We start from the raw sequence: 230686 nt of genomic DNA on the forward strand, positions 1-230686 counted from the left end.
TCTGCTCGGTCCAAAAATTATAGATGCCCATCGTCGGTTTGCAAGAATTCGCGCAGAACGTATGGCAGCGAATCTTTGATGTTTGGATGCCGATAGCGCTGTCTTCAGTGAGTAACAAGCGGTTGATCGATTGCTTCACCGGTTACAGGTATGTCATGTTCAGACGAACAGCTGACGTGCCGCCCATGCGGGATTTCGAGCCGTCAGACGAACTACCGGTAGGTCTGGTGCATTGATGAACTTATCGTTTGCGGTGACCTACCAGGACAGCTCTCTTCAGCACAGCACCCAGTAAAAGATGGCATAAGCCATTTTGTGAGGACTCCGTGTGGCTTGTATTCCGATCCCCTTAAGTCAGATCTATGAACGACGATGGTGGCAGCGCAAACCGATTGCGGTACCAAGAGGGACCGCCGCCAGAAGAGGATTTCGCATTGGACTGCCAGCTAACAATATGATGATATCGACAAAAACACGTACCGATTCCGATGGATGATGGCGCGACGGGTATAGCTGGTATAACTGAACACTTCCCTCTCCCCATGTGCGCCCACCACCATAGGGGTGGCCGGACAAACAACTCCGTTGATTTCCGCGTAGACGAAAGGAGGGCGCTCACGCTCATGCCGCTCAGATACGAAACATCGCTCAGCGTCGCAATCGTGCTGCCGAAATCCTGCTGCAGTTGCGCCAGAGATGACGAGCCCGCGCTCGAACCTCGGTTCACCACAAGCATTGGCGTCGTGGTCGTCACCTCCATTGCGTAGCGGATCGAGCCGGCGGACGTCGCGGAGGTGTCCCCCGTAAGCGTATGCCCAACGCCGCCAATGACATCATTGGCAACGCTACCGACTGGCTGTCCGGAAATGTCGGTCGAAGTCAATGTAGCCTGCAGCACTCCCGGTGATCCACCAAGGCCGAACATGAAACCGTTCACGCTTTGTGCCGCTAACTGCATGTCGTTGCCTGGATACAGCGTTCTGAAGGCCGCGGAACTCGTCACCAACGACATCTGTGTCAAGGTTGCGACGTACTGACCAATAGCCGCGCTGGTCTGTTCGTTGAATACCGTTCTGCTAACACTGGCGAGGGACAGTTAACTTCGCTAAAGCGCCCGAGAATAGCCGTTGCAGCTACACAGTGTTGCTCGAGGACAGCCTCTGGTTCGCACTCCTTGTGAGTCTGGAGACGGACCGGTCACCAGCCAATGACGACGCTTTCGTCGCCTTCACGCAAGCCCTCCAGACAAGCACTACTTAATATCTCATCAACCGGGGTAAGCGACGAGGCGAACTCTCGCGATACAGTTTCCCCGAAAGCCGCCGTCGGCATTTCAAACGCTTGACCGCTTTCCCACGCGGGCTTGTTCCCCCCGGCGAGTCGGTGTGTAGGTTGTACCGGGTCTTACCCACGGCATGACGGTCGCGGCCAAGGAGGCGGCTGTGTTGCGCGAGGTGCTCAAGGCGCACGCTTCGAATTACGACCCACTCGACGGCGTCATCGTGGATACAAGGTGTCCATCATGCTTGAAGAATTGGGCGTACCTTACGATCTCGCCGCAAGCGTCGAACCTTATGATGCGCTAAACCTTTGACCTGCGAGATGTCGATCAAAACCTGCTTGCGCGCAGACGGAAAATGAGGTCATCGAACGAATGCTCTCCCGATAATGCGGCCTGCGAAGGTCTCTTTGGTCTGCTCAAGACGCAACTGTTCTATCCTCGTGACTGACGGCTACGACCGTTGATCAATTCATCGAAGGTAGTTGGCTCTTATCCAGTAGTACGACGCAAAGTGTATCGAGATCTAACTCGGTTCTCTCAGCCCACTTGAATACCGCGAGAGTCTTGAAATCACGGCGTAAGCCACTCCAGGATTTTAGCCGTCCTGCGTCACGATTCCTTGCAAATCAACAAGTTACGCTCTGCCTGGGCAGGAGCAACCGAGACACCGGCCAGCCGATGGATTAGCTATTTTCGCGAACGATTTGAGCCGTCAGCAAAACGTGTTGCTGGATAAGGCGAACAGCCTCTTCAACGTTTCTCGCGAGCGCCGCGTCCACCATGAGCTTGTGTTCATTTTCGCGCGGCAATACCACGGCATGCCGTGACAAATTACGGTATCGTTCGGCGTGGTCGAAAAGATGCATGCACGCGTCGATCATCCATTCTGACCCACATCCGGAAAACAGCGCCTTGTGAAATTCGCGGTGGGGACGGTCATATAGCGGGTTTACGACTCGAGGGTTCTCTGAACTATACCGATGGACTTTGGAAAGTCGATGATAGCTGAGAAGGACGCGCTCTTCCCATTCGTCGTCACCCCGCAGCACGGCTTCGCGCATGGCAACTTCCGATGTCCAGGCTCGCGCCTGCGCCAGATCCATAAGGCTTTTGGTACTGACGGGTGCTACCGCGAACCCCTTCTGATTTGAATAAACCACCAGCGCTTCGGCTGCCAGTCGACTAAGCGCCTCGCGGATAGGAATGGGGCCGCAGCCATATCGCTTGCTGATATCGTTCAGGCGCAGCTTGAATCCGGGAGGCAGTCCACAGGAAATAATGTCCACGCGAAGCCGCTCATATATGGCTCCAGCGGCGGTCTGCAGACCGAGACTTCCCGGTGTCCTAGCTTCGGCGTCGGCATTTTTGGAGCGATGGTTTTCGACAACTTCCTTCATATGTAACGTAGAACCCAGCGAGCGTCAGCTGACTATTTTTACACAGCAGCTCTTTATATACAAATTGATTTGTGAAGTCAGATATATATACTTTGTGGCGCAAGCTGTTTCCAAGAACCATGTAGAAACCGGACGGCCTGTTGGTCCCCATCGTCCCGAGTCGCTCGGACCAGAAAACTGCGACCTGGGGGCTAGTTCGGCGTAGCTGACGGCGAAAGCGTGAAGACTAAAGATCATCGCCTCCGTCGAGTCGCCCATGGGCTACCTGGTCAGCAAGTGCGTTGTAAGGAAACGGCAGATGTGCTGGATACGGTGTAGTACGTGCCAGCTACTTCAAACTCTCGTGCAGGTTCTGAACGGTGACTTGCTCGACATGTTCGAACGATGGTTTGCGAGGAACACGGCACCGGCGCAGGCGAACCCGAGGGAGGTCGCATAAAACTCCCCCTACGTCCTCCTGCTCTCCCAACAAGGGCGCCTGTAGTGGCCGTTCCTGACGAGGAGATTGAAGGAAAGAGTTAGAGGCGAATCGGGACTGCTGATCGACCACGTAAGGAGCACCGGGTCGAACAAGTCCAACATTCCATTTGCGAAAAAAGCGGATAAAGCGAAGCCTGTAGGCCCATGTTGAGAGTTCACTATCGCCTGTTGAAAAACTGATCATGACTACAATCTCTAAACATAACCAGCTTATTACGTTGATCAACGTATTCACCGTCGAGCCGTCCCGGCAACAGGAACTCCTCGATTTGCTTGACCGTGCAACCCAGATCGTGCGCCTGGAGCCCGGATTCATCTCATCAAGCCTTCACCGGGGCATAGATGGCAACAAGGTCACCATGTACGCGCAGTGGCGAAGTGTTGAGGCCTATCGGGCGATGCGTGAGAATCCCACCCCTTTAAGCTACTTTGAGCAGGCAGCAGCATTCACGGAATTCGAGACCGCAGTGTACGAGGTCGTCGAAACATATTCCCCCCCAGCCGGAGAGGCGTAGGGCGATCGGCGCACGAACGTGGGTAGAGAGAAGCTTCGTCGCCATAGCGTGTAGAAGTGACTTACAGAAATAGGCCCAATGCCCCTTCGGGGACGCGCGAAGCGGACCGGGGCGAAACTCGTTGTCGTCCGCGGGGGCCAGCTGACGAGCTTTGTTCTCATTTATTTGTCGCTGTGGTAAGTCTGCGATAAGTGCACCCCGTCACCGCACCGCGTTCGCACTACTGCTCCTGCGCCACGCGCAACACCGAGTGCGGATCGTTCACCATCTCCTCGAAACAGTCGGCAGTCAACCAGCGTTGCGTCTTCTGATAGACCCGTTCCCACGGCGCAAAGCTGATAGACAGCATTTGCGCGCCGGCTCGCACCCTCCAGCGCAGCGCGTCGAACACCACGCACAATTCGTATCGGCGTGGCGGCGCGTCTTCGTTCATCTGTGTCGGGCACGGAGCAACAAAACTCCATTTCTCATTCGAAACATGCGTTGGGTATCGCTTGCGACCTGGCATCCCGCCAGGTTACCAGGTCTGGCCAAGAATGTTCAACCCGCTTCAGGTATCCCGGTGTAAGGGCCGAGATGGCCTGCGCCTCTGCATTAACGCCGAAAGCAGGCGTATACGACCATACGTAACTCGTATCGCTGAACCGTGTGAGGTTCGCATAGCCGATATTGTTCAGCAGTGGCGCCCATCCGCCGCCGAGCCACTAAAAAAAGTGACGCATCCCGATATTTACACCGTACGTAGTCCCCGGTATTTCGGTAAGAATATCTTTGTACGTCAACGACAGGCCGGTGTCCATTGCTCCGTGGTTGTCGACACGTCCGAATTGCAAATAGACGGACGTGCGTCTCGAGAGGAAGTAGGTTGTACCCACCGCTGCCAATAGTGAGTGATTGGCGGTATCGTTGCGGTCACTAGTTACCCAAACGCCGCCGTTCAATTCAAGATCCGATCGGGCAAAGTAATCGACTCCCCCACCATAAACGTTCGAGTTAAATGCACCGGCCACCTTGTAATTGGTGAACGACACCTTGGTGGTCAGTGCCCCAAACCTGTACGCTACGCCTAGCATGCGACCCGTGAATTCTATATCGGTGGGAATAGGCGTGACCGCACCACCTGCATTGCTATCGTAGATCGCGGCGTCAACCATGAACGAGCCGTTGTCATATTTGAGGCCGCCCGACCACTGCCGTCCCGCTGAAAAATCACCGGCGACGCCGCCCGGAGCAAACATCACAGTGCCTGTGAGGCCAGCCAGGTTTGGGGTGGTGTACAACACAGCATTAGAGCTGATCATGCTTGTAAAGCGGACGTTGTTGTCATACGGCAAAATGGAGCTGCCAAACGTCGAGTGCCGTGGATCCAGATCGACCGCGGCTTGAAAGAATGGCGAGTGTTGTACGCCGAGCCTGATTTTGCCGAAATTGCCCTCGAGTCCGATCCATGCCTGGCGCCCCAGGAAATAGCCGTTCGAACTGACAATGCCTCCAGTGACCGTGCTGATCCCGCTTTCAAGATCAAATTCGGCCTTCATGCCGCCACCAAGATCCTCGCTCCCTCTCAGTCCGAAAACCGAAGGACCGAGGCCTCCATTATCAATCGCGAACGTAGGGCCGGCATTTTTCCCTGTCGAACCTGGGGTCCTGTTTGCATACAGGAACCCTGCGTCGAGCATGCCATAGAGCGTGACGCTACTTTGCGCGTGCGCGACACCAATTGGCACAAGAATCGCATTGACCACAACACACTTCCACATCGAGCGAAAAGATGATCTCACCCTGTCTCCTGCATAGTTAGTACTATTAATTTATTAAATTTATATTTTTTTCATTGCACTCAACACTTCATTCGGGCAAGTCGCTGCGCCGGTTAAGTTCATGCCGATCTGGTATGGCGGTCGCTTGATACGGGTAAGAACAACGTCATTTTCGTAACGCTTTACGCCGCTATGCTGCCTGGCCGGCGAACGTACGCCTGTAGCTCAGGTGCAGGCTGCCGGCGCCAGCAGGAGCACCTCCCCAACCTGTTCGGAAGAATCAGGCTTTCCGGATTCGAAGCATGACAAGGGCGCCCATGAAGGACGCGATTGCGAGCAGAAATAACCCATACTCTGGCCGCCCGCTTATCTCGCGCAGCCAGCCAATGCCAAAAGGGAAAACGTATCCACCCGCATTTCCTATCATCGAAATCATGCCGATACCGGCGGCGGCAGCCGTGCCCGACAGGATGCTCCCAGGCACGACGAACAGCACCGCATTCGCGCTGATCAAGCCAGCCGCAGCAAGCGTCAGACCGATCAGCGACAGCACCGGAATATGTGCAAACGCGCCGCTGAGCAGGAGGCCACTCGATCCGATTATGGCCGTGCAGGCTACGTGCCATCGTCGCTCGTTTACGCGGTCTGAATGCCGGCCGACAAAGATCATCGTCAACGCCGCGAAACCGAATGGGATGGCAGTTATCAGACCTGTGTGGAGCAAGCTGGCAACTCCGAGTTCGCGAATAATTTGCGGCAACCAGAAAGCAAGTCCGTAGATGCCGCCGATCTGAGTAAAATTCACGCAAGCCAGAGCCCAAACATCTAGATCCCTAAAGGCGTGCCCAAGTTTGTGGCCCATGCCAAGAGCATCCCGCGCAGCGCGCTCCTGAACTAGCGTGTCGATGACACGTTCTCGTTCGTTAGCCGTCAGCCATCGCGCTTTCGCCGGACCGTCATCAAGAAAGAAAATCGTTGCGATGCCAGCCATGACAGCTGGGATTCCCTCGATCAGAAACAACCATTGCCAGCCATGCAGGCCACCCTGTCTGTCTAATGTCTGCATCAACCATCCGGAGAAAGGACCTCCGATTACGCCAGCGAGTGCGATGCCCAGGAGAAAATAACTGATCGCCTGAGAGCGCTGACGAGTGGGAAACCAATATGTCAGGTACAGAATGATCCCTGGGAAAAAGCCTGCCTCCGCAACGCCAAGCAACACTCGCATCACATAAAATTCCACTGGCGATGTAACGAACATCATGCCTGCGGACACCAGCCCCCAGAGGAGCATGATTCGTGCAATCCATATTCGCGCGCCCACACGCGCGAGAATAAGATTACTCGGGATTTCACAGATACAGTAAGCGACAAAGAAAACGCCAGCGCCAAAACCGTAGGCAGCATCGCTTAGTCCAATGTCGGAGGCCATACGCAGTTTTGCAAAACCGATGTTGACCCGATCCAGAAACGAGATCACGTATAGCAGGATCATGAATGGCAGTAACCGGCTGGCTATCTTGTTATATAGTCGCCACTCTGATTCATCGCCGAACCCTGCACGCGCTAAAAGATTCACTGTCTCCTCCACTGCTTCTTATAATCGCGTGCGCAAGCACGCGCTGACTTTGCACGCCGCGAGCGGCGCCAAGAGTCACAGGATCATGCTGTCATCCAATGGCATTGAGCGATTTCGCGCCGACGCTGTACGGCTCGGCATCAATCAGTACAAAAGCGATCACGCACGGCTCGGTACCCCGGTTTATCCAATCGTGAATCGTGCCGCGTTGAACCAGCACATCGCCGGCCTTCAGGTGAACCTCGACGCCATCCACATCCATATCGATCTCTCCAGATATCACCACGGCGTAGTCGATCGAGTCCGTACGATGGTTTCGCGGTTTGACACCCGGTGCATATTCGATGACGCGGAACACCGTACCGTTGGAATGACTGGTTGCTACCTTGCGTTTGGCACCGTCGAAGTCGTCGTTGTTATCGATCGGGAAGCCTTCGGTAGTCCAGATGACGGTAGCCTGTGCCCCTTCGCGCAACGAAGCGACATTTTTCACAAGCTCGTCGATGGCGACAACTGCTTTTCCGTTGGCATCGTGACCGGTCACAACGCGGCGCACAGAGAGTGTCATAGCTGCTCTTCTCGTATATTAGGTAAGGTGATTTTCACATTCGCGACTGCAACGACGATGGGGCACACGTGTTGTGGGCGACCAGATCGTGGACCGTCAAGCGGCGGTGGCGATGAGATTACGCAACAGCCCCAGCCCCGCAACCTCTGTTTCCAGAACATCTCCAGGCTTCATAAATTCCGGAGGCGTACGGGCATGTCCCACGCCCGGTGGCGTACCGGTAGCAATCACATCGCCCGGTTCAAGCGTAAGTCCATGAGATAGCTCCGCAATGATCCTCGGAATCTTGAAGTACATGTGACGTGTGTTCGACGTCTGCTTGCTCTCACCGTTCACTCGACTGGAGAGATCGAGACTCTCAGGATCGATCTCATCTGCGCTGGTAATCCAGGGGCCCATGGGGCAGGTTCCATCGATGCTCTTTCCCTTGAACCATTGCTGCCCATGCCGACGTTGAACGTCGCGCCACGTCACGTCATTGAGTACCGTATAGCCGAAGACATACTCCATCGCGTTAGCTTCCGGGATGTCGCGGCCCGCGCGACCAACGACTACAGCGAGCTCGACTTCCCAGTCCAACTGGGCCGACAAACCGCCGAAGAAGGGTATCGGGTCAAACGGCCCAATCACCGTTGTCGGAGCCTTGGTAAAAAATGTCGGAAACGCAGGCATTTCTTTCACGTGCGGACGGATCTTTGCGCCTTCCTCGAAATGATCCTGGTAGTTCCAGCCGACACAAAAGATGTTCTTACGAGGCCGTGGAATAGGCGCGTTCACCTGCACGTCGGCAAGCAAAAAATCCGTCGAGGCATGGTTGACAATAGTCCGGATCACATCCAATCCTGGTTGACCCGCTGAGATGACCGAAATCATGTCCCTCGAGTCGAAAGGCGTCTCGAGACCCAATTCAGCGGCCGACCTTCCGATGTCGACCACGCGCCTGTCGGCGTCTCGTAGTGCTCCGACGCGGCTCGCCTGGTCTCCGGTGGTCGCAAAAGTAAGGAGTCGCATTGATATCTCTGTAAAAGTAAAATTTGAACCTATTTAGCTATGATACATATCTTTTCAACAAATCATATATTTTTTTGGTCGGCACATTGCCTGCATGTCGGAAAACGGTCACCTTGATGCCAGACCATGCGGCGACAATCGCCGACATGAAGCACATCCGGTTTCCGCCTGATACGATCAGCCGCGCGGTGCGGCCGTACTACCGCTTGCTGCCGAGCCTGCACATGGTCGAAGAACTGCTGGCCGCGCGGCATCCCACCCATGTACGAGACCAAGCGAAGTCGGTCGGTAAAGTTTGACCTGGACATTGCTCGACGTATCCGGCCCGCCGCACCGACACGAGGAGACGAAGTGGCACCTGGATGGAAGTCGTCACGATCAATGTCAGGAGGCACCGGTTGTGGCGCACGGTGGACCTGCATGGCGCCATGTTCGACGTGCTGATGCCGAGGTGGAGCGACCAACTCGGCCAGGCGCCTTATGCGCGAGCTGCTCAGGAAGCACGGGCGCACATCGCGGGTGTTGATCCCGCTTCAGATCAACGCGTCGCCAGCAACGTTTTCGCTTCGGTGCATGATCAGGTCACCAACCTCTTTCGGCATTGCATTGCCATTACCACACCGACGCAAAGCAAAAGCAGACGCTCCGAGGCGAGGTCTTCGAGGCGAAGGAAAGCTTGACGGGAGCGCCGATGCTGGGGCAATTGGCTCATTAAATAGGCATCCTCAAGCGCGGCGTGCCAAGGGCGTGCCGTTCGACAACTTGACACCACCTCTCTGCCTCATCGACAAAAATCGCGCTCAATCCGATGGAGCGCCCCTGAGAGGCTAGCTAGGATTTGCGCAGTGCGGCCGCGGCTGCGTGAATAGCCTCTCGAATCTGAATGTAGGTTCCACACCGACAAATGTTGCCGTTCATCGCATGGTCGATATCCTGATCAGAAGGTCGGGTGTTTTTCATTAGCAATGCCATCGCGCTCATCATTTGTCCCGACTGGCAGTATCCGCATTGCGGTACTTCATGCTCGAGCCATGCCTTCTGAATTTCCCTGCCGATAACGCTCGCGCCCATCGCCTCCACCGTTGTGATCTCGTTGTCCTCAACTGCCGAAACGGGAATGCAGCAGGAACGAACTGCCTCTCCGTTCAGATGTATGGTGCAAGCTCCGCATAACCCAAGTCCGCAGCCAAAACGCGTTCCCGTCATGTCGAGCTCGTCACGAAGCACCCAAAGAACCGGGGTTTCAGGCGAGGCCGTTACCGGTTGTGTTCGTCCGTTGATCCTAAGCTTGTGCATAAAATTTTTGCCACGCTATCTGGTGAAAACGACGGGATGGTTGAATGCTCAGCTTCAAACCCGTGGAACCGACGATGCGCAAACACGGTTTGCGAACAGTCGATCAGTCAAGCACTCATTCAGGCTAAGACGTAGCCTGCTCCTTCTCCTTAGCCCATCCATCCGACTCGTCGCAAGGAACCTGCGACTGCGACTTCGTTTCATGCGCCTACAAACCGCAACTGAACGGTGTTGCGAGCCAAGCGGACCAGAACGGCAGGGCGCAAAGCTCCTTGTGGGCGGAGTCCTTCTCTCATGACCAGCGGAACATCAGAGCTACCGCGCGCGTCGCATTTACAGCAATCTTAGGCAAATAATATATATTTTTCAATAAAACAAAATTTGATATATGATTGGCACATTGCGCGGGGGAACTTGATGGAGTTCGAATGGCGGCCGGGCAGAGTGGCGAAGTTGTGCAGCGACATGAGGGACGCCGGCAAAGGGACCGATATGAACAACAAGGGCGAAGGCATTTCGCGGCGGGGCTTTATCTTTGGAATCAGTGCTGCGGTTGGCGGTCTTGTCCTTACAGGCTTGCCTTCGCTCGCGGAGAGTACAGGGGTGGTGCAATCGCCATTGCTCACAAATGCCCCTGGCTCAGAGGTAGGGATCTGGGTTGTGATAGACGGTGAGACCACGACGATTCGTGTTGCGCGATCGGAGATGGGTCAAGGGAATTTCACGGCGTTACCGATGCTGGTAGCTGAAGAACTCGACTGTGACTGGAGTCATGTGACGGCCGAATATGTGTTGCCCGAAGCAAACCTTGCGGATGGTCACGCATGGGGCGACATGATGACTGCATCAAGCGCGTCCATCCGTATGTCTCACCTCTATCTGCGTAAGGCGGGTGCTCAGGCGCGTCATATGTTAGTGGACGAAGCCGCGGCGCGTTGGAAAGTCAGCGCGTTGGAGTGCACGGCACGCGACAGTGTCGTAACTCACGCTGCTAGTGGGCGTTCATTGACCTACGGGGAACTCGCGGAAAACGCAGCGCGGCGTCCTGTTCCACAAGAAGTGACGCTAAAAGACCCGAACCTATGGCGACTGATCGGGACACCGGTGAAACGGCTGGACCTCGAAGACAAAGTATTGGCGAAACCGATCTTCGCGACCGACGTGCGTCTTCCCGACATGCTTTACGCAACGGTTACCGCATGCCCAACTCTCGGCGGACGACTCAAAGATTTCGACGCGTCAAAGACGTTGGTCATGCCTGGCGTACGTCATGTGGTGCCGGTTGGGGATACAGCCGTCGCCATAGTCGCCGACTCGTGGTGGCAGGCCCACCATGCGCTTGATACGCTGTTGGTCCGATGGGACGCTGGCCCTGCTGCGGCGCTATCCAACGAATCCATCCGTGAGATTTTCCTGAAGGGTCTTGACGATCCGCATCCTGCAGTTGCCCAAAGGATCGGCAACGTGGACGAAGTCCTCGCAAATGCTACCAATGTAATACACGCCGATTATGAGGTTCCATATCTCGCACACACCACGATGGAGCCCCAAACCTGCACTGCTCACGTAACTCCCGAATTCGCCGAAGTTTGGGCGCCTACCCAGAATGGCGATGGGACGCTGCAAGTCGTAGCACACACACTCAAGATTGATCCGTCCCGCGTCAAGATTCACAAATGCCATCTTGGCGGCGGATTCGGGCGCCGCGGAGTATCTCAAGATTGGGCTCAACAGGCAGTCTTGATTGCCAGGGCTGTAGGTAAACCGGTGAAAATGCTATGGACCCGGGAAGAAGATGTCAGGCATGACTACTACCGCCCCATGTCCATTGCCCGACATGTAGCAGGATTCGACAGGAATGGGAAACTTCTCGCATGGAAAGTGCGGCTGTCGTGTACGTCTATTCTGGCCAACCTTATGCCCTCTCGGCTGAGGCATGGACAGGACTTCGACATGATGGGGGCATTTCTACCGGGTGACATGAGCTACCACATCCCCAATTTTGAAGTCGGCTACGCAATGCGGCAGTTGCCGATCCCAGTGGGCTTTTGGCGAGGTGTCAATCATAGTCAGAACGGATTTTTTAGAGAGTCATTCGTTGATGAGATGGCGCATGCAAGTGGCCAGGATCCCTACGCTTTCCGGCGTGAGTTACTCGCGCATAGCCCGCGCTCGCTTGCCGTTGTGGATGAGGTAGCGACTCGCGCTCAGTGGGGGCACACTAAAGCCGGCACATACCAGGGAATGGCACTCGTCGAATGCTACGACTCAGTCTGCGCTCACGTCGTCGACCTATCGATCGATGACGAAGGACAGGTGAAAGTACATCGCGTCGTATGTGCGCTTGATTGCGGATATGTCGTGAACCCAAGCATCGTCAAAAAGCAACTACAGGGCGCCGTCGCATATGCGCTTAGTGCTGTGCTTTGGGGTCAGGTAACGATCAAAAATGGCGAGGTACAGCAGTCTAACTTCCACGACTATCCGGCGCTTCGGATCAGCGAGATGCCCGCGGTCGAAACCTATCTCATCCCAAGTGGCAACAAGTACATTGATCGCTGGGGAGGTGTTGGCGAGCCGGGTACGCCACCCGTCGCACCTGCCGTCGTTAATGCGATTTTCGCCGCAACCGGTAAGCGTATTCGACTGTTGCCGCTTGCCGGCCAAAAGCTGGTGTAGACGCTGCTCTCCTGGCTTCCTTTCGAAGCGAAATTCATCGATGAAGACTGCAATCTCAAGCAACCCGACGCGCATACGTAGATGGTTCGCGCTTGCGTCAATCCTGGCGATGGTGCTAACGGCAAGTCTACCAAGCCGGGCGGCTACGCCTGCGGATCGTTTGGTCGCTCGGGGCGGCTATCTGGCAAAAATCGGCGATTGCGCAGCATGCCACACGGTTCGAGGCGGTGCGGATTTTGTCGGCGGGCTGCCCATGCAAATGCCCGTCGGCACGATCTACACGACCAATATCACGCCCGACCCCGACACGGGAATCGGCCGATACACGCGGGACGATTTCGAGCGTGCGTTACGACACGGAGTCGCTCGAGATCATAACTTGTATCCGGCAATGCCGTATCCATCCTTTTCCAAGATCAGCGATGAGGATGTGGACGCGCTGTATGCCTATTTTATGAAGGGTGTGAAACCCATAAAACAGCGCAATCGACAATCGGATATTCCTTGGCCGTTTGATATGCGCTGGCCACTCAAGCTGTGGAACCTCTTTTTTCTTGACGATACGGTCTATCGGGCAAAGCCGAACAAAGACCCCATCTGGAACCGGGGTGCTTATCTTGTTCAGGGCCTCGCGCATTGCGGCGCTTGTCATACGCCGCGAGGCATGGCGATGCAAGAACTAGCGCTCGACGAGAAGAGTCAGACTTTCCTTTCCGGCGCATCTCTCGACGGATGGTTTGCATCGAATCTGACCGGTGATAACAATGCGGGACTCGGTAGATGGACGGAAAATGATCTGCACATGTTTCTGAAAACTGGAGCGAACGTTCATGCTTCCGCGTATGGTCCAATGACGGATGTCGTCAACAATAGTACTCAGTATTTGTCCGACGAAGACCAAATCGCGATAGCACGGTATCTCCGTTCGTTGGTTCCGTCACACGCGGGTGACGTCAACGAGAGAGAGCCGTATCGATACGACGGTCAGATAACCTCCACCTTGGTCGCAGGAACGCCGTTACCGAACGGCGCACACGTCTACTTGACCTATTGTGCCAACTGCCACGGGGTTGATGGCCGAGGACGTGCACCCTTCATCGCTCCCCTAGCAGGAAACCCGGATGTGTTGGGCACTAATCCATTGTCGCTTATTAACGTGACGATCAATGGCGCCGCGAATCTTGTAGTCGGCGGCGTGCCCGCGGCCTATCCCATGCCCAGGTTCAGGCTAGGCCTCACGAACCAGGATATCGCCGACGTGTTGAGTTTTGTACGAAGCGGCTGGAATAACCGCGCTCCAGAAATCAAAGCACAGGATGTTGCGAAGGTGAGAGCCAGTACGAGCGGCAAGTGATAGGTGGATACACATTTTTTGAGCAAGCATCAAATACAACTAGATCTACTTTCTTGACGACCAAAGAGGGAATCATGCGCCACCCTGTCGATCACACTTTTTCTTCGAAGACGCGGCAGACTTTGCGGAACGATAGCAACAGAAAACATCGTCGCGTACATGGAGGCGGCACATTAATCGTGGTGTTGACCGCTCTAGCACTGTCGCATAACGCCGTGGCTCAAGAGTCACAGGACAAATGGCAAACGCGTTCCTGGCCTGAGCTTGCCGCCGAAACGCAGGCGCGTGCGGATCGAGGTGCCTATCCTTTGACTGGACTCAAGCCAGATGATGTTCGCGAAGCGCTCTCGCATATCCACTCCCTCGATCGCGACGAATGGGCTTCGGCCTGGATGGCGATTGGCGATCAATACGAACTGCGTGCAAAATCGGAGGAACCGACAGACTCTGGCGCCGCACGTGATGACTATCGGGCAGCATGGCTCAACTATTCGTTCGGTCGTTGGCCCTCCCCTAATTCGCCAGGCAAAGCGCAGTCGTATGCAAAAGCACAGGAAGCTTTCGCCAACTATGGGCGGCTTCTCAATCCACCGATCGAAACGATCAGCATTCCATTCGAAGGCAAGCAGATCGTTGCCTATCTGCAAAAACCGCCCGGTGTCACAAAGCCACCGATTGTCCTTGACCTCGGCGGCATGGATGAATGGAAGGACTCCGTCGCTGACCAGGGGCGCGGATTCCTTCAGGACGGCATTGCCGACGTCGCAGTCGACATGCCCGGCACTGGCGATGCACCTATGGCCCGCCCGGGAGCCGAGAGGGTCTATTCACGTCTGATCGACTATCTACTCACGCGAACCGACGTCGACGGTAGCCGCATCGTCGTACGCGGCACAAGTTGGGGCAGTTATTGGTCCGCGCGGCTCGCATTTGTTGAGGCGAATCGTCTAAAAGGTGCGGTGTATCAGAGTGGTCCGGTGGACAGTTATTTTCAGCGTGCATGGCAAGATAACTCTCTGCACACGAAGGAATACCTGTTTGATTTCGTTGCATCACGCTTATATGTTCTTGGGCAACCCTCGGTAGAAGCGCTCTTGAACTATATGCCGTCGATGTCGCTGAAGGCAGCCGGACTCCTGGGACAGCCGACGTCACCTATGCTTCTGATCGGTGGTGTACAGGACAGCCAAACGCCGTTCACCGATCTAATCGAGCTACTGCAGACCGGGACACCAAAGGACGCATGGGTCAACCCAGAAGGCCGACACATGGGAGACTCTGGCAGTTGGACGCATAAAGCTATCTTCGACAAGGTTATCCGACCGTGGATACGGGCGCGTTTGATCGTTGGGCAATGATCCATTTCGCGCGTCTCGTGATTCAAAACTGATCAAACTATGGAGCCACCACTTGCCACTAGCGGAGATGCGTTTCGGCAGTGGCATGACGTGTTGGCGTCGACCGCGTGAATGGCAGGACAACGGCGTGTGGGCAGACCCGCATCGGGCGTTCCTTGTGCGCCTGCGTGGATATGACGCGATTGACTGGAGTCGTGTGAGCATTTATAGGGCGAGCCGACCGGGCCGAACACGACCGACCGGAGCAAGCTAGGCAGCAAGCGGCATATTGCAGTAGACGCCCACGGTATCCCGCTGGCCCCGGTGGTCACAGGCGCCAACCGGCACGACTCGACGGTGTTCGAAGCTGTACTCGATGCAATACCGCCCGTGTCGGACGTGCCTGAGCGACCACGGCGGCGGCCGGACAAGGTCCATGCTGACCAGGGATACGACTATGCGCTCTGCCGGGAATCACTGCAACAACGAGGCATCACGGCACGCATTGCGCGTCGTGGTATCGAGAGCAGCGAAAGGCTCGGCCGTCATCGCTGGGTGGTCGAACGCACACATGCCTGGTTTGCCGGTTTCGGCAAACTGTGCATCCGTTTCGAACGGGCTCTCGATACTCATGTCGCGTTGCTCAATCTGGCTTGTGATGTCGTCTGCTCAAGGTTGGTTGATCAGTTTTGTTGGCAACTCTTAGCCAGATTACCAGAACACCTCATTGCGCCCCCCTCGATCACATGCTCAATCTCTTCGGAGAATCATAATGTCTCAAGAAAAAGAACCGCGCAGACGATTCTTGCGACAGATGTTCGCAATCGTACCGGCATCCGGCCTGGCCACAGGCGTCGCACTAACACAAACGGCCTGTTCCAAACCCCCACAGACGGGGAGTGCCAATGAACTGGGCGCTACCAGTCTCGGACTCTACGAACCAACCTATTTCACGAAAGAGGAATACACGTTCATTGAAGCGGCTGTCGATCACCTCATTCCATCGGATAAATTTGGTGCCGGCGCGCTTGAGTGTGACGTACCGGTCTTCATTGACCGCCAGATGGAAACGCCTTACGGGCACGGCAAGCTCTGGTATATGCAGGGACCGTTTCATCCGGATGAAAGCCCTGACATGGGCTACCAGATGAACCTGAACCCGCGCCAGATTTATCGCCACGGTGTTGCCGAGACCAACACGTACTGCGTGAAGCATCATGACAAGGTGTTTGTCGATTTGTCGAAGGGTCTTCAAGTCGAAGTCCTGAAAGCACTCGACGCCGGCACGCCGCAATTCGAATCTCTTCCCTCCAGGACCTTCTTTTCATATCTGTTGGCAAACACCAAGGAAGCTTATCTGGCCGATCCGATTTACGGTGGCAACAAGAACATGGGCGGTTGGAAAATGATCGGATTCCCGGGTGCCCGTGCGGATTTCATAGACTGGATCGACAAGCCAAACGTGAACTATCCGTACGGCCCGGTCTCGATCTCGGGAATGCGGGGATAACATGGCAATCCGAAAAGACAAGGTAGACGTCGTCCTGATCGGCTTTGGATGGACCGGGGCAATCATGGGAATCGAGTTGACGGCGGCCGGCCTTAACGTGCTGGCGCTCGAGCGCGGGGAGTTCCGCGATACACCGACGGACGCGGAATATCCGAAGGTCGCGGACGAACTGAAGTACTCCACACGCGGCGAGCTATTGCAGCACCTTGCCGACGAAACGGTGACCATTCGTCACGATATGACGAGGACAGCGGTGCCGTATCGTCAGCATGGCGCATTTCTGCTGGGAAATGGTGTCGGCGGTGCCGGCTTTCACTGGAACGGCATGATGTACCGCAACCTGCCGGAAGAACTCGAGATGCGCACGCGCTATACCGAGCGCTATGGCAAGAAATTCATTCCCGACAATATGTTGCTGCAAGATCATGGCGTGACTTACAAGGATCTCGAGCCGTTCTATGACTTTTCGGAAAAAGTCATGGCTGTTTCGGGTAGGGCCGGCAATATCAATGGCAAGCTAACTGGCGCCGAAGAAGGTAATCCGCTGGAGGGTCCACGAACCAACGAATTCCCGACAGCGCCGCTGCAAAAGCAATATAGCGGCATGTTGTTTGAAAAAGCCGCACGGGAAGTGGGTCTGCATCCGTACTCGGCACCGGCAGCGAATGCGTCCGCGCCATACACGAACCCCTATGGTGTACGCATCGGACCGTGTAACTTTTGTGGTTTCTGCGATGGCTATGGCTGCTACATGTATTCGAAGGCATCGCCACAGACGACGATCATGCCGGTTCTGCTCAAGCGTGAGAACTTCGAGCTTCGGACCGAATCGCAGGTGATCAAGGTCAATATGGACTCCACGGGCACGAAGGCAACCGGGGTGACATATGTCGACCGGCAGGGGCGTGAGGTCGAGCAACCGGCGGACATGGTCATCCTGACAGCCTTTCAGATGCACAACGTGCGTCTGCTGCTGTTGTCCGGCATTGGTAAGCCGTATAACCCGTTGACGGGTGAAGGTGTGGTCGGCAAAAACTTCGCCTACCAGATGAACGGAAGCATTGGCATCCTGATGCCCAAGGGCACACATTTTAATCGCTTCGCGGCCGCGGGCGCAGGCGCTGTCGGCCTGGACGACTTCAATGGCGACCAGTTCGACCACGGGCCGCTCGGCTTCATAGGGGGGGCGAGCATTCGAAGTTTGAGCTCGGGCGGCCGACCGATCGGCCAGGCCCCGACGGTACCGGGGACGCCGTCATGGGGCTCGGGTTGGAAAGAGGGTGTCCAGGATGCATATCAGCGGTATATGAATATCGCGATCGCTGGCTCGGTCATGTCTTACAAGGACGCTTATCTCGATCTGGATCCGACCTATCGCGACAAGTTCGGTAAGCCATTGCTGCGCATGACGTTCGATTGGCATGACAACGAGTATGACATGCTGGGTTTCATGGGCGACCAGATGGAAAAGCTGGCCAATGTGATGGGCGGTGACAGGGTAGTTCGTGGCATCCGCAAGAAGGGAAAGCATTTCGATGTGCGCGAGTATCAAAGCACACACCTGACTGGCGGCGCCATCATGGGTACCAATCCGAAGGACAGCGTGGTCAACACGTATGGCCAAACCTGGGGGGTGTCGAACGTTTTCGTGATGGGCGCCTGTCTGTTTCCGCAGAACATGGGGTACAACCCGACAGGGCTGGTAACGGCAATCGCTTACCGTTCCGTGAAAGCGATCCGCGAACAGTACCTGAAGAACCCCGGCCCGCTGGTGCAGGCTTAGGCACGCACGATGACTAAATATACGAAGCGCGTGCTGCCGGCGCTGGCGTCGGTTGTCATGTCATCGCTCGCGCTTGGACTAGCGGCATTATCCACGACTGTGCGCGCGCAGGATGCAACTAGCGCGGATATGACCCAATTGATAAGGCAGGGGGCCTACCTCGCGCAAATCGGTGACTGTGTCGCCTGCCATACCGCGAAGGATGGAAAGCCGTTCGCTGGTGGCCTGCCGATGAGCATATCGATCGGCACGATCTGGTCGTCGAACATCACGCCCGACAAAGACACCGGGATTGGCAGTTACACCCTTGACGACTTTGATCGAGCGGTTCGCCACGGGATAGCGAAGAATGGCGAGACACTGTATCCGGCGATGCCTTATCCGTCGTATGCGAAGGTCAAGCCATCAAACATCAAGGCGCTCTATGCGTACTTTATGCACGGCGTGCAACCGGTCTCGCAGGCGAACAAGACCACGGACATCATGTGGCCGATGTCAATGCGATGGCCGCTGTCGGTCTGGCGTAAGCTGTATGCACCAGACGTGGTAACTGACGACACACCTGTAAGCGCTACTGATCCGGTGCTCCGTGGCCGGTATCTGGTGGAAGGTCTGGCGCATTGCTCCGCGTGTCACACGCCCCGTAAGGTGACGATGCAGGAAGCATCGCTGAGCGACGATGGATCGACGTTCCTGTCAGGTACGGTGATCGACGGTTATCTCGCAGAGAATCTGCGCGGAGACGTGAAGGACGGCCTCGGCAATTGGAGCGAGGGGGATATTGTCGCGTTCCTGAAGAGTGGCCGTAACGAGCACTCCGCTGCCTTTGGCGGCATGGCCGAGGTCGTACAGGACAGTACCCAATTCATGATGGACAGCGATCTCATGTCGATCGCCACGTATCTGAAAACGTTGGGACCGGCGCATCCGGACCAGACGTCGCTCACGTACGATAGCGCCACGGAGAAGATGTTCCACGACGGGAGCGCCAGCAGTAACGGCGCGATCCAGTTCCTGAATAATTGCGCAGCCTGCCACCGGACTACTGGCAACGGTTGGAATGGGACTTTCCCGCGACTGGCGTTGAGCACCACGGTCAACACGAAAGATCCGTCGTCGCTGATTCGTATCGTGTTGTCCGGGGCCCAGATGCCTTGGACGGCATCCGCGCCGACGCACTATGCGATGCCTGGCTTCGCTGATCGGCTAAGCGATCAGGATCTGGCGGATGTGTTGACGTTTGTGCGTAGTAGCTGGGGGAACACGGCACCTGCCGTTACATCGGAAATGGTGGCCGCCGTGCGCAAGAGCCTTCCCGAGAAGGCGCCGGCCACGGATCTTCAGACACATCTCATCAACGGGATTTGTCGCAGTAAGACTCGATGAGTAGAGTCGAATCGATATGCAAAGTATTGCTTACGTTGCGAGTTCGTAGAATCGATCGGCGACGGGCGGATGATAAGCTCGAGCATGTTTCATCTGTCCTTTGCCGAACATATGCATCAGTTCGATGCCACTGTGATCGTCGATTAGCGCAACCCGTCAAGACGGGTTCCCGAGCCGCTTATGGTTCGTCTGCCATCATGCACAAGGATCGCTTCTACCAACGCGCCTTCCTGTCCTAGCACCGAGCTTACGGCTCATGGTTATGGACGCGATCGTTAAAGGTCGGAATCACGCAACTGATATCTGGTGACGACACGGCGCGCCTCCTCATCGCCACCATCGACGGACGTAAGCGGAGCCGGAACGACACCAACACAAGCATCTAGATCGAACGGAACATCCGTCGCCAAAGTGCTCAACAAGGTCCGTATCTTATGGCGTTGTGTCGAATAGTGCTCCTCGGCAATTTCTGCGAAGCTGGCGTAGAGCGTCGAACAGATGTCCAACCGACAGGGCATAACGGCAAGAAAACTAGCTTTCAGGCGCGGGGATTCCTACTTGACCGAGAAACTGATTCGCCTGCGCAAAATCTCTGCACGAAGACGAGGCCTAACTCGGAGGGAATTCGGGCGCCGCGGGAAGACGGCGCACGGGTACTGGGGCCGCCGCAAACTAGTTCGAGTCAGCGCAGGAGTCGGACGCCCTTTCTTATGACGAATCTGCTATCGGTGACACGCCGACTTGAGGGACTGCTAAGCGGGGCGGTGGTGCTGTCGGTAAATTTGTCTCGCGCCCCCCAATTTAAGGTATGCGCAAGAGGCACTACAGCGATCGAAATACGCTCCAACTGACTGCTCGCGAACCGATTACTCCTGCTGATGCTGCATGGCAACACAGTTTTGAGACGTGCAGTAGGCTCTGCTGTATCTGAAATATCCAGAAGCGTTTGCTGCAGACTTTGTTGTGCTCCAATATCTGCATCAAAGAAAAAGCGATTCGACAGCTTTTCCTTAGAAGTTTCTATCCAATCTCGGACCGCGCTTGAGACTCGCTCCGCTCCCTACCTTCAGCCTTTTACGGAAATATCCAACCCGCTCTGTGGACCCTCTTGGGTACACCACATTTTGATTAATAATCTGTTGGGCGGTTACCGTAGGCACGTGACGACCACGAAACGCTCAACATATGCTTCACCCCGCAATTCATTGACAAGAAATAATATTTAAAATCAATGCATTACATAAAAAATCAAACAATTTCAGCTTTTGCTTTATTTCTGCAAATAGTTGCGGGCTTTTGATTTATTCAGCGTCTGCTGCACCGATCCGCGTGCCCGATCTGACGTTCAACTTTTGGTTTATTTTTGATCAACTTTTGCTTAATTTGTCAGGGTGAAGGCAATAGACACCTTCTCCAGCACACAACCCCTTCAAGGGATAGTGACCGCATGCGCGGAGCGCTTTCACACCGAACGCGCTGACAGCCGGTAGCTGACCGTGCGCGACACACCGGCACGAAACGCGAGACCCGTTCGGCCCGCCAGCGGATGGTCGGCCGGAGGCATCACTACACGGCCAAGGTCGAAAAAGCTTTGGGCCGGTTCAACGCCCAATGCAACGTTTCGTCCGGACCATGGTTCGTATGCACGTCCGCCATTGCTAATCCAGAGCAACGCGTCCGGAAGTTCCTCGGGATTCCAGTCGAGCAGGACATCGGCCTGCTGAGTGGAATATCGCAAGACAAACGGCGGCCGACACCCTGCGATCTGTAACAGCTCCTCGGTCTTGTCCAGCAGTGGCAATCGCGTCACGTCCATAGGGCCGGTTGCTGTCGCGATCTCTTTCAGAGAAGCGAAGGCGTGGTTCGGCAAGCTCCGCGAAATGCCCGACTCCGGCGAGACCGGGTAGCTGTGAACCATTTGATACGGACATGCGAGTACCTCGACTCCCTCGTCCGGTATGGCGAATGTAGGGTGGAGAGCGAACGGCAAGACGACGTCTCTACGCGCGTGGACAGTAAGTGAGACGATAAGCGCCGGCGCTTCAGGGTCAACTTCAATGGTGCGCTCGAGGCTTTCGATTGCTTCCTCGGATGGGTAATCAATCCGCAGCGTGAGCCTGTCTGCAGTCTTCTCGACAAGGCGCCACATGTGATTCGCGCCGTATCCATGGTTCCACGTGTCAGTGGCATTCCGTGTCTCGAAGCCTGGAGGCAGACCGGGTGGTGCCGCAACCGTCCCAAACGGCAGGCACGGCCATTCGCCGCGCAATGCGCGCAGGAGACCTGGCCAGCGAGCGTCGTCACCCCATGGAGCCACGTACAGCGGCGAAACGCTGCGGCCCCCGCCCAGTTCAAATCGCACAGGAGCAAGCATTCCGCCAAGCGACTGCGCAGTCGCTTCGCCATGGGCCCATTTCAACGTCCAACGTTCCATTGAATCCATCGTCCCGTCTTTCCAGGTTAGCTAGCAGTCGGATTCCGCTGGCCTTCTACGACGGCCACCGAAACACCAGGTCGGCACGATCTCGCGTCGAATCGATCAATACTGCATTGGGCTCGTCGGTCTGCTGGACCCACTTTCGAGCAGCGTCTTCATCGCGACCAAACCTGATGTGGCGATCGACAAGCCGTTGCCTGCGCAACTCCGGATCGACGTCGACATACCAGGCCTCGTCGAGAAGTGGGCGAACCGCCTTCCAGTGCCCGCGCTCCAGTAGCAGATAGTTTCCCTCGGTGACAACGAGCGGCACGTTGGGGCTGACAGGAATGGCCCCGGCGATGGGCTCTTCGATCTCCCGCCGAAAAGCCGGCGCATAGACCGTCTCGCCATGGCGCGGTGCCCGCAGACGGCTCAGCAGCGCGACGTAACCCGCACTGTCGAAGGTATCTTCGGCGCCCTTGCGGGACGCGCGCCCTAGCCGTTCGAGTTCGACGTTCGCAAGGTGAAAACCATCCATCGGCACAACCACGGCCCGGCCAGGCAGCGCTTCAAGGATCTGCTCCGCCAGCGTTGATTTGCCGGCTCCGGGCGCGCCCACCAGGCCGAGGATACGGCGCTGACCATCGGCGACAAGCTGCTCCAGCCGGGCGAGAAAGGGGTTTTCGATCATCGATACAATCCAGAGTTATTCGGGCAGGTAGATACTGTCAACGGGCCCAAAATACCGCATGCCATGCAATATGACAACGGGAAACCGCATGACGGCACCAATCCATACGGCATCCTAATTGTATCTGCCGCTCCTCTTTGCAACAGAACAGCACGGCACTCTCAGTGATGCGCCTTCGCTTTGGCCGCAGCATTGATCCCGCCGGCAATGAAACTTCTTGCGTGTGTGGCCAGATCCATGCCGTCGTCCCACATGTTTCGCCAGATTGCCAGTGCGTTGGACAACTGTTCGTTCACGACCGCGGAAGAGAAACTCTCGAACGTGACCACCCCCTTATAGTCGATCATGGCGAGTGCGTGGAAAAACTGCGCGAAGTCGATGGTTCCAGAACCCAGATAACCGCGATTGCTTTCGCCGATATGGACGTAACCGAGCCTTTTTCCGCACTCCAGTACCGGCTGCATGAAGTCCGATTCCTCGATGTTCATGTGATAGGTGTCGAGGTGCACAACCACATTGGGCGCATCGACATCGTTCAGTATTCTGAGCGCCTGCGATGCCGTGTTAAGCAGGTTGCTCTCGTAACGATTCACCACTTCAAGCCCTAGGGTCACGTTTTTCTTCAAGGCGAAGTCTGCAATCCGCTTGAGCGAGTCGACCGCGTTCCTGCGTCCCTGCACGGTGACGGGCGCTGAATACTTGGCCATCGCGCCGTACAGGATGCCGCCGAAGTAGTTGCCCCCGAGCTCGGCGGTAATAGTGATGCCTTCTTCCAGCAGCGCCACGCCACGCGCAACCGTGGCCGGATCGTCGCTGGACACGTCCGCGTCGAAGGTCAGGCCACGCGAACAGCCGATTTGCAGCCCGTGCTCCTGCAACAGGTCGCGAGTGAGCGCCAGGTCCATTACCTTTGGCCCATGTAACGACAGTTCAACGAGATCGAAGCCTGCGGCCCTGGTCTGGCTGATTACCTTGCGCGTCGACTCCGGCGTCAGATCGCCAGCCCATACCAATGCGTGAACACCAAGCGTATTCATTGTGCAACTCCTCCCGATGCGGTCGCGCGTCTGCGGACCAAGGACTGAAAAAAGCCGTTTGCCCACGCCCAACGGAGCAGCATCACGGCAAGCAAAAACACACCCCATAAGGCGGTGGCGAGATGTTGGTTCGCACCGAGCAGATTGAGGCCAGAGGCAATCACCTGCAGGATGACCAGCGCAATCACCACCGGCACGACACGCCCGAAGCCGCCGAACGGGTCGACTCGACCGAGGAAGCAGGCGAGTACGGAAATCAGCAGGAAAGCCTCGCCATGACCGACGCGCACCGAGTTGAAACTGGCCAGCATGACGATGCCGGCAACGCCGCACATGAGACCCGACAGCATGTAAATCCGCGTGACCGCGCGTGTGGTGGCAATGCCCGAGTAGCGCGTCGCCTCGAGATTCGAGCCGATCATGCGTGTGGCAAAGCCAAGTCGCGAGCGCGTCATGACGACGTGCCAGACGGCCGCGCAACCGGCGAAGATCCATAGCGGCACCGGCACGCCAAGCAGCAGACCGTTGCCCATCACCAGCACGGCGGGCGGGAAGCCGGAGATATCGCCGCCGTGGGTCAGGAATTCGCCGAGGCCGCGCAGGAAGATCATCATCGAGAGGGAGACGAGGATCGGGCTTGCGCCGGTGCGCGCGATGATGGCGCCCATCACCCATCCGGAAGCGGCACCTGTGGCGAGTGCCGCGGCAATGCCCAGCACGATGACGCCAGCGCCGGCATCTGCCCCGCCATAGGCGTGCAACACCCAGGCCATGGCCAGTCCGGAAATATTGGCGGTGAAGGTTACGGCGAGATTGAAGCCGCCGGAGATCAGCGGCATCAGCATCGCCAGCGTGAACAGCCCCAGTTCCGGCAGCTGAAAGGCCACGGAGACAAACGTATCCGCAGAAAAAAAGCGGCTGGACGCAAGGCTCATTGCCAGGATCACGACAGCCAGAAAGCCGAGCAGACCGACGACGTCAGCAGGCACGAACCGAAGCCGCCGCTCGACAAGGTAATCGCGATCAGAATGACGGCGCCGATGATCATCTTGAACGCGTACGGAGAGACCCCTAGCAGGTTGAGTCCGTTCGCGGTGATGGCGGTGAGCAGAATGCCAAGGATCGCACCGAGGATCGTGCCGCGTCCGCCGCCCAGTCGCGCGCCGCCGAGCACCACGGCGGCGAGCACGTCCAGTTCGCGGCCGTACAGCGCGTTGGGCACCACCTCCTGAACGTAGTGCGCCTGCATCAGCCCCGCGATCCCGGCCATCATGCCAAGCCAGCCAAAGGCGATGTAGTGCATGGCGCCGATATTGATGCCGACGCGCCGCGCCGCTTCCGGGTTGTCGCCCATGGCATAGAGCTGCCTGCCGGTAGTCGTGCGCCGCAGCAGGAACCAGGTGGCCACGACCGTGCAGAACATGACGGCGACAGGCAGCCCGAGGTCGGCAACGCCGCTTGATGTCTTCAGCGCGATCAGTGAAATGCGGTTCATCCACCAGTCCGGCAGATCGTAGAGGGATACGCCTCCGGTCAGAAACATCAGGCCGCCAAAGAACACGTTAAAGGTCGCGATGGTCACCACGATGGAGACGATGCGGAACCGGTAGATGAACGTGGCATTGATGGCGCCCAGCAGAAACCCGAACGCGGCCGACGCGAGGACGCCTAGCGCCCAGTTGCCTCCGCCCAGGTGCATGACCGTCAAGGCGGTCAGGTACTGCACCACGGAAGCGCCCACCGCAAACGAGATGTCGATGCCGCCAGCGATAAGTACAACTAGCAGTCCGACCGCAAAGATGATGTTGACCGAACTCTGGTTTAGGAGGTCGAACAGATTGGGCAAGGTCAGGAAAGTCGAGGTCGTCGCGCCAAGGCCGATCACCATGACGGCGATGACGAGGATCAGCAGCGCCTCGATCGAACCGATTCCGAGTTTGCGCAGATCAGGCATGGACGTCTCGCTCGATTTGGTCGATGGATGTGGCACCCGGCACGTATTCCTTCACCATGCGGCCATTGCGCATATGCAGGATACGGTCGGCGTTGAAGTAGACCTCAGGGATCTCGTCGGAGATCAGCAGGATGGCCATGCCCTGGGCAGCCAGCTTATGGATGATGGCGAAGATGCCGGCTCGGGCGCCGACGTCCACGCCTACCGTGGGTGAATCGAGAATCAGCAGCTTCGGGTTCGTGGCGAGCCACTTGGCGAGCACGATGCGCTGCTGGTTGCCGCCGGACAGCGTGGAGACCGCATCCTCGGGCTTGCCGATCTTGACCGCCAGTTGCTGGATCCAGTCCTTGATCAGGCCGTCGCGCTTCCTGAGACTGATCAGCCGCGTGGCGTCGAGAAGATCGTCGAGCACCGCGGCCACGGTGTTGTCGCCGATCGATTGCGGCTGCACGAGGCCGAGCTGAAGGCGATCTTCGGAAACATAGGCGATACCCGCCCGTATCGCGTCGCGGTTCGAGCCCAGCGATAATTTCTTGCCGTCGAGGCTGATCGCGCCGGCGTCCGGACGCGTCATGCCGAACAGCGACAACGCGAGTTCCGTTCGCCCCGCGCCAAGGCGACCCGTGACGCCGAGGATCTCGCCTTTCCTGACGGAGAACGAAACTGCGTCATATTCGCCCCGTCGGGTCAGGCCGTCTACCTCCAGCACAGCAGGTGCAGCGGACAGGTCCGTCGTGCGCACGGCATAGTCGAAGGTGCGGCCCGTCATCAGTTCCGTGAGGCGGGTTTGCGTCATGCCGGCCGTGGGAAAAGTGCCGACGTACTGGCCGTCGCGCAACACCGTCACGCGCGTACAGACGTTGAGCACTTCGGCAAGCCGGTGACTGACGAACACCACGGCAATGCCGTCGGCCGATAGACGGCGCACGATCGTAAGGAGTGCCTCGGTTTCAGCATGACTGAGCGAGGCCGTCGGCTCGTCCATGAAAACGAGGCGCGCGTCGGCAACGAGCGCCCGGGCGATGGCGACGATCTGGCGCTGAGCGATCGACAACGAACGCACCGAACGGCCCAGATCGATTGAAACGCCGAGCCGATCGAGGATGCGACGCGCCGCCACTTTCATCTGGCGATAGTTGACGAGGCGCGGACGCGGCCCGAGGTTCTGTTCGAAAGCAATGTTCTCTGCGACCGTCATCTCGGGAAACAGCGCGAGATCCTGCCAGATCACCTGGATGCCCAGCTCCCGCGCCTTCGCCGGATCCAACCCCTCGATCGACTGACCGTCCATTAGCATGGCGGCACCAGGCTCCGGCTGATAGACCCCGCTGATCACCTTGATCAACGTGCTCTTGCCGCAGCCGTTTTCGCCGGCGAGGCACAGCACCTCGCCGGGCAGCACGTCGAACCTGATAGCCTGCAGCGCTTTCACACCGCCGAATATCTTGGAGATATTGTCGAGCTTGAGCAGCGGCGTACGAGAGGTGTCGACGACCACGCCCGCTTCGCTCGTGTGTCCCCGCTCAGGCACAGGACGATCCTTTGAGGCCGCTGAAATCATGGGAATGCTCCAATGCGACTGACAGGCAACCAAGGTCGCTTCAGAGACCTAACTTCGCGAGATCGTCAACGGTACTGGCATTGAGATCCACCAGCTGGTCGACGATCAGATCATGACCCTGCGGATGCACGACGCCCAGACCCGGGATGTTCGTGCCGTCCTTGATCGGTTCACCCTTCGCGACCATCGTGCCGAGTGTGACGAATACCTCACCCGCCTGCTCCGGATTCCACATGTAGCCGCCGGTCAGGATGCCGTCATGCACGAGACGCTTGCCTTGTCCCGGCGAGAACGGTCCAAGCACCACAACCTGGCCTTTCTTATGCGTTTCGTCGACAGCGCGAGCCGCTCCGATCGGCCCCTGGCTGCCGAATGCCAGAATGCCCTTGAGATCGGGATGAGCCCGCATCAGATCAAGCGCCGTCTGGCGCGATGCGTCGACATTCTCGGCCACGCCATAGCGGTCGCCGACCAGCTTCATGTCCGGATCATTGGCCTTCAGATAAGCAATCGCGGCGTCGGCCCATGCGTTGTGCAACGGCACGGTGAGCGAACCGACGAAGACCGCGTACTCTCCTTTGCCGCCCATGGCGGTCGCGAGGCGCTTGCCATACGCTTCGCCGAAGCCTTTGACCGAGGCCAGTTCGAAGTCCCAATCCGTATTCTCCTGGTTCGGAGATTCATGCGTAATGACCTTGATGCCCGCGGCTCTCGCCCGCTGCAGGACGGGCTCCAGTACCTTCGCATCGTTCGGCACCACGCCGATCACGTCGACGTGCTGCGCAATCAGATCCTCGATCGCCCGGACCTGCAACGCCGGGTCCGCGCTGGTCGGGCCAACCATAAACGCCTTGACGCCCAGTTGATCCGCGCGTTTCTTGATCCCCGCCTCCATGGCGTTGAACCATGGGATGCCGCCAATCTTCACGACGATGCCGATGACTGGCTTGTCGGGCGACGCCGAAGCCAGGCTTGTCGCGAGTGCAAACGCGGCGATGCCTGCGCACAGTGTGCGCACGAAGTTCTTTGACATGTCTCCTCCGTTGGACCTCGGCAAGCTTCGCCAAACGCCCGGATAGGTAATGGAAATGAGCCGATCCGCTAACCTCAGCAAAGTTTGCTGAATCCATTCAGCAAATCGGTGAGCAAATGCTGAATCCATTCAGCGAGGGGGTCAATCGGGTAGATACCCTAATATGGCTTCCGGTGGCAGAAGGTCTACCGTCTGCACAACATGAACGATGGTGCTTTGGGAGTAAAAGGCAGATGGCCCGCAGCAGTTCAGGACGCAAGTCGACTATTTATGACATCGCCAAAGCGACGGGTTCTTCGACGTCAGCGGTGAGCATGGTGCTGAACGGCACCTGGGCTCGCTATCGCATCAAGGAAGAAACCGCCAACCGGATCCTCGCGAGCGCCGCGCAACTTGGCTACAACGTGAACATGAAAGCGCGCGGACTGCGCCTGTCTCGCTCGGGACTGGCCGGCATGATCCTTCCGCACTATCGCAACCGCTTTTTTGCGGGGCTCGCGGAGAACTTCGAGGAGCATGCGAGGAGTCGCGGTTTGTGTCCAATCGTGGTCAGTACCCAACGCGACCCGGCGGTAGAAATGAGCGTGACGGAGACGCTCATCTCGCAGCAGGTGGAGTTGCTGTTCATCGTCGGCGTGCGCAATCCCACGCCTCTCGACGCACTGTGCTCGGCGGCAGGTATCCCATGCATCAACGTCGACCTGCCCGGCCCAGGTGCACCATCGGTGGTGTCGGACAATCGCGGCGGCGCGCGGGCGCTGACCGAGGCCCTGATGGAGAAGATGATCGCCGCCGGCAGTTCGCCCGGCGAACTACTTTTTCTGGGTGGCATCGTGGACGAATATGCGACCGAAATGCGCATTGCCGGCTACCGCGACGCGTTCGAGGCTCGCGGGATCAGCCCCGCGGCAGATGCCGTGGAATGCTTCGGATACGGCGCATCGTCTTCGCGGCGCGCGCTGGCGAGCCGTTATGAAAGTCTCGGCAGACTTCCCACAGGATTACTGATGAATTCGATCACCGCGTTCGAGGGCCTGGTTCAATTCGCGTCGAAATTGCCGCGCGAGGCCTGGCAATCCACGGTGGTCGGTTGCTTCGACTGGGATCCTTTTGCTGTGCATCTGCCGTTTGAAGTAACCATGATGCGCCAGGACGTGCAGAAGATAATCCTCGAAGCCTTCGCGCTGGCGGACAGGCACGACGCAATCGACCATCCTCTCGTCATGGTGCCGACGGGCTTCGGAGAAATGGTCGAGGAAGACGAACTGACGATCAAGATCGGGCGCGAATGCTGACGCGTGCGTTCATCTGATCGCCTCATCAACGTATCTGGGAGATGCGAATCGCCCGTAAGTCACTTCAAGCGCAGAGGTATCGAGGGCACGCCTAATCAGCCGCTTGTTCTGTCCCACTTTGGCGCAAGCCCAGGTGGATTGACGATCCGGCTGTCCGCCGTCGCCAACGAATGTATTGCCGTCATATCCTCGCTCTCCAGTTCGAAGTCGAATACCGCGAGGTTCTGCGCCAGCCGCTCAAGCTTGGCGGTCCTCGAAAGCGCGACAACTCCGCGCTGTTGTACAAGCCACCGCAAGACTATCTGAGCGATGGTTTTGTCGTAACGGGCCGCGATCTCCTCAAGCGTTGGCTCCAAGAACACACGGCCAATCGCCATGCCGCAGTATCCCGTCACGGCAAGCCCCGCCTGCAACGTGCTTTCAATGAGCACGGACTGGTTCAGATACGGGTGATATTCGAACTGGTTCGTCACGAGAGGAACCGCAGAGAGCCGCACAGATTCCGCCATCAATGCGCGATTGAAATTGCTCACGCCGATGTGTCGAACCTTGCCGGCGCGCGCGACTGCGTTGAGGCCGGCGATCTGTTCCGCCAGCGGCACGTTCGATCCCGGCCAGTGCAGCAAGAGCAGATCGATATAGTCTGTCTTGAGCTTTCGGAGGCTCTCGTCCACTGACGCTTCGAAGTTTCTCTCTGCATAATTGCTCACCCAGACCTTGGTCGTCAGAAAGATTTCGCTTCTTGGGATGCCGGACGCTGCGACGCAGTCGCCGATTTCGCCTTCGTTACCGTAGATTTGCGCGGTATCGATATGGCGAAAGCCGGCACGAAGCGCTGCGGGAATCAGTCGATAGATCTCCGCAGCGCTCATTCCGTAAGTGCCGAAGCCGATCGCCGGAATGGCGGCGTTACCAACATGGACGTTTTGCATGAGGTGTTCCCGATAGAGTCTTCGCACACTGCCTGAACCGCAAACCGCTTTAAGCGGACTATCCGATGCGCCCGCTGCGACGCAGTTGTACCCCGATCTCCCTGATCCTGGCTTCACCCGCACGCAACGTTTCCGACGACGTATGAACCGAGTAATAGCCAAGCACGAGATCGTGCGGATGAGGGATCGCGGAGCCGAGGACGAACTCTGAATCTTCATCGGCAGTGAATGCCAGGACGTCTTCGGACTCGTCAAACACAACGAGCTCGTCGGCAATGGATTCATCTGCAATGCGCAGTGCGCCACGCTGAACACAAACCCAGGCGACCTCGTGACCGGCCGGTGGTGTGTATTCCCAACGCTCTCCAGCCGCCAGCCGCACGAACAGATAGTTGATGCCTGGCGGTGCGGCTACCGGGCTTTCGGCGTTTCCATAACGACCCAGGACAACGCGCGCCGGACCGATGCGAGGCACTTCGCTCACCGCCAAATACTGGCTACGGGGCTCGCCTAGTTCGATCTCGGGCGGCAACGCGACCCACAGTTGAAAGCCGCGCACCGGTCCATCGCCTCGGGCGCGACCATCGTGCCACACGCCTCGCCCCGCGTTCATCCACTCGACGCTGCCAGCCGGCATGATCCCCGACGCGCCCGTCGTGTCTTCATACTCAACTTCACCTTCCAGCAGCACGGTCGTCGTGGCGAGGCCCGAATGGGGATGCATGGAAAAGCGCATGTTGGCTTCCACCGAGCTATCGAAATAGTCGAGAAAGACAAACGGCTTCAACACTTCTCCAAGGTCGGACGGACTGACCAGCCGCTTGACGGCACCGTGTTGCCGGCCGGCTGTCCGTGTGACTATCGCTCTTCCGGCCCTCAGCGGGCCGGAGGTATGGGCAGTAGTTTGCATGGCAGGCTTAGCTTGCGTTCAGAGGCGAAAGACGTGAAGCGATGCGTCCGAGCCGGGCATCCAGGCTGAACGCGCCCGCACCGAAGTACGTGATCTGCAGGAGGCCGCCAGCCATCATCACGTTCTTGAGGAAGTGAATCATCTGGTTTTGGTCTGCCCAGTTGTGATGGAAGAAAAGCGCCGTGACCACACAGAACACCGCCATCGCCACTGACACAACACGGGCGCGGTAGCCCGACAGCAGCAGCAAACCGCCACCCAGCTCGGTCAGCACGGCAAGAACGAACGCGAGAGGCGGCACAGGCAGACCCATGGCTGCGATATAACCAACTGTCGCACCGTACGCCGCAAGCTTGCCGAGACCACTCATGACAAACGGCCCACCGATCAGGATGCGGCCCAACAGCGGAAGAAATTTAAAGCGTTCCATTACGATCTCCTAAATGAAATTACGGAGGTGGATGACAAGAAAGGAAATCAGCCGGCGTCCACCATCACCAGTTCTGAATCTTCAAGTGCTGAAATCTGCGCCGTGGCGACCGTCGTAATCGCCACACCGTCTAGCGGTCCAACCGGCTCGCCGTTCACTTCGATGCGCCCCGACGCCACCACGAGATAAGCGCGACGCGCTGGCGCCAATTCGTATCGAACGCTTTCGCCTGCCTTAAGTAGTGCGCCAAGTACACGCGCATCGGCTCGAACGGGAAGCGCACCTTCGTCGCCGGCAAACCCGCTGGCAAGGACTACGAAGCGCCCGGATCGGTCGCCTTTTGGGAAAGGCTTCGTATCCCACGCTGGTTCGCCACCGCTTTCACGAGGTCGCAGCCAGATCTGATAGAGCTTGAGCGGCACCTCGCCCCGATTGAACTCGGCGTGGCGTATTCCCTTGCCTGCGCTCATGACCTGGACATCGCCTGCGTTGATCACTCCCTCGGATCCCAACGTGTCCCGATGCCCGAGCAGCCCCTGACGCACGTAGGTGATGATCTCCATGTCACGATGTCCGTGCATCGGAAACCCGCTGCCAGCGGCGATCTCGTCGTCGTTCCAGACAATCAGGGATCCCAGGGGAGCATGCGCAGGATTGCCGTCGGCGCTGACCGCGAAATGGTGTTTCGCGCGCAGCCAGCCGTGGTCCGCCCTGTCCAATGATTCCCAACGCCTGTGTGTGAGCATGTCCGCCTCCGTTTCCCGCCACCGCGAATGCGGTGCAGGCCGCCTGTATGACCGGCCGGTTTCGGCGCGGGTACAGTTGATGAGGCACATGCTATATTTGCAACGAACCCGTGCATATCTCCTATATTGGAATGCATCGTTGCCCAGGATAGAACGATAAAAGCGAGCTTGTGCCTATGAATGCGATCACCGACCTCAACGATCTTCGGCTCTTCGCAGAGGTGGTCGAGCACGGCAGCTACACGGCGGCCGCGCGCAGCCTCGGCCTGCAGACGTCGAAGCTCAGCCGGCGCATTCGTGCTCTGGAAGAAGAACTTGGCGTCCGCCTGCTTAATCGCACCAGCCGGAGCCTGTCTTTGACGGAAACGGGGCGGCAGTTCCACCAGCATTGCCTCGCGCTGGTAGCGGAAGCCAACGCTGCCAAAGATATCGTGGACCGCACGCGCGCCAGGCCGCAGGGCACCGTCCGCATTGCCTGCCCCGTCGCCTTGCTGGAGTCCGGCATCTCCACGATCATCGCGCGATACGTCGAGGAGAATCCTGATGTCCAGGTTCTGCTGGATGCAACCAACCGCCGCGTAGATGTCGTCGAGGAAGGCCTGGACTTTGCGATCCGGGTCAGGCTTCCGCCGTTGGAGAACACCGATCTCGCGGTGCGCCAGTTGGGACTGTCGATCCGCATTCTGGTTGCCAGTCCGGCCTTGGCGGCGCGCTATCCGGCGCCCAGTTCGATCGAATCGGTGAAGGAATGGCCCACCGTTTCCATGGCCAGCAGCGGCGGCCGGTTTGTCTGGGACCTCGTCGACGCCGAGGGACACGCGACATCATGGGCGCATCGACCGCGCCTCGCCACCGACGACCTGGCCAGCCTCCGGGTCGCGGCGATATCAGGTGTCGGGGTGGCCATGCTGCCGAGGGAGCAGGTCGAGGCCGATATTCAGGCAGGCCGCCTGCAGCACCTGCTGCCAGGTCTGGCCAGCACACCGGGTCTCGTGCATGCGATCTTCCCCACGCGCCGAGGCATGGTTCCGGCGGTGCGTCACCTGCTCGACGCACTCGTTTCGGGGTGCGAAGGTTTGAACCCGGCGCACTAGAGTGGCAAGTCAGCCTCCTGCGCCACGACTCAGTTGCCGGCCTCCCGGCGCCCCTGTTCCTCAACCGTATAGATCGCCTCCGGCATCACCTCTAGCCGGCCTTTTGGAATCGGGTCACCGCTTTTGTCCGAAAAGCCGTAGGTGCCCTCATCGATCTTCTGCAGGGCACGCTCGATATCGCCGATGCGCAGGTCATTCGTGTTACGCAGCGACTGGTTGATTTCATCCTGCGCCATTCCTTGCGCGTCGTCCTCGAATTCCTCGGCCTCGTCGCCGTGCTCCTCCTGGGACGCACGCTCATCGGCAATCGTGCCCTCTTCTGTACCGAGCAATTGCCGACGCAGCGCCTCGAGACGCGTGCGTTGTTGCGCGATAAACGCCTCACTCAAGCCACCTGATTGATCCGGCATGGTGTTCTCCCTTACGGCAATAGACGGAACGCAGCGTGATCCGCGTTTCGCGATTTCGTCACATGAACGACCATCATCGCGCCGAACGCATGCGGCCGCAATGCCTATACCGGCGACGAATGCCATGAGCATGTCACGAACACGCGGAAGTGGCATGATTGGGCTCGGTCAGCGAGAAGCAACCGCGCAACCGCAAACGGGTTTCGATCAGCAACGTAAAAGGAGAACACGATGGCAGAGAGCACCGTTTCTTACGGCGGATATGAAATCGTTATATCCCCTGAGACCAACAAGTTCGGCGCCTGGGTCACAAGCGTGAGCCTGAAAGATAGCGCGGGAAAAGTTGTCGAACATCGTCCCATGACCGTTCAACCCGAATGGCGGACTGAAGCGGAAGCGATTAGAGACGCAGTCGAGTGGGGGAGCCGGTTCATCGAGCGTGAACTCAACACGCCGCGGTCGCACTCATGGGTGGTCGACCGGTCCCGTGCGGAAATCTGGTTTCGCGATGTGCAGGAAAAATCGCGTGGCCCTGAAATCGACGCGTAAAGCCAGAAGGCCGAGGAGTGCAACAGAACCCGGCGAAGCGGGTTCTGTTCGCGTTCAGAGGATTTTTGCGGGATTTTCATCCTGCAAAAATCCTCAAACGATAGGTCCTCGACGGTACCACAATGCCCTATCAGAACTGGTGATTGATACCGATAGTCGCGCCGAACTGGCTACGGGACGACGCAGCAGATTGCTCGGCAATGGCCGCCGTTGCGGTAACAACCTTGCCGTTATCGATCGTCTGGCCGTTAGCCCGCTGGAACGCCTCCAGCACATAGATGCGAGTTCTCTTGGAAAGGTTATAGAGCTCGGTCAGGTTGATCTGCTGATAACTCGCCGCATCCTGGACACCGTTGGCCTGGGTAGCACGCGTGTAGCTATAGCCAACGGCCAGATCCCACGACACCACCGGCCGGTAATGGAGAACCGCGCCGCCCGTGTTGAAGATCGCGGTCGTCGAGAAGCCTGAGTTCGGACCCGCGATATATTGCACATTCGAATAGGATGCCGAAACATCCCATTGCGGATTGAACTGATAGCCGCCGGTCACAGCGAAGCGTTGCTGCGCTGCCGCGTTCTGATAACCATTCGTGATGCTCGATTCACCCTGTTCGCCCGTGCCGGAATAGGCGGTCGAACTCGAGCTCCAGGCGCCGCCGCCACTCGTTGCATTGTCAAAGCGCGCAAAGCCGACGCCTATGCCCGCGCCGCCAGCCACGTATTGCGCACCGACGCTCCACGATGCGCCCGAATTGAAGGCGCCCGCTACTCCGCCCAACGCGTACATGCCGCTTATCTTCAACCCGGCGAATGACGGCGACGTGTAGACGAGGGCATTGTTGACGCGATAATCGGTATCGAGCGCGTCGAGGTCGCCCGGATGGGCACCGAAGGCACCCGTCAGCCACGGCGTCGGACCGTATTGCGCGAGCATGTTGTAGTAAGGCGTGTACTGGCGCCCTGCCGTGAACGTACCGTAGGTATCGTTGGTCAGGCCCACCCAGGAAGCGCGGCTAAACATCAGGCCGGCCTTGCTCAATGCGCCGGTGTCGGCATTGAAACCCTCTTCGAGCTGAAAGATCGCCCTGGTGCCGCCGCCCAGGTCCTCAACGCCCTTGAAGCCGAAGCGCTCGCCACCCCACACCCCTTCAACCAGCTTGACCACCGATTGTCCACCCTTGGTCGCGCCAGTCGACGGAGCCTGGCTGCTCAGGTAACCCACCCCCGTGTCCACAATCCCGTACAGCGTGACGCTGCTTTGCGCAAACACCGTCCCTGTCGCAAGCATGGCCGTCATGCCAGCGAGTACAAACCCGGCTTCCTTGTAGCGTTTCATCTGATCATCCTTTGTTGTCGTTGGAGTTATGGCGGCATGTCATGCCGCACGAAATTGTCCGGCTGCCATCCCGGCACCCAGTTATCGCTCTCGTCGTCACGCATCTCCAGAAATGCCGTTCATGACGATAAGTTATCCTTATCACGTGCTTCGAACCCTGGTCTCCTGTCGGAAAGCGCGTTCGGATGTCGCAAGCTGGGGCCGATGAAGCTTTCTTTGCTTGTGAGCTTGTGTTCGTGCGGACGGGCGCTAGCGTTCAAAGCGTGGGTTGAAGTCGCACTGAGCCGGTGGCCGGGTCGTCGCTTCGAGCGACGTCCACGGCGCGACATTTGACTGACAACCGCACCAAATTGAACGCATTAATTCACTAAAATCCTGTTATTTGGGATATTTGGCCGATCTGCGCTCTGACAACTTTACTGTCCCAGAAACAATCCGTAAGCGAACATACCGAACCACAGGCAATGATGTCAAGCAACTTGAGATGAGCAGCAGATGTCGCCGCTTAGGGAGAAATGACGTAACTATTTGTTTTAATTTTAATATTTTATAAACGTAAGGAAAACCCGAATGTGGCGATTCCGCATACGCTTAACATCATAAAGAAAAACATCGACTCGTAATACAACTATATTCTTACATCGATCAGTGAGCCCACGTAGCCAGCAGCGCCGTTGTCCGGCCTTCTGCTGGCCCCGCGATCTCACTCCACCGCCGACCTTACCGGCTGATGCACGAGATCAGCGCCAACGCCTTCCTCCACAACCTGGCCGTAATCGAGCTTGATATAGCGATCCGCGAGTCCAAAGTAGCGATCGTCATGGGTGATCACCAGAACGGTTTTGCCTTTGGCCTTGAGATCCGGCAGCAGGCGGCGATAAAACACATCCTTGAAGGTCGGATCCTGATCTGCGGCCCACTCGTCGAACACATAGAACGGACGGTCCTCGAGATACGCAACCATTAGCGCGAGACGTTTGCGCTGCCCCTGCGACAGATTGATCGTCGACAGCTTGCCGTCGCGAATCGTCACCTTATGCTCCAGATGCAGCAGTTCGAGCAGCTCCTGTGCATGAGCGTCCAGCCCCTCCAGATGCAGGCCATGCAACTGGTCGAACAGGAAGAAGTCGTTGAAAACGACCGAAAAATGCTGACGGTAGATATCGCGCTCGGACTCGCCGACCGCCTGGCCATTCAGCAAGATTTCACCGCCTTCCGGCGCATAGAGGCCCACCAGCATCTTCGCAAGCGTCGTCTTGCCGCTGCCGTTGCCGCCAATCAGGTACACCAGCTCGCCCGGTTTGAACGCCAGGCTAACCGGCCCAAGCGTGAACACCTCGTTTTCTTTCTCGCGGAAATAGCGGTGCGTGACACCCTTCAGCGCGATGCTATCGAACACGTGAGCCGATTCTGCGGGCAGCACGTTCTCACGAGGAAGGTCGCGGTTCACCTTGTCGACACGTTCTAGCGCCACCTTCGCCGAACCCAGCGAGGGAATCGACGACAGCAGGCTCTCGATTGCCGTGCTCATGTAGAGGAAGATCACCACGTAGCCCGACAGCACATGTCCTTGCACCGGATAGATGCGTGTCAGCAGAAACAGCACGCAGCCGATGAAGGCGAGGAAAATCATGCTGCCCCAGCTCGCGGCAGCCGTGTACAGCACATAGCCGCGCGTGCGCTGCACGCGCACCGCCTCGACACTCGTAGCGAGCGAGTCGTCGACGAACGCTTGTCTGCGGCGGCGATGTAGTTTGAGTTCTTTTGCCCCATCGAAGAGCGACCGGAAGTCGCCCACCAGATCATCTTCCCGCTGACGCGAACTGCGCAGATGAAACATGGCACGTGTATTGGCCAGATGAAATCCCAGCGATCCGATCAGGATCGTAACCAGCGCAAACAGCAGGATTTGCCACGACAGATAGCCCAGATACGCGAGACAGCCCAGCACGATCGAAGTGTTCATCGCGAGTGTCGGCACGCTCAGGAAGAACACGACGATAGTGTCGAGATCCTGCGTCAGTACCGTCAACGCCTTTGCGCCGCCCTGGCGTTCGAGGTTCTGATAGGAAGCCTCAGTAACGCTGCGGATCGTCCTCATGCGTAGCGCCGCTTTGGTTGCCTGGCCGAGCCGCACGAAGAAGGTCTGCGACAGCGTTCGCGTGACGAGCACGGCGAGCGCCAGCAGCAGAAAGCGCCAGCCAAGCTCCGACAACTGGTCGGCCGAAGCGCCGAGCGCCTGATTGATGATCGCGATGAGCGCGGCATTGCTCAGACCGCCAACAATACTCGTTATCAGCGCGAGCAGCAGAATCCAGCGGGATTGCCGGACCAGGGTCAGTAGCAGGGACATGAAAACCTTGTTTTGAAGTAGTTGAAAACGTCCAGCGTATCGGTCAATGCGTTGCCAGTCAGATGCGAGGCCACCGTCATAGCTCCGCGAGAATGTCCTGCATTTCAGCCGCCATTGCATCATCGTCCTGCGCCACCCGGTTCGCGGACGCGAGCGTCTGCGCGAGGTGATACAGCGGCTGATTGTTCATCAGATCCGCCAATTGCGCTTCGATGCCTAACGTACGCCGGATTGCCGACTGCACCTGCATCGCCGCCAGCGAGTGGCCGCCGAGTTCGAAGAAGCGATCGCTACGGCGTACCTGCTGTACCTCGAGGACACTGGCCCAGATCGCGGCAAGCGCCTCTTCAAGCTGGCCTTGTGGCGGGTCGGCCGGTTCCGCGTCTGCCTGCATCAGCTCATGCGAACCGGGCATGGGCAGCGCGAGCCGGTCGATCTTGCCATTCGGGTTCAGCGGCAACGCGTCGAGCACGATCACCGCTGACGGCACCATGTAGTCCGGCAGCGTAGCAGCGAGGCCAGCGCGTAACGCGCGAACATCGAGTTGCGCGCCCGGCACCGCTGCGACATAGGCCAGCACGCGCGCGCCGCCCGCGCCTTCGCGCACCACCGCCACTGCCTCGCGCACTTCACGCTGACACAATAGCGCCGATTCGATCTCGCCGAGTTCGATACGGAAGCCGCGCACCTTCACCTGATGATCGATACGGCCCAGATAGTCGAGCGTGCCACGAGCGTTCCAGCGCACCACATCGCCAGTTCGATACAACCGGCCACCAGGGGACGCCGCATGAGGATCGGCGATGAAACGTTCCGCCGTCAAGCCTGGGCGTCCATGGTAGCCACGCGCCAGCAGCGTGCCGCCGATGCACAACTCGCCGGCCACGCCGACCGGCACGGGATTAAGCTGTACATCAAGGACCTGCAGCGAACGGCCGTCGAGCGGACCCCCAATCGAAATATGCGGCGGGATCTCAACGCCTGTGCGCAGATAGGGCGAGCAATCGAATGCGCTCGCCGTGACCGTAGCCTCACTCGGCCCATAGGTGTTCGCGAGCTCAACGTGTGCGAGGCCCGACGTGCGCCAGGCGAGCACGCCGTCAGCCGGCATCGCCTCGCCCCCGGCATGCACCCTGCGCAGGCTCGCACAAGCGACACGCGCACGCGGATTACCGGTGAAGTCCTGGGCCAGTGCGTTCCAGTAGGCAGTGGTGAGATCGGCAACCGTGATGCATTGTTGTTCGACCTCATCGAGAAAGCGCTCGCCGCTCCATAGCTGCGGTCCACGCAGGACCAATGCAGCGCCTGCGCTCAGCGTCGCAAACACCTGTTCGACAAAGCCATCGAAATTGAACGTAGAGAACTGCAGGACGCGGTCGCTCGAAGTGACACCGAACAGATCGATCGATACCTGGGTATGCTGAGCAAGCGCACCATGCGTAATCCCGACGCCTTTCGGGCGGCCGGTCGAGCCTGAGGTATAGATCACGTAGGCAAGGTTGTCGCGTGAGACGGTGCACGCAGGAGCGCGATCCATCTCCTCATCCTCAAGACCAGCGCCCGCCAGCGCCGACGCCTGCTGCACGTCGATGCTGGCTACGCCAAGCTCTGCGGGAGCGTCAGTGGACGCCCCGCCAGTCAGTGCCAGCTTGATCCCGCTATCCTCGATCATGAACGCGAGCCGCTCGGCCGGGTAGGACGGATCGAGCGGCACATAAGCGCCGCTCGCCTTCAGCACGGCAAGCACCGCGATGATCATCTCGAACGAGCGCTCAATCGCAATGCCGACACGCGATTCCGCCCCGACGCCGGCCGCGCGCAGACGATGCGCGAGACGGTTGGCTCGGCGTTCGAGCGTCGCATAGTCGAGCGATTCGCCGTCGAGCATAAGCGCCTGCCCGGCGCCCCGCATGGCTGCCTGACGGCTGATGCGTTCGTGCACCAGCGGCGCCTGCTCAAGCCCGCTGCCCGCTCCCCATTGCCGCAATTGCGCGAATTCGGCATCAGGCAACATTGCCAGCGCACCGAGCGGAGCCGCCGGATTCGCAACGAACGCGTCGATTAGCGCTACCAGGTGCGACGCCAGATGTTCGACGTGCGACGCATCGAAAGCGCTACAAGTGTAGGCGAATTCGATCCGCAAAGTCTCGCCGTCCCGTTGCGCGCCGCTATGTTGTGCGTGTCGTCCATGGGTAACCGACAGTGTCAGCGGATAACTCGTGCGATCCTCGCTACGCAGCCCGGAGAACTGCAACTCACGCGGTGTCGCCGCTTCAAGGATCTCGTCGACCGGATAGTTCTCGAACACGACGATGCTGTCGAACAACGCTTGCCCGCCTTCCAGTTTCGCCCAGCGCTGGATGTCGTACAGCGCGACGTGCTCGTGTTCGCGCGCCGCTACGCCGTGCTGCTGAATCTGTTCGAGCCATGCACCGACGCTCACCGAAGGTTGCGGCGCGGCGATCACTGGGATCGTATTGATGAACAGACCTAGGGTGCGGTGCGCACTGGCCAACGCTTCGGGGCGGCCGGCGACGGTCGCCCCGAAGCTTACCGTGCGCTGCCCCGTGTAACGCTGAAGCAACAGAAGCCAGGCCGCCTGCACCAAAGTGTTCAGCGTTACGTGCTGTGCTTTCGCGAAAGCGCTTAGCTGCGCGGTGCGCTCGGCATCCCAGATCCGCAACGTTGAAGCATGTGACTCCGCGCGTATGGTGCTGGTCGACTCGGGTGAATCGGCCCGGCTGGACGCTGCGGCCGCAGCGTCCACGGCCTCTGGCTTCGGCAACGCGCTAGCCAGCAACGTCGAACCGTCTAGGCGGCCGGTCTGCGCTCGCCACCACGCCTCACTTGCATCCTGATCGCGGGACTGCAGCCAGGCGATGAACTCGCGATAACGTCCGGGCGGCCCAACCTGCTTGCGGCCTTCATACTCACCCAGAACTTCCGCGAGCAATTGCGCGGCACTCCAGCCATCGAGCAGCGCGTGATGAAAGGTCCAGACGAAGTGATAACGCGATGCGGCCGTACGGATCAGCGTCACGCGCCACAACGGTGGACGGCCCAGATCGAAACCGCTCTCGACCTGCGCGACCGCATAGGCATCCAGCCGCGTTGCAAGCTCCGGCTCTTGCGCATCGCGCCAGTCTTCGATGAAGAACGGTAGCTCGATGTGGCGCGCCACCCACTGGCGAGGCGCATCCTCAAACGAAAGAAAGCCAGTGCGCAGAATGTCATGGCGCGCAGCAGCCGATTCCCACGCTCCCTGAAAGCGCACGCAGTCAAGTCGTTCGATGTCGACACGCAACTGGTTCACATACGCGCCGGACTGCTGCCCCAGCAGACTGTGAAACACAATGCCCGTCTGCATGGGCGCCAGCGGATACAGGTCCGCGATTTCGCCGGCGGGCACCGGTAAGTTGTCAAGCTGCGCCTGATCGAGCATGGCGATCGGAACGTCCGATGGCGTCAAGCCGCACGCACCGCTTTCACAATGCGCGAGCACCGCCAGCAGTTCACGACGAATATCTTCCGCGAGCGTGTCGAGCGTGCTCGCATCGTAACGGTCACCACGTGCGTGCAGTAGCGTCAACGACAACTCGCCACCGTGCACCTGGCCTGTGATTTCGAGCGCGTGCGTACTGCCACTGCGTTCGTCGTGCGTATGGCCGGTGCCTTCGCTCGCCAGTTGCCAGTCACCGTCGCCAGCGAGCGTGCCGTCGAACTGGCCGAGGTAGTTGAACAGCACCTCTGCATGACCGACTTCCGATAGCGCCGCACGTTGTTCTGGAGTTCCCAGATATTTAAGCATACCGAAGCTCATTCCGCCGTGCGGTACTTCACGCCGCGCTTCCTTCACGCGCTTTAACGCAGCGCCGATCTCGCCACTAGGCTCGAGCCGGAATGGATAGACCGCCGTGAACCAGCCCGTGGTGCGGCTCAGGTCTGCCGCGCCGAAATGCGTCTCGCGGCCATGTCCTTCGAGATCGATACGCAACACGTCCCGTTTGGCGAAGCGACACAAGGCACGACCGCTTGCCAGTAGCAACAGATCGGCGAGCTGGGTTCGATAGGCCACTGACGCATCGCGCAGCAGGCGGCCCGTCGTGGCAGCGTCGAAGCCCACGGTGGAGCTGACTGGAGCAAAGGATTGTGGCCCGACGCCGCCACTATCGCTTATCGAACCCGCGGGCAGCGCGGCCGGAACATCGTCCAGCGCCTGCCACCAGGCGCTGTATCGTTCAATCTCCGGCTGACGTGCAGCGTGCTGCAACTGGCGGGCGAACGCCTGATACGAGGTGGTACGCGCAGGCAACGACACTGCCTCGCCCGCAACCAGTTGCGTGTAAGCGCGCCGCAGATCATCGAGCAGGATGCGCCACGACACGGTATCGATGACGAGGTGATGGATCGCGATGAACAGACGCCAACTGCCGTCCTCGATACGCATGGCAATTGCTCGCAACAGCGGCCCGCGTGTCAGATCAAGCGTGCGCTGTGCGGCGTCGCAGAGTGTCTCGATGGCGGATGTACGCACGCTGCTCTCAACCTGCAGCATGGGCGCTGACTCCACGGGCGCGTATTGCTGACGCCAGCTAAAGCCGTCCGATTGCGCCGGCTCGCACGGCACGAAGCGCAGACGCAACGAATCATGATGTGCGACGACAGCGTGCAATGCCTGTTCGAGACGATCGGTGTCGACGGCCTCATCGAGGCGCAGCAACACCGCCTGGTTCCAATGATGACGTTCCGGCAGCGGCTCCGCAAAAAAACGCGCCTGGATCGGTAGCAACGGAGCCGGTGCTTGCGGATCTATTGTGGTGGATGCATTGCGGTCGTCCGGCAGCGCTTCGTCTGGAGCGACTGCGCAGGCCGCGAGTTGCGCAATCGTCTGCTGTTCGAAGATCTGCCGGGCGGTCAAAAGAAGTCCGGCCTGACGCGCACGCGCAACGATCTGCAGTCCCATGATCGAATCGCCGCCCAGCTCGAAGAAATTCTCATGACGCCCGATCCGCTCACGCCGCAGAAACTGTGCCCAGATATCCGCCAGGCGCTCTTCGACAGTGCCCTGCGGAGCGTCGTCGTTCGCCGGCACACATGCTTGCGTGGGGGTAGGCAATGCGTGCCGGTCCACCTTGCCGTTCGCGTTGAGCGGCAACGCGTCGAGCACCATCACGACGCTGGGCACCATGTAGTCGGGCAGCGTCGCGGCCAGTCCCGCGCGCAGCGTGGCCGTATCCAGCGAGTAGCCCGGTAGCCCGCTCACATAGCCCACCAGCCGCGTGCCGCCCGGCCCCTCCTGCGCGTCCACCACGGCGTCGCGCACACCAGGCTGGGCGCGCAATTGCGCTTCCACTTCCCCCAACTCGATACGAAAACCGCGCACCTTGACCTGATGATCGATGCGTCCGATGTACTCCAGCTCGCCGTCGCTGCGCCAGCGCACCAGATCGCCGGTCCTGTAGAGCCGCGCGCCCGGCTCGGCGGAAAACGGATCGGGCACGAAGCGTTCGGCCGTCAGTCCCGGCCGGCCCAGATAGCCGCGCGCTATACCGGTGCCACCCAGATATAACTCGCCTGGCAGACCTGACGGTACCCGGTTCATCTGCGCGTCGAGAACCCAGGCGCTGCGCTCGCCGACTGGCCGGCCAATCGGTGCGTACGCGCTGTCGAACCGGGCGTCGGCGTCAGGCTGCCAGAGCGTCGGTGTCACCACGGTTTCCGATGGCCCGTAGGCGTTGTAAATCCGCTGCGGATTCAGGTGCGTGCGCACTGCCTCGAAGCCCGCTCTCGACCATGCTTCGCCGCCCGCGATGCAGGCCCGCAGGCTCACCGCGCCGGTCTCCGTGACCCGGGCAAACGCGTCGAGATACGCAGGCGGCAGATAGAGCACTGAGACGTTCTTCGAGCGAATCTCGTTGACGAGCCGCTGCGCCGACCACACCTCGTCGTCGCGTAGCACGATTGCCGCGCCGTTCATCAAGGGCACGAGGAACTGCTCTGCGGCAGCGTCGAAACTGACCGAAGCGAAATGCAGAAGGCGGTCCGCGGCACTCATGCCGTAGCATTTCCCGATGGCATGGCAATGCGCCGCAAGTGCTCCGTGTGCAACCGCGACGCCCTTCGGCCGCCCGGTCGAGCCGGATGTGTAGACGACGTACGCGAGATTGTCGGCATGCGGCGTGAGCAGCGGATTCCCCGCAGGTTCGTTCGAGACATCGAGGGTATCGAGATCGAGCATCCGTCCCGCGCCGGATACAGGCAGGTGCGCGACGGACGCCCGATGCGTCTGCACGAGCAGCAGCTCGATACCGCTATGGTCGATCATGTAGGCGAGGCGCTCTGCCGGATACGCCAGATCGAGCGGCACATAGACGCCGCGCGCTTTCAGGATCGCGAGCTGCGCAACCAGCATCTCAGGCGAACGTGCTATTGCAAAGCCGACCCGAACCTCCGGTCCAACACCCTCGTGGATCAGACGTGCGGCGAGCCGGTTGGCGCGCTCGTTCAATTCGCTGTAGCTGAGTTGCACGTCGCCACACAGCAAGGCCACTGCATCGGGCTGCGCCTCTACATGCATTTCGAATGACCGGTGCACTAGCGGCATGCCAGCGGCCACGTCAACCCGGAGCGCCAGGAATTGCGATGGCTGGCACTCCGCGGGATCTGATAACTCAATGTCTATGAGCGCCTGGGCGGGATCCTCTGCCAACCCGCTCAGCACCTTCACATAGTGACGGCCGAAACGTTCGATCGTCTCTTTATTGAACAGATCTCTCGCATAAATCAGTTGTGCCGATAGATTTCCGTCGGAGGCCTCGACGATATTGAGCGTTAGTTCGAAAGCCGCAGCGCCGTCGGTCAGTTCGTACCATTCGACAGTCAGCCCAGGCAGCGCGTCGAGCACCCGGTAGTCACTGTGCAGATGACTGAACATCACCTGAAACAGCGGGTTATGGCTCAGACTGCGCTCCGGCTGCAGCGCATCCACCAGTACATCGAACGGTAAATCCTGGTGCGCCTGTGCGCCAACCGTCGCCTGCCGGGTACGCTCGAGCAGTTCACCTAGCGTGTCGCGGCCGGCGATCTCGGCGCGCAGCACCTGCGTATTGACGAAGAAGCCGATCAGCGGCTCCGTTTCGACGCGGTTGCGGTTCGCGACCGGAACGCCTACACGGATGTCGCGCTCGCCTGTGTAGCGGTGCAGCAGCGCCTGGAACGCGGCTAGCAACACCATGAACGGTGTCGTCGAACTGCGCTGCGCGCGCTCGCGGACGGCCTGCGCCAGTTCGGGCGGCAGCGTCACGCCATGGCGGCCTGCCGTGTACGACGCGTGCGCCTGGCGCGGTGCGTCCGTCGGTAATGCCAGCACGGGATGCGTCGGGCCCAGCGTATCGCGCCAGTAAGCGAGCTGCTTTTCCTGCTCGCCTGCTTCGAGCCACTCGCGTTGCCAAGCCGCGTAGTCTGCGTATTGCACGGGCAACGCGTGTGCGGTCAACGGTTCGCTCAGTACTGCTGCGCGGTAATGCGCCACCAGTTCTTCCAGCAGAACCTGTATCGACCAGCCGTCCGAGACGATGTGATGCAGCGACAGAACCAGCAGGCTGCGGCCTGCTTCGCCTTCGCTGCGGTACAGGGCGGCACGCAACAATGGACCTGCTGCCAGATCGAACGGCTCGCTCGCCAGTGCGTGCGCTGCCGTATCGATCTGTGTGGCCGGCAAAGCAACTTCGCGCCAGTCGAGCTGAGCATGCGCATCTATCTGTTGTTCGACCCGGCCTGCTTCGTCTGCTACGAAGCGTGTGCGCAGCACTTCATGACGCGCCACGATTGCCTCAAAACTCGCGCGCAACGCAACCGCATCGACCTCGCCGGCCAGCCACAGCCCACCTGCCACGTGATACGCACTGCTCTCAGGATCAAGCTGCCACAAGAACCATTGCCGCTGCTGCGCGTATGAAACCGGCAGTTTTTGTTCGGACACCCGCGCCCGCGCAAGAATCGGTAACTGCGCTGGCGTTACGCCCTGCTCGTTCATCCTCTGCCAGAACAGACGACGCTTGTCCGGCGACAACTCGATGAAGCGCTCGGCAATGCGTCGCGCGGTGTCTTTTTCCATGAATCTGCTCAAAGGGTGTCGATAAAGAGATCGAGACCACGCAGCGCCTCGTCATTGTTCTCACCTTGACGCGTACGATCGATAGCCGCCGCCTGCTCATGCAGCGTCGCCGCTTCGAACAACGTGGCGAGCGGCAGGTTCGCGTTCAGTTCGAGCGCGATCCGCGCGTTCAAACGCACCGCGAACAGCGAATGGCCGCCCAGCGTGAAGAAATCATCGTGACGTCCGACGCGTGCAGCGCCTAACAATGTCGACCAGATTGCCGCGAGTTGCGCCTCGACGCCCTCACGCGGCGCCTCCCAGGTCAGCTCGTTCGCGGCCTCCGAAGAAGGCTGCGGCAAAGCGCGCCGGTCCACCTTGCCGTTCGCATTCAGCGGCATCGCCGCGAGCGGTATGATCCGCCAGGGCACCATATAGTCAGGCAGGCGCTGCGCGAGTTGTGTACGCAACGCGGCGGCGTCAAACGACTCGCCCACGGCGTACGCAATCAGTCGGCTATCGTGCGCAACAACCACGGCTTCGCGAACACCGGTCTGTGCAGTCAACGCCGCCTCGATCTCGCCCAACTCGATGCGAAAGCCACGGATCTTTACCTGGTGATCGAGCCGCCCCAGATAGTCGAGCGCGCCATCGGCACGCCAGCGTACCAGGTCTCCGGTACGGTAGAGGCGCGCGCCGGGCGTACCGCCAAGCGGGTCCGGCACGAAGCGTTCCGCCGTCAGCCCCGGCCGGCCCAGATAACCACGCGCCAGTCCGGCGCCGCCAAGGTATAACTCACCGGGCACGCCCTGCGGCACAGGCTGCATCCGCGCATCCAGCACCCAGGTTTGCGTAGCCGCAATTGGCCGGCCGATCGGCACCGGACGCCCGGCTTCTGCGATGCAAGTCCACGCGGTGACATCGATCGCTGCTTCGGTTGGCCCATACAGGTTGTGCAAAACCACCTGTGGCATTGTTTCGGAGACCTTTGCTTGCAGATCGGCCGGGAGCGCTTCGCCGCTGCATACGATTCTCGCAAGCGTCTCGCCGCAGCGTGATGCCTCTCCGCTCGCGATGAACGCCTGCAGCATCGACGGTACGAAATGCAGTGTGCTCACCCGGTAATCGCGGATGGCTGCCGCCAGCCGTTGAGGATCGCGATGCGCGTCCGGCGCCGCGATAGCGAGTCGTGCCCCCACCATCAGCGGCCAGAAGAATTCCCAAACGGAGACGTCGAAGCTGAACGGTGTCTTTTGCAGCACCGTTTCACCACGTTTCAGGCCGTAGGTCTGCTGCATCCAGACCAGACGGTTCCATAACGCGTCGTGACGGTTGCCCACACCCTTCGGACGGCCGGTCGAACCCGACGTATAGATCACGTAGGCGAGATTCGCGCCGTGCAACGGGATGTCGTTGAGATCGGATGTTGCGTACGCAGCGGCGTCGATCGATTCCAGTTCGACGCGGCGCACGCCGTCTACCTCTGGCAACTTTATGCCACCGTGGGTCAGCAGCAGGTGAATGCCGCTATCGTCGATCATGTACGCGAGGCGCTCGGCCGGGCACGAAGGATCGAGCGGCACGTAGGCCGCGCCAGCCTTCATGATGGCGTAGAGCGCGACGACCATCTCCAGCGAGCGATGCGCTGCCACACCGACACGCGATTCGACGCCAACGCGCTGCGCACGCAGCCAGCGCGCAAGCTGGTTAGCTTGCGCGTTCAGTTCGCCATAACTCAGGACCTGCTCGCCAAAGAGCAAAGCGGCCGCGTCCGGATGTACGGTGGCATGATGTTCGAAGGCACGGAACACCGGCTCGTAGCCCACGTAACGAGTCGAATTGCGGCTCCAGTCTGCGAGGATGGAACGTTCCGTGTCGTCGGCCAGCACGATCGCGTCGACCGTTTCGTTTAGCCCGTCGGTGTGTCGCGAGAACGCTTCGAGCAGCCGCTGGTAATGGCGAGTCAGACGCTGCACAGTCGACTCGTGGAACAACTCCTGCGCGTAGGTGAATTCGAGCGTCAGCGTGCCGTCTTCCTCTTCGCGCGTATCGAGCATCAACTCGAACTGCGCCATCGTGCCCGGAAGCCGGTAAGGCTCGATGGTTAGATCAGGCAGTTGCTGCAGCACACGCCAGTCGCGTCGCTGATGATTGAACATCACCTGGAACAACGGGCTGTGGCTCAGACTGCGCTCGGGGCGCAGCGCGTCCACCAGGACATCGAACGGGAGTTCCTGATGGGCTTGCGCGCCTTCGGCTGCGTTGCGCACCTGGGTCAGCAGAGTCCCTAATGTGGTCGCTCCGTCGATCTGGCTGCGCAGCACCTGCGTGTTCGCGAAGAAACCGATCAGCGGCTCCGTTTCGACGCGGTTGCGGTTCGCGACCGGAACGCCTATGCGGATGTCGCGCTCGCCTGTGTAGCGGTGCAGCAGCGCCTGGAACGCGGCTAGCAACACCATGAACGGTGTCGTCGAACTGCGCTGCGCGCATTCGCGGACCGCCTGCGCCAGTTCGGGCGGCAGCGTCACGCCATGGCGGCCTGCCGTGTACGACGCGTGCGCCTGGCGCGGTGCGTCCGTCGGTAATGCCAGCACGGGATGCGTCGTGCCCAGCGTATCGCGCCAGTAAGCGAGCTGCTTTTCCTGCTCGCCTGCTTCGAGCCACTCGCGTTGCCATGCCGCGTAGTCCGCGTATTGCACGGGCAACGCGTGTACGGTCAACGGTTCGCTCAGTACTGCTGCGCGATAATGCGCCACCAGTTCTTCCAGCAGCACCTGTATCGACCAACCGTCCGAGACGATGTGATGCAGCGTCAGCACTAGCAGGCTGCGGCCCGCTTCGCCTTCGCTACGGTACAGGGCAGCACGCAACAATGGACCTGCTGCCAGATCGAACGGCTCGCTCGCCAGTGCGCGCGCTGCCGTATCGATCTGTGCGGCCGGCAAAGTAGCTTCGCGCCAGTCGAGTTGAGCGTGCGCATCTATCTGTTGTTCAACCCTGCCTGCTTCGTCTGCTACGAAGCGCGTACGCAGCACTTCATGACGCGTCACGATCGCTTCAAGACTCTTGCGCAACGCAACCGCGCTGAGTTCGCCCCCCAGCCACAGCCCACCTGCCACGTGATACGCACTGCTCTCAGGATCAAGCTGCCATAAGAACCACTGTCGCCGCTGCGCAAAGGACGCTTCCGTGCGCGCCCTCACTGTATCGGGCAGACGCTTGATCGAAGGCGGTCGATAAGCATCCTGCTTAGCCGCTCCACCCTTCGACTCCGTGTGAAGCGCAAGTTCGGCCAGAGTCCGCCGCTCGAACAACTGCTTCGGCGTGAGCCACAATCCAGCCTTACGCGCTTTCGCAACGACCTTGAGGCCAAGAATCGAATCGCCGCCGACTTCGAAGAAATTCTGTCCCCGGCCGATCCGGCCCGGTTCGATACCGAGCGCTTCCGCCCAGATCTGCGCGAGTGTGAGTTCGGTTGCCGTGCGAGGTGCATCGACGTTAGTGGTATCAAGGCCCACGGTCAGCTCAGACTGCACTTGCCGATGTTCGTCGAGCACCGCCTGCAGCGCGGCGCGGTCGAGCTTGCCGTTGGCGTTCAGCGGCAGCGCATCGCGCACGATGGTATCTGCCGGCATCATGTAGTCGGGCAGCGCGCGGGCAGCGTCGACCATCACGGCATCGAGTGCGCGGCTCGTCACGACAAACGCCGCCAGGCGTTTTCCCGACGACGCGTCGTATGTCAGCACCGCGGCATCTTGCACGCCATCCACGCGAAGGATCTCTCGCTCGACCTCGCGCGGTTCGACGCGATAGCCGCGAATCTTCACCTGATCGTCCACTCGACCGAGGTATTCGAGCAGGCCGTCGGCGCCGCGACGTCCTCGATCGCCGGAGCGATAGAGGCGAGCACCGGGCACAAGCGGATCGGGCACGAAGCGTTCAGCCGTGAGGCCAGCGCGGCCATAATAGCCGCGCGCGACACCCGGCCCACCGAGGTACAACTCACCCTCAGCGCCTCGCGCCACTGGCTCCATCCGATCATCGAGCAGGTAGATGTGGGCGTTGGGCAGCGGCGCACCCAAGGGCAAATCGCGGCCTGATTGCGACGCTTTCGGGAGAGCGTGCATCGCGATGCCAATCGTCGTTTCCGTTGGCCCGTAGTGATTGAAGATTCGGCAGGTCGGCTGGAGCGCACTGAGACGTTCGAGCAACGCGGCGGGCGTCGCCTCGCCGCCGACAATCAGCGCTTGTGTCGGCAGAACATCGCGAGGACGCGCTGCGGACAGCAATGCGGCCAGGTGGCTCGGCACGATCTTCAGTACACCGATCCGGTGCTCGGCCATATAGTGCGCGAATCCATCGGGGTTGAATGCGAGGTCCTGTGCAAGCAGATGCAGCGTGCGTCCTGAGCACAGCGCGCCAAATAGCACCGTATGGCCGAGATCGGCGGCAGGGGTAGACACCATCGCAAACGACGCGTCCGCGTCGACCTGCAATGTCGTGAGCATCCCGTTCACGTAGTTTGCGAGACCACCATGGGTGACGACGACGCCCTTCGGTTCACCCGTCGAACCTGAGGTGTAGATCATGTACGCCGCTCGGTCTGCGTGTGGCGCGCGGCGTGAACGTGATGCCGGTTCGGTCGAAGCGATTCGGTACGCTGACGAAGCCGTTAGGTCGTGTTGCAGCGCGAGCGTTGAGATGCTCGACGCGATACTAGTCAGGGCCGCCGGCAAGGCGCCGGCATGGAGCAACGCAACTGCGCCGCTGTCCGCGATCTGCGTGGCGATCCGTGCGGGCGGCATCTGCGGATCGAATGGCACCCAGGTTGCACCGGCCTTCAACGCCGCCAGCATGCCAAGCACCTGTTCGATCGAGCGGCTGGCCAGCACGCCAACGCGCGCTTCATCGCCTACACCGAGAACGTCAAGTTGGGCCGCGAGCGCTTCTGCTGCGGCGTCCAGTGCACCGAATGTCACACTGCGCTTGCCGTCGTAAAGAGCGATGCGTTCGGGGTGACGTGCGACGCTGGCATCCCACAGCGCCAGCACGTCTTGCGTAGTGTACGCGTCCTGTGGATTGGTGATGTTCTGAACGTTGCTTGCGCGTCGCCCGGTAGTCGCGCCGCAATGCATCAGCTCCGTAACTGAGCTCGCTACATGTCGCTCCAAAGGCGTATCGGGCGCCCCGCCGAGTCGCTCCGCCAACTCAGTAAACAAGCCCGCAAAGCGTTCAGCAAACGCGGTGTCGAACACCGTATCGTCATACGCGAGCAAGCAGTCAATCGCTTCACCGGTGCGGGTGAAATCAAGTGCAAGGTCGAAATGAGGTGCGTCATTCAACAACACATGAAGCCGCGCGTCGAGTGGCGCGAACGCGGCTTCGGCGAATGGCTGCTGTTCGGTCAGCTTGACCTGGAACAGCGCGGCCCCGCTTGCGCGGTTCGGCAGCAGCGCGCTGACGAGCCGATCGAATGGCACATCCTGATGTTCCTGCGCAGCCAGCACGGTTTCGCGTACGGCATCGACGAGCGCGCCGAAATCGCGATGCGCGTTCATGCGCGTGCGCATTACCTGCAGATTGACGAAGTAGCCAATCATCGACTGCGCTTCGGGATGCTTGCGCAGTGACATCGGCGCGCCAACGCGAATGTCGTCCCGGCCGCTCAGACGTTGCAGGGTGACATTCAGGACTGCGAGCATCGTCATGAAGAGCGACGCGTGCCGGGTTGCGGCAACGCCTTTTAGCGTCGCTGCGGTGCGGGCAGGAAGCGAGAAGGTCAAACTGCGTTGACGCCCGGCAAGGCTCGTAACATCTGCGACTGAAATCGCAGCACTTGAAGCCGGTCGTGCAAAGAGTTGCGCTGCGGCAGCGGGATCCCCGTCCGCAGCGAGTTGAGTACGCCAGTACTCGAGCTGGCGCGCAAGCGCAGCGGAATCGAGCGTGGCACGCTCCCACGCGACATAATCCACGTGCTGTAGTTGAGGCTCGATGCTCGACACCGCTGAAACCGGCCCGGCCCGTTGTGCACGATAGGCGTCCGCCAGCGACGTCAGCAACACGTTCACCGACCCGCCATCTGCGATGATGTGGTGGAGTGCAAGCAACAGGCGATGCTCGCGTCCACCGATGCTGACCAGGTGAGCGCGCAATAGCGGCCCGTGTTCGAGATCGAAGGGCTGTCGGGCCACCTGCTCGACCAGTGCATCGAGCGTAGCCTCACGTTGTGCGGCAGGCCAGCCGGTTTCAAGCCGCGTCACGGGTAACAGCACGCGCATGTCGCCCTCGATGACCTGCACGGGCTCACCGTCGTCGCCAAGCGTGAAATGGGCGCGCAGGATTTCATGGCGTCGTACCACGTCGTCAAACGCACGCTGCAGGGCGCCCAGATCCAGTTCACCTGTTAAATGCAACTCGCCGCTCATGTTGTAAGCGGCACTCGCGGGGTCATGGTGCCACGTCAACCAGAGGCCTCGTTGGGCATCGGAGGCGCGCGTCTGCGTCCGCTGGTCGTCAGAGAGACGCGCTACCACCAACTCCGGCGACACCGCTCCTTGCGCGCTCCTCTGCTCGATTAGTGCAGCAGCGTCCCTGAAAACGGGCGCACCAAAGACATCGCGCGGCGTGTAATCGATCGCCCAGCGCGCCCGCGCAGAAGCAGCCAGTTGCACCGCCGCGAGCGAGCTGCCGCCGAGTGCAAAGAAGCTGTCTTCGCGAGCAGGGCGCTCCTGCGACAAGCTCAATGCATCACGCCACAGCGCGGCAAGCTCCTGTTCAAATCCGGCCAGCGGCGCTAACAATGCAGACTCGGCCACAGTAGCGCCACCATCACGCAAGGCATTCGCTTCAACCCGACGTCCCTGCTCAAAATAAGCATAGGCGTCGAGCGAACGCTGCTGCCAACCGCGCACACAGGCCGCTCGCTGTACCTTACCGCTCGACGTCTTCGGCAACCCACCTGGATTCAGCAACACAACGACACCCGCCGGTTCACCGCAAGCAAGTGCGACTGCTTCGCTCAGCGCAGCCGAAATCGCCTCCGCCGGCGCGAGCTTCTGCATGTTGCGCGAGACTTCCGCAGCGATGCCAATGCCTTCCTGACCATCGATCTCAACTGCAAACGCCGCGACGCGACCACGACGCACCAGTTCGACCTCGCGCTCGATCGCGAGCTCAAGATCGTGTGGATACACATTGCGACCACGCACGATCAGCAGATCCTTGATCCGCCCGGCGACGTAGAGTTCGCCCTCGTGCAGAAAGCCCAGGTCGCCAGTGTGCAGCCAACGTGCGCCGTCGCGCTCGACGAACGTACGAGCGCTGTCCTCGGGCCGACGCCAATAGCCAGCCGCCACGCTCGGACCTCGCACGAGAATCTCGCCAATCTGCCCCGCACCCAGCTCAAGGCCACTCTCGCTATCGACGATCGCCAACGCGTGGCCGCTCACAGGCTTGCCGCATGAAACGATGGGTATGCCATCGCCATCCTCGTCACCTTCGCCTTCGGCACGACCGGCTGCGAATCCAGTCGCAGAAAATGACGGCGCACGAGCACCACTCCCCGGCGCGATGCCGCTGACATAGAGGGTAGCCTCAGCCAGTCCATAACACGGAAACAACGCATGCGGATCGAACCCGACACCAGCGAAGCGTTCAGCAAAAACCCCCAGAGTGGCCTTTCGAACCGGCTCCGAGCCAGAGAATGCGAGCCGCCACGAGGACAGATCTAAAGCAGCACGCTGCTCTTCGCTGACGCGATCGGCGCACAACCGGTACGCGAAGTCAGGACCACCCGAGATCGTGCCGCGATGACGCGCGATTGCTTCGAGCCATCTCACCGGCCGCTCGAGAAAATACTGCGGCGACATCAGCACCAGTGGAATCCCGCTAAACACAGGCTGCGACAGCGTTCCAATCAGACCCATGTCGTGATACAGCGGCAGCCAACTCACAAAGACGTCGTTCTCGCGAACACCAAGGCCTTCTCGGATGGCCAGTTCATTGGCCCACAAACTGCCATGTGTAACCATCACACCCTTGGGTGCCGATGTCGAACCTGAGGTGTACTGCAGAAATGCAACGTCGGACGACACGGCGCGATGCGGCTCGAAGGAACTCGATGCGTCGCTGCCCAGATCGAGCGTGTCCACCATTATGATTTCAGCGCGTGGTGCGATCTTCTCAAACGCATCGCGAAGTTTGCCGGCAAGCGCAGCAGTCGTCAGGATGAAGCTAGCTCCCGCATCTGCGGCGATCGACTCGAGGCGCGAGAGATGTTGTCCGCGCAACGACTCGGGCGGATAAGCCGGCACTGCGATAACGCCTGCGTAGAGGCAGCCGAAAAACGCTGCTACGTAATCGACACCGCTATCCATCAACAGAAGCGCACGCGGTGACATATGGGCTGCTTCCGCATCCGCCTCGCCATCCACCCCGTGCAAGACTGCGCCAATTGCCCGTGCGCGCCGGTCCAGCCCCGCATAGTCATAGCGCTTCTCACCGCTGGCATCCAGCGTCACCAGCGCGGTGCCGGTCGCGCGCGATACGCTCAATGCGCGCAAGCGTTCGATCATGTTCTCAGTCATTTCACCATCTCGTGTGGCAGGCCGCGCCCGTTGCGGCGATTCGGGCAATGCGTCACCCACTCGCTCAATCTTCGCCGCGTTCACGACGCTCACGGCGTTCGCGTTCGTGCTCGGTCTCAGTCGGGCGCCGATGTTCGGCGCCATGCCGCATCGACAAGCGCGTGGGCTGCAGCCTTCTCGCGTTGACGCTTGAGAAATGGACAACGATCGTCGGCGGGCAGGTTGGTGTCGTCGAGGAAGTACTGCTTCCATTCCAGATTGCCTGGGTCGCCGTAAAAGCCGAGGTCGGGGTGTGCGGGAATCGTGTCCCAAGTTTCGATGCGTTTGCGCACCTGATTGCGCGCCTCACGCCCGATCACCTTGTTGGTAATGGTGTCGACGAACACGCTGCGTGGCTGAAACAGCAGCACCATGCCGGGTCCAAGATTGCGACTATGTCTCTGCCGGAACGACGGGCACGCGCAAACCACGAAGGTCTCCACGCCGGCAAACGAAAACTCCCAGTCTTCGTGCGACGGGTCCGGCTGGGCATCGGCATGCGGATGGGGGTCAACGTCGTGCAGGTGCTGCAGAATGCTCCAGAACAAGTCGTGATACGCCGCGTGCGTAAGCGGCTCGCGATCGGGTTCGAAGAACACTGCAATGTTGTTCTTGCGATATTGCGGCAGCGAGACGAGCTCGGCGAACGTTTGCATCGTTGCGGGCAAATCGCGAATGTCCTTGCCGTTCACATACGAATAGAACATTTCGCCGCGTTTCTCGGCCATCGTGCCGAAGAAGCACGGATACGCTGGGTCCATCACATGCCCGCACATCGTGCCATACGACGCATCCAGCCATGCGGGCGGATTCGCTGCCGCGCCAGTCGCGCGTCCTGCGATGATCCGGCTTTTCCAGTCGCCGGGATCGAATCCTTCGCTGGGCAGCGCGTCTTCGTGTGGGTTTGGCGCAGGCGGTTCGGCGAACTGCACGGCATCCATCACGGTTCCCTCGTTTGAGCGCATCTTCAATGTCCTTTGTCGTCACACATCTGCATCGCGCAGTGGCGAGCGGGCCGGCACACGCCCTCGCGGACGTGCGTCAACTGCGATATCGGTTTGCGGGGGAACCGGCGCCCTTGTCCCAGGCTTTCCGGTGTTCACGGCGCTCGGCAACGATACGGCCACAAAAGAACCGCAAGTGCCCGCGCGCGATGCTCAGGCCTCGGCCTTCGCGTCCAGTTCGGCGACCAGCGCTTGCACCCAATCGTCGGGGATGATCGGCTGGTGATAGGTGCACTCGCCGGAGACGACGGTCGAGCCATGCAGGCGTCCATCGGGGATCAGCACCATGTCGCCCTCGTTCATCTTGAGCTGCATGCCGACGTTGCCCCAGAAAAGCATTTCGCCATCCTGAATGGTCACGAGACGATGGTCGTTGTGAACGTGCGTGGTCGAACACATCTCATGCGGCTCGACGAAGGTCTCACGGTCGATGCCAGGGCATTCCGCATCGATACGCGTGCTGATGCGATGCGCGAAATCGACGTAACGGCGAATCGACGAAAGCCACAGCAGTTGTTCGCCAAGATCCCAACGGGCCCGCTCGGCGAGACGCTCGGCAGCCGCGACGCCTTGCACAGCCTGCGTGAAGGCAGCGGCGCCGAACTGGCGCTCGATGCCCTGCAACGCCTGTGTGAAGCACGCCACCAGTTCGGTCTTGCGCTCAGCTGCGTCGCTGCGACGGCGTCCGGCAGGCTGCAGATGCGCACAAGCGCGCTCGAGTGCGAGACCGAAAGCGAGCCACTCGGCTTGCGCCGCGAAGGCGGCGCCGACGAGTGCGAACGCGCGATCCGGCCGGCGTCCCAGCGCGTACAGCAGATTGCACTTCGCCATGCTGGTGGGCAGGTAGAACTGCCAGTACGCATGTTGCTGGCGCGTGACGGCACACGCACCGGCTACACGTTGCAACAAAGCGTCGTCAGGAGGATCGCCTTCGAGCGTCGGACGAAACTCGGCAGGGAGCATATCGAACAGGCCGCTTGCGGCAGCCTTCGCCAACGCGCGGCGCTTCGACGGCGCCAGCGCCCAGCGCTGGACCATGATGAAGCGCAGCCCTTCCTCGAGATAATCGTTGCGCATCAGGCGCTCGACGGACGCGCTCCAGAATGCGGTTTCGTCGTCGACAATCCGCGCAAGGCGTCCCGCCGCCGCGGCGGCATCCATTTCGATGCCCTGGTCCTGAGCGAGGTATTCGAATGCATACGACTCGAGGAACGGCGCGAGTTGTGCGCCACGCACCTGGACATCGTCACGATAGAACTCGCTGAAATGTTGCCACTCCGCTGCCTCGGCGCTGCGCGGCAGGCGCGCGATGCCCAGTTCATAGATCGACAGCAGCGTACGGTTTGCAGCCAGCGACGGCAGACGGCTCACGTTATGTTGACGGACCGGCTTGGCGAACTTGAGGAACTCGAAGTCTTCGGGGCGCAACGGACGCCGGTGGTAGTCGTCATCGAGTAGCAACTCATCGACGGTGGCGCTGCGAAACGATTGGGCGGCGGCGAACTGCTTGATCAGCTCTACGTACTGTTCGCTTTTGCCGGCGAACGGCGCAAAGTCGAATAGCAACGGCGTAGCTTGCGTCATGGCGATATTTCCTGTGAGTGACTCGGGAGTGCGCTGCACGAGAGCGTCGGCATAGCATGCACAGCACACCTCACGAATGGCTGGCGGATAACAAATGCGGCAAACGCGACAAACCCGGCAGACACACCGCCGGCTCGACATGCTAAATACAAATACGAATGATTATCATTTATACAAAATTAGACATGATGCCCAGTCTTGTCAAGTTCTTTCAGGTCAAGCTGGCTCCGAGGCGGCACGTTTCCACAAGTGCTACGAACGCGCGGCGCTGTGCGTGAGGTCCAGAGACCAGCACGCGGCCGCGCCGTAAAGCGGAGCCGCGCATTTCATGCAGCCGCATGCGCGAAGGAATTCCCGCGCATGCCTCGATTTGCCACGTTAGAAATCCGTGCGCACCGTCAACATCAGGTTGCGCCGGTCCCCGAACTGGCTAAAGTACGTTCCGGGCGGACGCACGTAGTACTCGCGATTGAACATGTTGTTCAGCGTCAGCGAGGTATCCACGTGCTTGTTGATGCGATAGCCCACCTGCGCATTGAAGATCGCATAGCCGCCCTGCTCTACACCACGGGTAATCTCGCTTTGAGCCAGCATCCCGCCGCCCACCGTCACGCCATTCAGGAGTCCTTGCGAGAGGCGGTAGCTCGTCCACAGCTTGAACAGATGTTTCGGGTCCGTGCCGTCCGAGTAATTGGCCGTCTGGTTCGTAAAGCTTTCGTTCAGCAGGGTGTAGCCCGCATACACATTCCAGTTCGGCAGCGGCTCCCCGGTGACTTCGAACTCGAAGCCCTGGTCACGCGCCGCGCCGCCGGCGATCGAACCCGTCGGATTGTCGGGGTCCGTGATCGCGACGTTGTTGGTGTTGATGCGGAACAGAGCGGCCGTCGCACCAAGGCGTCCGTTCAGGAACGTGCCTTTCAGGCCGGTTTCGTACTGGTCACCTGTTGCTGGAGGCAACGCCGCACCCGTATAAGTGGTCGCCGTCTGCGGCTCGAAAATCTTCGAATAGCTGACGTATGCGCTCAACCACGGAACGATGTCATAGACGAGCGCCGCCGACGGCAGGAACTTGCCATTCATCCGCGCTTCCGTGCTCCAGTCGGATACGCTCGGCAAGATGGTCTGCGACTCTTCATTGAAGAACGTTTCGCGCGCACCGAGCACGAGTGTCAGCGGCTTGGCGAGATGAATCCTGGCCTGTGCGTAGACCCCGTATTCCTCGGTCCGGATGTTGGAACCATACGTGAACGGCACGTTGACGCTCGGCACCGAGTCCGCATCGAAGACGTTGTAATCGCCGTCAGCGAATGGCCCCGTGAGGGAGACAAAGCCGGACTTCGTAGTCTCGTTCTGCAGCGAGTAGTTTGCCCCGACGGTCAGCGTATGAGTCTGGCCGAACAGATTGATCGGGCCCGACACATGGGTATCGGCGCCGAACCAGTCGTAGGTAATGCGCTGCCGCTGATCGCCGTAGGCCGAGAGGCCGTCGTCGGTGACGCCCGGGCCGGAATAGGCGTAATTTGTCGACTGCAGTTCATGGCGATAGAAGACCGTGGTCGACGACTGCCAGTCGTTCTCGAAGCGGTGCGTCAGGTTGAGATTGGTTTCCGCCAGCGACGTATAGCTGTAATTCCAGCTCGGGCTGAAGTTTTGCGAGTACGAACTCGGCAGCCGCGTGCCGGAGGCCGTTTCGCCGATACCATAGTCGAAGCCCGACACCGGATTGACCTCATAGGCCGCCGACAACGACAGCGTCGTGCGCGGATTGAAGTCGTAGTCGAGCGCGCCGTACACCATGAACTTTTTTTCGCGCACGCCGTCGACCGATTGCAGTCCATCGCTGCCCACAATCACCGCGCGGCCACGCAACGAGCCGTCCTTGTTGAGCGGCCCGGTCACGTCGACCATCTGGCGCACAGCGCCGAACGAGTCGATCTGCGTCTCGGTTTCCAGATGGAACGTGTTCTGCGGACGTTTGCGCACGAGGTTGACCGTACCGCCGGCATCGGTCGGATCGGCTGCACCCGTCATCACACCTTCCGGACCGCGGAACACTTCGATGCGGTCGTACATGGCCAGATCGAACTGGGTCTGATACTGCAACCCGCTGACAACCGACACGCCGTCGAACTCGACACCAAGGTAATTGCCGCGCGACCTGTAATAGGCCGTGCCATCGCCGTAATTCAACGCTTCGACGCCCGTAACATAGAGCAGCGCGTCCTGAATCTGCGTCATGTTCTGGTCGTCCATGCGCTGACGCGTTACCACCGAGACCGAAGCCGGAATTTCCTGAAGCGGTTGTGCTACACCGCCCGCGACCGTCGCGTTGCGGGCCCGGTAGGAGCCGCTGTCCTCGGTGGTGGCATCGCTGTCGCTCGTCACCGTAACGGCCGGCAGCACACTGCTGTCGCCTGTCGTGCTTGCTGGCGTCGATTGCGCCCGGGCGTGCCCGGCCCACATCGCAATCAGCGAAATCGCCACCGGCGTCAGCCGGGACTGGAACAAGCGAGCTTTGGCTCGCCGCTTACTACGGCTATGGTCCATGGTTGTTTTCATCGTGGCTGGCAAATTCTCGGCGTGAAGACACACACCCGTCTGGTCCTTTGAAAAGGACAACTAACGAGGCATGTCAGGATGATGTATTCGTAGCGAAAGTGAATCGCGGCTTTGCACTTTCCCCAGCACCGCGAACAGCAATAGACCACTCTCGCGCAGCGGATGCCTCACGCGGACGCGCTATGCGCCAGACATCTCGTTATCGCGAATAAGATGTTAATCGATAACGATTCTCATTTGCAAATACATTTTGAGTTTTGTCTGTCGTTTGTGACCTGTGGTCCGTATAGAGGGCGAAAGTCCGGCGCGAAGCACCGGACTTTCGGAGCTCTCAGGTGGAAGCAACCGTCTTCCGCAGAGTCAGCGCAATCAGATAAGGACCGCCTATTAACGTCGCGACAAGGCCGGCCGGCATCTCCTGAGGGAACATGACCTGGCGACCAAGCCAATCCGCGAAGCCCATCAGCAACGCGCCGACGATCGACGCCACGAACATCTGCACTGCAGGCCGGCGCGCGCCCGAATAGCGGGCGATATGCGGCGCGATCAGCCCGACAAACGAAAGCGGGCCGACCAGCAACGTGGCCGTGGCGGTGAGCAACGCAGCTAGCAGCAGGATCGCCAGACGTGCTCGCGCGACGGGCACGCCGAGGCTGCCTGCCATCGGCGCGCCCAGGCTCAGCGTTTCGATCCAGCGTGCCATCAACGGACCAAGCACCAGTCCCGCTAGCGCGACGGCAGCGGCCGCATAAGAAGCCACGGGTTCGATGTAATAAGTCGAGCCGACCACAAGATCCATTAGCAGACCTGCACGTGGATCGCCGCTAGCCAGCGTCGCGCTTACGATAGCCTCGAACAGCGCGCTGATCCCGACACCGATCAGCAGCAGCCGGTCCGGCGCGAACGAGGCGCGGCCGCCCAACCACAATAGCAGCGCAAGCGTCGTCATAGCGCCGGCGAGGCAGCCCGCGAACAGGATCCCAGGTGTTGGATCGAGTCCTGCGAACAGGATGATGACGATGCCGAGGGCGCCACCAGAACTCACGCCGAGCAGATCGGGGCTCGCCATCGGATTGGCGGTGACGCGCTGGATCAGCGTGCCGGCGACCGCCAGCAGCACACCTGCCGACATCGCCGCGATGGCGTGCGGCAGCCGCCAGAACAGCAGCGCGCCGATCTGCGCAGGACTGGCAACGTGCCAGCCGTGGACACCGCGCGATATGCCGAAGGTCAGCATCAGCACCACGACAAGGCCGACCACTGCCCACGGCAAGCGTCTACCAAGACTGGCCTCCGGTGCATGCGCGATGGCGCTCGCATGCAGATCAGGCTGGCTGCGCAAACGCGGCAGCAACAGCATCAGCAAGGGAACGCCGAGCAACGAGGTGACCGTTCCGGTGGGCACCAGATGCGCCGAGAACAGTTCCGTTGAAGACACCATCTGGACGATTTCATCAGTTGCCCACAACAACGCCGCGCCAAGCAAAGGCGCCCAGATCAGGCGCTGTCTGAGTCGCCTTGCGCCAGCGAGGCGCGCCAGCGTGGGTGCAGCAAGGCCGACAAAGCCGATCACGCCGACCGTCGACACGACGCAGGCCGTCAGGACTACCGAGATCAGCAGCGCGGCAAAGCGCGTGCGTTGCAACGAGATGCCGAGGCTCTGCACGGTCGAATCGCCGGCCTCGAATACGCCCAATGGACGGCGCAGCAGCACAGTCGCGACGACACAAGCGAGCACACCCCACAGAAGTTGCCGGCTCTCTTGCCAGCCGCTCTGATCGAGCGCCCCGCCGCCCCAGATCATCAGCCCGCGCAGCAGGTCGAAATGGGACATGCAGATGGCGAGACTGATGGCGCCGCAGTAGAGGTTGACGATCATCCCTGAAAGGATCACCGAAAGCGAAGACATCCGTTGCCGCCACGCGAGCCCGAACACGAGCAGCATCGCCAGGCCGCCGCCGGCGAGCGCCACTACGGTACGGCCACCGGCGACCCAGGATGGCGCCCACAACTCGGCGATCATCAACGCGAGGTACGAACCGGGGAAAATGCCAAGCGTCATCGGCTCGGCGAGCGGATTGCGCAGCACCTGTTGCGCCAGCGTGCCCGCCAGTGCCAGTGCCGCGCCGCACAGCAAGGTCATGGCGATACGCGGCAGTAGGCCGTCGCGCACGAGCACCTGATGCAAGTCAGTGCGGTTCGGTGCAAACAGCGTCGTCCAGAACGAAGCGCCGTTCAGTTGGACATGGATACCGACGATCGCGAGAATCAGGGCAACCGCCCCAAGCACCCCGACGAGCGCCGCCCGAAAATCGCGCGGTGCAGCAGGAACGGATGCAGCAGCAAGGTTACGCAACGCCGCCTCCGCCGTTATCGATTGTGGCGAGCGCCGTCGCCACAGCTTGCGCGAAACGCTGCATCGAAACCAGTCCTCCATACGGGGCGATCACAGGCAGGACGGCAATGCGGCGCTCGCGCACCATGGGCAGCGCCTGCCAGATCGCATTCTTCCTGACGCCGGCACGTGCGGAGGCCTCCAGCGGACCCACCAGCAGCAGGCTTGCCTGCTGGACATCGGCAAGGCGCTGCACCGGCACCATCGCGAAGCCCTGTTCCGTACGCCATGGCTTGCTTCCCGCGCCGGGATTGGCAGCATTCTGGACTCCTAGCTTCCACAACATCTCGTCGAACAGGCTGCCTTGCGCATAAACGCGCAGATGGCGGTCGTCGACCAGATCCGCGACGAGAACCGGCGCGCGCAGCAGCGCAGGACGCACGCCGAGTTGCGCCCGCACGTTAGCGGTGTCGCGATCCGTCGCGGCGATCAGGTCGGTTGCGCGCTGCGGTCTCTGCAGTTTTGCGGCGAGTTCGCCCGTCTCGTTCAGCAGCGCTGGATAAGGCGTATCGCTCGACATGTAAGCGCCGAGCGTGAGCGTCGGCGCGATACGCTCGAGCCAGCGTTTGGCGGGGGCATGTCCCGGCGTAATGATCATCAGATCCGGCGCCAGCGCCTGCAGCATCTCGAAGCTCGGCTGATACAGTAGCCCCACATCGGCCACACTCGCGGGCAGCGGCGGCTCGACAATCGTATTGCGATACCAGTCGGGCAACGGTGTGCCGACCGGTGCAACGCCCAGTGCGAGCAGCGTCTCGGTCAATTCCCAGTTCAGGGTGACGATGCGGTGAGGCGCGGGCTCGGACGAAGTGCTCTGTGTCTGCGTAGCAGCCCAGGCGCTCGCCGAACCAAACGCGTCAAGCATGCTGAACGCACCGAGCGCGCCGAATCCTGCAAGCAGCCTGCGGCGTAGCGGGTCCGTGCGCGGAATCCTGCTCGCAGGTCGAATGACGGGTTTGGTCATCGCGGAAATCCAATCGCATAGCCGCTCTGCGGATCGGTGAGCACACCCATCGGCACCCCGTAGATGGCTTCGAGGCTATCCGGACGCATGATCTCCGCAGGACTCGCCTGCATCAGCACCTTGCCGCCGCGCAGCGAAATCAGCTCATTGCAGAAGCGCGTCGCCATGTTCACGTCGTGCAGCACGACGATAGCGGTCATGCCGCGCTTTTCGCACAGCGAACGGATCAGCCCGAGCACTTCGATCTGGTGACTGATATCGAGCGCCGAGGTCGGTTCATCGAGCAGCACGCAGCGACTGTTCTGCGCGATTAGCATGGCCAGCCAGACACGCTGACGCTCGCCTCCCGAGAGACTGTCGACGGCGCGGTCCGCGTAACGCGCGACGTCGGTCCATGCCATTGCTTCCTCGACGCGCGCGTCATCATCTGCCGTGACGCGGCCCAGCGCGCCATGCCATGGATAGCGGCCCAGTGCGACCAGTTCGCGCACCTGCAGACCATCCGTAGATGGCGTGTACTGCGGCAAATGCGCTACTTGCTGCGCGAAGCGACGGTGCGGCCAATTCTCGAGCGGGGCACCGTCGAAGTAAATCGTGCCGCGCGTCGGCTGATGCAGGCGCGCCAGCAGCCGCATCAGCGAGGTCTTGCCCGAACCGTTGTGGCCGATCAGACCCACCACCTGGCCCGGTGCGATATGGAGCGAAATGGATTGCAGCAGCGGCCGGTCGCCGATTGAAAAATCGACGTCGGAGAGCTGGTAAAGCGAGGAACCGCCTGATGACTGCATGACGAAAGCTGTGGTCCGGTTTTAGGTTGTCAGGATGAGGTGTCTGTGTCGCTTGTACTTGTGCGTGTCCGCGCCTCTTGCATGCTCAGCAGCTTTTGCAGTTGGGCTTTTACGCTGGCATGCAGCGCCGGATGATGCACGATTCCGGTGTGGCTCGCTTCGATTTGGATTTCTTCGACTGCCGCGGTTGTATACGGACGCCAGTCGCGCTCGCGGCCCGGTACTTTGTCGCGGGCGGCGTGCCAGAAAGTAATCGGTACGTCCAGGGTCGGCAATGTGTGGGCGAGGCGCAAGCGGTAGTGCAATGCGTCCAGTTCGGCTGCCCGTGTGAAGAGCGCTTGCAGTTGTGCGCCATCCGTCTGCTGTTCCAGCCATGCGGACAGATCGCCCTGTGCATGCTCCTCGTCCGGTGCTGCGTCAGCGGTACGCGTCGCCGTGTCGAGCAGTCCGAGGAAATCGACCTGATGGCCGCGTGCGCGCAACTGCCCGGCAACCGCCACCGCCAGGCGCCCGCCGAATGACCAGCCAAGCAGCCGGAATGGTCCTTCGGCTTGCGCCTTCAGCACGCGCTCGACGCATGCTTGTGCAAGTGCCTCGAAACTGGCGGGTTGATCGTGACGTGCGAGTGCTGTTGCATCGAGCGCCTTACTCGTTGAATCCCCCGCATCAATCGCGAAACCCGGCGAACGCAACGCGAGTACGCTGGCGGTCCCTTGTAGCGCAGCGGCAAGAAAGCGGTATTCGCCGACAAGTCCAAAGCCTGGGTAAAAGCAGAACAGCGTGAGCGGCGCACCGGTGGCGTTCAGCGGCTGCATGTCGATATCGTTTGCCGTGCCGTAAGGCGGGCACAGCAACGCCTCGGTGTAAAAGCGCTGACGCCACAGTTCGAACGCATCGAGTTGCCCGGGTTCGGTTGTGGCGGATACGGACGTTTGCGAAGCCACCGTCAGGCCATTGAACAGATGCCGCTTAGGTGTTACAAGTCCCGGTTCATCGATCGCCGTGGCGGCCGTGTGCGATGAGTCCGCGCTTTGTGATGCACCGGCCAACGGATCCACCGGTTGAGCCAATGCCCGCACATGTGTTTCGAACGCGTCGATCAGCCTGCCAAGCTGGGCCAAATCAAGCGCATCTGAAGCGACGCTCCACTCGAGTTTCAGGCAACCGCCTGCGATCAGGCCATTCAGGTCCAGCACGTGACGTGGCCCGTTGGCGATGTTCGTGCCGATGCCGTTGCCGCTGTCTTCGGGAGCAAACGTAAAGTAGCCTTCGCTGAGCCGTTCTTCGAAACGTCCGAGGTAGTTGAAGCCAATCGTCGTGGGAGGCAAAGCCGCCAGCGCGGCGCGCATCGACGCCGAGCCACCGTAGCGGAACAGGTTGAAATGCATGCCTTCCGCGGGCACCGTCTGCAGCAGGTTAGCAATTTCGCGGCGCGTCGACTCGAGTTGCGGTGCGGCACTAAGGCGTAGTGGATACTGCGTGGTAAACCAGCCCACCGTGCGGCTCAAATCGAGCCCAGGGATGCAATCGCGGCGACCATGCCCCTCCAGTTCGACGATCACGGGCAGCTGCGGCAAATGCTCGGCACATGCCTGGGTTAGCGCAGTCAGCAGCACTTCGTCGATACGCCTGCCAGAGTCGGTGAGCTGACGCGTTGTCTGCGCATCGAGTGTCCAGTTGCGATGCTGCGTGTGGCCTTGGGTGGTGGATGAAGCGATCGCGCGTTGGCGTGACGGAGCGGCATCCGTGGTCGTCCCCAGTTGTTTCTGCCACCATGCTAGTTCGCTCAGATGCTCGGGCAAACTGGCGTATTCGGCGAGACGTCGAGTCCATTCGCTCCATGCGGTACTCGCTCGCGGCAGCAGCGTCTGCGTGCCGGACAAACGTGCCGCCTCGTACGCATTCAGCAGATCGTCGAGCAGGATGCGCCACGACACGCCATCGACCACCAGATGATGGACGATGACCAGCAGTCGTGCGCCATCCGCTGTGCTCATATAAGCCGCGTGGAGTAGCTTGCCGGCAGCGAGGTCGACACTGTCGTGCACTTTGTCTGCGACTGCTTCGATTGCCACCACTTGGTCAACGGAGGCTCGCAGATCTACGATGCGCAATACGTCGTTGGAAGACTTCGGCGGCAAAATGGTCTGCGACCACTCACCCGTCTGCGGATCGCGCCGAAAGCTCGCACGCAGCGCGTCATGCGTGCCAAGCACGGCATCGAACGCCGCTCGCAGTGCTTCGACGTCGAGCGCCTCGGCACTACGCAGCAGTACCGCCTGATTCCAGCGTGCAGGGGCGTCCGGATAGTGCTCGAAGAACCAATGCTGCATCGACGCGAGTGGTGCCTCGAACGGGACGTTCACAAGCGGTTCATCCGCTGCTGGCGCGACACTCGCCCGCGCAACACGCGCCAGACCACGCACCGTGGGATGCTCGAATACCTGGCGGGGTGAGACGACCCAACCCGCGGCGCGCGCCTGCGCAATCACCCGCAGGCTGGAAATCGAATCCCCGCCGAGCGTAAAGAAGTTATCGGTTACGCCGAAGTCAGTGCGGCCGAGCACAGTCTGCCAGACTGCCAGCAGCGCCGTTTCGATCGGCCCTGCCGACGGTATCGCGGCACCCTGCACCGCATCGTCCGGCTCGGGCAACGCACGCCGGTCGAGCTTGCCGTTAGGCAGCGTCGGCAACGTATCGAGCGCGATGCAAATCGAGGGCACATGCGAGGCTGGCAGCGTCCGCGTCAGCTCTTCGCGCACGGCATCTGGATTGGCGGACCCGGTGAAGTAGGCGACAAGGCGTTTGCGCTCTCCTTCCCCCTTCAATTCGACGATAGCCTCGCGGACCTGAGCGACGCGCCGCAGTGCGACTTCGATTTCGCCAAGCTCGATGCGGTGCCCGCGCAGTTTCACCTGCTGATCGATCCGCCCGAGGAAATCGATGATACCGTCGGCACGCGCACGGCACAGATCACCGCTGCGATAGACGCGCGAACCCGGTGCCCCATGCGGATCCGGCACGAAGCGTTCGGCAGTAAGCGCAGGCCGCGCCAGATAGCCCCGCGCGAGGGTCGCACCGCCGATGCACAACTCGCCCAGCGCGCCGTCCGGCGCGCGATTACCGTCGAGATCGGCGACATACGCATGACGCGCCGGATAGCAGCGGCCAATTGCGACAATGGCGTGCTGCGCATCGTCGCGCGAGACCGGATGATGCAATGCCGCCACGGTGGTCTCCGTCGGACCATACAGATTGTCGATCGCGACGTGCGCTAGCGGGCCTTCGTACCATCGCTGCAATGCGTCGCCAGGCAACGCTTCGCCGCCTACTGTGATCTGTCGCAGCGCGATATCCTCCGCCGGCGGCAACGCGATGCGCCATTGTTGCCAGAGCGCAGTCGGAATCCGCGCGAACGTCACGTGCTCGTCGCAAAGCGTGCGGTTCAGCGAGGCGAGGTCCCAGGCCTGCGGCCCGCGCATCACGACGCGACCACCCACCATGAGCGCCGGCAAGAGCTCATGCAGGGCCACGTCGAAATTGATGGTCGACGACTGCAGCACGATGTCGGACTCGACGATCCGATGGTCGTGCAGGAAGTCTTCCAGATGCAGCGCGAGCGCGCGGTGCGTGATTGCCACGCCCTTCGGCGTGCCTGTTGAGCCAGAGGTGTAGATGACATAGGCGAGCGCATCGGGGTGCACGGACCATACGGCATCATCGCAATTCGCGGTGCTATCGGAGGCATCAGGCCGTACCGCGGATGCAAGCACCGTACGCAGCGGAGCGAGCAATGCGCGGCAATTGCTCCGAGTCGTTTCGTCGACGATCACACGTGTCACGCCTGCATCGGCGATCATCGCCTGCAGTCGCGCTGGTGGGTAATCAGGATCGAGCGGCACAAACGCGCCACCCACCTTGAACACGCCGAGCAACGCTGCAGGCAGAGCCAGCGAGCGCTCCAGCAGCAAGCCAACGCGTTCGCCCGTGGCGATGCCGTCCGCGCGCAACGCAAGCGCGACGCGCTCCGCCCACGCGTCGAGCGCAGCGTACGTTAGCGCCTCGCCCTCGCAACGCAGGGCGACACGCGTCGGGCATTGGCGCGTACGTTGAGCTATCCGCTGGTGTGCCGCGATAAACGAGCCGCGAGGGATGTCCGGTGCGGTTCCATCCCCTGTCTCTCGTTCGATATCGGTCGGAGTGCTGACTTCACCGCTGCGCGCATCGTACCGCACATGCTCGCCAATTCCCCGGCGCACAGCCAGATCCCCAACGTTGCGCTGCGGTTCCGCCGCGACCTGTTCAAGCAGTTCGACATAGTCGTCGAGCATGCGCTGCGCGGTCGCTTCGACAAAGCGGTCGCGTGAATAGGTCAATGCAAGCTGTAACGTGCCACCCGCTCCGCGATCCTGAGCATTCAACGCGAGATCGAAGCGTGCGGTCGGCGCAACGTCGAGTATCGATTCGACCGCAAGAGGGCTGCTCCCAGCGGTCCTGGCGGACTGCGCCTGCGTCGTATCAGCGGCATTAGCAGCATTAGCGGCATCGGTCGCAAGATCGAACATCACCTGAAACAGCGGTGAGCTATCGAGGTTGCGCTCGATTGCAAGCGCCTCGACCAGCCGCGCGAACGGCACATCCTGATGAGCCTGCGCTTCTAGCACGCGCTCATGGACGGTGCGTAACAGCGTATCGAACGGCTGTCCGCCAGCGAGGTCCGCGCGGACGATCAACGTGTTGACGAAAAAGCCCACCAGCCCTTCCAGTTCGGTACGTCCACGCCCTGCAGTGGGCACGCCGACCACAATCGTGCGCTGCCCCGAATAGCGGTACAACAGCACGTCGAACACGGCCAGCATCACCGTAAAGAGCGTCGTACGCCGGCTACGCGCGATCTCACGCAGCGGCTCGGCCAGCGCGGCGGCAATCGACAGCCGAACAAGGCCGCCGTCGTGGGAACGGGTCGCGCGCGGCGGCACGTCGCGCGGCAGCGTGAGCGCAGCAGGAACACCGTCGAGCCGTTCGCGCCAATAGCCGATCTGCCGCTCGAGCAGATCGTTGGCCGACCACTCCCGCTGCCACACTGCGACGTCTGCCAGTTGCACCGGCAACGGCGACAGGTTATCCGCACCGCGATAAAACGCCAGCAGATCGCGGAACAGCACATTCATCGACCACGCATCGGCGACGATGTGATGCACTACGAACTGCAGAACACACCCCTGTCCACCCGTCTCGAACAAAGCAACCCGCAGCACCGGACCATTGACGAGATCGAACGGTTCGCAGGCGAAATCGCGTAGCGCCTCGGCGAGCGTCGCCTCGTCATCCGCGAGGGTATGCTGTACGAAACCGTAGCTGGCATCAGGTGCCGGATATTGTGTCGGCACGCCCTCGTCCGCATCGAAACGCAGCGTCAGCGCTTCGTGCCGGCGCACCAGTTGGCGCAATGCACGATGCAACGCGCCAACATCGAGAGCATTTGTCAGCCGCAGCGTGTGCGTGATGTGATAACCCGCGTGATGCGGATCGAGACACCACAGAAACCACAACCGCTCCTGTGCAAACAGCAGCGGAAAGCGAGCGGGTCTCGGCGAAAGCGGAACAACCGGCAGCGTGTCTACGTCAAGCCCTTGAGCCCTCGCGCGGGCGCGAAACAGTGCTCGCTTGTCCTCAGGAAGTGCCGCGTACTGCTGAGCGAGGCGTAACGCGCCGGACGGCCGGCGAACCGCGTCCGGCGATGTATCGGACGTTACGGATGCGTCTTTTACACCGGACGCAGAGAAAGAGTGATCCGTCACGTTCATCGTTTCCTGTCTGTCTGCGAATGCGGCGAGTTCTGTAAATCCTGCGCTTCCCGCATTTCGTGCCAGGCGAGTTGCGCGACGATGCCGACTATTGCGCTCGTGATCAATCGGTTCATAAGGAATCCATCAGATCTTGCAATGCATCGAGCGTGCCTGCTCCATCGCCATTCGCGGCGGCACTGTGATCCAGTTGTGCGGCCATCTCGACGAGCGATGGATGCGCAAACAGCAATCCGAGTTCGATCTTCCGGCCGAGCGCCTCGCCGACACGCGATGCCACCCGCACAGCGAGCAGCGAATGTCCGCCTAGCGCAAAAAAATCGTCGTCAAGCCCGACCTGTGCCGCGCCCAGCACCTCGCTCCAGATCCGGCATAAGAGAACCTCGGTAGGTGTGACAGGCGGGCGATATGCGTCAGACGTCGCTGATGTCAGCAACGGCAGCGCCTTGCGGTTCAGCTTCCCGTTCGATGTCAGCGGCAACAGCTCTAGCCGAGCAATTTGCGCAGGTACCTGCTGCGCGGGCAGACGCCTTGCCAGCAGCGGACGCAATGCTGCTGGATCGGCGTCGCCCGTTATGAATGCAACGAGGCGCCGCGACGTGCCATCGCCCTGGATCCGGCATACCGCGTCGGCGACACCGTCAAGCGCGCGCAATGCCGCTTCGGTTTCTCCCAGTTCGATCCGGAAGCCGCGCAGCTTCACCTGCTGATCGGCACGGCCCAGGTACTCCAGTTGTCCGTCGCCGCGTACCCGGCACAAATCGCCGGTTCGGTATAGACGTGCACCCGGCGCGCCATGCGGATCTGGCAAGAAGCGTTCGGCGGTCAGTCCGGCGCGCCGCGTATAACCGCGTGCGAGATTGGCACCTCCGATGTATAACTCGCCTATGCCGTTGTCCGGTACCGGATTGCCGTCGGCGTCGAGCACCATCAGCGTCGTATGTTCGAGTGGTTCGCCGAGCGTAATCGGTGCGCCAACGGCATCGAGCCGCGCGGCGCTCGACCAGATCGTCGTCTCGGTCGGGCCGTACATATTCCATAGCTGGACGCCACGCGTCTGCAACGCGTCGGCGAGGTCCACCGGTAGCGCCTCGCCGCCGCACAAGGCGCGCATCGGTGCGCCCGTTTCCCGTCGACCCTGCCAGCCACCATCAAGCAGAACGCGCCAGCCCATCGGCGTCGCCTGCATGACGCTCGCACGCGACGCGTCGACGAGCGCTGCAAGGCGGCGACCATCGGCGACGGTCTCGCGCGTCGCAAGTTCGATCGTGGCACCTGCAAGTAACGGGAGATACAGCTCAAGCGCCGCGATATCGAAAGACAGTGTGGTGACAGCGAGCCAGACGTCATCGGTATTGAGGGCGAGGCGAGCCTGCATGCTGTGAAGGAAACGCATCAGCGCGCCGTGTGTGACTGCAACGCCCTTGGGTTTGCCTGTCGATCCCGAGGTGTAGATCACGTAGGCGAGCTGATCGGCTCGAACCGGTGCAAACGACAGGGAGCAAGCGCGTTGTCCGTTTGCATCCGCGTCTGCAAACGCGGCATCATCTTCCGCTTCGGTTTGATCCTGGCGGTCTGCACCGCCGTCGACCTCCACGAAGACATGATCTCCGGCGATATCCGCCAGACGCTCGCGTCCCACCACATCGACAAGTGTGCATGTCAGCAGCGCGTCGTCGATCATGCCGGCGAGATGCGCCGCTGGATAGGCCGGATCGAGCGGCACATAGGCGGCACCGGTCTTCAGCACAGCGAGTATCGCCACGACCATCTGAGGCGAACGGGAAACGCACACACCTACGCGCGCTTCCGTCATAACGCCACAACGAAGAAGCCGCTGCGCGAGTCGTGTTGCGCGCTGGTCGAGTTGCTGATAGCTGAGCGTGGCACCGTCGCAGCGCAGCGCGATAGCATCGGGAGAGTCCAGCGCCTGCTCGGCAATGCGAGCGTGCACCGGCAAAAATGGCACCGTCAAAGCAGACGATTCGCTCGCGCCGCGTTGCGCGACGGGCCGCGCCTCGAGCGTAAAATCTCGCACCCGTGCCACGCTTGCCTTGTCCTCGCGCACCAGCTGCGTCAACATGCCCACGTAATCGCGCATCAAACGCTCGACTGTGGCGTGCTCGAACAGATCTTTTGCATAGCTGAAGGACAGGCTGAGCTGATCCGCAATCGTTACATTGAGCGTCAGATCGAATTGCGCAGCCGTGCGTTGATCACTGAGCGGCCGCAACTGCAGCGCCGTTCCTGCGTGCTGATCGAGCCGAGCCGCCGGAACGTCCAGATTGAACATCGCCTGGAAGAGCGGCGTGTGATTTGCCGCGCGTACCGGTTGCAGCGCATCGACGATCTGTGCGAATGGAACATCCTGATTAACCTGCGCCTCCAGTACCCGCTGCTTCACTTGCGCGAGCAACGCGTCAAACGGCAATGAGCCCGTGAGGTCCGCACGGATCACCGCCGTGTTGACGAAGAAACCGATCAGCGGTTCGATCTCCAGCTGCTCGCGTCCCGAAAGCGGGATCCCGACGCGGATGTCGCGCTGGCCGCTATAGCGATGCAGCAACGCATGGAACGTCGCGAGCAGCGTCATAAACACCGTCGCGTCGTGCCGGCGGGCAAAGCCATGCAATGCATCGGCGAGTGGCCGATCAAGCACGCCTCCGACCTGTCCGCCGTCCGAACTGCGCAGCGCGGGACGCGCGCGATCTGTCGGCAATTCGAGCACCGGCTGCTCGTCACCGAGGCGCATGCGCCAATAGTCGAGCTGCTGTTCGAGCGCGGTGGCGCCGAGCGTCTCGCGCTGCCAGACGGCGAAGTCCGCGTACTGCACCGGCAGCGGCGCAAACGCCGGTGCGCGACCGGCGCGATGCGCCGCATAGGCGCTCAGCAATTCATCGATCAACAGATTCATCGACCAACCGTCGGCGGCAATGTGATGCACCACCAAGCCGAACACGTGCGAGCCACCGGCGAGACGTGCTAGTTGTGCGCGCAGCACCGGGCCACGCGCGAGATCAAATGCTCTGGAGGCACCATTGCGCAACCACGCAGCGACGACTGGACCGGCTGCGCCGTTCGCGTCCGCGAAGACCGTCTCGGACCACTCGCAGCCCAGATGCTCGTCGACGATCAGCCACGGCGCGCCGTCGCGTTCCTCAAAGCGGCTATGCAGTATCTCGTGACGCTGCACCACGGAGTCAAGCGCCTTACGCAATGCTGGAACGTCGAGTTCACCGTTAATCTGCACAGCCAAAGAAAGGTGATAAGCCGGGTTGTCGGGCGCCAGACGCCAGAGGAACCATAAGCGCTCCTGTCCATGCGTCGGCAGCGTCTCGCGTCGACCCAGACGTCGCACGGCCTGCAGTCCGCGTGCATGACGGGTTTCACTTGCTCCCTCGTCAAGGGCGGCCGCAAGTGATCGCAACACCGGATTTTCAAACAACGTCCGCAGCGCGATCTCACGGTCGAGCGCACGTTGCAAACGTGCCGCCACCTGCAACGCAAGCAGGGAATGTCCGCCAAGGGTGAAGAAATCATCGAGTGCGCCGACCCGGTCAATACCAAGCACCGCCTGCCAGATATCCGCAAACATCATTTCGAGCGGGGTTTCAGGCGCTATGTAATCCGTATTATCTCCATCCGCGTCGGGCAACGCCTTGCGGTCGAGCTTGCCGTTCGGCAGAGTCGGCAGCACGTCGAGCGTCACGATTGACGCCGGCACCATATACGGCGGCAACGTGCGCGTCAGCGCCTCGCGGAGTGCACTTCCAGTGACTGCGGCCACGTTGTCCGCGAGAACGACATAACCCAGCAGGCGTTTCGCCTCATGATCGCCACGTGCGATCACCACCGCCTCCTTCACGCCTGCCTGCGCGCACAGGGCGCGCTCTATTTCGCCGAGTTCAATCCGATAGCCGCGCACCTTCACCTGATCGTCGAGCCGGCCCAGATACGCGACGCTACCGTCCGCGAGCCAGCGGCACAAATCGCCAGTTCGATAAACGCGCGAGCCGCGGGGACCCAACGGGTCGGGCACGAAACGTTCGGCGGTCTGCGCAGCGCGGCCAAGATAGCCGCGCGCCAGGGTCGCACCGCCGATGCACAATTCGCCCAGGCCGCCTTCGGGCACCGGCTCGCCGTCTGAATCGAGGATGCGGTAGATGCGCGACGCCCACGGCGACCCCACCGGCACCGCGATATTTTCAGCATGCCCGGCTACGACGAGTTGACCCGACGCGGTGACGGTTGCTTCGGTCGGACCATAGGTATTCACGAGGACGATATCCTCAAGCGGACCATCGAACCATTGCGCGACCGCGTTACCGGGCAAAACTTCGCCTCCTACCGTGACACGACGCAACGCGAGCCCGGCGGTATCGTCAGGCAGTTGCTGCGCCCACTGCTTCCAATATCCGGTCGGCAAGTCCGCGACCGTGACGTGGCGCTCTTGCAGAACACGGGTGAATTCAGCAGCGCTCCACAGCACTGGCCCACGCAATTCAAGTGATGCGCCCACCGCGAGCGAAGCAAAAATGTGCTCCACCGCCGAGTCGAAATTGACGGTGGAAAATTGCAGCACGCGATCTGCCGCGCACAAACCGTTCTCTGCGATGAAGTCGTCAAGATGCAAGCTCAGCGCGCCGTGAGGGATAGCGACGCCCTTGGGCTTGCCGGTCGAACCGGATGTATAGATCACGTATGCAAGTTGCTCAGCGTGCAGCGCATGCTCAGGATCGTGGTCTAGTTCCGCCGTGGTCTCATCTACCCGGACCTCTGCGCAGACAGTCGAAGCAAACAGTTCGGCATGGGTTGCACGAGTGACCGCGTCGGTCAGCAGCGTCGTCAATTGCGCATCGTCGATCATGTCGCGCAACCGTTCGCGCGGATAGGCGGGATCGAGAGGCACGTACGCACCACCTGCCTTCATCACGCCCAGCAACGCTGCGATCAAGGCAGGCGAACGCTCGACGCAAACGCCGACGCGGGCCTCCCGCGCTACGCCCACGGCGACCAGACGGCGAGCAATCCGGTTCGCCCACTGGCTCAGTTCGAAGTAGCTCAGCGTCACGCCGTCGCAATGCACTGCGAGCGCATCCGGCTGCTGCCGCACCACGGTATCAAAACGCGCGACAAACGGACGATAGGCGTGCGCCGCAGCACCGGTCGCCGCGCCGCTCAACGCGCTCGGCCCGGCCACGCGTAACGCGGCCAGCGAGACGTTCTGAGTCTGAACTCGCGCCAACTGCGCGAGCAGGTCCACATAAGCGCTCTGCAATGCAGAGAGTGTCGTCTCCGGAATACGTTCCGCGTCCCAACTCCACTCCAGCGCAATGCGCTCGCCCGGCACGATACCCAGCGTCAACGGATAGTGCGTGCGCTCGAACGACTCGGAAGACGCGACGCTCAAACCCAGCGAACCATCGTTCAACGCAGGATCGACCGGGAAGTTTTCGAACACCAGCAGCGAATCGAACAGCGTGCCGAAGCTCGGTCCCGCCCATTGCTGGATCGACGAAAGCGGTGCATGACCGGCCTGGCGCAACTCGACGTTGTAAGTCTGCAGTTCGCGTAACCACTCGGCGACGGGCTGCTGCGCCGGCACATCGACCCACAGCGGCAGGCTATTGATAAACAGTCCCTGGATGGAAGCTGATCCCGGAAGGTCCGCGGGACGCCCCGCCACCGTCACGCCGAAGCCGACCTGACGGCGATTGCCGAAACGCGCCAGTACTAACGCCCAGGCGCCCTGAATCAGCGTATTGAGCGTCACGCCGTAACTTTTCGCGGCCTGCGCGAGCGCAGCGCCGAGTGCGACGTCGAGCGTCTGTGCACGATGGCCGAATGGGGCGCGTGCGTGTACGCCGCGCGACGTACGCGTCGCCGGCAGCGACGGCACGCTATCGAGCAGCAGCGCGGGACGGTCGACGCGTGCCAGTCGGGTGCGCCACCACGTGCTTGCGTCCGGTTGCTCGCGCAGCCATTCGAGGTACGAACGATACGGTACGACGGGATCGAGTAGCGGCGCTTCACCGCGGCTGGCAGCGTGGTAGACGCGACTCAGTTCGCCAAGCAACTGTGCACTGCTCCAGCCGTCGGAGAGCGCGTGGTGATTGATCCATGCCAGATCGTGCGCACCGTCGGGCCGTTTGATCAGCGCGACATGCATCAAGGGCGCCGCGTCGAGATCGATCAGATGCGGCGCTTCGAACTCGAACCAGCGCGCAAACGCTTCTTCGTAGTCGTCGCGGTCGCTCCAATCGTGCACGACAAATGGTTCCGGTACCTCGGCATACACGGCCTGCAGCATCGCGCCACCGTGGGCGCGCACGAAACGCGTACGCAAGACCGCGTGACGCGCGACAACCGTGCGCCACGCAGAACGCATTGCGTCGACGTCGAGCGCGCCGCGCAACGTCATGCGCTTACGGTTCAGATACGCCCCCGGCTCCATCAGACTGTGGAAAATCAGGCCCTGCTGTAGCGGCGTGGCGGGATAGAGGTCTTCGATCGTCGCAAGCGGCAAGCCGAACGCGTCGAGTTCACTCTGCGTGAGCGCTGCGAGCGGGACGTCCGAAGCGCTCACACGCGGCGTCGCCGTGGCGCAATGTGCAACAAGGTTCGCGACTTCGCTATCGAACGTGGCCAACAATGCTTCGACGTCCGCTTGCGCGAGCACCTCTGGATCGTAGCGCCAGCTAAACGACAGGCAGTCGCCGACAATCATCCCGTTCAGATCGAGCGCGTAGCCGAGCGGCTCGTCGTCAGGTTGCGGGTTGCCCGCTGCTTCGCTCGCAAAACCGAACGGGCCATCGGCGCCGAGACTTTGGTCGAACTGGCCCAGGTAGTTGAAACTGATGCGCGGCGTGGGCAAACCGGCGAGGGCATCACGTACGGCTGCCGTTCCATAGGCGTGCAGCCAGCCCCAAGAAACGCCATCGTCCGGCAGCGAACGTAGTTGTTCCTTGGTGGAGATGAGCGCGGTCTGGTTGTCCGCTTCGGGTTGCGCGGACAACCAGACCGGATAGCGCGTCGTGAACCAGCCGACTGTACGGCTCAGGTCCGTGCTTGCTACACCGCGCTCGCTTGTGCCCAATACAATCTGCGATTCGCGGCCATGACCCTCCAGCGCGAGCAGCACGCCGCTGCTACCCAACGCGTGAGCCAGCGTGCGAGTGAGCGCAGTCAACAACAGTTCGTCGATGCCAAGCCGGTAAGCGCGCGGTGCGGCATGGCGCAACGCTGCGGTCGCATTGGCGTCAAGGCGCCAATCGATCTGACGACTTGACGCGGATGTGCCACGGGGTGCTGGCAGCCCCGGCGTGGCGTTGGCCAAAACGTTTTGCCATGCTTGCAATGCAGCGGTCACCCGGCTATCGCCAACTGCTTTGCGCTGGGCGTCCGCCCAGACACTCCATGGCGTACTCGGACCGAGCACCGGCAGCTCGCGCGCGAGTGTCGCCGCATAGGCCTCCTGAAGATCGGCTAACAGGATGCGCCACGACACCCCGTCGACGACGAGGTGGTGAATGACCAGCAGCAAACGGCCTGATGCCGTGGTTCGCGGCGCGTCCTTCGCCGTCGGGGGCACCTTGAAGTACACCGCTTTCAAAAGACGCCCAGCCTGCGGATCGAGGCTCTGTTGCGCAATCTGACCTTGCTTGGCCAATGCCGCTTGCCAAGCTCCCGGCGTGTGGGACGCGTCACGCAGATCATTGACGCTCAGCAGCCCCGGTGGCGCATCGGCCAGCACCCGCTGGCTCCAGCCGTCCGGATGCCGCTCAAAACGTAGACGCAGCGCATCGTGACGCGCCACCACGGCGCTCAGCGCACGTTCCAGCGCGTCCGCCTCCAGTTCGCCGCGCACTTCCAGCAGAACTGACTGATTCCAATGCGGTTCGCCGTCCGGATAGCGGCTGAAAAGCCATGCCTGTACCGGCGTCAGCGGCAACGCGTCGCGTATCTCAACCGGCGCTTCACCGCCAACATCTTCGAGTGGACGCATCACCATCGCAAGACGCGCGATGGTGGGATGCTCGAATACCTGACGCGGCGTCAACAGCCAGCCCTGCGCGCGAGCCCGGGCAATCAGTTGCAGACTCAGAATGGAGTCACCGCCGGCGGCGAAGAAATCGTCCTCGACACTCAGGCCATCGCGTCCCAACACGGCCTCCCAAAGCGTCAGCAACAGGTGCTCGGCATCGTTGCGCGGCGCGATCTGTTGTTCGTTCTCCTCTGCGCCAATTGCCGGCAGCGCCGCGCGATCGACCTTGCCATTGCGCATCAGCGGCAACGCCTCGAGCAGTGCAATCGCCGAGGGCACCATGTGGGCCGGCAACTGCTGCGCGAGTGCATGCTGCAACGCGGCGCTCTGTACGGACTCGCCGTGTTTCGCGACCACGTAAGCAACGAGGCGCGGCGCACCCAGGTCCTTTGCGAGGACGACCACTGCATCGGCGACGCCCGATTGACGACGCAGCGCCGCCTCGATTTCCCCTGGTTCAATGCGCAGGCCACGCAGCTTGACCTGTTGATCAAGACGGCCGAGGAAGTCGATCGCGCCGTCGGCGCGGCGGCGACACAGATCGCCAGTGCGATACAGACGCGCACCTGGATGCGATGGATCGGGGACGAAGCGGTCGGCTGTCAGCGATGGCCGGTCCAGATAGCCGCGCGCGAGCGTGTGACCGCCAATGCAGAGTTCGCCTAACGCACCGACCGGTGCTTCGTTGCCATCGCTGTCGAGCACGCGGGCGGTGCGCGACGCGTAGGGCTTGCCGATGGAGACGATCGGTTGCGAGGCGTCGTCGGCGGTGGTTGCGCGATACATGCAGGCCACCGTCGTTTCCGTCGGGCCATATAGATTCGCAAGGCCAATATGGCCGAGCGGTCCATTGCGCCATTGCGCAAGCGCGTCGCCCGGCAAGCCTTCACCGCCGACTGTGATCTGCCGCAGCGCCGCGAGGGCCTCCGCCGGCGGCGGCGTGCGCAGCCACTGTTGCCAATAGGCCGTAGGCAGGCGCGAAAAGGTCACGCGTGCGTCGATCAGATGCCGGCTCGTCGTCTCGATGTCCCATGGCTCCGGACCACGCATTTCGACCTTTCCGCCGCGCAACAGCGCCGGCAGAAGTTCGTGCAACGCGACGTCGAAGTTGATCGTTGAGGACTGCAGGACGGTGTCGTTTGCAGTGATCTGATGAGCAGCGATGAAGTCGCCGAGGTGGGAGGCAAACGCTGCATGCGTTATCGCGACGCCCTTGGGCCGTCCGGTCGACCCCGAGGTGTAGATCACATAAGCGAGCTGCTCGGGATGCGGCGCGTACACGGGCGCTGCGGCTGCGGTTGCCCTTGCGCTTACGGCTTCGTTAGAGATTGCATCTGCCGCTTCAAACGAATCATCATCGAACGCGTGAACATCAATCACCGTACGGCCGGCGAACAACTCACCGCATTGCTCCCGCGTCGCACGATCGCCCAACAGCACGCGCACGCCCGCATCGTCCATCATCAGCGCGAGACGCTCGGCCGGATACGTGGGATCAAGCGGCACAAATGCACCCGGCGATCTGAGCGTCCCGAGCAGCGACGCCACCATGCCGATGGAACGCGTCATGCAGATGCCGACTCGCTCGTCAGCGCGTACACCGGCCGCGACGAGACACATTGCAATCCGCTCGGCCCATGCATCGAGCGCACCATAAGTCACGCGCTCCCCTTCGCAATGCACGGCAAGGGCCTGCGGCTGCCGTGCAGCGCTCGCCACAAAGCGCGCCGGCACTGACTCGAAAGCCTTTTGCGCAGGCATGGCCGGAATTTCTCGCACCAGTTCGAAGCTGACAAGCGGCGCGGCGGCGTTGCGTGCGATCTGCTCCAGCAGAACAACGTAGTGATCGAGCATCTGTTCGATTACCGAAGCATCGAACAGATCTTCGGCGTAGGTCAGGGCAACTTCGAGGCCGTTCGTACGGTCACGCGCAGCGAGCACCAGATCGAAACGCGCGGTCTGCGTGCCGACCTCATGATTGGACACTTCGAGGCCAGGCAGATGCGGCATATCGCGATCCGCGCCGAGATAGTTGAACATCGCCTGGAAAAGCGGCGTGTGCCCCAGGCTGCGTTGCGACTGCAGGGCGTCCACCACCTTCGTGAACGGCAGGTCGGCGCAATCGTGTGCTTCGAGCACGCGTTCACGCACCTGAGCCAGCAGATCCACGAAGGTCGTAAGGCCCGCGAATTCGGCGCGCACCACCAGCGTGTTGACGAAAAAGCCGATTGCGCGCACCACTTCATGCCGGTCGCGGCCGGCGACCGGCACGCCGACGCGGATGTCGCGTTGGCCGCTATAACGGGCGAGCAACAGGTCGAAGGCCGCGAGTAGCACCATGAATAAGGTAGCGTCGTGAGCCTCTCCAAGCTGCGCAAGTGCCGTGCGCAACGTGGCTGGCAGCAACCGCACCACGCTTGCTCCGGCGCCGCTGCGCAAACCAGAGCGTGAACGCACGTGCGGTAGTTCCAGAACCGGATGCTCCGTGCCGAGACGGTTGCGCCAGTAGTCGAGTTGTCGTTCCAACGCGGACTCGTCGAACCATTCGCGCTGCCATTGCGCGTAGTCGCCGTACTGGATCTGCGGCGCGAGCACAGACACACGTGCCGCGTCAGGCGCGCCCACCGCCATCGCGCCGGGAGCCGCAACGCAGGCACGGTAAGCCGCCGCAAACTCGGCAACGAACACCTCAATCGACAAGCCATCTGCGACGATGTGATGCACAGAGATGTGCAGCAGATGATCGTCCGCTGCTCGCCGGATCAGCGCCACGCGCAGCAGCGGCCCGCGTTCGAGATCGAAGGGCAGCGCGGACCGGCTAGCCAGCAGCGCTTCGAGTGCCGCGTCCGTATCGCGAGCACCGTCGAGTTCGAATTCATCCCAGCCATACTGTGTCGATCCGGCGATCTGGAACGGCACGCCGTCGACCTCGTTGAAACGCTGCCGCAAGCTCTCATGCGCATCGACGACCTGATCGAGCGCCGCGCGCAGCGCCCGTACATCAAGGCTGCCGCGCAAGCGCACCGCGCCGGTCACGTTGTACGCGGCGCTCGCGGGATCGAGGCGCCAGAGGAACCATAAGCGCTCCTGAGCATGCGATAACGCAAAGCGTCGTTCGCTGCCGGGGAACGGGACGATCGGCAAGCGCGATGGATCGATGCCGCGCTGTTTTACACGGGCGCGGAATGCTGCACGTTTCTCGGGCGATAACGCGACATAGGCCGTCGAAATCGACAGCAGTTCCTTCGACACTTCGCTCGCAGTTTCACTCATGGATGGTCTTGATTCGAGAGGGGTTCGGCGGCCAGCGGAGCCAGGCGCGCTGCGGCCGAAGATCAGATCGTTCAGGCGGTCATCGCAACCAGCACGCGGCGCTTGCCGGCGAACGGCGCGCGGCCATGCGACATCAGCAGGTTGTCGAGGATCAGGGTGTCGGCGGCTTGCCAGTCGAACGAGAGCATGGTGTCGCGGTACACCGCGCGGATTTCGTCGAGCATCGCGGCGTCGATCGGCGTGCCGTCGCCGAAGAAGGTGTTACGCGGCAGGCGGTCGTCATCGACGACTTCAAGCAACGCTTCCTGTACCGCGAGCGGCAGATTCGAAACATGAAAAAGGTGCGCCTGGTTGAACCACACGGTCTCGCCCGTCACCGGATGACGCAGCTCCGACTGGCAAACCTGGCGCGTGCGCAGCGCCTCGCCATCGTCGAGCCATTCGTAGTCGATCCGGTTGGCGCGGCAGTACTGCTCGACCTCGTCTCGCTCTTCCGTGCCGAACACCTGCTGCCACGGCAGATCGAGACCGTTGCCGTAGTTACGCACGTACATCACCTGCTTGTCGGCAAACTGTCGGCGCAGCGCAGGGTCGAGCCGTTCGTAGACGCGGCGGCTGTCGGCGATCGGTGTCGCGCCACCCTGCTCCGCGGCGATGTCGCAGTAGAACCAGATCGACGCCGGCCAGCTGAGCGTGTAGGACTGCTCGTTATGTTGATCGATCCATTGATCGGCCGGATACTCGGTCGAGGAGTAGACGCCTTTTTCGATTTTGCTGCGAGGCGTCGAGCCGAATTCGTAGGTCAACGTCGGTCGGCCAAAGCTTGTGACGAGACGGTCGAAACCCGACGCACCGAGAGCGTCGAAACCGCGCAGCAGCACGCCGCCGTAGATTGGCCTTGCACGCGCTACTAGAGTCTGCAACTGCGGCAGAAGTGCCTCGATATTTGTTGCGTCATTTGGGCTCAACGCCAGCACGCGGGTGCCGTTTCGCTCGATCACCTGTTCATTGAGTGCCGCGTCGATACCGCTGATCAGTGTGTCCATGCTTCGCCTTTCGTCGCGACCGGCTTAGGTGCGACCGGCTTAGGTGCGGCCGGCTTAGGTGCGGCCGGCCGCGCAAGTGCATCCGCGAGAGATGTGGCGACGCACGCCATCACGGAATCGGGCGTGCCGTCGAGATAGAAATGACCGCCGTCGAAACGATGCAGCGTGCACGTCCCGCGAGTTTCGTCACGCCAGGCCGCGACGTCTTCAGCGCACGCAGTGGCGCGATCGTCACAGCCGGTGAAAACGCCGACTGGGCAAACAAGCGGCTCGCGCACGGTGCTCTCCTCAGCCGTTGCAAGCGGCGCATAAGTGCCACACAGATGAAAGTCAGCCCGTAGCACCGGCAGCACGAAATCGATAAAGTCCCGATCGTCGAGCAATGCAGCAGGTGTGCCGCCGAGCTCGCGCAACCTCGCGACCATCGCCTCATGTGTGCAATTGAGCCAATGCGTCTCCCGGTTGCGGCGCGACGGTGCGACCGACGCCGAAGCGCCAAACCAGACTGGCTCGAGCCCATGACGCGCACGGAGCGCGTGGATCAGTTCGAAGCCGACGAGCGCGCCCATGCTGTGACCGAACACCGCGAACGGCACGTCGTCATCGAGCTGTTCGGCGAGTTCGACTATCAGCATCTCGATCAGCGCCGGCCACTCGGTATGGGCGCGCAGCCTGCAACGTGAACCGTGCCCCGGCAACTCCAGCGGCATCACCTGCACGCCGTGTGGCAGACGCTGCGCCCAGCGGCGGTACAGCATCGCGCTTCCGCCCGCATGCGCCAGACAAACCAGACGCACGGGCGGCAGCGCTCCAGGCACCGCGACGAATCCACTCATCGGTCAGGTCGCCGAACCCGCGCGCGCCGCGGTCTCTTTCGCCGCATCCTCCGCCATCGCCTTACGGAGGCTGAGCGGTCGCATATCGGTCCAGACCTCGTCGACCCAAGCAAGGCATTCCGCCCGCTTGCCCGACTTGCCGGCCTGACGCCACCCTGCCGGAATCGCCTTGTAGTCCGGCCAGATCGAGTACTGCTCCTCATCGTTGACCACTACGTGGAAGTTCGTGTCTTCATCGCCCCAGCTCATTGAACGCTCCGGTGTAGATTGTTGAGTGCTTAAATACGGATCATTCCCATTTACGTCGACCATGCGGCGTTTGATGCTGCCTGGCACGGCCGCCATGATCCAGGCATCGCGGCATCCTCTTCATCGGAAGAGAGCAGCGTCAACGAACTTCGCAAATGAGAATCATTTCTGTTTAGAGGCGTAAATTAGAGGGCACGCTACCCTTTGTCAAGCAATTTTGGCGGAGCTGAGACGCGCCCGGAGCTTGGCGAAACCGCGGCTAATCCCGCCAATTGGCACATGCAGGCGAACTTGTGGCAGTTATCGCGCCACTCCGAGATCAATTTATCAAATGAGAATCATTTGCATTTGAGGCCAAACTGTCTCATCATAGGCGCCATCGAACACGTCAATTCTCTGCGCCCATGGACTCACTTCTCGCCGTTGAACCTCTCGATGTCACAACCGCCCCGGACCCGCAAGATCGCGCGGAAACCGTATTGCAAGCGCTACTGTCGCGCCAGTCGCACTGGCCGTTGACGAGTCCCGGTCCCGGCGACAAGGAACTGGCGTCAATTTTCGACGCCGCTTTGCGCGCACCGGATCACGGCAATCTGCGGCCGTGGCGCTTCGTGGTCGTGCGCGGTGCGGCGCGCGCCGCGTTGGGTGAGGTGCTGGTCGATATCGCCTGCGCACGTTCACCGGGCGAGCCGCGCTCCGCGCATGCGCATCGCGCCCAGAAGGCGCAGGCCGCACCGGTGATCATCGCGCTAGGCGCCGCCGTGGATCCGCGTTCGACGGTGCCTGAGGTCGAGCAGTTACTCGCTGTCGGCGCGGCAACGATGAATATGCTCAACGCCATCCACGTGCTCGGCTACGGCGGGTTCTGGGCCACCGGCGCGGACTCGTACGAGCCTGCGATGCATTCGGCACTCGGCTTCGAGCCATCGGAACGGCTGCTTGGCTTCCTGTTCGTCGGCACGCCGCCCGCGAATCAACGTCCCGCTAAACGGCCCGCAAGCGCCGCTTTCGTGCGCGAATGGACCGGTCCGTCGTCGCAACGAACACCGGCCAATTGAGCGGATGCGCGGCGCTTGGGCCCGACGGCCCAAACGCTACGCAACACACGATCCAGGCGCAGCGCTGTACGCCAACCCGGCCAGCGGCAGGCAGCATTGGGCGCAGCGCGTCTCCCATTTCCGGTTGGAGGTCCCATGTATTTTCATAGCCCATCCGTGCAGCCGTACACGCTGCTCGACGAATCGCTCGCGCAGCATCCCGACGTGGCGGAGCAGACGCTCCTCTCTGCACTTCGGACATGGATGCGTCCGCAGTGCGATTCCGTGCGCAAGAATGAGAGCTGGCGTGCGGTGCTATCCGAGGCCGGCCTGTCCGCCGACTGCATGACCTGTTTCAATCTGCTGATGCATGCGCTCACCGACCCGTCGTGCCGGCCGCTCGATACACGCTGCCGCTGCGCGAGCGAACTCGCCAGAGATGAAGCCGCTCTGCTGCAAGCCATCGCACTGCTGCAGCGGATGCGCAGCGATGCTGCGGTCGAATTGCTCGACGGCTGGTTACCACGGCCGGCCTTGGGTGTCGTACTGAAGCTTGGCCGCTGGTTTGCATTCTCGCTGCTCGAGGCGGGACTCGAGATCCCGGTGCGCGAGCGCCGCGTCACGTACATGCATTAATGGCGTTGATGGCGCTTTATGATGCCCTTCCTTCTGGGCACCACAAGGCGTTAAAGACCCGCAACGCCCAGCATTTACTGCGCGCCGAGCTTCTTGATCAGCACATCCAGTTGCGCCATCTCGTCAGCAGTCAAATCGGTGAGCGGAGCGCGCACCGGACCTGCGTCGCGGCCCACCAGTTTTGCACCCGCTTTCACGATGCTCACCGCGTAGCCCTGGCGGCGATTGCGAATCGCCAGATACGGCAGGAAAAACTCGTCGAGCAGCTTGCCGACCGTCACGTGATCGTCAGCGGCAATCGCCCGGTAAAACTGCATCGCCGTCTTCGGAATGAAGTTGAACACCGCCGACGAGTACACGGGAACGCCCAGCGCCTTATAGGCAGCGGCGTAAACTTCCGCCGTCGGCAGGCCGCCGAGATACGAAAAGCGGTCGCCCAGACGGCGGCGAATCGTTACCATTGCTTCGATTTCGCCCACGCCGTCCTTGAAACCGATCAGGTTCGGACAACTATCCGCCAGACGTTCGAGCATGTCCGCATTGAGCTTCGAATTGGCGCGGTTATAGACGATCACGCCCATATTCTTCACTGACTTGCACACCTGCTCGACATGCGCGGCAATACCTTCCTGCGACGCTTCGGTCAGATAGTGCGGCATCAGCAGCACGCCCTTTGCGCCCAGGCGCTCCGCTTCCTGCGCATATTCGATCGCCACGCGCGTCGGACCGCCGGCGCCAGCCAGAATCGGCACTTTGCCCTTGCAGGTTTCCGTGGCAGTGCGAATCACATTCGAGTAATCGTCCTTGGTCAACGAAAAGAATTCGCCGGTGCCGCCTGCAGCGAACAACGCCGTCGCGCCGTAAGGCGCGAGCCATTCGAGGCGCGCCGCGTAGGTGTCGGCGCGGAAATCGCCGTTCGCGTCGAAGTCGGTCACGGGAAAGGACAGCAGTCCTTCGGAAACAATCGCTTTGAGTTCTTGAGGGGTCGTCATGGTCGGATGAGGTTCAAGTTTTGGGTAAAAGTGAACGGCCGCGACGGCCGCTGTCGAGTTGAGATCGGGTTGAAGTCAGGCTCAGCGCACCAGGCACGGGCGCTTGTTGTCGAACTTCCAGTTCGGAATCAGGTACTGCATCGCGACGCCGTCGTCGCGCGCGCCCAGGCCGTGCTGCTGATATAGCGCGTGCGCCTTCTCCAGCGCATCCATATCGAGCTCGATGCCCAGACCCGCTGCTTCCGGAACCTTAACCTTGCCGCCGACGATCTGCAGCGGATCGCGCGTCAGGTGCTGGCCGTCCTGCCAGATCCAGTGCGTGTCGATGGCGGTGATCTTGCCGGGGGCCGCCGCGGCGACGTGCGTGAACATCGCGAGCGAGATATCGAAGTGATTGTTCGAATGCGAGCCCCACGTCAGGCCCCAATCGTTGCACATCTGCGCGACGCGCACCGAGCCCTGCATGGTCCAGAAGTGCGGATCGGCAAGCGGGATGTCGACGGACTGCAACTGGATAGCATGGCCCATCTGACGCCAGTCGGTAGCAATCATGTTGGTCGCCGTCGGCAGACCGGTCGCGCGGCGGAATTCAGCCATCACCTCGCGGCCCGAATAACCGTTCTCCGCGCCGCAGGGATCTTCGGCATAGGCCAGCACATCGTGCTGGTCGCGGCACAGACGCACAGCTTCCGCCAACGACCACGCTCCGTTCGGATCGAGCGTGACGCGTGCATTCGGAAAACGCTCTGCCAGCGCGGTAACCGCTTCGATCTCAGCGTCGCCAGCCAATACGCCACCCTTGAGCTTGAAGTCATTGAAGCCGTAGCGTGCCTGAGCAGCCTCGGCCAGTCGCACCACGGCCTCCGGCGTCATCGCCTCTTCGGTGCGCACGCGCTCCCAGGCGTCGCGACCCTCGGCGCCGCTCGCGTATGGCAGGTCAGTCTTCTTGCGATCGCCGATGTAAAACAGGTAACCGAGCATCTCGACCTCGTCGCGCTGCTGGCCTTCGCCCAGCAACGCGGCAACCGGCACGCCCAGATGTTGTCCGAGCAGATCGAGCAACGCTGCTTCGAGTGCGGTCACCGCATGAATCGTGGTGCGCAGGTCGAAGGTCTGCAAGCCGCGTCCGCCCGCGTCGCGGTCGGCAAACTGCGTGCGCGCCCGGTTCAGCACGGCCTGCAGGTTGCCGATCGACTGACCGACGACGAGCGGCCGCGCGTCGTCGATGGTCTTGCGGATGTTTTCGCCGCCCGGCACTTCGCCGACGCCGGTATTGCCTGCGCTATCGCGCAGAATCACGACGTTGCGGGTAAAGAACGGCCCATGCGCGCCGCTCAGGTTCAATAGCATGCTGTCACGGCCGGCAACCGGCACGACGCGCAACTCGGTGACGATCGGTGTGGCATTCGTCTGGATGGGTTTCGTAGACATTAAAGTAGGACCCTAGAAGTGATGGAGCCAACGGGCAGAGTGGGTTCGAGTATGGTTCAGATGCTTAGTTGGCCTTGCTATGCAGCGGCTGCACCAGGCCGTCGGTAGGCGGCGCGCGGCGATTGCGCGTCAGGAACGCCGCAGCAGCAGCGATGAGCGACGCGACACCCAGCCCATACAACCCACCGCTAATCGAACCGGTATGTTGCTGCAGATAGCCAAACGTCGCGGGCGCGAAAAATCCGCCGAGGTTGCCCACCGAATTGATCAGCGCGATCACGGCAGCGGCCACCCGCGCATCCAGATAGCCCTGCGGAATCGGCCAGAACAGCGACGAGGCAGCCTTGAAGCCGATCGCGGAGAAGCAGATTGCGACGAACGAGAACACCGGATCGGCAGAGGTCGAGGCGAACAATCCACACGCAGCAATCACCAACGCACCAGCCAGCCACGCTTGCTGAAAACGCCACCTGGCCGATAGCACGGCGAAACAGTACATGGCGACCATCGCGATGAGCCAGGGGATGGTGTTAAACATGCCAACCTGGAAATCCGAGAGTGCGCCCATCTTGCGAATGATGGTGGGCAACCAGAACGTGGCAGCGTAAATGGTCAATTGAATCGCGAAGTACAGGAAGCAGAACAGCGCGATTTGCGGGTCTTTCAGCAGCTTCAAGGCCGGCAAGTGGGCGCCGCCGAGTGCGTCGCGCTCGGCCTGTTCTTTCGCAATGGACGTTTGCAGCACCCGCTGCTCTTCAGCCGTCAGCCAGGTAGCGTCACGGATATGCGATTTCAGCAGGACCCAGCTCACGCCACACAACACGATTGAAAACCCGCCTTCGATCAGAAACATCCACTGCCAGCTCTGCAGGCCAAGCCCGTGCACGGATAGCAAACTGCCGGTAATCGGACCAGACAGCACCGACGCGAGCGCCGAGCCCGAGAGAAACACCGCCACCGCCTTACCCCGCTCTTTCTGCGGCAGCCACTGTGTGAAATAAAACACCACGCCCGGGAAAAAACCCGCCTCTGCAACACCGAGCAGAAAACGCAGCACGTAGAAAGAGGTGTCGTTCCAGACAAACGCCATCGCCCCGGCGACCAGACCCCACGTCCCCATGATGCGCGTGAGCCATGCGCGCGCCCCGTACTTTTGCATCAGGACGTTCGACGGTACTTCGAACAGCGCGTATCCGACGAAGAACAGGCCGCTGCCCAAACCGTAGGCCGCCGCACCGATCCCCAGATCCGCCTGCATGTGCGAATTGACGAAACCGATGTTCACGCGGTCGATGTAATTCGCGATGAACATGATCAGGAAGAGCGGCAGGATGTGCCGCTTCACCTTCGAAACCGCTGACTCGAGCGGGTCGATCGCCGCGGTGGGAACAGATGTCAAGGTTTGTCTCCTGGCTCCAGACGCAACGCGGGCTGATTTGCGACGAGCGCGGTCGCGCTCGCTTCCCAGTCCCGGCTATGTTGTCTGACGACAGTCTACTTTTTATAGAATTAAATTCCCATTAGGTGTTTACCCTTTGAGTCAGGCTCACAACCTTGATGGACAAGGGATTATTACTACCGCAAGTCCTTAAGATGAGGACTCTCGCAGCAAGACTCGATGCCTAAGTGACTGTTTTTTAGGCATAACATCGTTTGTTATACGATGACTGATATTGGAACCCTGAGCAGGGCAGATGCAACAAAAAAGCGGCCCGCAGGCCGCTTTCTGACTTCGCGCGGGGCCGTCTCAGGCCGTGCGCTCGACACCCTCTTCCGACGCCCCCACACTCAAGCGTCGCAGCCGTTCGCGGCTACTCGACAAATGCATCCGCATGGCCGCACGCGCACCCTCCGGGTCGCGCCGGGCAATGGCGTCGAGAATGCTCTCGTGCTCGACATTGACCCGCGCCATGTATGCGGCGGGATCGCTGTGGGCAAGACTCGGCGAATCGACACGATGCCGGGGAATCAACGCGGTGCCCATCTGCGTGAGAATGTCCACGAAATAGCGGTTGCCCGTGGCGCTCGCCACCGCGACGTGAAACCGCAGATCTGCGGCTGCGCTGTCACCGCCGGCGCGGCTGGTGGCTCCGATAGCGTCCAGCGCGGCGCGAATATTAGCCAGGTCGCGCTCGCTCGCGCGCTGCGCGGCGAGCCCTGCACACTCGGTTTCGAGGCTGATACGCAGTTCCATGACCGAGAGCAGATCCGCTAACGTCGTGGCGGGCACCATCTCGAGACCCAACGGCTCACGGCGCGGCTCAAGCACAAAGCTGCCGATGCCATGACGCGTCTCGATCACCGCATTGGCCTGCAGTCGCGAGATAGCCTCGCGCACCACCGTCCGGCTGACGCCAAGCAGCGACATCAAGGTCGTCTCGGTGGGAAGCTTGTCGCCCGGCTTCAGCGTATGCGCCGCGACCTGTTCGTTGATGTAGTTCACCACCCGGTCAGCAAGACTTCCGCGCGCGCGCGCAGGCGGCGCAGTGAGGGCTGGGGACGCGGTCATCAAGGACCTCCTGTTGGTTTGCTGACCCGCTCATTATACGTTGTCCTACAACGCGGGACGGCTGATTTCAGCAATGGACGCAACCGGAGGGATTAGGCGCAAATCCTTGTCGGACGGTGCAGAGGAGCGGATTTGCCGGAGACTTGAAGCAGCGTTATCGACGACGTCAGATGACCATCGATAACGCGCGTTGAGCGCTGGGTCCGGGACGCCGCGCACACCTCACACAGAAGCCCCCGAATCCCGCGACACCCAGCCTCAAACTTCCCGGTTCGCGTCGATCACCGTCAACGCCGCCATATTGATGATCCGGCGCACCGTCGAGCTCGACGTCAGCACATGCACCGGCGCATTGGCGCCCAACAGGAAGGGCCCCACCGCCACATTGCTGCCTGCCGCGGTCTTCAACAGGTTGTAGGCAATGTTCCCCGAGTCCACGTTCGGGCACACCAGCAGGTTCGCCGCGCCCTTCAGGCGCGACATCGGCAGGATGCGTGAGCGCAGCGCTTCGTCGAGCGCGCAATCGCCGTGCATTTCACCGTCGACTTCCAGCGTCGGCGCCTGCTGCATCACCAGTTCGAGCGCACGCCGCATCTTCGCGCCGGACGCCGAACTGCCAGAGCCAAAGTTCGAGCGCGACAACAACGCCACCTTCGGCACCAGATTCAACCCAGCCATGCTCTTCGCAGCGGCAATCGTGAATTCGGCAATCTGCTCGGCGGTCGGGTCGTCGTTGACGTGCGTATCGACCAGCGCGATGGTGCGATCGTCGAGCAGCAGAATATTCATCGCCGCATAGGTCTGCGCTCCGGCCTTCTTGCCGATCACCTGATCCACGAAACGCAGATGGTCGTGATACGCGCCAACCGTCCCGCACACCATGCCGTCGGCGTCACCGAGCTTCACCATCATCGCGCCGATCAGCGTCAAACGGCGGCGCATTTCCACGCGCGCCATTTCCTTGGTGATGCCGTCGCGGCACATCAATTCCCAATACGTCGTCCAGTATTGATGGAATCGTTCGTCATACTCAGGATTTGTCACTTCGACGTCCTGACCGAGGCGCAGACGCAGGCCGTACTTTTCGATCCGCGCCATCAGCACTTCAGGACGGCCGACCAGAATCGGACGCGCGAGCTTTTCATCGACAATCACCTGGACCGCGCGCAGCACGCGCTCTTCCTCGCCTTCGGTAAACACGATGCGCGACTTGCCGCCTTCACGGACGATCTGCCGCGCCGCTGCGAACAGCGGCTTCATGAAGGCGCCCGACCGGTAGACGAACTGCTGCAGTTGCTCCGTGTACGCGTCCAGGTCCTGCAACGGACGCGTGGCAACGCCACTGTCCATCGCGGCCTTCGCAACAGCCGGCGCGATACGCACGATCAGGCGCGGATCGAACGGCTTCGGGATGATGTAGTCAGGACCGAAGTCGACGCCATATGCCCCGTACGCAGCGGCGACCACTTCGTTCTGCTCTTCCTCGGCGAGAGCGGCAATCGCATAGACCGCGGCTTTTTCCATTTCCGGCGTGATGGTGGTCGCGCCCACGTCCAGCGCCCCGCGGAAAATATAGGGGAAACACAGGACGTTGTTGACCTGGTTCGGATAATCGGAGCGGCCCGTCGCGATGACCGCGTCGTCGCGCACGGCCTTCACTTCGGCCGGTGAGATTTCCGGCGTGGGATTGGCCAAGGCGAGAATCAGCGGGCGCGCCGCCATGCGTTTCACCATCTCGGGCTTTAGCACGCCGCCGGCGGACAGTCCGAGAAACACGTCGGCATCCTCGATGACTTCGGCCAGCGTACGGGCCGAGGTGTCCTTCGCGAAGCGCGCCTTCTGCGGGTCCATCAACGTGGTGCGGCCTTCGTACACCACGCCTTCGATGTCGGTTGCCCAGACGTTCTCGATAGGCAAGCCGAGGTCCACCATCAGTTCGAGGCAAGCCAGCGCCGCCGCGCCCGCGCCGGACGTGACGACCTTGACCTCCTTGATGCTCTTGCCCACCACCTTCAGACCATTGATAAAGGCCGCGGACACGGTGATGGCGGTGCCATGCTGATCATCGTGGAAGACCGGAATCTTCATCCGCTCGCGCAGTTTGCGCTCTACGGTGAAGCATTCCGGCGCCTTGATGTCCTCGAGGTTGATACCGCCGAAGGTCGCTTCCAGGCCCGCGATGATATCGACCAGTTTGTCGGGATCGGTCTCGTTGATCTCGATGTCGAACACGTCGATGCCGGCAAACTTCTTGAACAGCACCGCCTTGCCTTCCATCACCGGCTTCGAGGCCAGCGCGCCGATATTGCCCAGTCCCAGCACGGCGGTGCCATTCGTGATGACGCCGACCAGATTGCCACGGCCGGTAAAGCGGAACGCGTTGAGCGGATCGGCGGCGATCTCTTCGCACGCTGCGGCAACGCCCGGCGTGTACGCCAAGGCAAGGTCGCGCTGCGTCACGAGCGGCTTGGTGGCGGTAACCGCCGTTTTTCCCGGGACCGGGAATTCGTGATAGTCGAGAGCGGCCTGGCGATCCGTCGTGTTCATTCTTGTTGAGCCCTATGGTTGGGCGCCTTGCGCGGCGCAAATCAAAAGTGATGGGCTCATTCTAGGCACGCGCCATAAGGATAATATTTAGAGTTAATATGCCCCCATCATATTTTTCTAATGGCTCGCGGCATTTATGGCGGCATTCGATCCCAACGCGGTGGTCCGCAAGCTGTCATCGCGCCTAAAAATGCGGCACCTCACCTTGCTGCTGCAAATCCAGCAACACGGCTCCCTGACGCGCGCCGCCGAGCGCATGGCAAGCAGCCAGCCCGCAGTCACCAATATGCTGGCGGAACTGGAGGACATGTTCGGGGCGCCGCTGTTCGACCGCTCCGCGCGCGGCATGGCGCCGACGGCGTTGGGCCAGGTGGTCCTGGCGCGAGCGCGGGCCATGACCGAGGATCTCGATCATCTCGTCAGGGAAATGGAGTCGGTGGCGTCGGGGCATGCGGCGCATCTGCATATCGGCGTGATCCCGTTCATCCCGGGCCAGATGGTGTCGACGGCGATTCAGCGTACTCGCCCCGAAGGCAACCGGCGTCTGACCGTTACAATTCACGAGGGTACGAGCGAGCAGTTGCTCGCCCAGTTACGCGACCATACCGTCGACATCGTGCTCGGCCGTGCATCCGCCTCGCTCGATTTGCAGCAGGTCAGCGTCGAGGTGTTATATCGTCAGCCGCCGCGGTTGATCGCGAGCCGCCGCCTCGCGGCGCACCTCGCGCGCGGACAGATCGACTGGCAGAAACTCGCGGAACTGGACTGGATTCTCGGCGCCCCGAACACGCCGATGCGCGAACAGGTCGCCGATATCTTCCTCGGCGCGGGTCTGACGCCGCCGACGCCGATCGTCGAGAGCTATTCGTCCAAGCTGATTGGCGAGATGATCGTCGCCGGCGAGCAGTCGGTGTCCATCGTCCCCGCGGATATCGCCGAGGAGCTGGTGCGCATTGCTGGTGTCGCGATCGTGCCTTATTCGTTCGAATGGACGTTGTCGCCGATCGCGCTGTTCACGCGTTTGAACGAACCTGAGAGGATGTCCAATCGACTGTTCGCAGAGTCGCTCCGTCAGGTCTGCCAGGAAACCTATAAACGAGTCGCTTCTTGAGAAAACCTTATGTCGTCATCCTGCGCGATGGGCAATTGGGGGGATCTTTTGCACGCCATTAATTCGCCCGCTTGCTCACGATCACTACGCCGCGTGAAATCCCGCTAACGTTATCAACCGATTGCGAAGCTGCGTACAGTTGCGCTATTGGAACCCAAACGGCGGGGTACTTGTACCGCGCAACGTCGAGAAGCAGCGCGCTATCTGTGTCTGCGTCATATGCCGCAAGCGGCGACCAATGGCCCCCGCCCGTCTCGCCGATCTCCGGACGCCTGAAATTCAGCAGCGCAAAGCGGTCGGATTGCGCCGTGGTATCGCGAATCAGATCGCGAAACTGCGCGAGCGTCAGGTCACTGGAATGGAATTTCTTCACGTCCACCGGGAATTCGCTCAAGACCGAACTGAGCTGGTCAAGCGTCATGCCCTCTCTCGATACCCGCGCCGCGTTGGCGACCTGCGGATCGACGCTACGGAAAAAGTCCTCTTGCGAAAAGTACGGGAAGTCGGGGTATTGCGTCGACTCCGGACGCTTGATGCCCAACGCATTCAGTGTCATGACGGAACTCGCCACTGAACAGTAGGCCTCGTTCCTCTGCGTTTCGAAGTACTGGGAAAGCGGCCAATACGACTGTTTGTCCACGCTGGACAGGAGCCGTTTCTGTCCTTCGGGCTGCATCAATGCAACGAGGTTGGGCGGGACGGGCAAGGGACCGTCGGCGGAATGGATCGCCGGAGGCGGAGCGGATTGAGCTTCCGCAGATGGCGAGGCCGCACAGCCCGACAACGAAAAAGCAACACCAGCGGCTATCAGCACGCCGAGGCTCTTGAATCGACCGGAGCACAGAAATGAATTAGTGGGCATCGAATCCTTCTCACGCAGATGATTGCGGGCGATAACTGCCAGGCCGCTATGCATGCACCCGATAAGCGACTTCGTTTTTTAACACGAAACAAAGCCGCGCGTGAGAATGGTGCTTGCGCCGGCCGGATGAACGTCCGGGGCGGCGCGAGGCACTGGTTCGTTGGGAAGACTGCAGACCATCACGATCGATCGGCGCCGCTGACGAGCGCCGATCGATCGCTTCCAGGTTGACTGTAATCAATCCGCCTTATACAGCTTGATGACGGCCGAAAAGTCCAGACGCCCCGCGCCTTTGGTGCTCATCGTCTGATACAACTGCTGCGCCAGCGCGCCGAGATAGACGGGCTGACGCACCTGCTTCGCCGCATCCGTAGCGAGACCGAGATCCTTCAGCATCAGATCCGTGCCGAAGCCGCCGGTGTAGCCCCGCGACGAAGGCGCCGTCTCGATCACACCAGGGAACGGATTGTACGTATCCGAACTCCAGCAGCGTCCCGTAGACGTATTGATGATCGTCCCCAGCACCTTCGGATCGATACCGAGCGCTGCGCCCAGCGACATCGCTTCCGCAACGCCGGCCATCGTGATACCGAGCACCAGGTTATTGCAGATCTTCGCGACCTGCCCCGTGCCAGTGTCCCCGCAATGGACGATGTTCTTGCCCATTCCCGAAAGCACCGGCTTGACCTGCTCATAGACGGCCGCGCTGCCGCCCACCATAAACGTCAACGTACCCGCCGCCGCGCCGCCCGTGCCACCCGACACGGGCGCATCCACGAACGTGTTGCCGTGCTGGGCCGCGAGTTCGGCGAACGCCTTGACGCTCGCCGGATCGATCGTGCTCGAATCGATTATCGTCACGCCGCGCGCAATCCCCGCCAGCACGCCGTCCTCCGCCGTCAGCACACTGCGCACGTGAGCGGCCGCCGGCAGCATCGTAATGACGCATTCGACATCCGTCACCGCAGCCTTCGGCGAAGCCGCTGCTTTCGCCCCCGCATCGACCAATGCCTGCACCGCCTGCGCACTTAGGTCAAACACGTTCACCGTATGGCCAGCTTTCAGCAGGTTCTGCGCCATCGGCGCACCCATATTGCCGAGTCCGATAAAACCGATCTTCATGATTGCGTCTCCACTTCGTGATCCATAGGTCTCGGCGCTAAACGACTAGCGCAGGCTGATCGTCGTATTGACGCCATCGTTGACGGTTGCGTCGTCGAACCAGCGCGCCGTCACTGTCTTGGTCTGCGTGTAAAACTGCACGACCTGCTTGCCGTACGGCCCGAGATCGCCCAGCTTCGAACCGCGCGAACCCGTGAAGCTGAAAAACGGCACTGGCACCGGAATCGGAATGTTGATCCCCACCTGACCCACGTCGATGTCGCTCTGGAATTTGCGTGCCGCAGCGCCGCTTTGCGTGAAAAGCCCCACGCCGTTGCCCATCGGATTGCGGTTGACGAGTGCAATCGCTTCATCGAGCGTCGGCACGCTCAGCACCACCAACACCGGCCCGAAAATTTCGGTGCGGTAGATTTCCATTTCGGTTGTCACGTCGGTGAAAATCGTCGGGCCGATGAAGTTGCCTTCCTCGTAGCCCGCCACCTTGACGTCGCGGCCGTCCAGCGCAAGCGTTGCGCCCTCTTTCACACCCGCTTCGATCAAGCCAAGGATACGCTGCTTCGCGGCGCGTGAGACCACCGGACCGATGTCCGTGCCAGCCTCGTTGCCTGCGTTAACCTTCAACGTCTTCGCTTTCTCAACCAGATCCGGCAACCACTGCTGCGACGCGCCCACCAGCACCACTACCGAGGTCGCCATGCAACGCTGGCCCGCTGCGCCGAAGCCGGCGCCCGCAAGCGCATTCAAGGTCTGCTCGCGGTTCGCATCCGGCAGCACCACTGCATGATTCTTCGCACCCATCATCGACTGCACGCGCTTGCCGTGTTCGCTGCCGAGGCGATACACATGCGTCCCCACCGCCGTCGAGCCGACGAACGAAATCGCTTTCACCAGTTCATGCGTGCACAGCGCATCCACGACTTCCTTGCCGCCATGCACGACATTCAGCACGCCCTTAGGCACGCCGGCTTCGATCGCCAGTTCGACCAGTTGCATCGTCGAGAGCGGATCCTGCTCCGACGGCTTCAGCACGAAAGTGTTGCCGCAGACAATCGCCATCGGGAACATCCACAACGGAATCATGGCGGGGAAGTTGAACGGCGTGATGCCGGCGCACACGCCGATCGGTTGACGTAACGTGTACGTGTCGACGCTGCCCGCAACGTTCTCAGCGAACTCGCCCTGCTGCAACGTGCCGATCGAGCACGCATGTTCGACCACTTCAAGTCCGCGGAAGATATCGCCTTCCGCATCGGGAATCGTCTTGCCCTGTTCGGCTGACAGCGTCTTTGCAATGCGCGGCATGTGTTCACGGACGAGCGCCTGATACTTCAGCATGATGCGCATCCGTGCGCCGATCGGCGTGTTCTTCCACGTGGCGAACGCGGCGTGCGCAGAACGAATGGCCTGATCGACTTCAGCGGCGGTTGCAAACGGCACGCGTGCAAGCACTTCCTGGGTCGCCGGATTGACGATATCGCGCCATTCGCGCGTGCCCGATTCGACGAACTCGCCGTTGATCAGCAGTTTCACCGTGCTGACATTTGCGTTGGACGCCTGAGTAACAGCATTCATGATCGACTCTCTTGGTTAGGTTCGGATAGCTAAGTTCAGTGGTTTATTGGTGGGCGAGCGATGGGCTTTCGGCCGACTGAGACTCGTCAGCATGCGGTCGCATCAACACCGTGCAGAACAACGCGACAATGCCCATTGCCACCATATAAGCGACCACGTATTTCGGACGGCCGGCACCCAAGGCAAGCAGCGCGGTAGCGATGATCGGCGCGATACCGCCGCCGATCACGCCGGCAATCTGCACGGACAACGAGATGCCGCTATAGCGAATCTCAGCCGGAAACTGCGAGGCGAACAATTGCGACTCGGGGGCGTACAGAATCGGAAATACGACGCCCACGCCAAGCACCATCGCCCACCACACGGTGACCGGATCGCGCGTGCCGAGCATTGCAAAGAACGGCGCAGCGAACAGGCACATGATGACGAGGCCGATCAGGAACAGACGCCGTTGGCCGATGCGATCGCTGAGGTGGCCGCAAAACGGCATCGTGACCAGCGACAGCACGGCGCCAGCGGTGATCGCATGCAGGATGGAGGCCTTGGGAATCTTCAACTGATTGGCGGCATAAGCGAGCGCAAAAGCAACGACCAGATAGAACCAGGTGTTTTCCGCAGCCCGTGCGCCGATGATGATGAGCAGTTCGCGCGGATGCCGGCGCATGGCCTCGAGGATCGGCGCCTTGACCGGCTCGCCCTGCGCTTTCACCCGTTCGAAGTCCGGCGATTCAGGCACGCGTACCCGGATCACCCAGCCAATCACCACCAGCGCGATGCTGGCGAGAAACGGAACGCGCCAGCCCCATGCAAGCAGATCGGCTTCCGGCAGTGCGGTGACAGCGGCCATCGCCAGCGAAGAGAGAATCAGCCCGAAGCCCACGCCAGTTTGCGGCAGGCTGCCGAAGAAACCCTTGCGGCCAGGCGGCGCATGTTCCACCGCCATCAGAACAGCCCCGCCCCACTCGCCGCCTACAGCCATCCCCTGCAGAAAGCGCATCGCCACCAGCAGCGCCGCGGCCCAGTAACCGATGCTCTGGTAAGAAGGAATCAGGCCGATCACCATGCTCGGAATGCCCATCATCAGCAGCGTGACCAGCAGCATCGCCTTGCGGCCGATGCGGTCGCCGAAGTGGCCAAACACGATGCCGCCCATCGGACGCCCGATAAAGCCAACGCCGTACGTTGCGAACGCGGCAAGCGTGCCGAGAATCGGGTCGAGCGTCGGAAAGAAGATCTTGTTGAATACCAGCGCGGCGGCCGTGCCGTAGAGGAAGAAGTCGTACCACTCGATCGTGGTGCCGGCCATGCTGGCCCAACCGGCGATCAGGTAATCCCGGGCGCGCCTGGGAACCGGTGCGGCAACTGCCGCCCGGTCGGGGGTCGATTGCATCTGCATCCTGTTTGTCTCCGATATCTTTATAGGCTCGCCAGTCGCGCGGATGGCGCAGGCGTCCATGCCGTGGTTGTTCCAGCGGCTTGCATCCGAGTATAGTTATTCGAATATCCACGGCATAGAGATGAAAAAGCCCATCTGATATGCAAAAAAACACAACGCAAGCCAGCTGGCATGGGCTCGGAGTAGCGCACTGAAGCGCTAACTCCGAATCGACGGGAGACTAGATGCAAAGCGTGAACTGGGATGATCTGCGCTACTTCCTCGAGGTAGCGCGGACCCAACGGGCCAGCGGTGCGGCAAAGCGGCTGGGCGTCGACCACACCACCGTGGCACGCCGGGTGAGAGAACTGGAGGCGTCGCTGGGCACCGTGTTGTTCGATAAATCACGGGCCGACGGCTTCGTGCTGACCGCCGACGGCCAGCGCCTGCTCGCCTACGCCGACGCCGTGGAAACCACCGTGCAATCCGCCGCCGAGCAGTTCACGGGTGGTGCGCACTCGCTGTCGGGGCACGTGCGGGTCGGCTCCACCGAGGGCTTCGGATGCTTTTTTCTCGCGCCGCAGCTGGCGCGCTTCGCGGGTAAACATCCGGATATTTCGATCGACCTGCTACCCGTTCCGCATTTCGTCAGCCTGTCCAAACGCGAGGCGGATCTCGCCATCATGCTGGAGCGGCCGGAGCGCGGCCAATACGTCTATACCAAACTGTGCGACTACCGGCTCAAGCTGTATGGCACGCGCGAGTATCTGCATCGTCATGCACCGGTGAACACCGTTGCCGATTTGCGCGACCACGCCTTTATCAGCTACGTCGGCGAACTCGCCTTCAGCCGCGAACTGCTCTATCTCGACCGGACCATCCCTAACGCCGCGGCCAATCTATGCAGCACGAGTGTGATCGCCCAGTATCATGCTGCGCTGCAAGGCAACGCGCTCGCGATCCTCCCATGCTTTATGGCGGAGCCGAATCCCCTGCTCGAAGCCGTCTTGCCGCATGAAGTCGTCGTGACGCGGCATTTCTGGCTCTGCTGCCGGGAGGACCTGCGCAAACTGCGACGCATCACTTCGTTGTGGGACTATCTGCGCGCCGCGGCCGATGCAAACCGGGAACTGCTAATGGGGGAATCGGCTGACACGATGTATGTGGAAGCCTAAGGGTCGCGACGAAGTCGAGGGGCTTAAGCTTTTGGCGGAGAGGCCGTTATTGCAACTGCCACCTTCTAACGACCCGCTCATGGCCAAGACAATTCCGTTTTCCGGCAACACCCAGGCAGCCCGCGCGCGGGCAGCAAAGGCCATGCTGTTGCCACTTCCGAGGGACACCGCGGATGAACTCGCCCTCCAGGTCCACCTGGCGCTCGACAGCCTGCGGCGTGGGGACGGGAACGTCGAAGCGGCCCAGACGGTGACGCAGGCGATGTTGCTCGTCGCCTTCATCGTCGAAGCAGGTTACGGCAAGCTGACACCCGAAGCGCTGCGGACGGCAGACGCTTTGAGCGCCGCCTGCTTCGAGCGCGGTCGCGCCAGCGGCGAATGGATGCTCGATCGGGCCGGCTACGACATCTTCGCGTCGATTGTGACGATTTACGACCAGCAATTGCAGAAAGCCCCTTTATGGGCGATTACCGAAGCCAGCGACCGGCTGACCCGGTTCAAAGCCGGCGAACCGTATCAGGCAGTGCAGCGGAAACGCGCGTAAGCACAGAGTATTTCATTACCGAAACTTACATCAGACACCCCTCGTAATGATCCGTAAGCCTTCGGGCTCGAAGTTCAAATCGGCGCAAGTATTGCGCTGCTATTCTCCAACGGTTCGTCTCCTCTGATTGCGTTTCATCCGCGCAACCGGATGTGAGACCCGCTGAACCATCGCTCTACCCGCCGCGCGCGTCGCCTCACGTGCCACGCCTGGCGGCGCTCTTCAACCATGTCCATCGACTCTCATCTTTCCCTCGCCTCCTCCTATCAGCAGGAGGGACGCCTTGACCTCGCCGAAAGCCATTTTCGTCAGGCGACCGGTATCGAGCCCGGTCATTGGGACGCCTGCTTTGGACTCGCCCAGGTATTGATCCGAAGGGATCGATTCGAAGAAGCGATTGGCCTGCTCGCTCAACTACTGGCGCGGCCCGGTGACCATGCCGCCGTGCACCGGCAGCTTGGCCTTGCCGAAGCCTGCACGGGACGACGGCAACGTGCGCTGAGTCATTTCAAGCGCGCCCTCGAACACGAACCGGATGACGCCGCGACGCTGCACATCGTCGCCAATTTTCAGCAGGCACTCGGTCTCGACGACGAGGCCGACGCCAGCTATCGCCGCGCGCTGAAACTGAAGCCGTTGATCACCATCCCGGCCAGCGTCGCACCGCCTGCATTCCGCGTGCTGTTTGTATTTGGACCGAATGCGGGCAATACCCCGATCGAATATCTGATCGAGCGGGCCCGCTTCGAGACCAACATCATCACCCTGTTGCCGGACGTGGAGTACGACATCGACCGCCTGCGGATCTATGCTGATGTAGTCGTGAATCTCATTTCCGATGTCGATCGCGGTCACGCCTTTCTCGCACCGGCGCAAGCATTGGTGGACGGCGTGGGCAGCCCGGTTATCAACCCGCCACAACTGATTGCGGGAACGGGCCGGGATGCGGTTGCGAAGCGGCTCGCGCAACTACCGGGTTGCTGTGTCCCGCAGACACGGCTTTATTCAGCGGCCGAACTGGCTGCGATGGTTAAAGGAACGTCACAGGAGTCCTTAACTTTTCCGGTTCTGGTAAGGCCTGCTGGCGCACACGGTGGTGATAACTTCGAGAAATTCGAGGATCCAGCGCAGCTAGAGGCATTCCTGAGCCGACTCAATGCCAGCAGCTACTATCTGACATCGTTCGTCGACTACCGGTCCAACGACGGCTATTTCCGCAAATACCGCTTCGTCTGCGTGGGCGACGAGATCCTGCCGTACCATCTCGCGATTGACGACAAGTGGAAGGTCCATCACGTGACCACCAGCATGGCGACCCACGCATGGATGCAGAACGAGGAACAAGCGTTCCTCGAAGATCCGTCGCGCGTCTTCGGAGCCACTCAGCGCGCCGCATTGCAATCGATTCGTGACGCTATCGGTCTGGATTACTTCGGCATCGACTGCGGACTTGCGCGCGATGGCGCCATCGTCGTGTTCGAAGTCAATGCGAGCATGCTCGTACATGGGAATAATCAGCGCTTCCCGTACAAGACAAAGGCCGTTGAGCGCATCAAGCAGGCATTTCAGGCTTTACTCGAACGACGGGCGCGTCCCCCGGGCAAAGCCTCTGTGCAAGAGTACGGCACCTGATACCAGGCCGGCGCGACTTCGATCGTCGGCTCGCAAACGATCGGGAAATTGACCGAGTTTGCGACGTAACATTTTTCATGCGCCGCATGATGCAGATGCTTCGCGAGATCACGATCGCCGCCCGCGCGAATCGTTACATGCGGGCGCAAAACGATCTGCGTAAACTGGCCACGCTGGGCGCTATCGACCATCGTCCCTTCTGCGTGATCCAGATATTCGAGCACCGCAATGCCCGCATCAGAGCAAAGATGCAGATACCAAAGCTTGTGACACGCCGAAGCAGAGGCGACCAGCAGATCTTCGGGATTCCAGCGCGCTGCGTCACCGAGAAACGCCGCATCCGACGACCCTGGAATATCGGGCTTGCTGCCAGCGCGAATAGTATGGTCGCGGCCATATTCGCGGTAGCCAGACGTTCCAGTGCCACGGTTACCGGTCCATTCCACCGAGACCCGATATTTATGCTCGCCATGTGCCACGCCAATCTCCTTCAAGTTGAACATGCTGGGCCCGCGAGGCTGTCAGCAGCTACGCGGGCCGCTCACTTGCGCAATGCCATCACCACGTAGCGGAACGCCTCATCGCCGGGAGCGACAATCAGCGCGGCCAGTTTCGCGGCGCTCAAACGGACCTCGAGGGTATCGGCCCGAAGCGTTGCCAGTGCATCCATCCAATAACGGATGTTAAAGCTGAGGTCTACGGGCGTTCCCGCGTAGTCTATCTCAACCTCCTCCACCGATTCCTCGTCTTCAGGGTTGCTGACGCTCACCTGCAGCCGGCCCTCTCCTGCAACCCATTGGACACTTTTGAATTTCTCGGTTGTGAGCACGGCCGCACGCTGCAAGCAGGCGTAAAACGATTTCCGGTCAATCGTGAATTCCGCCTCGAATCCGGAAGGGATCACGCGCTTGAAGTCGGGATAACGGCCCGCAATCAGCTTGCAGGTGAAGAATATCTTCCCAAAGGCGAAACTCGCGTATCCCGCGGCAGTGGTTAGCATGACCGTCGAATCGTCTTCCGGAAGCAGGCGTATCAGTTCGATGATCGCCTTTCTTGGCACAATGATCTCGCGCACTTCGTGCTCGCTTTGCGACGCAATGCGCGCGGTCGCCAATCGGTGTCCGTCGGTGGCCACCGCAGTCAGCTCACGTCCGGTGATCAGCAACGCCCTGTTGAGGAAGTAGCGAATGTCGTTGTCCCCCATGGCGAAATGCACCATGTGCAAAAGCCGCTTCAGGCTCCCGGCGTTGACGCAAAGCGACAGCTCCGGCTCTGAGCTTTGCCTGATCTGAGGAAAATCCTCAGCGCTTCCCGCATGCAGGGATATCCGGCTGCCTGGTCCCTGAATGATGAGACGGTGGCCTGAAGACGAAAGGCTGATGGGTGCATCGGGCATGGCCCGCACGACATCCAGAAGTTTGCGGGCGTTGACCGTCAGGGACGTACTGGACTCGCAGGATTCGATCGTTTCCGTCGCCCTCAGATCCAGTTCCAGGTCGGTACTACGGAAACTCAATTCGTTTCCTGCGGTGGACACAAGCACGCTGGAAAGAACAGGCAGGGTACTGCGCCGCTCCACGATGCCGCAAACAATTTGCAAGGGCTGAATCAGGGCATCACGCGGCGCTTTGAGAAACTTCATGGTGTTTCCTTATGGTTTGACGATGACGCGATTTGTCGATTCGTTCTAACATCATCATTTAATTCGCCATCCTAAATGCATACAGGCGAGCGATGCATTCCTGTCAGTGGCTCACGACGTCGCATTTGCGCGGACGAAATCCCCCGACACCTGCCCGCGATGGGCGAGGTTTAGTCTTGCAATGGATGCACGATAGCTGCCCAATCGGCTTTCGTCAACTGACAAGCTTCACTTGTCAGTCACCTGATTCGCGCAAGTGGAGGCATGAACCGCCTCTCGCAAGAACGATCAAATGCGGCTCCCGGCAATGCCCTATATTTGCTCGAAACCCTCGTCAGGAAACCCATGGATGTAGTTGCAAAAGCGCTGTGGTTCATTGAAATTGAACTGGGCCGGGAGCTGACCCTCGACCGGATCGCCAGCATCTGCGAAGTCTCACGCTTCGGTCTTGCTCGCAGCTTCGCAATCAGCACAGGATGGCCGGTGATGCGCTACGTCCGGGCTCGACGGCTCAGCCGTGCGGCACGCGAGCTTGCGCAGGGCGCACCGGACATTCTCAGCGTGGCGCTGGACACGGGATATGGGTCGCACGAGGCGTTTACGCGCGCCTTCCACGATCTGTTCGGCATCACGCCCGAACGGGTGCGAGCCGGGCGCAATCTTGATGGCATGTCTCTTGTGGAGCCACTACGCATGAAAGAAACCAGAATTGTCGATCTCGCCGGGCCACGCTTCGAGGCGGGCGGGACGCTTTTGATCGGCGGCATGGGCGGCCGGTTTACGTTCGACACCAACGAAGGCATCCCTACGCTCTGGCAAGCCTTCATTCCGTACATCGGCAATCTCGCCGATCAGGTCGGCGGTGTGACCTATGGAGTTTGCTGCAACCCGGATAGTGAAGGCGGGTTTGAATATATCGCCGGTGTGGAGGTGAAAAGCCGCGACCGGTTGCCTCCATCGTTTCGCTGCATTGAAATCAAACCCCAGCACTACGCCGTCTTTGTGCATCAAGGACACGTCACCACGCTGCATCAGACCTTCTACAGCATCTGGAATCATTGGCTGCCGCAGTCGGGAATGGAGGCCGCGGAGGCGCCCGAACTCGAACGCTATAGCGAAGATTTCGATCCAGTTGCGGGAACCGGTTTCGTTGAGGTCTGGCTGCCTGTAAAGGATCGCTCAGAGCCAGCTGACGGGTCAAAGAAGTGACTTATCAATGATCAGGAGAACGACTTGAGCTTCAGTACCGTCCGCGACATGATCGCTGCGTTGCAGTCGCGCGAGGTATCGGCAGTCGAACTGTTTGACGACGCCGTGGCTCGCATCGAACGTTACGATGGGCAGATCAATGCCGTCGTGATACGAGACTTCGAACGCGCGCGCCGCGCAGCCAAAGATGCGGATGACGCGCTCGGTCGTGGCGAACGTCGTCCGCTCCTCGGTGTGCCCATTACGGTGAAGGAGTCCTTTAACGTGGCGGGGCTGCCTAAAACGTGGGGAGTACCAGGCACCGAGAACCTCGAGGTCACAGAAGACGCGGTCGCCGTGCGGCGTCTCAAACAGGCAGGCGCCGTGATTCTGGGGAAGACCAATGTCCCGACCATGCTGAACGACTGGCAGACCTACAATCGCATTTACGGCGTGACCAACAACCCCTGGGACCTCACCCGAACGCCAGGTGGCTCGTCTGGCGGCTCCGCTGCCGCGTTGGCGGCTGGGTTCGTGCCGCTCGAACTGGGTAGCGACATCGGCGGCTCGCTGCGCGTTCCCGCTCACTGCTGTGGCATCTATGCGCACAAGCCCACTCACGGCCTGATACCGATGCGGGGTATGGCACCCCCTGGCATTCCGATGCTTTCAGTCAGCGCCGATCCCGACCTCGCCGTGGTCGGTCCAATGGCGCGCAGCGCCGGCGATCTCGCATTGGCCCTCGACGTGCTAGCCGGCCCCGACGATATGCAAGCGACAGGCTACCGACTGGATCTTCCACCCCCTCGCCATACCCGGCTCGCCGACTTCAGGGTGTTGATGCTCGAGGATCACCCTGATGCGACGCTCTCCAACGATGTGCGCTCGGCGATGCAACGTTTCCGCAAGCGTCTTGAGGGAACCGGCTGCGTTGTTGCAACGGGGAGCGCCTTGCTACCCGATCTCAGTCTGATATTGCGCACGTTCGGACAGTTACTTCTGTCATTCTCGGGTGCAGGGCTGCCGCTTGAGGAATATCGCTCGCTCCAGGGGCTTGCCGCCGGTCTATCGAGCGACGACACGAGTCCAGCGGCCGTCGAGTTGCGCAGTGTCGTGCTTGGTCATCGGGACTGGATTGACGCCGATCGCACGCGCGTTGCGCAGATGCACCGGTGGCGCCAGTTCTTTCGCGAGTGGGATCTCGTCGTTTGTCCCGTGCTTACCGTAGCGGCTTTCGTCCATGATCATTCCGACATGCGCTCGCGTCACATCGAAGTGGACGGCAAACGAGTCGCCTACACTGAGCAGGCGGCATGGCAGAGTCTCGCGAACATGGCTGGATTGCCGGCGACCACGTTCCCAATCGGCCTTGGAGACTCCGGCTTGCCGATCGGGCTCCAGGCAATCGGCCCTTATCTGGAAGACCGCACGCCTATCGCCTTTGCCAACCTTGTGGAACGCGAGTTCGGAGGCTTTATGCCACCACCCGCGTTCTCCGGTCCATGATGTCGCGCATGGCACCTGAATCATCCCGAGGCAAACCGCTACCTACAGCGTCTTGACCCACCCAAGCGCATCGTCAGCGAACCTGCGAAGAAGACGTACGAGGTCGCGTACGTCTTCCTTGTCCCAATCCGCCAGCAATCCTTCAACGATCTTCTGGCGCGCGGCGTCAAGTGCCGTCGTAATCGCCCGCCCCTGATCCGTAATGACCGCCGCGCGAACCCGTCCGTCTTCCGGACTGGGGCAACGCGCAATAAGCCCAAGGCTCTCCAGTTTTGCGATCTGCCGGCTGACCGTTGTGTAGTCGCGTCCAACTAACTCGGCCAGTTCCACGATGCCAAGCGGCCCGCGCCGCTCTACCCGGGCCAGTAGCGGGAAAAGCGCGCGGTCCAGGTCGACGCCGGCGGCTTCGATCAAGGCAGCGTCGGGCTGCGGCCGATTCAAAATACCCGTCAGATCCAGCAGGGCTTCCCGCAGCTCGCGGACTTCTCTTTTCATCGCCATTGGATTCCTTGCGCATGTTCAATATGCGTGCATTATACACATATATCGAGTTCTCTAGCCGAGGACGAAACCGATACTTTTATATTCGTCAAAGGAAAGCAAACATGAAAGCGGCACTCGTTAAAGGACCTGGCGCAACGCCAGTTTATGCAGACTTCACACAGCCGACCGTCACCGAAGGCACGGCCCGCATCGCAGTTGCAGCGTCAGCTTTAAGCCACATTACGAGGAGCCGGGCATCTGGCAACCACTATAGCTCCTCGGGAGAGTTTCCCCTCGTCCCAGGCATGGACGGTGTCGGGACGCTCGAAGACGGAAAGCGCGTCTATTTTGTGCTTCCCGAAGCGCCCTTCGGCGGCATGGCCGACTATTGCCTCGTCAAGCAGCAACGGTGCATCGCGTTGCCGCCTGAGCTCGACGATGTCACGGCAGCCGCGATCGCGATTCCAGGCATGTCGTCGTGGGCTGCATTCGTTGAACGTGCAAAGCTGGTCAAGGGAGAAACAGTGCTGATCAACGGCGCAACCGGTTCCTCGGGTAGTCTGGCCGTGCAGATCGCGAGGTACCTCGGAGCCGGCAAGGTCATCGCGACCGGACGCAATGATCTGGCATTACAGACTTTGCAGACGCTCGGCGCTGACGTCACGATCAACCTCACGCAGGATGCGGCAGCAATTGAAAGCGAATTTCAAACTCACTTTCGTGACGGTGTAGGCGTGGTTCTCGACTATCTTTGGGGGCAAAGCGCGGAACAGTTACTGGCGGCCGCCGCCCATGTTGCTCCGGATGCGGTGCCAATCCGCTTCATCCAGATCGGCGCTATTAGTGGATCAACCATTAGCCTGCCCAGCGCAATACTTCGATCGACGGCGATCGAACTCATGGGCAGCGGGATCGGCAGCATTCCGATGCCGCGCATCTTCCATGCGATTACGCAGGTGCTCCGTGCCGCTGTGCCCGGTGGCTTGAAGATCGCAACGAAAACCGTTCCTCTGTCTGAGGTGGAAAAGCATTGGGCAGACGTCGATGACCGCGCGCGGACCGTATTTACGACGAGCTCATGATCGCAGATCAGTGGCGCTCAGAGCGCCTTGCGGAAAAAATAGCGCTCATGCACGCCAGCCATTTCGGTCAGGCGTCCCCATTCGGAATAACCCAGCTTCCGGTAAAAGTCCGGTGCCTGAAAGCTGAAGGTATCGACGATCACTTTCTTGCAACCTCGGCGCTTCGCTTCCGCCTCAGCGGCTAGTATCAGTGCCGTTGCGTGACCACGTTTGCGGTATCGCGGCGATTGTCGCAGATAATCGCATGTTCAACCCTTGGACGTCGCATGAACTGGCTTGCGACATGACAGGCGAAAACAGAAGGCAAATCGTTCATGTTCGATCTCCCCTCCCTCGTCTTGCTGCTGGTCGTTTTCTCGCTTTGCTTATCGTTGATCGTGTTTCAGGCCATTACCGGCGTGCCGCCAATGTCGTCAAGCTCACCTGAAGCGGCGGATGTCGTGGCACTACTGAAGCAGGCAAGTTTGCCGAACCAGGCCATCGTGTACGAGCTGGGTAGTGGGTGGGGCTCGCTCGTCATGGCGCTAGCGCGGGCGTTTCCCGATGCGCAAATCCACGGTATCGAGGCTTCACCGCTACCGTACTGGGTAGCCCGCTTTCGAACCCGCAGGATGCCTAATGTATTTTTGCAGCGACGCAATTTCTACGCTTGCGATCTGCGCGATGCGCATGCGGTAACGTGCTATCTGATGATCAAGCCGATGCCTAAGCTGGCCGCGCATCTCGATCGCATGCTCAAGCCTGGCACGCCCGTGGTATCGCTCACATTCTGGTTTCGCGATCGGGAAGTCGCGGCGGTCCGCCAGGGCCCTGGCCTGCGCGGCGCGGCCGCCCTGTATTTCTGGCCCGCGCACAAAGCCAAAGCCACTGAGGAAACATGGTCAACGAACACATGATCTTCCCCGTGATACGCTAGCGAACGTCTGTGCGACTGCAAGCGCAACGTATGTCTGACGCAACCAATCCGGCCTCACACCCGGACAAAGATTGCACGCAACAAACGATCAACGGTTAGCCAAACGCTCACGCCCTTACTCCTACCTTTCGCGCCCCCATGAACTCCACCGAATCGTCCTCCTCGCCGAAAGCAGCATCCCCCATTTACGCTGCATTCGGCAGTTGGAAGTCGCCGATTACCGCCGCGCTGGTCGTCGGCGAATCGATCCGGCTCGGACAGCCGCGCATCGGTGCCGATGGCATTTACTGGACCGAGGGACGTCCGCAGGAAAAGGGCAGGAATGCGCTGGTCCGGCTTCGCGCCGATGGCGAAGTGGAGGACCTGACAGCAGCGCCGTTTGACGCCGCAACGCGCGCGCACGAATACGGCGGCGGTTCATTTGCCGTGACTGCTGCCGGCGTCTTCTTCAGCAACTTCAAGGATCAACAGGTCTACACGCTCGATGCCTCCGGCCAGCCGAAAGCCGTGACGCAAACCGAGGGCCTCCGCTATGCGGACCTGATCGCAGATCCGGCTCGCGGGCGTCTGATCGGAGTTTGCGAAGATCATCGCCAGGGCGGCCATGAACCGGTCAACACGTTGGTCAGCATCGATCTGGCAACCGGAAAAGCCGCAGTGATCGCGGACGGTCACGATTTCTTTTCTTCGCCCTGCATCAGCCCCGACGGAACGCGGCTTGCATGGTTGAGCTGGGACCACCCGAACATGCCGTGGGATGGCACCGAACTTTGGGTGGCTGAGATTGCAGCCGATGGCGCGTTGGGTACGCCGCGCCGTGCGGCGGGGAGCAACAGCGAATCGCTGTTTCAGCCCGCCTGGTCGCCGGCTGGCGATCTGCACGTTGTATCGGATCGTAGCGGATGGTGGAACCTCTATCGGGTGCGAGGTGCTTCATCCGTTGTACCCGACGTGAACGCCTCAGACGACACACTCGAAGCCCTTCGCCCCATGGATGCCGAATTCGGCAAGCCGCAGTGGGTGTTCGGTATGACCACCTACGGCTTCACGGATGACGGCCGGATTGCCTGTCTTTACGAACAGAATGGCATTACGCATCTGGCCGTGTACGATCCGTCAACGGGTGCATTCGACGAAATCCCCACGCCATACAGCACAATGCGCGACCTGCAGGTCGACGCTCAACGGGTGGCCTTCGTCGGCAGTTCGCCGACCGCAGGCGAAGCGATCGTCGAGCTCGATCTCGGGACTCGGGTTAGCCGCATCGTGCGCAAGTCCGATCGTGCAGAAGTCGACGCCCACTATGTATCGATTGCCGAGCCGATCCGTTTCCCGACTGAAGGCGGCCTCCACGCACACGCTTTCTTTTACGCACCGACCAACCCCGACTTCAACGGGCCCGACGGCACGCTGCCCCCATTGATCGTGATCGCTCACGGCGGCCCGACCTCCGCGACGCATTCCGGATTCAAGTGGCAAATCCAGTACTGGACCAGTCGCGGCTTTGGCGTGGTCGACGTCAACTATGGCGGCAGCAGCGGCCATGGCCGCGCATACCGGCAACGCCTCAATGGCCAATGGGGAATCGTCGATATCAACGACGCGATCAATGCAGCGCGTTACCTGATAGGCCAGAAGCGCGTGAACGAGAACGCACTCGCCGTTCGCGGGGGCAGCGCCGGCGGCTATCTGGTGTTGTGCGCGTTGGCCTTCCATGATTTTTTCAAAGCGGGTACAAGCTATTACGGTGTGGCAGATCTCGAAGCCTTGATGCAAGACACCCACAAGTTCGAATCGCGCTACATGATCCGGCTGGTCGGTCCTTACCCCGAGGAGCGCGCTCTTTACCAGGCACGTTCGCCGATCCATTTCGTGGATCGCATGTCGAGCGCGATGATCCTTTTCCAGGGCGCAGACGACAAAGTCGTGCCACCGAATCAGGCCGAATCGATCTATCAGGCGGTGCGCGCGAAGGGCCTGCCGGTTGCTCACGTGCTGTATCAAGGGGAAGGCCATGGTTTCAAGCGGGCCGAGAACATCACGCATTCGCTCGAAGCCGAGTTGTATTTTTATGGCAAGGTCTTCGGCTTCGAACCCGCCGACAAGATCGAACCGGTGGCGATCGACAACATCTGATGCGCCGGCTAGCCGAGACGCGTAGGCCCTAAACTAAAATCGCCATCTCCGCCGAAGAGCGGAAAACCATGACCCTTGATATCAGTGCATCGACAAAGACGCCCGCCCCTGTCGCCCTTGTCACCGGCTCGACTTCCGGTATCGGCGCGGCCATCGCCCGAAGGCTATCGAGGGAGGGATACTCGATCGTTTTGCATTCGCGCACTTCGGCTGACGCGGGTCATGCGTTGGCCCGCGAACTAGGCTCAGCAGTTTATATCCAGGCCGACCTGGCCGACGATGCGGACAGGGTGAGGCTTATCCGCGAAACAGTTGGCGTGTGGGGCCGCCTCGACGTTCTGGTCAACAACGCCGGGATAAGTCGCGTGATCCCACACGCCGATCTCCAGGCGGCCACACCGTACGTGTGGCACGAACTGTATGAAGTCAATGTCGTTGCTCCATTTCGTCTGGTGTCCGAAGCAGAATCTGCGCTGCGCGATGCGACCGCGCGAGGACGGCCTGGTTGCGTCGTGAACGTCAGTTCGCACGCCGGCGTCCGGCCCAAGGGAGCCTCCATTCCTTACGCAGCAACCAAGGCCGCGTTAAATCACGTCACACGCCTGCTCGCTGTTTCGCTTGCGCCGGATATCCGCGTGAATGCGGTCGCACCTGGACTCGTCGATACTCCGCTTACCGCCAACTGGACCCAGGCGCAGCAACTTTGGCAAGAGCGCGCACCCATGCGCCGGGCAGCCAGTCCCGAGGACATTGCGCAGGCTGTCGCCTTGCTGGTCGCCTCGGACTATCTGACCGGCGAAATTCTGCTCTCGGATGGCGGATTAAATCTGACGTAAGCGCGTCGCGCGAGCCATATTCGTTTACGTAGGAACATTCCCGCCGTCAATACACCGCCCCGAATGATCCAATCTGTGGGATAAGGTGTGAAATCTTCGCTAGATCACGCTTTAGAGCCCGTCCACTAAAACGTATATTGGGAATGTACTGGATAGTTAATTGGGGTCACCGTGATGGATATTCCTCTTTCCGATGAGGCTTGGTTGCGCGTCAGCCATCTCCTGTCCCGCGATTCGAAGCAGCGGTTTGGCCGCCCCGCCCGGGATCCGCGAGATGTGTTGAATGCCATTCTCTGGGTCATCACCCGCGACGAGAAGTGGCACCGGCTACCGGCCAACTTTCCGCCATCGCAGACGTGCTACATCAAATGGCTGCAATGGCGACGCGCCGGCCTCATGACTCAGATACTCGATGAACTGCAGATCGAGCAAGTCTGAATGAAAGCTCTCCTCCTCCGTGGTATGTCGGCCGCTCGGCCGCGATAGTGCACATTTTTTGCTACTCCGTAAGCACTATTGAGCACCATTGCGACGGCGACCCGCGAGCTTAGGCCGCCACCGGCCTGCAGCAACGGGCCGGCCCGGGAGGAGTAATTTATGCGAGCTGTAAATAACAAGGTACGGACTGCAATTTTTTCCGTCGCGGCCGTATTGCTTGCAGCATGCGGCGGCGGCCACGGAGGCAGTTCGACTAGCGGCGGCAGCACAACCACACCGGCAGGCGGCGTCAATCTGCAGGTTGTCTCGTTCGGCGACAGCCTCTCGGACGTCGGAACGTACGCGCCGATCGCAAGCGCGGTGGGTGGCGGGCGTTTTACGACCAATCCAGGCCAGGTGTGGACGCAGAACGTCGCGCAGTATTACGGCAATACGCTCACCGCCGCGTACACGATCGGCCTCACACATGCACTGAGTCCGAACGGCGGTATGGGCTATGCGGAAGGCGGTGCGACGGTGGCAACGCCCGCGACCGAATACAACTTCCTCACCGACGTGATTGGTGACATCGAAATGCCCGTCAATCAGCAGGTTTCGAGCTACCTGAGTACGTACAAGAGCTTTAACGCCAATCAGCTGGTGCTCGTGTGGGCCGGCGCGAACGATGTGCTTCGCGCGGGAGCGCTGCCCGCCGCTGCTTCGATCGTTCAGACTGCCGCCAACACACTCGCCCAACAGATCGGACTGATCGTCCAGAATGGCGCCACGCATGTCGTGGTGGTCAATCTGCCGAACATCGGTCTATCGCCTGACGGCCTCGCGTCGTCCGACGGCGGAGCCAACTTGACGCAGGAATCGGAACTCTTCAACAGTACCCTGACCGGCGCGCTGCAAACCGCCGGCCTGCAAAGCAAGGTGATCCAGATTGATGCCTACACATGGCTGAACGGGATCATTGCGAATTTCCAGGCCAATGGCTTCGCCGTGTCGAACACCGCACAGGCCTGCGACGCCTCGAAAACGCCCGATGACACGTCCTTGCTATGCTCGCCCGCAACCTACGTGAGCGCCAACGCAGACCAGACCTACATGTTCGCCGACGACCTTCATCCGACGACCCATTTGCACGCGCTCTTCGCCCAGTACGTTGAGCAGCAGATCGCAGCCAGCGGTTTGGGTCACTGAAGACACGACTGACCGCCCCTGCCTGCGTTGCTTGACGACAGGCAGGAGCGCTCGCCTCATTTCCTCAACCACGTAATAACAACCGCTCACGACCCACGAGCGTCAGAATTTGTACGTCGCCCCAATCTGCGCGAAGCGGCCGACATACGTGTACAGCGACGTGTCGTAGCCCTGTTGCCACAGCGGACCATCCGCCCATACCGCGTCGAACGGCGGCACGCGATTGAAGATATTGTCGATGCCGCCGTACAACGTCCAGTGCTTGAAGCCCGTGTAGGTCACCATCAGGTTGAACTGGCTATAGGACCCCATACTGGTACTTTGCGGCGTCGGCGTCGGGATGTACGTGAAGGTCTGCGTATAAGGCCCCACGTACTGCCACGTCAGCGAGGTACTCCACTTGTGATACGCCCAGTTCAAGGTCGTATTGCCCTTCCAGCGCGGGAAAGCGCCGCCGAACGGTTCATTGAGCGCGAGGTTGTTGCCTGCCGCATTCACCGTCTGACCGTCCAGCGTAAACTTGAACGACTCGACATAGGCCCAGTCTCCCGACAGCGTGAACGTACCGTACGGCGTCGGCAACGACTGACGGAAGGTGGTTTCGAAACCGCTCGTATCGAGCCCGCCGAGGTTCTGATATTCGAAGGTCTCGTATTCGGGCGTGGTCGTGCCCGGGTAATAGACCGTCGACGACGGCTGGTCGATGCCGATCACGTTGCTGACGTGAATCTTGTACCAGTCGAGACCGACATCGGTTGTGCGGGCCGGCGACAGTTCGAAGCCAATGTTGTAGTTCTTCGTGCGCTCCGGCTGCAGATCCGGATTGCCCGACGTCAGCGCAGTCACCGCACCGGACTGGTTGATCACGAGCGCCATGTTTTGCGAGGTGCTGTCTTCGACAAACGTCGGTGCACGGAAGCCGCGATCGTACGACGCATACGCGGTCAACTCCTTGACCGGCTGCCAGCGCAAAGCGAAGCGAGGCGAGAATGCACCACCGACATCGCTGTAGTGATCGTAGCGGCCCGACTGACTAAACGTCAGCCCCTTGATGATCGGGATATCGAACTGGTAGTACACCGCAGCAACGTTGCGCTGACCTTGCACCTCTTCCTCATCCGGTGTCAGCACCAGACCCTCGGCGTACGCCGCACCTTGACTCAGCGACTCGCTCTGGTGGAAGAACTCAGCACCCAGACCAAGGCCCACGTCGCCCGTCGGCAGGTGAAACAGCGTCGGGGTCGAGATCGTCGCATCGAGCGTGTCGAGCTTGGAGACGGCTATATTGTTAGCGTCCATGTACAGGCCGTTAAGCCCGTTCGGCGTCGCCGACGGATTCGCGAAGTCGTAGGTGCCGTTCTGGAAGATGTTGTTCAGAACGTTGACATTCAGCTGGTTCGAGTACGAGTTGGAAACATCGCTTTGCGAGTGGGTATAGGTGGTTGCCCAGTCCCAATCCCCGTTCGGCAGTGTGAGCGAACCCTTCACACCCGTGGCCGCCCGCCAGTAGTTGGCGTCCGTGGTTTCCGCCACGGAGTTGGGGAACGAATAGATGAGCGGCGTCGCCACCCCGAACGGGTTGTACGGGTTGCTCGCCGGCACGGTGTTGTTGAACAGCGAAAATGTCTTCGTCGATGGGTTATACACCAGCGACGAATTGGTGCCGCCCACAGTGTTGTTCCAGACCCCGCCGCCCTGCACGCTCGTGTTGTTGCTTTCCCAAAGATCGACAAAGGCGGTGGTTGTGTCGTTGATCTTGAACTGCGCATCCACCTTCGCGCTTAGACGCTGACTCCACGGTTCAATGGAGAAACCGTTGCCGGTGTACAGGCCACAGACGCTTCCGGTTGTCTGACCATAGAAGACCGAGGTGAAATTCGTGCTGGCCGGTTTGACCGAGCTGCCGTATGGACACGAACTGAGCGCCTGCGCATTGCCCGTGGTGGGATTTGTCCAGTAGGAAGGCGCGAGCATCGACATACCGCCCGGCTGCCCCGTGAAGTCCATGGACGAGGTCGAATCGCGATCGGCCAGCGTGGAACCGTTGTCCCTGACGAAGCTTGCGGATGCCGTGACGTTGTAGCCGTCCGAAGTGAGGTTGCCGAAGCCGCCGAGCGCGCTGAACTTCGCCGTGCCGTTGCCGCCGCCACCGTCAGTGGAGCCGCCATAGCTGCCATCGAGCTGCAAGCCCTGGAAATCGTGCTTCGTGATGATGTTGACCACGCCCGCGATCGCGTCCGAACCGTATTGCGACACCGCACCGGTCTTCACGATTTCGATGCGGTCGATAGCGTTAAGCGGCAGTGTGTTCAAATCGAAGAAGGTATCGACGCCGTTCGAAAAGAAGGCGAACGGTGCAACCCGCTGTCCGTCGATCAGCACAAGCGTGTATTTTTCGCTGAGCCCGCGCAACGCCATGCCCGAGGCGCCTGCCGCAAAGTTATTGGACTCGGCTTCGCTCCAGCTATCGGCCGAATTGGCGCTAGTGCTGCGCAGGAAATCGGAAACGCTGTTGGCGCCGCTGTCCTGGATCTCCTTGGCGGTGACCGTCTGGACCTGGTTAAAGCCAACCTTGTCGGAGCTACGGATCAGCGAACCCGTCACCTCGAACCGCTTGACCTGGGCAACACCGTTTTTGTCCTTCGTCATCTCCGGTGAAGACGGTGCGGTAGCCGCCGAACTGGCTCCGGCAGCCGGCGCCGCGGCAGTGGCCGCGGGCGTCGAGTCGTTCGTTGCAGCCGGTTGACTCTGAGCGAGCGCCGAGGTGCTGAGTGTTGTGCCCAATGCTGCCGACAGCGCTATTTCAGCCCAAAGGATCTTCCCCATGGCCGATACCAAAGCTCTTTGTTTCATGATTTCCCTTCACTCTTGTCAATAAGCCAAACCCGTTGCGCGACTCAACGTGTTGCGCCTGGGCATTTTTTTCGACTTCAGGTGGCCTGGAATTTTTGAAATCCCCACCCTGGTACTGCGGGACAGCAGACACAACATCAACGACTCAAAGACCTTTCAATTACATCGACATAAAATAGGATTACTAATTTATTTGCAAAACATTAAAACTGAAAGAAACTGAATTTATACGTTTCCCGTTCGGCTCCAGGGTCGAACACAGGCGATCGGGGAAAGCGTAGCCATGCCAGGCATGGCTACGTTCACAACTAATGAAGCACTTTGCGATGCGCGACACGGCATGCCGCGCGCACCGCTCGCACGGTGCGGACAGCGCGCTGACTAGTTAGCGGGGACGCCGTCTTTCCATTGCGCCCAGTTCTTGACGATGGCGTTGACCAGCGGCGAACCGGCGAGATAAAGGTTGTCCACTGCAGGAACGAATCCGCCCTGTTGCTGGTAGTTCAGCAGGTTGTCAACGTTCGATACGCCGGGCGGCGGCCGATCGAAGTCCGATCCCGCACGCAGGACGGCCACACGATTCGTGTCGGCGAGGCCCGCCGCAGCGGCGCGCTTGATGACCTCGAAGGTCGCGTTGTCTTCCTGCTGGGTGGTGCAGTACGTGCCTTTGCCGTCGGTCAGCAGTTTGGTCCAGTCACGCGCGCGCTGCCCCAACGCCTCGCCGGAGAACCATGTGTCGCCGGCGAGCGTGTCGCACTGGATGACCGTCGGCGGCTGATTGGCCGGCGCGGTCGCGTATTTCGCCCGATACGCCTGTGCTTCGGCGCTATCGGTCAGCTTCACGTCGCGCGAGAGCAGGTAAGCTTTCTGCAATAACGCTTCGTTTAACTGAAAGACTTCTGTGTGGTAGTCCAGTGGAGGCTTTTCGTTACCGCTCTTTGTGTTGATGCCGAGATAGCCTGACTTCCAGCTGCTGGGGATTTCGCGCGCATCGAGCTCCCACTGGATACCGAAGTCCACCAGATAGCGAGCCCACGCTGCCGACCCCAGCGTGCCCTGCGCCGGGTCGATGCCGGCAATGCCCGATACCAGGAAGTAGGTCTTACGCAGATCGAACTTCTTCGAATAAACCAGCGCGGCCATCGTGGCAGCCGCGTTCGCGTGTCCCATGCCCGTCGTGACAACGCATACGTCATCATGGTTGCAGTGAACCGCGGGGTAATCCGGCGATAAACCGGCCACTTCGATTGACTGTGTTTTTCCCAGATGGTCGAGCCATGTTTTACCTTCCGGCGCGAACATCGAAATGATCAGTACCTTGACGTGCCGCGGGGTCGACGGCGACTGTGCGGCGAAGGTGGTGCCGGTTTGAATAACAAATGCGAGACCTGCGCAAACAAGACTTCGAAGCAGTTTCTTTTTATGCATGAGGCGCTTTGATTAAAAAATGATTCGGCCGAACAGCCCAGCTTTGTGCTTAAGTGCCCAATAATCGTGCGGCGACGTCGCCTTACTGCGAGTTTCATAAACAAACAGTAACTTTTTGTAGCGCGCCGGCGCAGTAGGCGGGACTATAAGCACGGCGCATGCCAAAGCTTGTCCGAGGGACGGGCGTGATACCCGGTATACGAGAGGATATATAACTGCAGATGCGAAATGGGTAAGACCCAAGCCGTAAAAGGAAGAAGCCCGCGCATCACACATCGCGCATGGCAAGAGGCCCAATCTTGCGGCCAAGGCAGCAAGCAAAATGTAGGCGGATTCGCTAGCGCCCCTCTTGGGGTGCGTGAGGCCGCCACGCCAGTGCGGCCCCAATGCCCTTTGAGACGCCGCTCACGATTGCTGTACGTGGCGGGCAAATGCAGATATTCGGATGCTCTACTAGTCCTTGTCTTTGAACCGCACGGCTCGGATTCGATTCACGCCTCTTAAGAGAACAGCTTTTGCCATTCATCCTGCTTGTGCATGTCCTCACGCGTGTTGACCTCGATCAGGACGCCACCAGGCGAGCGGCAAAAGAATCGCGATCCACGCGTGTTATTAAAGACCTCAGTTTCCATGCGAACACCTCCCGCACGAAACTCCTCATAGAGGGTATGGACGTCCTTCAAGGTCTCGACCTCCACGCCGAAGTGGAAGTTCTTTGGCCAAACCGGCACCTCCTCCGTGACGCGCTCCAGAACAATGTCGAAACCGTTCCGTTTGAGCAGGCAGTGCTCACCAGCGGCGACAATCTCGCAACCAAGGTATTTTTCGAAAAAGGCAGCCGTTTCGGCCACGTTGGTCGTGGGGAAACTGAGGTGGTTCAGCTTTGCTTCTTGATGAAGATTCATGATGGATCTCGCAGAAATTTTGAAATGTGTCGTAGAGCGGTTGCTCGGCGCTCCGCTTGCATGCAGTCGCGCCGATCAACGCGATGCTCCACGAGGATTATTTTGCGAGTAATTGCTCGATTTTTAAACTCGCATTGGGCAGCGCCTGTGCTGTGGCGTGTGACCCAATATCTGCACGGGTTTAGGGGTTTGATGGAGCAACGATCTGAACAATTGCTCGCTTTTTGGAAGGCAACAAGGAACCCCGGCTATTTCCGGGCTCGCGACTTTTCGGGCGGACGCTCCACGATCCCCAGATATCCGAACAAAGCGCGGCCGACACGGCTTTCCAGGTCGCGGCGATCCGATTCACCGCGCTCCCCCGCACCATCGACGATGGCGCGAATGACGGCGATCAGGTCTTCGGTCGTGACATCCATGTTTGACTGCAGCGGAATATCCTCGCGACCCAGAATCTGTTTCATTACGTCGTGAAAGGCGGCCTTCGACGCGGCCAGTTCTTTCGCAATCGCGGGGCGGTTTTCCTCGAAGTCGAGCGCGCGTGCAAGAGCCGGACGGCGCAGTTGCTGGTGGACCGCGACGGCGACCAGATGCTTTAGTGCTTTCTGGCCGGTGGGTTCGTGCAATGCATCTTTGGCATCGGCAAAGAACACGGCTCCTTCCCGCTTGCTAAGGGAAACGATCAGCGCGTCCTTGTTTGGGAAGTATTGATAGAGCGTGCCGACGCTGACGCCCGCGCGCTGCGCGACGAGATTGGTATTCAGCCCGTCGAGTCCCTTGGTCTCAAGGATGAGGGCTGCTGCCTCGAGAATCGTAGCAACCGTTTGTTCTGCGCGCGATTGCTGTGGAATCTTGCGCGGCTTAAGTGAATGGCGCTTTTTTGTCGTCACCACGAGATCCGTCAAAAAGCGAGCAATCGCTCGGACCTTATAGCTTAACGGATGATTCGCCAGACCGCCGCGAACACAGTTCGCGGCGGCGCCATCGCATCACTACAAAGCTCCGGTCAAGACCGGACTCGAGGTTCAGCGCGATCAGACCTGCGCGGCCCATGCCACAGCGTCAGCGCCGGCAGGAATGCGCAACGGGCACGATGGGTCATTTGCCGCACGCCAGACCGCTTCGGCCACATCCAGCGAATGCGTGACCACGGAGGAGTCAGCCCATCGCGCGAAGACCCCCTGTGCAATCTCGGCGTACGCCTCGTGGATGCCACCTGCCATCCGCGGACGGCCGTTTTCAGCGAAGCGGGTCTCGGGGGCACGCCCCGGCAGCACCAGGCGCGCTCGCACATTGAAGGGCTCGAGTTCCAGCGCAAGAGATTCGGTAAATGCGTTCACGGCCGCCTTGCTGGCGGTGTACACGGAGAGCAGATGGAGCGGCCTCAAGGTCACGCTCGACGTCACATTGACGACGACGCCGTCCTTACGCTCGCGAAACTGAGGCAGCACTGCCTGGGTCATCGCTATCGTGCCGAGCGTGTTGGTTTCGAAGATCTCGCGCGCGATCTCCATCGACGTACCTTCGAGCGCGTTCAGCATGCCAATCCCCGCGTTATTGACGAGTACGTCGATCGGCCCAGCCGCATCCACAGCCGCGCGGATGCTGGCCGGATCAGTGACATCGAGCGCGAGCACGCGCAGGTTCGCAGAACGCGGCAGCACGTCCTCGCGCGGCGTGCGCATCGTGGCGATGACCTGCCAATCGCGAACGAGAAAGTAACGAGCGGTCTCGAGGCCGAATCCGGACGAGCATCCGGTGATCAGGACGGTTTTCATGGTGACTCCGTTGGTGGGTTGCCGTACCCACACGATAAGTCGCCACACCCGGACTTGCTACAATCGAGCGTCCATTTTGCATTTGCAGGAGTCCGGTTATGGTCGACCCGCTCGCGGAAGTCGTCACACTGCTTCAGCCGACCGCCAGTTTCTCGAAAGTTGTCAGTTGCGCCGGCCCTTGGCGTGTTCGCCGCTCGGACACGGGGCAGCCCTTCTATTGTTCGATCCTCGAGGGCTCCTGCCGCCTCGAGGTGGACGGGCATGAGCCAGTAATCCTCCAGACGAACGACTTTGCACTGATCCCGGCGGCGTACGACTTCGCGATGACGAGCCTCGAGCCGCCGTCGCCCAGGCACTCGGACAAGTCGCCGGTGATGCTCGCCGATGGCAGTTTCCGGGTCGGTGTTCAGGAGGGTCCGCCTGATGTGGTGGTGCTCGTGGGCCACTGCGTCGCCGGTTCGCCGGATGCGGCCCTGCTGGTGTCGCTGCTGCCGAAACTCATTCACGTCCGAGGTGAGAAAAGGCTCGCCACGCTCGTGCAACTTGTGCGAGACGAGACGCGCGCGCAGCGGCCCGCACGGGATGTCGTCCTCGCGCGGCTGCTGGAGGTTCTTTTCATCGAGGCGCTTCGATCGTCGGGAACAGCGGCATCGCCCGGCCTGGTGCGTGGACTAAGCGACCCGCGCCTCGCCGCCGCGATACGGCAGATGCACGAACGTCCAACAGAAACCTGGACTGTTGCACAACTGGCAAAAGAGGCCGCCCTCTCGCGCTCGGCGTTCTTCGAGCGGTTCAGCCGCGCCGTGGGCGTCGCACCCATGGAATACCTGCTGTCGTGGCGTATGGCCTTAGCCAAGAACCTGCTGCTACGCGAAGAGTGCAGTGTGACAGAGGTCGCAGGGCGCGTCGGCTACAGCTCCGCCAGCACGTTCAGCGTCGCATTCACCCGCCACGTCGGATTGCCGCCAACGCGGTATGCTCGGGACCGGAGACTCGTCAGCGCGCAGCCGTGAATCCGGATCGTCCAGGCTGCGAATTTGAAACCCTGCAAGGAGTACGACATGAGTTCAGCTTCACTCACGACCGGCATCGATCACGTAGGTCTTACCGTCAAGGATCTCGGCCTCACCAGCGCGTTTTTTATCGACTGCCTTGGCTGGAAAAAGATAGGCGAAAAGCCGGACTATCCTGCCGTGTTCGTCTCGGATGGCCACATCATGCTGACCTTGTGGCAACTCAAGAACACCGAATCCGAGGTCGCCTTCGACAGAAAGTCCAACGTCGGGCTGCATCACCTCGCAATACGCGCCGCGGATGAAAGCGCATTCAACGAGATATTCGAGCGTGTGTCGAAATGGCCAGGCGTCAAGGTGGAGTTTTCGCCCGAGTTGCTCGGCAAGGGGCCGAAGCGCCACATGATGATTTACGAGCCGAGCGGCATCCGCATCGAGTTCGACCTGAATCCGCCCAAGTAAGCACTCGTCAGCCATCCTGAACATCGTCTATGGGCCGGGCGCGGCTGTTCACCGCGCCCGGCGCTGAGGTGTTCGCGCGACGCGCAATTCCGATGGATCGAGGAAAAAATCCCGGTTGTCCGCCAGGCGCTCGATCATGAAGTCGATGAAGGTTTTCACGCGCAGCGGCTGTTCGGTTCGATGTCCGTAATAGATATGGATCATGCCGTAGTCCGCAATGTGCTGCGTCAGCAACGGAACGAGCCGGCCGCTTCGGATGTGAGCCGTAGCGTTGAAGGTGGCCAGCTGTCCGATGCCAAGCCCCGATAGCACAGCATGCGTTTCCATTTCTGTGTCGTTCACACAGACGACACAGGGCACGTCGCGATAGACAACCTCATCGCCGATCCGGAACTGCCACTGCGCAAGCTTGCCGGTGTTCGCGCGACGATAGCCGGTGCAACGATGCTGAGCCAGTTCCTCGATGGTCCGCGGCACGCCGTTACGCTCGATGTATTCCGGCGACGCGCAGACAATCAGATGGATCGGCATGAGCCGGCGCGCAATCGATCCGCCCGACGGTGGCGGCCCCGCCCGAAATCCCACGTCGGAACGTTCGGTCACGAGATCCGTGAAGTGATCGTCGAACTGCACTTCGAGTTGCACGTTCGGATAAAGCTGCTGGAATGCCTCGAAGCAAGGCCACAGCAGCGGAAGTCCGAGCGATCGCGGTGCGCTCACGCGCAGCAGACCGCCGACCTCCTCTTTCGAGCGCCGCGCCTCGTCGAGCGCGGAGTGCAGAGTGGCAAGCGCCGGCTTCACGCTGTCGAAAAGCCGCTGGCCCTCCTCGGTCAGGCTCAGCTTGCGGGTCGTCCGGTGGAACAGCCGCACCCCCAACTCCTTCTCCAGTTGCATCACCGCGTGGCTCGCAGCCTGAGGCGAGATGCCCTGATCGACCGCGGCGCGTCGCAGGCTGCCGAGCGCCGCGGCGCGCACGAAAGTGGTGATCGCACGAATTTCGTTCATGATCGCGCCCAGATTAGCAAATTTTAGTTGATTATGAGTCTAGCAATTGACGGCTAGTTTGTGTCAATCGTGACGCCTACCATGGCATCACCTCATCCGAGGCCACCCATCCGTAGGAGAGACATCATGGCAAGTACCCGGCAAGGCGATTTCAAGCGCGTATGGTTCATTACCGGTGCGTCGCGCGGTATCGGCGCGCTGATCGCCGAAGCGGCGCTCGCGGACGGCAACGCAGTCGTGGCAGCGGGACGCAACGTCGCGGCCATCGTCGAGCGGCTGGGCGAATCGGCCGCCTTGCTGCCGGTGGCGCTGGACGTGACGGATGAGACGCAGGCCCGAGCGGCGGTGCAACAGGCGGTGGAGAAATTCGGCCGCGTCGATGTGCTGGTCAATAACGCCGGCTTCGGCCTGCTGGGCGCAGTAGAAGAGTCTGCTGACAAGGACGTCCGCCGGATGTACGACACCAACGTATTCGGCCTGCTGAACGTGACGCGCGCTGTACTGCCGACGCTGCGCGCTCAACGCTCGGGCCATGTGATCAATATCTCGTCGATTGGCGGCTACCGCGGCTCGGCGGGATTCGGCGTGTATTCGTCGACGAAGTTCGCTGTCGAAGGCATCACCGAAGCGTTGCATGCCGAATTGAAACCGCTCGGGATTCACGCGACGGTCGTCGAGCCCGGTTATTTCCGCACGGACTTTCTGGATGGATCCTCGCTGGTCGTGGCGCCTGAGGTGATTGCCGACTATGACGCGAGCGCAGGCGCCGTGCGCCGCAAAGCCCAGGAGATGAATCACAACCAGCCGGGCGATCCGAACAAGCTGGCGGCTGCGATGATCAAACTCGTTGATGCACCTACGCCACCGCTGCGTCTTCCGCTTGGTACTGACACGCTTGCTGCTATCGCTGCGAAGAACGCTTATGTTACGCAGGAAACGGAGACGTGGAAGGCGTTGTCGGCATCGACGGACTTTGCTGCTTGAGTCGGGAAAAAACAGGAGCGCGGCGATTCGACATCCGCGCCTGAATCGTCGACAATCAACCCCGATCCAGGACCATCGGGGAAAGTGACATGAGCATTCGGGACGCGCGATCGAGCGATGCGAAAGAAATTTGCATCTTGAGTTGCCAGTTCGGCTGGACTGCTTCCGAGGAAGACATCAAGACCCGGCTTGAGGTCATATTGCCCAGATCGGATCACAAGATTCTTGTCTATGAAAATGACGCCGGAGAAGTCCTTGGATGGATTCATGCTCGCGTCGACATCATCATCTCCAGTGGAAAATATGGAGAGATTTTGGCTTTCGTGGTGCGTGAGGGTTCGAGAGGCGTCGGCACTGGCCGCGAACTCCTTACAAGCGCCGAGCATTGGATCAAAAGCCACGAATACAACGCTACATCGATTGTCATACGCTGCAACAACGAGCGAAAGCGCACCCACGAGTTTTATACGCGCAACGGCTATAGCATTACGATGATTGGCCTTAGAAAGCAGATCGGCAACTGAGCCAGCCCGCCTAAAACTCGTCCCATGACGGCTGTTCTCCATAAGCCTCAGCCAAGTAATCCATGAACCGCCTCACCTTCGAAGGCACATAGCGCGCAGTCGGATAAACCGCGTGGATCGTCAATTCGGGCGCCTTATATCCGGGCAAGAGTTCCACCAGTCGCTTCGTGCGGATATGCGGTCCGAACACGAACGTAGGCCCATACGCAATGCCGATACCTGCCAGCGTCGACGCCAGCAGCATCTGCATGTTGTTCGCCTGCATCCGGTACGGCCCGTCGATCGCATGTTGGCGGCCTGCTTCATCTATCAGTGCCCACTCAGGTATCGACACCGCCTCGTTGAAGGCCAGACGAGGCGCGTCACGCAGATCTTCGGGCGTTTTCGGCACACCCTCACGTTCGAGAAACGCAGGTGCCGCGCACAGGACCATCCTGCACGGCGCAAGACGCCGCGCGACCAGCTGCGAATCGGGCAACCGGCCGATGCGGATCGCGACATCGACTCCATCGTTCTGCAGATCAACGTAGCGATCATCAAGCGAAACCTCGATGTTCACCTGCGGATGGTTCTCGAGGTAACGCGCCACCACGTCGCCCATATGCAGTTCGCCAAAAGTAACCGGCGCGGCAACGCGCAACGTGCCGCGTGCAGTGCTGTGGGCATCGCTCGCCTCGCTGTTGGCGTCGTCGAGTTCTTCGAGTATCCGCTTGCAGCGGACGTAATAACTACGTCCGGCATCCGTGAGACTAAGGCTGCGCGTACTTCGCTGCAGCAACCGGACGTTCAGATCGGCCTCGAGCGCACTCAGATACTTCCCTGCCATGGAGGCCGACAGTCCAAACCGTCTGCCGGCTGCCACCAGGCTGCCCTCGTCCACCGCGGCAACGAATACGCCAATGCTCGCAAAACGGTCCATAGCTCGCTCATTCGATAGTTTTACGACAGGTTGATGATAGGAAATACCGGATTATCTCGCCAAACGATCCAATCTACTATGCATTCACGGTCCGGAAACGGAAATCGAATCGCTTGAACATCAGAGGAGCGGCGCCATGAAAATCGCATCAAACGGCATTCATATCGAGGTCAACGATCAGGGCAGCGGCACACCCGCTATTCTCTTTCTGCATTACTGGGGCGGCTCGTCACGCACCTGGAACGACGTGATTGCCGCGCTACCGAACTCATACCGGACAGTCGCGCTCGATCACCGCGGCTGGGGAAACTCGGACGCTCCGGCTAACGGCTACGCACTCGCTGATTTCGCCGATGACGCACAAGGGGTAATCGAGTCGCTGAATCTGGGCAAGTTCGTGCTGGTAGGTCATTCGATGGGCGGCAAGATCGCACAATTGCTGGCGGCGCGCCGTCCCGAAGGACTGGCGGGATTGGTGATGGTCGCGCCCTCCCCGCCGGTTCCACTTGTGCTTCCCGCTGAAGTGCGGGCGCAGATGGAAGTGGCCTACGAATCGCGCGCGTCGGTCGAGATGTCGATCGACCACATGCTCACGGCGAAGACGCTAAGCCCGGCGCATCGTGAGCAGGTGATTGAAGACAGTTTGCGTGGTGCCCCGCAGGCCAAAGCAGCGTGGCCGCTCCATGCGAGCCATGAAGACATTACACGCGAGGTTGCGACGATCAATGCTCCTGCGATCGTTATCGCTGGCGAACTGGATCGGGTGGACAGCGTGGAAACGCTTCAGACGAAACTGCTTCCCCATATTCCACATGCTCGCATGCATGTCGTGCCAGGCACCGGCCACTTGTCGCCGCTCGAATCGCCGGTTGAGGTCGCCAGGCTTGTCGAGAATTTCGTCGAGTCGCTTGAATTGACGACCTCGTAAGCGAAGCAATGTTTGAAATGCGCGGGGAAAGCCGCGTTGCCACTACCTTCCCCGCGTGCTCGCCTATAAAATGACGCTCCCCTGCAAAAGCCCCTCCACGGAGCAACATGACTAACGTACGACTCAGCCGCGCCACCCCGGCCGACGCAGCCGATCTGATCGCCGCCAACGTTGCGAGCCAGGCTCACCATTTGCCATGGGTTGCATCCTTCACCGATCAGGCCGGTTTCGACACCTGGTTTGCGCGTGGCCTCACCGGACCCAACGTTGGCCTGATCGCGCGTGAAGCAGCGTCGCATCAGGTAGTGGGCATCATCAATCTCAACGAGATCGTCATGGGCGCTTTCCGGAGCGCCTATCTCGGCTACTATGGAATGCTTAGCTTCGCCCGCACGGGCCTGATGACCGAGGCGCTCCGCGCGGCCGCATGCTATGCGTTCAACGATCTTGGTTTGCACAGGCTGGAGGCCAACATTCAGCCGGACAATCTCGCATCGATTGCGCTAGTGCGCCGCGTGGGTTTCAAGCAGGAAGGCTTCTCGCCGCGCTATCTTCGCATCAACGGGGAATGGCGCGACCACGAACGCTGGGCACTGCTTGCCGACACGGCGGACTAAGCATGCCCCACACACGGCGCCATCGCGCGGACCTTTTAGAACCGGTGGCGCATCCCCACTCCCACCACAATTTGCTCATCGGTCGAAGACATCGCCTGACCGCTTACATCGGCCGTTAATCCCGAGCCGTCGCTGTCGATATGCTGATAGCTCGCCTGCAAATACAGGTCCGTACGCTTGGACAGAAAATAATCGGTCATCACCGATACCTCATGCCACTTCGGATGATGCTCGCCGCTCGCCGTAGAGAGCGCCGCGTCCGTGTAGGTGTATTCGCCGATCAGTTTGAGCGCTGGGCTTAGCGTATAACTCGCGTTCACTTCATAGTTGTTAAAGCTCGCACCCTGGCCATTCTGCGTGAGGCCGAGGCTATTGGCCCCGTTGATCGTATCCAGGCCACCCAGTTGCGTGCGCGTCCAGACGAAGCCGAACCTTGCTGCGCCGAGCGCATAGTTTGCCCCTGCGCCATAAGTACGCTGCTGCGCGGCTATAAACGTCCGATCAGTCAAGGTTATCGCACCGCCGGTATTGCTACCGCCACCGTTGTTCGCCTGCAAATAACCCGCACCGAGACTCAACGGACCCGCGTCATAGGCTGCGCCGAAGCTGTACAAACGATTGTCGTCGAAGCCGCCAGCCTCATCCGAGAACCCATACAGTGCTCCAAAGCGCAGCCCCTCGTATGAGTTGCTGGCGAACTTCACCGAGTTATTCACGCGAAACGAGTTATTCAGGTTGTCGTTATCGAACGGATGTGCAGACAGATTGTTGCCGCCAGGATGCACACCGGTGAAGCTGAGCGGGGCTAGATAGTCCACCACCGAGTCGTACTGGCGTCCCAACGTGACCGTGCCGAAGCGGTTGTTCGACAGCCCCGCAAGCGCCTGATAACCAAACTCGCGACCGCCTTGCCGAGCCGTTCCATTCATTACACTGAAGCCGTTCTCAAGCTGGAAAATCGCCCGTGTTCCGCCGCCGAGATCTTCGCGCCCGACGAAACCCCAGTGGCTGCCGGTCACATCACCGCTGCCTGCTTGCCAGGCAGAATGCCCATTCTGATTGCTGGCATACAAGAGCCCAGCATCGATCACCCCATAAAGCGTCACGCTCGATTGTGCTTGTGCCCCGCAGGCGTACCCCGCCGCGCATACGGCAATAACAAGAGTCTTCTTCATTTGTGTCCTGAAGTTTTGATTTGACCGTTCGTGCGCACGCCGACGCGACGCCCCTTTCGAGAGCGTGCGTCGATGCGTTGCCGAAGCGGCGTGGTTTGGGGGCTGGCTGGGCCGTGTGGCTAACGGCTGGCGATGCCCGTCTGAGCGGCGAGTCCGTCGATCAGAACCTGATGGTGGCCGCGCGAGCATGGCTCGATACGCGCGGCGACACCGAATACCTGGCTGAGCGTCGCAGGCGTGACGACTTCGGACGGCGGTCCGAAGCACACGATGCGCCCCTCGTGCAACAGCATCGCGCGCTCGCACGCGCGCATCGCTGCGTTAATGTCGTGCAGCACCACCACGGTCACGATGCGGCTCTCACGCGTGACCTCGCGCAGCACCTGCATCACGTGAAACTGGTGGTTGAGATCGAGTGCTGAAAGCGGCTCGTCGAGCAACAACACTTGTGGGTCGCGCACCAATGCCTGAGCAATGCCAACGAGTTGGCGCTGCCCGCCCGACAACTCGTCGAGCGAACGCGCCGCGAGGTTCTCGATGCCGAGCCTGCGCAGAACGCTGTGGGCGTGCGCGAGATCATCCCCATGCGGGGAACGTCCCAGAGAACCGGCATATCCGCGCGTGGCGCGGCACGCCACCAATACGGACTCCAGAACTTGCAGGCGCACTCCGGCGGGCAACGCCTGCGGCAGATACACGACGCTATGCGAGCGGGCACTGGCCGCCGACAACGCGAGCGCCTCGCCATCAAGCGACAGCGAGCCGGCGTGAACGCGCGTAAGCCCGGCTAAAGCACGCAATAGCGTGGACTTGCCGCTGCCATTGGGTCCCAGCAGTGCAGTGATCTGGCCGCGAGGCAGCGGTCCGGCTTCGAGCGCGGTGAGCACCTGGCGCTTGTCGTAGCGCACGCTGAGATCGTGGATGTAGAGGCCACTCATCCCAGTTGTCCCTGCGAGCGCACCACAATGCCGAGAAACAGCGGAATGCCGACCAGCGCCGTGACAATGCCCACCGGAATCAGCACACCGGGGATGATCAGCTTCGAGGCGATGGACGCAAGCGAAAGCGTCAATGCACCGATCAACATGCTGCCGGGCAGATAAAAGCGATGATCTTCGCCGAACAGCGTGCGCGCAATGTGCGGCGCAATCAGCCCCACGAAGCCGATCGTACCGACGAACGACACCGCGAGTGCGGACAGCACCGATACGCGCAGCAGCGTCGACAGGCGCAAGCGCCGCACGTCGATACCGAAGCTGGCCGCGCGGTCTTCGCCAAGACGTAGCGCAGTCAACGTCCAAGCGTTGCGCATCGACAGTGGCAACGCCAGCGCCAACGCTACTGTCAGCACTGAAATCTTGGGCCAGTCCGCGCGCGCCAGCGAACCGAGCGTCCAGAACACGAGACCCTGGAGCGCATCGGCCGAGGCCACGAATTGCATCAACGAGACGAGCGCGTGAAACGCGAACACGAGCGCGATGCCGAGCAGCACGACACCTGCTGTGTTCATGCCGCGCCAGCGTGCCACCGAATCGAGCATCAACGCGGAAAGCAGTGCAAAAATGAATGCATTCGCGGAAATGATCCAGGTTTGCGATACGCCAGGAATAGCGATATCCAGCACGATCGCCAGAGATGCGCCGAACGCAGCCGCAGCCGATACGCCGAGGGTATAGGGGCTCGCGAGCGGATTGTTGAGGATCGTCTGCATCTCCGCACCCGACAACCCCAGCGATGCGCCCACCAGCAGCGCCATCACCGCGTAGGGCAGGCGAATCTGCCAGACGATCACGCTGGTCGCCGGATCAGCTGAGGCCCGTTCGAAAACCGTGTGCAGCAGCGCCATCAACGGCAAGCCGGAGGGCCCGGTGCGCAGGTCGAATAGCAGCGAGCACGCAATCAGCGCGGTGACAGCGAAGAGCCACATGACGCGTCGATGCGTGAGGCGCCGGTAATGCCGCAGGCTGATGTCCTGCGGCATGGTCTGGTGCGGTAGCGTCGCCATGCATTAGCCGCCAGTCGAATGCGACGCAACCGTAGACGCGGCACCCTTCACTCCGTCCACCCAGTACGCGCCATCAGGCGGCACAGCGAGGAAGCGGCGATACAGTTCGGCCTGCGTAGCATTCACGTCGAGGTCCTTGAACTGCTGCGGGTAAAACCACTTCGCAAACGCCTCGATCGCCACGATGTTGTACGGCGAGTCGTAGTAGTTGTGTGAGATGCCGTGCACGTCGCCGTCGTGGATTGCCTTGATCGTATCGAAGCCCGGCCGTGCGACGAGCGTCGCGAGGCTCGCTTGCGCATCGTGCTCGCTCGTCAGTGCGCCGACCCGCAACGATGCGAGGCCCGGCTTGGTGCGGCTGCCAGTGGCGATATACACATCGGGTCGTGCCGCGATGATCTGCTCCATGCTGATGTCGCCGAGCACGCCAGGCACCAGGCCCGCCGCGATGTTGCGTCCGCCTGCGGCCTGGATGAACTCGCCAAAGTTGCCGTTGCCGGCGGTATGGCAGCAACCAGCATCCCACGCGCCAGCTAACAGGTCGATAAAGACCGTGGGCCGCTGCTGCAGTGGAATCTGTTTCACCACGGCCTGCACGCGCGCTAGGTGCTGCTGATAGAACTGCGCATACGCATTCGCCTCCGGCTCGCGGTGCATCACCTTGCCGAGCAGTTCGATGCTGGGCAGCGTGTTCTGCATCGGATGCAAACGGAAGTCGACGAATACGACCGTCGTACCGGTCGCCTCAAGTTGCTTGACGAGCGCGTTATAACGGCTCGGGCCGTGACCCGCGAGACTGAAAATGGCGAGATCGGGTTTGAGGCTCAGCGCCTTCTCATCGCTGATGCTGTCTTCTGTTGCCTTGCCAATCAGCGGAACCTGCCTGATGCCCGGAAATTGCTCGGCGTAAGCGTCGAAGGTCTGCGGATCCATGGTCGGCAGATCGCCTTGCCAGCCGACGATACGCGCCAACGGCTGTTTGCCTTCCAGTAGTGCGACCGCCATCAGCAAACGGCTTTCGCCAAGCAGGATGCGGTGCGGGTTCGCTGGGATGCGGATCGTGCGGCCGGCAAGGTCTGTCACTGTCTGCGCAAACGCTGGGCTTGATATTCCGGGTGCCGAGCTTGTTCCGGGGGGCGGCCTTGTTCCGGGGGCCGGCATTTTTCCGGTTGGGGTCGTCGCAGCATGCGCTGCTCCACCGGCCCCGAGCATGGCGAAACCAACCGCCGCGCACGCCATCATGGCGCGCGCGACCGGGCCAAGGAAGTGAGCCCGTGACTGAAACCGGAAAATCGACATGGTATAGTTCTTGAATGAGAATGATTGCCATTTGCGGACTCCACTTTAGCGGTGCAATGTAATGGCGATGTGTTGAAACAAGGCTGTTTTGTAATGGAATGTGTTGGCGCGGACGCGATCGCGGTGATTGCGTCGTAGATGCGCAGATGTGTAGATGCCCCGCGCCCCGCAAACAAGAACTCACGATGGACCACATACTCGTTGTCGACGACGACCCCAACATTCGCCAACTGCTGCAGGACTACCTGCGCAGCATGGGCTATGGAGCGACCGCCGTCGAAAACGGCGTGCAGATGAAGCAGGTCATCAACACGTCGCACGTCGATCTCGTCGTACTCGATCTGATGCTCGAAGGGGAGGACGGCCTCGATATCACGCGCGATCTGCGGCGCGAACGCGGCGTACCGGTCATTATTCTGAGCGCACGAGGCGGCCTGCTTGACCGCATCCTCGGACTGGAGATGGGCGCCGACGACTACTTGCCGAAGCCCTTCGACCCGCGCGAACTGGTTGCCAAGATCAAGGTGGTGCTGCGCCGCACGCGCAGCGTACCTGGTGAACGGCTCGCCGATACGTCGGCGTTCGTAAGCTTCGCGGGATGGAAGCTCGACACTCGCATGAAGCAGATGTGCTCGCCAGACGGCATGATCGTCTCGCTCGGCGGCTCCGACTATCGCGCACTACGCACGCTGCTCGATCATCCGAACCGGCCGCTCTCGCGCGAGTTTCTGCTCGACCGCGTGTTCGGCAAGGAACGCACGCCGCTCGACCGCTCGATCGACGTATGCATCAGCCGTCTGCGTCAACACCTCAAGGACTCGGCGCGCGGTACCGGACTGATCCGCACCGTGCGTAACGAGGGCTATATGCTTGCGGCCGATGTCACACATGAAGCCTGAAGCGCCTCGATGAGCCACTCACACCGATGAAACTGCGCCTTTGGCCCGATACACTGTACGGACGGCTTGTACTGATTCTGGTGATCGGCATGTTCGCGGGGCAACTCTTCACCAGCACGATCTGGTTCGAGACACATGACAACCGCACGCTTGAAATTCCCGCGCGCCTGTTTGCCAGCCGGCTCGCGGATACCGTGCGTCTGCTTCAGAACGCCCCGGACGATACCGCGCGTGATTCGATCGCGAGGCAACTCGGCGATCAACGCTACCGCTTGCAATGGATCAACGCGCCCGCTGCCGTACCGGTTGACGGGTCGCTCGCCCAGCGCGCCGTTAGCGACCTGATAGCGGGCGTGATCCGCAGGCGCCTCGGTGAAGCCATTGAAGTACATCTGCTTGACGTTCAGTTGCGCGACGATAGGGGGCGCCATAACGGCATCCTCGGCCTGTTCAATTCGCGCATGCCGTCGGGCGATTTTCATCTGCAATTGAAACTGCCGCAGGGTCAGTGGCTCGACGTGCACGCCAACGAAGGACAGGCCGGCATGCAGACCGAGCCCGGCTCGCTGGTGCTCGACTACCTCTTGCGGATCTATCTGGTGCGTCTCACGGCCGTGTTGTTGCTCGCGCTCGTGGCCGTGCGCTTTGCAGTCAAACCGCTAAAGGAACTGGCGAAGGCCGCCGAGGCGTTGGGCCGCAACATCTATCGTCCGCCACTGCCGGTAACGGGTCCGCTGGAGGTGCGAACCGCGGCGCAATCGTTCAACGCGATGCAGGAGCAGCTCACCCGTAGTCTCGCGGAACGCACGCGCTTTTTGACGGCTGTATCGCACGATCTTCGTTCGCCGCTGACAAGGCTGCGGCTGCGCACCGAGATGCTCCCCGACACCGAAGCGCGCGAGCGCTTGCGCGGCGATCTCGACGAGATGGAAGCGATGGTCGGCGCGACACTCGATGCCGTGCAGGGCGTGGAGATTACCGAAGAGCGTCACGAGATCGAGATCAATTCGATGCTGGAAGGCCTGGCAGAGGATGCCCGCGAGGCGGGTCATGAAGTCAGTATCGAAGGTCGTGCGACGCGTCCTTTGTCCGGGTATCCGCGCAATCTGAAACGCTGTTTGCAGAACCTGCTCGACAATGCGATCCGCTATGGCGATAGCGCGAAGATCAGCGTAAGCGACGATGACGCCGTCTTGTGCATCGCCATCAGCGACGAAGGCCCCGGCATCACCGACGAAGCGTTGCTCGAGCGCGTGTTCGAGCCGTACTTCCGCGTGTCGGCGTCGCGTAGCGGGGCAAGCGGCGGAACAGGACTCGGACTGACGATCGCACGCAGCGTTGCGGCCGCACATGGTGGCACACTGACGCTGCGCAACGGCGCGGTTAAGGGACTCGTGGCGACGCTAAGACTGCCGCGTGACGGCCACACGCATGAACTGTCGTGGCGCATCGGCTGAAGCGGCAGGACGCTCCGCTTTGTTGGCCCTTCTCTAAAGATCGTACCCGGGATTACGCCGCGCAAGCCGGTGGGCGGCGGCGAGATCGAGACGAACCTGCCACTCCTCCGGTGAAACCAGATGACGGACATCAGGAATTTCGAGTGCGGTGCTCAACATGCTTTTCCTCCTGCCGCTCGCGCGGCGTGTTCTTCCTGCAGTTTGCGCCACAGGATCTTGCCGCTGCCGGATTTGGGTAACGACGTCACGAACTCGACAAACCGCGGCGCCTTGTACGACGCCATCTGTTCATGCGCCCAGTCGATGATATCGCTCTCAGTCAGTTTTCCTGCATAACCGGCGGCGGGCACGACCAGCGCCTTTACCGTTTCACCACGACGCTCGTCCTGCACGCCGATCACGCACACCTCATGAATGCCCGGATGCCGGTACATCAGCGCTTCCACCTCGGCCGGCCAGACCTTGTAGCCGGATGCGTTGATCATGCGCTTGAGGCGATCGGTCATGAAGAAATAACCGTCTTCATCGATATGCCCCAGATCGCCAGTGCGCAGAAAGCGTTTGCCATCGAGCTCGACAAACGCCTCAGCTGTCCCCTTGGGATTGCGCCAGTAACCCTGCATGATCTGCGGCCCGTTGACGACGATTTCGCCGGTTTCGCCCCGCGCCACTTCCTGCAGCGTGGCCGGATCGATCACCCGCGAATCGAGATCGAATACAGGAACGCCAAGGCACTGCGGTTTGGGACGATGAGGCGGGTTGATATGCGTCCCGGCGATCGTCTCCGACATGCCGTAGCCTTCTACATAGTCAAGGCCGGTCAGTGTCTTGAGCTTGCGCGCAATCGCCTCCGGCATGGCGGCGCCGCCGCCGCGCGTACCGCTCAGGCTGGAAATACCGTATTCAGCAAGCTTCGGATTGGACAAAAAGTCGACCATCATCGTCGAGATGGATTGCCACGCGGTGACGCGATAGCGCTGCATGCACTGCGCCGCTGCGTCGCGATCCCAGCGCGGCAATATGACGATGGTTGCGCCTGCATACAACGGACCGTTCATGCCGCCCTGCATGCCGGTGACATGAAACATCGGCAATACCGACAGATGAACGCTGTCTTGCGATCCCCCAAACCACACGCAACCACCCACCGACGTACTCATCACACTGCGATGCGTGTGCATGCAACCTTTCGGCTTGCCCGTGGTGCCGGATGTGTATGGCATCACGCACAGATCGTCTGGGCCGGCAGTGAGCGGCCCTGGAGCCAGGCGACGTTCAAGCACCGTGCTCCATGCGGTGACACCGTGACGTTCGATGGATTTTCGCGGCGCAGTGACGAACTCTGGAGGCGTAATGGGCAACGGCTGTTTCAGGTAGTCGCTATAAGTCGCGACGATTGCATATTTCAGGCCCTGCCCTGGCGCCTCGCCCAGCAAGGGCTCGATCTGTGGATACAGGCATTGCGGGACGATGGCGGTCGTCGCGCCGCTGTCCTCCACGTAATGCCGTAACTCGTCCGTCAGGTTCATCGGATTGACCGGCACAACCACCGCGTTCGCTCGCAGGATGCCGTAGTAGGAAAGCACCCATTGCGGACTGTTCTGCATGTAGAGCAGCACCCGGTCGCCGGCCTTTACTTCGCACTCCTGTTGCAAGAAACCCGCGATCCGTTCGGTTTCATCTTTGAACTCCGCAAACGTAACCGGCGTATCGTAGAAGATGATGAACGGCTTATCCGGAAAGCGGGTTGCCGCGACCTCGGCGTTATAGAACAGGCTGGTTTCCGGCAAGCTCAGGTGCAGTGGCACGCCAGTCGGCCAGTGCGCGTGATGAAGCGTATTCATGGTATCTGCTGCCCTCATGTTCTTGTATGCGTCTGCCTGTCTGCGCTCGTCGTCAGACGATGCTTGAGCCGCCATCTACCGCCAGATGCTGGCCGGTAATATGGCGCGACGCCTCGCTCGCGAGAAACACCACCGAACCCTTCAGATCTTCCTCGCCGCCGAGCCGGTGCAGCGGCGATTGCGCAATCACGGCTTCGCTCATGGTGGCGAGCAGTCCCGCCGACATCTTCGAGGGGAAAAAGCCCGGGCAGATCGCGTTGACGTTAATGTTGTGCCGGCCCCATTCGGACGCCAGCGCTCGCGTGAAGTTGATCGCCGCGGCCTTCGAGGTGTTATAGGCAATCGTGTTCATGCCGGCTGGCGCGCCCTTCAGGCCTGCTATCGAGGCAATGTTGATGATCTTGCCGGAGCGGCGAGGAATCATGCTGCGCTTGCCGACTTCGCGTGCGAGAAAGAATGGCGCATTGATGTTCAGGTTCATGACCTTGTGCCACGCCTCGTCAGGATAGTCCTCTGCAGGAGCGCCCCACGTTGCGCCGGCATTGTTGACGAGAATGTCTATGTGGTCGTAGACCCCCAGCACCTCGCTGACAAGATCGGGAATCCTGTCGAATTTCGCAAGGTCGTTGACGATGGTATGGACTTCGATGCCGAGCCCTTCGAGATGCGCTTTCGCCTCTGCCAGTTCGTCGGCCTTGCGCGCGGTGATCGCCACGCGGCAGCCCATTTCTCCCAGCGCCTCGGCCATCTGCAAACCGAGCCCGCGCGAGCCGCCGGTAATCAGCGCCACCTTGCCTTCCAGTTGAAACAGGTCTTTCACATGCATCAGGCGTCTCCTTGATATAGATGGGCTTCCGCGAAGCAGACGAGTCCGTTTTTTCAGTCCATCATACGTGTGAGCATTCGCTGTGTAAATAAAAGCATGACCGTTCAATTTATGCATAAACCGTCGGCCCCTCGTCTGTCATCGGGACTTACCCGGCTGTCGAGCCGACCGCACACCGATAGATGAGCGAATAACCGCGCGTACGTTGCGCCGCACCACCAGGAAGCCCTTGCCGGTAAAATCCCTCCTTACGAAATCAAAACTTACCGGTGCGCTCCACGCACAGCCCATCACAGTGACAACGACTCTCGACCAATTGCTTGCGGGACAACTGACCGGTGCGCAACGCCTGAAACTGGCCTGCGGGCTCCACGAATTTCCACGCGAAATTCTGGATCTCGCGGACACGCTGGAAATTCTCGATCTCGCCGGCAACGCGCTCTCGTCGCTACCTGATGATCTACCCCGCCTGAAAAGACTGCGCATCATCTTCTGCTCGGACAATCAGTTCACCGAGCTGCCCGAGGTACTCGGCCGGTGCGAGCAGTTAAGCATGGTGGGCTTCAAGGCAAACCGCATCCATACGGTGTCGGGCCGATCGTTGCCACCCGCACTCCGTTGGTTGATCTTGACGGACAACGAAATCGAAACGCTTCCGCCTGAAATCGGCAACTGCTCACAGCTGCAGAAGCTGATGCTGGCCGGGAACCGCTTGCAGACATTGCCAACGGAATTGACCGCATGTGCCCGTCTCGAACTGATCCGGCTCGCGGCGAACCGGCTTACGGAATTGCCAGCCGCGTTGCTCAAACTGCCTCGGCTCTCGTGGCTGGCGTATGCCGGCAATCCGTTTACCGCGAAACTGGAAGCCGCAGCATTGACAGAAACGCCGATCGCGGACGTGCACTGGGATGCGCTGGAATTGCATCATCAACTCGGCGAAGGCGCCTCGGGTGTCATTCATCGCGCAGCGCATCGCAAACACGAAAAAGACGCTCGCCATGTGGCCGTCAAGCTCTTTAAGGGCGACGTGACCAGCGATGGCTTGCCCCACTGCGAAATGGCGGCTTGCATCAACGCAGGCGCTCATCCCAATCTGATTCCGGTGCTCGGCAAGCTCAAAGAGCATCCAGCGGGGAGCGATGGCCTCGTCATGGAGTTGATCGATCCGCAATTCAGGAACCTGGCTGGTCCGCCCAGCCTCGATTCGTGTACGCGCGATATTTACAGCAACGACACTCGCTTCGATTTCCCCTCGGCATTAAGCATTGCATGCGGCATTGCTTCAGCAGCCCGTCATCTGCATCGGCGAGGCATCATGCATGGCGATCTTTATGCCCACAATATTCTGCATTGCGGTCAGGGAAGAGCCTTATTGGGCGACTTCGGCGCCGCGTCGTTCTATGCGCGAGACGACGGGACACTGGCTCCTTTGCTCGAGCGCATCGAAGTGCGGGCGTTTGGCTGTCTGCTTGAAGAGTTGATCGAGCGAATCGATAAACGTGAAGCAGAGCCGGACACTCTCGCTGCCTTGTTAAGGCTGCAGGCCGCATGTTTTAGCACAACGGTGGCCGCAAGACCGTCGTTTGAAGAGATCGTGGAAGGGCTTTCAGCATTAAGCGGCTCGCAAGGGAGCCTTGGCACTTAGCCACCGCAGGGCGCCGCGACAGCGCGTAATAAAACCGTCAGGATCTAACTGTGCTCCTCGCCAAGTCCGGCGACTGTACCGGTTCCAGCGGCAGTCGTGCCGCTAAGATGTCGCCTCGACGAGAGGTATATCGCTTCAGCTGCGAATCAAGGTGCGATCTGCCGCACTTTATTTTTTCTCCTCGTTATATACGCAGCGATATCACGATCTGTCCGACCCCATAGATCGCGACGTCTCCCCACACGCAATCACGACAAACGAAATGATCATCAACATGAGAAAGTCGCTACTCACAGCGGCGTTGTTACTCTCCTGGGCAGGAACCAGCTATGCACAAAGCAGTGTCACCCTCTACGGCATCGTCGATACCGCACTGATCTATGCAAACAACCAGACAACCGGCGGCGCAGGCGCACCCGGTCACAGCGGCATCGAAATGGACAGTGGCGGCATCAGCGGAACACGCTGGGGCCTGAGGGGTTCGGAAGATCTGGGCGGCGGCCTTTCCGCCGTCTTCCTGCTGGAAGATGGCTTCTCCAGCGCCAACGGAAAGCTCAGCAACTCGGGCGACCTGTTTGGCCGCCAGGCGTATGTCGGCCTGAGCTCGAACACCTACGGCACGATTACAGCGGGACGGCAGTATAGTTTTATGTCCCAATACCTCTCCGCGCTGAGCGCCGAAGGTCTCGGCTGGGCCGGCAATCTTGCTGATCACCCGTTCGACAACGACGACATGATCCGGCATCAAAGCATCCAGAACTCCGTAAGATATGAAAGCCCGACGTATCGCGGTCTGGCCGTAGGCACGATGTATGGCTTCTCGAATGAGGCCGGCGAGTTTTCGAACGATCGCGCCTATAGCATGGGCGCCAAATACGACAACGGACCGGTCTCCCTCGTCGCCAGCTATCTCCAGATCAATCGTTCGGCTGGCGCTGCTAACGTCAACGCGAGCGGCGCTGTCACCAACGACGATAGCGACGCCGTCATCACCGGCGGAAGTCAGCAGATCTGGGGGCTCGGTGGAAAATACGACTTCGGTCCGGCATCCATTGGACTGGTGTGGACCCATTCGTCGACCAACGACGTGACGAGTGTCTATCAAGGCGGCAACCTCGCGCCCTTGGTGGGCAGCCTGCTTCGCTTTAACAACTTCGAAATCAACGGCCGCTATTTCGTCACCCACGCTTTGGCGCTTTCCGCATCCTATACGTACACTGATGGACGTTTCGACTCGTCGACCGAAAGCCTTAGCCCCAAATGGCACGAGGCGATCGTACAGGCCGACTACCAGTTTAGCCGTCGCACCGATGTCTACCTGGAGAGTCTCTACCAGACGGTGAGCGGCGGCGGTGGCAATCCGGCATTCAATGCTTCGATGTTCAATGTGACACCATCCGCAAACAATCGTCAGTTACTGTTTGTAGCAGGCTTCCGTCACCGGTTCTAAAGCAGGTCTGTGCAGCAACGGAAACTAAAAAACTATTAATCCACCGTTCGCGGAAGTTAACTGCCAGACACTTGAGAAATTCCGCAGGTCCAAGACCCAGAAACGATAACGCCCAGGTTATCGTTTCGTTCCAAAAGTTTTACTGTCGCATCTTCAAACACCCCACTACTATCGCCTCCAAGGAGAGATTGACGTAACGCGTTGCTCTCCGGCCGTCGTTTTCCAGATGTAATCTCGCTGTAAATCAGAAACCTGTTTTGTTGAATGACGACACATTTCAATCGATTTCCTTTTATATAGGAATACGAAATTGTGGCGGTATATTTTTTCAAGTTAAACCACAGAAGGTAAAGAAACATGACTGACCTGTCGCGACGCAAAGTTCTGGTTGGCGCTGCAGCCTCGGCTGCAGCGCTCGGTGTAGCCGCCACTGCTAAAGCCGCGTCGTTCGGCAACCCCGATCGACCGCCCGAAGGCCAAATCAACGCAAAGAGCCCGACGAGCCTGAACGACCCCGGTCCGCAAAATCCGACACTGGCGGGTCAGTTCCCGTCGTTCCAGAATCCGCCGGCTACCGATATCAACGGCATGCCGCTTTTCTGGGCCTCGTTCAACAATGCCCACAAGCGCTACCAGAACGGCGGTTGGGCTCGCGAGGTCACGCAGGACGACTTCGCCATTTCGGAAGATATTTCGGGCGTCAACATGCGCCTCGCCGCCAACGGCATCCGCGAGATGCACTGGCACCAGCAAGCCGAATGGGCCATCATGCTCGACGGCAAGTGCCGGATTACAATTCTCGACGAACAAGGCCGTCCGCAAGTGGCCGATGTGAAAACCGGTGACCTCTGGTACTTCCCGCCCGGCCTTCCGCACTCGCTGCAAGGTCTGGGACCGACGGGCGCCGAATTCCTGCTCGCGTTCGACAACGGCCGCGCATCCGAATTCAACACGCTGCTGCTGACCGACTGGATTGCCCACACGCCGCCAGAGGTGCTTGCCGCCAACTTCAACGTTCCTGCGGACGCATTCAAGAACATTCCGGTCGACAATCTCTGGATCTTCCAGGGTGAAGACCCGGGTCCACTGGACGCCGCACAACGAGCGGTGGCTTCCCCGCTAGGCCTGCCTGCTCACCCGTTCATCTTCTCGCTCAGCGATATGCCGCCGACGAAGCTGACCAAGGGCGGCATGGTACAGATCGCCGACAGTCGCAATTTCAATGCATCCACCACGGTCGCCGCGGCCCTGGTCACGATCAAGCCGGGCGGCATGCGCGAACTGCACTGGCATCCGAACGCAGACGAATGGCAGTACTACATTAAAGGCGAAGCACGCATGACCGTGTTCGACACGGGTCCTAAGGCCGCCACTGCCGACTTCCGTGCCGGCGACATCGGCTATGTGAAGAAGAGCCTCGGCCACTATGTGCAGAACACGGGCAACACCGACCTGATCTTCCTTGAGATCTTCAAGGCTGATCACTTCGCCGAAGTGTCGCTGTCCGACTGGCTGACGCACACCCCACCGAAGATGGTCATGGAGCATCTGAACATCACCGCCGAGACGCTTGCACGGTTCCCCAATAACCGTCCTGACATATTGCCGATTTAACGGCTGCAACAGAAGTCGTACTGAGTTGCCGCCCGGGACATAAACGGTTCCGGGCGGCGCAAAAGGACCGGCATAGGCGGGTAGGCGACCGACGTCGCGCTCCATTAGCCGTTGCGTTCAATTCCGGTGGGTCAAGGTTAAGACGATGCTTCCATTTCTCAAGATACTCCAGCCGAGCGGTGCACCACTGTCCAGCGCGACGCAGCAAACTGAGCTCGCCGTGCGCGATGTGCTGAACGGACGTCGTAAAGGTGTACGCGCTTTTCTGCCGTTCGTTGGCCCCGCCGTCATTGCGTCGGTCGGCTACATGGATCCGGGTAACTTTGCGACCAATATCCAGGCGGGTTCGTCGTGCGGGTATGAGTTATTGTGGGTCGTCGTCGTGGCGAGTGTGGTCGCCATGCTGTTCCAGGCCATGTCGGCCAAACTGGGCATCGTCACAGGGCGAAATCTCGCGGAACTGTGCCGCGAGCAATTCCCGAAACCCGTCGTGAAGGCAATGTGGTACGGCTCGGAGATCGCCGCGATGGCGACCGACATTGCCGAATTTCTCGGTGGCGCCCTGGGCGTCTCACTGCTGTTTCATGTGTCGCTGCTCTGCGGCCTGGTCGTCACCGCTGTAGTGACGATGGCTATCCTGCTGCTCGACCGGGGAGGCTTTCGCCCACTCGAACTGGTCATCGCCACCCTGGTCGCCGTAATTGGGCTCAGCTACGTCTGCGAACTCTTCATTGCTCCGCCGGACTGGCATGCGACGATAATCGGCAGCATCGTGCCGCGGCTGCACGGAAGCAATGCGATCACGCTTGCCGTCGGTATCATCGGTGCAACCATCATGCCGCACACGTTGTTTTTGCATTCTGGCCTGACACAAAACAGGACTCCTGCGCGTAATGACGAGGAACGCCGCCGGCTGGTGTGGTTCTCTAACCGCGAGGTCCTCATTGCGCTCGGCATTGCAGGTTTCGTCAATCTGGCGATGGTGATGATGTCGGCGGCGGTGTTCCCGCGTTCCGCGGACGGCATCTCGGACATCAGCGTGGCGTATCACTCGCTGATTCCCCTGCTTGGCGTCGGCGCCGCCGCGGTATTCCTGATCTCGTTGATGGCATCAGGCATGTCGAGTTCGGTAGTAGGCACGATGGCGGGTCAGGTCATCATGCAGGGCTTCGTCGACTTCAAGATTCCTGTCTGGACGCGCCGCATCGTCACCATGGTGCCGGCCTTTGTAATTGGCCTGCATTTCAATGTGGTCAACGCAATGGTCATCAGCCAGGTCGCTCTCAGCTTCTTTCTGCCGATCCCGCTCGTCGCACTCGTGGTCCTTTCGTCACGCCGCAGCGTAATGGGCAAATTCACGGCCGGCAAATCTACGATCCTCGTCGCAGCGCTGGCCACCATCCTGATCGTCGCGCTGAATCTCGACTTGCTGAAGCAGGCACTGTCTTAAGGTTAATCAAGGAAACATCATGGGCTCACTAAGCATCTGGCATTGGCTAATCGTTGCGTTGATCGTCTCGCTCGTATTTGGAACGAAGAAGCTTCGCACAGTAGGCGGCGATCTCGGCACGGCGATTCGCGGCTTCAAGGACGCCGTGAACACAGAAACATCAGCCGACGCACCGACACCGGCCGCGACCACGGCGAGCACAGGAACATCATCTGTGCTCGCTGAGAACGTGACGCGCGTCACGCCATTGTCCTCGCAGGAAATGCGCTGAGTAGGGTTGCTCCTAAGCGCTGTAGATCGACACGGCCCGCAAAGCTGCCGTTAGACGTTCGCAAAGACCAAGCTTAGTGGTGGTCGACGGCAGTCACTATTTCACTGGTCTGCATCTCCCCTTCCTTGCTCAAAAACGTTTTGAAGGCTTGAGCGACGGGTGCAAGTTGCTTGTCCAGGCGGTGTACCACGTGCCACTTTTGCACTACCGGAAAACCCGCGACGTCGAGCACCGCCAGCATGCCTGCCCGCAATTCGAGCGTAACCGTATGAGCAGAAAGGAAGCTGACGCCCATTCCCGACATCACCGCTTGCTTGATCGCTTCCGTGTTGCGGATTTCCATCGGCTCGCTCAACTGCACTTGACCGTCGAAACACTGTTGCATTGCATTCCACGTGTCCGAACCTTTCTCGCGAACAATAAACCGCTCGCTACGCAGATCGGACAGGCGGATGTTTTCTTTGCCAGCAAGTGGATGACGCGGCGAAGCGACGATCAGAAACGCGTGCGGCGCGAACGGCGTACTAACGAATTTATGATCCGCTGGCGCGCCTACCATGATGGCGAGATCGATTCGATTCTCTTCCAGACGTCCAAGCAGCGCGTCGTGATTTTCCACGGTCAGATCCAGCTCGACCGCTTTGTTTTGTGCCGAGAATTCCGCCAGCAATCGCGGAAGAAAATATCCGCCGGTACTGATCACACCAATGCTAAGACTGCCTCCCGAGAGGCTTCTCATCTTTGCCAGGGTTTCCTCAGCTTCACGGAAACAGTGAATGATCGCGCGGCTATGGCGGAGCATTTCCTGACCAGCGGGTGTGAGGTAGATTTTTTTTCCAAGCTGCTCAAACAGCGATACGCCTGCATGTTCCTCAAGATGCTTGATCTGCGTCGAGACCGCCGGCGGCGACAGATTCAACTCGTTCGCCGCCCGGGAAAAACTCAGGCGGCGTGCGACAGTTTCAAAGGTCTTGAGTTGACGCAAAGTGGCATTCTTCACAGTGACCTGCACAAGGTTGAGGGTTTTACCGGGGATGCAGCGGTCTGCCGCGCGTCCCCAAGACAGGACGCACGGAGACGGCCTTAGATTAAACCGGCCCCGGAGCTAACGGGTATGACGTCAACATTGCAAGATTTTCATCTCGCATGCGATGCCGCGCGATTGCGCAAGCAACTCATACCTGCCAAAACCGAATTAAAACCCAAATCGACTCACCCCATCAGTTACACCTGTAACACAGCCCGTCTCGCATGCAATAGACCGGCAATCGGGGCCAGCGAAACTGTTACTCGACACCACTTGCAGCAGGCACACGCTCATGCAGCGAATTCTCAGCGCGGACTATGACCGGATCATCGGCAAGGTTCTCCGGGACACAGACCTCGAGTGAGTCCCGAACCATGCGCATACTTTTCGTTTCTCCACGGCATCCGGAGGCCAGCTGGTTGTATAAAGCCTTGCACGAAAGTACCCACAGCCTGTGCCGCACCCACGACGTGGTTCAGGGCGTGCGGCGGGCCATGCTGGAGTCGTTCGACGCCGTGATCCTGATGATCAACGACCCGGGCCTCTACTCTGACCTGGACTCGGCGCTAGCGAGGCTCTCGGCCGCTGCTCGTACTGCGATCCAGATCGTCATTCTCGCAGGGGCCACCGCTCAGGGGCGCACCGCAGCGTTACGCGCTGGCGCCGACGCCTGTTTTGCCCGACCGTTCTCATTCATCGAAATGCATGAACGTCTGCAGGCACTACACCGGGCCGCCCTGACACGCTCGCGTGGCGACCAGCAGGCCGTGATGCCGCTCCGGCTTGATTCCATGACGCGTGAACTGGTGAGTGGGGAGCGCCGCCTGCTCCTGACAAAGACCGAATACCTGTTACTCGAATGTCTGATGCGACAGGTCAATGTCCCCGTCCCTCACGAGCAGTTGATACGCTATGCGTGGCCCGGCAAAGACATCGTCACTTCCAGCAGTGTCAGTCCGTTAATCTGGCGATTGAGGTCCAAGCTGAAGACGCATGTGCCGCTGGTTCATATCAACACGGTGAACTGCTATGGCTATCAGCTAAGCGTCTTGCCGGGCTGAGGCGCCACTCACTGACTAAGGACTCGATGAAGCGTAAGCGCCAACTCGTCCGAACGCAGTGGTTTTCGTAGCAACGCCGCGACACCGGCGTTGGCCGCTTCGCTCTCGAGAAGCGGATTGCCGTAACCGCTGCAGAGAATAACCGGCAGCGTGTTCCGAATCGCGCGAATGCGGGCCGCCAGTTCAAGACCTGTCAGGTCAGGCATGGTCTGGTCCGTAACGATCACGTCGAAGCGGTCCGGATCGTCTTCGAACGCCCGCAATGCAGCGGTGCTGGATCGGAAGCCCACGGGTTCATAACCCAGTTCGGCCAACACCTCCTCGGCAAGCGTCACCAGCGCATCTTCGTCGTCGACGATCAGCACCACCTGCCCCTCACCGCGGGGCAGCGTTTCGGCAATATCCTCGACGGCGGGCGGCGGCGCTGCAGTGACGGGAAGGTAAATATCGAATCGCGTGCCCTCCCCGACCACGCTGTGAACGTCAATGCCGCCGCCATACTCGCGCACAATTCCGTCGACAAGCGAAAGTCCAAGTCCGGTCCCCTCACCGGTCTTGCGTGTCGTAAAGAACGGATTGAACATGCGTCCGCGTACTTCATGCGGGATTCCTGTGCCGCTATCGCTAACGCTCAGCCTGACGAAATCACCAGGCCCTACGATTCCATCCGATAACGCTTTGGCAGATATCAGATGCTGATCTTCGAGTGTTACTGCTAGTGTGCCGCCCGCCGGCATCGCCAGGACCGCGTTGCTGCAAAGATTCATGACGACCTGGTGCAGATGCGTGGCGTCGCCAGCAACGTAGGTATCCTTGGCAGTGAGCCTGATATCGAGGTCGATGTTGTCGGGCAAGCGAGCCTTTAGCAACTCGATGGTCTCAGCGACTGCAAGCAAAACATCGACGGGAACGCGCGCGGCCATACCGCTTCGACTGAAGGTCAAGATACGCTCGACGAGCGCCCGCGCCCGGTTACCGGCATTCAGAACCTGCTGGACGTATCGACGCTCGTCGCTCCCGGCAGGCAACGAGTGGAAGGCCCGTTCCCCATAGCCGAGAATCGCACCGAGAATATTATTGAAGTCGTGAGCAATGCCTCCTGCGAATGTGCCCAACGCCTCGAGCTTCTGCGATTGCCTCAGTTGTTCCTCGAGCTGGTCGCGTTCGTGTTCGGCCTCGCGGTGCGCGGTAATGTCTTCTACCGTCGCAATCAGCATGTCGTCGGTTTGCGGAAGATGGTGTTGCGAATGCGGGCGATGAGCCGCAACGCTCGCCATGCCGACGTCAGCCCAAACCACGCGCCCATCCAGATGTGTGAAGCGGGTTTGAAAGCGGACCGTATCGTGCACGCCGGATAGCAGTCTGGCGACGTACTCGCGCGCCGAAGCGACGTCCTCGCGATACGTGATGTCGAACGCACCCACCTGTTCGAGCTGAGCCGCGGAGTAACCCACCATCCGCTGGAACGCTGGATTGGTCGCCACATAGCGGCCATCTGCGGTCAATACGACAACGCCCAGCGGCGCATTTTCGAATACCGCTCGCCAGCGGCGCTCGCTCGAACGAAGCCGACTGTTCACGTCCTCCAGACGGCGCATCTGGCGGATCAGCGCATAAGCAAGGAATGCGACGAAGGCAGAGATCGAGCCCGTGCGCACCACCGCATTGATCGAACTTGTGCGCCAGTCGGCCAAAGCGACCGACTTGTCACGTGAAACGACAACTAGCAGAGGGAACCCGGGGACCTGACGCGTCGCGGCAAGCGCGTCGGTGGGCAGCTTTCCTTGAGGCTCGGCGGCAAACTCGACGATTGGCGTGCCGCCATCGCGCAGCAGCCTGATAGCGGCCCCATCGCCCAGGTCGATGCGTTTATAGAAGTCTCTAAAGTACTCCTCTTCGACGAGCGCACGCGCCACACCCACAAACCGGCCCTCCCCGTCCTGCAGACGAATCGCTACGGCGAACGTCGGCGTTCCGTCAATGAGACTTTGCAACGGCTCGCTCACCACGACCGCCTCTCCGGACGATTTCCTCAAATCCTTGAAGTACTGACGATTGGCGATATTCGGACTCGAGTTCGCGGGTGGCACCGTCGTGGCAATACGGTTGCCGTTCTCGTCGGCGATCGTCACCTCGCGAATCTGTGGCAAGCCGTCGATCTGGCGCCTAAGGAAAGCAGCTTTCTCCGCAGGCGTTTCCACCTGGTTGCGCGGGTCCCGCTCCCATACCGATGTGCGCCTCAGGATCAGCTCCACCTCCTGTAGCGAGCGGGCCGTCTGTTCAGCAAGCGCGCTCGCGAGGCTGGAGACTTCACGGTCATTGTCTGCGAGGGTCAAGCGGCGCGCCCGCCAGCTATCCCAGCCGGACGCCACACATACCAGCAATACGATCAGGCCTGCACCTATCGCGATGACCCAGTGCAGGTAGGGTCCGCTGATGACACGTCTTGTTGGCTCCGCCTCGGCCATGGTTCTCGCGATAGGGTGGACACTCACCGGACCTCAGCATCATGGAACAGCCCGCCAACCGCGGAAACCAGCTGCTCGCAGCTAAACGGCTTGGCCAGCACGCGGTCTACGCCGAGCTGTCGCGCCATCTCCGCGCCCGTCCCGGGTCCAGGCTGAAAATATCCGGAGACCGCTATGATATACGCGGTTGGAAAGCGGGCTTGCAATTGCTGCAACGCTTGCGCCGCGCCGACCTTTGGCGAGTTCAGGTCGGCGATGACGACTGCAAACGAGTGGCGTTCCTCGGTTCGCAGCGTGTGTAGCGCCTCGGAATCGCAGACAGCGTATCCGGCATCCGTCAGCCACAGCGAGACCAGTTCATGCATGAACGGATCCTCGTCCAGAACCAGAATGTCCTTTCCACGCGCCATGACGGATGCCCCATCATTGGTTGACCGGGGTCGCTTGAGTTACGGTAGTCCGGGCTATTTAAAGCGCGTGAAATTGCCGCGCTGTTTCTCTTTTGTGCCGTTCTATTACATTTGAAATGAAGCTTTGCGTTGCGCAGGCTACAGCGCAACGGAACTCAATTTTTCCACTGGTACGGCGAAGACGTAGCCGGCGCCCCGCTCGGTTTTGATAAATTGCGGCGTGGACGCGTCTTCCTCGATCTTGCGACGCAGACGCAGAATCTGCACATCGATGGAACGGTCGAAAACATCGTCGTACAGACGACTTGCTTCGAGCAACTGATCGCGTGACAAAACCCGCCCCGGTGCCGACAGAAACGCACTCAGCAGAGAGAACTCGCCATTCGTGAGTTCAATGCGTTCACCGGCTGGCGTCGTCAACTTTCTGGTGCCGATATTCAGTTCCCAACCGGCGAACCGATAGGCGCGAACGTCGAGTTGACGACCGATCAGGGTCTGAGATGCGGCTGTGCGGCGCAGGACCGTGCGGATTCGCGCGAGCAGTTCGCGCGGGCTGAATGGCTTGGTAACGTAGTCGTCGGCGCCCAGTTCGAGCGCCATGACGCGGTCCGCTTCGTCGAGCCTGCCGGACACGATGATGATGGGAAGCGAGGACTGGTCGCGCACTCGCCGGGCGATCTGCATGCCGTCTTCCCCCGGCATGCGCAGGTCGAGCACGATCAGATCGATCGCAAACTCTTTAAGAGCCGCAGCCATTTCCTTGCCATTCGCTGCTGCCGCAACCCGCATGTCGTTCTCGCGGAGATAGTCCGCAATCAGCGTTCTGATTGCGGGATCATCATCCACCACGAGAACGTGAGGAAGATTTTCATTGCTCATGCCTGGCGCTCCTATAACCGCCTGGATTATAGCGTGCAGGCCTTTCAGCAAGCTCTAGGTGAAACGCTCCATGGTCTCGTTAGCGAGATCGAGAAAAGCCTGCACAACAGGATTGATGTGCTGCAATTGCGGACGCAGGGTAAAACCCCGGAACATCACATCCGGCGAAAACGGGCGGAACACGATCCGCTCCGGATTCGTGTCGAGCGTGGCAAGCGGGTTCACCACACCAATCCCGAGTCCGCGGGACACCATGGCGCAAATCGTCGCGCCGTACGGGGTTTCGATTGTCGGCACCTGGTTGACTTCTGCCTGACGCAGGGCGCGATCGACCGCCGAGCGCGTATCGTCCGCATACGAGGACAGGACAAGACGCTCGCCCCTGAGGTCGCGCGCGTGAATACGCTTTTTGCCCGCAAGAGGGTGCCCGGCCGGCAACGCGCACACGCCGGCGAGGCGATACAACTCAGCGCTCGTCACACCGAATGCATCGGGCGTGGTGGTGGCAAAGCCGATGTCGCAATAGGCAGACGACGCCCAGCGCTGGATGGTCCCTTCACTACGCATTTCCAGTGCAACGGCGATGCGCGGATACGCCGCCAGAAAGCGCTCGATCACCATCGGCACAAACGACAGCGCGAGCACCGGCGCCGCCACGAGCCGCAGGCGGCCCGTGCCGAACTGCCGGATTTCGCGCGCGGAATTCACGAGCTTCTCCAGCCCCACGAAGCTTCGATCGACCTCCCGGTAAAACGCGCTTCCCGCATCGGTTGCCTGGATGCGCCCACCGTTACGCGTGAACAGGGCGAGCCCCGTCGATTGCTCGAGCTCCGCAATCAGGCGGCTGATGCTCGGCTGCGACGTGCCCAGTTCTGCGGCCGCCGCCGTCATCGAGCCACGCAGCATCACCAGCCGGAAGGCCTCGATTTGTCGCTGATTCATTGGATAGATCCCTCCTTTGAGCCTCGATCCGGATCAGCATGCCATATCAAAATTGAATAGCAGACGTTTTTGGCCGTATTTGACTGGATGATCGACGCAAACCTAGACTGGTTCCTACGCTTGTCACTTCAAAGAGGCCATGCGACCCGACACCCTGCTCTTCCACGATGACTTCCGGCTTGCGCCCTACTGGTGGGACGCAGCGCCGCCCGAGACGGCACGCGAGCCGCTGCCGGATAGCGTCGATCTGGTGATCGTCGGCAGCGGCTACTGCGGCCTGTCTGCCGCTGCGCAAGCTGCGCGCGACGGCGCGAGCGTCGCGGTGCTCGATTCGGCCGAGATCGGCGCGGGAGGCAGCACCCGCAGCGGCGGGATGGTGTCGAGCGGACAGAAGCTCGCTTTGACCAATGCGATACGCGGGGTCTCCGCGGAGCGCCTCGTGCGTCTGATGCGTGAATCGGCGGCGAGCTTCGAGTATCTGCAACGCCTGATTGCCGACGAAGCGCTCGACGCCGATTTGCAGATTACCGGCCGCTTCTTCGGCGCCTTCACAGAGCGGCATTTCGAACACCTGCGCAAACAAGGCGATCTGTTGCGCGAGAAAACCGGCGTCACGGTGCACCTCGTGTCGCGCGACGAGCAACGCTCGATCATTGGCTCTGACTACTACTACGGCGGCATTCTCGTCGACGAATATGGCGGCCTCCATACGGCCAAATATCATCGTGCCCTGCGCGGACTGGCCCGGCGCCGCGGCGCCAGCCTGCATTCGCACGCTGCGGTAGAACGAATCGAACGCAGTGGCGCGCATTTTCTCGTGCATACCGTACGTGGAAAAATCGAAGCAAGGCAGGTACTGGTGGCCACCAACGGCTATACGGGACGCTTGCTACCGTTCGTCTCGCGGCGCGTCTTGCCCGTCGCGAGTTATCAGATCGCGACTGACGCTCTGCCGGCGGGCCTGATGGACGCGCTCAACCCGGGACGCCGAATGATTAGTGATTCGAAGCGAAATCTGTTCTATACACGCCCCTCGCCGGACGGCACCCGGATGATCTTCGGCTCGCGGCCGGCGATCCGCGAAGTGGACGAGCGCGCAGCCGCGAGGCTCCTCTACGCCAAGCTGATCCAGCTCTGGCCGGCGCTGCGCGACGTGCGCATTACGCATGCATGGAAAGGCTACGTTGCGATGACCGGCGACAAGCTTGCGCATATCGGCGTGCACGACGGCATTCATTACGCACTCGGCTGCAACGGCAACGGCGTCGCGTTGATGAGCTATCTGGGGCAGCGCACCGCGCGGCACATCCTTGGCTTCGACGCCGCCCCAGGCGCGTTCGGCGAAGGCGAGTTTCCGCTTAGCGTGGCGGGCATGGCGAGCCGATGGGCGGTGCCGGTCGGCACCGCGCTCTACAAGCTCGACGATCTCTGGAACGGTCGCGCACGCGCCACCCTCTCCTGAAACAGACCTGGACATTGCGTTGACTTCTTTGTAATACCCTTCAATCGGTGGTCCTTTCGACGGAGCAAACATCATGCGCTTTCGCCACTTTCTGCGTCTCATTGCGATAGTCGTTCCTCTTTCATTCGCGGCGCTCACCCAGGCGCATGCCGAGGATGTGGGCACTCTGACACCCGGCAAGCTCGTTGCCGGCGTGGATGCAAACAACAAGCCCTACTCGTATATCGACGACGGCAAGATGACCGGCTTCGACGTCGAATTGCTGCGCGCCATTGCGGCAAAACTCGGCCTCACCGCGGACTTTCGTGCGCAAGACTTTAGCGGCCTGTTGCCAAGCGTAGCGAACCAGCAGATCGATCTTGCTGCCGGCTCGATTTCGATCACTAAAGACCGCCTGAAGATGGTCGATTTCTCCGAGGGCTACCTGACGGGTCTGCTAAGCGTCGCGACCTTGCCTGGCAGTCCGATCACGAGTGACCCAGCCTCGGTAAAGGACAAACGGATCGGCGTCGTGCAGGGCACCATCGAAGATACGTATTCGGATAGCTACCTGCCCGGTGCGCAAATCGTGCGCTTTCCGAATCTGAATGCAGGCTTCCTGTCGCTACGCTCCAAATATATTGACGGCTACTTCGTCGACAAGACGCTCGTCGAAGGTCTGCAAGGCAAGTATCCGCAGATGAACATCGCCGACAAGCTCGATATCTCAGCGGTCAATCTGCCCGCCGGCTTTCCGGTGCGCAAAGGTAACGCCAAGCTCGAAGCGGCCTTGAACAAGACCATTGACGAACTCGTTGCCGACGGCACCTGGCTTAAGCTATACCTGCAGTTCCATCCGGGCTATCCGAAGCCGGCCAATCTGCCGCCGTATGCAATGAAGACCGGCAGTTAGCCGGGCCGTAGCCGCGACGCAACCGGGCGGCGTCTAACGCGCCGCCGACGCTCAAAACAGGAGCGCGCCATGAATGCCTTTTTGCAGAACTTTCTCGACTGGCCGTTGTTGATCGGGTCGTTGCCTTCATTGCTCTGCACCGGCCTCGTCAATACGCTCGTGCTGTCGCTGTTTTCGACGGTACTGGGCATTATGGCGGGCATGGTGCTCGCGCTGATGGCGGTCTCGCACACGCGCTGGCTGATGTTGCCGGCGCAGATCTTCATCGACGTGTTTCGGGGCCTGCCGGCCGCGCTGGTCATCCTGCTCGTAGGTCAGGGGCTGGCTCCAGTCGGGCTTGCGATCTTCGGTCCAAACCCTTATCCGCTCGCCATCGTTGCGCTCGGCCTGATTTCGTCGGCCTACATAGCAGAGATTTTCCGCTCGGGCATTCAAAGCGTGGGACGTGGGCAATTGTCCGCCTGCCAGGCACTTGGCATGACCTATTGGAGCAGCATGCGGCATGTGATCGTGCCGCAAGGCATTCGCCGTATCTTGCCGGCGCTTGCCAACCAGTTCATTTCGATCGTCAAGGACTCGAGTCTCGTCTATTTTCTCGGCCTGCTGACCTCGCAGCGCGATCTGTTCACCATTGGACAGAACACCTCGGTCAATACGGCGAATCTTTCGCCGCTAGTCGCGGCCGGTGTCGTGTATCTGCTGATCACGGTACCGCTCACGCATGCAATCAATCATATCGACCGTTGGACCAATCGCCATGCCAATCCACGGCAAGGCGGTAAAGCACGGGGCACCATGCTCATGACGCGCAGGCAGCGTAGATCTGTCCAGGCATCGGCAAGCGAGGCCGCCGTCGCTGAAACACGTCACTAAACACAATCTCTATCTGGGCAGCAACCTATATGGGACCACAAGTCGAGACTGTCGCTAGCGATACCACGCCGCCGGCTGAAGTCGATGTCGTCGTGATCGGCGGCGGGATTATCGGCGTGAGCACCGCGCTCTACCTGAGCGAAAAGGGCTTACGGGTAGCGCTCTGCGAGAAGGGGCATATCGCGGGAGAACAGTCGAGCCGCAACTGGGGCTGGGTGCGTGTCACTCATCGCGACATGCGTGAATTCGAACTGAGCATTGAAAGCCTGAAACTATGGCGCGGCCTGGACCGTGCCCTTGGAATCGAGACCGGCTTCAACCAATGCGGCATTCTCTATATGACCGAGGACGAAAAGGTCATGGAGGGTCATCGCACGTGGCTCGCGAATGCACGCGCGCTCGCAGGGGATGCGTTCGATACGCTCGAGGTCGATTCGAAGGCAGTCGCCTCGTTACTTCCTGGCGCGGCGAAATTGTTTAGAGGCGGCTTATACACACCGGGCGATGCCCGCGCCGAACCACAACGCGCTGCACCGGCGATCGCCAATGCTTTGCGTAAGCGCGGCGTGAAGATTCTGACGCCCTGCGCAGCACGCGGTATCGAAACGAGTGGCGGGCGCGTCAGCGCGGTGGTGACCGAGCACGGCACGATCCGCTGCCAGAGTGTCGTCGTGGCTGGAGGTGCGTGGTCGCGGCTCTTCTGCGGCAATCTGGATGTCGATGTGCCTCAATTGCTGGTGCGTGCCTCAGTACTACGAACCGATCCGCTGGAAGGCGGCCCGACCACCAGCGCAAGCAACAAGCAGTTCGCGTTTCGCAAGCGGGCGGACGGTGGATATACCGTGGCCTATGGATTCCGTACCTACACCGACCTCACGCCCGATTGCTTTCGCCTGTTCTTCAAGTACCTCGAAGCATTGAAAAGCCAGCTGGGCGCATTGCGGATCGGGATCGGTGCGCGCTTCTTCGACGAGTTGCGACGCCCCCGGCATTGGGCGCTCGATCAGACTTCGGTGTTCGAACATGTCCGCACGCTCGATCCGGAACCCATCGTCCGCTACGTCGATGCGGGACTGCACGAGTTCATCAAGGTGTTCCCGCAGTTTAGTCACGCACGTATCGCGCAGCGTTGGGCGGGCTATATGGACGTCACACCCGACGCCATTCCGGTGATCTCGGGGGTCGACAAGGTACCCGGGCTGTTTATCGGCACCGGCTTTTCGGGTCACGGCTTCGGCATCGGTCCGGCTGCGGGAAAGCTGATGGCCGACCTCGTGGCAAACGATGCGCCACTGGTCAATCCCCACGCGTTTCGTTTGAACCGCTTTAGCGACGGCACGAAAATCGTCATCGATGCAGGTTTCTAGGGAGGATCATATGCAGAAGGTAGCGATGATTTCCGGCGCGAGCCGCGGTATCGGCCGGGAAATAGCGGACGAACTGGACCGGCGCGGTTATCTGTTGTCGCTGGGCGTGCGCAACCCCGCGGGGTTCAACGACAGCTACGCCGACAGCCTCGTCTTCGGGTACGAAGCGCGTGATCCGGAAGCGGGACGTCGTTGGGTCGATGCCACTATCGAACGGTTCGGCGGCATTAACGTGCTAATCAGCAACGCTGGAATCTGCAAGCCCATCAGTCTGGAAGACGGCACGGACGAGCTGCTCGAAGAGACCCTTGATATCAACGTCAAGGCGCCGTTCAGGCTGATTCAGGCAGCGTTGCCGCATTTGCGCCGTGCAGGCAATGCGCGCGTCATACAGATTGCGTCGCTGTCGGGCAAACGCGTAAAGAACCTCAACGCGGGCTACCAGATGTCGAAGCACGCGATCATCGCGCTCAATCACGCGGTACGGCGCGCCGGTTGGGACGACGGAATCCGCGCTACCGCGATTTGCCCAGGGTTCGTCAATACGGAAATGGCAGCCGGTATTGCAGATCTGCCGCCTGAGGCAATGACACAGCCGGACGATATCGCGCGTCTCGTTGCCAACACAATAGAAATGCCCAACTCGGCGAGCGTCGCCGAGATTCTGGTCAATTGCCGTCATGAGGATTTGTTTTAGCGCAGCGCAACATTTCGAGCCGAAAGATGGTCGATGCTAAAACGTGACAATGCTGTGACGCAACAGACAGGTCGCATTAGGCCCTTTAATCGTGCCTCTTATGCAATTCCTAAATTGGCGCTTTTGCAGCGTCCAATTAAGTCAGTTTAATCGCGTGCAACGAGATTGTTGACGCGTCCCTCGCCTGTCACAAGGCAACTCGACAGGAAATTCTGCCCTTGTCCGCTGGAAGCCGCGTCGGAGAAACCCTTATCCATTGCGCCCAGTCTGACCAGCTCAGCGCCTTTCGCGCAGGAGATCGAGCCCTCTTCACCAGCCTGCGCATGGGTTAATGCCCGGCCTGCGGTCAAATACGCAAGGAGCATCAGTACTGCAATATTAAATACGCGTCTCATGGTTTGCCTCCTCTGACGAGAAGACTAGCGCGAACCATGCTCACACGATGTTAGGGGTTTCCCGATCAGCGTTAAGCCGATAATCAGTCAATAAGGACCCCGCACTTTGCTGCTTACGGGTTTTCCCTTTGTCAAAATGACATAGGACATGCTGCGGTGCATTATCGTGCGGCGCAGCAATTCAAAGATGCGTGGAGGTCCCTTAAGAGCGTGGGTGGTTTACTATCCGAGCTTGAACCCGACTCAGATCGATCGGGACACGTGGAGAAAGCGATGCTTCCAGCAGCGCAAACGTATGAGACATTGGCCGCCACATTCGCATGGCAGATACCGGATCGCTACAACATTGGCGTGGACGTGTGCGACAAATGGGCCGACGGCTCGGGGCGCCTCGCGCTGATCTACGAGGATCGCGACGGCAGCGCTATGCACTATAGCTTCGACGACCTCAAGGCTCGCTCCAATCAGTTTGCCAATGCCTTGCGCCGCTGCGGAGTCGAGCGGGGCGACCGGGTGGCGATCTTCCTGCCGCAATCGCCCGAAACTGCGCTTGCGCATGTGGCGGCATATAAGGCCGGCTGCGTCGCCGTGCCGCTCTTCGCGCTGTTCGGCGTCGACGCTATTCAATACCGGCTCGCGGATAGCGCCGCAGCCGCTCTCATCACCGATGCAGCAGGTCTGCAAAAGCTCGCTGAAATACGTCACACGCTGCCGGAGCTGAAAGCGGTGTATTGCATCGACGCCAATCAAGCCGCCGCGGCCAGTGACGTGCACGCGTTCTGGGAAGCCCTCAACGTAGAGTCCGATGCGTTCGAGCCAGTGGACACCTCGTCCGAAGATCCCGCGGTCATCATCTACACCTCCGGCACCACGGGCAAGCCAAAAGGCGCGCTGCATGCACAACGCGTATTGCTAGGGCATCTGCCAGGCGTGGAACTGTCGCAGGCCTGCTTTCCGGCACAGGCGCAACTGATCTGGACGCCAGCCGACTGGGCGTGGATCGGCGGTCTCTTCGATGTGCTACTGCCCGCGTGGCATCACGGCGTGACCGTCCTTGCGCGCCGCTTCGAAAAGTTCGACGGCGAAGCCGCGTTCGACCTGATGGCGCGCCATGCAGTCACACACACCTTCCTGCCGCCGACCGCGCTGAAAATGATGCGCACAGTCGCGCATCCCGAGCGCTGGAAGCTCGCGTTGCATGCGGTGGCGAGCGGCGGCGAATCGCTTGGCGAAGAACTGATCGCGTGGGGGCGCGCCGCGCTCGGCGTGACCATCAATGAGTTCTACGGGCAAACGGAGTGCAACGTCGTGGTGTCGTCGTGCGCGACGCTGTACCCGCCGCAGATTGGCGCGATCGGCAAAGCGGTGCCGGGCCACGACGTTGCGATCGTCGACGATGATGGCCAGCCCGTGCCGGACGGCATGATCGGCAACATCGCAATTGCCGGCCCCGATCCGGTAATGTTCCTCGGTTACTGGCGCAACGAGGCCGCCACGCGCGACAAATTCCGCGGACGCTATCTGCTAACCGGTGATCTCGGCCAGCGTAATAACGAGGGCTTCATCCGCTTCGTCGGACGTAACGACGACGTCATCACTAGCGCTGGTTATCGCATCGGCCCGGCGTCGATTGAAGACTGCCTGCTGCAACATCCGGCAGTCTGCATGGCCGCGGTGGTCGGTGCGCCAGATGCGCAACGCACGGAGATCGTGCTGGCATTCGTGGTGCTGAATGCGGGCTTTGTGCCGGGCGACGATCTGGTGCGCGACATACAGCAGCACGTCAAGACGCGCCTTGCCGCGCATGAATATCCACGCGAGATACGCTTTGTGGAAGGTTTGCCGATGACCGCAACCGGCAAGGTAATTCGCAAGGAGTTGCGTGCGAGTCTCACGGTGCCCGGCGGAAAAGCCCCGTAAAATACGCGGTCTCAACGCCTCGGCGTAACCCACGGGATAATCGAATTGCAAAGCCTACGTGCAGACGAAGCACTCGCCTACCCGGGCTCTCTGCTTGATACCAAAGGCCGCATCGTCGCGCCGTACGATCTCGAGCAGCGCGACGCCGAGATCGGCGAGCACGTCGCGCTCGCGAGCCAGGCCGGCATCCTCAACGCAGCCGCCCAGCCATTCGAACTCGACTACTCGCAAATCGCTGTTGCTCATGTGATCAACGGCATGGGCGTGACGCTCGGCGATTCGATTATCGGCTTGACCGCGCTGGCAGCGATCCGGCAGATCTACCCGCACGTGCGCTTCGTCGTGTACCGGCCGGAACTGGCGCCCGCTTACGTCGAACAACTCTATGCGCTCGCCGAAGGCCACGTTGCGAGCACTCGCAGCTTGCCTTGGCCGCTTGCGGATATCCCACGCGAAGAAGTGCGTATCGACCTCGGCAACCAGCTCTTCTGGCCTCGCTTCATGTCGTTGCCGATGATCGATTTTTTCCTCGATGCGCTCGGTGTGCCGCCCTCGAGCGTGCCGTCAGCGAACAAGGCCAACCGCTGGCTCCAGACACTGGAGCTGCCTTCATTGCCCGAGGCGTGGCGCAACCGTCCATATGTGCTGTTCTGTCCAACGGCCAGCACGCCGATCCGCAGCATTGCGACACCGGTGCGTAGCGCACTCGTGAGCCGCTTGTTCGAGCAGTTCGGCTTTCCCGTGATTGGCTTTGGACCTGTCGATCATCCGCAGTATGTGGATGTGACAGCAGCATCTCCAGGCACTGCAGACTTTCTTACGTGGGTCAGACACGCGCGTTACGTGCTGACTGCAGACACCGCGGCCGCGCACATTGCAGCCGGATTCGACGTGCCCACGACGGCGTTCTTCACGACGGTCGCACCTGAACTGCGGGTGCGCGACTATCCGTTGTGCCGCCCTGTCACGCTGGAGTTGCCCGGATTGAGCAATGTGCAGGCAAGCGATCGCGAGCAGGACATGGCGCGACTGAACGCGGCGTATCAAGAGGCGATGAACAGCGAGTTGCCCTTCGCACCGCTGCGACCAGCGTCGGAATGACGACGGCCCTGCAACCACCACCCGGGACAATATAAACCGACGCAACCGCGGCCCAGGCACGCCCAATGCTGGGTAGTTCTCGTACCACAACCATCTACCGGAGGAGAACTATCATGCCCTACTTACTCGGCTGGCTACTTGGCGTACCGGTAATCGTCCTCGTCATCCTTTATCTGATCTTTCACTGACATCACCGTCTCAGGCAGAGGTGCATGTGGCTACCCGCAAGGGTGCGGCTACCTCACCTCTGCGAAAATAAAGTTAACCACCCGCAAGCAGCACCGGCCAGCCTGTTAAACAGGTCCAGGTCGTATCGCGCTGCATGACTGGTGCGCGCGTCTTGATTGTGATTTTCAGCCTCGTACAATGTGATCCGGCATGTGATGTCATGTCGGGCTGATGCAGCGTCCTACGCTGTGCGGCACTCGAAAGACGATTGCGTTCGAGGAGCACATTCATGGCAAACAGCGAGTATTTGTTGTCGCATCAGGAACTGGTGAAGGCCGTGATCATTCATCAGAACATTCACGATGGATTCTGGCGCCTTAACATCAACTTCAACGTCGTTGCCACACACGGCAAGCAGATGCCGGACCCCTGCCTGTCTGTGACCATTCAGGGCATCGGCATCATGAAGGCGGACCCCACCGATGAGATGGCAGTAGACGCGGCGCTCACCAATCCGGAGAAAATCGAACCTGTTCAGGAAGCAATGCCGGAAGCTACCGCCGGCATGCAGTTTTGCCGCGACGTCTACCGCAAGGTTGCGGTCCATCTCGACGACGCGGCGAGACCGATCAGCGCGGCGACAGCCGTCGACCTGCGTGCGCGGCTACATAAATGAACGCGAACCCTCTTCGCAACACCACACGCTAGTTGCGCCGCGCCGCCCGCATCATCACCACATAAAGCACTGCACCCACCGCTGCACCGATCAGCCACCCGAAGTTATTGGCGGGCAACACGTGCAGCAGTTGCGTGCAGAGTTCCCAGCCCACCGAGATGATGCCGGAAATGACCAGCGCAGCAATGCCCACCTTGTTCCAGCCGCCGTCGTAATAGAAGCGTCCGGCCGGCGCCATGCTGTAAAGCTCGGCCGTTTCGATCTGCTGCTTCTTGATGAGGTAGAAGTCGGCCATCATCACACCATATAGCGGCGCCAGCACTGAGCCAAACACGCTGACGAAAATCGTAATCGCCTTGGGACTGTCAACAAAAATCCACGGACACACGAGAACCGCAAGAATCGAGGCCACGAGGCCGCCCTTCTTGAAGTCGATATGCCTGGGAAAAAGATTCGCGATGTCGTAGGCAGGAGAGACAAAATTGGCAACGATGTTGATGCCCATTGTCGCCACGATAAACGTCAGGCTGCCGATCACCACGGCCACCTTATTCTGGATGTGAGCGACGATTGCAACCGGGTCCATGATCATCGAGCCGAACACGGTCGCGCTGCCGGAGGTCACGATCACTGTGATGATGGCGAATACGATGAAATTGACCGGCAGGCCGAGAAAATTACCTACCTTCATCTGACGCTCGCTCTTGGCAAAGCGCGAGAAGTCGCCGAAGTTGAGCAACAGCGCAGCGAAGTAACTCACCACCAGCAGCGTGGCATTACCCATGCTGGCGAACTGCTCGCTGCCGGACAGTACCTTGCCGCCGAGCGTGAGACTCAGGCTGCCCAGCCCCGCTTGCGAAAGAATCCACGCCATCAGCGCGAACATCACCACATATACAGCCGGGCCGCAGAAATCGATGAACTTGCGGATCGCCTCCATGCCGCGCTGGAAGATGATCAGCTGGAACACCCACATGAACAGGAAGCTGACCCAGCCAAGTCCGTCGAGGCGCAGGAAGCTGAAGTCGTGCAGCGCCGCAGCCGCTGGAAAAAACAGAATGACGAGCGTCGCCACCGCTTTCGACGCAAAGTAGGTTTGCACGCCGTACCAGACAATGCCCACCACACCGCGGATAACCGCCGCGAGGTTCGCACCCATGACGCCCATGCTGACGCGGGCCATGACCGGAAACGGAATGCCATGCACATAACTGGGTTTGCCGACCAGGTTCATCAGCACATACACGACCAGAATGCCGATGGTGAGCGCAATCAATACCTGCCAGCCGGATATGCCGAGAAGAAACAGGCTTGCCGCAAACGTGTAACCGCCGACGCTGTGGACATCCGACATCCACATGGCAAAGATGCAATAGCCGGTCCACGTGCGTTTGTCGAGCGGAACCGGTGCGAGGTCATGGTTGTACAAACGCGCGTCGGTCTGTGCCGCCTGCCCGCCGGTGCCATGCGGGGCGCTACCATCGATAAGCGGTGAGGTCGACATGTCTTCCCCTGTTGCTGTACCTGACGATTGAATCCCGGCGCAATGCGCTGCCATGCTGTGCCGGGTTGTGGACGGGCTGCGTTCCGACGACCTGCCGCTTGCCATTGCAACAATATAGATTGTTCTACGAAAAAAATGACCGTGCCGAAATAATCAGCCATGTTTTACGGGGGAAAGTGCAAAGTGTGGGATGCACGCCTGTTCGGATGCTTAGGCGTGCTGGTGGAGATTGGCGAGCCCGCTACTGCAGGTGCTGTCCACCATTGATGGCGATGTTGGCGCCGGTGACGAAGGCCGCCTCCCGCGAGCATAGATAGAGTACGAGCGCCGCCACCTCCTCGGGCTGCCCAAGCCGTCCCACCGGGATCTGCGGAATGATCCTGGTGTCGAGCACTTCTTGCGGCACCGCCATGACCATTCTGGTGGCGATAAATCCAGGCGACACGGTATTGACCGTGACACCCTTTTTCGCCACTTCAAGTGCCAGAGATTTGGTAAAGCCATGCATGCCCGCTTTCGCGGCGGCATAGTTCGTCTGACCGAAGCCACCCTTGGAGCCGATAATGGACGAGATATTGACGATGCGCCCCCAACCTCGCTCCACCATGCCGTCGCAAACCGGTTTCGTCATGTTGAAAAGCGAATCGAGGTTGGTGCGCAGAACTGCGTCCCAGTTGACCTTGTCGAGTTTCTTGAAGCTGGCGTCGCGCGTGATGCCGGCGTTATTGACGAGAACATCGACATTGCCCACTTCCGCTTGAAGCTTTTGGGCAACTCGCTGACATGCATCGTAGTCCGCAACATCTACTTCGTAAGCCGGAAAGCGGCGCCCGGCCGCTTCCATCCGCGCCAGCCAGGCTTGCGCACCGGTGTTAGCGGGTGAGTACGTCACCACTGTCGTATAACCTGCGTCATGCAGCTTGACGGCGATGGCTTCACCGATACCACCCATTCCACCCGTCACCAATGCGATCTGGCTTGTCATTGCGGCTGCCTCGCGTGAGAGGATGCTGATCCGGTCACCGCGTGTTCAGCCTTCCCGGCCACTCACCCGGTTGTTGCGCCCGATGCGTTCGATGTGCGCGGCAGCACCGCTTCGAAGCCGCCTTCGGCCATGTTGACAGCTTGCCGAACCGACTTGTTGACGCTGTCGTAAAACGCGCCGCTCGAATCGATCAGCTTTTTCAGCGCAGCGACAGCCGCTTCGGAACCCGCCGGCGCCTGCTTCGACATATCTTCGAAGAGCGCCTGCACCCGGCGATTGTGCGCTTCGTACTGCGCCGCTGCAATCGCTGCGAATCCCGTCTGGGTGCCCACTGCAATCTCATACACGCGATACTGCCAAGCCTGGATTCGTTCGGCAAACCCACCGCCGGGACTGGCCTGCTGCGCGAAAAACGCCTGCGGGTCAGCGGCGGACAGCAGTTTATGCGTGTCGGCAAGGGCCGATCTGGCCACCTGCAGATTCAACACGGTCAGCTTCTGGAAGCTCTCGAAGGACAGGTTTGCCAGACCGTAAAACGTTTCGAGGCTGGCCTTTTGAGCCGCGGCAAACTGCTCCGGAAACAACTCATTCATCTTGAAGCTCCTTAAGGCGACTCGTATTTTTAAATAAGCATAACAAACTAAGTTACCGCTCTCTCAGGTTCTATACCAGCACGTCCGCTCAAATTACCGCTATCTGGAAGCCTCCTCGGGATCGTACAGACGGTGACGCGGCTTCCCGCGCTCCGGGTCGATATCAGTGAATGCGGCCAGCCGCTTTCAGGAACGAGTAACCCTCACGGGTCAAACGCGGCAATGCCTCGCCGGAGCCCGCGTGTTCGAGACTGACGAGTTGGCGCGCGAGCAGAACGTCGAGATCGGCCCGATCAACCTCCAGTTGCGCCGTGGCGTCCTTAACCAGCATCAGCGTTGCGAATTCATGAGGGCTCAGCATCTTTGTCTCCCAAGCTTTTAGGGGCTGCCTTGACGGGATTCTGACGGTCAGCCGTCGCGTCCCGAAACCTGACTCATTGAACGGATTACCGCAAATGCGACTCCTCGCCGGATCGACACGCGTCGCGTATCGAGGGAAGTCATCTTAATTCGGGCCAGCGCAAAATATCAATATGTGGGAAATGGCTTTTGAGATAAGCCGCGGCTGATGACCGGCGTGCGCGATCTCGGTGAAATATGCGCTTTGCCAGAACCGGCAAGCGTTTGAACGTAGTTGCGGCGGCAAGTCGAGCACTGCCGGACAAGTCGCCGCCAGGGTAAACAGGTAGCCCGTATATATGAATACCGGACTGGATCGACGCGCTTATCCCCGCCAGCGGCCAGCCGGGTTTTTCTGACCAGTACCGGGACGGACGCAATCGGCGCAATGCTTCGCCGCGTCGCGAACCATGAAGTGAACCAGCGTCTGCGACACATTCAGCGCGCGAGCCGTGTCCTGCAACGTCTCTTCACGCAGGCGCACGAACTCGAAGGCAGCACGCGTGCGCTCAGGCAACTGGGCCAACGCAGCGAACGCGTGGCGCAGCGCATCGCGAGTCGCTAGCGCCGCTTCGGGACCCGGGTCAGACGAAGCGATATCGAGGCCGTCCTCTGCGTCAGCCTGCCAGGTGCTTTCGAGCGTCTCGCGATCGCACGCATCCATCGCGGCATTGCGCACCATCCGCGTGACATATGCCAACGGTTGACGAATTGCATCCTGGTTGGGAAAAGCCACGAGCTTGACGAACACGTCGTGCACCACATCTTCGGCGCGGCTGCCGCAACCGACGAACGAGGCCGCGAGCGTCACCAGCGACGGGCGATGTCCGATCAGCACGTCCAGCAACGCACCGCCGCAGCCGCCCGCAGCGTCAGCGGTCTGGCCCGGTTCCCGGCGACGTTTGCCGGTCTGCGGTAGGGACGCGCGCGGCGTGCGGCCACGGTGCAAAACCTGTGCGGGTCCCGCTAGTCCATCCGCCATCGATCCAGCCTCCGTTAATCCATTGAGAGGCCGTAATCTAACTTAAATGCGAATAATTCTCAATATCATTTAAAAGTGCCATCACCCGCCAAAGGGACGAGGCGTTCCTGCGTCGACCATGCGACGCACGTGGCATAACCCGCAGGCGCAGCGAGCCACGTCGCCGCGAGATTCCGGGCCTCGTCAGGCACGTGATCGCGCAAACGTACCTGCGTACCCTCACGCGGCAGGACCGTCAGACGTTGCAACCCACGCACCACGCCGACGCCTGTTGTCTTGAGCAAGGCCTCCTTCGCGACCCAGGCGTCGTAGAAGTGCTCGAGACGTTGGTCCGCAGACGCCTCGTCGAGCCAGGCCGCTTCGCTGCCCGCCAGCGTCAGCGAGGCAAGCGAGCGCCAGTCGAGATGCGCGCTGCGCTGCTCGATATCCACGCCTACCCGGCGTCGCATGGATAGTGCGATCAGACCATGCGCGCCCGAGTGCGACACGTTGAAATCCAATGACGTGGTTTCAGCCAGCGACGGACGGCCCATGGCGTCGCGCACAAGCCGCAGCGCGTGCGGCGCGGTGGCGAGCGTACTCGCGAGTTGCTCTCGCAAAGCGGCGCGCACCGTCGCGAAGCGAAGCGCATCTTCGCTGCGGCGAAACACGCGCGCGTGCGCGCGCTCGTCGCCGGAAAGCACGCTGAACGCTTCGTCAGCGAGCGTTGCGGCGAAGTCGATATCGACTCGCCACACCTGAACATCGGACGGGCCGTCATGCAACAACGGAAAGAGAGGAATGCGTTTCATCGCGGGGTGCGGATGCGTTGCCCGGCGGGCGTGCGGAATGCGCCACTGTACCCGATACGGGACAGCCACTTTACAGATCGCCTGCTTCGGAAGCCAGCCAGACAGGCCTGTCACGGCCCCGCTCCCCCATCAGAGGGATATTCGATGCTGAGGACTCCGCTCAACATACCGAGACCATCCCACCGGTCCGGTGAGCGAGAAGAACACTGGCCGACTGCGCATCTGCAGTTCCCAAAGGCGGTAGACCGGTTCACGAACAAAGCATCCTCTGGAGAACAAGTATGGGCAAAAAAGTGGCCGAAATCATCGTGGAAACGCTCGCCGCGGCTGGCGTAAAGCATTGCTACGGGATCGTGGGCGACACACTGAACCTTATCGCTCACCACATCAACGAGAGCGACATCGAGTGGGTCCATGTGCGCCATGAAGAGGCGGGAGCATTCGCTGCCGAAGGCGAAGCCATGTTGACCGGCAACCTGACGGCCGTTGCCGGAAGTTGCGGGCCTGGCAGTCTTCACTTCATCAATGGTCTGGTGGACGCCAACCGCAACCGTGCGCCGGTGATCCTGATTGCAACCCAGGTGGCCAGCGAGGAAATCGGCTTCAACTTTCCGCAAGAGGTCGACTTCAAGGCGATCTACGGATCGTGCAGCGTGTTCTGCGACATGATCATCACGCCGGAGCAGGCCCGGCGTAAAACGGTGATTGCGTGTCAAACCGCCATTGCAAAAGGTGGCGTGGCCGTGCTGATCGTTCCGGTTGACATCTCCCACGCCACTGCGAGCGACGCGGTGCCGTATTCGGTCCACACGAATGTGCCCATGGTCCGGCCAAATGACGCGGACCTCGACCGTGTCGCCGACATTCTCAACTCGGGCGAGAAAGTTGCCATCTACGGCGGCTCGGGATGCCGCGGCGCCCACGCTGAAATTCTCGCGGTGGCCGAGCGGCTGAAGGCGCCGATTGCACACACGTCGCGCGCCAAGGACGTGCTTGAACACGACAACCCGTACAACGTCGGCATGACCGGCATTATCGGCAGCGAAGCGGGTTACCTGGCGGTGTCCGAATGCGAGACCTTGCTGTTGTTGGGTGCGGACTTCGCATGGCGGCAGTTCTACCCGGAGAAGGCCAAAATCGTTCAGATCGACATCGCACCCGATCACCTCGGCCGCCGGCATCCGGTCACGCTAGGGCTGGTTGGCGATATCAGGTCCACCATGGAAGCGTTGTTGCCACGCCTGAAACCGCGCACGTCCACCGAGTTCCGCGACAGGCTCGTCGCACGGCATGCCGATGCGCTGGAGAGCCACCGGTCCAAGGCGGTCCCGTCGGACCGTGGGACGATCCCTCCCATCTATCTGACCGAGTTGATCAACCGGCACGCGGCGAGCGATGCGATCTTCTGCGCCGACGATGGCACCCCCACCGTCTGGTTGTATCGGCACATCGAAACGAACGGAAAACGCCGCGTGTTTTCGAGTCTGCTACACGGCACGATGGCGGCTGCTCTGCCAATGTCGCTGGGGTTGCAAAAGTGCCAGCCCGGACGTCAGGTGATTTCGATGTCCGGCGACGGCGGTCTTGCCATGCTGTTCGGTGAACTCATGACGGCCGTGCAGGAGAAGCTGCCCATCAAGGTGGTCGTGTTCGACAACGGCAAGCTCGGGTTTATCGACATCGAACAGAAGTCCGAAGGCATGCTGCCGCTCTACACAGGGTTGCAAAACCCGGACTTCGGTAAGGTCGCCGAAGCGATCGGATTCTGGGGGCGCACGGTGACGAAGGCCGATGAGCTCGAAGATGCCGTCGTGACCTGGTTGAAGGAACCGGGCCCCGCACTTCTGAACGTCAAGGTGGATACGATGACGCTCGTGATGCCGCCGAAGATCGATTGGGGCTCCGCGTACGGGATGGTCCTGTACTCAGCGAAAGCGATGTTGCAAGGCCAATCCGCCGATGTCTTCGCCATGATCCGGGAAAATTTATAAGGTTTGCCAGGCGAATTCGATACGGAACGAACCATGAAAGACAGTGCAGACGATCAACGGTGGCAGCAAGTGCTGGCCTTGTTGGCACCCGTGTCGCCGCTTGCGGTCGTCAGGGCCGCCGAGGCCCGTTGGGCCTTGGCGGCGGCGGACCGGCGACGTCAGGATTCCGTACGAAACTCCACACGGATCGAGATCCTCGAGCGCATATCACCGACCTCCATCGTGGTGGCTCTCGCTGACGCGACATCGGGCAGATATGGCGACCAGACCTGGACTTTGCGCGTCGCCCGCCGCAAAGGCGTTTGTTCGCTGAGCGGCGAGACGTTCCTGGCGGGCGACCCCGTCTATCGCGCAAACGTGCGGCGGCGCAACATGGCGATTGCCCGCCAGGCGATATCCGCAGCCGCCATTGCTCGCCTCGAGGCTGGCATGTCCTCTCCGAACCCGAAAGGTTCGTGGTAACCCGAACCCGGTCCAACCCTGGGTAGAAAAGCGTCCCAAAGGGGGATAGATTGCTGACTAGAATAATCGTGTTCTAACGAACGACAGGAGACGTGCGGGAGATGTCAGGCCACGCACGCGCCGGACTGAATGGAGCCTGAAATGGTGCGCACAGATCTGGCAGTACTCGTAGGCGTCGCGATTCTCGCGTTAGTCAGCCTGCTTGCGTGTGGCTTTTACGTGCACCGGTGTAGCGATCGCTACCGCAATCGCAACCGGAAACGGCGCTCAGGGGCGCCCATCAAAGTTAGGCCTGCGATCCAGCGCATTGACGAATTGCGCGCGAAAGCGGAGGCCACCATGGGCACACAGCTCAGCCATCGTTGCAAAACCTCGCTGTATCGCGTGATATCCGGGCACGGGCGTGACGAAAGCATCGTGTTCCTGATGGCCGACAGCCGCATCGCCGCGCAAAAGGAAGCCATTGCCGCGCTGGCCGCAATCCATTGCATTGCTCCCCACGATGTCTCTCTCCACGGCCTTGCCTCATTTCGTGACCTGATAGATGGCGGTGTCAGCGAGGATGAGGACCTGCGCATATTCGAGGTTGCCTGGGAGGGTGCAAGCGTCACCGTATGGGCCGAACATCCACTGTTCCTGACCGACGATCCCAGCCTGCTTGGCAAGTGGGCCGAGCTGTATGGAGATCTTGCGCGAGAGCTGGCTACAACTGCGATCGAACGGGCGCGCAGCTAACGGACACGGCACACGGTGTACGCGCCACCCACCGGCAGGATCGGGGGCCGGCGTTGACCCACCACAGCTCCAGACAATCGGGGCGCAGCCTGCAGGCTGCGCCCCGATCTTCATACGCCATCTGAAAGTCGATCCATAAGGCATCTTCAGGATTGCCTGGTTTCCAGAATTATCAGGCTTCGTTCCTGCGCCTGATCGCCCATGGCGTTGCTATATCCCCGCCTGCTCAACCTGGAAGAATCTACGCACACCCTATCTCGCGCGCAGTCAGGTATTTATTACCCATCACCAGGGTTTGACCCAGAAATTTTTGCTTGCTTAGAAAATGCAGCCGGGAGTACATTTTTTCCTGCAGTACGGCTGTATCCGTTGGAACCTGAGAGCCTATAAAAAGCCGCGACATAAAATAACGATGCGCGGCTACACAGTAAAAACGGTCCGCACCCGGAATCCGGGCGCGGACCGTTTCTATCTCCGCCGTCATCTCCTACGTTCGTGAATGGGACTGTCAACACGCGAACGCGTCAGTAGCCTACTCGGCCACACATTGCCGGGCCTCGAGCGTGCTCAAAAATTCTTCGAAGCCTTCGATCGGAAGCGGCCGGCAGAAGTAGTACCCCTGATACGCGTGACATCCTGCTCCGGCGAGGAAGTCACGCTGCGCCTCGGTCTCCACGCCTTCGGCAATCACCCCGAGGCCGAGGCTCTGTGCAAGCGCGATGATGGCGCGGGCAATCACGGCGTCGTTCGGATCGACCAGCACATCGCGCACGAATGAGCGGTCGATCTTCAACTGATCCAATGGCAAACGCTTCAAATAGGACAACGATGAATAGCCAATGCCAAAGTCGTCGAGCGAGAACTCCACGCCTTTTGCCTTGAGCGCCGCCATCTTCTGGATGATGTCCTGTGCGTTGTCGACCAGCACGCTCTCGGTCAACTCAAGCTTCAACCTGTCTGGCCGCGCGCGGGTGCGGGCAATGATGGTCAAAACCTTGTCCACGAAATCAGGTTCGCGGAACTGCTGGACACTGACGTTCACTGCAATCGTGAGATGTTCCATGTCCGCACGCGTGGCCCATTGCGCCAGTTGCATGCAGGCCGCCTCCATGACCCAGCTTCCGAGGGCAAGGATCAGACCGGTTTCCTCCGCCAACGGAATGAACTCGGCAGGCGGGACGATACCGCGAGTGGGATGCTGCCAGCGCACCAGCGCTTCCGCACCCGTTACGCGTGTGCCGTCGACCTGAGCCTGGTAGTGCAGCAGGAACTGATTGGCCTCGATCGCATTGCGCAACCCGGCTTCCAGCGCGGCCCGCTCCAACACGACGGTCTGCATGTCCGGATCGAAGAAACACACCGCATTGCGACCCTTTTCCTTGGACTTGTACATTGCGAGGTCTGCCTGCTTCAGCAGTTCGTCGATGCACGTCTGATGTCCCTTGAACACGGTGGCGCCGATGCTCGCGGTACTGCGATATTCAATGTCTCCAAGTTGATACGGACTACCGAGGACAGCGAGAATTTTTTCGCCCAGCGTTTCGGTCTGGGTGGCGGCTTCCTCGCGATTCTCGTGCAGGCTCCCCACCACCACCACGAACTCGTCGCCCCCTACGCGGGCCACTGTGTCGTTCTCAAGTACGCTCGCGGCCAGGCGTTGCGCGACTTGCTGCAGCAGCAAGTCGCCTTTGTCGTGGCCCAGGGTGTCGTTTAGCGTCTTGAAGTGATCCAGATCGATAAAGAGCAAGGCGCCGCACGTGTCACTCCGCGCGCTCGCGGTAATCGCCTGCTTCAGGCGGTCCAGCAGCAAGGTCCGGTTAGGCAAGCGGGTCAGCGCGTCGAAGAACGCCAGTTCCTTGATTCGCTCTTCCGCGATCTTGCGCTCGGTAATGTCGTGATGCGTGCCGACATAGTGACTGATAGCCCCATCGTCGCCTCTCACCGAGGAAATCGTCAGCCACTTCGGGTAGATTTCGCCATTCTTGCGACGGTCCCAGACTTCCCCTTGCCACGCGCCGTCACACTGAATCGCTTCCCACATCGCGCGGAAGAACGCTTCGTCGTGACGACCCGACTGAAATACGCGCGGCGTCTGGCCCACGATTTCCTCGGGTGTGTAGCCCGTGCATGCGGTGAACGCCGAGTTCACGCGCAGAATTTTGGCGTCGGCGTCGGTGATCATCATCGGCTCCTGCGAGTCGAACGCAACCGCGGCGATGCGAAGTTCGGCCTCGTTGTCACGCAGTTCTTTCGTCATCGCCGAGGCGAGCCGCATCGCGCGGCCGCGGCCGGTCATGATGAGCCAGGTGAGGACGGTCAGCATCAGGCTAAGGCCCGTCCCGATAGCGGCAATCAACAGGGCTGTGTTGCGGCCGAAGCGGGCATTGAAATCGTCCTGGGCGCTCATCGAAAGCGTCCAGTCGTGACCGTCGACGACGAGATATTCGTTGGCCGAAATATCCGTGGGCAAATGATGGCCGCCCGCATCGGCTGTCTTGTACACCAGCGTCGCGGCCGAAGGCTCGATACCATCGTAGATCGCGATGGTCAGCCCGGGAGGCTGCTCGCCGTACAAACTGGCGATCACGTCGCGCATGCGGAACGAAGCATAGACCCAGCCGATCAGGTGAGCGCGGCGCTGGGCAACGCTGTCCTGCGACTGCCCGGGTGCGTAGATCGGCAGGTACAGGACGAAGCCGGGGCGAGGCGTGGCCTCGGAATCCACCGAGAGGCGAACCTTCCCTGAAATCGCCGCCATGCCGGAATCGCGCGCCCGCTCCATGGCGTGGCGGCGCACCGGGTCGGTCCAGCCATCGAAACCTGGCGGCGCGCGATTGAGGCCAATATAAGGCTCACGCTGGATGATAGGCGCGTAGTTTTCGCGCGAACCGTCAGGCTGGATCGTATAGTCGGGCAGGCCCTGTTGGCGCATGGCGGCGATGTGGTCGGCCTTTTGCGCCGCCGGCACCCACGTGACGATGCCAATGGCCTGAATGCCCGAGAAGTTGGCGTCGAGATCAAGCGTGCTGACGTAATCGTGGAAGCGCTCGCGGTCCACCGTGCCGGTCGCGCTGAACAGACTCTGCACGCCGCGCAGCAACAGCTCATACGTGCCCATACGCTGTTCGATCCGGCTGACAGCGTCGCCCAGCGAGAAGTCGAACTGGGTAAGCAGTTCATGGCGCGCAGCTTGCCGCTCATGGTCCCAAAGTGCCCACGTCACACTGAGTGAAGTGGACAAGACCAGGAGTGGCAGCAGGATAAGGCGCGTCCAGCTCACGGCGGCGTCTGGAAGTCGACCATCGAATCGGCGAGGTCAGGTTTGAAATACTTCTGGAAGATCCGCCGTACGGTGCCGTCCGCACGCATTTCATTTACCAGCGCCCGCCATTTCTCCCGCTCGGCCGGCGACAGCGACCTCTTCGACATGATCACGCCGTGCGGTACGGCGGGATCGTTGAACTCCACGATAGTGGTCACATCGCGAATTTTCGTTTCATCGATAGCGGGGTAATCGAAGGGCTCGATAATCATCCCCTGGATTTGCCCCACAAGCAGCGCCTTATACAGCGGGTCCAGCCCGCCGGCCTGGCTAACGCGGTTTTCCGCCGTCAGATCGTCAACCAGCCGGTTGGCCGATTCGCTATAGCGGAAGCTGCGGATAACGCCGAGCTGAAACTGGTCGTTGTGCTCGAAATCGCTTAACTGCCGAATGCCGGCATCCTTGCGCACCAGCAAATAGTATTTGTCGCTGAAGTACCAGGCGAAATCCGCGTACTGATTACGCTCGTCATTGGCGATCCCGGACAGGCTGAAATCGAGCGCGCCAGATTCGATCAGCTTCCAGATGCGCGCGCGCGACATCAGGCTGACTCTGATCTGGCAACCGCTGCGACGGATCAACTCGTCGGCGAAGTCCTTGTCGATGCCCGTGTCGGTGTCGACCGAATAGAGCAGACCGTGATCGTGCAACGCCAGCGTAAACGAACGGGAACAGATCGGACCAGCCGCCATTGCGCTGCCAAGGCAACTCAATGCGAGCAGCAGACCCCCGAGGCCGCGTCGAATCACAGCGTCTCCATGTGAAGGTGACCAGGATACCGCCTTCAATTCCGTCGAAAACGACTCCGCCTTCGGATTTTGCCGTCCCCGTCGCATTGAGAGCAATTGATTAAATGCGGATTTTTTCGGATGCCAGCTTACACCTATCCGCTCGAATCGCTAAAAGATTCAATCCAAAAGCGCTCCATACGCATTAACGGCAGCGCCTGGCGATTCTTGAGGGTAATGGGAAAGAAAGCGGGAAAGAAAGCGGCGAACGCCGCTAGGACGATTCACCCGCTGCAGGTTCGGGCTCATTCGACAGGCGTGCCTTGGCATGGCGCATCTTTTCGAGGGTCTTGGGCCCAAGCTTGAGGGCCACGCCGATAGCCAGCGCATCCATGATGCACAGATGCACGAGCCGCGATACGCCCGGCGTGTGTGGATCGATCGCACTCGGCACGCGCAGCAGCAGCGGAATGTCGACGAGCCACGCAAGCCGCGAGCCGACATTGGTCAGCGCAATGGTCGTGGCGCCGCGCTCCTTGGCGATCTGAATGCTTTCGTTCACCTCGATGCTGCGCCCCGAGTGCGAAATTGCGAAGGCCACGTCCCCGGGTTCGAGAAGCCCCGCATAAAGGCGTTGCAGATGACCGTCGACGAAAGCGCTGGCGGCGATGTCGAGTCGCAGGAAGCGCAGTGCCGCATCCTGGGCCACCAGTCCCGAGCCTGATCCTACGCCGAAGAAATACACGCGACGCGCGCTGGCCAGGCTCGCAATCGCCGCTTCGACTACCACCGGATCGAGCGCCTCGCGCGCGTGCGTGATGCCGTCGACCGCCGCTTCGCCGACCTTGTCGAGCAAGGTCTTGATGTCGTCATCCCGTGCGACGGCCGTGGACGCATACGGCAAACCGCCCGCCACGCTCTGCGCCAGCTGCATCTTGAAGTCGCGCAGGCCATTCGCGCCGACCGCGCGGCAAAAGCGCGTGACCGAAGGCTCGGACACGTCCGCGCGCTGAGCGAGCTCGGTAATGCTCGCGCGCATGGCGAAGTCGACGTCGCTCAGCACCATGTCGGCGACCTTGCGCTCGGCTGGGCGTAACTCGGTCAACGCACCGCGAATGTGGGGAATCAGGTTGGGAGCGGACACCAGTGTGTTTCCTTATGGGTTCAAGGTCTGGAATCCGCGCTTCGTACAACTCAAAACGGCGGCCACACGCGATTTCAGTCGAGCCTGCGTCCACTCTCCGTATCGAACAGGTGAATGTGTCCAACCGGCAAGCGTAGCGCCACGCGCTGACCAGGCTCGATGGTCGAGCGCTGGCGCGTCGTCACGCACCACGTGCTGCCGCCTATTTTCCCGTACAAGTGGGTCTCGGCGCCAGTTGGCTCGACCACTTCGACCTCCATGGAGACGCCTTCCGGCGGCGCCACGACATCAACGTGCTCGGGTCGAATGCCAAGCGTAACCTTCGCGCCGGTTTTGGCGGAGGACGGTGTCTGCGACAAGGCCACCTCACTGCCGTCCGCCAGCTTCAGCGCGAGACCGCTTGCGCCGCTCGTCAGCACGCCGTCGACGAAATTCATCGAAGGCGAGCCGAGAAAACTAGCGACAAACAGGTTCGCCGGCCGGTCGTACAGATCCAGCGGCCGGCCGATCTGTTCGATGCGTCCCGCGTTCATCACGACAATCCGGTCGGCCATCGTCATCGCTTCGATCTGATCGTGCGTGACGTAGATGACCGTGTTCTTCAGCCGCTGGTGCAGTGCCTTGATCTCGGTACGCATCTGCACACGCAGCTTGGCGTCGAGATTCGACAGCGGTTCATCGAACAGAAACAAAGACGGTTCGCGCACCACGGCGCGGCCCATCGCTACACGCTGGCGCTGCCCGCCGGAGAGCGCGCGCGGCAAACGGTCCAGATAGCTGCCAAGGTTGAGCATCTTCGCCGCGGCTTCGATGCGCGGCTTGAAACTGCTGGACGATTCCTTACGGATGCGTGGGCCGAAGGCGATATTTTCGTAGACCGAAAGATGCGGATACAACGCATAGCTCTGGAACACCATCGAGATATTGCGCTGCTGCGGCGCCAGAGTGTTGGCGCGTGTGCCGCCGATCATCAGGTCACCGCCGCTGATCTCCTCGAGTCCGGCCACCATGCGCATCAGCGTGCTCTTGCCGCAACCCGACGGCCCGACCAGCACGACGAATTCGCCGTCGTCGATATTCAGATCGATGCCGTGCACCACCTGCGTGTCGCCATAACGCTTGAAAATGCCGCTCAGTTGCACTGCTGCCATGCTGTCCTCATCGTCGTCCGGTGCAACCGCGAGGTGGGCGCACCACGTTCATCTGGTTCAAAACGTCTCGAGCGTCAAATCCTCGGCCATCAGCCGGTTACCTGCCATCAGGCCGCCGTCGACCGGCAAAGCCACGCCGGTAATCACGCGCGCCATCGGCGAGGCGAGAAACTGCACCGCGTCCGCGATGTCGTCCGGCGTTGCGAAGTCGCGCAACGGATAATATTTCTTCAGGTTCTCGAAGACCTGTGGATTCTTGTCGACGCGCGCCTGCCACGCCTTTGTTTTCACGGTGCCCGGGCAGACGATGTTCGCGCGGATGCCGTATTTGCCCAGTTCCAGCGCCAGCGCCTTCGTATAGCTGATCAAGCCGGCTTTCGCGGCGCTGTAGGCCGGGTGACCGAGCGACGCCAGCCCGTTGACCGAGCCGATCAGCACCAGCACGCCCTGCTGGCGCTCGATCATCGAGGCGCGCACGGCTTCCACCGTGTAATACGTGCCATTCAGGTTGAGGTTCACGTCGCGTTGCCAGCTGGCGATGTCGGTGGCAGCCAGCGTTGGCGATTTTGCGCCGCCCGCGTTGGCCACCAGCACGTCGACCGGCCCGCGCAGCTTGACCGCCTGCGCGACCGCCGCCTGCACAGACGCGGGGTCCGCCAGATCGGCCACGACCGGCGTGACTCGGTCTGCGCCCAGCGTGGCGGCAAGCGCATCGAGCGCGGCCGGGTTGAGGTCGAGCGCGAGCACGGTATCGCCCTGCTCGACAAAACGCCGGCACAGCGCGCTACCGATCCCGCCAGCGGCGCCGGTGACCAAAACCACTCGATTCATGTCTTCCCTCACCCTCGGTTGACCGGCGCCAAAACCCTTCGCACCCTGTAAATTTCCAACACAAACCACTCAAACCGCTTATCCTGAGTGCCTCGGCGGATTCTACGTCCGTCTTCGCACCGCACAAAATACGCCTTCTTTACAGCATCTTAAGCATAAACGGCCCAGATAAAAAATATCGTAGACCCTACGTGACAACATTTTTTAACTCCTGTAGGATTTTTTCAAACAATTTGATAACCCAGCAGCCGGCGACGGCAGCAGACCACCCCCCATCTTCGTTGGATGGGACCGGAGTAAGCGCTAAAGCGCTAACTCCGATCGACACAGGAGAGAGAAATGTCGTTGCAAGCCCGTGCTTCCTTCGCGCTAGGCAAGATTGCCGTAGCGCTCGCGTGTGCAGGTTTGGCCGTCGCGGCACACGCCGACACGGTCCGCGTGACCGTCGCCCATTACAGCGACGCCACCGCACCGTACTTCCAGCAAGTTGCCTCGGACTTCGAAAAGGCCAATCCCGGCACGACCATCAAGATCGAGGACGTGAGCTGGGACACGCTGCAACAGAAACTGCAAACGGACATCACGGGCGGCGCCAACGCCGATCTCGCGATCGTCGGCACACGCTGGCTGCTCGACTTCGTGAAGGACGATGTGGCTGAGCCGCTCGACGGCTACATGGATGCGAGCTTCAAGAACCGCTTCATCGGCCCGTTCCTCGCTCCGGGCGAGATCAACGGCAAGGTGTACGGCCTGCCGATCGCCGCCTCCGCCCGCGCGCTCTACTACAACAAGGATCTGCTGGCCAAGGTCGGTTATCCGAACGGCCCGAAGACCTGGAATGACGTGATCGATGCGTCGAAGAAGCTGAAGGCGCAAGGCATTGCCGGCTTCGGTCTGCAAGGCAAGGAAATCGAAACGGACGTCTACTTTTACTACGCGCTGTGGAGCTATGGCGGCGAAGTGGTGGGCAAGGACGGCAAAGCTGCGTTCAACTCGCCGGCTGGCGTGAAGGCAGCAACGCTGTACAAGACGCTGATCGACGACGGCCTGACTGAACCGGGCGTGACGGGCTATAGCCGTGAAGACGTGCAGAACCTGTTCAAGCAGGGCCGCGTCGCCATGGTGATCTCGGCACCGTTCCTCTCCAAGCAGATCGCCAAGGAAGCGCCGAACCTGAAGTACGGCATCGATCCGATCCCGATGGGCACGACGCACGCCACGTATGCAGTGACGGATTCGATCGTGATGTTCAAGAACTCGAAGGTGAAGAAGAGCGCCTGGAAGTTCCTCGACTATCTGTTCACGAAGGAACCGCGCGTGAAGTTCACCAGCACGGAAGGTTTCCTGCCGACCACCAAGGCCGAAGCGACCGACCCGGCGTTCGACAATCCTGATACGAAGGCGTTTATCGCGCTGCTGCCGAGCGCGAAGTTCGCTCCGACCATCACGGGTTGGGAAGATACCGCCAAGGCTGTATCCGACGCCATGCAGTCGATCTACCTTGGCAAGGCCCAGCCGGCCGCTGCGCTTAACGCGGCAGCCGAAAAGGCAAATGAATCGCTTGGCAAGTAATGCCAGGGTAATTTAACAACGTGTCAATGTAGACCGGTGCGCGCCGCTGCTGTCAGCGGCGCGCATTGTGTTGTACCCGGCCCATCCCGTTGCACCGGCCTCGAGGCTGAATCGAGCGTCCGGCGCGACTTACGATCGAGCACGCATGAGCCGTCCTGCTTCCCCGCGCCTGTCGGCGCCCTGGTTGCTGATCGCGCCTAGTTTGATATTGGCGCTGTTTATCATCAGCTATCCGATTTTCAACATCGTGTATCAGTCGCTGCACGACGTTTCGCGTTTTGGCGCCATCCGTGACTTCACCGGGCTGAAGAATTTCTATACCGTCTTTGCCGATCCGGAGTTTCTCGGTGCGCTAAGGCGAACCGTCTACTGGACCTTCTTTGTGGTGGGCGGCACCGTGCTGATCTCCGTGCCGGTAGCGCTCGTGCTTAATCAGGATTTCTATGGACGCGGCGTAGCACGCACCATTGTGATGCTGCCGTGGTCCGTGTCGCTGACGATGACCGCCGTCGTGTGGCGTTGGGCCTTCAATGACGACTACGGCATGGTCAACGTCACGCTGCACCGGCTCGGCCTCATCGACGGGCCGATTCACTGGCTCGCTACACCTGAGCTCGCGTTTCCGGTCGAGATCGCCGTGGGGATTCTCGTATCGATTCCGTTCACGGTGACCATCCTGCTGGGCGGTTTGTCATCCGTACCAGGCGATATCTACGAAGCGGCGCGTATCGACGGAGCGAGCGCATGGCAGCAGTTCCGCAAGCTGACGCTGCCGCTGCTCAAGCCGTTCGTCAACATGGCGATCCTGCTGAATGTGATCTACGTGTTCAATTCGTTTCCGATCATCTGGGTCATGACGCAAGGCGGCCCCGATGAAAGCACGCACATCCTCGTTACCTATCTATACGAAGTCGGCTTCCGGCTTGGACGTCCGGGTCAGGCGGCAGCGGTGTCGCTGATCATGCTGGTCATGCTGTTCGTGTTTTCGATGCTATATCTACGCATGCAGCCGGCGAAAGAAGGAGAGAACGCATGAGCCTCAAGATGAAACGCACGCTGTGGTGCTGGCTCGCGCTCTCTCCGCTGATCGTCCTGGTGCTGTTCCCGTTTGCGATCATGCTGTTTACCGCGCTCAAGCCGGCCAACGAGGTGTTCGTCTATCCGGCGCGCTGGTTGCCGGTGCACTGGCAATGGAGCAACTTCGCGGATATGTGGGAGGCCGCCAACTTCGGCGTGGCGTTGCGCAACAGCGTGGTGATCAGCCTGCTTTCCATGGCGCTCGCGCTGGCGGTCAGCCTGCCCGCGGCCTATGCCCTCGCGCGCTTTCCGTTCAAGGGACGCGGCTTGTACCGGCAGTTCCTGCTCGTCACGCAGATGCTCTCGCCCATCCTGCTGGTGGTCGGCCTGTTCCGCCTCGCCGCCATGATTCCCTACGGCGACGGCAATCTGGTGGACTCGAAGCTGGCGGTCATCGTCTCGTACGCGGCGTTCAACATTGCGTTCGCGGTATGGATGCTGTCGTCATACTTTCAGACCGTGCCGCGCGACCTGGAAGAGTCGGCGTGGCTCGAAGGCTGCGGCAGAGCCAAGGCGGTATTCAAGGTGTTCCTGCCGTTGGCCGTACCAGCTATTGTCGTCACCGCCATCTTTACGTTTATCAACGCGTGGAATGAGTTTGCGGTGGTTTATACGCTGATCCGTTCGCCCGAAAACAAGACGCTCACCGTGCAGGTCACCGATATGGTGGCGGGGAAATACGTCGTCGAATGGCATCTGGTCATGGCCGCGACGCTGTGCGCAACCTTGCCGGTTTCCGTGGTGTTTGCCTGGCTGCAGCGCTATCTGGTCAAAGGACTCGCTTTGGGGGCAGTGAAGTAAATCGGCAAGCTCACGAGGCGCAGACGTCGCCCATTCCGGTCACCGTTACGCTAGACTGCGGTCGTCCCGGAGGGCTTCGTCGTGTCCAACCTGAAATCCCGACTGATTCGCTTCAACGCTGCTTGCGCCCTGCTCTGCTTCGAGGCGCTTGCACATGCCGCATCCTTGCAGGCCGCCTCCGATGTCAAGGCTGCGAGCCAGGCGCAAGTCTCGCCGCGCGCGGATATTTTCGCGGCGCGGCCTGTTGTCGGCGACGACCCCGGTGCGGTTAGAGATACGCTGGCGACAGGGCGCGTCCATGCGAACTGGCCCACCTTGACCGAGCGTCTACGCGAACTGATTCCTGCCCGCAAGCCGCCGCCCAATCTCGACCTGGCCAAGGTCGGTCTCGATCACGATCTGGTTTTCGTCGTACCGCTGCCGTACGGCGTGCTCTATCGTTCGCAAAACCATTCCCTGACCGTCAAGACTGATCTGGCAAGCGACGACGCGCCGGGCATGATAGTGCTTAAGAAAATAGTCGCCGGGCAAAGCGGACGCGGTCTGGTGGTAGCCCCGGAAGCCAAAGCGAAAGGATTTGTCCAGCAGATCGATCTCGTTGAACTCAAGCTCGACGCATCCAGCAAGACCAAGGTGCGCGCGCACCTCACGGTCCCGCAAGCGACCTTCGCCAGTGTCGACGGCGACTTCGCCATTGCGCTGATGTGTGACCTGACGCCGCCCTACCTGAGCGATAAGCGCGAACACAGCGATCCAACCGATGACGAGCCGACCGACATCACGACCCGAACCTCGGTTCTGTACGCCAATATTCGCGCCGTCTGGCTGATCAGCCCGCACACGGGTACGGTGCTAACGAAGAACCTGCATTTGTCGAACTAGCTTGGCAAACTGATTTGGCGCCGCCAGAGCGGCGCCGGTCGCCTCAAACGCCTTCGACGAGAACGGCGCGATATTTCGAGCCTTTGAAGCGGTGCTGCCTGACTTCCTGATACTCAGGACCGTCGTACCAGGCGCGTGCCGCTTCCGTGGTGGGAAACTCGACAATCACGACACCCTCAGGCGCGTCACCCTCGAGCACCTGCTGCGGACCATAGGCAGCAAGGATCTTGATGGGATGCCCCTTGAAGGTTGCGCCCACCTTGCTCTGATAGATGTCGAGTTCGGCCTGATCCTGCGTGCTTTCGCGGGTGAAAACGATATACGTTGCCATGGCATGCGCTCCTGCAGTGGAGTGGAGGTGCCACAGATGATGCCACGAAAGCGCGTGATGGTCCGCCGTGCTGCTCAGGCCGTCTGCACCTGAAGCTCGTCCAGCGACCCCTCGATCGCCTTGCGGATTGCTTGCGCCAGTTCACCGGCCGCGAACTTGGCGATATATCCGTTCGCACCCGCATTCTTCACGTGGGCTTCGTTAGCGGCTCCGGTCAGCGACGAATGAATCACAACCGGAATGTCGCGAGTACGCGCATCCCCCTTGATATGCCGGGTCAGCGTAAAGCCATCCATTTCGGGCATTTCGAGGTCGGTCAGGACGAGGGCGACCTTGTCGCGTGCGCGCAGATTCTGAGCCTGGGCGTCGCGCGCGATCTGCTGCAGCATGTTCCAGGCTTCTTCACCGGTTTTGGCCATGATGTACTCCGCGCCGATCGCACCTAAAGCCTGTTCGATCAGCTTGCGTGCAAAGCCCGAATCATCCGCCGCGAGAATCTTGGCTCCGGGCGGCATGCGCAAGTGTGCGCCGACCGAATTGGGATCGACCGCCGGGTGTTGGGTCGGGAAAACGTCGCGCAAGACCTGCTCGACGTCGATAACCTGAGCGAGCCGCGAATCGCCCGTGTTGCCGTCGATGCGCGCAATGCTCGTCACCGACTTGCCGGCAGCGGCACCCTCGGCCGTCAGCACCTGGTTCCATTCGAGCCGGACGATGTCGTCCACTTCCTCGACCGCAAAAGCCTGCGTAGAGCGCGCAAACTCGGTAACCAGCAGGATGTTCAGGCCGCGCGTCGGCTGACAGCCCATCAGTCGCGGCAGATCGATCACCGGAATGATTTGCCCGCGAATATCCACCGCGCCCATCACAAACTCCGACGCGCCCATAATCGGCGTCACGTTCGGCATGGTCGAAATTTCGCGAATCTTGAAGACGTTGATACCGTATAGCTCGTGGGCATCGCTATCGGGAACCGACCCAAGGCGAAACAGCAGCAATTCGAACTTGTTCGAGCTGGTCAAGCTTGTACGTTCATCGGTCGCGCGCAATTCTGATGCCATTACTGATTCTCCGGGTTCGATTACCGGGCACAGCGCGTTGATGTCGCCCATGACACCGATCGAACGCTCCCGCCTCATAGCTGGTTATCGGCGCACTGCGCACAAAATTCAGCGCAATCAGAGCGTTTTACGCAGCTTTTCTGCGCTTTAAGGGTTTGCGAGCAACACGCAAACGATTGCGAGCCGGCAATAAACGTTAGACGAAAGCGTTTCGCACGCCGCGTATTCATCAAACGCTGCAAAGTGCGGTCATGAATCTTGCTGCTGCCTTTCGACCCAATGCCTTTCGCAGGCCTCACCAAAGAGTTCACGCCATGAAACTGAAGACGATTGCCCCGCTGGCCGTTTTGCTGCTCTCAACCGCCGCGTGGGCGGCAGATGGGGGCGACGCATGCGGCAGGCTGGTCGGAGCCAGCGGGGCGAACCAGCCGGATGGTGGCTTCCGGCTACGCAGTGGCGAACCTGTTGATTTCGTCGGCGGTGGCAAGACGGTGCACGGCGCGTTACAGGTATTCGTCGACGGAAGCGTGTATCGAGCCTATTGGCAGCCCGACGGCGGCCATGAACTCTATGTGCTCGCGAATGCCGCGGCAAACAGCACCCGTCTGATCTCGACACCGCCGCAAGGACAACCCGCCGGTGCGGGGCAGCCCGGCACCGTGCTCGCCCCGCTGAACGTGGTGTCATGTCCGGCCCTGTAAGCTGCGTGGCATACTCATCGCAGCAGCGGGTGCCGTCGTCTCCTCGCACGATGCGCCCCAGCGCCTACGTCTTCACACTTCGAAAACCGGCCAGGCAGGAGTCGATTCGATGCACCAAGCCATTCGCCATTTGCACGTCAAGGCGCCCGCGCGCGGGCTTGTTGAATTCACCGCGGACGTGCGTGAGTTTGTTCATGAAGCGTCCATCCAGACCGGCATCCTGACGCTGTTTTGCCGTCACACCTCCGCGTCTCTCCTCGTTCAGGAGAATGCCGATCCATCTGTGCGACGCGATCTGGAAACCTACTTCGGCACGCTCGCGCCCGAAGACCTCACCCGCTACGAACACGACACCGAAGGACCCGACGACATGCCCGCGCATCTGCGCACGGCCCTCACCCAGGTGCAGCTTTCCATACCGGTCGAACATGGACGCATGACGTTGGGCACGTGGCAAGGCATCTACCTGTTCGAACATCGACGCCTTCCCCAGACACGCGACATCGTCGCGCACCTCATCGGGGAGTGATGAACGGGACTGTTCGTCGCGTGCGCCTCAAGATTCGGCGGGGCGATGAATCCTTAAGGGCAGAAAGCCTGCCGCGCCCACGGTCATCAAATGAAAACCGGTCAGGACGATAAACACGACAAAAAACCGCTGCGGTTCGGCGTTCGTTGCGGCATGCATCGAAAGCGACATGACCATGGCCAGCAGGGTGGTCGCAATCGGCGCGCCGAGCCTTTGCGCGATGTTTAACGCTGTATTCGCCAGCGGAATCCTGTCCTTCGGAATCGACGAATAGGCTGCGGTGATTGACGGTATATTGATCGTTCCCTGCCCCGCTCCCGTCGCGAACAGGCTGAGTGCTGCCCATACAGGCGAGAACTGATGCTCGATCATCCATAGGAACGGCAGCATGCCAAGAAAGGCGAGGCCTGCCCCTCCGGCAGAGACCGCGCGGCAACCGTACCGGTCCGTCAGGAATCCTACTAGTGGGAACGAACACATCATCCCAACCCCGATTGCTGAGATCAGCCAGCCGGCTTGAGCGGGGGACAACGCGCAACCGGTTATGAGGTAGAGCGGAATGAGAAGCTGCCGTCCAAACATGATCCCATTCGCGCAGAATTGCGTGGCTGCGGCAACCGAAAAAATCCGGTTGCGGAAAATCCTCACGTCGATCAGCGACGCGCTGCCGCGACGTAAAGAGTGATAGAAAAAGCCGCAGAGAAACAGCGCACCCACCACTAACGTGCATTTTCCGAGCGTTATAGACGTGTTCTGCAGGCCATAGATGACGCCTACGAGACCTGGCGAGATCAACAGGAAGCCAGGAAAATCAAACGGCCGCTTTTGCTCCGCCAGCGTATCGCGCGGAAGCAGTCGAACCGCCAGGATGACGCCCAACACGCCAAGCGGCAAGTTGAGGTAAAACAGCCAGGGCCACGTGGCATGCGCGAGAATCGCCCCGGCCAGCACCGGGCCGACAACCGGCGCGACCAGGATAGGCACGGTGACATAGCCCATCGCACGCGCCATGTTCTTTCCGGCGACGCGTGCGATCATCATTTGCGTCATCGGCGTCAGCACGCCTCCCGCCAGTCCTTGAGCGATCCGGGCACAGATCAATTCGTCCATGGTGCGTGCCGCGCCGCAGAGAAGCGAGGCAAGTGTGAATGCGGCAAAGCACGCAAGGTAAATGCGCTTCGCGCCGACGCGGTCGACCAGCCAGCCGTTAAGTGGCAGCATTAGCGCCATCGCGAGCAGATAGCCGCTGATGATCCACTGCGCCGACGCAATCGACGCGTGGAGCGACTGACCGATGGTCGACAACGCTACGTTTACGACAGTCGAATCGACTTGCGTCATGATTGGCGCGATCAATACGACAACTGCGACCCGCCAGACCATTGGATCGATGCGATTCGATGTGTTCGCGCTTCGGGTGGAGCTGCTCATTTTTCCGCCAGCCGTTTGATGATTTCGCCGGCCTTGAAGAGCGTTTCGCGCTCTTCATCATCGAGTGCGTCAATCGACTGCGACAGCCACATGCGCTTGGCGTCCCCCGTTTTCTTGCGCAGCTGGACAGCCTTCTGGGTCAGCTCGATCAGCACCTGGCGCCCGTCGGTCGCATGCGGCTTGCGTTTGATCATGCCCATTTCTTCGAGCGACGCCACCGTCGTGCCCATTGACTGGGGTTTCATCCCCTCGGCACGCGCAAGATCGGCCGTGGTGGCGGGACCGTCTTTCGCGAGACGTGATACGACCATCGATTCCGTGAACGAAAGCTCGTCGCTATAGGATTCGCTACGGGTCCGCCGCACCAGCATCCCGATGGCTTGCATAAAATCGATGATGGCTTGATCGAAAGGCTTTTTAGACATATGTCTCAGGAACGTCTGGATGGAACAATGAGACACAGCATGGACAAAAACAGGCAAACTTGCAAGGTAAACTTGGAAGATTAACTTCTAATTTAGTTGGCCACGAAGCACGATGCCGGTCAGCGCGGCTCAGATTCGCCAACGATCCCGCGTGCCGGATGTCCGAATTTCGAAAGTACTTGACCTAACAACTGAATCGCTCCCCGCTAAAGTCTCTTCTGTATCCAGGGCAAAGCGCTGCCACGCCTGCTCTTAACAGCGACCGGGAGAATGCAAGGTGGACGCACTGAATTCGATGCGGGTCTTCGTCAAAGTTGCGGAATTCAACAGCTTCGCGCGTGCCTCAGAGGCGCTCGATATCGCGGTGCCGAGAACAAGCAGGATCATTTCCGAACTTGAAGACCACCTCGGTACCCGCTTGCTGCAACGAACTACACGCAAGATGTCGCTGACCGAACCTGGACGCATCTATCTGGAGCGTTGCCGGCAGATTCTCGGCGAGATCGAAGAGACCTACCTGATGCTTTCGGCCAATGCGGTGAGTACCTCGGGGCGAATCCGTGTCGTTGCGCCGGCCCTCTTTGCCCAGCGGAAACTGGCGCCGGTACTCGCCGCTTACCAGCGCGCGTATCCTAACGTCGTCGTCGAATTCGTTCTCGCCGATCGCACGGTCGATCTGATCGAGGAGGAGTTCGATCTCGGGATCCTTCCGGCACGCCGGATCCATGGCATGAGCCAGATCTCGCGCCATCTTACGCATACCGACTTTTACGTCTGCGCAGCGCCCAGTTATATCGATGCGCATGGGTCACCTAAACATCCATCGGATCTGGCCCATCACGCATACCTGGCATTCCGTACTGAACACAGCAACGAAGAAATCGTTTTCCACGCCGCCGACGGTACGCCTATAGCTGCGCATCCCAAGGCCAGCTTTGTGTGCAACAACATCGGGATGGTGCGTGAAAGCGCATTAGCCGGGATGGGCATCGCCACCCTCTCCGCGTATCTGGTCGAAGACGACATCCGCACCGGACGCTTGCAACGCGTATTGCCTGAGTATCACCTGGCGGACCGAGAGTTCCGGATCGTTTACTCGACGCGCAAGTTCCAGTCGCTCAAAGTCAAGGCGTTCATTGACCTGGCGGTTGAACACTTCCGCGAACGGGATGTCTAGCTCCTACACATAGCCCGCTTGATCGCCTGAAAGGCCGCCCCCTCCAGCACGACCCATCAGACAATTGGCCGAATCGGCATGCAGACCACCGTCTAAAGCGCCACCACCGCTCGCCCTTCCTTCCAGATGAGCCTTTCCTGGAAGGAAAGCCTGCTTGAGAATCCATCGATTATCGCGCTCCGGAAAATGCAGCAGGATGCGAAACATAGCGTTATCGCTCTTGCTCAAGAAGGAGTTTGGTATGCCATTGATCGATCACCTCGATCATCTCGTCCTGACATGTGTCGACCCCGAAGCGACCCGGCATTTCTACACGCAGGTCATGCAGATGGAACTCGAAACCTTCGGCGCAGGCCGTCTGGCGTTCCGGTTCGGCAACCAGAAAATCAATCTCCACGTCCGTGGCGCCGAATTCGAACCCAAGGCGCACGTGCCCGTGCCTGGCGCGCTGGACCTGTGCTTCATCGCCACCGTTCCCCTTGACGACGTTATCCGGCATCTGAACGAGGTGGAATGGCCGATCGTCGAAGGTCCGGTCGAGCGAACGGGCGCTACGCAAAAAATTCGTTCGGTGTACGTGCGAGATCCTGATCTCAACCTGATCGAGATTTCAGAACTCCTGAGCTGATTGGTAATGCCCAGCTCCGCACCCGGCATAAGAACCGTGGGCGGCAAGACACCACAACCTACAAATCAAGGAGACACCATGAATGCCAACAATCCGGGCATGGGCGCCACTACAGGTGCCCAACCTGCCTTTCCATCCTCCGAAGCAGGCATAGCAGCAAGTGCAGCCCCTCAGTCCGCCGACGCCTTCACGGTCGGCGGCTGGATGGACAACATGCCTGTAGGCTCGCTGCATCGATTCGTGGTGTGGGTGATCGGCATTGGCCTCTTCTTCGACATGTACGAGATCTTTCTCGTCAGCTCGATCGGCACCGCGCTTCAGAGCGAGTACGGAATCAATCCGCACAGCACCGACTTCAAGTTCCTGCTCGCCTCAGCCTTCATTGGCATGTTCGTGGGCTCATTTCTCCTCGGCAGCATCGCCGACCGTATCGGCAGGCGCAAGGCGTTTCTGTTCACCCTCGTCTGGTATAGCTTCTTTTCGCTGGCCGGTGCATTCTCGGTGAACGCCGGAATGCTGGTAGCCTGCCGCGTGCTTACCGGCATTGGCGTGGGCGCGATCTATCCCGTTGCAGATAGCTTCCTCTCCGAGATTCTGCCCAAAGAACGCCGCGGCCGGCTGGCTGCATGGGCCTACACCACTTCGTATGTGGCTGTACCGTTAGTGGGATTCCTTGCAGTGTGGCTCAATCCGCTGCACCTTGGCGGTGTGGCGGGCTGGCGGATCATCCTCGCGATTGGGAGCTTCGGTGCCGTATTGGTCCTGTTCGTTCAGCACAAGCTTCCGGAAAGCCCGCGCTGGCTTCTGGCCCAGGGACGCGTGCAAGAGGCGCACGCCATGCTGCAAAGGTTTGCCGGCAGCGCAGGTGTTAACGTGTCGAGCATTACGCCGGAAGCGAAACCGCACCAGCACCCAATGCGCTTGAGCGAACGTATTGCTTTACTGCGCCAGGCGCCTTACGGCAAGCGTTATGTGATGCTGACCATCTTCCATATGCTGCAAGGGTTCGGCTACTACGGCTTCGGCACTCTGGCCAGCACCGTGGTGAAAAGCCGCGGTTACGACATCACAGGCGGGACGTTGTTTATCGCGCTGTCGTTCCTCGGCTATCCCGTGGGGTCTCTGCTTTCGATTCCGCTTCTCAACTGGATCGAACGCCGGACGCTGGTAGTCGCGTCTATCCTCTCGATCGCAGTCTTCGGGTTATGTTTTGCCTATTCGAACAACTCAATGTTGATCGTGTGCTTCGGCTTTTTGACAACGTGCGCATCGAATGTATTCAGCAATGCGTACCACGTATATCAGTCGGAGATATTTCCGGCCAGTGTGCGGTCCACTGCGATCGGCAGCACTTACTCGCTGTCACGCTTCGTCAGCGGCGTCTTGCCGTTCATCCTGCTGCCGGTATTGAACCAGCAAGGCGCAGGGGCCATGTTCGGCATCATCGCGGCGGCGTTGCTGACCGTAGCGATCACCATACGTACGCTGGGGCCTCGCACCACGCGGCGTAGCCAGGATGAAATCAATCCCGTTTAGCAGACCGACGCCGCTATCCCTACAGAGGCAATAGCGGCGCAAATCGTCTACACAGCGACCTTTCGCTCCGCTCCAAGCGGCAATTCAGGCATGTTACGGTCAGACTGCGGCACGGCGTCGGCGCGCCGATGCACGTCATGTGTCACGAAGCCCTGTTCTCTGCTCGGCACATCGAACCACTCCCGATGGGCGAACGAGTCACGGATATCCTCAAGACCGCTCTCCCAATGCTCGTTCATCGTGTCGAGGCTGAACTCGTAGTCCTTGTAATGCCCCTCATAAGGTTTGTTCTTGTAGATGAGATGCACGACATTGATCGCGCTGCCGTCAGCGGCTTCTTCCGCGCGACGGAATAGCGGATCGGACTTCAGCACTTCAGGAGGAACATGCGCAAGCAGTTCCTTGATGAAACGCGCGTGCTTCTGACGATCCGCCAGCATGTTGGTGATCGCCCGTGTGCGGCTCGAGTATTGAATGTCTTTGGCGCGTTCGGACACGTCGAGGAAGTCGCCCGGAGGATTACCGCGCGCGCTCCACAGATCCACCTGAAACACCAATGCATCCTTGTGATCCGCATCGCGCAACACCTCGGTAAGCGGCGTGTTGGACACGAGGCCGCCGTCCCAGTAGTACTCGCCGTCGATCTCCACCGCAGGAAAGCCAGGCGGCAATGCGCCCGACGCCATGAAATGCTCCGGTTCCAGACGCATTTTCGTGTTATCGAAATACACCAGGTTGCCGTTTCGTACATTCACCGCGCCGACCGACACGCGGATGTCGCCGTCGTTGATGCGATCGAAATCGGCGAACTGCAGGAGCGTTTCCCTTAACGCAGACGTATCGTAGTAGCTCACCAGGTTGGACGTCTGCTTGCCGAAGCCGGCCATCGGCAACGGTCTGCGTGGCGAGAAAAATCCCGGCTGACCTTCCGTCAAGGCGCGTCCTGCTGCCCACAGGCCGGCCCACTTGCGCGACTGATCATGCATGCCGAACACGGTCGGTATCCAGGCGCCCAGACCGCCTACCCAGTCAAGCGGGTGGCAGATCGAGTTCCAGAACTCGTGCAACGCTTCCACCCGCTTCTCCGGCGCATTGCCGGCAATGATTGCGGTGTTCAACGCACCGATCGAGACGCCTGCAATCCAGTTCGGTTGCACGCCGGCCTCGACCAGACCTTCGAAGACGCCGGCCTGATACGAGCCAAGCGCACCGCCACCCTGAAGCACCAGAGCAATTTCGTCGTAGCGCGGCAGCACGAACGCATCTGGCTGCCGGTTGTTCTTTTTCGTACTGCTGCGCATACGTTACCCCTTTATTGCATTGCCCAACCGTGGCTGACGATCACCGACTGTCCGGTGAGCGCATTCGATTCGAAGCCGGCAAGGAACGCCACCGTATTGGCCACGTCCTCGACCGTGGTGAACTCACCGTCGACAGTTTCCCTAAGCATCACGTTCTTCACGACTTCGGCTTCGGAGATGCCGAGCGCCTTGGCCTGCTCGGGAATCTGCTTGTCGACAAGCGGCGTGCGTACAAAACCCGGGCACACGACATTCGCGCGCACACCGCGCGGACCACCTTCTTTCGCAACCACCCGCGCCAGCCCTAGCAATCCATGCTTGGCGGTCACATAGGGGGCCTTCAGCTTCGACGCCTCGTGCGAGTGCACCGATCCCATGTAAACGATCGAGCCGCCCTTGCCGCTTGCGTACATGTGTTTGATCGCCGCTTTCGTGGTGAGAAAAGCGCCGTCCAGATGGATTGCCAGCATCTTCTTCCAGTCGGAAAACGCATACTCCTCAATGGGGGCGACGATCTGGATACCCGCGTTCGAGACGAGCACATCGATGCTGCCGAGTTCCTTCACCGCGCGCTCAATGCCGCTATTCACCGCTTCTTCGCTGGTGACATCCATCGCAACGGCGAGCGCCTTTCCGCCCGCAGCGGCGATGCTGCTCGCCACCTTCTGCGCGTTCTCGAGATTCAGGTCGGCAATCACCACTGCCGCGCCGAGACTGGCGAGTTTGCGTGCGCACTGCTCACCGATACCGCTTGCCGCACCGGTCACCAGCGCGACTTTATTCGTCAAAGACATGTTGCTCTCCTTTCCTGCAGGTTCATGGAGCGTTATTGATTGACCGCGAGTTTCACGGTCTCGGTCGAGGCCAGATAATCGAACGCAACCTCGCCGATATCCAGTGTCAGATTGGCGATCACGTGCCGAGCCCCGACGATGCGCTTCACCGGCAGGTCGGCGACGGGCGCCAACGCATGCGGATGCAGTTCGAGCGCTGCCGGCCCCGACCACGCGCCGAGCACGCTCACGTCGCGCAGAAAGAAACGCACGAGTTCGCACACGCGCGCTGAACCGTCGACATGCGGAATCACTTTCAACAGATAGTTCGGTGTGTCCGCCAGCTTCTTGCGCTCGGCCTCGATATCGAGCGCTGTGTGCTTGAAACCCATCGTGCCGGTTGCGATACGCTGTGTTCCGTAGTCGAGCGTGCCGAGCAGCGTGTCGTTGCCGTCGACACTCAGAGTGGGCCTGGCCAGTTTCTTCGGAAAACCCCAGATTTCGCGGCCACCCGCGATCGGGCCTTCATCATCCAGGTACATCGAGTGCGTGTAGTTGCCGAGACGCCCTTGCTGGTCGCGTACCGAGATCACCTGACCGCTTTCGGTGTAGTCGCCAAAGCCGGATGAGTCCGGCATGCGAATAAATTCGTAATGCACAAGATCGTTTTCCGGATGCAGCGGCTCCGGCACAATGGCGCGCAATGCATCAAAATCGGTCTCATACGAAATGATGAAGTATTCCCGATTGATGAATCGATACGGCGGCCGCGGATAGGCGGGATTATGAACGGGCATCGCAAAGGCATCTTTGCGGATGGAAGCGAGATTCATGACATTCCTTTTATGACTGGGGCGCAAGCAGCGCCGCGTGAAATGGTAGGGGCAATCCTCACGCCGAACGAGCCACCATTTATCAATAGACCGTTAACCAAACTGCAACGCTGGAACTGGAACCGCCTCACACATCACGGTGTCGAACGCGGCAGTGGCATAGCCAGTAAAATCATCGCTGCCTGCGCGGAATCGTTTCTCAACGCACGCGATTCACCGGGCGCGAGGCGACACGAGTCGTGTTTATAGAGCGTCGTTTCATCGTCTCCGGTACTAACCACCACCTGGCCTTGCAGCACCAGGTAGTGCTTTTCCAGCGGCGACGCTGCAAGCGAGGTGTGGCCTCCGGGCTCTATCGTCGACACACCCATCCACAATGCTTCGGAAGGGCCGGCCTCATGGCCCTGCAGTCTCACGCAACGCATCTGATGGTGCTGCGCAGGAAAGTACTCGGGGGCTTCATTAAATCGCGTCACGTTCATGGCTTAAGCAAGGCTCCGTGGGTGATGACTTCATTCGTTGCGTTGAAGTGAATGGTAGTCGCCGCATAGCAGCCGGAATGCCAATTACTTTCGCTTTTCGGCCAACCCTGTGCAGACAGTTTTCGCTGCTACGGAAAAACCTGAAGTACGCAGAATGACCGGAACTCGAAAACATCTGTCTGAACGGTCTTCGGAATTAACGCTAAGCTCTGCGGCGAACTGCACTCTTCGAGATTGATACCCATGAGCGAAACACCCGGCGACGATACCGCCCAGCGCCATCTTGTACGTCTGACTGCGGCGCTGTTCCTCTCCTACCTGGCCGTCGCGATGGCGCTGCCGGCCATTCCCGTTTACGTGACCCATCAACTGCACCTTGGCAACGCGCTGGGAGGACTGGCCGTAGGTATCGCATTCCTCTCGACAATTCTCACGCGCAACCATGCCGGCAATCTCGCCGACCAGGTTAGCAGCAAGATCTGCATGCTGCGCGGACTCAAGCTGTATTCACTGGCCAGCCTGATTTGCCTCGTATCCGCGTGGGCGGTACTGCCCCCGCCCGCCAGCTACGGATTGCTGATCGTCGGGCGTCTGCTCCTCGGTCTCGGCGAAAGTCAGGTACTGGTCGGCATGATCAGTTGGGGTGTCGGCCTCATGGGCACCCACCGCTCGGGCAAAGTCATCGCACTCGTCGGCGCCGGGATGTACGGAGCATTCGCCGCAGGCGGCCCAGTTGGTCTTTTGCTGCTTCGCTACAGCGGATTTGCAGGTCTGATGCTCGCCTGCACCGTCGTTCCGCTGCTGGGTTGGTGGATGGTTCACACCGTCCCGGAAGTGCGGTCGCCTACCGGTAAGCGCGAATCGTTCTGGCGCATCCTTGCCCGCATCTGGCGGCCCGGCGCGGCGGTGGGACTGCAAGGCGTGGGCTTCGCGGGACTCGGCGCCTTCATCTCGCTGTACTTCTCGAGCCGGGGTTGGCCGTTGGCCGGTTTTGGACTGACCTGTTTCGGTGTCGGCTTCGTGCTCGTGCGGCTCGTTTGCGGACACTTGCCGGATCGTATCGGCGGTACCCCGGTGGCCATCGTGTCGCTGATGGTCGAAGCGTGCGGACAATATCTCTTGTGGATCGCGCCCGGCCCTTCACTGGCACTGGTCGGCGCGTTGCTGACCGGGCTCGGCTGTTCGATGGTGTTTCCGTCGATGGGCTCGGAAGTGGTCAAACGCGTGCCACCTCAACTGCGCGGCACCGCGCTCGGCGGCTTTGCCGCGTTTCAGGATCTGGCTTACGGTGCGACAGGTCCCATCGCAGGGCTGTTCGCCGATCACTATGGCTATTCTGTCGTGTTTCTGATCGGCGGACTTGCGGCTGTGCTCGGGCTGGGCATGGCGATCGCGGCCCATCGGGAAGGTAGAGTACTTGCCAGTAGCTGAGGATAACTGGATATCTTTGGTGCATTGGCGCGGTAAGCCCGAGAAGCTTCGGCCAACCGCGCAAACGTCTTGTTAGAAATGCAGCACGACCGGCTTGGAGAACATGTACCGCTCCGCAAGCGCCACATAGCGGTCTGCCGATGTGGTCATCCCGGCGAGTTCCTGTTCTGTGAGTGGACGCAAGAGTTTGGCAGGATTGCCGGCCCATAACTCTCCCGACCCAACCACCTTCCCCGGCGTCAGCACCGCACCCGCCGCCAGCATGCCGCCGGCACGTACGATTGCGTTGTCTAGCACGCGCGCACCGAACCCCACGAACGCCAGATCCTCGATGGTGCACGCATGCAGGATTGCGCCATGTCCCACGGTGACCTGGCTGCCGACCAGAGTCGGCGAGCCATTGGTCGTGCCGTGCAGAATCGAACCGTCCTGAATATTCGTTCGCGCACCGATCACAATGCGCTGCACGTCCCCGCGTAATACGCAGTTGAACCAGATCGACGCTTGCTCGCCAATCTGCACGTCGCCAATGATCGATGTACCACGCGCAACGAATGCCGTTTTGTGCACGGTGGGTGTCCCGAACTGTCGGGCGTCCTGATGCTCGCTCATTTCACCAGGCCCAGTTGTTCGCGCGCCTCCCGTGGCGTCGCAATCTCTCCACCGAGCGACAGGACGATATCCCGTGCACGAGCCACCAGCACCGCGTTGGTTTCGGCCAGCACCCCTTTGGAGATGTAGATGTTGTCTTCGAGGCCGACACGCACATGCCCGCCGGCCAGCCACGCCTGCGCGACAATGGGGAACTCCGTGCGGCCAATGCCGAAAGCCGACCAGGCCGCGCCTTGCGGGAGAAAGTTGCGTGCATAGAACAGCGTCTCCGGCGTTGCCGCGAAGCCGTACTTCACGCCCATGACGAACGTCCAGAGTCCCGGCCCGTCGAGTACACCTTCCTTGATCAGATCGAGCGCGAGGTGCAGGTCACCGGAATCAAAGATTTCAAGCTCCGGCTTGACGCCCGCTTCGCGTATCACACTAGCCATGCGCCGCACGTTCTTCGGCGTGTTGATCACGACGTCGCCACCTGAGTTCATCGTATTCAGATCCAGGCTGCAGATATCTGGCTTCAATGCGGCAATATGCTCGACCCGCTTTTCAGGCGGCAACAACGTCGTTCCAGGTGCCGCTACCTTGGGATCGTGGTCGCTCGGAATAAAGCGCCCGCCGGGACCGGTGGTCAGATTGATGATCAGCTCGTGATCGACGGCACGGATGAGTTCGATCACCTGCCGGTACAGCTCGATTTCCATCGAGGGCCGGCCGGTTTGCGGATCGCGCACATGAATGTGAACGACGGCAGCGCCGGCCTGTGCTGCTTCCAGTGCCGACATAGCGATCTGATGCGGCGTGATGGGCAGGCCAGGATGCTGCTCCGGCTTTGTCAGGTTACCTGTCACCGCACAGGTGATGATGGTTTTACGTGCATGCATGATAAGTCTCGCTTAAGCTCAGTTCAGACGACGGCCACCATCGACCACAATCGCGACGCCAGTGCTGAATTTCAGGTGGGTCGCACACGCTTCGATTGCCGCGGCGATATCTTCAGGAGTGCCAATGCGACCGAGAGGTGTCGTCGCGGCCACCTTGTCGTTAAAGTCCGAGCCACGTCCAGGCACAAAGCTCGTATCCACGACGCCCGGAGAAACATTCAGAACGCGGATGCGCGGCGCAAGCGCGCGCCCCAGCGATGCGGCCATCACATCGAGGCCGGCCTTCGCCGCACAGTAGGCAATGTTGCTGCCCACACCGGTAGTGCCGGAAATCGACGATACGTTCACCACGAGACCATCACCCGACTCGTCGAGCAGCGTGCGAAAGGCGCGAATTGCCGCGAACTGCGCGCGCCAGTTCACCTTCATGATTTCGTCGATCAGTTCGTCGGTCAACGCGTCGAGGTCCGCGTGTTTGATTGGTCTGGTGAACCCAGCCGTATTCACCAGAATGTCGGCCCGCCCCAGTTGCGACTTGACGCAGTTGGCGAGGTCTGCGAGCGACGCGCTATCGGCAATCGACGTCACCGCTGCCAGGTGGCCGCTGCCCGGCAGTGAATCGACCACACGCTGTGCCTTGGCAACGCCGGACTGGCTGGTGACGACAACGGTAGCACCCGCATTGGCGAGCCGGTTTGCCGTAGCGGCACCAATACCACCCGTGCCGCCAAGAATGACTGCCACTTTTCCTTCGAGATCGTTGGACACTGTAATCTCCGCTTTATTTGATGGGGGGCGTCGGGTACGTCGGCGTCCCTTCGGCCAGCACAAATTCGTACCCGAGTGTGTAATACGGTCCGCTCACATCCACGTCAGGGGCGTTGCCGTCTTCGTGCAGTTCGAATGTGCCGACCAATGAGCGAATAACGCCGAACACGACGTCCGATCCCAGGTATTCCGAATCGTCTGCAAAGACCTGGCTCACCAGGGTTTCGTAGCCCTCAGCAATAACAACGAAGTGAATATGAGCCGGGCGATACGGATGGCGGTGCTGCTTGTCGAGCAGCACGCCAACCGGACCGTGCGTAGGGATCGGATAGCCCGCGGGCCTGACGGAGCGAAAGCGGAAGTAACCGTCGGCATCCGTTCTGAAGCGGCCACGGAGATTCATATCGGGCTGCTCCGGGTCCTGGTTTTCGTACAGACCCACCGGCGACGCCTGCCACACGTCGACCATGGCATTCGCGACTGGCCGGTTTGCCCGATCGACTACGCGACCACGCACGAACAACGGCGCACCGGGCGAGCCATCGTCGACGATGCAGTCGCCATTGCGGTATTCAGGTGAATTGCCGCGATAGAACGGGCCGAGCAGCGCGCCGGGTGTCCGGTCGGTCTTGTCAATCGTATTGAGCAGCGTGACCAATGTTGAAAAGCCCAGCACGTCCGAGCACAACACAACCTCGTTGTGATCGTCCACGGTGGCCTGGCCAATCGCTTTGACAAATTCAATGCCCTTCTCGAACTCCTGGTCCGTCAACCTGACTTCCCGGAAGAACGCGTGGGCGTGACGTACTAGCGCGTCGACGATCTGCTTGAGCCGGGCGTCGTCGGTCCGGCTCATTGCGGCAAGCACCACGTCCGTAATCGAATCAGCATCGTCCACGATACTGTCCAGATGCGATAAATCGGTCATACGAGTCTCCTTATAGGCTCACCGGACTCGCCTCACGACGGCGCTGATGAAGCGCCTGAAATTGGTTTCAATGAGTTTCGTGAGGCCATGTCTGGATGCTAGCCACTCGGGAGATGCGCGGCGGACAACCGCTTTCGAGTTTCTGCCACTTGAGCGTTTCTGCGCTGCTGGCACCCTCACCCGAGGGAGCGCGACCAGCAATCAATGATCACGCGGACGCCCGGATCCGCGTTCGCCAACCTCATCGTAAAGTCGTGCACGCGCAGCACCGCCGACACGATGCTTAGACCGATGCCAGAGCCAGCATGATGCTCCGTGCTTTTGCTCCGGTAGAAGCGCTGCAGCACCAGATCATGTTCAGCGGCCGAAATACCAGGTCCTGTGTCGGCAACGGTGACCTGTGGGCCGGCCGGTGTTTTTCTCAGTTCCACCTTGACGGTGCCGCCCTCCGGCGTGAACTTGATGGCGTTATCCACCAGGTTGCTCAGCGCCTCGAACAGCAGATTGCGGTCCCCATGGATCCCGGGAATCGGCTCCACGTGCATGACGAATTGAACCGACCGGCTTTCGGCCAACGGCTCATAAAGCTCCCCGACTTCCCGCACGAGTGTTTCCATCTCCACATCGGCAAATCCCTCGCGGCGTTTCAGCGCGCCGATCTCCGAGATCCGCAGGATTGCCCGGAAGCGCTGCAGCAAGCGGTCGGTATCGGATCGGGCACGCGCAATCAGGTCCAGCATTGGCTGGTCTTTCAGGCCTCCGGCCCGATGCGCCATGCTACCGAGCAGCACAATGACGTGCGCAAGCGGGGTGCGAAGATCGTGGGCAATGCTATCGCACGCCCCCTTCATCTCGCCTATAAGCCGCTCGACTTCATCGAGCATGTGATTCACAAGATGCGACAGCATGTCGATTTCATCGCGGCCGCCTGTTGGCAGACGCTGGTTCAGATCGCCTTGCGAAATTCGCAGCGTGACGCGACGAATCGCCCTCACACGTCTCATCTGCCGCACACTCATGGCAAGCCCCAAAGCAATGCCAGCGGCCAGGCAAAACGTGCCGCCCATCGAAAATGCCCTGATGATCGCCTTACGGATGTGAAAGATGTTCGTGACATCGCGGCTGACCAGCAATATGTCGCCGTTCTTGCGCCGCTCCGCCATCGCACGCACCATGGGCACCGGGCGCCTGTCCGTGACAGACAACGTGCGCGCCAGCGTCACGCCATCCCTGTCGACGGTCAACTGCGGGGGAAACGCCATGACGTCACCCGCAATGTGCCTGCCATCGGATGTAAATAACCCGTAGTAGTTGGCGTGCATGTGCGAATTTTCGAGGCGATCCTGGATCGCATCGGGAAGCATGTTGTCGGGCGTCGAATCGAAATAGATCAGTTGCCAATCCATCACCACGTCGACTTCGTGCTCCATCTGCCCGGTCACTGCGTGCTCCACGAAGACCAGCAGCAACAGCATTGAAAACAGAAAGGTGATCGTATAGACGAACAATAGCCGCGAGGTCATCGTGGTCCAGCGGGGCCGCCGCTCCGCAGGTTCGGTCTCAAAGGGGGATTTCACTTGCGTTGGCTTCGGATGGACGATCGACGGTCAACAGGAAAACACATTTTTCGGAATCCTGCTCTGCAGCGAACAGCTTGCAGACTAGGCTCGCTGCCCGAACCGCTGCCTGACCGCTTGATTAAAGAAAATTTAACTGGCGGTCTGCGTAGACACTGTTATCCGGCCGACAATAATCCTCCTCTATCCAATCGCTTCAGGTCCGCAAGCACCGTCGAAAGGACCACAAAATAGGGGCTCAAATCGCAGTGCTCATCTAGCCGTCAGTTCGCCGCCATTTTCGCGTCACTCCATTTTTGTATGATGAGCCTAAAGAGTGCCGGCCGATAAAGCGGCATGCGCATCCCATCCATCCGTGGTTCAGCGGAGAATCAGACTCATGAGTAAAGATCCCCAGAAACCGGACGCCACCACAGACGATCCTGCGACGGTGCTTGAACGCCCTACGCGTCGATCGTTCCTGACACGCGTGGGCGCTGCCGGGGTCGCAATCGGCGCCGGTCAACTTCATTCGGTGGCCCTCGCGGAGGCCGATCCCACCATCGAGGAAGCACCGCCAGCATCGAACGTGTCGGCAGATGGTGCCAACATGCACGTCCGCCTGAACGTCAACGGCACAAACTACGATCTGGATATCGATTCCCGCACGACCCTGCTCGACTGCCTGCGCGAGCATCTGCACCTGACCGGCACCAAGAAGGGCTGTGACCATGGCCAATGCGGTGCGTGTACGGTCCATGTGGATGGGCGGCGTGTAAATTCATGCCTCAGCCTTGCCGTCACCCACGAGGACGAGGCGATCACGACCATTGAGGGTCTTGGCAAGCCCGGAGCACTGCACCCGATGCAAGCGGCTTTCCTCGAACATGACGGGTTCCAGTGCGGGTACTGTACGTCCGGGCAGATCATGTCCGCCGTCGCGCTTCTCAAGGAGCCATACGGTCATAGCGACGACGATGTGAAGGAGGCCATGAGCGGGAATATCTGCCGCTGTGGCGCCTATACGAACATCGTGGCCGCGATCCAGCAGATTCGTCGCAGAGTTTAAGCGGAGCGCGCTCATGGAATCCTTTCAGCTTAAACGCGTCGCCAATGTCAGCCAGGCGATCGACTCCGCAAATCCTGCCGCTAACGGCCAGGCCAACGGCGCCCCGATTCGTTTCCTTGCGGGAGGCACGACGCTGCTCGATCTTATGAAGCTCGACGTCGAACGTCCTGCTCAGGTGATCGACATCCATCGCTTGCCACTCGATCAGATCGAGGCCATCGACGGCGGTGGCGTCACGATAGGCGCAACGGTCCGCAATTCGGATCTCGCCAATCATCCGCTAATCAAAAGCCATTATCCGGTTCTGTCGCAAGCGTTGCTATCCGGCGCATCCGCGCAATTGCGTAACATGGCGACGACCGGCGGCAACCTGCTGCAACGCACACGTTGTGTTTACTTTCGCGACACCGCAACACCCTGCAACAAGCGTGAACCCGGCACCGGCTGCTCGGCGATCGACGGGTTCAACCGGAACCTGGCCATTCTAGGAACCAGCGAGCACTGCATTGCGACGAACCCCTCGGACATGAACGTAGCGATGACCGCACTCGAGGCTACGATTCACGTCGAAGGCGCGCAGGGCAAGCGTGATATTGCTATCGACGATTTCTTTCTGTTGCCGGGGAGCACGCCCGAGCGTGAAACCTCGCTTAAACCGGGTGAACTCATTACTCATGTGACGCTTCCGGCGCCGGTGCCTGGCAATCGCATGGTCTATCTCAAGCTGCGCGACCGCGCGTCGTATGAATTCGCATTGGCGTCGGCAGCGGTCGTCATCAAGGTTTCAGCGGGCAAGATCGATCATATCCGTATTGCGTTAGGCGGCGTAGGCGTCAGGCCTTGGCGCTCAAGAGAAGCTGAAGCGCAATTGCTTGGACAAGCGCCGGACGCCACGGCTTTTCGTGCTGCGAGTGAAGCAGCGCTGCAATCGGCGCGCGTACAAAGCCAAAACGGCTTCAAAGTCGAACTCGCAAAGCGCTGCATCCAGCACGCACTCACACTTGCCACACAGACTGCCTGACGCAACGTCGGCGACGCGGAGAGAATATGCCATTAGCTAGCACTAAAGCGCAGCCGATTATCGGCGGCGACTTCACTCGAATCGACGGTCCGCTAAAAGTCAGCGGCACCGCCACCTATACTTCGGATGTCAATCTGCCCGGGACGCTTTACGCCGTGCCTGTTTGCGCGACGATCGCTAAAGGGCGCATCACGCGTCTGGACACCGCCGCGGCCGCAGGCATGCCGGGCGTTCGCGCGGTATTCACGCGCGAGAACATCGGCAAGTTCTATCGCGTCGGTTTTGCGGTGGACACCCGTATCGACGAAAAGCGCCCTCCTTTCGAAGACGACAACATTTACTACTATGGCCAGTACATCGGCGTGGTGGTGGCCGATACATTCGAGCAGGCAAGCGCAGCATCGCGCGCGGTGACGGTGGCGTATTCGTCGAGCCAACCCGATGTCCGCGTGGAAATGTCGGCGGACCAGACGCCGAGCGTCGATACGCACCGCGGTGACCCGGATGCAGCGTTCGCAGCAGCTCCAGAGACGCAGAAGCTGGACGAGACGTACACGACGCCCGTTGAAACGCACAACCCCATCGAATTGCATGCAACGGTAGCCGTATTCGATGGAACGAACTACACGTTCTACGAAACGTCGCAATCCATCGTCAACCAGCGCCTCGTCATGGCGCAGATGCTCGGTGTGTCGCAGGACCAGGTGCGCGTGATCATGAAGTACCTGGGCTCCGGATTTGGCGGCAAGCTGTTCCCGTGGTCGCACTCATTGCTCGCCGGCGCCGCGGCGCGCAATCTGATGCGACCCGTGAAGCTGGTGGTGACTCGCGAGATGATGTTCCACAACGTCGGTCACCGTACCAGCACGCAACAACGCATGCGCCTCTCGGCGACACCCGACGGACGCTTCACCTCGTTCCAGCAGGACTACGTCTATCAGACCGCGCGCAAGGAAATGCGCAAGGAGAACTGCGGCGAGACCACAGGCTATCTGTACAGCTCGCCTAACCTGCGCGCAACCGCCGCCTATTCGCGCCGCGACATTGCACCGAGCACGTCGATGCGAGGCCCCGGCGCCGTTCCAGGACTGTTCGCCATCGAGTCGGCTGTGGACGAGCTCGCGATCAAGCTCAATCTCGATCCTGTTCGCTTGCGCCTCGTCAACGAGCCCGAGATCGACGAAGGCCTGAAAGTGCCGTTTTCATCGCGGCATCTCAAGGAGTGCATCACGCTCGGCGCCGAGAAATTCGGCTGGGCACAACGCACGCCTGCGGTGGGTTCCATGCGCCGCGACGGCCTCGTGTTGGGCTGGGGTATGGCGGCCGGCTCGTGGGCCGCACGGCGCCTCCCGACGGAGATCCTCGTCGAGCTTCACGCCGATGGGACGGCACGCGTGTCGACCGCGACCCAGGACATCGGTACGGGGACGTACACCGTGCTGGGCCAGATGGTGTCCAACCTGACTGGCGTCCCGCTCGAGCGCGTCTCCGTGGCACTCGGCGATACACGTTTGCCACCCGGACCGCTGTCTGGTGGCTCGATGGTGACCGCATCGCTAATTCCAGCGGTGACGCAAGCCGCACAGGCCGCGATCCAACAGCTCCTGATCGCGGCGTCCCAGGCAGATAATTCGCCGTTCAACGGCCAACCGGTGACGGAGCTCGCGTTCGACCACGGCATGATCTACCGTAAGGGCACCTCACCCGGCGCGGGCGTGCCGTTCGAGCGAATCCTCGCGCCTGCGCAGGTCAATATGGTAGTCGGCCGGGGCCGCTCCGGTTCAAGCGCGGACGATCCCGACGCGGCGAAAATTTCGATCCACTCGTATTGCGCTCACTTCATCGAGGTCACCTGGCAGCCCGAAACGGCTCGATTGCGAGTCAACCGCGTAGTGAGCCTGATCGACGGCGGCAAGATCATCAACGCGCGCACTGCCCGCAACCAGATTGAAGGCGCCGTGGTAATGGGCGTCGGCATGGCGCTGTTCGAAGAGACGCACTACGACAAGCGCAGCGGAGCACCGATCAACCGCAACCTCGCCGACTATGTGATGACCACGCATGCCGATGCGCCGAAAATCGACGTGACGTTCCTCGACTATCCGGACCTTGCGTTGAATCCGCTCGGCGCACGGGGTATCGGCGAAATTGGTTTGGCAGGCATTGCACCTGCCATTACCAGCGCCGTGTATCACGCAACCGGTGTACGGGTGCGCAATCTTCCGGTTCGAATCGAGGATCTGCTAACGGCTCAGGTCTCTGCGTAAGCGGTCACCGCCAAAAGACTCCGGCCCTTCAAGGGCCGGAGTCCAGGCAAAAAATAAGCGAAATTCTCGCCTACATGGTCGAGTTGTTGGCGATAGCCAGGCTCGGGCAATAATGCGTCGCGCTCAGATACGGCGTTTGCTGTGTGCGAACGCCAGCCGCGCTAGACGTAGGCGGATCAATAAACACTTGCGCATTGTTCGATCCCGCGGGAGCGGTGAGCGTCATTGTTACTTTCCACCAGTTCCCCTCTTTCACTGCGGAGACCGACGTAGCCTGCCCCGCGCCCCACGTCCCGCGCACTACAGCACCCGTATTCGTATTGAGAACCCATGCGAATTCGGTGCCGCTCGGGTCGTCGGTCTGAATCGAGCCTCCAGGAAAGACCGTTGCGTTAGTAGTCGCAAGCACATAGTCGCTGAAACTATACGATTGTCCGCCCTGAACCCTGATGATCTCGCGGACGTTCGACACCGACGAGCCGTTTGTGCTGATAACCGTCGCGGCTCCTTTGTCCACTCCCGACACATCCGTTGCAGGCTCTGCGGTGCCGCCATTCTGTTGCGCCCAAACATCCGGCGTTGCGAGACTCAACGGCGAATCGATCAGGTTGTTCGCATAGCAGGCTGCCGTGGTCTTGTTGGCAGGCGGACCATAGAAGCTAGCAATGCTGGCCTGAATTGCGTTGTCGGTTGTGTTGGAGGTTGCCTTGGTAATCACCGCGCCTTCGAAGAACTGGATAGGCGCAGCGCTACCGTCACCGCCTTCGCCAAGCGAGAGGCCGCCTTGCCATTGCCCGTTGAAGGCATGGCCCGCATCGCTCTCAAAGTTAAGCGCTTCGGGAGGCGCCGCATCGTAGACTGGAGTGAGTACGCTCTGTGAAGCGGAACCGCCCTTGACAACGAAGATATTGGACGCCGTCACGGGTGAATATTTGGAGAGTACGGTGACAAATTTCTCCTTCGCAGGCTGCTGCGGACCATAGAGGTAGACGCCAGCTTCTGCATCGACGCCCGGCCAGTTGGTATCGAGTGCGTTGCACACAGGGTCTTTTACAGTGGACGGTTGGGCCGAATCACCGTCGCAATAGCCAAACACCGCGGCATTACCGTTCGAGAACGCCAGCGCAAACATTTCGCCCTCAATTTCTCCGTGCGCATACGTGCTCGGATTGGCGCTGCTTTCCATGTTCCCGTAAGTGCCGCAGCAGGTCGAGGACTGGCTATAGTGCGCCCCCGCGACCATGTATTCGGCAATCTCCGAGTCGCCGATCGACTGGTTCACCGTGCCGAACCGGTTGCGATATGCCTGTCCCGCCAACGTACCCAGCGCTGGAACCTCGGCGCCTTGCAGCGGCACGAAGCCGAGTTGTGCGGGCGTGCCGGGTAGCGCCGGCAGATCGTTACCAATCGATACCTGTTCGGTCGGCGCCGCCGTGGTCAACGCAGTAGGCGGCTGCAACAGTTGCACAGTCAGCGTGCCACTGGTTCCCGGAAGCGTGATCGTCGCAAAGCCGTTCAGCACCGGAACGGTCGTCGACTTCTTCGCAGCGGTACTGGTACTCGCCGCTGCGCTGGTGCTCGGAATGGTCAGTGACTCTGTTCCATCCGAGTTGAGTGTCAGCGTCCCCGTCACGTTTCCGAACGCGCCTCCCTTCAGAGGTGAAACCAGGTCGATCTGATCGTAGATGTACGTGACGGAGCAGGTTGTCCCGTTGCAGAACGAGTCTGCGCTTTTCACATTCGCCGAGCCGACCAACGATCGGTCGGAGCCATTGGGCAAGTTGCCCGACGTATAGGGATAGACGTTCAGCGTTGTATTGTCGGACGCCCGCTGAATCTGGAACAGCGGCCCCGAGTAGTGCTTTGTCAGCAGCCGTGTCACGCTATGAGCCGCGGAGCACGGTGTGTTGGCCTCGGCTGCGGTATCACACGGCAGGGGGTTCGCCGTTGACGCTTCTTCCGATGACGTATTGGCGCTCGTCTGCGCCGCGGCCTGGGCGGCGGCTTGCGTTGGCGACGAACTTGCGGCCGCTACAGCCTGAGATGCAGATGTGCCGCTACTGCCGCCGTCGCATGCGGCAAGCGCGACTGTCATCGCTAACAGAACGGAAAGTAACCCAACTCCTCTGGACATCATGACCTCCTCCTGGAAGACCAAGCTTTGGATTTAACTCAACAATTTAGTTGTACGGATTGATGTACTCAGAAACGTCACTGATCAAGCAACTGCCATGCGGAACCGTCAGTCTTTCGAAAGGGTTAGACAATGCGCTGCCAACCGGCGCACCGCGCCGTCCCGGCCACGCTCTATCCGGCAATCCAGCTCAGCCGTCGGGCACGAGTTCGCGCACGTTGGCTGGAAGCAATCCAGTTTGTAATTTGATCAGCGTGGGTTTGCGGGTGCTGTGAGATCCGGGCACCGCGGTGGGTTGGGGCAGCATTGGCTTCATCGTGTCTCACTGGGCCGGCGGCTAGCGCAAAACGCCAGCAGGCAGCATCACCAGCGTCCGTTGAAACACTCCGTGACTCACCATGCTTGTCTCCGTTGTCATTGCAGCGGTTGTCCGCCCCAGCGGGGCAGCATCCAATGCAGCGTGGCTGTCAGGCAGCCGCGTCGAGTAATAATATTAGTCAATAATATCGATTTGACGTCTAAGTACAATCCCTTACACGGAGAAAGAAGTCCAGTGGCTGCGCCTCAGCGCCCAGATCTACCATACATACGGCACGGCATTGGGTAAATATTATTGCTAATACGATCAGTCATAATCGACCGACGGCGGGCGACAGGTGGGATTTCAATTCGTTGTCCGCAACAACGCGCGTGCGAGCCAAGCCGCCTGCCCCTCGTTGTGAGGGGCAGCGTTCCGCGGCATTCGGCTCAAGCGGTTCTCGTTTTGCGAGGCTGGGGAAGACTACTGGAGGGGTCTTGCAGACTTGCGGTCAGTCAGTCCTCGGCACGATCAACCGGTCCATGAGCAGTCGCCGTGGCGAGCCGCCATGATGCACGGCCGTTGCGTTTGACTTCGTAGAGTGCGCAATCAGCGGCCTGAAGCAGTTCGTCTGGCGTATATCGGGTGCCTTCTTCGTCCAGCGCGACACCGACGCTGATCGAGACCGGGATCGCCTGTCCGCGGAAAGTGACAGGCGCCGAGAATGCGTCAACCAGTTTCCGCGCGACTACGCGCGCTGCATCGTCGTCACGCAAACGGCCAAGCAGCACGACAAACTCGTCTCCGCCGAACCGGCCGACAAGGTCATCGTCGCGTGTGGCAGTACGCAGTCGTTGTGCCACGACACGCAGCACCTCGTCGCCGGCTGCATGACCATAGGTGTCGTTGATGATCTTGAAGTGGTCGACGTCGATGTAGCAGAGTCCTACGCGCGTACCGTGACGCCGGCGGTCATTCACGGCGTCGCCGACCGCATGCATGAAAGCACGGCGGTTGGCGGAGCCCGTCAGCGGATCGATCTTGGCAGCACGCTCGAGCGCGGTGACCTGTTCGACGCGGGCGGTGATATCCGTCACTACGACGTGAAAACCGTCGACGCGTTCCTCCGCATTGCGGTGCGGGATGTATCGCACATCGACATAGATCGACCCATGTGGCGACATCACGCTACGCTCGAACTGCTGAGGTTCTCCCGCCAATGCGCGCTGGACGTATCGCTCGGAAATCTGGTACTGCGCATCGCCAAGATGCTCTCGCATCGTCCTGCCAATCACTTCTTCTGGAGGAGTACCAAGCATGGTTGCAAACGCCGCGTTCGCATACCGGTAGGTTTCCGATGTGTCCACGTAGCCGACCAGGGACGGCAAAGCGTCGGTAATAGCCCTGAGTTGCGCCTCGCTGCGTGCTGCGGTGCCGGCAGCGCTATGCTGGGCCTTGACGATCGGCACGATGCGGGCTCGAAGAAACAGTGTGCCTGCCAGCGCACATAGCGCCATCACGCCGACGGCCACCAGCAGCGCGTGCTGTACGGGAGCGAGAAAGACCTCGGTCCTGATCTTGGAGGCTGTGGCGAGTCCGGTCGTGCCGACCGGCGCGTAGGCCACCACGACGTCGTCGCTGCGCGAATCCCTGTGCCGCTGCGTGCCAGCTTCACCATGAAATGCCGGCGTGATCAGTGGGCGATTCCCCAGCGCTGGATCGATCACCAGGTTGTGCGGCAATTCGGAAGCGGTCGCCGCGAAGCAACGTAGCAGCCGGCCGTCGAGACCACATAGCACGGAGCGCCGCCCTTCGCGCGAGCGCGTTGCCGCCATCGAATCCAGTATCGGCAACGTCTGCTCGGTTTCAAGCGCGAACTGGACAGGAAGTCCATCGGCGTCTTGCAGAAAAATTTCGGAGCGCTGACGATAGACGAACCCTGCGTGCCAGAGCAATTGCGCCTTGACGCCGGGTTGACCGGCAGAGGGGCGCACCGGAACGATCTGGTCCGGCGTGGCGAGGCGCCTGCCCGCGCTGGAGAGCACCCGACCGTCGCTGCCGACCAGACGGATGCTAGCGAATGCATCGGGTCCTACATAGGCACTCATGTCGAGCGCGGCGGCACACGATTCAGGGCTGCCGGCGCAGGGCGTGTGTTGCAAACGGCTCTGCTGCCTCGTGGCGAACGCATTGGCATGCTCCTGCGTATTCTGCAGGATGACTGACAATGTGGCGGCTTGCTCAACGGTGTCGCTCAGCAACTCGCTGCGCTCTGTTGCTTCATCGCTACGCACCATCAGCGAAGCGAGCATGACGCCGACGGCGAGCGCGGAACTGACAACCACCAGCGCGGCGATCACGGGTACGCGCGCGTTGGCGCTTTCACCCAGAATGCTCACGCCAGGCTGGCGTTTTGCCCAGACACACCATAAGGTTGCACCGGCGAGCACGAAACCGGTGCCGTTCAGTGGCGCGACAACGAAAAGCTCGCCCCATCTCCACAGGCCACCAATTGCCATGCTCTGACACAACAGCCCAATAATGCCCGTGAGAATCGTGCCGTAGATGAAGACACGCGGGCCGACTGCGTTGCGCGGTGCGGCTAGTCCTCGCAAATGCAGAAGCGCCCCGCCGCAGAACACAAAGCCGATGGCAGTCAACGCCGCCACGGGATATGACTGGGACGCCGGATCGGCGAGAAGCCTATCCAGGTAACGGGCGTCGAGCGAGAAGCCAAGCCGTTGCAACCATTCGACCAGCACAACGGCGCCGCCACACATCAGCGTGAAAGGAGCAATTAGAGAGAGGCGCGTCGACCGCACGCTGCCGCCTGTCTCGCGCAGCATCCCGATGGAGGCGACCAGGAAACAGAACGCGTTGAACGGCAGCACATCGCTGCATGTTTGAGTCATTCCCGCTACGTGCAGCAGTGCCAACGAAAGTTCGTAGACTGCACCGGCGAACAGCAACCACGCGGCTCCCCGGCAACTCACCAGCGCGTCTGAACACGCACGCAGCTTCCGGCCGATAAAAGCACGGGCCAGTAAATATGTGATTGCGCGGCCACCCGGGCGCCGCGGGATAGACCAGTTCATGCGGCGGCGCTGTCGGAAGTCGAGATAGTCAGGTCGCCCGAGGCGCGAAACGCGCTCAATGGCCGCATGCGATCGCCGGCCGTGGTCAGCAGCGCGTCGAGCGAGCCACCATCAGCGGGCCACGCTGCGGTGCCGACACGTACAGCGGGCGACACCGGCAAGCCGTCGATGATGTCGATCAGCGTGTCGAGTTGACCAGCCAGCGAGACGACCATCGTCGCCGCGCGTGAACCGCCGGGGACCGGGATCCGGTCCGGCACCAGAATGGCGATCTGATCATCGGCGGCACGCACGAGTACGTCGGACGGTCCCAGCACACGGTTGATGCGTTCGAGGACGGCGCGCAACAGCACGTCGCGAGCCTCAAAGCCCCAGGCATCGCGGACCGGCTTGAGCGAGTCGATACAGAGCAGGATGATCGACAGGGAGCCCGTGTTGCCCAGCTGATGTGCGGGATCCCTGGTGAACTGCTGGGCGAGCCAGTGCCGGCTATGCAGACCTGTGGCGGCGTCAGTGTCGAGCTGCGTTTCAAGAGCGCCACGCTGACGCTCGGTCTGGGCGACCTCGCTAACGACGCGCGAGCGCAGCGCATGCAGCGTCACCACAACGAGCATGACGAGCGCTGCCAGCGCGCCCCACAAAACCAGCGCCCAGCGCGTATGGGCACGTTCGCGCCCGTTCAGCAGTTGCGCTTCCTGATCCGCGAAGGCCTGCAGCGTTGAGCGAATCACCCCGCGATCCGCTTCATAGCCTGGATCGGCAAGCAAGGCTTGCGCAGCGCCGTTGCGCCCTTCCTTCATGTCATCGCGGAGTTCGTCGAGGCGGGCACGGATCCGGGCCATCGCTCCACCGATGGTCTGCAGGCGCGATACCTGTTCCGTATTGTCGGCCGTCAGCGTGAGCAGCTGGGCGCGCAGTATCTCGGAGCTGACGTAGGCATCCTCGATTTCTTGCAAAACCGCCGTGCGATCCCCAGCCCGCGAATCCATCGTCGGGACATCGAACACATAACGCAGCATGGACGAATCGCGGACAACCATCGTAATGCGCATCTCCGACTCGAGCCGCATCACCTCGTAGGAATGCTGGATCCAGTCCGTTTGCGATTGCTGCATGGTCGCGCCGAGCCCGACGCAGGCGAGAATCGCCGCGCCTAGCGCAGTTGCGATCCGCACACGGCGGCGCATGAGAGTTTCGATATTCGGCACGATTTACCTTGAACGACATCTGTCACACAAGTTATCGGCAAATGTTTGCGCAACTTCAATCAGACCCATATGCGTAGGTGTATTTACCTAGGGTTATTTGTCCGATGAATGCTGTGAGTCGGTCACAGACCTCGCGGGCGCCGTCCGTGGGCGGCGATGATTGATCGCTATGAATACGCCCATCAGAATGAAGAAACCGAGCAGCAGCAATACGGCATTGATGAGCACACGCTCGTAGCCGAGCTCGCTTACGTTAATGAAAGGATAGGGATAGAAGTCGGTTTCGCTGCCGCGCCAAAGCGTTATCAACAGATAGCCGAGCGGATAGATCAGCCAGAAAAGGCAATCGCGCAGCAGCAGATGGAAGCGGGGAACGAAGAGCAGCCAGTACAGCGTGCATAGCAGCGGTATGACCGTGTGCAGCAATTCGTTGAGCAGTGCGCGGTAGCCGTACGGCGTCCATAGATGGCGCAGCAAGGTGTTGTAAGCAATGCCGACGAACACGATATAGACGACCACGGCGGTGAGCACCGGTGGCCTGCGGAAGAACCGCCCGGGTGCGGAGCGTGCCCGTACGGCCACAAACGAAAAGCTGATCGCGACGACGAGCGTCGTGAGGTTCGTCAGATACGCACTGATACGCTCGATACCGTCGATCACGCCCAGGCCGCGGAACAGCATCCTGCCAATCGTGATGTCGCTCTGTGCCGCGAAGCCCACCCATGCCAGCACCGCAATCAACGATGCCACGCTCAACGACGCGAAGCTCGGCGTCGGCAGTGGCAATTCAGATGAGTGCGGCTCAGGTTGAGCAGAACGCTTCAGCATACTTCCAGATTATTTCTCGGCGGTAAGCTTGTCCTGCGTGCTGGTATCGAAGTCTGTGGCGGCATGGCGCTCGTGCAACTGATCTGAAAGCTCGCCGAAGACGCGATTGACCTTGCGGCCGCGCTTGACGGCCGGGCGCTCGCCGATCGCATCGGCCCAACGCTGGACATGCTTATAGTCCTGCACCGAGAGGAATTCGGCGGCCCCGTAAAGCCAGCCCTTTACGAGGCCGCCGTACCACGGCCAGATCGCCATATCGGCGATCGTGTACGCATCTCCCGCGATGTATTCGTTCTCGGCGAGCTGCTTTTCGAGGACGTCGAGTTGACGCTTCACCTCCATCGCGAAGCGGTCGATCGGATATTCCATTTTGCTCGGCGCGTACGCGTAAAAATGGCCGAAACCGCCACCGAGGTAGGGAGCACTGCCCATCTGCCAGAATAGCCACGACAGGCACTCGGCGCGCGCGCTCGGCTCAGTCGGCAGGAAAGCACCGAATTTTTCGGCGAGGTGTACCAGGATCGCACCGGACTCGAACACGCGGATGGGTTTCGGTCCGCTGCGATCGAGCAGCGCGGGAATCTTGGAGTTCGGATTCACGCCGACAAAGCCGCTGCCAAACTGCTCGCCATCGCCAATCCTGATGAGCCATGCGTCATATTCCGCACCACTGTGACCGAGCGCGAGCAGCTCCTCGAGCATCACCGTGACCTTGACGCCATTCGGTGTCGCCAGCGAATAGAGCTGCAGCGGGTGCACGCCGACCGGCAACGCCTTGTCGTGCGTCGGCCCCGAAATCGGGCGGTTGATATTCGCAAAGCGGCCGCCGTTATCCTTGTTCCAGGTCCAGACCTTAGGCGGTTCGTAATCGACAGTGCTCATGCTTAAAGCTCCTCGCGTCCTTGCATCGTGGGATGGGTGATTGGAAGCGAGATTAACAAATTGACGGAAAACGTGCAGTCCGCCTCATAGTGCGTTCCGACCCGCAACGGAAAGTGCAGCACGATGACAGCAGTGCGTTAGTGAATCGCAAGCGGAGTTACCATACGCAAACTGGATGCAGCGCTTGCGCTGCAAAGACCGCATTTAGACTTGACCGAGCCCGCCATGAGCAACGACTCTTCAGGCAATTTCGACGAGCTAGCCTCGGGTGGCAGCCGCTACCACCAGGTATACCCACGGCTGGACGAGAGGCAACTGGCGATACTGGAACGCTACGGCGAGCGCCGCAAACTCAAGACCCACGACATCCTCTATTCCGAAGGCGACCGGCACACCGGGATGTTCGCCATTCTCTCCGGGACGATCGAGGCATCCAGACGGTCCGTTGAAGGCCCCGTACTGCTGGGCACACATGGCCCGGGCAGTTTCACCGGCGAGGTAGCCACGCTCGCGGGCCGGGCTGCAGTCGCAACGTCGCGCGCCATCTCCGATTGCGAGGTGATCGTCATCGACGAGGAATCGTTGCGCTCGCTCGTGATCGCCGAAGCGGAGTTGAGCGAAACGATCATGCGCGCGTATATTTTGCGGCGCGTCGCTTTCATCCGCGGCGAACACGTGGGCGTGGTGGTGATCGGCAGCACGTCCTCGGCCCCTACGCTACGTCTGCGCCACTTCCTGAGCCGCAACGGTCAGCCCTCGGCTTACTTCGATATCGTTGAGCACTCCGAGGCCAAAGAACTGCTGACGCACTATGACGCAACCGAAGCCGACATTCCGGTTGTAATCACGTTGCAAGGCGTCGTGCTGAAACAGCCCAGCCACCGCGCCGTCGCCGATGCAATCGGCCTCAGTCCGGACAGACTCGACGGCGAGCACTTCGATCTCGTTGTGGTAGGCGCGGGACCCGCAGGACTCGCGGCCGCGGTGTACGCCGCATCCGAGGGACTAAAGGTGGCCGTTCTGGACGCCAAGGCGCCGGGAGGCCAGGCCGGCACCAGTTCGAAGATCGAAAATTACTTTGGCTTTCCAACCGGCATATCGGGGCAGGCGCTAGCCGGTCGCGGCCTGTCGCAGTGCCGCAAGTTCGGCGCCGAAGTTGGGGTGCCTATCGAAGCGCTGACCATCGACTGCACGGATGCCAGGTCGTTTCACATCGGCCTGAATCAGGACGAGTGCGTCTACGCTCGCGCTGTCGTCATTGCCAGCGGCGCGCGCTACCGGAAGCCGGATCTCTTGCGTCTCGAACACTTCGAGGGTCGCGGCATCTACTACAGCGCGACCTTCATGGAGGGCGCATTCTGCAACAACGAAGAGCTGATCGTGGTGGGCGGCGGCAATTCGGCGGGACAGGCTGCGGTATTCCTTGCGAGGTTCGCGCGCCATGTCCACGTGGTGATTCGCGGAGAGGGACTCAGAGCGAGCATGTCGACGTATTTGATCAGACGGATCAACGCGGCGTCCAACATCACGCTTCACACGAAGACACAGATCGTCGAGTTATGCGGCGAGTCGCGACTCGAGGCCATAAAGTGGAATCGGCAAGGAGAGATTGAACATAAACCCATCCGGCACGTTTTCCTGTTTCTTGGCGCTCAGCCCAGTACCGGATGGCTTGGCGATTGCGTCACCCTGGACAAGGATGGGTTTGTGCTGACCGGCGCCGATACCGGCGCCAAATGGACAGCAGAGCGGCCGCCGCACGATCTCGAGACCAGCCGGCCCGGTATCTTTGCGGCAGGCGACGTGCGCAGCGGCTCCGTCAAAAGAGTGGCAGCCGCCGTGGGAGAGGGAGCGGCCGCCATTCAAGCGGTTCATCAATATCTTGCAGGGTGGGCGTGACTAATCCTTGGCGGGTACGCTCGGCTCCACTGCCCGGAAGTGCCAACCGTCGCCCTCCTTGACGTACACGGCCATGATATGGCCGCTCTCCTGGCGGAATGTCCCGTCGCCTTTTGGCACCTGAACGGAAAACTCTGCGACGCTGAATCCTCCGTCGCCTTGCGCGCTCGCATCGATCACGTGAATGTGATGCTCTTTCGCGCCCGAACCAAAGCGCTTTTCGTAGTACTCCTTGAGTGCTGCGCGTCCTTTGATGATTTTCCCGGCCGGGGAAACCAGCATGCCGTCTTCGGCATACAGTTGCGCCATGGCATCGGCATTTTTAGCCGCGTAGTTGGTGTCGTAAAGATGTCCAAGCTGCGCAGCCGCAGACTGCGCTTCCTGAGACGACGGCTCTGCGGCATTCGCATTGGACGTCGCTACGCAAGCCAGCGTATTGCCAATGAAAAGTGCAGCGAGCAAAAGGGAAATGTGCCGTTTCACCTTGGAACTCCTTTGATCGGGTTGCGGTAGTGGCTCTCTCGATGAGTCAGTCGAGAAGAGCAGGATCGTGGATCGCGCCTGTCAGCAGTTCGGCAAACGCCTGCAATGCATGCGGTAACGTGCGGCCGGCCATCGTCTGAACCTGAAGCCTGCGCTGGTGTAGTTCGGGATTGCTGATCGGCACGGCTGCGAGTCCCTCCATTACGAGGCGGCTGCGCACGGTCAGGAAGCCGGTTAGCGTGACAGCATCGGTAAGCAGCACGAAGCTCTGCAGCGCAGCGTGGTAGTTGCTAACGAACACGGGCTCGAAAACCAGGCCTTCCAGACTGCACGCAATATCGAACATCTGGCGGATCGTCACACCCTGGTTGTCGATGGCGAGCGGCCAGGCCATCAGATCCGCGAGCGAGACGGACTCGCGTGCGCCAAGCGGATGATCGCGCCTGACCAGTGCGAAGATCGGCGCCAGCTGCGAATACACCACATGGATGTCCTTCTCCGGCGCGACGCTGAAACACACGGCGATATCCGCGGTACCTTCACGCACGCGTTGTGTCGCAACCGATGGCGCAGACACATCCAGTTGAAACTGCGTCGCCGGATGCGTCTTCAGGAAGCGTGCAAATACCTGCGGCAGAAAATACGGCGCGACTCCTTCCGAACTTGCCACGCGAATCGTCGCGCGGCTGCCATTGCTCAGCCCGCGAATTTCGTCGGTGACGCGCTCGGTTTCCAGCAGGCTGCGCCGCGCGTGTTCGGCAAGCACACGTCCCGCATCGCTCAGCACCATCCCGCGCGGCCGCCGTTCGAAAAGCGCCGCACCGACTTCCTCTTCGAGCTTCGCAATCTGCCTGCTTAACGCCGACACCGCCACGTATAGCCGCTCCGACGCCTTGCTGAGCGAGCCGCTGCGGGCGACTTCGAGAAAGTAACGCAGTGCAGTATTGTCCATTTCGGTCAGGCTTCCCCGCTTTGCCGTTTCGGCAACGATATCTGCCAAATATTGTAATTGTCCACAAATATCGTCCACGCCAAGATCGTTACACTGCTTCGTACGAGCCAGGCGCGCGCCCACGGCGCGTGACGACGGAGAACGATGTCGACCAAGGACGCCTCCATGAGCCCTGATTCAGCAGCCGTAGTAAGCGAATCCCTCGCCAAGCCCGTCTCGCACGCCGGGGTATCACGCCTGATCCTGGCAACGTCCATTGGAAATGCGCTCGAGTTTTACGACCTGATCGTCTATGGGTACTTTGCCACCACGCTGTCGCGGCTGTTTTTTCCAACGCATGACAAGACGGTGTCGCTGCTGCTCACGCTCGGCACGTTCGCGCTGTCATATCTGGCGCGGCCGCTTGGTGCGCTGGCGCTCGGCTCGTATAGCGATCGCAAGGGCCGCAAGGCTTCATTGACGCTGTCGATTTCGATGATGACGCTCGGCACCGGGATGGTCGCGCTGATGCCGTCCTATGCCACGATCGGCCTGGTCGCGCCGATCGGCATTTTCGTTTCGCGTCTGTTGCAAGGCTTTTCCGCTGGCGGCGAATTCGGCAGCTCCACGGCGTTTCTGATCGAGCATGCGCCGGCACGGAAAGGCTTCATGGCGAGCTGGCAGTTCTCGAGCCAGGGGGCAAGCACGCTGCTCGCTTCGGCGTTCGGCGCAGTGCTCACCGGCACGTTGACGCAGCCTCAGCTCGAAGGCTGGGGCTGGCGCATTCCCTTTTTGTTCGGCATGCTGATCGGTCCAATCGGGCTTTATATCCGGCGCCGCATGGATGAAACGCCGGAGTTCGAACGGGCGGAGAAGTCGAGTTCGCCGGTGCGTGAACTACTGGCTACCCAGAAGGAACGCGTGCTGGTGTCGATCGGCTCGCTGGTGCTCACCACCACGGCCAACTATATGCTGCTGTACATGCCGACGTATGCAGCGCGGCAACTCGGCCTCGCGCCATCGTCAGGCTTCATTGCGACGCTGGCCGCCGGGTTCATCATGATGGTGCTGACACCGGTGGTCGGACACTGGTCCGACAAGGTGGGCCGCACGCGCATCATGCTGGTCGCAGGCACGTTGTTCTTCTTCACGGTCTATCCTGCGTTCATGTTCATGAACGCCCATCCGTCGCTTGCGACGTTGCTTGCCGCGGTGGTGTGGGTCGCCCTGCTGAAGGCCACCTACTTCGCGCCGATTCCTGCGTTGATGTCCGAGCTGTTCCCGACCCGCACCCGCACCACCGGCATGGCGCTCGGCTATAACATCGGCACGACCGTTTTCGGCGGCTTCACGCCGCTCGCGGTGGCGGCATTGATCGAGGCCACAGGCAATAATCTGGCGCCCGGCCTCTATCTGATGTTCGCGGCCATCATCAGTCTGTTCACGGTGGTGTGGGCGCGGGCACGTTTGAATGCCCACTAGGTCAGCCGGGCCCTTCGAACCAATCGGGATCCTACGAATGCAATACGATTTTGAACAAGCGGTGCAGTTTGCAGTTGATCATGAGTCGCTTTGGGACCGCCATGTGGATGGCATGTGGGGCGTGCATGTGAACGACCCGCCACCGTGGAACCGGTTGCTCGGGCCGGTGCATGACCGCGGTCCCGTGTCCGGCACGATCGCACTCGATGGACGCGTATTGACCTCATGGGGCGAGCCCGACCGGGCCGATCTGACTTTCAGCGTCGCGAAGATGTACCTGGCGCTACTCGCAGGCATTGCCTACGACCGCGGCCTGCTGCCGGACGTAGACGAACCGGTGCACGTGCGAGTGCCCGGCATCGGCTTTGACGATGAGCACAATGCCGCCGTGACCTGGGCTCATCTGCTGCAGCAAACAAGCGAATGGCAGGGCACGTACTTTGGCCTGTCCGATCAGGCGGACCACTATCGCGCCGTCAACTTCGCGGCACCACCGGACGGCAAAAAAGGTGATCTGCGTCCTTTGCAGCGCCCCGGGACGTATTGGGAATACAACGACGTGCGTATCAACCAGCTTTCGCTGGCGCTGCTTCATCTGTTCCGGAAACCATTGCCCGAGGTGTTCCGCGAGGCGATCATGCGCCCGGCGGGCGCGAGCGAAAACTGGCAATGGGTTGGCTACGACAATGCGTGGGTGGAGATGGATGGCCGGCGCATGCAATCCGTGCCGGGCGGGACGCACTGGGGCGGCGGTATGTCCGTCAGCGCGAACGATCAGCTCAAAGTGGCGCAACTGCTGTTGAACGAGGGCATGGTTGACGGCCGGCAGATTCTGTCTCGCGAGTGGATCGCGCGTATGCGTACGCCATGTGCGATTGCGCCGTTCTACGGTTACCTTGTGTGGCTCAATACCGATCGCAAGATTTTCCCGAGCGTGCCAGCGTCAAGCTATTTCGGCGTCGGAGCCGGTAGCTCTTTCACATGGATCGAGCCCGAGCGACGCATGACCGTAATCGTCCGGTGGTTGAATCCTGCGCACGCGAACGAGTTCTTTGGGCGAGTTCTGGAAGCGGTCGAGGCGCCCCGCGCAGCTTAATCGTAGCCGTTCCTGTTTCCCGACATGGGCAACGGCGTTGATGTCGATGCAAACGAGATTATCGAGCCCCTTGCACGTGTCGACGATGAACGCGTTGCAGTGCTGCCGAAGGTCATTCTCGTGGGCAATGATCTCTTCTGAAAGTGACGCGGTCGATAATCTGCATACCGAAGTTTTTAGTTGTGTCGCCGCCCAAGACATTTGACGTCTTGGGCGGACGTTTTCATCGCTTTCCTATCCTGTCACTTCTTGCTGGCCAAACCGTCGAGGCCGCCAAGCAATCCGCCGCCAGATGTGCCTGTGGCCGTCGTCGTGCCGCCCAATACACCCGTTAAGGTACTGACCAGCCCCGTGACCGGCGCAAGCAGATTTCCGGCGGCGCCCGTGCCACCCGTACCCGAGCCCGCGACCGTACCGAGTGAGCCGGTTAGCGTGGTCACCAACGACGTCACCGGCGCAAGTGGACTGGTGCCGCCGCTCTTCACGCCGCCTGCCACGCCGCTCAAGGTGCCGGGTAACGAGGTGAGAATGCCGGTCAGCGGTGCGAGCGGGTTGCCTGGTGTGCCGCCTGCCGTGAGCAAGCCGCCGGCCGAGGTGACGGTGTTGCCGACTGCCGTCACGACATTGCCGAGATTCTGTCCAATCGGATTGCCGGTCGCACCACTGAGCTTGGTTCCAGCGCCATCCAGTCCGTGACCGATCGTCGACAGCAAGCCGTTCAGCGGCGAGCCGAGACCGGTCGTGTCGCCGATGGTTTGAGTCGTCTGCGTGAGAACGGTTGTGATTGGCGTGATGGGCGCGCTCACTGTTTGCGTCACCTGCTGAATGAATCCTGTGGACAGCGTGGTGGTGAGTTGCGTCCCGAGCGCACTGACAGCATTGCCGACCGTGGAGACTGTGTTGCCGAGCGGCGTGGTCAGCGGGCTAAGCGGCGCAGTGGGACCACTGCCCAGGCTGCTTACGAGTTGGCCGGCGCTGTTGACCGCCTGGCCCGCGTCATAGACGAGGTTGCCCGTGCTCGACACCGTCGGGCCTAGCGGATTGGCGGAATTGCCCAACTGTCCGAGGCCGTTCGTCGCGCCAGCGCCCAATGCGGTAACGCCGGCGCCGAGATTCGACACAACGTTGCCGAGCGCTGTTGTGGTGGCAGGATTCGCGCCGGGAATCGGCGTGAGGCCAATCTGGTTGCCCACCGACGATACCGTCTGGCCGGTACTGGTCACGACGTTGCCTGCGTTCTGGACCACTACGCCGAGCGGGTTGGCGCTCGTAGGCGTTGGTGTCGGTGTCGGTGTCGGCGTTGGTGTCGGCGTTGGTGTCGGCGTGGGCGTGGGCGTGGGCGTCGGTGTCGGCGTCGGCGTCGGCGTCGGTGTCGGCGTCGGCGTCGGCGTCGGCGTCGGCGTTGGCGTTGGCGTTGGCGTTGGCGTTGGCGTTGGCGTTGGCGTTGGCGTTGGCGTTGGCGTCGGCGTGGGTGTAGGCGTACCACCACCTGTTCCTGCTCCAGCACCTGCTCCAACTCCGCCCGGCTTCGTCGGCGTACTTCCACAGCCCGTCAGGACGATCATCGACGACACGCACATCGCGATCGCCGACAGTTTGAATCTGTTCATGGTTTAGCTCCCCCGCAAATGTGGTTATCTGCTGCGGGGAGCTAACTGCAAGACCTATGCCGATTTGTAAGACGAAGGAATTGATCGAAAAAATACCATTCAAATCAATGCGTTAATTAGCGAACGCCGACTCGGAAAGCCGCATTCCAAAGTGGATGTGTCGAGGAACACCTCAACGAGCGAGCACGTGTAACGTAACGCGATGCCCCCGCGAAGCACCTCAACTTTCCGGGATTCTCTCCCACGCGCCAGATCGAGCCGAGCGAAACACAGCATTGATCACTCGCATATTCGCGCGTGCATCTTCTAGTGGTATAGCCTGCGGGCGTCCACTCAATATCGCCTCGGCGAACGTGGCCGCTGCGATGCCATATTGATCGCACACAGGAAGTTCCACCCAGCGATCAGTCGCGACACCGGCGCTGGTGTTTTCGCTCACTAACAGACGCGTCGGTCGATGGGCTGGCGCATTGAATGGAATCTCGACTTCGATCCGCCCCTTCGTGCCGTGAAATTGCATCCGCTGATAGCTATAGGTCTGGGTGGAGTAGAAGAAACTCGCCTGCACACCTTCAAAATCCATCAGCACGGAGCCGAGCCGGTCCACTTCGAATATTGGGTCCCGCTCCATCAGGGCAACCACCCGCCCCGGCTCACACCTGGTAACGAAGCGTGACGTTGTGATGGGATAACAACCAATATCGAGCAGACCACCTCCGCCCAGTTCGCTCTGGTTGCGGATATCGTTCGGGTTCGTGTTGCTATAGGTGAAGCCGCCGGTCACTGCCCGCAATTCGCCAATCACACCTTCGTCGATCAAGGTCCGCACCTTCAACCATTGCGGATGCGTGCGAACCATGAACGCTTCCTGTATGTAACGGCCGGTTCTGTCGCGCGCAGCGATGAGCTGTTCGACCTGTTGGGCGTCCAGCCCGATCGGCTTCTCACACAAGACGTGCTTGCCTGCCTCGACGGCCTTGATCGTCCATTCCACGTGGATGTGATTGGGTAGCGGAATATAAACCGCGTCGATTTCCGGGTCCGCCAGAAGCGCCTCGTAGCTGTCGTATGCCACGGCCAGACCATATTTGGCGGCGGCTTCCCGAGCCTTCTCCTGAGATCGCGACGCGATGCCCTTAACCCGACACTTTGGCGCGCTGTGCATGGGCACGACAACCTTGTTGTTGATCTTCGCGGCGCCCAGGATTCCCCAGACAATCTCATCCTTTGCCATGACTTCTCCTTTTCCGATCAGTATCTGAGGAGTAGAGACAGACTGGACAATCGCGTGAGCCGGCAAGTTCATGAGCCCGCGAAAGACCAGACGCATCCGATCCTGCCAGTCTACACGCGGCGACCACAACCACCATCGCCGGTACAAGAGCGCCCACCACCGCTTTCGCAATCGAACCGTCGCTGCCTTCTGGCCGGTCGCTGCATTCGAACCGGTATTAGCCAGAGTCGGTCATTTGACCGATACCGCAGAGACAAGTCAGGTGCGATCCTTTCTATCGACGCGAGCCTTAGCCGTGCGATAGATCACGTGCAGTCGGGCCGCCTTTGTCAAAACTTTAAGGAGTCGCAATGGTTGCTCATCACGAAGATATCACTCGCGTTCGGGAAGAACGCTGGCTCAAGCACTATTACTTTATTCGGACCGCGTTTTCCGCTATCTGGGTCGCACTTGCTTTCTCCATCGGACAGCACTCCCCGGTCGGCGCGGCTGTCTTGCTCGTCGTCTATCCTGCATGGGATGCACTGGCCAACTACGTCGACATGTCGCGTAGCGGTGGGATGGCTGAAAATCGTACCCAGGCCACGAACGTCCTCATCAGCGTCCTGACAGCGGTTGCAGTGATCATGGCGTGGACGGTGAACATGAACGGCGTTCTCGGCGTATTTGGCGTCTGGGCCATACTTGCCGGGTTGCTTCAGCTCGGCACTGCCGTCCGCCGCTGGAAGCGCTTCGGTGCGCAGTGGGCGATGATCCTGAGCGGCGGACAGTCGGCATTGGCAGGTGCATTTTTCATCGTACAAGCCCATGCGCCAATGCCTCCCGCTATTGCCAAAGTGGCTGGCTATGCAGCGGTGGGCGCCGTCTATTTTCTCGTGTCTGCGCTCTTGCTATCCGTTGGCCAGCTGCGACGCAAGGTTGCCTGAACGCCCACACGCCAGCTAGTCGCAACCGGTCCGCACCCCTCGCGTCAAGCAGCCGGCGCGACAGTTGCGCCGACGATGCCATGCCGCTCGAGAGCCTCGGCGACAAAACCGGACGCCTTCATCTCTTCAACGAACGCGTGCAACGCATGTGCCGCCGCGGCGCCACGGCTCTTGGGCACACCCATCGCCTGGCGGATGACCATGAAGCGCTCGTCGAGCAGACGCAGGCCAGACGCGTTGCGCGCATCGGCTTCGAGCTGCTGCTTGACCCCCGCCGCGACTTCGAGATTCTCGTCGAGGAACGTCTGAACGACCGTCGGCGAGGTGGGCGCACGCACAATCTGCGCGTGCTTCAATTCGCGTGTGAGAAACAGATCATAGGCGCTACCCTTGCCGACAGCCACACGATGCTGAGGTTGGTCGACGTCTGCGTTGTCGCGAATCGGCGAGGCATCGCGCACCAGGTAATAGCCTTCGATTAGCACATACGGTTCGGTGAATGCGATGGTCTCACCTCGCGACGGATCAACGGCAAAAAAGCCGAAGTCCGCGCGCTCTTCGCTAACCGCTTGAACGGACTTGCCAGCCGCATCGAACACAACGAGTTCCAGTTCCACACCGAGCTTTGCGGCGAAAGCGCGCGCAAGATCGACCGAAACCCCGACGACCGTGCCCGACGCATCCTTGCCCGCGAGAATCGGATTGCCGAGGTTGATGGATGCGCGCAGCTTGCCTGCGGGCGTAAAGGCTTGAATGACAGACGGATCGGCTTTCATGGCTATGAGTAGGTTCGAGATTCGGTTCGTGTGGGCCGCTGTCGATGCTTCACGGCGAGTTCCCAGATGCAGTGGGCAGTGATTTCAACCGGCTATGCGCGCCTCGCTCGCCTTGAGCCGGCCGGGCAAGCCCGGCCGCAAAAGAATCGCGACAGCGAGCACGCTCGCGAGCGCAATGCCACCCGCCAGCACGAAAGCGCTGAAGAAGGTATGGCTCCGCTGCACGAGAAAACCCGTCAATGCAGGGCCGATGATACCCGCGCAGTTGGCGATCGAATGCACGCATCCGCCAACGCTTCCAAGCTTCGCACCAGGAATCGTGTCCTGGATCAGCGCCCAGTACGTGCTGCCGCTCAGATACAACGCGAACACGGCGACGGCCATCAGCAGCAATGCGCTGAGCGTGGTCGTCACGGTGCCGGCGAGCGCGACGCAGATGCCCGCCGCGCCAAGACACACGATCAGCACCCATTTGCGCGCGCGCAGCGCATTGCCCGTGCGGCGGAAAATCAGGTCGGACAGCAGGCCGCTCAAGCCATAGCCGATGAAGCCCAGCAGCCACGGCAGCACCGTCGCGAGACTCATGCTTTTCAGGCTCAGATGACGGTCCATCATCAGGAAGCTCGGGAACCACGTGAGGAAAAAGAACAGGATGTAGCTGTATCCGAAGTACGAAATCATCGCTGCGAGAATGGCGGGCTGTCTGAGGTAGGCGCCGAGCGGCTTCAGATCAGCGGGATCCTCCGAGACGGCACGGTCGGAACCGATCAGTCGGCGCTCTTCTTCCGACACGTGCGCATGCTGATGCGGCCGATCGGTGGTCATGAATTGCCAGAACACCAGCCAGATCAACCCGAGACACGCGACGCCGGCGAATGCGATGCGCCAGCCGTAGGCCGCGGTCAGCAGTCCGACGACTGGGCCGGCGACCGCGCCGCCCAATGGCAGGCCGCAATTGGCGAAGCCGAACGCGGTGGCCGATTCCTTGTGCGGAAACCAGTTGTTCACGATCTTGTTGATGGTCGTCGCGAGCGGTCCTTCGGCCATGCCGAAAAACGTACGGATGACCAGCAGCGAGCCGAAGCCGGTGGCGAGGCCGGTTGTTCCGCACAACACGGACCACATCAGGATCGCGCCGGAAAAGACGCGCTTGCCGCCCCAACGATCGGCCGCCCAGCCGCCGATCGTGTTGAACACCGCATAGCCGATAAAGAACGTCGAGAACACCAGCCCCAGGTTGGCTGGCGACAAGTGCAGCTCCTGCATGACCGCCGGCGCCGCGACAGACAGCGCCGACCGGTCCAGGTAGTTGATGAAACCCGCGATGAACAGCAGCAGGACGATGCGCCAGCGGATTTTCGTCACCTGTAGCTCCTCCAATGTCGTTATGCGCTTGCGGGCCAAGCGCCGTGATGAGCCGCCTGGGTCCGCCGCGTGTCTCCTCGCCGGCGCGTCTCCGCCTGATGCGCGGATCATGCGCGAACCAGCGCTTCAGCTCTGCGGGCGCGCGGCCGCTTCCAGCATCGCGAGCTGCGCTGCGCCGATATCGATGCCGTCGGCCATCTGACGGTCCAGCCGGTCCAGCTCGATCTCGCCAGGCACGATCACGGGCGCGTTCGGATTAGCCGGCCCGGAGCCGTGCAGGATCGCGGCATAGTCGGCCATGCGCGCGGCGAGCCACGCGCCGCTGCCGAGCATCGTGACATCGATCAGGATGTAGAAGTGGCCAAGGTTTTGCGGCTGGTCCGGCTCGTTTTCCCACGACTTCACGTGCGTTAGATAAGCCGCGCCGGAAAGCAGCCCCGCGAGCAGATCGACGACCAGCGCGAGACCATAGCCCTTATGGCCGCCGATTGGCAGCAGGAAGCCATCGAGCGCGGCCTTCGGGTCCGTGGTCGGCTTGCCTTGCGCGTCGGTGGCCCAGTCGCCCGGAATCGCTTCGCCACGCTTCAGCGCGTTGCGAATCTTGGCGCGCGCGACGACGCTGATCGCCATGTCGAGAATGAACGGACGGCCACCGGGATTCGGTACACCGAAGCCCACAGGACTGTTGCCAAGCCGCGCGTCGGTGCCACCCCATGGCGCGATCGTCGTCGTCGCATTGCTGCCGATGATGCTGGCAAAGCCCTCCGCCGCGGCCAGGTAGGAATACGGCGAAACGGGACCGAAGTGATTGCTCCCACGCACGAACACACACGCGATACCCTGTTCGCGCGCGGCCTTCATCGCCAGTTCGAGAGCACGGAAGCCCACGAGAGGGCCGACGCCGTTATCGCCGTCGAGCCGGTAAAGCGCGGGGCCAACCTGCTCGGACGTAATCGACGGCGCGGGATTGATGCCGCCGATGCGCAGGCGTGAGCCGTACGATTCGATTCGGCTCGTGCCGTGCGTACGCAAGCCGAACAGATCCGCCAGCACGAGAATGGTGGCGGCGTCGGTGGCGTCGGTACGATTCAGGCCGAGCGCACAGAGCGCTTCGACCGACAGTTCGGTCAGCCGTGCCTTGCTGACGATGCCATTTGTGGACGTGGACTGGGTCATGGAACGGGTCGTCTCCTTCGATCTGCAAACCGTGCGGTTCATGCGGCTGCCGTGTGGTGCCGCTGGGTTTCACACATGATCGGACCAAACCGATTCCCATGACAAACGCATTTTTTCGCTTGATTGACGCGTCACACGCACGAATCCCGCGTCTGCCGGAAAGGCATGCAAACACGCGTTTTCAGGCGGTCGCTCGTGACTTGGCGCGCTGACGGGTGCCGCCGCGCGCCCGCACGAGCAGATCGAAGAAATGCTGCGCAGCCACCGGCAGCGGCCGGTTCTTGCGGCGGATCACGCCGAGCGTGCGCACCACGCTCGGGCCCGTCACCGGAATGCTGACGAGCGAGCGATGACGGTCGCGCGGCAGCGCGAGCTTGGGCACGATGCCGATGCCAAGTCCCGCTTCGATCATGCTTACAAGCGCAGGAACGTGCTGCACTTCGCAGAACCAGCTCGGCTGCCGCACTGCATTGGCGAGCGCGCTGTCGATCAGCGTCCGGTTGCCGCTGCCTTGCGCGAGCAGCATGTAGTCCGGGTACTGTGCGATCTCCGCCCAGCTCACCGAGCGCTTGCCCGCCAGCGGATGATCGCGCTGGCAGGCAAGCACGAACGGATCCTGCAGGATCGGTGTGAACTCGATGTCGGGTTCCTGCGTGCCAATATAGGTGAGACCGAAATCGGCTTCGCCCCGCGCCACCGCGAGGAATACGACAGACGACGTTTCATCGATCAGCCGCACGCGGATGCCGGGATAGGTCTGGTGATACGCCTTGAGGGCATTGGGAAGAAAGAAGCTTACCGCCGACGGCACGCAGGCAATGGTGACGAGTCCCGTCAGCCGGCGTCCTAGATCCTCCATGCCGAACAGCGAGCTTTCCAGTTCGGCGAGCACGTTGCGCGCCTTTTCGACGAACGAGCGGCCCGCGACTGTCAGTTCCATCTTGCGCGTCGTACGTTCGAAGAGCCGCACGCCCAACGCCGATTCGAGCTTTTCCACGCGGCGCGATAGCGCGGACGGCGAGATGTTCAGCGAGTCGGCGGCGGCGCGATAGCGCGGACGGCGAGATGTTCAGCGAGTCGGCGGCGGCGCGAAAGCTGCCGAAATCGGCGGAGGCGACGAACGCGCGCAGGTCGGACAGATCAAAGTTCATTTTGCTGGTCTATGGATGAAGGGGCATGTGTGTGCACGGCCGGTGTAACGCTGCCCGATATCAGCGACCACGCGCCACCCCAATCCCGTCAAGCATAAGATCGATTCCAACGAGAAAATCGACACGGTCGTCGTGAGCGCTCATCCGTCTCGCAACGCTGCGGGTGAACGGGTATTCATCCGGATCGAGCTGAGACCATACGGTCGACACCTCGTTCAGAAAGTTGGTTCTATCGAGGCCCTGCTCGCGAGCGAAATGCGTATTCGCCGCGTTCTGCCCACCGACGCCAAGGATGTAGCTCAGCAGCGCGGACACCGTCGCCCACTGCTCTTCGTCTGGCACGCCAAGAGCGCGCAACGGCTGGCCGATGCGTTCGAGAACGCGCACCATCGGCAACTGCCCGGGGGCACGTGTCAGTGCTGAGCCAACCCAGGGATGCGCGTCGATCGCGTCGAACATGGCAAGCGCGAGCGCGCGAATGGTTGCTTTCGGCGTCGCGTCATCCACAGGCGCGCTCATCGTGCGAGCGACGATGGCGTCGCACGCAGCGGTCAGCAGATCGTTCTTGCTGGCGATGTGCCAGTAAATGGCACCGGGACCCGTGGCAAGCCGCTCGGATAGTGCGCGAAACGTCAAGCCCTTCTCTCCGCTGCTGTCGAGAAGCGCGATCGACGCCTCGACGATTCGATCCGGAGACAGCGAGTCTTCGCGCCGTTGAGTGCTACGTGCCTTTTTACCCTGCCTCATCTTGACACCTATGGAATGTTGTTCCAATATTACTCTGGAATGACGTTCCAGTGAGTGCCCGCAGCTTGCGGCCACCTCCGGCTATCGAGGAATCAGGATGAATACTTCAGTTGCGATCGTCGGCGCGGGGCTCGGCGGGCTGACTCTTGCCCGCGTTCTCCACGTCCATGGCATTGCTGCGACGATCTACGAAGCGGAAGCCTCGGCAAACGCGCGGGCGCAGGGCGGCATGCTCGATATCCACGAAAACAACGGGCAACTCGCGCTCAAGGATGCGGGCCTCTTCGATCAATTCCGCGCAATCATCCACGCCGGCGGTCAGGCAACACGCGTACTCGACAAGGACGGCAATGTCCTCTTTGAAGAGCCCGACGACGGCACAGGCGGCCGGCCTGAGGTTCCGCGAGGCGAGCTGCGCAGGATTCTGCTCGACTCGCTTCCTGCTGACACAGTGCGCTGGGGACGCAAAGTCACAGCGGTGTCCGCACTCGGCGATGGACGGCACGAGTTGACCTTTGCCGATGGCGCAACGGTGTCCACCGACCTCCTCGTGGGCGCCGACGGCGCCTGGTCAAGAGTGCGCCCCCTTCTTTCCGATGCCAGGCCGGCATATGTCGGCACGTCATTCATCGAGACGTACCTGTTTGACAGCGACACACGTCACAAGGCGAGCGCGGAAGCGGTCGGCGGTGGCGCGCTGTTCGCGCTGACACCCGGCAAAGGCATCGCCGCGCACCGCGAACCCAATGGGGTGCTACACACGTACGTGGAGTTGAACAAGCCCAAGGAGTGGATCGACAGCATCGACTTCTCCAACCCGGCGACTGCCTTGGCCCGCGTCGCCGAAGAGTTCGACGGCTGGGCTCCGGCACTGAGAGCGCTCATCACCGATGGTGAGACCGCCCCGGTGCCGCGCGCGATTCATGCGCTCCCGGTCGAGCACAGGTGGGCGCGTGTGCCCGGAGTGACGTTGCTCGGCGATGCGGCGCACCTGATGTCGCCGTCTGGCGAAGGGGCCAACCTCGCCATGTTCGACGGCGCCGAGCTCGGAAAGGCCATCGCCGCTAATCCAGGTGACATCGAGGCCGCTCTTATCGCGTATGAGAAGGATCTCTTTCCTCGCAGCGCGGCCGAAGCTGTCGAGTCGGAAAGAATCCTGAACATGTGTCTTGGCCCCAACGCACCCGAGGGCCTGGTTGCCATGTTCACCGGTTATGAGGCCATCAGGTAATCACACGCCTTCCCTGCTCCTACCTCGCATTCTGGCGCGTGTCGCGGCGCAGCTTGCGTGATCCAGCCGGACAGGCGGCGCGTCTTCCAAGGTGCCCGCGGAAGCGAACAGGTACGGCCGAGTCGTGTAAACTGTCTCCATGTCCGAACCTATCGATTACCTCAATCCCGCTCTTCCTTCTGGGCTCCGCCGCGTGTCGATGCCCGTGGTTGACGCGACCCCGTCGACACTTGAAGGCTTTGGCAAGCTTGTCGAAGACCCGCGTGAGTGCTCAATCGAAATCGTGCAGTGGCCGAGGGTGGGTTCAAGACCCATCGACGCGGACACCGGTGATCAGGCAGGCACGACCGAGGGCGTTTTCGTGAGCGAGTGGCGTGGCGACATTCTCTACGGTCGAAACGAGGCTGTAGGCGGTCACTATGTCCTGGCATACGCAACAGAACCAGAAGCGGCCCGCGAAGACAATCCGAATGCGCCGGAGCGCATGTTGCTTTGGCATGCGAACTATCATCCTGACGGCGGGCAACTGTTTTTCCCGCTCGACCACCGCCCCTTCTACATCCCCTTAGCGTTACCCGGGGATGACATTGCGCCAGAGAAGTTCGTGTGCTTTCGCTTCGACGGACAACAGGGCCTCTACATTCATCCAAACATCTGGCATGAAGGCGTGTTCACGCTTGGCGGCACGCAACGGTTCTTCGACAAACAGGGTGCCGTCCACGCACGGGTATCTGTCGAATTTGCCCAGGAGTTTGGTTGTCTTCTCGAAGCGCCCATCCGCTGAGACGCCTAAGGGTAAGCCTTTGACCGCGGCGCCTGCCCGCCGCGGTCAACGAGCCACGCCTTCTCACTCACGAGAGTTTATCTAACGTGATATCTCAACTTATATGGTTTGTCAGCTGATGCCGGGATAGATATCCTGTTTGCCATACCCTTGGCTACAAATCTAAATGCTTAGTTATGCTGGCGGTTTCGTTCTGCTTGCCGCCCTGCTTCACGCGAGCTGGAACGCGATGCTGCATGGCAATCGCGACCGGTTCCTCTCCATGACGTGGATGAGCATCGCCATCGCGGCAATCTCCACGCTCGTCGTCCTGTTCGTACCGTGGCCAGCCCGCGCGGCGTGGCCGTACATCGGCGCATCGGGACTCGTACATATCGTCTATAACGTGACGCTCGTGCGGTCATATCGCCGCAACGATCTGGCGCAAGCGTATCCGGTCGCGCGCGGCTCGTCTCCGCTGCTTGTCACGCTCGGCGCAGCACTCTTCGCGCACGAAGCGATCGGCCCCTTGCACGCTCTCGGGATTGCGATGATCTCCGGTGGCATCATCGCGATCGCGCTGCAGGGCCAACACGTGTCGCGCGCAGGCGTGCTGGCTGCGCTGACAACCGGCGCGACAATCGCGGTCTATACGGTGATCGACGGCATCGGCGTGCGCTTATCCGGCGGCCAGGCGCTCGCCTACACCGCCTGGATGTTCATGTTCTATTGGCTGATGCCGGTGCTGTTCGTCGCGGTGCGTGGGCTCACGGCGCTGTGGGAACCGGTGCGCGAGGCGCCGCTGTCGGTCGGTTCGTCGCTGATTGGCGGTGTGGTATCGATCGCTGCGTATGGCATCGTAATCTGGGCGCTGCAGTCGGGCGCGATGGGTGCGGTGTCCGCGTTGCGCGAAACGAGCGTGGTATTTGCAGTGCTGATAGGGCGAGTATTCTTGCGGGAAACGGTAAGCGCAAAGCGCTGGCTCGCATGCATGATCGTCGCAGCCGGGGCGATCTGTCTGGGGCTTTAACCCAGCACGATTCAGATCTCGCTCAACAACGCGTTGCTTCGTGCGAAACGGAACGCTCAAAGCTCCTGCACCGCCACCCCTCCTGGACCAGAGCATCTATTTGCGACTACCATAGTCCGCGCTCGCCGAAACCGTGCGAGCATGAGGCCGCTGCCGGATAGAGCCACGATGCCGCCTCGACACGAAACCTGTGCTGGGGGCGAGCGTGAATGAGTCGTGCAAATGAACACCACTAGCAGGCTCATTCCCAGAGGCCTGTGGCGGCGCCTTGCGTGGCCTTGGGCAGCGTTCTGGCTACTCATGCTGGCTGTCGCGATCCAGGACTCCCTGTGGACAGGCCCGCTGCGTGTCTGGCCGCCGCTCGTCAACATCGGCTCGTCCGCCATCGCCGCCACCGTACTGTTTGCAATACAGATAAGACGCGCCGACCGGTTCGATCATCTCATCAGCAATCCGCTGCAATGGTTTCTCCACGCCTGGGCGTGGATGCCGCTTCAACTGGTCGGTTACGTCACTGCGATGTACGCCTTACGAATCGGCATCTACGCACTCATGGGCCAAAGATTCCACCATGGGCCGTGGGGAGAAGTCATGGCCTACGAAGCAACGGACTTCCTGCTGTTCTATGCCTTATTCGGCGGTATCCATTTCGGCCTGAGGTCCTATGGCGCGTGGTCTACCGAGCGCCTGAATTCCGAGCGGCAGTCGAACCTGGCACGGCAAGCGCAACTTGCGCAGTTAACACAGCAATTGCAGCCGCACTTTTTGTTCAACGCACTGAACACCATTTCCTCGCTGATTCACAGCGATCCCAACACGGCCGACATCCTGCTCACCCGCCTCGCGAACCTGTTACGCGCGGCCACCGACGCGAGCCAACATCCCGAACAGCCGTTGGCCGACGAACTGGCGCTGCTTCACGCTTACGCAGACATCATGGTCACGCGTTTCGCCGACCGTGTGGCGATTTCGTGGGAAATCGACGCCGCCGCGCAGACCTGCCGTGTTCCCACGTTCGGACTTCAGCCACTGCTGGAGAACTGCTTTCGCCACGTCGTCGAACAGCGCGGTACATTCACACACATCGCAATACGCGTAACGTGCAGCATGGGCCAGTTGCAGATAGAGATCGAGGACAATGGCGATTTGCAGCACCTTCCCGCCAGGCGCGGTGTAGGACTCGGCAACCTCGAGGACCGTTTGCGATCGCTCTACGGAACGCGAGCAAGCCTCGAACTGCGACTGCGGCCCGGGGGTGGGCTAATCGCTGGGATGAAACTACCATGCGTGCACTGATTGTCGACGATGAGGCACTCGCTCGCAGCAAACTGCTGCGCATGCTGCGGGCGTTTCCCGACGTCGAAGTAGTCGGCGAAGCATCCGATGGAACTGCGGCGTTGACGCTGGCTGCACAACTAAGGCCAGACGTGATTTTCCTCGACGTGCAAATGCCCGAGGTCGATGGCTTCGACGTGGCTGCATCGCTGCCGGACGACGCTCCCGCAGTGGTATTCGTGACCGCGTACGACCAGTACGCGTTGCGCGCATTCGACGCCCATGCAACCGACTACCTGCTGAAACCAGTCGAACCGGAACGTCTCGCGCGCACCGTGCAGCGCTTGCGCGTATCGGAGCACGGCGCGGCTCGCGCAAGTATCGGCGTACCAGCCCATCTGATGATTGCCGAGCGCGGGCAAACGCATGTCGTGCGCTGCGCCGACATCGAATGGCTCGAAGCAGCTGACAACTACGTCACGATCCATCTTCCCGGGCGTAGCCTGTTGATACGCCGCACGCTGACTGCCTTGCTCAGTGACCTCGGCCCAACATTTGTGCGCACGCATCGCAGCGCCGCAGTAGCGCTAGACGCGGTGCTTACCGTACGGCCACAGGGAAAAGGCGATGCCACCGTTGTACTGCGTGGCGGCGCCGAGGCCCCGTGCAGCCGGCAGTATCGGGAAGCGCTGATGCAACGTCTCCAGCAATAACGCAATCCGTCCGGGCCGCCCCGCAGCGGACCCAACTCGTCCCAGATCGATTGGCGCACAGGCATTGCCGGACTACGCTGGTTAGCATCACGATAAGGATTCGCCGGCTATGGATTTAATGCTCACCATACTCAAATACTCCGTCGCTCTGGTACTCGTGTCGGCGTTGGTCGAGGCTTTGCTGCTGTCTGTGCGGCATGGCTGGCGAGAGTTTGACTGGCGAGCTTCCGGTGTGTCGCTCACCGATTTTCTGGTTCGTGCGTATCCATTGCAGTGGTGGTTGCCTCTTGCGTACTGGAACAATGTCATGCACTGGTTTTGGCACCACAGGCTGTGGACCGTGCCGATGAACCATTGGACCGGCTGGCTCGCCTGTTTCCTTGCTCAGGAATTCTGCTATTACTGGTACCACCGTTCCGCTCATCGGATTCGCTGGTTCTGGTGCACCCATGCCATCCATCATTCGCCGAATCAGCTTAATTTGTCCGTGGCGTACCGCCTGGGCTGGACCGGTCGTCTTGCCGGTTCGACCGTTTTCTACGTGCTCGCGCCGCTATTGGGCATGCCGCCTGAGATTGTGCTGACGCTTCTTTCGATCAATCTGCTTTATCAATTCTGGCTACACGTCACCTGGATTCCACGACTCGGACCGCTGGAATGGATCCTTAACACACCTTCTGCGCACCGCGTGCACCATGCCTGCAACGTCGAATACCTTGATGGAAACTATGGTGGAGTGCTGATTGTTTTCGACCGGCTATTCGGTACCTACATTGCTGAAAGACGTGACGTGCCGTGCCGTTTTGGTCTTGTCCGGCCAATGACGAGCTATAACCTGCTGACCGTCGAATTCAATCACTGGCGTGCGCTGTGGCACGACCTGGTTGCGGCGCGCTCGATACAGGAAGCGGTGGGCTATGTAATCCGGCCACCTGGGTGGCAGCCCGATAACGAGGGGGAAACGACCGAAGATTTACGGCGACGCGCAGAAGGACGGCCGTTCGGAATAGAGCAACCGTAGTGTGCCTTGATTATATGAGCATGGGGCGCCGCACGCCCCA

Annotated in this window: 177 protein-coding genes and 6 pseudogenes; 76 read left to right on the top strand and 107 right to left on the bottom strand. The window is 60.5% G+C overall.

Annotation, left to right across the window (positions count from 1 at the left end; genetic code table 11):
- Positions 1–1649: 1649 nt before the first annotated feature.
- Positions 1650–1809, top strand: a pseudogene (locus tag P3T24_RS29625) (IS3 family transposase); the annotation flags it as partial.
- 156 nt (positions 1810–1965) lie between these two features.
- On the opposite strand, the gene P3T24_RS29630 reads toward P3T24_RS29625, so the two are convergent.
- Positions 1966–2679: a GntR family transcriptional regulator gene (locus P3T24_RS29630; protein ID WP_074267492.1), complete on the bottom strand. Its 714-nt coding sequence runs from the start codon at positions 2677–2679 to the stop codon at positions 1966–1968.
- Positions 2680–3341: 662 nt separating this feature from the next.
- Here P3T24_RS29630 and P3T24_RS29635 point away from each other — a divergent pair.
- Complete coding sequence (locus P3T24_RS29635; protein ID WP_074296386.1) at positions 3342–3674, top strand: antibiotic biosynthesis monooxygenase family protein; 333 nt, start codon at positions 3342–3344, stop codon at positions 3672–3674.
- A 223-nt stretch (positions 3675–3897) separates the two neighbouring features.
- Here the strand turns inward: P3T24_RS29635 and P3T24_RS29640 are convergent.
- The 5 genes and pseudogenes from P3T24_RS29640 to P3T24_RS29660 all read right to left on the bottom strand — a co-directional run.
- Positions 3898–4182 (bottom strand): annotated as a pseudogene (locus P3T24_RS29640) (IS5 family transposase); the annotation flags it as partial.
- Between the two features lie 196 nt (positions 4183–4378).
- Positions 4379–5434 (bottom strand): porin, encoded by a 1056-nt coding sequence (locus P3T24_RS29645; protein ID WP_074267489.1) that lies wholly within the window; start codon positions 5432–5434, stop codon positions 4379–4381.
- A gap of 280 nt (positions 5435–5714) precedes the next feature.
- On the bottom strand, positions 5715–7013 hold the full coding sequence (locus P3T24_RS29650) for an MFS transporter (protein WP_074267488.1): 1299 nt from the start codon (positions 7011–7013) through the stop codon (positions 5715–5717).
- A 91-nt stretch (positions 7014–7104) separates the two neighbouring features.
- Positions 7105–7569 (bottom strand): cupin domain-containing protein, encoded by a 465-nt coding sequence (locus P3T24_RS29655; protein WP_217272835.1) that lies wholly within the window; start codon positions 7567–7569, stop codon positions 7105–7107.
- Between the two features lie 108 nt (positions 7570–7677).
- Positions 7678–8454 (bottom strand): fumarylacetoacetate hydrolase family protein, encoded by a 777-nt coding sequence (locus P3T24_RS29660; RefSeq protein WP_253190080.1) that lies wholly within the window; start codon positions 8452–8454, stop codon positions 7678–7680.
- Positions 8455–8615: 161 nt separating this feature from the next.
- On the opposite strand from P3T24_RS29660, the gene P3T24_RS29665 reads away from it, so the two are divergent.
- Both P3T24_RS29665 and P3T24_RS29670 read left to right on the top strand, forming a co-directional pair.
- Entirely contained in the window at positions 8616–8891 is a 276-nt protein-coding gene (locus P3T24_RS29665) for a hypothetical protein (RefSeq protein ID WP_429440211.1), read from the top strand.
- 63 nt (positions 8892–8954) lie between these two features.
- A complete protein-coding gene (locus P3T24_RS29670) occupies positions 8955–9272 on the top strand; it encodes a hypothetical protein (protein ID WP_074267484.1) in 318 nt (105 codons plus the stop codon).
- Between the two features lie 151 nt (positions 9273–9423).
- Here the strand turns inward: P3T24_RS29670 and P3T24_RS29675 are convergent, their stop codons facing one another.
- The gene (locus P3T24_RS29675; protein WP_074267483.1) at positions 9424–9888 is read right to left on the bottom strand and encodes a (2Fe-2S)-binding protein; all 465 of its coding nucleotides are present in this window, start codon (positions 9886–9888) and stop codon (positions 9424–9426) included.
- Between the two features lie 492 nt (positions 9889–10380).
- On the opposite strand from P3T24_RS29675, the gene P3T24_RS29680 reads away from it, so the two are divergent.
- The 7 genes and pseudogenes from P3T24_RS29680 to P3T24_RS29710 all read left to right on the top strand — a co-directional run bounded on the left by P3T24_RS29680 (position 10381) and on the right by P3T24_RS29710 (position 19937).
- Positions 10381–12567 carry a molybdopterin cofactor-binding domain-containing protein gene (locus P3T24_RS29680; RefSeq protein ID WP_429440212.1) on the top strand — a complete coding sequence of 729 codons (2187 nt, stop codon included), beginning with the start codon at positions 10381–10383 and terminating at the stop codon, positions 12565–12567.
- 40 nt (positions 12568–12607) lie between these two features.
- Positions 12608–13921, top strand: coding sequence for a c-type cytochrome (locus P3T24_RS29685; protein WP_429440214.1), 1314 nt, complete (start codon positions 12608–12610; stop codon positions 13919–13921).
- A 74-nt stretch (positions 13922–13995) separates the two neighbouring features.
- On the top strand, positions 13996–15279 hold the full coding sequence (locus P3T24_RS29690; protein WP_083611620.1) for an alpha/beta hydrolase: 1284 nt from the start codon (positions 13996–13998) through the stop codon (positions 15277–15279).
- Between the two features lie 64 nt (positions 15280–15343).
- Positions 15344–15951, top strand: a pseudogene (locus tag P3T24_RS29695) (IS5 family transposase); the annotation flags it as partial.
- 79 nt (positions 15952–16030) lie between these two features.
- Positions 16031–16768 carry a gluconate 2-dehydrogenase subunit 3 family protein gene (locus P3T24_RS29700; protein ID WP_074267480.1) on the top strand — a complete coding sequence of 246 codons (738 nt, stop codon included), beginning with the start codon at positions 16031–16033 and terminating at the stop codon, positions 16766–16768.
- Position 16769: 1 nt separating this feature from the next.
- Positions 16770–18551: a GMC family oxidoreductase gene (locus P3T24_RS29705; RefSeq protein ID WP_429440216.1), complete on the top strand. Its 1782-nt coding sequence runs from the start codon at positions 16770–16772 to the stop codon at positions 18549–18551.
- 9 nt (positions 18552–18560) lie between these two features.
- On the top strand, positions 18561–19937 hold the full coding sequence (locus P3T24_RS29710) for a c-type cytochrome (protein WP_429440218.1): 1377 nt from the start codon (positions 18561–18563) through the stop codon (positions 19935–19937).
- A 1462-nt stretch (positions 19938–21399) separates the two neighbouring features.
- On the opposite strand, the gene P3T24_RS29715 is transcribed toward P3T24_RS29710, so the two are convergent.
- From P3T24_RS29715 to P3T24_RS29745, 7 genes are all read right to left on the bottom strand, one after another.
- Complete coding sequence (locus P3T24_RS29715; RefSeq protein WP_429440219.1) at positions 21400–22380, bottom strand: hypothetical protein; 981 nt, start codon at positions 22378–22380, stop codon at positions 21400–21402.
- 46 nt (positions 22381–22426) lie between these two features.
- A complete protein-coding gene (locus P3T24_RS29720; protein ID WP_429410706.1) occupies positions 22427–23047 on the bottom strand; it encodes a nucleoside/nucleotide kinase family protein in 621 nt (206 codons plus the stop codon).
- Between the two features lie 161 nt (positions 23048–23208).
- Positions 23209–24084: a sugar phosphate isomerase/epimerase family protein gene (locus P3T24_RS29725; protein WP_429440221.1), complete on the bottom strand. Its 876-nt coding sequence runs from the start codon at positions 24082–24084 to the stop codon at positions 23209–23211.
- Positions 24081–25073 (bottom strand): ABC transporter permease, encoded by a 993-nt coding sequence (locus tag P3T24_RS29730; protein ID WP_429440223.1) that lies wholly within the window; start codon positions 25071–25073, stop codon positions 24081–24083. Before P3T24_RS29730 ends, P3T24_RS29725 begins: the two co-directional genes overlap by 4 nt.
- Positions 25028–26038: an ABC transporter permease gene (locus P3T24_RS29735; RefSeq protein WP_429440224.1), complete on the bottom strand. Its 1011-nt coding sequence runs from the start codon at positions 26036–26038 to the stop codon at positions 25028–25030. Before P3T24_RS29735 ends, P3T24_RS29730 begins: the two co-directional genes overlap by 46 nt.
- Entirely contained in the window at positions 26031–27569 is a 1539-nt protein-coding gene (locus P3T24_RS29740) for a sugar ABC transporter ATP-binding protein (RefSeq protein ID WP_429440225.1), read from the bottom strand. Before P3T24_RS29740 ends, P3T24_RS29735 begins: the two co-directional genes overlap by 8 nt.
- A 70-nt stretch (positions 27570–27639) precedes the next feature.
- A complete protein-coding gene (locus P3T24_RS29745) occupies positions 27640–28632 on the bottom strand; it encodes a substrate-binding domain-containing protein (RefSeq protein ID WP_429440227.1) in 993 nt (330 codons plus the stop codon).
- 116 nt (positions 28633–28748) lie between these two features.
- On the opposite strand from P3T24_RS29745, the gene P3T24_RS29750 reads away from it, so the two are divergent.
- Positions 28749–29927, top strand: coding sequence for a LacI family DNA-binding transcriptional regulator (locus P3T24_RS29750; RefSeq protein ID WP_429440229.1), 1179 nt, complete (start codon positions 28749–28751; stop codon positions 29925–29927).
- 95 nt (positions 29928–30022) lie between these two features.
- Here P3T24_RS29750 and P3T24_RS29755 read toward each other — a convergent pair whose 3' ends face one another.
- From P3T24_RS29755 to P3T24_RS29770, 4 genes are read right to left on the bottom strand one after another with little or no spacing between them, the layout of a single operon-like run.
- Positions 30023–30859, bottom strand: a complete 837-nt coding sequence (locus P3T24_RS29755) for an aldo/keto reductase (RefSeq protein ID WP_429440230.1) — start codon at positions 30857–30859, stop codon at positions 30023–30025.
- Positions 30860–30917: 58 nt separating this feature from the next.
- Complete coding sequence (locus tag P3T24_RS29760) at positions 30918–31769, bottom strand: pirin family protein (RefSeq protein WP_429440232.1); 852 nt, start codon at positions 31767–31769, stop codon at positions 30918–30920.
- A 7-nt stretch (positions 31770–31776) separates the two neighbouring features.
- Positions 31777–32199, bottom strand: a complete 423-nt coding sequence (locus P3T24_RS29765; protein WP_074267467.1) for a DoxX family protein — start codon at positions 32197–32199, stop codon at positions 31777–31779.
- A gap of 47 nt (positions 32200–32246) precedes the next feature.
- Positions 32247–32945: a pirin family protein gene (locus P3T24_RS29770; RefSeq protein WP_429440234.1), complete on the bottom strand. Its 699-nt coding sequence runs from the start codon at positions 32943–32945 to the stop codon at positions 32247–32249.
- Between the two features lie 176 nt (positions 32946–33121).
- Here P3T24_RS29770 and P3T24_RS29775 point away from each other — a divergent pair, with 176 nt between their 5' ends.
- The gene (locus P3T24_RS29775; RefSeq protein ID WP_429410687.1) at positions 33122–34039 is read left to right on the top strand and encodes a LysR substrate-binding domain-containing protein; all 918 of its coding nucleotides are present in this window, start codon (positions 33122–33124) and stop codon (positions 34037–34039) included.
- A 29-nt stretch (positions 34040–34068) separates the two neighbouring features.
- On the opposite strand, the gene P3T24_RS29780 is transcribed toward P3T24_RS29775, so the two are convergent.
- Entirely contained in the window at positions 34069–34575 is a 507-nt protein-coding gene (locus tag P3T24_RS29780) for a TraR/DksA family transcriptional regulator (RefSeq protein WP_429410685.1), read from the bottom strand.
- A 105-nt stretch (positions 34576–34680) separates the two neighbouring features.
- Between P3T24_RS29780 and P3T24_RS29785 the strand changes: the two genes are divergently transcribed.
- Positions 34681–34998, top strand: coding sequence for a DUF6566 family protein (locus tag P3T24_RS29785; RefSeq protein WP_074267463.1), 318 nt, complete (start codon positions 34681–34683; stop codon positions 34996–34998).
- Positions 34999–35128: 130 nt separating this feature from the next.
- Here the strand turns inward: P3T24_RS29785 and P3T24_RS29790 are convergent, their stop codons facing one another.
- From P3T24_RS29790 to P3T24_RS29860, 15 genes are all read right to left on the bottom strand, one after another.
- On the bottom strand, positions 35129–36334 hold the full coding sequence (locus P3T24_RS29790) for a porin (RefSeq protein WP_429410683.1): 1206 nt from the start codon (positions 36332–36334) through the stop codon (positions 35129–35131).
- Between the two features lie 703 nt (positions 36335–37037).
- Positions 37038–38687 (bottom strand): cyclic peptide export ABC transporter, encoded by a 1650-nt coding sequence (locus P3T24_RS29795; protein ID WP_429440236.1) that lies wholly within the window; start codon positions 38685–38687, stop codon positions 37038–37040.
- A gap of 76 nt (positions 38688–38763) precedes the next feature.
- Positions 38764–46803 (bottom strand): amino acid adenylation domain-containing protein, encoded by an 8040-nt coding sequence (locus tag P3T24_RS29800; protein WP_429440237.1) that lies wholly within the window; start codon positions 46801–46803, stop codon positions 38764–38766.
- An 8-nt stretch (positions 46804–46811) separates the two neighbouring features.
- A complete protein-coding gene (locus P3T24_RS29805) occupies positions 46812–55367 on the bottom strand; it encodes an amino acid adenylation domain-containing protein (protein ID WP_429440239.1) in 8556 nt (2851 codons plus the stop codon).
- A gap of 116 nt (positions 55368–55483) precedes the next feature.
- Positions 55484–56347, bottom strand: coding sequence for a YqcI/YcgG family protein (locus tag P3T24_RS29810; RefSeq protein WP_429440403.1), 864 nt, complete (start codon positions 56345–56347; stop codon positions 55484–55486).
- A gap of 216 nt (positions 56348–56563) precedes the next feature.
- Positions 56564–57994, bottom strand: coding sequence for a peptide synthetase (locus P3T24_RS29815; protein ID WP_429440241.1), 1431 nt, complete (start codon positions 57992–57994; stop codon positions 56564–56566).
- A gap of 378 nt (positions 57995–58372) precedes the next feature.
- Entirely contained in the window at positions 58373–60541 is a 2169-nt protein-coding gene (locus P3T24_RS29820; RefSeq protein WP_429440243.1) for a TonB-dependent siderophore receptor, read from the bottom strand.
- Positions 60542–60884: 343 nt separating this feature from the next.
- Complete coding sequence (fhuB, locus tag P3T24_RS29825; RefSeq protein WP_429440245.1) at positions 60885–62909, bottom strand: Fe(3+)-hydroxamate ABC transporter permease FhuB; 2025 nt, start codon at positions 62907–62909, stop codon at positions 60885–60887.
- Positions 62902–63912, bottom strand: coding sequence for an ABC transporter substrate-binding protein (locus P3T24_RS29830; RefSeq protein ID WP_429440246.1), 1011 nt, complete (start codon positions 63910–63912; stop codon positions 62902–62904). The genes fhuB and P3T24_RS29830 overlap by 8 nt, the downstream gene beginning before the upstream one ends.
- Positions 63909–64700: an ABC transporter ATP-binding protein gene (locus P3T24_RS29835; RefSeq protein ID WP_429440248.1), complete on the bottom strand. Its 792-nt coding sequence runs from the start codon at positions 64698–64700 to the stop codon at positions 63909–63911. The genes P3T24_RS29830 and P3T24_RS29835 overlap by 4 nt, the downstream gene beginning before the upstream one ends.
- A 29-nt stretch (positions 64701–64729) precedes the next feature.
- Positions 64730–70507, bottom strand: coding sequence for an amino acid adenylation domain-containing protein (locus tag P3T24_RS29840; RefSeq protein WP_429440250.1), 5778 nt, complete (start codon positions 70505–70507; stop codon positions 64730–64732).
- Between the two features lie 112 nt (positions 70508–70619).
- A complete protein-coding gene (locus P3T24_RS29845; protein WP_429440252.1) occupies positions 70620–81824 on the bottom strand; it encodes an amino acid adenylation domain-containing protein in 11205 nt (3734 codons plus the stop codon).
- A 71-nt stretch (positions 81825–81895) separates the two neighbouring features.
- Positions 81896–82870 (bottom strand): TauD/TfdA family dioxygenase, encoded by a 975-nt coding sequence (locus P3T24_RS29850; RefSeq protein ID WP_429440254.1) that lies wholly within the window; start codon positions 82868–82870, stop codon positions 81896–81898.
- Positions 82858–83706 carry a thioesterase II family protein gene (locus P3T24_RS29855; protein ID WP_429440256.1) on the bottom strand — a complete coding sequence of 283 codons (849 nt, stop codon included), beginning with the start codon at positions 83704–83706 and terminating at the stop codon, positions 82858–82860. The genes P3T24_RS29850 and P3T24_RS29855 overlap by 13 nt, the downstream gene beginning before the upstream one ends.
- Before the next feature lie 3 nt (positions 83707–83709).
- Complete coding sequence (locus P3T24_RS29860) at positions 83710–83955, bottom strand: MbtH family protein (protein ID WP_074267452.1); 246 nt, start codon at positions 83953–83955, stop codon at positions 83710–83712.
- Between the two features lie 404 nt (positions 83956–84359).
- Here P3T24_RS29860 and P3T24_RS29865 point away from each other — a divergent pair, with 404 nt between their 5' ends.
- Both P3T24_RS29865 and P3T24_RS29870 read left to right on the top strand, forming a co-directional pair.
- Positions 84360–85013 carry a nitroreductase family protein gene (locus P3T24_RS29865; RefSeq protein ID WP_429410657.1) on the top strand — a complete coding sequence of 218 codons (654 nt, stop codon included), beginning with the start codon at positions 84360–84362 and terminating at the stop codon, positions 85011–85013.
- Positions 85014–85148: 135 nt separating this feature from the next.
- Entirely contained in the window at positions 85149–85628 is a 480-nt protein-coding gene (locus P3T24_RS29870) for a hypothetical protein (protein WP_429410655.1), read from the top strand.
- Positions 85629–85702: 74 nt separating this feature from the next.
- Here the strand turns inward: P3T24_RS29870 and kdgD are convergent, their stop codons facing one another.
- The 5 genes from kdgD to P3T24_RS29895 form a co-directional block, all read right to left on the bottom strand.
- Positions 85703–86620 (bottom strand): 5-dehydro-4-deoxyglucarate dehydratase, encoded by a 918-nt coding sequence (gene kdgD / locus P3T24_RS29875; RefSeq protein WP_429410653.1) that lies wholly within the window; start codon positions 86618–86620, stop codon positions 85703–85705.
- Between the two features lie 81 nt (positions 86621–86701).
- On the bottom strand, positions 86702–88051 hold the full coding sequence (gudD, locus tag P3T24_RS29880) for a glucarate dehydratase (RefSeq protein WP_429288945.1): 1350 nt from the start codon (positions 88049–88051) through the stop codon (positions 86702–86704).
- Positions 88052–88115: 64 nt separating this feature from the next.
- Positions 88116–89450 carry an MFS transporter gene (locus P3T24_RS29885; protein WP_074267447.1) on the bottom strand — a complete coding sequence of 445 codons (1335 nt, stop codon included), beginning with the start codon at positions 89448–89450 and terminating at the stop codon, positions 88116–88118.
- A gap of 348 nt (positions 89451–89798) precedes the next feature.
- A complete protein-coding gene (locus tag P3T24_RS29890) occupies positions 89799–90560 on the bottom strand; it encodes a FadR/GntR family transcriptional regulator (RefSeq protein ID WP_074267446.1) in 762 nt (253 codons plus the stop codon).
- 258 nt (positions 90561–90818) lie between these two features.
- Positions 90819–93107, bottom strand: a complete 2289-nt coding sequence (locus P3T24_RS29895) for an NADP-dependent malic enzyme (RefSeq protein WP_429440258.1) — start codon at positions 93105–93107, stop codon at positions 90819–90821.
- 136 nt (positions 93108–93243) lie between these two features.
- On the opposite strand from P3T24_RS29895, the gene P3T24_RS29900 reads away from it, so the two are divergent.
- A complete protein-coding gene (locus tag P3T24_RS29900; protein ID WP_429440260.1) occupies positions 93244–94218 on the top strand; it encodes a LysR family transcriptional regulator in 975 nt (324 codons plus the stop codon).
- 58 nt (positions 94219–94276) lie between these two features.
- Here the strand turns inward: P3T24_RS29900 and P3T24_RS29905 are convergent, their stop codons facing one another.
- From P3T24_RS29905 to P3T24_RS29920, 4 genes are all read right to left on the bottom strand, one after another.
- Positions 94277–95080: a phytochelatin synthase family protein gene (locus P3T24_RS29905; protein ID WP_083611787.1), complete on the bottom strand. Its 804-nt coding sequence runs from the start codon at positions 95078–95080 to the stop codon at positions 94277–94279.
- Between the two features lie 237 nt (positions 95081–95317).
- On the bottom strand, positions 95318–96202 hold the full coding sequence (gene mmsB / locus P3T24_RS29910) for a 3-hydroxyisobutyrate dehydrogenase (RefSeq protein WP_429288939.1): 885 nt from the start codon (positions 96200–96202) through the stop codon (positions 95318–95320).
- 45 nt (positions 96203–96247) lie between these two features.
- Complete coding sequence (locus P3T24_RS29915) at positions 96248–97774, bottom strand: CoA-acylating methylmalonate-semialdehyde dehydrogenase (protein ID WP_074267442.1); 1527 nt, start codon at positions 97772–97774, stop codon at positions 96248–96250.
- Positions 97775–97817: 43 nt separating this feature from the next.
- Positions 97818–99170, bottom strand: coding sequence for an MFS transporter (locus tag P3T24_RS29920; RefSeq protein WP_429440262.1), 1353 nt, complete (start codon positions 99168–99170; stop codon positions 97818–97820).
- 224 nt (positions 99171–99394) lie between these two features.
- Here P3T24_RS29920 and P3T24_RS29925 point away from each other — a divergent pair, with 224 nt between their 5' ends.
- From P3T24_RS29925 to P3T24_RS29935, 3 genes are all read left to right on the top strand, one after another.
- The gene (locus P3T24_RS29925; RefSeq protein WP_429440264.1) at positions 99395–100324 is read left to right on the top strand and encodes a LysR family transcriptional regulator; all 930 of its coding nucleotides are present in this window, start codon (positions 99395–99397) and stop codon (positions 100322–100324) included.
- Positions 100325–100403: 79 nt separating this feature from the next.
- Positions 100404–100868, top strand: coding sequence for a hypothetical protein (locus P3T24_RS29930; protein ID WP_074267438.1), 465 nt, complete (start codon positions 100404–100406; stop codon positions 100866–100868).
- Between the two features lie 228 nt (positions 100869–101096).
- A complete protein-coding gene (locus P3T24_RS29935; protein ID WP_429440265.1) occupies positions 101097–102500 on the top strand; it encodes a tetratricopeptide repeat protein in 1404 nt (467 codons plus the stop codon).
- 11 nt (positions 102501–102511) lie between these two features.
- Here the strand turns inward: P3T24_RS29935 and P3T24_RS29940 are convergent.
- Positions 102512–102979 (bottom strand): annotated as a pseudogene (locus tag P3T24_RS29940) (OsmC family protein); the annotation flags it as partial.
- Between the two features lie 62 nt (positions 102980–103041).
- Positions 103042–104142: a DNA polymerase III subunit beta gene (dnaN, locus tag P3T24_RS29945; RefSeq protein WP_429440267.1), complete on the bottom strand. Its 1101-nt coding sequence runs from the start codon at positions 104140–104142 to the stop codon at positions 103042–103044.
- 345 nt (positions 104143–104487) lie between these two features.
- Between dnaN and P3T24_RS29950 the strand changes: the two genes are divergently transcribed.
- Together P3T24_RS29950 and P3T24_RS29955 are read left to right on the top strand one after the other, a co-directional pair.
- Positions 104488–105351, top strand: a complete 864-nt coding sequence (locus P3T24_RS29950) for an AraC family transcriptional regulator (protein ID WP_429440405.1) — start codon at positions 104488–104490, stop codon at positions 105349–105351.
- 24 nt (positions 105352–105375) lie between these two features.
- Positions 105376–106836 (top strand): amidase, encoded by a 1461-nt coding sequence (locus P3T24_RS29955; RefSeq protein WP_429440269.1) that lies wholly within the window; start codon positions 105376–105378, stop codon positions 106834–106836.
- 42 nt (positions 106837–106878) lie between these two features.
- Here P3T24_RS29955 and P3T24_RS29960 read toward each other — a convergent pair whose 3' ends face one another.
- On the bottom strand, positions 106879–107331 hold the full coding sequence (locus tag P3T24_RS29960; RefSeq protein WP_254368971.1) for a MarR family winged helix-turn-helix transcriptional regulator: 453 nt from the start codon (positions 107329–107331) through the stop codon (positions 106879–106881).
- Between the two features lie 110 nt (positions 107332–107441).
- Here P3T24_RS29960 and P3T24_RS29965 point away from each other — a divergent pair, with 110 nt between their 5' ends.
- Positions 107442–108401 (top strand): quinone oxidoreductase family protein, encoded by a 960-nt coding sequence (locus tag P3T24_RS29965; RefSeq protein WP_429440407.1) that lies wholly within the window; start codon positions 107442–107444, stop codon positions 108399–108401.
- Between the two features lie 17 nt (positions 108402–108418).
- Here P3T24_RS29965 and P3T24_RS29970 read toward each other — a convergent pair whose 3' ends face one another.
- Entirely contained in the window at positions 108419–108637 is a 219-nt protein-coding gene (locus tag P3T24_RS29970; RefSeq protein WP_083611615.1) for a GNAT family N-acetyltransferase, read from the bottom strand.
- A 78-nt stretch (positions 108638–108715) separates the two neighbouring features.
- Between P3T24_RS29970 and P3T24_RS29975 the strand changes: the two genes are divergently transcribed.
- The 5 genes from P3T24_RS29975 (at position 108716) to P3T24_RS29995 (ending at position 113912) form a co-directional block, all read left to right on the top strand.
- Positions 108716–109297, top strand: coding sequence for a class I SAM-dependent methyltransferase (locus P3T24_RS29975; RefSeq protein ID WP_429440271.1), 582 nt, complete (start codon positions 108716–108718; stop codon positions 109295–109297).
- Between the two features lie 158 nt (positions 109298–109455).
- Positions 109456–111453 carry a prolyl oligopeptidase family serine peptidase gene (locus tag P3T24_RS29980; RefSeq protein WP_429440273.1) on the top strand — a complete coding sequence of 666 codons (1998 nt, stop codon included), beginning with the start codon at positions 109456–109458 and terminating at the stop codon, positions 111451–111453.
- A 68-nt stretch (positions 111454–111521) separates the two neighbouring features.
- Positions 111522–112289: an SDR family NAD(P)-dependent oxidoreductase gene (locus P3T24_RS29985; RefSeq protein WP_429440275.1), complete on the top strand. Its 768-nt coding sequence runs from the start codon at positions 111522–111524 to the stop codon at positions 112287–112289.
- Between the two features lie 174 nt (positions 112290–112463).
- Positions 112464–112727: a transposase gene (locus tag P3T24_RS29990; RefSeq protein ID WP_254368970.1), complete on the top strand. Its 264-nt coding sequence runs from the start codon at positions 112464–112466 to the stop codon at positions 112725–112727.
- A 159-nt stretch (positions 112728–112886) separates the two neighbouring features.
- A complete protein-coding gene (locus P3T24_RS29995; RefSeq protein ID WP_429440277.1) occupies positions 112887–113912 on the top strand; it encodes an SGNH/GDSL hydrolase family protein in 1026 nt (341 codons plus the stop codon).
- A 102-nt stretch (positions 113913–114014) separates the two neighbouring features.
- On the opposite strand, the gene P3T24_RS30000 is transcribed toward P3T24_RS29995, so the two are convergent.
- From P3T24_RS30000 to P3T24_RS30020, 5 genes are all read right to left on the bottom strand, one after another.
- Complete coding sequence (locus P3T24_RS30000; RefSeq protein WP_074267427.1) at positions 114015–116765, bottom strand: TonB-dependent receptor; 2751 nt, start codon at positions 116763–116765, stop codon at positions 114015–114017.
- Between the two features lie 381 nt (positions 116766–117146).
- On the bottom strand, positions 117147–118193 hold the full coding sequence (locus P3T24_RS30005) for a purine-nucleoside phosphorylase (RefSeq protein ID WP_429440278.1): 1047 nt from the start codon (positions 118191–118193) through the stop codon (positions 117147–117149).
- Between the two features lie 500 nt (positions 118194–118693).
- Positions 118694–119098 (bottom strand): VOC family protein, encoded by a 405-nt coding sequence (locus P3T24_RS30010; RefSeq protein ID WP_429440280.1) that lies wholly within the window; start codon positions 119096–119098, stop codon positions 118694–118696.
- 248 nt (positions 119099–119346) lie between these two features.
- Entirely contained in the window at positions 119347–120003 is a 657-nt protein-coding gene (locus P3T24_RS30015; RefSeq protein ID WP_429440283.1) for a TetR/AcrR family transcriptional regulator, read from the bottom strand.
- Between the two features lie 129 nt (positions 120004–120132).
- Positions 120133–120876, bottom strand: a complete 744-nt coding sequence (locus P3T24_RS30020) for an SDR family oxidoreductase (protein WP_429440284.1) — start codon at positions 120874–120876, stop codon at positions 120133–120135.
- A gap of 98 nt (positions 120877–120974) precedes the next feature.
- Here P3T24_RS30020 and P3T24_RS30025 point away from each other — a divergent pair, with 98 nt between their 5' ends.
- Positions 120975–121889, top strand: coding sequence for a cupin domain-containing protein (locus P3T24_RS30025; RefSeq protein ID WP_429410606.1), 915 nt, complete (start codon positions 120975–120977; stop codon positions 121887–121889).
- A gap of 48 nt (positions 121890–121937) precedes the next feature.
- Positions 121938–122351: a VOC family protein gene (locus P3T24_RS30030; RefSeq protein ID WP_074267422.1), complete on the top strand. Its 414-nt coding sequence runs from the start codon at positions 121938–121940 to the stop codon at positions 122349–122351.
- A 48-nt stretch (positions 122352–122399) separates the two neighbouring features.
- Here the strand turns inward: P3T24_RS30030 and P3T24_RS30035 are convergent, their stop codons facing one another.
- On the bottom strand, positions 122400–123356 hold the full coding sequence (locus tag P3T24_RS30035; RefSeq protein WP_074267421.1) for a LysR family transcriptional regulator: 957 nt from the start codon (positions 123354–123356) through the stop codon (positions 122400–122402).
- Between the two features lie 126 nt (positions 123357–123482).
- Here P3T24_RS30035 and P3T24_RS30040 point away from each other — a divergent pair, with 126 nt between their 5' ends.
- Together P3T24_RS30040 and P3T24_RS30045 are read left to right on the top strand one after the other, a co-directional pair.
- Positions 123483–124340: an oxidoreductase gene (locus P3T24_RS30040; RefSeq protein ID WP_429410604.1), complete on the top strand. Its 858-nt coding sequence runs from the start codon at positions 123483–123485 to the stop codon at positions 124338–124340.
- An 89-nt stretch (positions 124341–124429) separates the two neighbouring features.
- Complete coding sequence (locus tag P3T24_RS30045; RefSeq protein ID WP_429440285.1) at positions 124430–124864, top strand: N-acetyltransferase family protein; 435 nt, start codon at positions 124430–124432, stop codon at positions 124862–124864.
- Between the two features lie 10 nt (positions 124865–124874).
- Here the strand turns inward: P3T24_RS30045 and P3T24_RS30050 are convergent, their stop codons facing one another.
- Positions 124875–125783 (bottom strand): LysR family transcriptional regulator, encoded by a 909-nt coding sequence (locus tag P3T24_RS30050; RefSeq protein ID WP_429410600.1) that lies wholly within the window; start codon positions 125781–125783, stop codon positions 124875–124877.
- Positions 125784–125919: 136 nt separating this feature from the next.
- Here P3T24_RS30050 and P3T24_RS30055 point away from each other — a divergent pair, with 136 nt between their 5' ends.
- Together P3T24_RS30055 and P3T24_RS30060 are read left to right on the top strand one after the other, a co-directional pair.
- Positions 125920–126711: an alpha/beta fold hydrolase gene (locus tag P3T24_RS30055; protein ID WP_429410598.1), complete on the top strand. Its 792-nt coding sequence runs from the start codon at positions 125920–125922 to the stop codon at positions 126709–126711.
- 107 nt (positions 126712–126818) lie between these two features.
- Positions 126819–127328, top strand: coding sequence for a GNAT family N-acetyltransferase (locus P3T24_RS30060; protein ID WP_429410596.1), 510 nt, complete (start codon positions 126819–126821; stop codon positions 127326–127328).
- A gap of 35 nt (positions 127329–127363) precedes the next feature.
- Here P3T24_RS30060 and P3T24_RS30065 read toward each other — a convergent pair whose 3' ends face one another.
- From P3T24_RS30065 to P3T24_RS30080, 4 genes are all read right to left on the bottom strand, one after another.
- Positions 127364–128503, bottom strand: a complete 1140-nt coding sequence (locus P3T24_RS30065) for a porin (RefSeq protein WP_074267415.1) — start codon at positions 128501–128503, stop codon at positions 127364–127366.
- A gap of 119 nt (positions 128504–128622) precedes the next feature.
- Positions 128623–129441 (bottom strand): ABC transporter ATP-binding protein, encoded by an 819-nt coding sequence (locus tag P3T24_RS30070; protein ID WP_429440287.1) that lies wholly within the window; start codon positions 129439–129441, stop codon positions 128623–128625.
- Positions 129438–130508 carry a FecCD family ABC transporter permease gene (locus P3T24_RS30075; protein WP_429440288.1) on the bottom strand — a complete coding sequence of 357 codons (1071 nt, stop codon included), beginning with the start codon at positions 130506–130508 and terminating at the stop codon, positions 129438–129440. The genes P3T24_RS30070 and P3T24_RS30075 overlap by 4 nt, the downstream gene beginning before the upstream one ends.
- A gap of 3 nt (positions 130509–130511) precedes the next feature.
- Positions 130512–131591 carry an ABC transporter substrate-binding protein gene (locus P3T24_RS30080; protein ID WP_429440290.1) on the bottom strand — a complete coding sequence of 360 codons (1080 nt, stop codon included), beginning with the start codon at positions 131589–131591 and terminating at the stop codon, positions 130512–130514.
- A gap of 401 nt (positions 131592–131992) precedes the next feature.
- Here P3T24_RS30080 and P3T24_RS30085 point away from each other — a divergent pair, with 401 nt between their 5' ends.
- Together P3T24_RS30085 and P3T24_RS30090 are read left to right on the top strand one after the other, a co-directional pair.
- Positions 131993–132706: a response regulator gene (locus P3T24_RS30085; protein WP_429440292.1), complete on the top strand. Its 714-nt coding sequence runs from the start codon at positions 131993–131995 to the stop codon at positions 132704–132706.
- Positions 132707–132732: 26 nt separating this feature from the next.
- Positions 132733–134163, top strand: a complete 1431-nt coding sequence (locus P3T24_RS30090; RefSeq protein ID WP_429440293.1) for an ATP-binding protein — start codon at positions 132733–132735, stop codon at positions 134161–134163.
- A gap of 33 nt (positions 134164–134196) precedes the next feature.
- Here the strand turns inward: P3T24_RS30090 and P3T24_RS30095 are convergent, their stop codons facing one another.
- The 3 genes from P3T24_RS30095 to P3T24_RS30105 are packed head-to-tail and all read right to left on the bottom strand — an operon-like array spanning position 134197 to position 136833.
- The gene (locus P3T24_RS30095; RefSeq protein ID WP_429440295.1) at positions 134197–134322 is read right to left on the bottom strand and encodes a hypothetical protein; all 126 of its coding nucleotides are present in this window, start codon (positions 134320–134322) and stop codon (positions 134197–134199) included.
- On the bottom strand, positions 134316–136007 hold the full coding sequence (locus P3T24_RS30100; RefSeq protein ID WP_429440297.1) for a long-chain fatty acid--CoA ligase: 1692 nt from the start codon (positions 136005–136007) through the stop codon (positions 134316–134318). The genes P3T24_RS30095 and P3T24_RS30100 overlap by 7 nt, the downstream gene beginning before the upstream one ends.
- Positions 136008–136059: 52 nt before the next feature.
- The gene (locus P3T24_RS30105; RefSeq protein ID WP_074267410.1) at positions 136060–136833 is read right to left on the bottom strand and encodes an SDR family oxidoreductase; all 774 of its coding nucleotides are present in this window, start codon (positions 136831–136833) and stop codon (positions 136060–136062) included.
- Between the two features lie 295 nt (positions 136834–137128).
- On the opposite strand from P3T24_RS30105, the gene P3T24_RS30110 reads away from it, so the two are divergent.
- The 5 genes from P3T24_RS30110 (at position 137129) to tatA (ending at position 143266) form a co-directional block, all read left to right on the top strand.
- Entirely contained in the window at positions 137129–138481 is a 1353-nt protein-coding gene (locus P3T24_RS30110; protein ID WP_429440298.1) for a leucine-rich repeat-containing protein kinase family protein, read from the top strand.
- 274 nt (positions 138482–138755) lie between these two features.
- On the top strand, positions 138756–139931 hold the full coding sequence (locus tag P3T24_RS30115; protein ID WP_429440300.1) for a porin: 1176 nt from the start codon (positions 138756–138758) through the stop codon (positions 139929–139931).
- A 357-nt stretch (positions 139932–140288) separates the two neighbouring features.
- Entirely contained in the window at positions 140289–141545 is a 1257-nt protein-coding gene (locus P3T24_RS30120) for an oxalate decarboxylase family bicupin (protein ID WP_429288923.1), read from the top strand.
- 145 nt (positions 141546–141690) lie between these two features.
- Positions 141691–142995, top strand: coding sequence for an Nramp family divalent metal transporter (locus P3T24_RS30125; protein ID WP_429440301.1), 1305 nt, complete (start codon positions 141691–141693; stop codon positions 142993–142995).
- Positions 142996–143014: 19 nt separating this feature from the next.
- Positions 143015–143266, top strand: coding sequence for a Sec-independent protein translocase subunit TatA (tatA, locus tag P3T24_RS30130; protein ID WP_429410571.1), 252 nt, complete (start codon positions 143015–143017; stop codon positions 143264–143266).
- Positions 143267–143339: 73 nt separating this feature from the next.
- Here the strand turns inward: tatA and P3T24_RS30135 are convergent, their stop codons facing one another.
- Positions 143340–144266, bottom strand: coding sequence for a LysR family transcriptional regulator (locus P3T24_RS30135; RefSeq protein ID WP_429288920.1), 927 nt, complete (start codon positions 144264–144266; stop codon positions 143340–143342).
- 446 nt (positions 144267–144712) lie between these two features.
- On the opposite strand from P3T24_RS30135, the gene P3T24_RS30140 reads away from it, so the two are divergent.
- Positions 144713–145354: a response regulator transcription factor gene (locus tag P3T24_RS30140; RefSeq protein WP_429440302.1), complete on the top strand. Its 642-nt coding sequence runs from the start codon at positions 144713–144715 to the stop codon at positions 145352–145354.
- 8 nt (positions 145355–145362) lie between these two features.
- On the opposite strand, the gene P3T24_RS30145 is transcribed toward P3T24_RS30140, so the two are convergent.
- From P3T24_RS30145 to P3T24_RS30160, 4 genes are all read right to left on the bottom strand, one after another.
- Positions 145363–147849 carry an ATP-binding protein gene (locus P3T24_RS30145; protein WP_429440303.1) on the bottom strand — a complete coding sequence of 829 codons (2487 nt, stop codon included), beginning with the start codon at positions 147847–147849 and terminating at the stop codon, positions 145363–145365.
- The gene (locus P3T24_RS30150) at positions 147846–148232 is read right to left on the bottom strand and encodes a response regulator (RefSeq protein WP_074267402.1); all 387 of its coding nucleotides are present in this window, start codon (positions 148230–148232) and stop codon (positions 147846–147848) included. The genes P3T24_RS30145 and P3T24_RS30150 overlap by 4 nt, the downstream gene beginning before the upstream one ends.
- A gap of 138 nt (positions 148233–148370) precedes the next feature.
- Positions 148371–149111, bottom strand: coding sequence for a response regulator (locus tag P3T24_RS30155; RefSeq protein WP_074267401.1), 741 nt, complete (start codon positions 149109–149111; stop codon positions 148371–148373).
- 54 nt (positions 149112–149165) lie between these two features.
- Positions 149166–150053, bottom strand: coding sequence for a LysR substrate-binding domain-containing protein (locus P3T24_RS30160; RefSeq protein WP_074267400.1), 888 nt, complete (start codon positions 150051–150053; stop codon positions 149166–149168).
- Between the two features lie 139 nt (positions 150054–150192).
- Between P3T24_RS30160 and P3T24_RS30165 the strand changes: the two genes are divergently transcribed.
- From P3T24_RS30165 to P3T24_RS30185, 5 genes are all read left to right on the top strand, one after another.
- Positions 150193–151515 carry an NAD(P)/FAD-dependent oxidoreductase gene (locus P3T24_RS30165; RefSeq protein WP_429288915.1) on the top strand — a complete coding sequence of 441 codons (1323 nt, stop codon included), beginning with the start codon at positions 150193–150195 and terminating at the stop codon, positions 151513–151515.
- Between the two features lie 73 nt (positions 151516–151588).
- Positions 151589–152407 carry a substrate-binding periplasmic protein gene (locus P3T24_RS30170; RefSeq protein WP_074267398.1) on the top strand — a complete coding sequence of 273 codons (819 nt, stop codon included), beginning with the start codon at positions 151589–151591 and terminating at the stop codon, positions 152405–152407.
- 69 nt (positions 152408–152476) lie between these two features.
- Entirely contained in the window at positions 152477–153280 is an 804-nt protein-coding gene (locus P3T24_RS30175; protein ID WP_429410560.1) for an amino acid ABC transporter permease, read from the top strand.
- A gap of 29 nt (positions 153281–153309) precedes the next feature.
- Positions 153310–154647: an NAD(P)/FAD-dependent oxidoreductase gene (locus tag P3T24_RS30180; RefSeq protein WP_429440305.1), complete on the top strand. Its 1338-nt coding sequence runs from the start codon at positions 153310–153312 to the stop codon at positions 154645–154647.
- 10 nt (positions 154648–154657) lie between these two features.
- Positions 154658–155344: an SDR family NAD(P)-dependent oxidoreductase gene (locus P3T24_RS30185; protein ID WP_429410558.1), complete on the top strand. Its 687-nt coding sequence runs from the start codon at positions 154658–154660 to the stop codon at positions 155342–155344.
- Between the two features lie 146 nt (positions 155345–155490).
- Here P3T24_RS30185 and P3T24_RS30190 read toward each other — a convergent pair whose 3' ends face one another.
- Positions 155491–155739 (bottom strand): hypothetical protein, encoded by a 249-nt coding sequence (locus tag P3T24_RS30190; RefSeq protein ID WP_074267394.1) that lies wholly within the window; start codon positions 155737–155739, stop codon positions 155491–155493.
- A 273-nt stretch (positions 155740–156012) separates the two neighbouring features.
- On the opposite strand from P3T24_RS30190, the gene P3T24_RS30195 reads away from it, so the two are divergent.
- The 3 genes from P3T24_RS30195 (at position 156013) to P3T24_RS30205 (ending at position 159604) form a co-directional block, all read left to right on the top strand.
- Positions 156013–157659: an acyl-CoA synthetase gene (locus tag P3T24_RS30195; protein WP_429440307.1), complete on the top strand. Its 1647-nt coding sequence runs from the start codon at positions 156013–156015 to the stop codon at positions 157657–157659.
- Between the two features lie 45 nt (positions 157660–157704).
- On the top strand, positions 157705–158760 hold the full coding sequence (locus P3T24_RS30200) for an ADP-heptose--LPS heptosyltransferase (protein WP_429440309.1): 1056 nt from the start codon (positions 157705–157707) through the stop codon (positions 158758–158760).
- Between the two features lie 457 nt (positions 158761–159217).
- Positions 159218–159604: a hypothetical protein gene (locus tag P3T24_RS30205; RefSeq protein WP_074267391.1), complete on the top strand. Its 387-nt coding sequence runs from the start codon at positions 159218–159220 to the stop codon at positions 159602–159604.
- A 28-nt stretch (positions 159605–159632) separates the two neighbouring features.
- Here P3T24_RS30205 and P3T24_RS30210 read toward each other — a convergent pair whose 3' ends face one another.
- The 6 genes from P3T24_RS30210 to P3T24_RS30235 form a co-directional block, all read right to left on the bottom strand.
- Positions 159633–161108, bottom strand: coding sequence for an NCS1 family nucleobase:cation symporter-1 (locus P3T24_RS30210; RefSeq protein WP_429440311.1), 1476 nt, complete (start codon positions 161106–161108; stop codon positions 159633–159635).
- A 241-nt stretch (positions 161109–161349) separates the two neighbouring features.
- On the bottom strand, positions 161350–162093 hold the full coding sequence (gene phbB, locus P3T24_RS30215) for an acetoacetyl-CoA reductase (RefSeq protein ID WP_429440313.1): 744 nt from the start codon (positions 162091–162093) through the stop codon (positions 161350–161352).
- 62 nt (positions 162094–162155) lie between these two features.
- Positions 162156–162686 (bottom strand): phasin family protein, encoded by a 531-nt coding sequence (locus P3T24_RS30220; RefSeq protein ID WP_429440315.1) that lies wholly within the window; start codon positions 162684–162686, stop codon positions 162156–162158.
- A 163-nt stretch (positions 162687–162849) separates the two neighbouring features.
- A complete protein-coding gene (locus P3T24_RS30225; protein ID WP_074267387.1) occupies positions 162850–163047 on the bottom strand; it encodes a hypothetical protein in 198 nt (65 codons plus the stop codon).
- A gap of 363 nt (positions 163048–163410) precedes the next feature.
- Positions 163411–164067, bottom strand: coding sequence for an RNA polymerase factor sigma-70 (locus P3T24_RS30230; protein WP_429440317.1), 657 nt, complete (start codon positions 164065–164067; stop codon positions 163411–163413).
- A gap of 65 nt (positions 164068–164132) precedes the next feature.
- Positions 164133–164858, bottom strand: a complete 726-nt coding sequence (locus P3T24_RS30235) for a 4'-phosphopantetheinyl transferase family protein (RefSeq protein ID WP_429440318.1) — start codon at positions 164856–164858, stop codon at positions 164133–164135.
- Between the two features lie 281 nt (positions 164859–165139).
- Between P3T24_RS30235 and P3T24_RS30240 the strand changes: the two genes are divergently transcribed.
- The 3 genes from P3T24_RS30240 to P3T24_RS30250 all read left to right on the top strand — a co-directional run bounded on the left by P3T24_RS30240 (position 165140) and on the right by P3T24_RS30250 (position 168046).
- Positions 165140–166849, top strand: a complete 1710-nt coding sequence (locus tag P3T24_RS30240; protein WP_429288904.1) for a thiamine pyrophosphate-dependent enzyme — start codon at positions 165140–165142, stop codon at positions 166847–166849.
- Between the two features lie 33 nt (positions 166850–166882).
- Complete coding sequence (locus tag P3T24_RS30245) at positions 166883–167311, top strand: DUF3331 domain-containing protein (protein WP_074267383.1); 429 nt, start codon at positions 166883–166885, stop codon at positions 167309–167311.
- 339 nt (positions 167312–167650) lie between these two features.
- The gene (locus P3T24_RS30250) at positions 167651–168046 is read left to right on the top strand and encodes a hypothetical protein (protein WP_254368967.1); all 396 of its coding nucleotides are present in this window, start codon (positions 167651–167653) and stop codon (positions 168044–168046) included.
- 532 nt (positions 168047–168578) lie between these two features.
- On the opposite strand, the gene P3T24_RS30255 is transcribed toward P3T24_RS30250, so the two are convergent.
- The 5 genes from P3T24_RS30255 to P3T24_RS30275 all read right to left on the bottom strand — a co-directional run bounded on the left by P3T24_RS30255 (position 168579) and on the right by P3T24_RS30275 (position 175222).
- Positions 168579–171326, bottom strand: coding sequence for a bifunctional diguanylate cyclase/phosphodiesterase (locus P3T24_RS30255; RefSeq protein ID WP_429440320.1), 2748 nt, complete (start codon positions 171324–171326; stop codon positions 168579–168581).
- Entirely contained in the window at positions 171323–172117 is a 795-nt protein-coding gene (locus P3T24_RS30260) for a substrate-binding periplasmic protein (protein ID WP_429440322.1), read from the bottom strand. The genes P3T24_RS30255 and P3T24_RS30260 overlap by 4 nt, the downstream gene beginning before the upstream one ends.
- A gap of 253 nt (positions 172118–172370) precedes the next feature.
- The gene (locus P3T24_RS30265; protein WP_074267379.1) at positions 172371–173240 is read right to left on the bottom strand and encodes a MurR/RpiR family transcriptional regulator; all 870 of its coding nucleotides are present in this window, start codon (positions 173238–173240) and stop codon (positions 172371–172373) included.
- Positions 173241–173314: 74 nt separating this feature from the next.
- Positions 173315–174391 carry an ABC transporter ATP-binding protein gene (locus tag P3T24_RS30270; protein WP_429440323.1) on the bottom strand — a complete coding sequence of 359 codons (1077 nt, stop codon included), beginning with the start codon at positions 174389–174391 and terminating at the stop codon, positions 173315–173317.
- Between the two features lie 57 nt (positions 174392–174448).
- Positions 174449–175222 (bottom strand): SDR family oxidoreductase, encoded by a 774-nt coding sequence (locus tag P3T24_RS30275; RefSeq protein ID WP_429440325.1) that lies wholly within the window; start codon positions 175220–175222, stop codon positions 174449–174451.
- 339 nt (positions 175223–175561) lie between these two features.
- Between P3T24_RS30275 and P3T24_RS30280 the strand changes: the two genes are divergently transcribed.
- The 4 genes from P3T24_RS30280 (at position 175562) to P3T24_RS30295 (ending at position 179554) form a co-directional block, all read left to right on the top strand.
- Positions 175562–176794: an ABC transporter substrate-binding protein gene (locus P3T24_RS30280; protein ID WP_074267376.1), complete on the top strand. Its 1233-nt coding sequence runs from the start codon at positions 175562–175564 to the stop codon at positions 176792–176794.
- 145 nt (positions 176795–176939) lie between these two features.
- Positions 176940–177830 carry a carbohydrate ABC transporter permease gene (locus tag P3T24_RS30285; protein WP_429440327.1) on the top strand — a complete coding sequence of 297 codons (891 nt, stop codon included), beginning with the start codon at positions 176940–176942 and terminating at the stop codon, positions 177828–177830.
- Entirely contained in the window at positions 177827–178672 is an 846-nt protein-coding gene (locus P3T24_RS30290) for a carbohydrate ABC transporter permease (RefSeq protein ID WP_074267374.1), read from the top strand. The genes P3T24_RS30285 and P3T24_RS30290 overlap by 4 nt, the downstream gene beginning before the upstream one ends.
- Before the next feature lie 81 nt (positions 178673–178753).
- Positions 178754–179554, top strand: coding sequence for a hypothetical protein (locus P3T24_RS30295; RefSeq protein ID WP_074267373.1), 801 nt, complete (start codon positions 178754–178756; stop codon positions 179552–179554).
- Between the two features lie 43 nt (positions 179555–179597).
- Here the strand turns inward: P3T24_RS30295 and P3T24_RS30300 are convergent, their stop codons facing one another.
- Both P3T24_RS30300 and P3T24_RS30305 read right to left on the bottom strand, forming a co-directional pair.
- Positions 179598–179885, bottom strand: coding sequence for a DUF1330 domain-containing protein (locus P3T24_RS30300; RefSeq protein ID WP_074267372.1), 288 nt, complete (start codon positions 179883–179885; stop codon positions 179598–179600).
- Positions 179886–179959: 74 nt separating this feature from the next.
- Complete coding sequence (locus P3T24_RS30305) at positions 179960–180946, bottom strand: chemotaxis protein (RefSeq protein ID WP_074267371.1); 987 nt, start codon at positions 180944–180946, stop codon at positions 179960–179962.
- Between the two features lie 314 nt (positions 180947–181260).
- Here P3T24_RS30305 and P3T24_RS30310 point away from each other — a divergent pair, with 314 nt between their 5' ends.
- Both P3T24_RS30310 and P3T24_RS30315 read left to right on the top strand, forming a co-directional pair.
- On the top strand, positions 181261–181647 hold the full coding sequence (locus tag P3T24_RS30310; protein ID WP_074267370.1) for a hypothetical protein: 387 nt from the start codon (positions 181261–181263) through the stop codon (positions 181645–181647).
- A 109-nt stretch (positions 181648–181756) separates the two neighbouring features.
- Positions 181757–182176, top strand: a complete 420-nt coding sequence (locus P3T24_RS30315; RefSeq protein ID WP_429440328.1) for a secondary thiamine-phosphate synthase enzyme YjbQ — start codon at positions 181757–181759, stop codon at positions 182174–182176.
- A gap of 27 nt (positions 182177–182203) precedes the next feature.
- Here the strand turns inward: P3T24_RS30315 and P3T24_RS30320 are convergent, their stop codons facing one another.
- Both P3T24_RS30320 and P3T24_RS30325 read right to left on the bottom strand, forming a co-directional pair.
- Entirely contained in the window at positions 182204–183607 is a 1404-nt protein-coding gene (locus tag P3T24_RS30320; RefSeq protein ID WP_429440330.1) for a DHA2 family efflux MFS transporter permease subunit, read from the bottom strand.
- Positions 183604–184089, bottom strand: a complete 486-nt coding sequence (locus tag P3T24_RS30325) for a MarR family winged helix-turn-helix transcriptional regulator (protein ID WP_429440332.1) — start codon at positions 184087–184089, stop codon at positions 183604–183606. Before P3T24_RS30325 ends, P3T24_RS30320 begins: the two co-directional genes overlap by 4 nt.
- A gap of 220 nt (positions 184090–184309) precedes the next feature.
- On the opposite strand from P3T24_RS30325, the gene P3T24_RS30330 reads away from it, so the two are divergent.
- Positions 184310–185209: a LysR family transcriptional regulator gene (locus tag P3T24_RS30330; protein ID WP_429288894.1), complete on the top strand. Its 900-nt coding sequence runs from the start codon at positions 184310–184312 to the stop codon at positions 185207–185209.
- A 3-nt stretch (positions 185210–185212) separates the two neighbouring features.
- On the opposite strand, the gene P3T24_RS30335 is transcribed toward P3T24_RS30330, so the two are convergent.
- The gene (locus P3T24_RS30335) at positions 185213–185416 is read right to left on the bottom strand and encodes a hypothetical protein (protein WP_143787656.1); all 204 of its coding nucleotides are present in this window, start codon (positions 185414–185416) and stop codon (positions 185213–185215) included.
- Positions 185417–185450: 34 nt separating this feature from the next.
- Here P3T24_RS30335 and P3T24_RS30340 point away from each other — a divergent pair, with 34 nt between their 5' ends.
- Together P3T24_RS30340 and P3T24_RS30345 are read left to right on the top strand one after the other, a co-directional pair.
- Positions 185451–185837, top strand: a complete 387-nt coding sequence (locus P3T24_RS30340) for a VOC family protein (protein ID WP_429440334.1) — start codon at positions 185451–185453, stop codon at positions 185835–185837.
- A gap of 99 nt (positions 185838–185936) precedes the next feature.
- On the top strand, positions 185937–187373 hold the full coding sequence (locus P3T24_RS30345; RefSeq protein WP_429440409.1) for an MFS transporter: 1437 nt from the start codon (positions 185937–185939) through the stop codon (positions 187371–187373).
- 47 nt (positions 187374–187420) lie between these two features.
- Here the strand turns inward: P3T24_RS30345 and P3T24_RS30350 are convergent, their stop codons facing one another.
- From P3T24_RS30350 to P3T24_RS30365, 4 genes are all read right to left on the bottom strand, one after another.
- Entirely contained in the window at positions 187421–188674 is a 1254-nt protein-coding gene (locus P3T24_RS30350) for a DUF3734 domain-containing protein (protein WP_429440336.1), read from the bottom strand.
- Between the two features lie 11 nt (positions 188675–188685).
- Positions 188686–189468 carry a 3-hydroxybutyrate dehydrogenase gene (locus P3T24_RS30355; RefSeq protein ID WP_429440337.1) on the bottom strand — a complete coding sequence of 261 codons (783 nt, stop codon included), beginning with the start codon at positions 189466–189468 and terminating at the stop codon, positions 188686–188688.
- A 32-nt stretch (positions 189469–189500) separates the two neighbouring features.
- Positions 189501–190280 (bottom strand): acetoacetate decarboxylase, encoded by a 780-nt coding sequence (locus tag P3T24_RS30360; protein ID WP_074267361.1) that lies wholly within the window; start codon positions 190278–190280, stop codon positions 189501–189503.
- A gap of 134 nt (positions 190281–190414) precedes the next feature.
- Complete coding sequence (locus P3T24_RS30365; RefSeq protein ID WP_429288889.1) at positions 190415–190762, bottom strand: cupin domain-containing protein; 348 nt, start codon at positions 190760–190762, stop codon at positions 190415–190417.
- A gap of 243 nt (positions 190763–191005) precedes the next feature.
- On the opposite strand from P3T24_RS30365, the gene P3T24_RS30370 reads away from it, so the two are divergent.
- Positions 191006–192193, top strand: a complete 1188-nt coding sequence (locus P3T24_RS30370; RefSeq protein ID WP_429440339.1) for an MFS transporter — start codon at positions 191006–191008, stop codon at positions 192191–192193.
- A gap of 72 nt (positions 192194–192265) precedes the next feature.
- On the opposite strand, the gene P3T24_RS30375 is transcribed toward P3T24_RS30370, so the two are convergent.
- The 5 genes from P3T24_RS30375 to P3T24_RS30395 all read right to left on the bottom strand — a co-directional run bounded on the left by P3T24_RS30375 (position 192266) and on the right by P3T24_RS30395 (position 196902).
- Positions 192266–192805, bottom strand: coding sequence for a gamma carbonic anhydrase family protein (locus P3T24_RS30375; protein WP_429440341.1), 540 nt, complete (start codon positions 192803–192805; stop codon positions 192266–192268).
- Positions 192802–193683: a 3-keto-5-aminohexanoate cleavage protein gene (locus P3T24_RS30380; RefSeq protein WP_429440343.1), complete on the bottom strand. Its 882-nt coding sequence runs from the start codon at positions 193681–193683 to the stop codon at positions 192802–192804. The genes P3T24_RS30375 and P3T24_RS30380 overlap by 4 nt, the downstream gene beginning before the upstream one ends.
- A gap of 18 nt (positions 193684–193701) precedes the next feature.
- Positions 193702–194451 carry an SDR family NAD(P)-dependent oxidoreductase gene (locus P3T24_RS30385; protein WP_429410512.1) on the bottom strand — a complete coding sequence of 250 codons (750 nt, stop codon included), beginning with the start codon at positions 194449–194451 and terminating at the stop codon, positions 193702–193704.
- A 13-nt stretch (positions 194452–194464) separates the two neighbouring features.
- Positions 194465–195379, bottom strand: coding sequence for a dioxygenase (locus P3T24_RS30390; protein WP_429440345.1), 915 nt, complete (start codon positions 195377–195379; stop codon positions 194465–194467).
- 176 nt (positions 195380–195555) lie between these two features.
- Positions 195556–196902 (bottom strand): sensor histidine kinase, encoded by a 1347-nt coding sequence (locus P3T24_RS30395; protein ID WP_429440411.1) that lies wholly within the window; start codon positions 196900–196902, stop codon positions 195556–195558.
- 433 nt (positions 196903–197335) lie between these two features.
- Here P3T24_RS30395 and P3T24_RS30400 point away from each other — a divergent pair, with 433 nt between their 5' ends.
- From P3T24_RS30400 to P3T24_RS30410, 3 genes are read left to right on the top strand one after another with little or no spacing between them, the layout of a single operon-like run.
- Positions 197336–198004 (top strand): (2Fe-2S)-binding protein, encoded by a 669-nt coding sequence (locus tag P3T24_RS30400; protein ID WP_074267353.1) that lies wholly within the window; start codon positions 197336–197338, stop codon positions 198002–198004.
- Between the two features lie 13 nt (positions 198005–198017).
- On the top strand, positions 198018–199025 hold the full coding sequence (locus P3T24_RS30405; RefSeq protein ID WP_429440347.1) for an FAD binding domain-containing protein: 1008 nt from the start codon (positions 198018–198020) through the stop codon (positions 199023–199025).
- A 26-nt stretch (positions 199026–199051) separates the two neighbouring features.
- Complete coding sequence (locus P3T24_RS30410) at positions 199052–201292, top strand: xanthine dehydrogenase family protein molybdopterin-binding subunit (protein ID WP_429440349.1); 2241 nt, start codon at positions 199052–199054, stop codon at positions 201290–201292.
- A 70-nt stretch (positions 201293–201362) separates the two neighbouring features.
- On the opposite strand, the gene P3T24_RS30415 is transcribed toward P3T24_RS30410, so the two are convergent.
- The 5 genes from P3T24_RS30415 to yghU all read right to left on the bottom strand — a co-directional run bounded on the left by P3T24_RS30415 (position 201363) and on the right by yghU (position 209737).
- Positions 201363–203429 carry an arabinofuranosidase catalytic domain-containing protein gene (locus P3T24_RS30415; RefSeq protein WP_429440351.1) on the bottom strand — a complete coding sequence of 689 codons (2067 nt, stop codon included), beginning with the start codon at positions 203427–203429 and terminating at the stop codon, positions 201363–201365.
- Between the two features lie 810 nt (positions 203430–204239).
- On the bottom strand, positions 204240–206819 hold the full coding sequence (locus P3T24_RS30420; RefSeq protein ID WP_429440353.1) for a diguanylate cyclase domain-containing protein: 2580 nt from the start codon (positions 206817–206819) through the stop codon (positions 204240–204242).
- Entirely contained in the window at positions 206816–208006 is a 1191-nt protein-coding gene (locus tag P3T24_RS30425; protein WP_429440356.1) for a sensor domain-containing diguanylate cyclase, read from the bottom strand. Before P3T24_RS30425 ends, P3T24_RS30420 begins: the two co-directional genes overlap by 4 nt.
- A 114-nt stretch (positions 208007–208120) precedes the next feature.
- Complete coding sequence (locus P3T24_RS30430) at positions 208121–208855, bottom strand: Pr6Pr family membrane protein (protein ID WP_429440357.1); 735 nt, start codon at positions 208853–208855, stop codon at positions 208121–208123.
- A 9-nt stretch (positions 208856–208864) separates the two neighbouring features.
- Positions 208865–209737 (bottom strand): glutathione-dependent disulfide-bond oxidoreductase, encoded by an 873-nt coding sequence (gene yghU / locus P3T24_RS30435; RefSeq protein ID WP_429440359.1) that lies wholly within the window; start codon positions 209735–209737, stop codon positions 208865–208867.
- A 225-nt stretch (positions 209738–209962) separates the two neighbouring features.
- Here yghU and P3T24_RS30440 point away from each other — a divergent pair, with 225 nt between their 5' ends.
- Positions 209963–211636 carry an FAD-dependent oxidoreductase gene (locus P3T24_RS30440; RefSeq protein WP_074267345.1) on the top strand — a complete coding sequence of 558 codons (1674 nt, stop codon included), beginning with the start codon at positions 209963–209965 and terminating at the stop codon, positions 211634–211636.
- On the opposite strand, the gene P3T24_RS30445 is transcribed toward P3T24_RS30440, so the two are convergent.
- Positions 211637–212119 carry a YybH family protein gene (locus tag P3T24_RS30445; protein WP_429440361.1) on the bottom strand — a complete coding sequence of 161 codons (483 nt, stop codon included), beginning with the start codon at positions 212117–212119 and terminating at the stop codon, positions 211637–211639.
- A 46-nt stretch (positions 212120–212165) separates the two neighbouring features.
- Positions 212166–213071, bottom strand: a complete 906-nt coding sequence (locus P3T24_RS30450) for a LysR family transcriptional regulator (protein WP_074267344.1) — start codon at positions 213069–213071, stop codon at positions 212166–212168.
- Between the two features lie 165 nt (positions 213072–213236).
- Here P3T24_RS30450 and P3T24_RS30455 point away from each other — a divergent pair, with 165 nt between their 5' ends.
- Both P3T24_RS30455 and P3T24_RS30460 read left to right on the top strand, forming a co-directional pair.
- Positions 213237–214532: an MFS transporter gene (locus tag P3T24_RS30455; RefSeq protein WP_074269305.1), complete on the top strand. Its 1296-nt coding sequence runs from the start codon at positions 213237–213239 to the stop codon at positions 214530–214532.
- A 37-nt stretch (positions 214533–214569) separates the two neighbouring features.
- Positions 214570–215628 (top strand): serine hydrolase domain-containing protein, encoded by a 1059-nt coding sequence (locus tag P3T24_RS30460; protein ID WP_429288875.1) that lies wholly within the window; start codon positions 214570–214572, stop codon positions 215626–215628.
- A gap of 242 nt (positions 215629–215870) precedes the next feature.
- Here P3T24_RS30460 and P3T24_RS30465 read toward each other — a convergent pair.
- Positions 215871–216983, bottom strand: a pseudogene (locus P3T24_RS30465) (collagen-like triple helix repeat-containing protein); the annotation flags it as partial.
- Positions 216984–217458: 475 nt separating this feature from the next.
- Positions 217459–218472, bottom strand: coding sequence for a Gfo/Idh/MocA family protein (locus tag P3T24_RS30470; protein WP_429440364.1), 1014 nt, complete (start codon positions 218470–218472; stop codon positions 217459–217461).
- Positions 218473–218822: 350 nt separating this feature from the next.
- Between P3T24_RS30470 and P3T24_RS30475 the strand changes: the two genes are divergently transcribed.
- Positions 218823–219398, top strand: a complete 576-nt coding sequence (locus tag P3T24_RS30475) for a DUF308 domain-containing protein (protein WP_429440366.1) — start codon at positions 218823–218825, stop codon at positions 219396–219398.
- 44 nt (positions 219399–219442) lie between these two features.
- Here P3T24_RS30475 and P3T24_RS30480 read toward each other — a convergent pair whose 3' ends face one another.
- From P3T24_RS30480 to P3T24_RS30505, 6 genes and pseudogenes are all read right to left on the bottom strand, one after another.
- Complete coding sequence (locus P3T24_RS30480) at positions 219443–220174, bottom strand: ABC transporter substrate-binding protein (RefSeq protein ID WP_429440368.1); 732 nt, start codon at positions 220172–220174, stop codon at positions 219443–219445.
- An 84-nt stretch (positions 220175–220258) separates the two neighbouring features.
- Entirely contained in the window at positions 220259–221539 is a 1281-nt protein-coding gene (locus P3T24_RS30485; protein WP_429440370.1) for an MFS transporter, read from the bottom strand.
- Between the two features lie 126 nt (positions 221540–221665).
- Positions 221666–222715 carry an Ldh family oxidoreductase gene (locus P3T24_RS30490; protein WP_429440371.1) on the bottom strand — a complete coding sequence of 350 codons (1050 nt, stop codon included), beginning with the start codon at positions 222713–222715 and terminating at the stop codon, positions 221666–221668.
- Positions 222716–222896: 181 nt separating this feature from the next.
- Positions 222897–223712, bottom strand: a complete 816-nt coding sequence (locus P3T24_RS30495; RefSeq protein WP_429440372.1) for a LysR substrate-binding domain-containing protein — start codon at positions 223710–223712, stop codon at positions 222897–222899.
- A 76-nt stretch (positions 223713–223788) separates the two neighbouring features.
- Positions 223789–223866: pseudogene (locus P3T24_RS30500) on the bottom strand (hypothetical protein); the annotation flags it as partial.
- Between the two features lie 60 nt (positions 223867–223926).
- The gene (locus P3T24_RS30505) at positions 223927–224613 is read right to left on the bottom strand and encodes a TetR/AcrR family transcriptional regulator (RefSeq protein ID WP_429440373.1); all 687 of its coding nucleotides are present in this window, start codon (positions 224611–224613) and stop codon (positions 223927–223929) included.
- 97 nt (positions 224614–224710) lie between these two features.
- Between P3T24_RS30505 and P3T24_RS30510 the strand changes: the two genes are divergently transcribed.
- The 6 genes from P3T24_RS30510 to P3T24_RS30535 all read left to right on the top strand — a co-directional run bounded on the left by P3T24_RS30510 (position 224711) and on the right by P3T24_RS30535 (position 230646).
- On the top strand, positions 224711–225844 hold the full coding sequence (locus P3T24_RS30510) for an FAD-dependent oxidoreductase (RefSeq protein WP_429440374.1): 1134 nt from the start codon (positions 224711–224713) through the stop codon (positions 225842–225844).
- A 139-nt stretch (positions 225845–225983) separates the two neighbouring features.
- A complete protein-coding gene (locus P3T24_RS30515; RefSeq protein ID WP_074267331.1) occupies positions 225984–226628 on the top strand; it encodes an ureidoglycolate lyase in 645 nt (214 codons plus the stop codon).
- A 166-nt stretch (positions 226629–226794) separates the two neighbouring features.
- Positions 226795–227637, top strand: a complete 843-nt coding sequence (locus P3T24_RS30520) for an EamA family transporter (protein WP_429440375.1) — start codon at positions 226795–226797, stop codon at positions 227635–227637.
- Between the two features lie 222 nt (positions 227638–227859).
- Entirely contained in the window at positions 227860–228933 is a 1074-nt protein-coding gene (locus P3T24_RS30525; protein WP_429440376.1) for a sensor histidine kinase, read from the top strand.
- Positions 228921–229625 (top strand): LytR/AlgR family response regulator transcription factor, encoded by a 705-nt coding sequence (locus P3T24_RS30530; protein ID WP_429440378.1) that lies wholly within the window; start codon positions 228921–228923, stop codon positions 229623–229625. The genes P3T24_RS30525 and P3T24_RS30530 overlap by 13 nt, the downstream gene beginning before the upstream one ends.
- Positions 229626–229734: 109 nt before the next feature.
- Entirely contained in the window at positions 229735–230646 is a 912-nt protein-coding gene (locus tag P3T24_RS30535; RefSeq protein ID WP_429440380.1) for a sterol desaturase family protein, read from the top strand.
- Positions 230647–230686 lie beyond the last annotated feature (40 nt).

The sequence above is a fragment of the Paraburkholderia sp. GAS33 genome, assembly GCF_050436645.1.
Taxonomy (GTDB): domain Bacteria; phylum Pseudomonadota; class Gammaproteobacteria; order Burkholderiales; family Burkholderiaceae; genus Paraburkholderia; species Paraburkholderia phenazinium_B.

Excerpts from the sequence above, each read along its gene's own strand:
- P3T24_RS30390 (WP_429440345.1), bottom strand. The coding sequence starts at position 195,379 with ATGACCGATTTATCGCATCTGGACAGTATCGTGGACGATGCTGATTCG.
- P3T24_RS30020 (WP_429440284.1), bottom strand. The coding sequence starts at position 120,876 with ATGAAAACCGTCCTGATCACCGGATGCTCGTCCGGATTCGGCCTCGAG.
- P3T24_RS30090 (WP_429440293.1), top strand. The coding sequence starts at position 132,733 with ATGAAACTGCGCCTTTGGCCCGATACACTGTACGGACGGCTTGTACTG.
- kdgD (WP_429410653.1), bottom strand. The coding sequence starts at position 86,620 with ATGACGACCCCTCAAGAACTCAAAGCGATTGTTTCCGAAGGACTGCTG.
- P3T24_RS30115 (WP_429440300.1), top strand. The coding sequence starts at position 138,756 with ATGAGAAAGTCGCTACTCACAGCGGCGTTGTTACTCTCCTGGGCAGGA.
- P3T24_RS29830 (WP_429440246.1), bottom strand. The coding sequence starts at position 63,912 with ATGACCAAACCCGTCATTCGACCTGCGAGCAGGATTCCGCGCACGGAC.
- P3T24_RS30400 (WP_074267353.1), top strand. The coding sequence starts at position 197,336 with ATGAGTAAAGATCCCCAGAAACCGGACGCCACCACAGACGATCCTGCG.
- P3T24_RS29645 (WP_074267489.1), bottom strand. The coding sequence starts at position 5,434 with ATGTGGAAGTGTGTTGTGGTCAATGCGATTCTTGTGCCAATTGGTGTC.
- P3T24_RS29805 (WP_429440239.1), bottom strand. The coding sequence starts at position 55,367 with ATGACTGAGAACATGATCGAACGCTTGCGCGCATTGAGCGTATCGCGC.
- P3T24_RS30190 (WP_074267394.1), bottom strand. The coding sequence starts at position 155,739 with ATGAGACGCGTATTTAATATTGCAGTACTGATGCTCCTTGCGTATTTG.
- P3T24_RS30045 (WP_429440285.1), top strand. The coding sequence starts at position 124,430 with ATGAGCATTCGGGACGCGCGATCGAGCGATGCGAAAGAAATTTGCATC.
- P3T24_RS29770 (WP_429440234.1), bottom strand. The coding sequence starts at position 32,945 with ATGCTCACACACAGGCGTTGGGAATCATTGGACAGGGCGGACCACGGC.
- P3T24_RS30395 (WP_429440411.1), bottom strand. The coding sequence starts at position 196,902 with ATGACCTCGCGGCTATTGTTCGTCTATACGATCACCTTTCTGTTTTCA.
- P3T24_RS29905 (WP_083611787.1), bottom strand. The coding sequence starts at position 95,080 with ATGCCCACTAATTCATTTCTGTGCTCCGGTCGATTCAAGAGCCTCGGC.
- P3T24_RS29990 (WP_254368970.1), top strand. The coding sequence starts at position 112,464 with ATGGATATTCCTCTTTCCGATGAGGCTTGGTTGCGCGTCAGCCATCTC.
- P3T24_RS29705 (WP_429440216.1), top strand. The coding sequence starts at position 16,770 with ATGGCAATCCGAAAAGACAAGGTAGACGTCGTCCTGATCGGCTTTGGA.
- P3T24_RS29700 (WP_074267480.1), top strand. The coding sequence starts at position 16,031 with ATGTCTCAAGAAAAAGAACCGCGCAGACGATTCTTGCGACAGATGTTC.
- P3T24_RS29675 (WP_074267483.1), bottom strand. The coding sequence starts at position 9,888 with ATGCACAAGCTTAGGATCAACGGACGAACACAACCGGTAACGGCCTCG.
- P3T24_RS30420 (WP_429440353.1), bottom strand. The coding sequence starts at position 206,819 with ATGAACTGGTCTATCCCGCGGCGCCCGGGTGGCCGCGCAATCACATAT.
- P3T24_RS30515 (WP_074267331.1), top strand. The coding sequence starts at position 225,984 with ATGTCCGAACCTATCGATTACCTCAATCCCGCTCTTCCTTCTGGGCTC.
- P3T24_RS29725 (WP_429440221.1), bottom strand. The coding sequence starts at position 24,084 with ATGAATACGCTTGGTGTTCACGCATTGGTATGGGCTGGCGATCTGACG.
- P3T24_RS30175 (WP_429410560.1), top strand. The coding sequence starts at position 152,477 with ATGAATGCCTTTTTGCAGAACTTTCTCGACTGGCCGTTGTTGATCGGG.
- P3T24_RS30490 (WP_429440371.1), bottom strand. The coding sequence starts at position 222,715 with ATGACCCAGTCCACGTCCACAAATGGCATCGTCAGCAAGGCACGGCTG.
- P3T24_RS30170 (WP_074267398.1), top strand. The coding sequence starts at position 151,589 with ATGCGCTTTCGCCACTTTCTGCGTCTCATTGCGATAGTCGTTCCTCTT.
- P3T24_RS29745 (WP_429440227.1), bottom strand. The coding sequence starts at position 28,632 with ATGTCAAAGAACTTCGTGCGCACACTGTGCGCAGGCATCGCCGCGTTT.
- P3T24_RS30050 (WP_429410600.1), bottom strand. The coding sequence starts at position 125,783 with ATGGACCGTTTTGCGAGCATTGGCGTATTCGTTGCCGCGGTGGACGAG.
- P3T24_RS30180 (WP_429440305.1), top strand. The coding sequence starts at position 153,310 with ATGGGACCACAAGTCGAGACTGTCGCTAGCGATACCACGCCGCCGGCT.
- P3T24_RS30185 (WP_429410558.1), top strand. The coding sequence starts at position 154,658 with ATGCAGAAGGTAGCGATGATTTCCGGCGCGAGCCGCGGTATCGGCCGG.
- P3T24_RS30410 (WP_429440349.1), top strand. The coding sequence starts at position 199,052 with ATGCCATTAGCTAGCACTAAAGCGCAGCCGATTATCGGCGGCGACTTC.
- P3T24_RS30360 (WP_074267361.1), bottom strand. The coding sequence starts at position 190,280 with ATGAATCTCGCTTCCATCCGCAAAGATGCCTTTGCGATGCCCGTTCAT.
- P3T24_RS30290 (WP_074267374.1), top strand. The coding sequence starts at position 177,827 with ATGAGCCTCAAGATGAAACGCACGCTGTGGTGCTGGCTCGCGCTCTCT.
- P3T24_RS30210 (WP_429440311.1), bottom strand. The coding sequence starts at position 161,108 with ATGTCGACCTCACCGCTTATCGATGGTAGCGCCCCGCATGGCACCGGC.
- P3T24_RS30300 (WP_074267372.1), bottom strand. The coding sequence starts at position 179,885 with ATGGCAACGTATATCGTTTTCACCCGCGAAAGCACGCAGGATCAGGCC.
- tatA (WP_429410571.1), top strand. The coding sequence starts at position 143,015 with ATGGGCTCACTAAGCATCTGGCATTGGCTAATCGTTGCGTTGATCGTC.
- P3T24_RS30250 (WP_254368967.1), top strand. The coding sequence starts at position 167,651 with ATGGGCACACAGCTCAGCCATCGTTGCAAAACCTCGCTGTATCGCGTG.
- P3T24_RS30415 (WP_429440351.1), bottom strand. The coding sequence starts at position 203,429 with ATGATGTCCAGAGGAGTTGGGTTACTTTCCGTTCTGTTAGCGATGACA.
- P3T24_RS29795 (WP_429440236.1), bottom strand. The coding sequence starts at position 38,687 with ATGTCCCTGCTACTGACCCTGGTCCGGCAATCCCGCTGGATTCTGCTG.
- P3T24_RS29915 (WP_074267442.1), bottom strand. The coding sequence starts at position 97,774 with ATGAATGCTGTTACTCAGGCGTCCAACGCAAATGTCAGCACGGTGAAA.
- P3T24_RS30055 (WP_429410598.1), top strand. The coding sequence starts at position 125,920 with ATGAAAATCGCATCAAACGGCATTCATATCGAGGTCAACGATCAGGGC.
- P3T24_RS30345 (WP_429440409.1), top strand. The coding sequence starts at position 185,937 with ATGGGCGCCACTACAGGTGCCCAACCTGCCTTTCCATCCTCCGAAGCA.
- P3T24_RS30270 (WP_429440323.1), bottom strand. The coding sequence starts at position 174,391 with ATGGCAGCAGTGCAACTGAGCGGCATTTTCAAGCGTTATGGCGACACG.
- P3T24_RS29925 (WP_429440264.1), top strand. The coding sequence starts at position 99,395 with ATGCAAAGCGTGAACTGGGATGATCTGCGCTACTTCCTCGAGGTAGCG.
- P3T24_RS30165 (WP_429288915.1), top strand. The coding sequence starts at position 150,193 with ATGCGACCCGACACCCTGCTCTTCCACGATGACTTCCGGCTTGCGCCC.
- P3T24_RS30240 (WP_429288904.1), top strand. The coding sequence starts at position 165,140 with ATGGGCAAAAAAGTGGCCGAAATCATCGTGGAAACGCTCGCCGCGGCT.
- P3T24_RS30275 (WP_429440325.1), bottom strand. The coding sequence starts at position 175,222 with ATGAATCGAGTGGTTTTGGTCACCGGCGCCGCTGGCGGGATCGGTAGC.
- P3T24_RS30030 (WP_074267422.1), top strand. The coding sequence starts at position 121,938 with ATGAGTTCAGCTTCACTCACGACCGGCATCGATCACGTAGGTCTTACC.
- P3T24_RS30225 (WP_074267387.1), bottom strand. The coding sequence starts at position 163,047 with ATGCTGAGCCCTCATGAATTCGCAACGCTGATGCTGGTTAAGGACGCC.
- P3T24_RS29660 (WP_253190080.1), bottom strand. The coding sequence starts at position 8,454 with ATGATTTCGGTCATCTCAGCGGGTCAACCAGGATTGGATGTGATCCGG.
- P3T24_RS29870 (WP_429410655.1), top strand. The coding sequence starts at position 85,149 with ATGTATTTTCATAGCCCATCCGTGCAGCCGTACACGCTGCTCGACGAA.
- P3T24_RS29930 (WP_074267438.1), top strand. The coding sequence starts at position 100,404 with ATGGCCAAGACAATTCCGTTTTCCGGCAACACCCAGGCAGCCCGCGCG.
- P3T24_RS29935 (WP_429440265.1), top strand. The coding sequence starts at position 101,097 with ATGTCCATCGACTCTCATCTTTCCCTCGCCTCCTCCTATCAGCAGGAG.
- P3T24_RS30005 (WP_429440278.1), bottom strand. The coding sequence starts at position 118,193 with ATGCATAAAAAGAAACTGCTTCGAAGTCTTGTTTGCGCAGGTCTCGCA.
- P3T24_RS30525 (WP_429440376.1), top strand. The coding sequence starts at position 227,860 with ATGAACACCACTAGCAGGCTCATTCCCAGAGGCCTGTGGCGGCGCCTT.
- P3T24_RS29920 (WP_429440262.1), bottom strand. The coding sequence starts at position 99,170 with ATGCAGATGCAATCGACCCCCGACCGGGCGGCAGTTGCCGCACCGGTT.
- P3T24_RS29670 (WP_074267484.1), top strand. The coding sequence starts at position 8,955 with ATGGAAGTCGTCACGATCAATGTCAGGAGGCACCGGTTGTGGCGCACG.
- P3T24_RS29855 (WP_429440256.1), bottom strand. The coding sequence starts at position 83,706 with ATGAGTGGATTCGTCGCGGTGCCTGGAGCGCTGCCGCCCGTGCGTCTG.
- P3T24_RS30040 (WP_429410604.1), top strand. The coding sequence starts at position 123,483 with ATGGCAAGTACCCGGCAAGGCGATTTCAAGCGCGTATGGTTCATTACC.
- P3T24_RS29950 (WP_429440405.1), top strand. The coding sequence starts at position 104,488 with ATGGATGTAGTTGCAAAAGCGCTGTGGTTCATTGAAATTGAACTGGGC.
- P3T24_RS29780 (WP_429410685.1), bottom strand. The coding sequence starts at position 34,575 with ATGGCATTCGTCGCCGGTATAGGCATTGCGGCCGCATGCGTTCGGCGC.
- P3T24_RS29685 (WP_429440214.1), top strand. The coding sequence starts at position 12,608 with ATGAAGACTGCAATCTCAAGCAACCCGACGCGCATACGTAGATGGTTC.
- P3T24_RS29800 (WP_429440237.1), bottom strand. The coding sequence starts at position 46,803 with ATGGAAAAAGACACCGCGCGACGCATTGCCGAGCGCTTCATCGAGTTG.
- P3T24_RS29755 (WP_429440230.1), bottom strand. The coding sequence starts at position 30,859 with ATGCAAAACGTCCATGTTGGTAACGCCGCCATTCCGGCGATCGGCTTC.
- P3T24_RS29715 (WP_429440219.1), bottom strand. The coding sequence starts at position 22,380 with ATGGATTCAATGGAACGTTGGACGTTGAAATGGGCCCATGGCGAAGCG.
- P3T24_RS29835 (WP_429440248.1), bottom strand. The coding sequence starts at position 64,700 with ATGCAGTCATCAGGCGGTTCCTCGCTTTACCAGCTCTCCGACGTCGAT.
- P3T24_RS30125 (WP_429440301.1), top strand. The coding sequence starts at position 141,691 with ATGCTTCCATTTCTCAAGATACTCCAGCCGAGCGGTGCACCACTGTCC.
- phbB (WP_429440313.1), bottom strand. The coding sequence starts at position 162,093 with ATGACAAGCCAGATCGCATTGGTGACGGGTGGAATGGGTGGTATCGGT.
- P3T24_RS29720 (WP_429410706.1), bottom strand. The coding sequence starts at position 23,047 with ATGATCGAAAACCCCTTTCTCGCCCGGCTGGAGCAGCTTGTCGCCGAT.
- P3T24_RS30305 (WP_074267371.1), bottom strand. The coding sequence starts at position 180,946 with ATGGCATCAGAATTGCGCGCGACCGATGAACGTACAAGCTTGACCAGC.
- P3T24_RS29710 (WP_429440218.1), top strand. The coding sequence starts at position 18,561 with ATGACTAAATATACGAAGCGCGTGCTGCCGGCGCTGGCGTCGGTTGTC.
- P3T24_RS30510 (WP_429440374.1), top strand. The coding sequence starts at position 224,711 with ATGAATACTTCAGTTGCGATCGTCGGCGCGGGGCTCGGCGGGCTGACT.
- P3T24_RS30285 (WP_429440327.1), top strand. The coding sequence starts at position 176,940 with ATGAGCCGTCCTGCTTCCCCGCGCCTGTCGGCGCCCTGGTTGCTGATC.
- P3T24_RS30380 (WP_429440343.1), bottom strand. The coding sequence starts at position 193,683 with ATGCATGCACGTAAAACCATCATCACCTGTGCGGTGACAGGTAACCTG.
- dnaN (WP_429440267.1), bottom strand. The coding sequence starts at position 104,142 with ATGAAGTTTCTCAAAGCGCCGCGTGATGCCCTGATTCAGCCCTTGCAA.
- P3T24_RS29785 (WP_074267463.1), top strand. The coding sequence starts at position 34,681 with ATGGCAGAGAGCACCGTTTCTTACGGCGGATATGAAATCGTTATATCC.
- P3T24_RS30310 (WP_074267370.1), top strand. The coding sequence starts at position 181,261 with ATGAAACTGAAGACGATTGCCCCGCTGGCCGTTTTGCTGCTCTCAACC.
- P3T24_RS29980 (WP_429440273.1), top strand. The coding sequence starts at position 109,456 with ATGAACTCCACCGAATCGTCCTCCTCGCCGAAAGCAGCATCCCCCATT.
- P3T24_RS30060 (WP_429410596.1), top strand. The coding sequence starts at position 126,819 with ATGACTAACGTACGACTCAGCCGCGCCACCCCGGCCGACGCAGCCGAT.
- yghU (WP_429440359.1), bottom strand. The coding sequence starts at position 209,737 with ATGAGCACTGTCGATTACGAACCGCCTAAGGTCTGGACCTGGAACAAG.
- P3T24_RS30350 (WP_429440336.1), bottom strand. The coding sequence starts at position 188,674 with ATGCGCAGCAGTACGAAAAAGAACAACCGGCAGCCAGATGCGTTCGTG.
- P3T24_RS30370 (WP_429440339.1), top strand. The coding sequence starts at position 191,006 with ATGAGCGAAACACCCGGCGACGATACCGCCCAGCGCCATCTTGTACGT.
- P3T24_RS30070 (WP_429440287.1), bottom strand. The coding sequence starts at position 129,441 with ATGAGTGGCCTCTACATCCACGATCTCAGCGTGCGCTACGACAAGCGC.
- P3T24_RS30235 (WP_429440318.1), bottom strand. The coding sequence starts at position 164,858 with ATGAAACGCATTCCTCTCTTTCCGTTGTTGCATGACGGCCCGTCCGAT.
- P3T24_RS29630 (WP_074267492.1), bottom strand. The coding sequence starts at position 2,679 with ATGAAGGAAGTTGTCGAAAACCATCGCTCCAAAAATGCCGACGCCGAA.
- P3T24_RS30375 (WP_429440341.1), bottom strand. The coding sequence starts at position 192,805 with ATGAGCGAGCATCAGGACGCCCGACAGTTCGGGACACCCACCGTGCAC.
- P3T24_RS29690 (WP_083611620.1), top strand. The coding sequence starts at position 13,996 with ATGCGCCACCCTGTCGATCACACTTTTTCTTCGAAGACGCGGCAGACT.
- P3T24_RS30405 (WP_429440347.1), top strand. The coding sequence starts at position 198,018 with ATGGAATCCTTTCAGCTTAAACGCGTCGCCAATGTCAGCCAGGCGATC.
- P3T24_RS30440 (WP_074267345.1), top strand. The coding sequence starts at position 209,963 with ATGAGCAACGACTCTTCAGGCAATTTCGACGAGCTAGCCTCGGGTGGC.
- P3T24_RS30355 (WP_429440337.1), bottom strand. The coding sequence starts at position 189,468 with ATGTCTTTGACGAATAAAGTCGCGCTGGTGACCGGTGCGGCAAGCGGT.
- P3T24_RS30535 (WP_429440380.1), top strand. The coding sequence starts at position 229,735 with ATGGATTTAATGCTCACCATACTCAAATACTCCGTCGCTCTGGTACTC.
- P3T24_RS29750 (WP_429440229.1), top strand. The coding sequence starts at position 28,749 with ATGCTGAATCCATTCAGCGAGGGGGTCAATCGGGTAGATACCCTAATA.
- P3T24_RS29810 (WP_429440403.1), bottom strand. The coding sequence starts at position 56,347 with ATGGATGCCGTGCAGTTCGCCGAACCGCCTGCGCCAAACCCACACGAA.
- P3T24_RS29975 (WP_429440271.1), top strand. The coding sequence starts at position 108,716 with ATGTTCGATCTCCCCTCCCTCGTCTTGCTGCTGGTCGTTTTCTCGCTT.
- P3T24_RS30280 (WP_074267376.1), top strand. The coding sequence starts at position 175,562 with ATGTCGTTGCAAGCCCGTGCTTCCTTCGCGCTAGGCAAGATTGCCGTA.
- mmsB (WP_429288939.1), bottom strand. The coding sequence starts at position 96,202 with ATGAAGATCGGTTTTATCGGACTCGGCAATATGGGTGCGCCGATGGCG.
- P3T24_RS30025 (WP_429410606.1), top strand. The coding sequence starts at position 120,975 with ATGGTCGACCCGCTCGCGGAAGTCGTCACACTGCTTCAGCCGACCGCC.
- P3T24_RS29850 (WP_429440254.1), bottom strand. The coding sequence starts at position 82,870 with ATGGACACACTGATCAGCGGTATCGACGCGGCACTCAATGAACAGGTG.
- P3T24_RS29680 (WP_429440212.1), top strand. The coding sequence starts at position 10,381 with ATGAACAACAAGGGCGAAGGCATTTCGCGGCGGGGCTTTATCTTTGGA.
- P3T24_RS29900 (WP_429440260.1), top strand. The coding sequence starts at position 93,244 with ATGGCGGCATTCGATCCCAACGCGGTGGTCCGCAAGCTGTCATCGCGC.
- P3T24_RS30335 (WP_143787656.1), bottom strand. The coding sequence starts at position 185,416 with ATGTTTCGCATCCTGCTGCATTTTCCGGAGCGCGATAATCGATGGATT.
- P3T24_RS30520 (WP_429440375.1), top strand. The coding sequence starts at position 226,795 with ATGCTTAGTTATGCTGGCGGTTTCGTTCTGCTTGCCGCCCTGCTTCAC.
- P3T24_RS30065 (WP_074267415.1), bottom strand. The coding sequence starts at position 128,503 with ATGAAGAAGACTCTTGTTATTGCCGTATGCGCGGCGGGGTACGCCTGC.
- P3T24_RS30245 (WP_074267383.1), top strand. The coding sequence starts at position 166,883 with ATGAAAGACAGTGCAGACGATCAACGGTGGCAGCAAGTGCTGGCCTTG.
- P3T24_RS30010 (WP_429440280.1), bottom strand. The coding sequence starts at position 119,098 with ATGAATCTTCATCAAGAAGCAAAGCTGAACCACCTCAGTTTCCCCACG.
- P3T24_RS30220 (WP_429440315.1), bottom strand. The coding sequence starts at position 162,686 with ATGAATGAGTTGTTTCCGGAGCAGTTTGCCGCGGCTCAAAAGGCCAGC.
- P3T24_RS30455 (WP_074269305.1), top strand. The coding sequence starts at position 213,237 with ATGAGCCCTGATTCAGCAGCCGTAGTAAGCGAATCCCTCGCCAAGCCC.
- P3T24_RS29895 (WP_429440258.1), bottom strand. The coding sequence starts at position 93,107 with ATGAACACGACGGATCGCCAGGCCGCTCTCGACTATCACGAATTCCCG.
- gudD (WP_429288945.1), bottom strand. The coding sequence starts at position 88,051 with ATGTCTACGAAACCCATCCAGACGAATGCCACACCGATCGTCACCGAG.
- P3T24_RS29820 (WP_429440243.1), bottom strand. The coding sequence starts at position 60,541 with ATGGACCATAGCCGTAGTAAGCGGCGAGCCAAAGCTCGCTTGTTCCAG.
- P3T24_RS30480 (WP_429440368.1), bottom strand. The coding sequence starts at position 220,174 with ATGAAAGCCGATCCGTCTGTCATTCAAGCCTTTACGCCCGCAGGCAAG.
- P3T24_RS29985 (WP_429440275.1), top strand. The coding sequence starts at position 111,522 with ATGACCCTTGATATCAGTGCATCGACAAAGACGCCCGCCCCTGTCGCC.
- P3T24_RS30150 (WP_074267402.1), bottom strand. The coding sequence starts at position 148,232 with ATGGCGCGTGGAAAGGACATTCTGGTTCTGGACGAGGATCCGTTCATG.
- P3T24_RS30075 (WP_429440288.1), bottom strand. The coding sequence starts at position 130,508 with ATGGCGACGCTACCGCACCAGACCATGCCGCAGGACATCAGCCTGCGG.
- P3T24_RS29815 (WP_429440241.1), bottom strand. The coding sequence starts at position 57,994 with ATGACGCAAGCTACGCCGTTGCTATTCGACTTTGCGCCGTTCGCCGGC.
- P3T24_RS30035 (WP_074267421.1), bottom strand. The coding sequence starts at position 123,356 with ATGAACGAAATTCGTGCGATCACCACTTTCGTGCGCGCCGCGGCGCTC.
- P3T24_RS30120 (WP_429288923.1), top strand. The coding sequence starts at position 140,289 with ATGACTGACCTGTCGCGACGCAAAGTTCTGGTTGGCGCTGCAGCCTCG.
- P3T24_RS30460 (WP_429288875.1), top strand. The coding sequence starts at position 214,570 with ATGCAATACGATTTTGAACAAGCGGTGCAGTTTGCAGTTGATCATGAG.
- P3T24_RS30320 (WP_429440330.1), bottom strand. The coding sequence starts at position 183,607 with ATGAGCAGCTCCACCCGAAGCGCGAACACATCGAATCGCATCGATCCA.
- P3T24_RS30430 (WP_429440357.1), bottom strand. The coding sequence starts at position 208,855 with ATGCTGAAGCGTTCTGCTCAACCTGAGCCGCACTCATCTGAATTGCCA.
- P3T24_RS29635 (WP_074296386.1), top strand. The coding sequence starts at position 3,342 with ATGACTACAATCTCTAAACATAACCAGCTTATTACGTTGATCAACGTA.
- P3T24_RS29735 (WP_429440224.1), bottom strand. The coding sequence starts at position 26,038 with ATGCCTGATCTGCGCAAACTCGGAATCGGTTCGATCGAGGCGCTGCTG.
- P3T24_RS30230 (WP_429440317.1), bottom strand. The coding sequence starts at position 164,067 with ATGGCGGATGGACTAGCGGGACCCGCACAGGTTTTGCACCGTGGCCGC.
- P3T24_RS30155 (WP_074267401.1), bottom strand. The coding sequence starts at position 149,111 with ATGAGCAATGAAAATCTTCCTCACGTTCTCGTGGTGGATGATGATCCC.
- P3T24_RS29765 (WP_074267467.1), bottom strand. The coding sequence starts at position 32,199 with ATGGAACGCTTTAAATTTCTTCCGCTGTTGGGCCGCATCCTGATCGGT.
- P3T24_RS30100 (WP_429440297.1), bottom strand. The coding sequence starts at position 136,007 with ATGAATACGCTTCATCACGCGCACTGGCCGACTGGCGTGCCACTGCAC.
- P3T24_RS29995 (WP_429440277.1), top strand. The coding sequence starts at position 112,887 with ATGCGAGCTGTAAATAACAAGGTACGGACTGCAATTTTTTCCGTCGCG.
- P3T24_RS30000 (WP_074267427.1), bottom strand. The coding sequence starts at position 116,765 with ATGAAACAAAGAGCTTTGGTATCGGCCATGGGGAAGATCCTTTGGGCT.
- P3T24_RS30315 (WP_429440328.1), top strand. The coding sequence starts at position 181,757 with ATGCACCAAGCCATTCGCCATTTGCACGTCAAGGCGCCCGCGCGCGGG.
- P3T24_RS30105 (WP_074267410.1), bottom strand. The coding sequence starts at position 136,833 with ATGCATGTGAAAGACCTGTTTCAACTGGAAGGCAAGGTGGCGCTGATT.
- P3T24_RS30365 (WP_429288889.1), bottom strand. The coding sequence starts at position 190,762 with ATGAACGTGACGCGATTTAATGAAGCCCCCGAGTACTTTCCTGCGCAG.
- P3T24_RS29840 (WP_429440250.1), bottom strand. The coding sequence starts at position 70,507 with ATGAACGTGACGGATCACTCTTTCTCTGCGTCCGGTGTAAAAGACGCA.
- P3T24_RS30095 (WP_429440295.1), bottom strand. The coding sequence starts at position 134,322 with ATGTTGAGCACCGCACTCGAAATTCCTGATGTCCGTCATCTGGTTTCA.
- P3T24_RS30450 (WP_074267344.1), bottom strand. The coding sequence starts at position 213,071 with ATGGACAATACTGCACTGCGTTACTTTCTCGAAGTCGCCCGCAGCGGC.
- P3T24_RS30475 (WP_429440366.1), top strand. The coding sequence starts at position 218,823 with ATGGTTGCTCATCACGAAGATATCACTCGCGTTCGGGAAGAACGCTGG.
- P3T24_RS30085 (WP_429440292.1), top strand. The coding sequence starts at position 131,993 with ATGGACCACATACTCGTTGTCGACGACGACCCCAACATTCGCCAACTG.
- P3T24_RS30195 (WP_429440307.1), top strand. The coding sequence starts at position 156,013 with ATGCTTCCAGCAGCGCAAACGTATGAGACATTGGCCGCCACATTCGCA.
- P3T24_RS30205 (WP_074267391.1), top strand. The coding sequence starts at position 159,218 with ATGGCAAACAGCGAGTATTTGTTGTCGCATCAGGAACTGGTGAAGGCC.
- P3T24_RS29790 (WP_429410683.1), bottom strand. The coding sequence starts at position 36,334 with ATGAAACGCTACAAGGAAGCCGGGTTTGTACTCGCTGGCATGACGGCC.
- P3T24_RS29860 (WP_074267452.1), bottom strand. The coding sequence starts at position 83,955 with ATGAGCTGGGGCGATGAAGACACGAACTTCCACGTAGTGGTCAACGAT.
- P3T24_RS30160 (WP_074267400.1), bottom strand. The coding sequence starts at position 150,053 with ATGAATCAGCGACAAATCGAGGCCTTCCGGCTGGTGATGCTGCGTGGC.
- P3T24_RS30425 (WP_429440356.1), bottom strand. The coding sequence starts at position 208,006 with ATGCGCCGCCGTGTGCGGATCGCAACTGCGCTAGGCGCGGCGATTCTC.
- P3T24_RS29890 (WP_074267446.1), bottom strand. The coding sequence starts at position 90,560 with ATGACCGCGTCCCCAGCCCTCACTGCGCCGCCTGCGCGCGCGCGCGGA.
- P3T24_RS30530 (WP_429440378.1), top strand. The coding sequence starts at position 228,921 with ATGCGTGCACTGATTGTCGACGATGAGGCACTCGCTCGCAGCAAACTG.
- P3T24_RS30340 (WP_429440334.1), top strand. The coding sequence starts at position 185,451 with ATGCCATTGATCGATCACCTCGATCATCTCGTCCTGACATGTGTCGAC.
- P3T24_RS30505 (WP_429440373.1), bottom strand. The coding sequence starts at position 224,613 with ATGAGGCAGGGTAAAAAGGCACGTAGCACTCAACGGCGCGAAGACTCG.
- P3T24_RS29960 (WP_254368971.1), bottom strand. The coding sequence starts at position 107,331 with ATGAAAAGAGAAGTCCGCGAGCTGCGGGAAGCCCTGCTGGATCTGACG.
- P3T24_RS29845 (WP_429440252.1), bottom strand. The coding sequence starts at position 81,824 with ATGAGTGAAACTGCGAGCGAAGTGTCGAAGGAACTGCTGTCGATTTCG.
- P3T24_RS30470 (WP_429440364.1), bottom strand. The coding sequence starts at position 218,472 with ATGGCAAAGGATGAGATTGTCTGGGGAATCCTGGGCGCCGCGAAGATC.
- P3T24_RS29965 (WP_429440407.1), top strand. The coding sequence starts at position 107,442 with ATGAAAGCGGCACTCGTTAAAGGACCTGGCGCAACGCCAGTTTATGCA.
- P3T24_RS29775 (WP_429410687.1), top strand. The coding sequence starts at position 33,122 with ATGAATGCGATCACCGACCTCAACGATCTTCGGCTCTTCGCAGAGGTG.
- P3T24_RS29760 (WP_429440232.1), bottom strand. The coding sequence starts at position 31,769 with ATGCAAACTACTGCCCATACCTCCGGCCCGCTGAGGGCCGGAAGAGCG.
- P3T24_RS29865 (WP_429410657.1), top strand. The coding sequence starts at position 84,360 with ATGGACTCACTTCTCGCCGTTGAACCTCTCGATGTCACAACCGCCCCG.